Origin of the sequence: Flavicella marina, assembly GCF_009193215.1 — a bacterium.
In the GTDB taxonomy this organism is placed as follows: domain Bacteria; phylum Bacteroidota; class Bacteroidia; order Flavobacteriales; family Flavobacteriaceae; genus Flavicella; species Flavicella marina.
The window spans coordinates 692,058-922,743 of record NZ_VYVA01000001.1 but is presented as its reverse complement, the minus strand read 5'-3'; the positions used below and the strand labels follow the sequence as shown (position 1 = coordinate 922,743).

186 protein-coding genes and 2 tRNA genes (2 of these 188 only partly in view) are annotated in these 230,686 nt (G+C 34.2%); 122 read left to right on the top strand and 66 right to left on the bottom strand.

The features are described 5' to 3' along the window. Both metG and F6P99_RS03715 read left to right on the top strand, forming a co-directional pair. A protein-coding gene (metG, locus tag F6P99_RS03720) for a methionine--tRNA ligase (RefSeq protein WP_152286082.1) crosses the window boundary here: on the top strand, nucleotides 1-701 show its 3' end. The gene continues 1,360 nt to the left of window position 1, outside the view; 701 of the gene's 2,061 nt are visible here — the last part of the coding sequence; the start codon falls outside the window, past its left edge; the stop codon is at nucleotides 699-701. Between the two features lie 102 nt (nucleotides 702-803). Further along, nucleotides 804-1,973 (top strand): DUF418 domain-containing protein, encoded by a 1,170-nt coding sequence (locus tag F6P99_RS03715; RefSeq protein WP_193315983.1) that lies wholly within the window; start codon nucleotides 804-806, stop codon nucleotides 1,971-1,973. Here F6P99_RS03715 and F6P99_RS03710 read toward each other — a convergent pair. Further along, complete coding sequence (locus F6P99_RS03710) at nucleotides 1,954-3,453, bottom strand: aminotransferase-like domain-containing protein (RefSeq protein WP_152286080.1); 1,500 nt, start codon at nucleotides 3,451-3,453, stop codon at nucleotides 1,954-1,956. The two genes, F6P99_RS03715 and F6P99_RS03710, sit on opposite strands and share 20 nt — an antisense overlap. Before the next feature lie 82 nt (nucleotides 3,454-3,535). On the opposite strand from F6P99_RS03710, the gene F6P99_RS03705 reads away from it, so the two are divergent. Then, nucleotides 3,536-4,198 carry a pyridoxamine 5'-phosphate oxidase family protein gene (locus F6P99_RS03705; RefSeq protein ID WP_152286079.1) on the top strand — a complete coding sequence of 221 codons (663 nt, stop codon included), beginning with the start codon at nucleotides 3,536-3,538 and terminating at the stop codon, nucleotides 4,196-4,198. Between the two features lie 7 nt (nucleotides 4,199-4,205). Beyond that, on the top strand, nucleotides 4,206-4,721 hold the full coding sequence (locus tag F6P99_RS03700; RefSeq protein ID WP_152286078.1) for a DinB family protein: 516 nt from the start codon (nucleotides 4,206-4,208) through the stop codon (nucleotides 4,719-4,721). On the opposite strand, the gene F6P99_RS03695 is transcribed toward F6P99_RS03700, so the two are convergent. Continuing rightward, on the bottom strand, nucleotides 4,718-5,062 hold the full coding sequence (locus F6P99_RS03695; RefSeq protein ID WP_152286077.1) for a DUF6686 family protein: 345 nt from the start codon (nucleotides 5,060-5,062) through the stop codon (nucleotides 4,718-4,720). The two genes, F6P99_RS03700 and F6P99_RS03695, sit on opposite strands and share 4 nt — an antisense overlap. Nucleotides 5,063-5,194: 132 nt before the next feature. On the opposite strand from F6P99_RS03695, the gene F6P99_RS03690 reads away from it, so the two are divergent. Continuing rightward, the gene (locus F6P99_RS03690; RefSeq protein WP_152286076.1) at nucleotides 5,195-6,409 is read left to right on the top strand and encodes an aminotransferase class V-fold PLP-dependent enzyme; all 1,215 of its coding nucleotides are present in this window, start codon (nucleotides 5,195-5,197) and stop codon (nucleotides 6,407-6,409) included. 70 nt (nucleotides 6,410-6,479) lie between these two features. On the opposite strand, the gene F6P99_RS03685 is transcribed toward F6P99_RS03690, so the two are convergent. Next, a complete protein-coding gene (locus tag F6P99_RS03685; protein ID WP_152286075.1) occupies nucleotides 6,480-7,112 on the bottom strand; it encodes a ribonuclease H1 domain-containing protein in 633 nt (210 codons plus the stop codon). Between the two features lie 44 nt (nucleotides 7,113-7,156). Further along, the gene (purN, locus tag F6P99_RS03680) at nucleotides 7,157-7,717 is read right to left on the bottom strand and encodes a phosphoribosylglycinamide formyltransferase (RefSeq protein WP_152286313.1); all 561 of its coding nucleotides are present in this window, start codon (nucleotides 7,715-7,717) and stop codon (nucleotides 7,157-7,159) included. 177 nt (nucleotides 7,718-7,894) lie between these two features. Here purN and F6P99_RS03675 point away from each other — a divergent pair, with 177 nt between their 5' ends. The 6 genes from F6P99_RS03675 to F6P99_RS03650 all read left to right on the top strand — a co-directional run bounded on the left by F6P99_RS03675 (nucleotide 7,895) and on the right by F6P99_RS03650 (nucleotide 12,807). After that, a complete protein-coding gene (locus F6P99_RS03675) occupies nucleotides 7,895-8,131 on the top strand; it encodes an acyl carrier protein (protein ID WP_152286074.1) in 237 nt (78 codons plus the stop codon). A 7-nt stretch (nucleotides 8,132-8,138) separates the two neighbouring features. Further along, the gene (gene fabF / locus F6P99_RS03670) at nucleotides 8,139-9,389 is read left to right on the top strand and encodes a beta-ketoacyl-ACP synthase II (RefSeq protein WP_152286073.1); all 1,251 of its coding nucleotides are present in this window, start codon (nucleotides 8,139-8,141) and stop codon (nucleotides 9,387-9,389) included. 7 nt (nucleotides 9,390-9,396) lie between these two features. Then, nucleotides 9,397-10,137 (top strand): ribonuclease III, encoded by a 741-nt coding sequence (gene rnc / locus F6P99_RS03665; RefSeq protein WP_152286072.1) that lies wholly within the window; start codon nucleotides 9,397-9,399, stop codon nucleotides 10,135-10,137. A 137-nt stretch (nucleotides 10,138-10,274) separates the two neighbouring features. Then, a complete protein-coding gene (locus F6P99_RS03660) occupies nucleotides 10,275-10,760 on the top strand; it encodes an IPExxxVDY family protein (RefSeq protein WP_152286071.1) in 486 nt (161 codons plus the stop codon). 2 nt (nucleotides 10,761-10,762) lie between these two features. After that, nucleotides 10,763-12,217: a pyruvate kinase gene (pyk, locus tag F6P99_RS03655; protein ID WP_152286070.1), complete on the top strand. Its 1,455-nt coding sequence runs from the start codon at nucleotides 10,763-10,765 to the stop codon at nucleotides 12,215-12,217. 134 nt (nucleotides 12,218-12,351) lie between these two features. Continuing rightward, nucleotides 12,352-12,807 carry a CBS domain-containing protein gene (locus F6P99_RS03650; protein WP_152286069.1) on the top strand — a complete coding sequence of 152 codons (456 nt, stop codon included), beginning with the start codon at nucleotides 12,352-12,354 and terminating at the stop codon, nucleotides 12,805-12,807. On the opposite strand, the gene F6P99_RS03645 is transcribed toward F6P99_RS03650, so the two are convergent. Together F6P99_RS03645 and F6P99_RS03640 are read right to left on the bottom strand one after the other, a co-directional pair. Continuing rightward, on the bottom strand, nucleotides 12,804-13,154 hold the full coding sequence (locus tag F6P99_RS03645; RefSeq protein WP_152286068.1) for a hypothetical protein: 351 nt from the start codon (nucleotides 13,152-13,154) through the stop codon (nucleotides 12,804-12,806). The genes F6P99_RS03650 and F6P99_RS03645 overlap by 4 nt on opposite strands. Nucleotides 13,155-13,211: 57 nt before the next feature. Then, nucleotides 13,212-14,714, bottom strand: a complete 1,503-nt coding sequence (locus F6P99_RS03640; RefSeq protein WP_152286067.1) for a carboxypeptidase-like regulatory domain-containing protein — start codon at nucleotides 14,712-14,714, stop codon at nucleotides 13,212-13,214. Nucleotides 14,715-14,860: 146 nt separating this feature from the next. Between F6P99_RS03640 and ric the strand changes: the two genes are divergently transcribed. The 7 genes from ric (at nucleotide 14,861) to F6P99_RS03605 (ending at nucleotide 23,266) form a co-directional block, all read left to right on the top strand. Continuing rightward, nucleotides 14,861-15,583 carry an iron-sulfur cluster repair di-iron protein gene (gene ric, locus F6P99_RS03635; protein WP_152286066.1) on the top strand — a complete coding sequence of 241 codons (723 nt, stop codon included), beginning with the start codon at nucleotides 14,861-14,863 and terminating at the stop codon, nucleotides 15,581-15,583. A 134-nt stretch (nucleotides 15,584-15,717) separates the two neighbouring features. Beyond that, nucleotides 15,718-16,629, top strand: coding sequence for a hypothetical protein (locus F6P99_RS03630; protein WP_152286065.1), 912 nt, complete (start codon nucleotides 15,718-15,720; stop codon nucleotides 16,627-16,629). 106 nt (nucleotides 16,630-16,735) lie between these two features. Further along, nucleotides 16,736-17,491: an SDR family NAD(P)-dependent oxidoreductase gene (locus F6P99_RS03625; protein WP_152286064.1), complete on the top strand. Its 756-nt coding sequence runs from the start codon at nucleotides 16,736-16,738 to the stop codon at nucleotides 17,489-17,491. A 1-nt stretch (nucleotide 17,492) separates the two neighbouring features. Then, nucleotides 17,493-18,641: a DUF5929 domain-containing protein gene (locus F6P99_RS03620; RefSeq protein ID WP_152286063.1), complete on the top strand. Its 1,149-nt coding sequence runs from the start codon at nucleotides 17,493-17,495 to the stop codon at nucleotides 18,639-18,641. Between the two features lie 160 nt (nucleotides 18,642-18,801). Next, entirely contained in the window at nucleotides 18,802-22,206 is a 3,405-nt protein-coding gene (ileS, locus tag F6P99_RS03615; RefSeq protein ID WP_152286062.1) for an isoleucine--tRNA ligase, read from the top strand. Nucleotides 22,207-22,210: 4 nt separating this feature from the next. Then, on the top strand, nucleotides 22,211-22,594 hold the full coding sequence (locus F6P99_RS03610) for a TraR/DksA family transcriptional regulator (RefSeq protein WP_152286061.1): 384 nt from the start codon (nucleotides 22,211-22,213) through the stop codon (nucleotides 22,592-22,594). 78 nt (nucleotides 22,595-22,672) lie between these two features. Further along, complete coding sequence (locus tag F6P99_RS03605; protein ID WP_226913003.1) at nucleotides 22,673-23,266, top strand: lipoprotein signal peptidase; 594 nt, start codon at nucleotides 22,673-22,675, stop codon at nucleotides 23,264-23,266. 51 nt (nucleotides 23,267-23,317) lie between these two features. Here the strand turns inward: F6P99_RS03605 and F6P99_RS03600 are convergent, their stop codons facing one another. Continuing rightward, entirely contained in the window at nucleotides 23,318-24,352 is a 1,035-nt protein-coding gene (locus F6P99_RS03600) for a glycosyltransferase family 9 protein (RefSeq protein ID WP_152286060.1), read from the bottom strand. A gap of 106 nt (nucleotides 24,353-24,458) precedes the next feature. On the opposite strand from F6P99_RS03600, the gene F6P99_RS03595 reads away from it, so the two are divergent. From F6P99_RS03595 to recJ, 9 genes are all read left to right on the top strand, one after another. Continuing rightward, a complete protein-coding gene (locus F6P99_RS03595; protein WP_152286059.1) occupies nucleotides 24,459-25,352 on the top strand; it encodes a DMT family transporter in 894 nt (297 codons plus the stop codon). A gap of 111 nt (nucleotides 25,353-25,463) precedes the next feature. Next, nucleotides 25,464-26,321, top strand: coding sequence for a YicC family protein (locus tag F6P99_RS03590; RefSeq protein WP_193315996.1), 858 nt, complete (start codon nucleotides 25,464-25,466; stop codon nucleotides 26,319-26,321). A gap of 22 nt (nucleotides 26,322-26,343) precedes the next feature. After that, complete coding sequence (gmk, locus tag F6P99_RS03585; RefSeq protein ID WP_152286058.1) at nucleotides 26,344-26,916, top strand: guanylate kinase; 573 nt, start codon at nucleotides 26,344-26,346, stop codon at nucleotides 26,914-26,916. Between the two features lie 7 nt (nucleotides 26,917-26,923). Next, nucleotides 26,924-27,502, top strand: a complete 579-nt coding sequence (gene nadD, locus F6P99_RS03580; RefSeq protein ID WP_152286057.1) for a nicotinate (nicotinamide) nucleotide adenylyltransferase — start codon at nucleotides 26,924-26,926, stop codon at nucleotides 27,500-27,502. A 36-nt stretch (nucleotides 27,503-27,538) separates the two neighbouring features. Further along, complete coding sequence (locus F6P99_RS03575) at nucleotides 27,539-28,996, top strand: M23 family metallopeptidase (protein ID WP_152286056.1); 1,458 nt, start codon at nucleotides 27,539-27,541, stop codon at nucleotides 28,994-28,996. Further along, complete coding sequence (locus tag F6P99_RS03570) at nucleotides 28,997-30,496, top strand: GH3 auxin-responsive promoter family protein (RefSeq protein ID WP_152286055.1); 1,500 nt, start codon at nucleotides 28,997-28,999, stop codon at nucleotides 30,494-30,496. Between the two features lie 28 nt (nucleotides 30,497-30,524). Continuing rightward, on the top strand, nucleotides 30,525-31,064 hold the full coding sequence (locus F6P99_RS03565) for an MOSC domain-containing protein (RefSeq protein WP_152286054.1): 540 nt from the start codon (nucleotides 30,525-30,527) through the stop codon (nucleotides 31,062-31,064). 18 nt (nucleotides 31,065-31,082) lie between these two features. After that, nucleotides 31,083-31,502: an OsmC family protein gene (locus F6P99_RS03560; RefSeq protein ID WP_152286053.1), complete on the top strand. Its 420-nt coding sequence runs from the start codon at nucleotides 31,083-31,085 to the stop codon at nucleotides 31,500-31,502. 109 nt (nucleotides 31,503-31,611) lie between these two features. Then, nucleotides 31,612-33,309 (top strand): single-stranded-DNA-specific exonuclease RecJ, encoded by a 1,698-nt coding sequence (gene recJ, locus F6P99_RS03555; protein WP_152286052.1) that lies wholly within the window; start codon nucleotides 31,612-31,614, stop codon nucleotides 33,307-33,309. Nucleotides 33,310-33,321: 12 nt separating this feature from the next. Here recJ and F6P99_RS03550 read toward each other — a convergent pair whose 3' ends face one another. Further along, the gene (locus tag F6P99_RS03550; RefSeq protein ID WP_152286051.1) at nucleotides 33,322-34,278 is read right to left on the bottom strand and encodes a helix-turn-helix domain-containing protein; all 957 of its coding nucleotides are present in this window, start codon (nucleotides 34,276-34,278) and stop codon (nucleotides 33,322-33,324) included. 109 nt (nucleotides 34,279-34,387) lie between these two features. Here F6P99_RS03550 and F6P99_RS03545 point away from each other — a divergent pair, with 109 nt between their 5' ends. From F6P99_RS03545 to F6P99_RS03530, 4 genes are all read left to right on the top strand, one after another. Next, entirely contained in the window at nucleotides 34,388-36,739 is a 2,352-nt protein-coding gene (locus F6P99_RS03545; RefSeq protein WP_152286050.1) for a TonB-dependent receptor, read from the top strand. A gap of 13 nt (nucleotides 36,740-36,752) precedes the next feature. Further along, nucleotides 36,753-38,000 (top strand): DUF4374 domain-containing protein, encoded by a 1,248-nt coding sequence (locus F6P99_RS03540; protein WP_193315982.1) that lies wholly within the window; start codon nucleotides 36,753-36,755, stop codon nucleotides 37,998-38,000. Nucleotides 38,001-38,146: 146 nt separating this feature from the next. Continuing rightward, entirely contained in the window at nucleotides 38,147-38,656 is a 510-nt protein-coding gene (locus tag F6P99_RS03535; RefSeq protein ID WP_152286048.1) for an acyl-CoA thioesterase, read from the top strand. A gap of 206 nt (nucleotides 38,657-38,862) precedes the next feature. Beyond that, the gene (locus tag F6P99_RS03530) at nucleotides 38,863-39,999 is read left to right on the top strand and encodes a PepSY-associated TM helix domain-containing protein (protein ID WP_152286047.1); all 1,137 of its coding nucleotides are present in this window, start codon (nucleotides 38,863-38,865) and stop codon (nucleotides 39,997-39,999) included. A 266-nt stretch (nucleotides 40,000-40,265) separates the two neighbouring features. Here F6P99_RS03530 and F6P99_RS03525 read toward each other — a convergent pair whose 3' ends face one another. The 3 genes from F6P99_RS03525 to F6P99_RS03515 form a co-directional block, all read right to left on the bottom strand. Next, entirely contained in the window at nucleotides 40,266-41,354 is a 1,089-nt protein-coding gene (locus tag F6P99_RS03525; RefSeq protein ID WP_193315981.1) for a murein hydrolase activator EnvC family protein, read from the bottom strand. A 164-nt stretch (nucleotides 41,355-41,518) separates the two neighbouring features. Continuing rightward, nucleotides 41,519-42,289, bottom strand: coding sequence for a DUF4292 domain-containing protein (locus F6P99_RS03520; protein WP_152286045.1), 771 nt, complete (start codon nucleotides 42,287-42,289; stop codon nucleotides 41,519-41,521). A 102-nt stretch (nucleotides 42,290-42,391) separates the two neighbouring features. Beyond that, nucleotides 42,392-44,110, bottom strand: coding sequence for an ABC transporter ATP-binding protein (locus F6P99_RS03515; protein ID WP_226913002.1), 1,719 nt, complete (start codon nucleotides 44,108-44,110; stop codon nucleotides 42,392-42,394). A 129-nt stretch (nucleotides 44,111-44,239) separates the two neighbouring features. Between F6P99_RS03515 and F6P99_RS03510 the strand changes: the two genes are divergently transcribed. Next, nucleotides 44,240-46,117 carry an ABC-F family ATP-binding cassette domain-containing protein gene (locus F6P99_RS03510; RefSeq protein WP_152286044.1) on the top strand — a complete coding sequence of 626 codons (1,878 nt, stop codon included), beginning with the start codon at nucleotides 44,240-44,242 and terminating at the stop codon, nucleotides 46,115-46,117. Nucleotides 46,118-46,127: 10 nt separating this feature from the next. Here F6P99_RS03510 and F6P99_RS03505 read toward each other — a convergent pair whose 3' ends face one another. Together F6P99_RS03505 and F6P99_RS03500 are read right to left on the bottom strand one after the other, a co-directional pair. Then, nucleotides 46,128-47,672 carry a T9SS type A sorting domain-containing protein gene (locus F6P99_RS03505; protein WP_152286043.1) on the bottom strand — a complete coding sequence of 515 codons (1,545 nt, stop codon included), beginning with the start codon at nucleotides 47,670-47,672 and terminating at the stop codon, nucleotides 46,128-46,130. Nucleotide 47,673: 1 nt separating this feature from the next. Continuing rightward, nucleotides 47,674-51,282 carry a hypothetical protein gene (locus F6P99_RS03500; protein WP_152286042.1) on the bottom strand — a complete coding sequence of 1,203 codons (3,609 nt, stop codon included), beginning with the start codon at nucleotides 51,280-51,282 and terminating at the stop codon, nucleotides 47,674-47,676. A 296-nt stretch (nucleotides 51,283-51,578) separates the two neighbouring features. Between F6P99_RS03500 and F6P99_RS03495 the strand changes: the two genes are divergently transcribed. Next, the gene (locus tag F6P99_RS03495) at nucleotides 51,579-52,025 is read left to right on the top strand and encodes a hypothetical protein (protein WP_152286041.1); all 447 of its coding nucleotides are present in this window, start codon (nucleotides 51,579-51,581) and stop codon (nucleotides 52,023-52,025) included. A 136-nt stretch (nucleotides 52,026-52,161) separates the two neighbouring features. After that, entirely contained in the window at nucleotides 52,162-53,550 is a 1,389-nt protein-coding gene (locus tag F6P99_RS03490) for a sulfatase-like hydrolase/transferase (protein ID WP_152286040.1), read from the top strand. Nucleotides 53,551-53,627: 77 nt separating this feature from the next. Here the strand turns inward: F6P99_RS03490 and thiL are convergent, their stop codons facing one another. After that, nucleotides 53,628-54,686, bottom strand: a complete 1,059-nt coding sequence (gene thiL / locus F6P99_RS03485) for a thiamine-phosphate kinase (RefSeq protein ID WP_152286039.1) — start codon at nucleotides 54,684-54,686, stop codon at nucleotides 53,628-53,630. A 271-nt stretch (nucleotides 54,687-54,957) separates the two neighbouring features. Here thiL and F6P99_RS03480 point away from each other — a divergent pair, with 271 nt between their 5' ends. The 5 genes from F6P99_RS03480 (at nucleotide 54,958) to sufD (ending at nucleotide 59,511) form a co-directional block, all read left to right on the top strand. Further along, nucleotides 54,958-55,374, top strand: a complete 417-nt coding sequence (locus F6P99_RS03480) for a hypothetical protein (protein ID WP_152286038.1) — start codon at nucleotides 54,958-54,960, stop codon at nucleotides 55,372-55,374. A gap of 183 nt (nucleotides 55,375-55,557) precedes the next feature. After that, a complete protein-coding gene (locus F6P99_RS03475; RefSeq protein ID WP_152286037.1) occupies nucleotides 55,558-55,887 on the top strand; it encodes a HesB/IscA family protein in 330 nt (109 codons plus the stop codon). A 30-nt stretch (nucleotides 55,888-55,917) separates the two neighbouring features. Next, nucleotides 55,918-57,366, top strand: a complete 1,449-nt coding sequence (sufB, locus tag F6P99_RS03470; protein WP_152286036.1) for a Fe-S cluster assembly protein SufB — start codon at nucleotides 55,918-55,920, stop codon at nucleotides 57,364-57,366. Nucleotides 57,367-57,425: 59 nt separating this feature from the next. Further along, complete coding sequence (sufC, locus tag F6P99_RS03465; RefSeq protein ID WP_152286035.1) at nucleotides 57,426-58,178, top strand: Fe-S cluster assembly ATPase SufC; 753 nt, start codon at nucleotides 57,426-57,428, stop codon at nucleotides 58,176-58,178. A gap of 10 nt (nucleotides 58,179-58,188) precedes the next feature. Next, nucleotides 58,189-59,511 (top strand): Fe-S cluster assembly protein SufD, encoded by a 1,323-nt coding sequence (sufD, locus tag F6P99_RS03460; RefSeq protein ID WP_152286034.1) that lies wholly within the window; start codon nucleotides 58,189-58,191, stop codon nucleotides 59,509-59,511. A gap of 53 nt (nucleotides 59,512-59,564) precedes the next feature. Here the strand turns inward: sufD and F6P99_RS03455 are convergent, their stop codons facing one another. The 5 genes from F6P99_RS03455 to F6P99_RS03435 all read right to left on the bottom strand — a co-directional run bounded on the left by F6P99_RS03455 (nucleotide 59,565) and on the right by F6P99_RS03435 (nucleotide 64,453). Next, on the bottom strand, nucleotides 59,565-60,353 hold the full coding sequence (locus tag F6P99_RS03455) for a PhzF family phenazine biosynthesis protein (protein WP_152286033.1): 789 nt from the start codon (nucleotides 60,351-60,353) through the stop codon (nucleotides 59,565-59,567). A gap of 41 nt (nucleotides 60,354-60,394) precedes the next feature. Next, a complete protein-coding gene (locus F6P99_RS03450; protein WP_152286032.1) occupies nucleotides 60,395-61,522 on the bottom strand; it encodes a glycerate kinase in 1,128 nt (375 codons plus the stop codon). A 4-nt stretch (nucleotides 61,523-61,526) separates the two neighbouring features. Beyond that, nucleotides 61,527-62,891 (bottom strand): serine hydrolase domain-containing protein, encoded by a 1,365-nt coding sequence (locus tag F6P99_RS03445; protein ID WP_152286031.1) that lies wholly within the window; start codon nucleotides 62,889-62,891, stop codon nucleotides 61,527-61,529. A 48-nt stretch (nucleotides 62,892-62,939) separates the two neighbouring features. Beyond that, on the bottom strand, nucleotides 62,940-63,371 hold the full coding sequence (gene dut, locus F6P99_RS03440; RefSeq protein WP_152286030.1) for a dUTP diphosphatase: 432 nt from the start codon (nucleotides 63,369-63,371) through the stop codon (nucleotides 62,940-62,942). A gap of 182 nt (nucleotides 63,372-63,553) precedes the next feature. Beyond that, complete coding sequence (locus F6P99_RS03435; RefSeq protein WP_152286029.1) at nucleotides 63,554-64,453, bottom strand: AraC family transcriptional regulator; 900 nt, start codon at nucleotides 64,451-64,453, stop codon at nucleotides 63,554-63,556. 354 nt (nucleotides 64,454-64,807) lie between these two features. Here F6P99_RS03435 and F6P99_RS03430 point away from each other — a divergent pair, with 354 nt between their 5' ends. The 7 genes from F6P99_RS03430 to F6P99_RS03400 all read left to right on the top strand — a co-directional run bounded on the left by F6P99_RS03430 (nucleotide 64,808) and on the right by F6P99_RS03400 (nucleotide 75,338). Then, nucleotides 64,808-67,918, top strand: a complete 3,111-nt coding sequence (locus F6P99_RS03430) for a SusC/RagA family TonB-linked outer membrane protein (protein WP_152286028.1) — start codon at nucleotides 64,808-64,810, stop codon at nucleotides 67,916-67,918. A gap of 4 nt (nucleotides 67,919-67,922) precedes the next feature. Next, complete coding sequence (locus F6P99_RS03425; protein WP_152286027.1) at nucleotides 67,923-69,443, top strand: RagB/SusD family nutrient uptake outer membrane protein; 1,521 nt, start codon at nucleotides 67,923-67,925, stop codon at nucleotides 69,441-69,443. 12 nt (nucleotides 69,444-69,455) lie between these two features. Further along, nucleotides 69,456-70,469, top strand: coding sequence for a glycoside hydrolase family 130 protein (locus F6P99_RS03420; protein ID WP_226913001.1), 1,014 nt, complete (start codon nucleotides 69,456-69,458; stop codon nucleotides 70,467-70,469). 14 nt (nucleotides 70,470-70,483) lie between these two features. Further along, nucleotides 70,484-71,719 carry an MFS transporter gene (locus F6P99_RS03415; protein ID WP_152286026.1) on the top strand — a complete coding sequence of 412 codons (1,236 nt, stop codon included), beginning with the start codon at nucleotides 70,484-70,486 and terminating at the stop codon, nucleotides 71,717-71,719. Between the two features lie 30 nt (nucleotides 71,720-71,749). Continuing rightward, entirely contained in the window at nucleotides 71,750-73,057 is a 1,308-nt protein-coding gene (locus tag F6P99_RS03410; protein WP_152286025.1) for a glycoside hydrolase family 71/99 protein, read from the top strand. A 112-nt stretch (nucleotides 73,058-73,169) separates the two neighbouring features. After that, nucleotides 73,170-74,354 (top strand): glycoside hydrolase family 99-like domain-containing protein, encoded by a 1,185-nt coding sequence (locus tag F6P99_RS03405; RefSeq protein ID WP_152286024.1) that lies wholly within the window; start codon nucleotides 73,170-73,172, stop codon nucleotides 74,352-74,354. 60 nt (nucleotides 74,355-74,414) lie between these two features. Continuing rightward, nucleotides 74,415-75,338: a leucine-rich repeat domain-containing protein gene (locus F6P99_RS03400; RefSeq protein WP_152286023.1), complete on the top strand. Its 924-nt coding sequence runs from the start codon at nucleotides 74,415-74,417 to the stop codon at nucleotides 75,336-75,338. 53 nt (nucleotides 75,339-75,391) lie between these two features. Here F6P99_RS03400 and F6P99_RS03395 read toward each other — a convergent pair whose 3' ends face one another. After that, a complete protein-coding gene (locus tag F6P99_RS03395; RefSeq protein WP_152286022.1) occupies nucleotides 75,392-76,447 on the bottom strand; it encodes a nucleoid-associated protein in 1,056 nt (351 codons plus the stop codon). A 45-nt stretch (nucleotides 76,448-76,492) separates the two neighbouring features. Next, a complete protein-coding gene (locus F6P99_RS03390) occupies nucleotides 76,493-78,583 on the bottom strand; it encodes a glutamine--tRNA ligase/YqeY domain fusion protein (protein WP_152286021.1) in 2,091 nt (696 codons plus the stop codon). A 185-nt stretch (nucleotides 78,584-78,768) separates the two neighbouring features. Here F6P99_RS03390 and F6P99_RS03385 point away from each other — a divergent pair, with 185 nt between their 5' ends. The 7 genes from F6P99_RS03385 to F6P99_RS03355 all read left to right on the top strand — a co-directional run bounded on the left by F6P99_RS03385 (nucleotide 78,769) and on the right by F6P99_RS03355 (nucleotide 84,912). Next, nucleotides 78,769-78,999 (top strand): hypothetical protein, encoded by a 231-nt coding sequence (locus tag F6P99_RS03385; RefSeq protein WP_152286020.1) that lies wholly within the window; start codon nucleotides 78,769-78,771, stop codon nucleotides 78,997-78,999. 111 nt (nucleotides 79,000-79,110) lie between these two features. Beyond that, nucleotides 79,111-79,470, top strand: a complete 360-nt coding sequence (gene folB / locus F6P99_RS03380) for a dihydroneopterin aldolase (protein ID WP_152286019.1) — start codon at nucleotides 79,111-79,113, stop codon at nucleotides 79,468-79,470. Nucleotides 79,471-79,582: 112 nt separating this feature from the next. Continuing rightward, nucleotides 79,583-79,656: transfer RNA gene (locus F6P99_RS03375), tRNA-Cys, on the top strand. 148 nt (nucleotides 79,657-79,804) lie between these two features. Next, nucleotides 79,805-80,665 (top strand): MBL fold metallo-hydrolase, encoded by an 861-nt coding sequence (locus tag F6P99_RS03370; RefSeq protein WP_152286018.1) that lies wholly within the window; start codon nucleotides 79,805-79,807, stop codon nucleotides 80,663-80,665. Between the two features lie 19 nt (nucleotides 80,666-80,684). Further along, nucleotides 80,685-82,358, top strand: a complete 1,674-nt coding sequence (locus F6P99_RS03365; RefSeq protein ID WP_152286017.1) for a S8 family peptidase — start codon at nucleotides 80,685-80,687, stop codon at nucleotides 82,356-82,358. A 19-nt stretch (nucleotides 82,359-82,377) separates the two neighbouring features. Further along, nucleotides 82,378-84,225, top strand: a complete 1,848-nt coding sequence (locus F6P99_RS03360; RefSeq protein ID WP_152286016.1) for a M1 family metallopeptidase — start codon at nucleotides 82,378-82,380, stop codon at nucleotides 84,223-84,225. 33 nt (nucleotides 84,226-84,258) lie between these two features. Further along, nucleotides 84,259-84,912: a hypothetical protein gene (locus F6P99_RS03355; protein ID WP_152286015.1), complete on the top strand. Its 654-nt coding sequence runs from the start codon at nucleotides 84,259-84,261 to the stop codon at nucleotides 84,910-84,912. A gap of 89 nt (nucleotides 84,913-85,001) precedes the next feature. On the opposite strand, the gene F6P99_RS03350 is transcribed toward F6P99_RS03355, so the two are convergent. Then, nucleotides 85,002-86,051, bottom strand: coding sequence for a ferredoxin--NADP reductase (locus F6P99_RS03350; RefSeq protein WP_152286014.1), 1,050 nt, complete (start codon nucleotides 86,049-86,051; stop codon nucleotides 85,002-85,004). Between the two features lie 150 nt (nucleotides 86,052-86,201). Here F6P99_RS03350 and F6P99_RS03345 point away from each other — a divergent pair, with 150 nt between their 5' ends. The 13 genes from F6P99_RS03345 (at nucleotide 86,202) to F6P99_RS03285 (ending at nucleotide 96,985) form a co-directional block, all read left to right on the top strand. Beyond that, the gene (locus F6P99_RS03345; RefSeq protein WP_152286013.1) at nucleotides 86,202-87,155 is read left to right on the top strand and encodes an NAD(P)H-dependent flavin oxidoreductase; all 954 of its coding nucleotides are present in this window, start codon (nucleotides 86,202-86,204) and stop codon (nucleotides 87,153-87,155) included. 120 nt (nucleotides 87,156-87,275) lie between these two features. Then, entirely contained in the window at nucleotides 87,276-89,510 is a 2,235-nt protein-coding gene (porW, locus tag F6P99_RS03340) for a type IX secretion system periplasmic lipoprotein PorW/SprE (protein ID WP_152286012.1), read from the top strand. 15 nt (nucleotides 89,511-89,525) lie between these two features. Then, a complete protein-coding gene (locus tag F6P99_RS03335) occupies nucleotides 89,526-89,930 on the top strand; it encodes a bactofilin family protein (RefSeq protein WP_152286011.1) in 405 nt (134 codons plus the stop codon). Next, nucleotides 89,896-90,120: an AtpZ/AtpI family protein gene (locus F6P99_RS13530; RefSeq protein WP_152286010.1), complete on the top strand. Its 225-nt coding sequence runs from the start codon at nucleotides 89,896-89,898 to the stop codon at nucleotides 90,118-90,120. Before F6P99_RS03335 ends, F6P99_RS13530 begins: the two co-directional genes overlap by 35 nt. Then, nucleotides 90,113-90,517, top strand: coding sequence for a hypothetical protein (locus F6P99_RS03325; RefSeq protein ID WP_152286009.1), 405 nt, complete (start codon nucleotides 90,113-90,115; stop codon nucleotides 90,515-90,517). Before F6P99_RS13530 ends, F6P99_RS03325 begins: the two co-directional genes overlap by 8 nt. Nucleotides 90,518-90,625: 108 nt before the next feature. Further along, complete coding sequence (gene atpB / locus F6P99_RS03320) at nucleotides 90,626-91,738, top strand: F0F1 ATP synthase subunit A (protein ID WP_152286008.1); 1,113 nt, start codon at nucleotides 90,626-90,628, stop codon at nucleotides 91,736-91,738. 33 nt (nucleotides 91,739-91,771) lie between these two features. After that, the gene (atpE, locus tag F6P99_RS03315; protein WP_139957468.1) at nucleotides 91,772-91,963 is read left to right on the top strand and encodes an ATP synthase F0 subunit C; all 192 of its coding nucleotides are present in this window, start codon (nucleotides 91,772-91,774) and stop codon (nucleotides 91,961-91,963) included. Between the two features lie 81 nt (nucleotides 91,964-92,044). Further along, nucleotides 92,045-92,545: a F0F1 ATP synthase subunit B gene (locus F6P99_RS03310; RefSeq protein WP_152286007.1), complete on the top strand. Its 501-nt coding sequence runs from the start codon at nucleotides 92,045-92,047 to the stop codon at nucleotides 92,543-92,545. A 7-nt stretch (nucleotides 92,546-92,552) separates the two neighbouring features. Further along, nucleotides 92,553-93,110 carry an ATP synthase F1 subunit delta gene (atpH, locus tag F6P99_RS03305; RefSeq protein WP_152286006.1) on the top strand — a complete coding sequence of 186 codons (558 nt, stop codon included), beginning with the start codon at nucleotides 92,553-92,555 and terminating at the stop codon, nucleotides 93,108-93,110. A gap of 22 nt (nucleotides 93,111-93,132) precedes the next feature. After that, nucleotides 93,133-94,713 carry a F0F1 ATP synthase subunit alpha gene (atpA, locus tag F6P99_RS03300; RefSeq protein WP_152286005.1) on the top strand — a complete coding sequence of 527 codons (1,581 nt, stop codon included), beginning with the start codon at nucleotides 93,133-93,135 and terminating at the stop codon, nucleotides 94,711-94,713. 103 nt (nucleotides 94,714-94,816) lie between these two features. Next, nucleotides 94,817-95,677, top strand: coding sequence for an ATP synthase F1 subunit gamma (gene atpG / locus F6P99_RS03295; protein ID WP_152286004.1), 861 nt, complete (start codon nucleotides 94,817-94,819; stop codon nucleotides 95,675-95,677). A 336-nt stretch (nucleotides 95,678-96,013) separates the two neighbouring features. Further along, nucleotides 96,014-96,463 (top strand): DUF2846 domain-containing protein, encoded by a 450-nt coding sequence (locus F6P99_RS03290; RefSeq protein ID WP_152286003.1) that lies wholly within the window; start codon nucleotides 96,014-96,016, stop codon nucleotides 96,461-96,463. A 12-nt stretch (nucleotides 96,464-96,475) separates the two neighbouring features. Continuing rightward, a complete protein-coding gene (locus F6P99_RS03285; RefSeq protein ID WP_152286002.1) occupies nucleotides 96,476-96,985 on the top strand; it encodes a hypothetical protein in 510 nt (169 codons plus the stop codon). Between the two features lie 29 nt (nucleotides 96,986-97,014). Here the strand turns inward: F6P99_RS03285 and F6P99_RS03280 are convergent, their stop codons facing one another. After that, nucleotides 97,015-97,647, bottom strand: a complete 633-nt coding sequence (locus F6P99_RS03280) for a Crp/Fnr family transcriptional regulator (RefSeq protein ID WP_152286001.1) — start codon at nucleotides 97,645-97,647, stop codon at nucleotides 97,015-97,017. 118 nt (nucleotides 97,648-97,765) lie between these two features. On the opposite strand from F6P99_RS03280, the gene F6P99_RS03275 reads away from it, so the two are divergent. The 5 genes from F6P99_RS03275 to F6P99_RS03255 all read left to right on the top strand — a co-directional run bounded on the left by F6P99_RS03275 (nucleotide 97,766) and on the right by F6P99_RS03255 (nucleotide 102,325). Then, nucleotides 97,766-98,224: an RrF2 family transcriptional regulator gene (locus F6P99_RS03275; protein WP_152286000.1), complete on the top strand. Its 459-nt coding sequence runs from the start codon at nucleotides 97,766-97,768 to the stop codon at nucleotides 98,222-98,224. A gap of 137 nt (nucleotides 98,225-98,361) precedes the next feature. Then, nucleotides 98,362-98,550, top strand: coding sequence for a hypothetical protein (locus F6P99_RS03270; RefSeq protein ID WP_152285999.1), 189 nt, complete (start codon nucleotides 98,362-98,364; stop codon nucleotides 98,548-98,550). 152 nt (nucleotides 98,551-98,702) lie between these two features. Further along, nucleotides 98,703-99,494 carry a T9SS type A sorting domain-containing protein gene (locus tag F6P99_RS03265; protein WP_152285998.1) on the top strand — a complete coding sequence of 264 codons (792 nt, stop codon included), beginning with the start codon at nucleotides 98,703-98,705 and terminating at the stop codon, nucleotides 99,492-99,494. 334 nt (nucleotides 99,495-99,828) lie between these two features. Continuing rightward, nucleotides 99,829-100,848 carry a T9SS type A sorting domain-containing protein gene (locus F6P99_RS03260; protein WP_152285997.1) on the top strand — a complete coding sequence of 340 codons (1,020 nt, stop codon included), beginning with the start codon at nucleotides 99,829-99,831 and terminating at the stop codon, nucleotides 100,846-100,848. Nucleotides 100,849-100,975: 127 nt separating this feature from the next. After that, nucleotides 100,976-102,325, top strand: a complete 1,350-nt coding sequence (locus tag F6P99_RS03255; protein ID WP_193315980.1) for a T9SS type A sorting domain-containing protein — start codon at nucleotides 100,976-100,978, stop codon at nucleotides 102,323-102,325. Between the two features lie 67 nt (nucleotides 102,326-102,392). Here the strand turns inward: F6P99_RS03255 and nrdD are convergent, their stop codons facing one another. After that, nucleotides 102,393-104,180 (bottom strand): anaerobic ribonucleoside-triphosphate reductase, encoded by a 1,788-nt coding sequence (gene nrdD, locus F6P99_RS03250; RefSeq protein WP_152285995.1) that lies wholly within the window; start codon nucleotides 104,178-104,180, stop codon nucleotides 102,393-102,395. Nucleotides 104,181-104,184: 4 nt separating this feature from the next. Further along, nucleotides 104,185-104,634 (bottom strand): anaerobic ribonucleoside-triphosphate reductase activating protein, encoded by a 450-nt coding sequence (gene nrdG / locus F6P99_RS03245; RefSeq protein WP_152285994.1) that lies wholly within the window; start codon nucleotides 104,632-104,634, stop codon nucleotides 104,185-104,187. Nucleotides 104,635-104,857: 223 nt separating this feature from the next. On the opposite strand from nrdG, the gene F6P99_RS03240 reads away from it, so the two are divergent. From F6P99_RS03240 to ppnP, 7 genes are all read left to right on the top strand, one after another. Continuing rightward, entirely contained in the window at nucleotides 104,858-105,094 is a 237-nt protein-coding gene (locus tag F6P99_RS03240) for a hypothetical protein (RefSeq protein ID WP_152285993.1), read from the top strand. A gap of 5 nt (nucleotides 105,095-105,099) precedes the next feature. Further along, nucleotides 105,100-107,430: a molybdopterin-dependent oxidoreductase gene (locus F6P99_RS03235; protein ID WP_152285992.1), complete on the top strand. Its 2,331-nt coding sequence runs from the start codon at nucleotides 105,100-105,102 to the stop codon at nucleotides 107,428-107,430. A gap of 2 nt (nucleotides 107,431-107,432) precedes the next feature. Beyond that, nucleotides 107,433-108,110, top strand: coding sequence for a nitrate reductase cytochrome c-type subunit (locus F6P99_RS03230; protein WP_152285991.1), 678 nt, complete (start codon nucleotides 107,433-107,435; stop codon nucleotides 108,108-108,110). 76 nt (nucleotides 108,111-108,186) lie between these two features. Beyond that, the gene (locus tag F6P99_RS03225; RefSeq protein ID WP_152285990.1) at nucleotides 108,187-108,837 is read left to right on the top strand and encodes a multiheme c-type cytochrome; all 651 of its coding nucleotides are present in this window, start codon (nucleotides 108,187-108,189) and stop codon (nucleotides 108,835-108,837) included. Nucleotides 108,838-108,869: 32 nt separating this feature from the next. Beyond that, nucleotides 108,870-109,952: a 4Fe-4S dicluster domain-containing protein gene (locus F6P99_RS03220; RefSeq protein WP_152285989.1), complete on the top strand. Its 1,083-nt coding sequence runs from the start codon at nucleotides 108,870-108,872 to the stop codon at nucleotides 109,950-109,952. Nucleotides 109,953-109,993: 41 nt separating this feature from the next. Further along, nucleotides 109,994-111,214: a sulfate reduction electron transfer complex DsrMKJOP subunit DsrP gene (gene dsrP / locus F6P99_RS03215; protein WP_152285988.1), complete on the top strand. Its 1,221-nt coding sequence runs from the start codon at nucleotides 109,994-109,996 to the stop codon at nucleotides 111,212-111,214. A 101-nt stretch (nucleotides 111,215-111,315) separates the two neighbouring features. Continuing rightward, nucleotides 111,316-111,597 (top strand): pyrimidine/purine nucleoside phosphorylase, encoded by a 282-nt coding sequence (gene ppnP / locus F6P99_RS03210; RefSeq protein WP_152285987.1) that lies wholly within the window; start codon nucleotides 111,316-111,318, stop codon nucleotides 111,595-111,597. 81 nt (nucleotides 111,598-111,678) lie between these two features. Here the strand turns inward: ppnP and metE are convergent, their stop codons facing one another. Then, nucleotides 111,679-113,991, bottom strand: coding sequence for a 5-methyltetrahydropteroyltriglutamate--homocysteine S-methyltransferase (gene metE / locus F6P99_RS03205; RefSeq protein WP_152285986.1), 2,313 nt, complete (start codon nucleotides 113,989-113,991; stop codon nucleotides 111,679-111,681). Nucleotides 113,992-114,151: 160 nt separating this feature from the next. Here metE and F6P99_RS03200 point away from each other — a divergent pair, with 160 nt between their 5' ends. Further along, nucleotides 114,152-114,610 carry an Lrp/AsnC family transcriptional regulator gene (locus F6P99_RS03200; RefSeq protein ID WP_152285985.1) on the top strand — a complete coding sequence of 153 codons (459 nt, stop codon included), beginning with the start codon at nucleotides 114,152-114,154 and terminating at the stop codon, nucleotides 114,608-114,610. A 3-nt stretch (nucleotides 114,611-114,613) separates the two neighbouring features. Here F6P99_RS03200 and F6P99_RS03195 read toward each other — a convergent pair whose 3' ends face one another. Continuing rightward, nucleotides 114,614-116,728: a Tex family protein gene (locus F6P99_RS03195; RefSeq protein ID WP_152285984.1), complete on the bottom strand. Its 2,115-nt coding sequence runs from the start codon at nucleotides 116,726-116,728 to the stop codon at nucleotides 114,614-114,616. A 264-nt stretch (nucleotides 116,729-116,992) separates the two neighbouring features. Here F6P99_RS03195 and F6P99_RS03190 point away from each other — a divergent pair, with 264 nt between their 5' ends. After that, nucleotides 116,993-118,312 (top strand): sugar MFS transporter, encoded by a 1,320-nt coding sequence (locus F6P99_RS03190; RefSeq protein WP_152285983.1) that lies wholly within the window; start codon nucleotides 116,993-116,995, stop codon nucleotides 118,310-118,312. 50 nt (nucleotides 118,313-118,362) lie between these two features. On the opposite strand, the gene F6P99_RS03185 is transcribed toward F6P99_RS03190, so the two are convergent. From F6P99_RS03185 to F6P99_RS03175, 3 genes are all read right to left on the bottom strand, one after another. Next, nucleotides 118,363-119,454 carry an acyltransferase family protein gene (locus F6P99_RS03185; protein WP_152285982.1) on the bottom strand — a complete coding sequence of 364 codons (1,092 nt, stop codon included), beginning with the start codon at nucleotides 119,452-119,454 and terminating at the stop codon, nucleotides 118,363-118,365. Between the two features lie 97 nt (nucleotides 119,455-119,551). Beyond that, nucleotides 119,552-120,265: a LytR/AlgR family response regulator transcription factor gene (locus F6P99_RS03180; RefSeq protein WP_152285981.1), complete on the bottom strand. Its 714-nt coding sequence runs from the start codon at nucleotides 120,263-120,265 to the stop codon at nucleotides 119,552-119,554. 11 nt (nucleotides 120,266-120,276) lie between these two features. After that, nucleotides 120,277-121,032, bottom strand: a complete 756-nt coding sequence (locus F6P99_RS03175; protein WP_226913000.1) for a sensor histidine kinase — start codon at nucleotides 121,030-121,032, stop codon at nucleotides 120,277-120,279. 521 nt (nucleotides 121,033-121,553) lie between these two features. Here F6P99_RS03175 and F6P99_RS03170 point away from each other — a divergent pair. The 5 genes from F6P99_RS03170 (at nucleotide 121,554) to F6P99_RS03150 (ending at nucleotide 130,773) form a co-directional block, all read left to right on the top strand. Then, on the top strand, nucleotides 121,554-124,649 hold the full coding sequence (locus tag F6P99_RS03170) for a SusC/RagA family TonB-linked outer membrane protein (RefSeq protein ID WP_152285980.1): 3,096 nt from the start codon (nucleotides 121,554-121,556) through the stop codon (nucleotides 124,647-124,649). 4 nt (nucleotides 124,650-124,653) lie between these two features. Then, a complete protein-coding gene (locus F6P99_RS03165) occupies nucleotides 124,654-126,228 on the top strand; it encodes a RagB/SusD family nutrient uptake outer membrane protein (protein ID WP_152285979.1) in 1,575 nt (524 codons plus the stop codon). 112 nt (nucleotides 126,229-126,340) lie between these two features. Further along, nucleotides 126,341-128,257 (top strand): glucosamine-6-phosphate deaminase, encoded by a 1,917-nt coding sequence (gene nagB / locus F6P99_RS03160; protein ID WP_152285978.1) that lies wholly within the window; start codon nucleotides 126,341-126,343, stop codon nucleotides 128,255-128,257. Then, nucleotides 128,257-128,700, top strand: a complete 444-nt coding sequence (locus tag F6P99_RS03155; RefSeq protein WP_152285977.1) for a hypothetical protein — start codon at nucleotides 128,257-128,259, stop codon at nucleotides 128,698-128,700. The genes nagB and F6P99_RS03155 overlap by 1 nt, the downstream gene beginning before the upstream one ends. Before the next feature lie 3 nt (nucleotides 128,701-128,703). Next, nucleotides 128,704-130,773, top strand: a complete 2,070-nt coding sequence (locus tag F6P99_RS03150) for a beta-N-acetylhexosaminidase (protein WP_226912999.1) — start codon at nucleotides 128,704-128,706, stop codon at nucleotides 130,771-130,773. A gap of 64 nt (nucleotides 130,774-130,837) precedes the next feature. Here F6P99_RS03150 and F6P99_RS03145 read toward each other — a convergent pair whose 3' ends face one another. From F6P99_RS03145 to F6P99_RS03110, 8 genes are all read right to left on the bottom strand, one after another. Beyond that, the gene (locus F6P99_RS03145) at nucleotides 130,838-134,077 is read right to left on the bottom strand and encodes a VCBS repeat-containing protein (RefSeq protein WP_152285976.1); all 3,240 of its coding nucleotides are present in this window, start codon (nucleotides 134,075-134,077) and stop codon (nucleotides 130,838-130,840) included. A 102-nt stretch (nucleotides 134,078-134,179) separates the two neighbouring features. Further along, entirely contained in the window at nucleotides 134,180-136,195 is a 2,016-nt protein-coding gene (locus tag F6P99_RS03140; RefSeq protein ID WP_152285975.1) for a transglutaminase domain-containing protein, read from the bottom strand. Continuing rightward, a complete protein-coding gene (locus F6P99_RS03135) occupies nucleotides 136,192-138,114 on the bottom strand; it encodes a DUF3857 domain-containing protein (RefSeq protein ID WP_152285974.1) in 1,923 nt (640 codons plus the stop codon). Before F6P99_RS03135 ends, F6P99_RS03140 begins: the two co-directional genes overlap by 4 nt. Before the next feature lie 130 nt (nucleotides 138,115-138,244). Beyond that, nucleotides 138,245-138,985: a succinate dehydrogenase/fumarate reductase iron-sulfur subunit gene (locus F6P99_RS03130; protein WP_152285973.1), complete on the bottom strand. Its 741-nt coding sequence runs from the start codon at nucleotides 138,983-138,985 to the stop codon at nucleotides 138,245-138,247. A 9-nt stretch (nucleotides 138,986-138,994) separates the two neighbouring features. Then, the gene (locus tag F6P99_RS03125) at nucleotides 138,995-141,010 is read right to left on the bottom strand and encodes a fumarate reductase/succinate dehydrogenase flavoprotein subunit (protein ID WP_152285972.1); all 2,016 of its coding nucleotides are present in this window, start codon (nucleotides 141,008-141,010) and stop codon (nucleotides 138,995-138,997) included. 12 nt (nucleotides 141,011-141,022) lie between these two features. After that, complete coding sequence (locus tag F6P99_RS03120) at nucleotides 141,023-141,700, bottom strand: succinate dehydrogenase cytochrome b subunit (protein WP_152285971.1); 678 nt, start codon at nucleotides 141,698-141,700, stop codon at nucleotides 141,023-141,025. Nucleotides 141,701-141,945: 245 nt separating this feature from the next. Then, nucleotides 141,946-143,808: an SLC13 family permease gene (locus tag F6P99_RS03115; RefSeq protein WP_152285970.1), complete on the bottom strand. Its 1,863-nt coding sequence runs from the start codon at nucleotides 143,806-143,808 to the stop codon at nucleotides 141,946-141,948. A 158-nt stretch (nucleotides 143,809-143,966) separates the two neighbouring features. Next, a complete protein-coding gene (locus F6P99_RS03110; protein ID WP_226912998.1) occupies nucleotides 143,967-144,542 on the bottom strand; it encodes a DUF6973 domain-containing protein in 576 nt (191 codons plus the stop codon). A 145-nt stretch (nucleotides 144,543-144,687) separates the two neighbouring features. Here F6P99_RS03110 and F6P99_RS03105 point away from each other — a divergent pair, with 145 nt between their 5' ends. Next, nucleotides 144,688-145,980: an aminopeptidase P family protein gene (locus F6P99_RS03105; protein ID WP_152285968.1), complete on the top strand. Its 1,293-nt coding sequence runs from the start codon at nucleotides 144,688-144,690 to the stop codon at nucleotides 145,978-145,980. Nucleotides 145,981-145,997: 17 nt separating this feature from the next. Then, nucleotides 145,998-146,777: an alpha/beta fold hydrolase gene (locus tag F6P99_RS03100; protein ID WP_152285967.1), complete on the top strand. Its 780-nt coding sequence runs from the start codon at nucleotides 145,998-146,000 to the stop codon at nucleotides 146,775-146,777. 4 nt (nucleotides 146,778-146,781) lie between these two features. On the opposite strand, the gene F6P99_RS03095 is transcribed toward F6P99_RS03100, so the two are convergent. After that, nucleotides 146,782-147,681, bottom strand: coding sequence for an HU domain-containing protein (locus tag F6P99_RS03095; protein ID WP_152285966.1), 900 nt, complete (start codon nucleotides 147,679-147,681; stop codon nucleotides 146,782-146,784). 94 nt (nucleotides 147,682-147,775) lie between these two features. Between F6P99_RS03095 and dprA the strand changes: the two genes are divergently transcribed. Next, complete coding sequence (dprA, locus tag F6P99_RS03090; protein ID WP_152285965.1) at nucleotides 147,776-148,876, top strand: DNA-processing protein DprA; 1,101 nt, start codon at nucleotides 147,776-147,778, stop codon at nucleotides 148,874-148,876. Between the two features lies 1 nt (nucleotide 148,877). Here dprA and F6P99_RS03085 read toward each other — a convergent pair whose 3' ends face one another. From F6P99_RS03085 to mfd, 4 genes are all read right to left on the bottom strand, one after another. Further along, a complete protein-coding gene (locus F6P99_RS03085; RefSeq protein WP_226912997.1) occupies nucleotides 148,878-150,422 on the bottom strand; it encodes a sulfatase family protein in 1,545 nt (514 codons plus the stop codon). Between the two features lie 176 nt (nucleotides 150,423-150,598). Next, a complete protein-coding gene (locus F6P99_RS03080; protein ID WP_152285964.1) occupies nucleotides 150,599-152,143 on the bottom strand; it encodes a sulfatase family protein in 1,545 nt (514 codons plus the stop codon). Between the two features lie 157 nt (nucleotides 152,144-152,300). Further along, on the bottom strand, nucleotides 152,301-153,161 hold the full coding sequence (locus F6P99_RS03075) for a DMT family transporter (protein ID WP_152285963.1): 861 nt from the start codon (nucleotides 153,159-153,161) through the stop codon (nucleotides 152,301-152,303). A 2-nt stretch (nucleotides 153,162-153,163) separates the two neighbouring features. Next, on the bottom strand, nucleotides 153,164-156,511 hold the full coding sequence (mfd, locus tag F6P99_RS03070) for a transcription-repair coupling factor (RefSeq protein ID WP_152285962.1): 3,348 nt from the start codon (nucleotides 156,509-156,511) through the stop codon (nucleotides 153,164-153,166). 99 nt (nucleotides 156,512-156,610) lie between these two features. Here mfd and F6P99_RS03065 point away from each other — a divergent pair, with 99 nt between their 5' ends. Beyond that, nucleotides 156,611-157,249, top strand: a complete 639-nt coding sequence (locus F6P99_RS03065; protein ID WP_193315979.1) for a hypothetical protein — start codon at nucleotides 156,611-156,613, stop codon at nucleotides 157,247-157,249. Between the two features lie 34 nt (nucleotides 157,250-157,283). Here the strand turns inward: F6P99_RS03065 and F6P99_RS03060 are convergent, their stop codons facing one another. Continuing rightward, nucleotides 157,284-159,599, bottom strand: a complete 2,316-nt coding sequence (locus F6P99_RS03060; RefSeq protein WP_152285960.1) for a TonB-dependent receptor — start codon at nucleotides 159,597-159,599, stop codon at nucleotides 157,284-157,286. Nucleotides 159,600-159,729: 130 nt separating this feature from the next. Here F6P99_RS03060 and F6P99_RS03055 point away from each other — a divergent pair, with 130 nt between their 5' ends. From F6P99_RS03055 to F6P99_RS03010, 10 genes are all read left to right on the top strand, one after another. Further along, complete coding sequence (locus tag F6P99_RS03055) at nucleotides 159,730-160,401, top strand: metal-dependent transcriptional regulator (protein WP_152285959.1); 672 nt, start codon at nucleotides 159,730-159,732, stop codon at nucleotides 160,399-160,401. Continuing rightward, nucleotides 160,398-161,216 (top strand): ZIP family metal transporter, encoded by an 819-nt coding sequence (locus F6P99_RS03050; RefSeq protein WP_152285958.1) that lies wholly within the window; start codon nucleotides 160,398-160,400, stop codon nucleotides 161,214-161,216. Before F6P99_RS03055 ends, F6P99_RS03050 begins: the two co-directional genes overlap by 4 nt. A 63-nt stretch (nucleotides 161,217-161,279) precedes the next feature. After that, nucleotides 161,280-161,708 carry a tellurite resistance TerB family protein gene (locus F6P99_RS03045; protein WP_152285957.1) on the top strand — a complete coding sequence of 143 codons (429 nt, stop codon included), beginning with the start codon at nucleotides 161,280-161,282 and terminating at the stop codon, nucleotides 161,706-161,708. Nucleotides 161,709-161,785: 77 nt separating this feature from the next. Then, on the top strand, nucleotides 161,786-164,959 hold the full coding sequence (locus F6P99_RS03040; RefSeq protein ID WP_152285956.1) for a UvrD-helicase domain-containing protein: 3,174 nt from the start codon (nucleotides 161,786-161,788) through the stop codon (nucleotides 164,957-164,959). A gap of 151 nt (nucleotides 164,960-165,110) precedes the next feature. Next, a complete protein-coding gene (locus F6P99_RS03035) occupies nucleotides 165,111-165,722 on the top strand; it encodes a hypothetical protein (RefSeq protein ID WP_152285955.1) in 612 nt (203 codons plus the stop codon). A gap of 85 nt (nucleotides 165,723-165,807) precedes the next feature. Then, complete coding sequence (locus F6P99_RS03030; protein WP_152285954.1) at nucleotides 165,808-168,552, top strand: PD-(D/E)XK nuclease family protein; 2,745 nt, start codon at nucleotides 165,808-165,810, stop codon at nucleotides 168,550-168,552. Beyond that, nucleotides 168,549-169,391: an alpha/beta hydrolase family protein gene (locus F6P99_RS03025; RefSeq protein ID WP_152285953.1), complete on the top strand. Its 843-nt coding sequence runs from the start codon at nucleotides 168,549-168,551 to the stop codon at nucleotides 169,389-169,391. Before F6P99_RS03030 ends, F6P99_RS03025 begins: the two co-directional genes overlap by 4 nt. Nucleotide 169,392: 1 nt before the next feature. Beyond that, the gene (locus F6P99_RS03020; RefSeq protein ID WP_152285952.1) at nucleotides 169,393-170,730 is read left to right on the top strand and encodes an MATE family efflux transporter; all 1,338 of its coding nucleotides are present in this window, start codon (nucleotides 169,393-169,395) and stop codon (nucleotides 170,728-170,730) included. A 48-nt stretch (nucleotides 170,731-170,778) separates the two neighbouring features. Then, nucleotides 170,779-171,534: an enoyl-CoA hydratase/isomerase family protein gene (locus tag F6P99_RS03015; RefSeq protein ID WP_152285951.1), complete on the top strand. Its 756-nt coding sequence runs from the start codon at nucleotides 170,779-170,781 to the stop codon at nucleotides 171,532-171,534. A 14-nt stretch (nucleotides 171,535-171,548) separates the two neighbouring features. Then, a complete protein-coding gene (locus tag F6P99_RS03010; RefSeq protein ID WP_152285950.1) occupies nucleotides 171,549-172,001 on the top strand; it encodes a 6-pyruvoyl trahydropterin synthase family protein in 453 nt (150 codons plus the stop codon). A 19-nt stretch (nucleotides 172,002-172,020) separates the two neighbouring features. Here F6P99_RS03010 and pth read toward each other — a convergent pair whose 3' ends face one another. The 3 genes from pth to F6P99_RS02995 form a co-directional block, all read right to left on the bottom strand. Beyond that, nucleotides 172,021-172,596 (bottom strand): aminoacyl-tRNA hydrolase, encoded by a 576-nt coding sequence (gene pth / locus F6P99_RS03005; RefSeq protein WP_152285949.1) that lies wholly within the window; start codon nucleotides 172,594-172,596, stop codon nucleotides 172,021-172,023. 112 nt (nucleotides 172,597-172,708) lie between these two features. Next, complete coding sequence (locus F6P99_RS03000; protein WP_152285948.1) at nucleotides 172,709-173,311, bottom strand: 50S ribosomal protein L25/general stress protein Ctc; 603 nt, start codon at nucleotides 173,309-173,311, stop codon at nucleotides 172,709-172,711. Between the two features lie 28 nt (nucleotides 173,312-173,339). Continuing rightward, the gene (locus F6P99_RS02995) at nucleotides 173,340-174,281 is read right to left on the bottom strand and encodes a ribose-phosphate pyrophosphokinase (RefSeq protein ID WP_152285947.1); all 942 of its coding nucleotides are present in this window, start codon (nucleotides 174,279-174,281) and stop codon (nucleotides 173,340-173,342) included. Between the two features lie 140 nt (nucleotides 174,282-174,421). Here F6P99_RS02995 and F6P99_RS02990 point away from each other — a divergent pair. From F6P99_RS02990 to F6P99_RS02960, 7 genes are all read left to right on the top strand, one after another. Further along, nucleotides 174,422-174,503: transfer RNA gene (locus F6P99_RS02990), tRNA-Leu, on the top strand. A gap of 77 nt (nucleotides 174,504-174,580) precedes the next feature. Beyond that, on the top strand, nucleotides 174,581-175,129 hold the full coding sequence (locus tag F6P99_RS02985; protein ID WP_152285946.1) for a hypothetical protein: 549 nt from the start codon (nucleotides 174,581-174,583) through the stop codon (nucleotides 175,127-175,129). A 130-nt stretch (nucleotides 175,130-175,259) separates the two neighbouring features. Next, complete coding sequence (locus F6P99_RS02980; RefSeq protein WP_152285945.1) at nucleotides 175,260-175,655, top strand: hypothetical protein; 396 nt, start codon at nucleotides 175,260-175,262, stop codon at nucleotides 175,653-175,655. 167 nt (nucleotides 175,656-175,822) lie between these two features. Then, nucleotides 175,823-176,215, top strand: a complete 393-nt coding sequence (locus F6P99_RS02975) for a hypothetical protein (protein ID WP_152285944.1) — start codon at nucleotides 175,823-175,825, stop codon at nucleotides 176,213-176,215. A gap of 150 nt (nucleotides 176,216-176,365) precedes the next feature. Then, nucleotides 176,366-177,244, top strand: coding sequence for an MbnP family protein (locus F6P99_RS02970; protein ID WP_152285943.1), 879 nt, complete (start codon nucleotides 176,366-176,368; stop codon nucleotides 177,242-177,244). A gap of 40 nt (nucleotides 177,245-177,284) precedes the next feature. Beyond that, entirely contained in the window at nucleotides 177,285-178,391 is a 1,107-nt protein-coding gene (locus F6P99_RS02965; RefSeq protein ID WP_152285942.1) for a cytochrome-c peroxidase, read from the top strand. A gap of 16 nt (nucleotides 178,392-178,407) precedes the next feature. Further along, nucleotides 178,408-179,259 (top strand): hypothetical protein, encoded by an 852-nt coding sequence (locus F6P99_RS02960; RefSeq protein ID WP_152285941.1) that lies wholly within the window; start codon nucleotides 178,408-178,410, stop codon nucleotides 179,257-179,259. Nucleotides 179,260-179,342: 83 nt separating this feature from the next. Here F6P99_RS02960 and F6P99_RS02955 read toward each other — a convergent pair whose 3' ends face one another. Then, entirely contained in the window at nucleotides 179,343-180,332 is a 990-nt protein-coding gene (locus F6P99_RS02955) for an aspartate-semialdehyde dehydrogenase (RefSeq protein WP_152285940.1), read from the bottom strand. A gap of 147 nt (nucleotides 180,333-180,479) precedes the next feature. Continuing rightward, nucleotides 180,480-181,535 carry a BamA/TamA family outer membrane protein gene (locus F6P99_RS02950; RefSeq protein WP_193315978.1) on the bottom strand — a complete coding sequence of 352 codons (1,056 nt, stop codon included), beginning with the start codon at nucleotides 181,533-181,535 and terminating at the stop codon, nucleotides 180,480-180,482. A gap of 241 nt (nucleotides 181,536-181,776) precedes the next feature. On the opposite strand from F6P99_RS02950, the gene trhO reads away from it, so the two are divergent. The 11 genes from trhO to F6P99_RS02895 all read left to right on the top strand — a co-directional run bounded on the left by trhO (nucleotide 181,777) and on the right by F6P99_RS02895 (nucleotide 195,035). Beyond that, nucleotides 181,777-182,808, top strand: a complete 1,032-nt coding sequence (gene trhO / locus F6P99_RS02945) for an oxygen-dependent tRNA uridine(34) hydroxylase TrhO (protein WP_152285938.1) — start codon at nucleotides 181,777-181,779, stop codon at nucleotides 182,806-182,808. Between the two features lie 4 nt (nucleotides 182,809-182,812). Beyond that, a complete protein-coding gene (locus F6P99_RS02940) occupies nucleotides 182,813-184,057 on the top strand; it encodes a U32 family peptidase (RefSeq protein ID WP_152285937.1) in 1,245 nt (414 codons plus the stop codon). Next, nucleotides 184,057-184,287: a ferredoxin gene (locus F6P99_RS02935; RefSeq protein ID WP_152285936.1), complete on the top strand. Its 231-nt coding sequence runs from the start codon at nucleotides 184,057-184,059 to the stop codon at nucleotides 184,285-184,287. Before F6P99_RS02940 ends, F6P99_RS02935 begins: the two co-directional genes overlap by 1 nt. 220 nt (nucleotides 184,288-184,507) lie before the next feature. Beyond that, nucleotides 184,508-186,001, top strand: coding sequence for a PSP1 domain-containing protein (locus F6P99_RS02930; RefSeq protein WP_152285935.1), 1,494 nt, complete (start codon nucleotides 184,508-184,510; stop codon nucleotides 185,999-186,001). Next, nucleotides 185,982-186,476, top strand: a complete 495-nt coding sequence (locus F6P99_RS02925; protein ID WP_226912996.1) for a gliding motility lipoprotein GldH — start codon at nucleotides 185,982-185,984, stop codon at nucleotides 186,474-186,476. Before F6P99_RS02930 ends, F6P99_RS02925 begins: the two co-directional genes overlap by 20 nt. Before the next feature lie 43 nt (nucleotides 186,477-186,519). Then, nucleotides 186,520-188,838, top strand: a complete 2,319-nt coding sequence (locus tag F6P99_RS02920) for a penicillin-binding protein 1A (RefSeq protein ID WP_152285934.1) — start codon at nucleotides 186,520-186,522, stop codon at nucleotides 188,836-188,838. A gap of 86 nt (nucleotides 188,839-188,924) precedes the next feature. After that, complete coding sequence (locus F6P99_RS02915) at nucleotides 188,925-190,736, top strand: AMP-binding protein (RefSeq protein ID WP_152285933.1); 1,812 nt, start codon at nucleotides 188,925-188,927, stop codon at nucleotides 190,734-190,736. After that, nucleotides 190,733-191,494, top strand: a complete 762-nt coding sequence (locus tag F6P99_RS02910; protein WP_152285932.1) for an exodeoxyribonuclease III — start codon at nucleotides 190,733-190,735, stop codon at nucleotides 191,492-191,494. The genes F6P99_RS02915 and F6P99_RS02910 overlap by 4 nt, the downstream gene beginning before the upstream one ends. Nucleotides 191,495-191,502: 8 nt before the next feature. Beyond that, nucleotides 191,503-192,453, top strand: a complete 951-nt coding sequence (locus tag F6P99_RS02905) for an OmpA family protein (RefSeq protein WP_152285931.1) — start codon at nucleotides 191,503-191,505, stop codon at nucleotides 192,451-192,453. 3 nt (nucleotides 192,454-192,456) lie between these two features. Continuing rightward, nucleotides 192,457-194,013, top strand: coding sequence for a lytic transglycosylase domain-containing protein (locus F6P99_RS02900; RefSeq protein ID WP_152286304.1), 1,557 nt, complete (start codon nucleotides 192,457-192,459; stop codon nucleotides 194,011-194,013). Nucleotides 194,014-194,039: 26 nt separating this feature from the next. Next, entirely contained in the window at nucleotides 194,040-195,035 is a 996-nt protein-coding gene (locus F6P99_RS02895) for a DUF4837 family protein (protein WP_152285930.1), read from the top strand. A gap of 1 nt (nucleotide 195,036) precedes the next feature. Here F6P99_RS02895 and F6P99_RS02890 read toward each other — a convergent pair whose 3' ends face one another. Then, nucleotides 195,037-196,479, bottom strand: a complete 1,443-nt coding sequence (locus F6P99_RS02890) for a lipopolysaccharide biosynthesis protein (RefSeq protein WP_152285929.1) — start codon at nucleotides 196,477-196,479, stop codon at nucleotides 195,037-195,039. A 133-nt stretch (nucleotides 196,480-196,612) separates the two neighbouring features. On the opposite strand from F6P99_RS02890, the gene F6P99_RS02885 reads away from it, so the two are divergent. Further along, on the top strand, nucleotides 196,613-197,608 hold the full coding sequence (locus F6P99_RS02885; RefSeq protein ID WP_152285928.1) for an NAD(P)H-dependent glycerol-3-phosphate dehydrogenase: 996 nt from the start codon (nucleotides 196,613-196,615) through the stop codon (nucleotides 197,606-197,608). A gap of 2 nt (nucleotides 197,609-197,610) precedes the next feature. Here F6P99_RS02885 and F6P99_RS02880 read toward each other — a convergent pair whose 3' ends face one another. The 3 genes from F6P99_RS02880 to F6P99_RS02870 form a co-directional block, all read right to left on the bottom strand. Next, a complete protein-coding gene (locus tag F6P99_RS02880) occupies nucleotides 197,611-198,681 on the bottom strand; it encodes a lactonase family protein (protein WP_152285927.1) in 1,071 nt (356 codons plus the stop codon). Nucleotides 198,682-198,787: 106 nt separating this feature from the next. Continuing rightward, nucleotides 198,788-199,189, bottom strand: a complete 402-nt coding sequence (locus F6P99_RS02875) for a hypothetical protein (RefSeq protein ID WP_152285926.1) — start codon at nucleotides 199,187-199,189, stop codon at nucleotides 198,788-198,790. 28 nt (nucleotides 199,190-199,217) lie between these two features. Continuing rightward, nucleotides 199,218-200,237: a phenylalanine--tRNA ligase subunit alpha gene (locus tag F6P99_RS02870; protein WP_152285925.1), complete on the bottom strand. Its 1,020-nt coding sequence runs from the start codon at nucleotides 200,235-200,237 to the stop codon at nucleotides 199,218-199,220. 189 nt (nucleotides 200,238-200,426) lie between these two features. Between F6P99_RS02870 and gdhA the strand changes: the two genes are divergently transcribed. Next, nucleotides 200,427-201,770, top strand: a complete 1,344-nt coding sequence (gene gdhA, locus F6P99_RS02865; protein ID WP_152285924.1) for an NADP-specific glutamate dehydrogenase — start codon at nucleotides 200,427-200,429, stop codon at nucleotides 201,768-201,770. Between the two features lie 54 nt (nucleotides 201,771-201,824). On the opposite strand, the gene F6P99_RS02860 is transcribed toward gdhA, so the two are convergent. Then, nucleotides 201,825-202,211 carry a hemophore-related protein gene (locus F6P99_RS02860; protein ID WP_152285923.1) on the bottom strand — a complete coding sequence of 129 codons (387 nt, stop codon included), beginning with the start codon at nucleotides 202,209-202,211 and terminating at the stop codon, nucleotides 201,825-201,827. Between the two features lie 145 nt (nucleotides 202,212-202,356). Between F6P99_RS02860 and F6P99_RS02855 the strand changes: the two genes are divergently transcribed. The 3 genes from F6P99_RS02855 (at nucleotide 202,357) to F6P99_RS02845 (ending at nucleotide 209,782) form a co-directional block, all read left to right on the top strand. Further along, on the top strand, nucleotides 202,357-204,897 hold the full coding sequence (locus F6P99_RS02855; RefSeq protein ID WP_152285922.1) for a carbohydrate-binding protein: 2,541 nt from the start codon (nucleotides 202,357-202,359) through the stop codon (nucleotides 204,895-204,897). Nucleotides 204,898-205,194: 297 nt separating this feature from the next. Next, on the top strand, nucleotides 205,195-208,713 hold the full coding sequence (locus F6P99_RS02850; RefSeq protein WP_152285921.1) for a carbohydrate-binding protein: 3,519 nt from the start codon (nucleotides 205,195-205,197) through the stop codon (nucleotides 208,711-208,713). A gap of 184 nt (nucleotides 208,714-208,897) precedes the next feature. After that, the gene (locus F6P99_RS02845; RefSeq protein ID WP_152285920.1) at nucleotides 208,898-209,782 is read left to right on the top strand and encodes a glycoside hydrolase family 17 protein; all 885 of its coding nucleotides are present in this window, start codon (nucleotides 208,898-208,900) and stop codon (nucleotides 209,780-209,782) included. Between the two features lie 65 nt (nucleotides 209,783-209,847). On the opposite strand, the gene F6P99_RS02840 is transcribed toward F6P99_RS02845, so the two are convergent. From F6P99_RS02840 to F6P99_RS02785, 12 genes are all read right to left on the bottom strand, one after another. Continuing rightward, complete coding sequence (locus F6P99_RS02840; protein ID WP_152285919.1) at nucleotides 209,848-211,278, bottom strand: MFS transporter; 1,431 nt, start codon at nucleotides 211,276-211,278, stop codon at nucleotides 209,848-209,850. Nucleotides 211,279-211,310: 32 nt separating this feature from the next. Further along, nucleotides 211,311-212,330 carry a glycoside hydrolase family 2 TIM barrel-domain containing protein gene (locus F6P99_RS02835; protein WP_152285918.1) on the bottom strand — a complete coding sequence of 340 codons (1,020 nt, stop codon included), beginning with the start codon at nucleotides 212,328-212,330 and terminating at the stop codon, nucleotides 211,311-211,313. 5 nt (nucleotides 212,331-212,335) lie between these two features. Continuing rightward, nucleotides 212,336-213,598: a glycosyl hydrolase family 17 protein gene (locus F6P99_RS02830; protein ID WP_152285917.1), complete on the bottom strand. Its 1,263-nt coding sequence runs from the start codon at nucleotides 213,596-213,598 to the stop codon at nucleotides 212,336-212,338. Between the two features lie 11 nt (nucleotides 213,599-213,609). Next, a complete protein-coding gene (locus F6P99_RS02825) occupies nucleotides 213,610-217,065 on the bottom strand; it encodes a hypothetical protein (RefSeq protein ID WP_152285916.1) in 3,456 nt (1,151 codons plus the stop codon). Nucleotides 217,066-217,108: 43 nt separating this feature from the next. After that, a complete protein-coding gene (locus tag F6P99_RS02820; RefSeq protein WP_152285915.1) occupies nucleotides 217,109-218,404 on the bottom strand; it encodes a glycoside hydrolase family 2 TIM barrel-domain containing protein in 1,296 nt (431 codons plus the stop codon). Further along, nucleotides 218,405-219,934, bottom strand: a complete 1,530-nt coding sequence (locus F6P99_RS02815) for a sugar porter family MFS transporter (protein ID WP_262884977.1) — start codon at nucleotides 219,932-219,934, stop codon at nucleotides 218,405-218,407. Then, entirely contained in the window at nucleotides 219,934-221,421 is a 1,488-nt protein-coding gene (locus F6P99_RS02810; protein ID WP_152285913.1) for a glycoside hydrolase family 30 protein, read from the bottom strand. The genes F6P99_RS02815 and F6P99_RS02810 overlap by 1 nt, the downstream gene beginning before the upstream one ends. A 110-nt stretch (nucleotides 221,422-221,531) precedes the next feature. Further along, on the bottom strand, nucleotides 221,532-222,383 hold the full coding sequence (locus F6P99_RS02805; protein ID WP_152285912.1) for a glycoside hydrolase family 16 protein: 852 nt from the start codon (nucleotides 222,381-222,383) through the stop codon (nucleotides 221,532-221,534). A gap of 69 nt (nucleotides 222,384-222,452) precedes the next feature. Then, a complete protein-coding gene (locus F6P99_RS02800; protein ID WP_152285911.1) occupies nucleotides 222,453-223,895 on the bottom strand; it encodes a PKD domain-containing protein in 1,443 nt (480 codons plus the stop codon). A 61-nt stretch (nucleotides 223,896-223,956) separates the two neighbouring features. Continuing rightward, on the bottom strand, nucleotides 223,957-225,450 hold the full coding sequence (locus F6P99_RS02795; RefSeq protein ID WP_152285910.1) for a RagB/SusD family nutrient uptake outer membrane protein: 1,494 nt from the start codon (nucleotides 225,448-225,450) through the stop codon (nucleotides 223,957-223,959). 10 nt (nucleotides 225,451-225,460) lie between these two features. Then, nucleotides 225,461-228,541 carry a SusC/RagA family TonB-linked outer membrane protein gene (locus F6P99_RS02790; protein WP_152285909.1) on the bottom strand — a complete coding sequence of 1,027 codons (3,081 nt, stop codon included), beginning with the start codon at nucleotides 228,539-228,541 and terminating at the stop codon, nucleotides 225,461-225,463. A 419-nt stretch (nucleotides 228,542-228,960) separates the two neighbouring features. Next, nucleotides 228,961-230,686, bottom strand: the 3' portion of a protein-coding gene (locus tag F6P99_RS02785; RefSeq protein WP_152285908.1) for a triple tyrosine motif-containing protein. It continues 1,082 nt past the right edge of the window; only the last 1,726 of its 2,808 coding nucleotides appear in the window; its start codon lies beyond the right edge, outside the window — the gene reads right to left on this strand; it ends in the stop codon at nucleotides 228,961-228,963.

The following is a 230,686-nucleotide window of genomic DNA, read 5'->3' as shown; positions in this document are numbered from 1 at the left end:
ATTTTGCTCGTTTAGGGAACAAATATTTAGCGGATGAAGAACCATGGAAATTGGTTAAAACAGATCCAGAAAGAGTGCAAACTGTAATGTATGTTGCTTTGCAAATCGCAGCTGGGTTGTCTGTTTTGTCTGAACCGTTTTTACCATTTACTTCAGAAAAACTAAAAAGCATGCTAAATCTGAAGGATGCAAAACTTGAGTGGGATGCAGTTGCAACACAAGAAGTTTTAATTCCAGGAGGTCATAGCATTGGAAAGGCAGAATTGTTATTTGCAAAAATTGAAGATGCAGAAGTGCAACAGCAATTAGATAAATTAGAAGCTACAAAATTGGCAAATGAGGCTGAGTCTAAGGAGGTGGAGCCACAGAAAGAAACAGCAACGTTTGATGATTTTACAAAAATGGATATCCGTATCGGAACCATTGTTGAAGCTGAAAAGATGCCGAAAACTAAAAAGTTATTGGTGTTAAAAGTTGATACTGGAATTGATGTTAGAACGATAGTTTCAGGAATAGCTGAAAGTTTCAAACCTGAAGAAATCATTGGTCAAAAAGTATCTGTTTTGGTAAATCTGGCTCCTAGAAAATTAAGAGGAGTAGAAAGTCAAGGAATGATTTTAATGACAGATACGAAAGATGGAAAGTTTGCTTTTGTGCAACCTTCAACAGAAGAAGTTGCCAATGGAGCACAAGTGAGCTAAGGAAATAGTATTAAAATTATTAAACCTAACAAATGAATTTTTGTTAGGTTTTTTTATGCCAAAAAAAATATGCAAATTTGGTTGAAAGTAATTAGACAAGACATGAGCGATACAAAATCTAGAATTGAAGTAGTTGATAGTTTAAGAGGTTTTGCAATCATGGGTATTTTATTACTGCACAGCATAGAGCACTTTAACTTTTATGTTTTTCCAAAAAATGAGTCTCAACCCGATTGGCTGAATCAGTTAGATACCATAGTTTGGGATAGTTTGTTTTTTCTTTTCGGAGGAAAGGGCTATGCTATTTTTGCACTTCTTTTTGGGTTTACCTTTAGTTTAATGTATGCAAAACAAAAGTTAAAAGGAATTGATTTTGGCGCTCGTTTCGCTTGGCGAATGGTATTGTTGGCTTGTTTTGCATTTGTAAATGGTATGTTTTTTCCAGGAGAAGTATTGTTGTTGTATTCAATTATAGGTTTTGTATTAATTCTAGTAAGAAATCTGCCAGATAAATGGTTGTTGTTAATAGCAATACTACTTTTAAGTCAGCCGATAGAGTGGTTTCATTATGTGAGGCATTTGTTGGATGAAAACTATCTGGTACCTGATTATAACTTGGGCGAATATTGGCAAATGTTAAAAAAAGGGCAATTGAGTAATTCTCTTGGGGAATTGATTACTATGAATACTTTGTATGGGCATAAAGTTGGATTGTTGTGGGCTTTGAATGTAGGAAGGATGGTACAGTCTGCGGGACTTTTCGTTTTTGGTTTTTGGTTAGGAAATAAAAAGCTTTTTTCTGCTTCTTCAGAAAGTATAGCCTTTTGGAAAAAACTGTTGTTGTTTAGTATTGTTGCTTTTTCAGTCTTTTATTTGGTTGAAATGAATTTTGACTTTTTTTCTAAAAAAGAAGTTGTTCGAAAATCGTTGTTGAGAGCTGTTAACATGTATAAAAATCTTGCATTTACCTTGGTTTTGGTAGCTGGGTTTGTATTGTTGTTTCAGAAAGAAGCGATAAAAAAAGTTCTTCAAAAATTGAGTTTTTTAGGGAGGATGAGTCTTACTGCTTATGTAACTCAATCAATCATGGGGGGATTTGTTTTTTACAATTATGGTTTAGGTCTAGGTCCCCACATAAAACATAGTTTGAGTTTTGTTGTAGGTATTGTACTGTTTGTGTTCCAATATCAGTTGTGTAAATTTTGGATACAAAAATACAAGCAAGGACCACTAGAAAAGCTTTGGCACAAACTTACTTGGATAAAGTTTTAGTGTTTTCTATTATAGTAAAAGTTGTTTTCAACCTCGATACTAATTCGTCCATTTCAGCAAAATCATATGCTGCAAACCCAATACGAATTGAATTGTGACCTATGTTTTGAGGATCGTATCTTTTCAATTCAGAAAAAATAACATTTTGCGTTTTGGCAATTGCACTCACATTTTCCCATGAATATTTTTTGCATAATTGAACCCATAATGCCATGCCTCCAGTAGGTATTTCAAAGGTTAGATACGCAGCCAATTCTCTTTTTAATAACGCACAAAAATATTCTTTTCTAGCTTTGTACGTTCTAATTGTCTTTTTAATGTGCCTATCCAAAGCGCCTTGTTTGATAAATTTTGCAAAGGTGGCTTCTAGCAGTGCATCTCCTTGTCGATCGATAAACCTTCTAAGTTTGGCACACTCATCTACAAAATCTTCAGAAGCAATTAAATATCCAACTCTATACACTGGAGCAACGGTTTTACAAATCGAACCTACATAAATAACATTGGAATGTATGTCGTGACTTGCTAGCGGTAAAATTGGGGCATTTTCATAATGAAAGTCATAATCATAATCGTCCTCAATTATTGCAAAATTGTAGGTTTTTGAAAGGTTGAGTAAATGCATTCTTCTTTCTGCAGAAAGTGTGACTGTTGTTGGATGATGATGGTGAGAAGTGGTATATAAAGCTTTTACATTGTGTTTTTTACAAAGGGCTTCAATTTTATCAGTAACTAGTCCATGTTTGTCTACGGGTATTCGTAGCGTTTTTGCTCCGGAAAACTCAAAGGTGGTGTCAGAAGAACTATAATTGGTTTCACCAATGATAATAGATTCGTCTTTTTCAAATAATAATTGAGCTGCTAAAAACATACCCATCTGACTGCCTCGTGTAATCATGATGTTTTTTGTAGAGATATTCAAACCACGCGTTTCATTCAAATAACTAACAAGGGTTTCCCGTAATTCAAGGTTGCCGTATGTGGTACCATAACTGATTTGATCTAGTGCTGCTCTTTTACCGCAGATATTTCTATATAGCGTTGCAATTTCTTTGATAGGGGTGAGTCTTGGATCTGAAATACCATCATTGATATAGATATCCTGATCGTGAGTTTGGTCAGGGAAGTTTCGTGTTAATATGACTTCTTTTTTAAAACGAAATCCAGCGGTTGTTTTTTTGTTTTTCTCTGTAGTATCACTCAGTTTCGTTTGTTTCAATTCTGGAATGTTTCCGTTTACATAAGTTCCTTTTTGTGGAATACTTAGTGTCCAACCTTGTATCGTCAGGTCTTCATAACAAGCTACGATTGTTTTTCTGTGAACTCCTAGTTGTTCTGCTAAAACTCTACTTCCAGGAAGTCTTGTTTTCGAGGGAAGGGTTTTTTGCTTGATCAGTTTGATAAATTGATTGGTCAATTGGATATAAATGGGTTGGTTTGTTTTTCTGTTGATACTGAGAATTGTTTTGTATGGAATCATAACTGGACTATTAAAAAAGTAATTTCTGGACTAAACTAACACCCCATAAAACTACTATTTTTGAAATATAAACGGTACAATTATGAGAGAATATTCAAAGAACACATTGAACAAAGTAAAAAGAGGCAGCAATAGAGCTTTTTATGATGTTACTAAAATTAATGATATTTTAGATGCTGGTTTTGTAGGCTATGTTAGTTATAGTTTTGAGGGTAGAGCGATTTGTATTCCAATGGCGTATGGTAGAATAGAGAATAAGATTTACCTGCATGGATCAAGAAAAAACAGAATGCTACTATCTTTAATACAAAGTAAACAAGCTAGTATAACTATAATGCATTTAGATGGTTTGGTATTGGCAAGATCGGGCTTTCATCATTCTGTGAATTATCGATCAGCGACCATTTTTGGGAGTGTCAAAGAAATTGATGAGCCAATCTTAAAAGAAAAAGCGCTGAAGTGTGTCGTTGACCAAATGATTGCCGATAGGTGGGAGAGTTTAAGAGAAATGAATTCAAAAGAATTCAATGCTACTTTGGTGGTAGAATTAACCATCGAAACAGCTTCCGCAAAAGTAAGAGCAGAAGGAGTTTTGGATGAAAAGTCTGATATAAAATTGCCAATTTGGGCAGGAGTGATACCCATCAAACAAGTTGCTGAAAAGCCTATTAGTGAAGTAGATCTACCCGAGAAAGTTGATGTGCCTGAACATGTATTGACATATGTGAAACAAAATAATAAATAGATTTAATATGAAAATTAAAGATTTAAAATTTATGCCTGAGTTTTTTGATAGGTATATCAATCTAGCAGATGCAGATATAGATTTATTAGAACAATTAGAAACAACGATTGACATTTTTAAAGTCATTAAACCTCAGTTAATAAAGTTTCAAGACTATGCATATCAACCCGGAAAATGGACTCCAAAAGATTTGTTACAACATTGTATTGATACAGAAAGAATTCAAGCAAATAGAGCCTTGGCTTTTGCTAGAGGAGACAAAAATGTGATACCTGGATTTGATGAAAATTCATACGCTCAAAACACGACAAGTAATGAGAGATCAATAGATGATTTACTCGAAGAGTTTGTTGAGGTAAGAAAAGCTACGATATCTCTTTTTAAAAGCTTTTCAGATGAAATGCTTTTTAAAGACGGGATGAGTTTCAAGAAAATATCTGTGTTGGCATTAGGGTTTGTAATCGTAGGTCATCCTATACACCATATCAATATTTTAAAAGAAAGGTATTTCAAACCAAACTAGTTCAAAGAGAATCCGTATTCCAATCGGTTGACTAAATTTATTCGGTATGAATTTGATGCAAACAAATCTTCTAATTCTTGGAGTTCGGCATAGGTCAATATGAGCTTTAAACTTTTGTTTCCGGTTGGAATTTCAATTTCATGACATTTACAATTTGTGCATGATTTGTGTTCTTCTAACATTTCTTTTAAATCGATGATATAGTTGGTGAACTCATGATATCCGTTATGGGTAAATGTGAATGCCATGTTTTTAAAAACAATTTCATAAGTCCCGATGCTGGGTTTTTTTGATATGATACCATTTGTTGTAATATTGAGTATTTGTGTTTCTGATTTCATGAGGGTGCGTTATTTCTTCAAAACAAATATAATCACTATTTTTATTTAATCTAAATAAAAAGTTATTTTTGTTTGTTAAAATAGGTCAAAAGTATTTCCTGTTGTATTTTTGCAGTTCAAATTAGTAGAACTATGAAGGATATTCAAAAAATAAGAGCAGATTTTCCGATTCTTAATGAAAAAGTAAACGGGAAACCATTGGTGTATTTTGACAATGCAGCTACGAGCCAAAAGCCACAAGTGGTGATTGATGCAATTGTAGACTATTATTCAAAAATCAATGCGAATATCCATAGAGGTGTACATACTTTGAGTCAGGTTGCTACAGATGCATACGAACAGGCAAGGTTAAAGGTGCAAAAGCATTTCAATGCAAACAAATCTTACGAGATTATCTTAACTGCGGGTACAACGCATAGTATCAATATAGTGGCTACAGGTTTTACAGACATTTTGAAAGCGGGCGACGAAATTATAGTATCTGCTTTAGAGCATCACTCGAATATAGTGCCTTGGCAAATGTTGTGTGAGCGAACAGGTGCGGTTTTAAAGGTAATTCCATTTAATGAGGAAGGTGAGTTGCAAATGGATGTGTACGATTCTTTGTTGTCAGATAAAACAAAATTAGTTTTTAGCAATCATATTTCAAATGCATTAGGAACGATCAATCCAGTTCAAGAAATTATTGACAAAGCACATGCTGTTGGAGCAGCTGTATTGATTGATGGTGCGCAAGCATGTCCGCATATCAAACCTGATGTTCAAGCCATGGGGGTCGATTTTTATGTGGCTTCCGCGCATAAATTATGTGGGCCAACAGGAGTTGGAGTATTGTATGGTAAAGAAGAATGGTTGAATAAATTGCCACCATACCAAGGAGGTGGAGAAATGATTGAGACGGTTACATTTGAAAAAACTACCTATGCTGGTTTGCCTCATAAATTTGAAGCAGGTACACCAAACATCGCAGGTGGTATTGCATTTGGAGTTGCTTTAGATTATATGAATGCCATAGGTTTTGATGAAATTGCTGCATATGAAGATGAGTTACTTCAGTATGGTACGGAAAAATTGTTGGAGATTGATGGAATCAAAATTTACGGAACCTCTGAAAATAAAGCTGCCGTAATTTCTTTTAATTTAGAAGGAGTACACCCTTTTGATGTAGGTAGTATTTTGGATAAATTAGGAGTAGCTGTGAGAACTGGTCATCATTGTGCACAACCAATCATGAATTATTATGATATCCCAGGAACGGTGAGAGCTTCGTTTGCTTTTTATAATACAAAAGAAGAAATAGATGTATTTATTGAAGCAGTGAAAAAAGCCAAAATGATGTTATCATAATTAAAAAATAAACTCATTTTTATCATAGATAACTTCACATCTGAGTGAGCTACTTAAAAGTGGCTAGCTACTATTTACGGCCAAAGTCAGCAGGAATTTCACCCCAAGCTTTGGTTTCCCATTTTAAAATAGGATTTTGGTAACGGTTGTTTTTCAACCATGTTTCCGCTCTTTTTATCAAATCAAATAAAACTTGTGTGTCTTTATTTAAGGGAAGTTTGGTTTTGCATTTCTGTTGTTTTACCCAAGAAATTGCAATTCTAGAGTCAGAATAAATAGGCATTGCAGGTTGTTTTTTTTGTTGCAACCATGCCAAACCATGCACAAGGGCTAAAAACTCTCCTATATTATTAGTACCAGATGTATAAGGACCTTGAATAAAAAGTTGTGTTCCCGTACTTGTTGCGACTCCGCGGTATTCCATCAGTCCAGGGTTACCGCTACATGCAGCATCAACAGCAATGGTGTTTAAAATTGGTTTTCCGAATGCTTTTTTTTCTTCTGCAGATAGTTCTTTCTTTTTGGTGTTGGTACCTTTGTACTCTTCGTAACTACCTTGCAGTGCTTTTTTAGCTAGTGCTTCGTCGGCAAATGACTTGTATTTTGCACCGGGAAATCCATCAATACTTTTTTTGCAAGCATTCCAAGAGGTAAAGATTCCTCTTTTTTTTCCTTCCCAAACAACATAATATTTTTTTGCCATATTTCGAACCCTGCACTTGTCGAAGGGTGAGTGTAGTTAAAAATTTATAAAATTGCTTCTTCGATTACCTTCGGAAAATTAGCGTGTTCTAATTTGTGTATGTTGTTGGCAATGTCTTCCGGAGTATCAGTTGTTGCTACGGCAGTTTTGGCTTGAAAAATAATAGCCCCCTCGTCATAGTTTTCATTGACGTAATGAATGGTAATACCAGTTTCTGTTTCCCCAGCTTCTTTTACTGCAGTATGAACATTCATACCATACATTCCTTTTCCTCCGTATTTAGGAAGCAATGCCGGATGAATATTGATGATTTTATCTGGGAAAGCCGCTACAATGTTTTGAGGTACTTTTAAAAGAAAACCTGCTAGAATAACAAAATCGGCATTTTCTTTTAGGTGTTTTAAGACGATTTCGTCTTCTAAAAATGCTTTTTTAGGAAAATAAGTATGAGAAATACCTAAATTTTTAGCTCTTTCGAGCACTTTAGCTTCTTTTCTGTTGCTAATTACAGAGGTAACTTTAACAGAGTCACTATTTTGAAAATATCGTATAATGTTTTCGGCATTGCTACCAGAGCCAGATGCGAGAATTACTAGTCTTTTCATCATAAATATAAAAGAAAATTAAACTACAAAAGAAACAATAAATATTAACATTAGCCCAAGATAATCAAAATATTAAAGATTATTTTTTATTTTAGTAAGCACATTTTTGTGGTAAAATGCTTTTTTAATTGAAAGTTTATTATTTTTGCCACGATTTAAAATTTAAAATAAAAAATTATGTCAGACATTGCATCAAGAGTAAAAGCGATCATCGTTGATAAATTAGGCGTTGACGAAAATGAAGTAACTAACGAAGCGAGCTTCACTAACGATTTAGGAGCTGATTCTTTAGATACGGTTGAATTAATTATGGAATTTGAAAAAGAATTTTCAATTCAAATCCCAGATGATCAAGCAGAAAACATTGGAACTGTTGGACAAGCAGTAAGCTATATAGAAGAAGCAAAAAAGTAAGACTTTTATGGAATTAAAGCGAGTAGTAGTAACTGGACTTGGTGCATTGACGCCGATCGGAAATAATATTGAAGAATATTGGAATGGACTAGTAAATGGTGTCAGCGGTGCTGGACCAATTACTAATTTTGATGCTGCCAAGTTCAAGACTCGTTTTGCTTGTGAATTAAAAGACTTCGACGTCAACCAATTCATCAACAGAAAAGAGGCTAGAAAAATGGATAAGTTTACGCAGTATGCTATGGTAGCATCTGACGAAGCTATAGCTGATGCTGGTCTTACTTCTGAGAATATTGACGTTGATAGAGTAGGTGTTATTTGGGGAGCCGGAATCGGTGGTATTGATACATTTGAACAACAAGTGATGGAATACGCAGCAGGTGATGGAACTCCGAAATTTAACCCTTTCTTTATTCCAAAGATGATTGCAGATATTGCACCGGGAATGATCTCTATCAAACATGGCTATAGAGGGCCAAACTTTACTACAGTCTCTGCATGTGCTTCTTCAGCTAATGCAATTATAGACGCTTTAAATTACATCCGTTTAGGATATGCTGATGTTATCGTTTCTGGAGGTTCAGAAGCAGCAATAACTCAAGCAGGTATGGGAGGATTCAATGCCTTACATGCACTTTCTACTAGAAATGATGATCCACAATCAGCTTCAAGACCATTTGATAAAGACCGTGAAGGTTTTGTAATGGGAGAAGGAGCAGGAGCTTTAATTTTAGAAGAATACGAACACGCCAAAGCACGTGGCGCAAAAATTTATGCTGAAATTGGTGGAGCAGGACTTTCTGCTGATGCACATCACTTAACAGCACCGCATCCAGAAGGATTAGGGGCTAAAAATGTAATGTTGAACTGTATCAAAGATGCTGGAGTTTCTCTAGATGATATTGATGCAATTAACGTACACGGAACATCTACTCCGCTTGGAGATATTGCCGAAACAAAAGCAATCAAAGATGTGTTTGGTGAAAAAGCATACAACATCAATATCAATTCTACTAAATCTATGACAGGGCATTTATTGGGTGCGGCTGGAGCAATTGAAGCAATTGCAACTATCTTGTCTATGAAACACGGAATTGTACCACCAACAATCAATCATCATACAAACGATGAGCGTATTGATGAAAAACTAAACCTTACTTTGAATACAGCTCAAAAAAGAGATATCAAAGTAGCTATGAGTAATACTTTTGGGTTTGGTGGACACAATGCATGTGTGTTGATTAAAAAAATTGACTAAATAACATTTGAAGTTTATTCGCAACATAATAAAACCTCAAGAGAAAAGTGATGAGGAATTTTATGCTGCGTTAAAAAAACTATTAGGGTTTCGTCCTAAAAACATCGATTTCTATAAAACAGCCTTTATTCATCGATCTGTAAAAGTATTAGATGAAAATGGTAATCCGATTAATTATGAAAGGATGGAGTTTTTAGGTGATGCCATGTTGGGGTCAATTATCGCTGCTTTTTTATTTAAAATGGTACCTGATGGGAACGAAGGGTATCTAACTCAAATGAGGTCTAAGATTGTTAGCCGAAATAATTTAAACTCACTTGGTAAAGAGCTAGGGCTTATCAGTTTTGTGAAAAGTACGATCTCTAAAAACAGGATGGGACAAAATATTTACGGAAATATTTTTGAAGCCTTAATTGGCGCTATTTATCTAGATCGCGGGTATCGATATTGTGAAAAATTTATCGATAAAAGAGTGATTAGTTCTTATGTAGATATACCGGCTTTAGAGAATAAAATTACTAGCTACAAAGGGTTGATCATCGAATGGTGTCAGAAAACCAAAAAGAAATTGGAATTTGAGACTTATGAAGATTCAGGTAACGAAACAGTAAGACACTACAGTGTTCGATTGATTGTAAATGGTAAGGTGATTTCGAAAGGAAGAGCTACCTCAAAGAAAAAAGCCGAAGAAATAGCTTCGAAAAGAATTTATTTTATTTACCAGGATGAAATAAAGAGTGTGCTCTAAATGGCTACAACGTTTTCGTATGTTTATTTTAACTTGCTCTAAATTATAAGTAACTTAGCCGAAGTTTTGTTTTGTAAAAACCTGTGTTTTTTACATGTTTTTACACTGTTGATGTCTTAATAAAACCATTTGTTTATATGCAGATTCATTCGTTAGAAATAGATGATTTTGAAGACTCAAATTTTACATTGATTAGCATACATACGAGTTTGCCAGATTACAAATTGGCGTATCTTTTGAATAAGAGTTTGCAAACCTCTTTTACAAAATCGAAAGACTCACTAATTGTCGAAGACAAGTCTCAAAAAGCATGTTTTTCTGTGTTTAGTTATCAAGATGAGTCACAAGATGTGGATTGGTATTTGATAGAAAACAAATATCATGGTACTTCAACAACGCCTATTGAAAATGGATTGTTTGGATTGATTAATGAAACAGTAAACAGAACTAGCTATTTAATTCCGGAGAAAAAAAACACGGATTATTTAGTGAAAATAGAAGGAGATTACGCTCCCTATTTGGTGCATGATACCATAGGAGCAATAAACAAAATGGAGCAAGTTATGACCTCCTATAAGATAGACATAACAACACTAAAATCGAAAGATTTTTTAATTATTTAAGTATGTTAAAAAGTAAAAAGACAAAAATCGTTGCTACGCTTGGACCAGCAATTAACAGTTGTGAGAATCCAAAAGAAATGCTGAAAAACCTTATGGTTTCAGGTGTGAATGTGTTTAGAATTAACTTCTCTCATGCTGACTATGACGAGGTTACTAGAATGGTAAACACGATTAGAGAGTTGAACGATGAATTAGGTTTTCATGTTGCCTGTTTAGCAGATTTACAAGGACCTAAGCTTAGAGTAGGTGTAATGCAAGAGGGTGTTGAGTTAGCCGTTGGTGATGTGTTTACATTTACAACTGCTGATTTACCTGTTGGAACGCAAGAAAAAGCGTTTATGACGTATGAAAACTTTCCTATCGATGTAAAAGTAGGTGAGCAAATTTTAGTAGATGATGGAAAGTTGTTGTTCGAAGTAACTGCAACTGATGGAAAAGAAAATGTAACTACTAAAGTATTACGTGGTGGTCCATTGAAATCTAAAAAAGGTGTGAACTTACCAAATACGGCTATTTCTTTACCTGCATTGACTGAAAAAGATGTAAAAGATGCAATCTTTGCTTTGTCATTAAAAGTAGATTGGATGGCATTGTCTTTTGTCCGTAACCCTGCAGATTTAGATGATATTCATAAACTAATCGAAGAGAATTCTGATACGTCTGAATACAGAACAAGAGTTGTGTCAAAAATTGAAAAACCAGAGGCAATTGAAAACATTGATGCAATTATTGCTAACACAGATGCTTTAATGGTAGCACGTGGAGATTTAGGTGTTGAGATTCCTATGGCAGAGGTTCCATTGGTACAAAAAATGTTGGTTAAAAAAGCAAAAGAAGCTAAGAAGCCAGTTATTATTGCTACACAAATGATGGAAACGATGATTGAAAATCAAGTTCCAACTAGAGCCGAGGTAAATGATGTAGCCAATTCAATTATGGATGGTGCAGATGCAGTAATGTTATCTGGTGAAACGTCTGTAGGTGCTTATCCGATCGAGGTAATTAGAAAGATGCGTGATATCATTACAAGTTGTGAGCACTCTCCGTTAATTCAAGTACCGAGAATTGCTCCAGTATTGAATGATCCTGAGCGTTTTATTTCAAATGGAATTTGTTACCAAGCTGCTTTGTTGGCTGATAATATTGATGCGAAAGCGATTTCTACGGTTACATATTCAGGATATACAGCAGTGCAAATTTCTGCATTAAGACCACACTCTCATATTTTGGCATACTCACCAAATAAAAGAGTATTGGCAATGTTGAACTTGTACTATGGTGTTAAAGCGAAGTATTATAGTAGTGATGCTTCTACAATTGATACTATTAACGAAGTTAATGAGATTGCAATGAAGTATGGTTTCTTAGAAAAAGGAGATCATGTAATCAACTTAAATGCAACTCCAGTTGAAGAACAAGGGATGACAAACACGATAAGAGTAAGTCAGATCAAATAATTCTCAGAATTATAAACTTATTAAAGCGTTTTCAAAATATATTTGAAGACGCTTTTTTTTTATGAATAAATTTATATATTAGAGAGGTTAAAAGGAAGCACTTCAAGATTTTAACTACTAAAAACAATAACCACATGGCAATAAAGAACTTTAAAGCACCGACTACAAAAGAAGAAAAAGATTACACAGATAAGATTTTTGTTTCTAAATATATGACCACAAAATTAATTACTTTTCGAGCAGATCAGTCTGTTTTAGAGGTAATGGAGTTGTTGATTAAGAATAAAATCTCGGGTGGTCCGGTGGTGAACGATAGCAATCAATTATTAGGGATTATTTCTGAAGGTGACTGCATGAAGCAAATTGCAGAGAGCGGATATTATAACGTGCCGATGAACGATGTAAAGGTTGAAGATCATATGGTAAAAGATGTTGAAACAATTACCTCTGACATGTCTATTTTTGAAGTTGCGACGTTGTTTTATAAGTCTAAAAGGAAACGTTTTCCAGTTTTAGACAATGGAGAGTTAGTAGGGCAAATAAGTCGTAGAGATGTATTAAAAGCGGCATTGGCCTTGAAAGATTCTTAAGACTCTTTTTTTACCAACAAAAACATATCGTTTTCCAGTGTTAAGTATCCCTGGTCGTAGATGTAATTATAGGTGTTTCCGGTTTTTGTCTTATAGATACTCGTAAAATATTGAAAATAGAATCCCTCATCAATTAATTTTGATTTAGGGATTTTTGTTTTTCCTGTGGTATTTAGTTTACTAAGTACCTTATAATTTTTTTTCAATCGATTATTGATGTTTCGAATCATGTTTTTAGACTCAGCATCAACCTTATTGTTGTAGGAGTTCCTGCAATAATCAGAGCAGAATTTTTTGTCTGATCTACCGATAAATTCTTCGTTACATTCTAAACAGTTTTTTTTCATAGTTACTTTTGTTGACTATCTAAGATACAAAAATTGAAATTATCGAAAGCTTTACTGTTATTGCAGTTTTTTATATGTTTTTAGTTGTTTTGTTGGTTCGATAATATGATATCCTTTCCATATTTTTTCATCGAATTGATCGATGTGAATCACATCAAAATTTTCAGGTTCTTTATAATCTTCAAATGTTTTAGGGTTTATGGTTGTGCTGTTGATACTGAAATACTCCATAGCTTCTTGTATGGTTAAATTTAGGTTTAGTCCAATTTTCAGCTCTTTCAATTTTTTGTCAAATAGAAATCGATCTTTCTTTTTTTGCAATGCTATTTTTCTGTCGATTCGAATGTTGTATTTTTTGTTGAATGTAAAATATTTTAGGCTGTATAAACTGTCTTTTTTTTCAAAATAGATAGAGCCATTGAAATCTGATTCGGTATATCCTACACCAAAAAGATTGAAATCTTTTCCTGTTTTTCCAGCACTGTATTGATATGTGGCTTTCAATAGTGCATTGGTGTCTGTTGTAATATACAGCGTTCCTTCAAACAAACCTTTTCGCTTAGGTGTAAATGAAATTTTGTAAACACTTTCTTTATGTATGGTTGTGGTTCCTTCAAGGGTAAATTCGTATCTATTTGTTTTGTGTAAAAACTCCCATAAATCTTTATCCTCTAAAGAGGCGTATTTAGATTTTTCATTGATTTGGTATTTGAAATACGATAATGGTCTGCTCTCAATTTTGTCATTGTAAGTAGTATCTTTTTCTTTTGAAGTTTCATTTGAAACATCAATTTTTTCACCAAAAATTCCACTTTTTATTTTCCAATATTCTTTTTCTCCAGTATTAGAAAATAGCTCTGTAAATACTTTTTTGTATTGGTCTAATTCTGCTAAATCTTTCGACTGAAGCTCTGTAGCTTTTATTGGGTTCATTTTTATTTCAGTACTTTTTTTGGTAGAATTAAGGTATAATTCACCTAAAAAATCGAAATAGGAAGTTGAATTTTTTGGAGTGTTTTTTTCGAAATTTTTTAATGCCTCTTCATTGAGTTCTTCGATCGTGCTTTTTTTGTAGATTAAGTCAATTTTGTTGACATCTGTTATGTATCGTTCTCTGATAAAGACTTCTTTTTTTCTTTCTTTCTGGTAAAAATTCTGTTCTTTGTTTTTTAAGACATTTTTTACGATGTCTTCAGGATCAATTTTTTTGTTGCTAATGATAACCTCGTCAATAGTAAAGACATCGGTTTCTAGCGAGATGTTTTTTTGAAATTTTAATTTTTCTAGAGTTATATTTTTCGTTTTGTATCCGATAAATTGAAAGCTAATTGTGTCTATAGCGGATAAATTAGAGATGTCTAATTGATAAGTACCTTGTTCGTTAGTGATGGTTCCTGCCTGATTTTTTTTAATAAATACACTTACATAAGGCAACCCAGCTTTGCTATCGGTATCTAAAACTTGTCCTTCAAATAGTTCACTGTTTGTTTGTGATTGTAGTGTCAACGAAATAAAGACCAATACAGTCAAGTTGATGTTTTTGAAATAAGAGATGTTCATTGAAAGCGATTTTTTTACTAGAGGAAAGTTACTTATAAATAAAATAATAGGAATCTTTTTTTCTTTATTAAGGTGTTAAAAGTTTAATTTTTATCTATATTCGCACAATAAAAGATTAATTAGTCTTAATTTAAAATATAAGCAATATGTTAACAATAACGAAAGAAAGTACTGTGGCAGCTATCGTAACTAATAATATCAAAACAGCAGATGTATTTAAAAAACATGGAATAGATTTTTGTTGTGGAGGGGGAGTGTCTTTAGAGAGAGTTTGTGAAAAAAATAATATTGTATACAATGATTTACTACTTGCGCTTGAAAATGTTGAAAAAATAAAAAACCGAGCAGAAAATTATAGCAGTTGGAGTTTAGATTTTTTAATTGATCATATAATTAATATTCATCATAGTTACGTTCGAGAGTCGATTGTGGTATTGCAACAATATGTAAATAAAGTAGCAAAAGTACACGGACATCATTATACAGAACTGTTGGAGATCAAAGCATTATTTCGAGAAGTAGCAGAAGAGTTAACGTTTCATTTGCAAAAAGAAGAAAATATATTATTTCCTTATGTTAAATATCTAGTTCAGGTTGAAAAAGGAGAAGCAGTTTTTTCAAAACCTCAATTTCAAACAGTTCAAAATCCTATCGAGGTAATGGAGCAAGAACATGAAAATGCTGGGGATATCTTTAAGAAAATAGCAGTATTAACAAACAACTACACACCACCAAAAGAAGCTTGCAACACATTTAAAGCCCTGTATAGTAAATTAGAAGAATTTGAACAAGATTTACATCAACATGTACATCTTGAAAATAATATTTTACATCCAAAAGCTAAAAAATTAGAGAAAAACATACTATAATTTACCCCTAAATTGAGCTTTAGAAAGTTGCCCATAGAGAAGAGTCTCTATGGGTTTTTTTTTAGTTGTTCTTACCCTTGATTTTTTTTGGCATAAACTTTGGGTGTTCTTTACTGAACAAAAACCTAATGCTTATGAGATTTCTAAAAATTACTTTTTCCTTATTAGCGATTACTTTGCTATTCAGTTCTTGTATTATTACGGATTTTACCGATGAATATTACGAAGAGGCCTTGCCGGCCGATTTTGTAGAAGCCTATGATTTATGGTATGTAGATTATCATGCAACACAAGGCTCAGATCAAATACCATTTATGCAATTGGCGTTTACTTTGTCTTTTAGCAGGGGTAGAATGTTTGCCAATAATAATATTTCAGGAATCGGAGCTCAAGGTGGTGGGTACGGCATTCATATCGGTGATTATTCTTTTGAAAGAAATTTGTTGGTTGCTAATCACGAGCTCGACGGAATTGCAGCTTTCGAAATTAGACAGTTCGGAGAAAATGAAATTGAAATGTACCACGCACCAACCAATACAAGCTATTATTTGATCGGTTATAATAGAAATGAATTTGATTTCGATAAGTTGTTTTATGAGAATATTGAATACCTCTTGCAAGACTTTGAAATATGGAATAAGGTTGAAACTAGTATAGCTGGTGAGTTAAATGAATTCGATACTGAGAATTTTTTAAAATTCACTTCAGAAGACAATAGAAAATTTTATTCTTCAAATTCACGAATTGGCACGAATATTGATTCTGTTATTTGGAATTACGAAGGTGGTTACGAAGTTTTTGATGTGAATGGGTTTGAAAATTTAAAAATTTTAACTCTTGGTTATGATAGAATTAACAAAGAAACTTTTGAGCTCGTAGTGAAAAGTGATAATCTTGTAGAGTTGTTTCACATAGCATCCGGAACAACCTATACCTTTGAAGGTGATTATTTTATTCAGTATTTAAAAGATGCTAAAACAAAAGAAAAACAAACGCGAAAGCGAACAAAAATAAAAAGACAAAAAATAAATAAAATTTCATATTAAGTTTGGTTAGTTGATTTTGGTTGGTTGTGGTTATCCAATCAAAAATAAAAAAACCGTCACCGCTTGGGGATGGTTTTTTTTATACCTTTAACTTAAATTTTTTAAAGTGAAAAAAACAGCATTTATTACAGGTGCAACCTCGGGAATCGGAAAAGCAACCGCCGAAATTTTTGCCAAACACAAGATAAGATTGGTTATTTGCGGTAGAAGGTTAGAGCGTTTGCAAAATTTAGCTATCGAACTGTCTAAAACGACTGAAGTACAGATATTAAATTTTGATGTCGCTGATAAAAATGCAGTTTTTAATGCGATAAATTCCCTTCCTAAGGAATTTCAAGACATTGATATTTTAATAAATAACGCTGGGAATGCACATGGTTTGGCACCTGTGTTTTCTGGTGATACCGATGATTGGGATAACATGATTGATAGTAATATCAAAGGACTTTTGTATGTTACCAAGGCCATAAGTCCGAACATGGTAAAGAGAAAATCGGGTCAAATCATAAACATCGGTTCTATTTCGTCTAAATATGTCTACGAAGGCGGTAATGTTTATTGTGCGACCAAACATGCTGTTGAGGCCTTGAACCAAGGAATGCGAATGGATTTAAGTAAATACGGAATTCGTGTTTCTGCTGTACACCCGGGTTTAGTAGATACTGAATTTTCAACAGTCCGTTTTAAAGGAGATAAAAATAAAGCAGATGAAGTATACAAAGGTTTTCAGGCTCTAACTGCAGACGATATTGCTGATTTAATTTATTTTGTAGTCTCTCGACCCTACCATGTAAATATTTCTGATATTTTAATATTACCAACTGCACAGGCTTCAGGAACACAAATTCATAAAGAATTTTGAGATGATCAACAAACGACTGCTTATCAGAAATCTATTAAATCATAACGATGAGAATAGTTTTTACGATAAAAAGTTAAAGATTGATTTAGAATCCAAAGAAGGTAAAGCAAAATTTTTAAAGCACATTTGTGCGCTTTCAAACTCAAATCCAGAGAACAATTCTTATATAGTTGTTGGGATTGAAGATGAAGGAAATAAAATTATCGGAGTAGATTTTTTTGATGATAGTCGTATTCAAGATTTGATCAATTCTTGCTTGGTGCATCCTCCAACAATCAAATACGAGAATATTTCTTTTCCACGATTACAACGTCATAAGGTAGTTGGCTTGGTTACTATTATGCCAACCAACAAACTCTCTTCTCTCAAAAAAAATTATTGGAAATACAATAAGGGAATGGCTTTCTTTAGAAAAGGAAGTGCATCAACACCAACAAAAGATGGTTTTGTCTTACGAAGTAACAATAAAGAGTTGGTAGAAAAATTAGAAAAAAATTCTAGTGATACGATTGAGTTGACACTAAATGGTGTTTTTGATTTTATCAAACAACATCCAAAAAAATGTCACCCAACATATGTGGTGTTCAAGGAGTACTTTGTGCTTTGTTGGGCAGGAGAGAAAAAAATAATTGATGGAGAGGTGTATTATTCTCGAGTAGATATCGAATTGATCAAAGAACAAGTGCGTTTGTTTTATTCTGATTTAGACATCGTTTCTATTCAAATAAACAAAGATTCTTTTATCATAACCGAATATGTGTATTTGGGGATTTTTGATGATTTAAAAAAATACCCGCTCGAAAAAACAGTCATTCATTTTAATGAAAATGGTACTTATAAAATTGTTACGGAGTTTTTGTTTCAGTCTCCAAAATTCGATCCTAAAAACTTAAAAGAGGTTTATGCTCAGAATGAAATTGTACTTGAAAAAGTGCTTTCAGAGGTTTCACTATCAGATTTTGAATTGGAGGTGTTTAAAGATTTTCCGATTACCTATGTAATTTGTTCACTTAATGGTTTTGTTGAAGCAAAATCTCAATTGCAAAAAGCGAGTGTTTATTTGAAAAATTTAACAGATAAAACCAGTTATATTGCCTACAAAGATGCGATGCGTCTGCTTAGAAAAGTGAAATATGATGTTCAAAAATAAATTTCTGTAATTTTTGCGATCGACTCTTTTTTTATTTGTTCTGGTAAGAATGATAAGTCCTCATTTTGAGCTTTTTAACTTGTGGTTTCTTAACATAAAAATGCTTGTAAAATCTCACAGAAAATATGTATTTTCGCAACTCAATTGAATTCAACAAAAAATGAGTGCTAAATTTAGAGAATACAAAGGCTTAAGTTTAACAAATGTAGCAGATGAAACGCTAAAATTTTGGAAGGAAAACGATATTTTCCAAAAGAGTATTAGCAGTAGAGAAGGAAAAGAACCTTATGTGTTTTTTGAAGGTCCACCATCTGCAAATGGTTTGCCAGGTATTCACCATGTTATCGGTCGAACGATCAAAGATATTTTTCCGCGTTACAAAACGATGAAAGGTTTCAAAGTACAACGAAAAGCAGGATGGGATACGCACGGATTGCCTGTTGAATTAGGTGTTGAGAAAGAATTAGGAATTACCAAAGAAGATATCGGTACTAAAATTTCTATCGAAGAATACAACGATGCGTGTAGAAAAGCGGTGATGAAATATACCGATGTTTGGAATAACCTAACAGAAAGAATTGGGTATTGGGTAGATATGGAAGATCCATATGTTACTTACAAGCCTAAATATATGGAATCTGTTTGGTGGTTGTTGTCTCAGTTGTACAAGAAAAATCTGTTGTACAAAGGATATACAATTCAACCGTATTCTCCAAAAGCTGGTACAGGTTTGAGTTCTCATGAAATCAATCAGCCAGGTGCTTACCAAGATGTTACAGATACAACTATCGTGGCACAATTCAAGGCGGTAAAAAACACCTTGCCAGAAAAATTACAAAATTTAGATGGTGATGTACATTTCTTAGCTTGGACCACAACTCCATGGACTTTGCCTTCGAATACGGCATTGACAGTAGGGCCAAAAATTGAATATGTTGCAGTAAAGTCTTTCAATCAATATACGTTTGAGCCAATAACTGTAATTCTAGCAACAGCTTTGGTAGGCAAACAATTCGGAAAAAAATTCGTTGCGGTAGAAAACGAATCGGAATTGTCTAATTACGCAAAAGGAGATAAAAAAATACCTTTTGTAATAGTTGACGCTTATGTTGGAAAAGAGTTGGTAGGTTCAAAATTCGAGCAATTATTGCCATACGCATTGCCCTATCAAAATCCTGAAAATGCATTTAGAGTAATTTCGGGTGATTTTGTTACAACAGAAGATGGTACAGGTATCGTGCATACAGCTCCTACATTTGGTGCAGATGATGCTTTGGTAGCGAAACAAGCTACTCCAGAAGTTCCACCAATGCTAGTGTTAGACGAAAATGAGAATCCAATTCCGTTAGTAGATTTGCAAGGGAAATTTACATCACATGTTGGACCCTATGCTGGTAAATATGTGAAAAACGAGTATTATAATGATGGTGAAGCTCCAGATAGATCTGTAGATGTAGAAATTGCCATTCAATTAAAAGAAGAAAATAAAGCATTTAACGTAGAAAAATACAAGCACAGTTACCCGCATTGTTGGAGAACAGATAAGCCTGTTTTGTATTATCCACTAGATTCTTGGTTTGTAAAAGTAACCGAGAAAAGAGATGAGATGTTCGACTTAAACGAAACAATCAACTGGAAACCTAAATCAACAGGTGAAGGTCGTTTCGGAAACTGGTTGAAAAATGCTAATGATTGGAACTTATCTCGTTCGCGTTATTGGGGAATTCCTCTGCCAATCTGGAGAACAGAAGATGGAGCTGAAGAGATTTTGATTGGTTCGGTTGAAGAATTGAAAACAGAAATCAACAAAGCCATCGAGGCAGGAGTAGAGTCGAAAGATGTATTTGCTGACTTTGTGGTAGGTGATATGTCTGAAGAGAACTACGATAAAATAGATTTACATAAGAATATTGTTGATCAAATCACATTGGTATCTCCATCAGGGAAACCGATGAAAAGAGAGTCTGATTTGATTGATGTTTGGTTCGATTCAGGGTCAATGCCGTATGCACAATGGCACTATCCTTTTGAAAATAAAGAACTGATTGATAACAATAAGTTTTTTCCAGCAGACTTTATTGCTGAAGGAGTAGATCAAACACGTGGTTGGTTCTATACCTTGCACGCCATCGGAACAATGGTTTTCGATTCTGTTGCTTATAAAAATGTTGTTTCGAATGGTTTGGTATTAGACAAGCACGGTAAAAAAATGTCGAAACGTTTAGGAAACGGAATTGACCCTTTTGCTACCATGGATAAATATGGACCAGATGCTACGCGTTGGTACATGATTGCGAATGCAAATCCATGGGATAACTTGAAATTTGATTTAGATGGTGTCGACGAGGTGCGTAGAAAGTTTTTCGGAACGCTTTACAATACCTATTCGTTCTTCTCATTATATGCTAATTTAGATAACTTTAGTTATGCTGAAGCTGATATTGCAATTGCAGACAGACCAGAAATAGATAGATGGGTGTTGTCAGAATTAAATACTTTGGTTAAGAATGTAGATAAATTTTACGCAGCATACGAGCCAACAAAAGCCGCAAGAGCAATTCAAGATTTTGTTACTGAGAACTTGAGTAACTGGTACGTTCGTTTGAGTAGAAGACGCTTCTGGAAAGGAGAGTATGAGCATGATAAAATATCTGCATACCAAACATTGTATACTTGTATGATTACTGTAGCTAAGTTAGGAGCTCCAATTGCACCTTTCTTTATGGACAACTTGTACAAAGATTTATCGAACGCTGTAGGTGCGGGTCAAGAATCAATTCATTTAGATGACTTTCCTGTTGCTAACGAAGCATCTATTGATGAAACGTTAGAGAGAAAAATGCAAAAGGCGCAACAGATTTCTTCTATGGTATTGTCGTTGCGTAAAAAAGAAATGATCAAGGTTAGACAGCCATTGCAACGCGTTATGATTCCGATTTTAGACGAAAGAGATCGCGAAGATATTTTGGCAATTCAGAATTTGATTATTTCAGAGGTAAATGTTAAAGAAATTGAGTTGATTGACGATGCTTCTGGAATTTTGGTAAAAAACATCAAGCCAAACTTTAAAGTGCTAGGGCCTAAGTATGGTAAAGACATGCGTTTTGTGGGTGCTGCAGTGCAAAAATTCACACAAGAAGATATTGCAACACTTGAAAAAGATGGAAAAATTTCTTTAGAAATAAATGGAAAATTTGTAGATTTAACCACAGATGAAGTGGAGATTTCTTCACAAGATATTGAAGGTTGGTTGGTTGCAAATCAAGGAGGCTTAACTGTAGCTTTGGATGTTACTATAAGTGAGCAACTTAAGAAAGAAGGAATTGCGAGAGAGTTGATCAATCGCATCCAGAATATTCGTAAAGATTCAGGGTTTGAGGTTACGGATAAAATTCAATTATCTATCGAAGACAATGCTGTTTTAAAAGAAGCAGTGTTAGAAAACGAAGCTTACATCAAAACAGAAACGCTAACTGACTCATTAGAGTTTGCTGCATCAATTTCTGAAGGTGTAGAGATTGAATTTGATGATATCAAGAGCAAATTGCTGATTAGTAAAAACTAAAACTATGGAAGAAAACGTAAGAGTACAATACGGAGAAGATGATTTAAATGAATTCAAAGAAATCATTTTAAAGAAAATTGCAAGAGCGCAAGAAGATTTAGACATCTTGAACGATGCATATAAAAATGATAGTACCAACGGTACAGACGATACTTCACCAACGTTTAAAGCTTTTGAAGAAGGAGCTGAAACAATGGCAAAAGAAGCAAACGTACAATTGGCAATTCGTCAAGAAAAGTTTATTCGTGATTTGAAAAATGCCTTATTGCGTATTGAAAATAAAACATACGGAGTGTGTAGAGTAACAGGAAACCTGATTCAAAAAGAACGTTTGAAATTAGTTCCTCATGCCACTTTGAGTATTGAAGCGAAAAAGAAACAATCGTAAATTTTCGCACTAATAATTTTAGAAACAACTTCTTTATTGTGAAATAGAGAAGTTGTTTTGTATAAAAATATACCTATTTTGAAAAAAGCAATCTTGTTAATTATAGCAGTTTTGGCAATCGATCAAATCAGCAAAATTTGGATCAAAACTAATTTTATGTTGGGTGAAGAGATTTATGTTTTCGATTGGTTTAGAATTCATTTTATTGAAAACAATGGAGCTGCTTGGGGTGCTGAAATTGGAGGTGAAACTGGTAAGTTGTTTCTAACATTGTTCCGTTTGTGTGCGATCGTTGGAATAGGTTATTGGTTGTATATTTCTGTGAAGAAAAATGCTCATTCTCTATTGGTTGTAGCAGTTGCTTTGATATTTGCAGGAGCGCTAGGGAATATTATTGACTCTGTTTTTTACGGAGTTATTTTTGATCATTCTAATTATCAAATTGCATCACTTTTTTCATCAGATCCTTATGGTAAGGTCTTTCATGGAAAAGTAGTTGATATGCTTTACTTTCCGATTTGGGAAGGAATTTTACCAACTTGGATTCCTAAATTCGGAGGTAAAAACTTTACATTTTTCAATGCCATTTTTAATGTAGCAGATTCAGCTATTACGATTGGTGTTGGTATTTTAATCTTTTTTGGGAATAAAATTTTTCCGAAAGAAGCATAAGATGTATTAGGGATAAGCTTTAGAAGTTTCTACTATCGTTAGTTTTAGTGATTATGCCGAGATTATTTTATTAATTCTATTGCAAACTTTTTCTGGTTCAATAGTTCTCATAGCATCCTCATATCCTTCAAGCATTTTGTTTCCGTAAACAGTGTAAGGGATATGAGGATACTTTTTTAAATCAGGAATAAATGAATTTTCTTTTGGTTGGTTAAAAGGTGTAAAACCAGCATAAGGATGTGTTCCTCCCCACAGCGTCACTGTTGGTACGCCATAAAGTGCAGAAAAATGACCGTTTCCAGAATCCATACTCAGCATACAATCTAAATTTGAGATAAGTAATAATTCTTCTTTCAGTTTTATTTTTCCTGCGATGCAAATGGTGTTTTTGTATCGATTGGCAATTGTAGACAATGCATCTACTTCTTTCGCTCCACCCCCAAATAATAAAATAGTATTATTCTCTTTTTCTGAGAGTTTTTTTATGATTTGCTCCATCAAATCTAAAGGGTATGCTTTGCTGTTGTGTTGTGCAAAAGGAGCAATACCAACAAGTTTTTTTGTCGTATTTCCGATGATAGATTTTAATGAGTCGTTTAAAGATTTAGGTTTAGAAAAAGCAGTTTTAGAGAGGTCTAATTCATACCCTAAAGCTCTAAACACATCAGCATAACGTTCGTGAGTGCTTTTCAAAGGTTTGAATATTTTGTTCTTTAGGGAGGTTAAAGCTTTTTTTTCTGCACGACCTTTGTTTAGTGTCGCACTTTTAGTACCTGTAAAAAACAAGGTTAAAAGTTTAGAGCGCATTACATTATGTAAGTCAGCAACGGCATCAATTTGAAGTTTTTTTAGTTCTCGATACAATTTATAGATACCAAAAACACCTTTGTGTCTTCCGTTAGTGTCGGCAACATAAAAGTCAACATTCGGAATGTCATCGAAAATAGGCTTTAAAAAAGCTCTTGAGAGCACAGTGATTTTTGCGTTTTTGTTTTGTGCTACAAACGCTTTGATTACAATAGCTGTCATCGCAACATCGCCCATTGCTGATAGACGAATAACTAAGAGGTGTTTCTTGTTTTCCATAGTTGAAATTGTTGTCAGTAAAAGTACATTATTTGCTAGAAAGTATTCAAATAAATATAACACATCACAAAAATAGTACGCATCTTTGTATTAAAAATATCAGTAAATGAACTTACGTCTTTTAGCACTATTTGCAGCTTTTTCAACAGCCATTATTTATGGTGTTTCATATACCGTTGCCAAAGATGTAATGCCACTATATATACTACCCTATGCTTTGATATTTTTTAGGGTTATCGGCTCTGCTGCTTTGTTTTGGGCGGTTAGTTTTTTTATAAAAAATCAGAAAATTCAGCCAAAAGATTATGCGCGTTTGTTGCTTTGTGCATTGTTGGGGACGAGTATGAATATGCTGTTTTTTTATAAAGGATTGAATACAGCTTTGCCTATTGTGGCCTCGGCAATTGCTGTAGTGACACCTTTAATGGTTTTTATCTTCTCTATCATACTTTTAAAAGAAAAATTGAGCAAAACAAAAATTATAGGTTTGTTGGTCGGACTTATTGGAGCCTATATTTTAATTACCTATAAACATGATTTAAAGGGGGGTGCAGGTTCTATACTTGGTAATTTTTATGTTTTCTTAAATGCTGCTTTTTTTGGGTTGTATTTAGTGGTAGTTAAAAAATTATTGGCAAAATACAACCCGATTCATATCATAAAATGGATGTATACAATTAGTATTTTTATCGTGTTGCCGTTTTCGTATTCCGAATTGTTTTTGATTGATTGGGTAACTATGCCGAATCACATTTATTTCGAATTGATTTTTATTGTTGTGTTTACCACCTTTATCAATTACATGTTTAATTTATTCGCATTAACCGAACTAAAACCTACTACTGTAAGTGTTTTTGTGTATTTGCATCCGGTTTTTGCTTCTCTATATGCCTTGCTTGTTGGAAGTGATACCTTATCGGCAGTGAAAATAGGTACTACTTTGCTTATTTGTGTAGGGGTGTATTTAGTGACAAAGCCTGCTGCGAAGCCAATAAATTAATTGAAATTTGAGATAGATCTTAGCGCCTTTTTTCTGTCAAATATCTTGTGTTTGGTGAGATGGTAGTCTAGTATAAAAACAGTAAATTTGCGTAATTTTTATACGCAATCAATGATACAATCCATGACTGGTTACGGGAAGACAGTGTTACAGCTACCAACCAAAAAAATTACCATCGAAGTAAAGTCTTTAAACAGTAAAAATTTAGATCTAAATACTCGTATGCCCTCTTATTACAGAGAGAAAGAGTTGGGTATTCGAAAAAAACTAGCATCTAATTTAGTTCGAGGAAAAGTAGATTTTTCAATCTATGTTGAAATGACTGGTGAAGAAACACAAACTGTAATTAATAAAACGGTGGTAGGGAGTTATGTCAAAGAGTTGAAGGAATTGTCAGAAGGAGAAGAGATTCAGTTTTTAGAAATTGCCATGCGTTTACCAGATGCTCTACAGACAGTTAGAGAAGAGGTAGATGAAGCAGAATGGCAAGAAATTGATAAAGGTATTGATGAAGCAATTGAGAAAATTGTACAATACAGAAAAGATGAAGCACATTCTTTAGAAGCTGATTTTAGAGAGCGTATCGAAAATATAAAAGAATTTTTACAGGAGATTGAACAACTTGACGAAGAGCGTTTGGCACATGTTAAAGATAGGTTGAGAAAAGCAATTGATGAGTTAAAAGTTACTATTGATGAAAATAGATTTGAGCAAGAGTTGATCTACTATCTTGAAAAACTTGATATCAATGAAGAGAAAGTTCGTTTGGCGAATCATTTAGACTATTTTTTAGAAGAGCTGAATAATCAAAAATCGGATGGTAAAAAATTAGGGTTTATCGTTCAAGAAATTGGTCGAGAAATCAATACTACCGGGTCTAAATCAAATTATGCGACCATGCAACAGGTAGTGGTGCAAATGAAAAACGAACTTGAGAAAATTAAAGAACAAGTTTTAAATATATTGTAATAAAGAAGTAAGAAACAAACAAATGGCAAAAGGAAAACTGATTGTTTTTTCGGCACCTTCTGGTTCGGGTAAAACGACAATTGTTAGACACTTATTAACGCAAGAAGAATTGTCTTTAGATTTTTCTATTTCTGCAACATCACGTCAGCCTAGAGGACAAGAACAAAACGGAAAGGACTATTATTTTTTAAGTCCTGATGAGTTCAAAGCCAAAATAAATGAAGATGCTTTTTTAGAATGGGAAGAGGTCTATGAGAATACCTACTATGGAACTTTGAAGTCTGAATTAGAGCGAATTTGGAGTTTAGGAAAGCATGTTGTTTTCGATATTGATGTGGTTGGTGGATTGAATATTAAAAAACAATTTCCTGAGGAAACATTGGCTGTTTTTGTAAAACCACCTTCAATAGAAGAAATGGAAAAACGTTTGCGTCACCGTCAGACAGATGCAGAAGAAAAAATTATTGAGCGTGTTGCAAAAGCAGAAAAAGAACTTAGCTATGCCAAAGATTTTGATGTTGTTTTGGTCAATGATGATTTGGAAGTAGCAAAAAAAGATGCTTTTGAGATGATTGCAAATTTTACCAAAAAATAATCAAAAAATGAACGTAGGTCTTTATTTCGGAACATTTAATCCTATTCATATCGGGCATTTGATTATTGCCAATCATATGGTAGAGAATTCTGATTTGGATGAAGTTTGGATGGTTGTAACACCGCACAATCCTTTCAAAAAAAAGGCAACACTTTTAGATAATTACCAACGTTTTGAAATGGTATATCGAGCAACAGAAGGATACGAAAACATCAAACCTTCAGATATAGAGTTCAAATTACCACAGCCATCGTACACGATAAATACCTTGGTTCATGTGCAAGAAAAATACCCAAAGCATCAATTTAGTTTGATCATGGGTGAAGACAATTTACAGAGTTTACACAAGTGGAAAAACCATGAAGAAATAGTAAATAACCATCATATTTATGTGTATCCAAGAGTTTTTGAAAAAAAGAAAAATGGAGATTTTTCAAAAGATACTATTCACAAAATTGATGCACCGATTGTAGAGATTTCATCATCACATATCAGAAAAATGATCAAGGCAAACAAAAATATTCAACCATTATTGCCGCAAAGCGTATGGGAATATGTGGAGGAAATGAATTTTTACAAAAAATAATTTTTAAATCACATACTTAGTATATTTGTTTTAAGAATGAAAAAGACAAAAAGTAAATTAAAGTCTAAACTGACCAAGAAATTTAGATTGGTTGTTTTAAACGAGGCCTCATTTGAAGAGAGGTTTTCGTTTAAATTAACTCGTTTGAATGTTTTTGTATTTGGTGGGGTTTTTAGCATACTTTTAGTCGGAATTACGGTGTTTATTATAGCATTTACTCCAATCAAAGAATACATCCCGGGATACTCATCTACTAAGTTAAAAAAGCAAGCCAGCTTTCTGTTTTATAAGGTAGATTCGTTGCAAGCTCAGGTCAATACACTTACAAAATTTACAGCTGCAATGCGTCCAATTTTAGTGGGGGAAGACACCATAGTTGATGTTGATCTCCCGTACAAAAACTTAGAAACTGCATCCTCTGAAAATTTAAAATTTCCTGTTCGTAACGATTCTATTGCATCTTTGATCGCTAAAGTTCGAAAAGAGATGGATAGTACCTATAAAGCATACTATAAAAATGAAACGAACTTACTGCAGAAAAAACACCAAGGTGTTGAAGTGTCACTGCAGGATCTTCATAAAAAAAATCTAGAAGAGTTAAAGCTTTCTTTTGAAACAACTGTTGAACAACAACGTGATTCTATTCAAAAATTACAACTACAGTTGCTTGATAACACCAAGCAGATATCAGCTTTAAATAAACAAATGGCATTGAAAGAAATTGAAGCAAAACACAATTTGCAATCGCTTTCAAAAGATAATAAAAAAGCAATTTCTTCTCAGGAGAAAAACACAGAACAAGTGAAAAAAGAGTTGCGTAACTTGTTAGAAAAAGAATATCGTGAAAACGAAAAAAACTTGGTTGCACTGCATGAAAAAGAGTTGACACAACTGAATGCAACGTTGTTCAGCAAAGAAGCCGTGATAGACAGTTTAACATTTCAGTTGGTAGCACAACAACAAAAGAAAATTGGAGAATTGGCCAACGAAAAACCTTTTAAAGAAGTAGATAAAGCTGACGAAGAAGCGCTTGTAATATCTAGTAAAGATTCTATTTTTAGAGAAGAGGTAGAACGTCAAGATCGTTTTAATTTGTTTGATTTTGAAACGAGCCACAAAGATGATGTAGTATTTTTTGCACCTGTAAAAGGAATCATCACTGATGGATTTGATGTCAAAGAAAAACATTTTGCAGTAGACGTAGCAGTGACGAAAGGAACTGGGGTAAAGGCGGTTGCTGATGGAACTATTATATTTGCAGAATGGAACGCAGAAACAGGCTATGTCGTGATTATTGAACATACCAATAAATATGTATCAGTTTATAAACACAACGAAACACTGTATAGAAATCAAGGAGATTTGGTGAAATCAGGAGAGGTAATTTCTATGGCAGGTTCAACAGGAGAATATAGTACAGGTCCACATTTGCATTTTGAAATGTGGTACCAAGGGTATTCAGTTAATCCAACTAATTTTATTGAATTCGAATAGATGAGTATAAAAGCAGCATTTGCAATTCCGTTTGCAAAATTTGTTCAAAAACGAGTATATAAATGGGCTAAAAAGCCTGTTGAAACGCAAGATAAAGTTTTTCAAAACTTGATTTCTGAAGCGAAGCACACCGCTTTTGGAAAAGACCATAATTTTGAAAATATAAAAACCTATGAAGATTTCAAGGCCAATGTTCCGGTTGTAGATTACGAAGGGTTACGTAGCTATGTAGATCGCGTTGTTGCTGGTGAAAAAGATGTCTTGTGGAAGGGGAAACCTTTGTACTTTGCAAAAACTTCTGGTACTACTTCTGGTGCTAAATACATCCCATTGACGAAAGAATCGATGCCTACGCATATTTCAGCGGCTAGAAATGCTTTGCTACATTATATCGCAGAAAAAAATGACGCCTCTTTTGTAGATGGTAAAATGATCTTTTTACAAGGAAGCCCTATTTTGGAAGATAAAAACGGAGTTAGTTTAGGTCGGTTGAGTGGTATTGTTGCACATTATGTTCCTAAATACCTTCAGAAAAATAGATTGCCAAGTTGGGAGACGAATTGCATTGAAGATTGGGACACCAAAGTTGACGCAATTGTAGAAGAAACGGAGAATGAAGACATGACAGTGATTAGCGGAATCCCTTCTTGGGTGCAAATGTATTTCGAAAAATTACAAGAAAAAACAGGCAAAACAGTATCAGAGTTGTTTCCAAAATTTAACTTTTTCGTGTATGGTGGAGTTAATTTTGAACCGTACAAAAATAAATTTGAAAGTCTGATTGGTAAGAAAATAGACTATATAGAGTTGTATCCTGCGTCAGAAGGTTTTATTGCATATCAAGACAGTCAGCAGCATGACGGTATGTTGTTGCAATTGAACAGTGGTATGTTTTATGAATTCATTCCTGCTGATGAGTTTTTTAATGAAAACCCTACTCGATTATCAATCAAAGATGTAAAATTGGGTGTGAACTATGTAATTATTTTGAATACCACTGCTGGTTTGTGGGGGTATAATATTGGTGATACGATAGAGTTTACAACATTAGAACCTTATAGAATTAAAGTTACTGGTCGAATCAAACATTTTATTTCTGCCTTTGGAGAACACGTGATTGGAAAAGAAGTCGAAAAAGCATTGAAAGACGCTATGGAAAATACTGATGTAAATATCAGTGAGTTTACCGTAGCACCACAAGTGGCACCAGTTGAGGGGTTACCCTACCACCAATGGTTTATTGAGTTTGAAAATGAACCAGAGGATTTGGAGTCTTTTGCAAAAAAAATTGACGATTCGATGCAAAAACAAAATATCTATTATTTTGATTTGATTGAAGGAAAAGTGTTAAAACCATTGGTGATTAGCAAAGTTAAAAAAGGAGGCTTTCATGAGTATATGAAGTCTATTGGTAAGTTTGGTGGTCAAAATAAAATTCCACAATTATCAGACAACCGAAAAATTGCTGATGTGTTAGAAAATTTTTTAGTGACAGCATAACTAGCTACAAACATTCAATTGAAAGGAAATGAAAATTGTTGCAACCAATATCGGAGAAAAAAGAGTGGTAAACTGGAAAGGTTCTGTTTTAGAAACAGGAATTTTTAAGTTTCCTGTTGCGGCTATTTTTTTGGGAGATGAAGATGTAGAAAAAGATGCCGTTATTGATCGAAGATATCATGGAGGAATCGAAAATGCAGTCTATGCCTACAATACGGATCATTATGAGTATTGGCAAAAAATGTTTCCAGATTTAGAATGGAATTATGGCATGTTTGGTGAAAACCTATCCATAGAAGGTTTAGACGAAAGCAAAATCCATATCGGAAGTTCTTATAAAGTTGGGGATGCGATTATTGAAGTAACCAAACCAAGAGAACCTTGCGTTAAGTTGGGGATGCGTTTTAACGATGCAACAATGATCAAAAAGTTTTGGAAGACAAATAAATCGGGAATGTATTTTAAGGTACTTCAAAACGGAAAAGTAACAGCAGGTGATTTAGTTGAAATCATTGAAGAAAAGAGAGAAAATAAAACCATTGCTGAGGCCTACGAAGCATTGAAATAAAAAAATAAATTTAGAGAGATGACACATAATGTTGAATTAAATTGGAAGGGAAAAATGCACTTTGAGTCTGAAGGACCGGGTGGAAAAGTTTTAATTGATGGTGCTGAAGAATTCGGTGGAGAAGGAAAAGGAGTTCGTCCGAAGGCGATGATGTTGTCTGCTTTGGCAGGATGCGCTGGAATGGATATTTCTTCATTATTGAAAAAAATGAGAGCAGAAGTAGCTCATTTTGCCATTGATGTTGCCGGTGAGTTAACGGATGTTGATCCAAAATTTTACAAAAAAGTTCATGTCACTTTTAAATTTTATGGAAGTGATTTTGCCACTGCAAAAATTGAAAAAGCAGTAAAATTATCAGTAGAAAAATACTGTGGTGTCATGGAGATGTTTCGTCAATTTGCCGAAGTTACTGTTGCTACAGAATACATCGAACAATAATCTCAAAACTGAACTTGTTTTTGAGTTTGAAACCAATTCTTTAAAGGATTGGTTTTTTTATATCTCAATCATTTAGTAATTTGATAGAGCTAAGAAAAAGAGTACCTATATGCGCTGGAAATTAAAAGACGTTCCCGATTCAAAGAAAGTAGCAGCACTTGCAAAAGCACTTGGTGTAGCAAAACCTATTGCTACCTTATTGGTCCAGCGAGGTATTGAGACCTTCGATGAAGCCAAATATTTTTTTAGACCGAAATTAGAAAATTTGCACGATCCTTATTTGATGAAAGATATGGATAAGGCAGTAGAGAGGGTGTTTGATGCATTTTCTTCGGGTGAAAATATAATGGTATATGGCGATTACGATGTTGATGGTACGACTTCTGTTGCTTTAATGTCTTCGTATTTGCTTTCTGATTATGAAGCTGTGACAACGTATATTCCTGATAGGTACAAAGAAGGTTATGGTGTTTCGTATGCTGGAATAGATTTTGCTTCAGACAATGATATTACTTTGATTATCGCTTTAGATTGTGGAATTAAAGCCATCGATAAAGTAGCATATGCCAAAGAAAAAGGAATTGATTTTATCATTTGTGATCACCATAGGCCAGGAGATCAAATTCCTGATGCAGTAGCTGTGCTCGATCCTAAGCGAAAAGAGTGTACTTACCCGTACGATGAGTTGTGTGGTTGTGGAGTTGGTTTCAAATTGATTCAAGCTTTAGCCCAAGAAAAAGGACAGCCATTCGAAGAATTACTACCCTATTTAGATTTGGTAGCCACTGCAATTGCGGCGGATATTGTGCCCATGACTGGTGAAAATAGAATTTTGGCATTTCATGGTTTGCAAGTAATAAATAATGCACCAAGACCAGGTTTTAAGGCATTTATTGAGCAGCTTGATAAAAAAGAATTAACCATTACTGATGTGGTTTTTGTCATCGCACCTCGTATCAATGCTGCAGGTAGAATGAAACATGGTTTGTATGCTGTTGAATTGTTGTCAGAAACAGATTTAGAACAGGCAAAAGTGTTTGCAGCAGCTATTGAAACCAACAATGCCGATAGAAAAGAGCTCGACAAAAAAATTACGGAAGAAGCTCTTGCGCAAATAAAAAATAACCGAGAAGAAGATCATTATACCTCAGTTGTATACCAAGAAGATTGGCATAAGGGAGTAATTGGTATTGTTGCTTCAAGGTTGACAGAAACTTACTACCGACCGACATTGGTATTTACAAAATCTGGTGAAAAACTTGCAGCTTCTGCGAGATCAGTAAAAGGTTTTGATGTATACGATGCACTCGAAGCATGTAGTGCGTTTATCGAACAATTTGGAGGTCATAAATACGCTGCGGGATTGACACTATTACCCGAGAATTACGAAAAGTTCAAAACAAAGTTTGAAGAAGTAGTTCGAAAGAGTATGCCAGATGAATTACGAACGCCTGAGGTTCAAATAGACAATGAAGTTTTTTTGTCTGACATCACACCACAATTTTATAGAATTATTAGCCAAATGGCTCCTTTTGGACCTCAGAATATGCATCCGGTTTTTATGGCAAGAGGCTTGCGAGACAATGGTTATGGAAAACCTGTTGGGGGTGATTTGTCGCATCTAAAATTAAACATTTTATCCGGAGCAGATGATAGAACGTATAATGCAATCGGTTTTGGTTTGGGAGATAAATATCAGATGGTACAATCTGGGAAATCGTTTCAAGCGGCTTTTACTGTTGGTGAAAATCATTGGCAAGGGACTACTTCGTTGCAATTGATGTTGAAGGATATTAAAGCCGAGTAGTATTTTGTTGCATTAAACTGTAACAGAAGATCGATATTCTTTCGGCAACATCTTAAAATGCTTTTTAAATGCATTCGTAAAATGAGTTGCATTTTTATAACCGATTTCTTCAGCTATTAGGTATATCGGATATTCTGTCAGTTTTAAGAGTTGTTTTGCTTTGTCCATTTTTTGCTGTAAACTATATTTTTGAATAGAAAATCCTGTTGTGGTTTTAAATATATGTTTGAGCTCAGATTCATTTATGCGCATTTCTTTGGCAATTGTTTTTGAAGTAAGTTGTTTGTGAAGGTTGTTTCGGATAAATTCTTTAGAGCCGTTAACGGTGTTTAAAATTTCGCAAAAAGGCGTTTTAGAATTGTCAGATGAAAGATAGTTAGCGAGTATTTCGGCAATTCTCCCTTTCATAAAAATAGTCTTGCTCAAGCTTCCTCTATTATTTTCAATTAAATCAATTAGCAGTCGTTGGGTTTGCTCTTTTGTCTTTTTTATAAAGGTATCTTCAACATCGTGAATATTGTAGTCGTTTATTTCAATTCCTAAAAAATCTCTCATTTTTGGTGAAATACGGATTCTGATTTCTTTAAACCTTTTATTGTTATCAAATTGATAGGTAGCTGAAAAGTCTTTAAAATATGCTAAAAAAGATTGATTTTCTCTATATATTATGGTCCCATGTTTTGTGTTGGTTTGTATTTTTTGTTCACCACTTAACAAATGAGAAAACTCTAAAAAGTCGGTGTTTGATTTTGTTTTGATTTGCAAGTTTTTAGCGAGTTTAATGTCGATTATTTCAATAGAAAAATCTTTTGTTTCAATTTTTTTGAAATTACCATCACCAATAAATTTTTTAAACTCATAGGTCGAAGTACGCAAGTATTGCTCCTTTTTTACAGTTGTGGGCTCATTATTATTGGTAAAATATGCAGTGTTATTATCTGTAAAATCTATATAGTTTACATCTTTCATTTTGCGTCATTTTTTTTACAAAAAGCGTTATTTGTTTGTTTACAAAACAAGTAGTTTTGTTTTTATTTAGACTTGGTAAAAATAAGGATAATAATTCAATTGATTGGAGATGGGGAGAATTTTAATGTTAATGTTTGTTTTGTGTGCGAGTAAGTTTTGTTTTTCTCAAACAATTACAGGTGTTGTTCGTGATGAATTGGGTGAATTATTGGTTGGTGTAAATGTGTATTCTAAAGAGTTTAAATTAGGTACTACTACAGATATAGATGGTGTATTCGAGCTAGAGGTAACATCTTCTATGAATTATGTAACGATCAGTTATTTAGGGTATCATGAAAGTGTTTTAAGACTTTCTACAGACAAAACAAATTATGAAGTCGTATTAAAGGAAGACAACACGCAATTACAAGAAGTGTTGGTCTTTGGAAAAACAAAATCTGAAGTACTTCGAGAACAGGCATATTCAGTAGTTGGGGTTGAAACCAAAGACCTCAAAAATATGTCTGCAGATGTAAATCAAATTCTTGGTAAAATATCTGGAATTAACATTCGTGAGTCTGGTGGTTTGGGTTCAAATTTTACGTATTCTTTAAATGGTTTGTCAGGAAATCAGGTGAGAATCTTTATCAATGGAATACCGATGGATTATTTTGGAAGCTCTTTATCTCTTAATAATTTTCCCGCGAATATTGTAGAGATGATTGAAGTGTATAAAGGTGTAGTGCCAATTCATTTGTCTTCAGATGCTCTTGGTGGAGCGATAAACATTATTACAGATTCACGTGTAGATTCGTTTTTAGATGTTTCGTATTCTGTAGCTACTTATAACACGCATCGATTCGCTTTAAATGGGCAATACAGAAATGATGCTTCTGGATTTACGGTTAGAGCAAAAACGTTTTACAATTATTCTGATAATAACTATAAAGTTCCAGTAAAATTGGTAAACCCAGATACAGGAAAAGAAGATGAGCATGCAACTTTGGTCGAGCGATTTCATGATGGATATGAGTCAAAAATGTTTTGGCTTGAGGGTGGGGTGACAAAGAACAAAATTGCAGATGAATTAATGGTTGGAGTTATGTATTCTGACAATTTTAAAGAAATTCAACAAGCATCAAATGCGATCGGGATAGCCAAAAATCCATATGGTGAAGTTGCGACATCAGAACAAAAAGTAATTACGAATTTATCTTTCAAGAAAAATGGATTATTCAACAAGAAAATAAACTTTAACTCTTATGTAGTTGCGGTGTTGTCTGAAGAGGTTTCAAGAGATACTAGCAGTTATAGGTATGATTGGTTTCAAAATAAAACCTTACAACATGATATTACCGTAGGCGAGATCGAGCAAAGAAAAACGCTATTGCGACTCAAGAAAAATAATTATCTCGCGAATTTAAATATGGATTATGCTTTGAATAATTACCATAACCTTGCTGTGAACTATAGTTTTAATTATTTAGACTTAAGAGGAACAGACGATTTTAAAGAGCAAAATGCAACACAATTCAAAGACCCATCTCAAGTTGCTAAAGGTGTATTCGGTGCAAGTTATTCTAACAGCCTTTTCAACGCTAGTTTTAAAAATGTGGTTTTCGGTAAGTATTATCACTACAAAAACAGCTCTGTAACAACAGGGTATTCAGGACTTCCAGATCAAACTTCGCCTATTGAAGTTGACAAATCATATTTTGGAATTGGGGCTGCATCGACGTATAAATTTAACTTTTTACAAATCAAAGCTTCGTATGAAAATGCAATCCGTTTTCCAGAAGTGTTTGAGTTGTATGGAAACGGCTTAGAAATAGTTGCAAATCCAGAGTTGCTGCCCGAACAAACCCACAACTATAATCTTGGTTTTAGGTACGACAAAAGGCAGTTTACTTTGGGACTCGATTTTTTTGTCAGAGATATTGATGACTATATCCTACCTGTTATAAAAGGAATTAAAGTAACCTATAAAAACACAAAAAGCGTGCTTTCTAAAGGAGTAGATTTCTCTGCAAGTACAAATTTTAATAGAAAAGTCTATTTGGTTTTAAACGGAACTTATTTGGATAAGAGAGACACTGAGCGCTGGCAAGATGGAATAGTTGGAGGGAAAGAAAGATCGACATACAATCAAAGGGTGCCAAATGAACCTTATCTTTTTGGGAATGCCGTTGTTTCTTATAAAGGAAATCAATTGTTCGGTAGAAACGATAGCTATGCAGTTTCTTTTACAGAAGGCTATGTACATGAGTTTCACTATTCATGGGAAAATCAGGGAAGCAGAAACAAACCTATAGTACCAGAGCAATGGACCTCTGATTTGGAGTTTGTTTACAGTTTGGAAAAAGAAAAATACAATTTTTCTTTTCGTGTTTCGAATTTGTGGGATGCAACAGTTTACGATAATTATTTACAGCAGAAACCAGGAAGAATGTTTCATGTAAAACTAAGATACTTTATTAATTAAAATTATGAATAAAATGAATTTAAGAAAATTGAAAGTTGTAGCTTTTGTTGCAACAATGTTTATCGCTTTTAGTTGTGATAATGAAAATGGAATAGAGGGAGGTTCTCCAGATCCAGATAAAACAGCGTATTATTTCGCTGCAATTGAATCAGGTAGTGATCCTGCAGTTGAAGTGATTGCAAATGCAGATAATTTTACTTCAGGTGAAATCTCACCAATAGACAATGGAATCCAACAACCTACTTGGATGGCATATTATAATAACGGAAATAGAATTATTTCTGCCGGATATACATCTGGACCTCAATTTACGAGTTATGAGGTTGTAGCAGGTGAACTAGTAGAGGTCGAGAAAGTATTTGTAGATTTAGGTGTATATGCAAGCGCAGTTGTCGATGATGATACAATGTTGTTTATGGGGGCTCCTAGATCTGGAACAGCACCGAAAAAAATCTACGAAATCAATACAATTGACATGACACTTAACAAAACTGTTGAGGTAGATTTTGGTAATGATGCGATTGCAGGTACAATCTCTTTTCCAGTAGACATGAAATTGAAAGGAGACAAGTTATTTGTGGCATATTACATGGTGAAAGATGATGGAAGCTTTTCAACTCCTGATGCTAATCAAGCAAGAATTGCTGTATTGAATTATCCAGAATTGACGGTGGATAAAATTATTACAGATGATAGAACTGCAAATTTAGGAAGGTATTATTCTTTTAATGTCTTAGAGGAAGATGAAAAAGGTGATATTTATATGTTCTCTTCTTCTTCTTTGGCTTGCGGGTTTGCTCCTGTTCCAGCAAACAATTCAGGAATATTGAGAATAAAATCTGGTGAAACAGAATTTGATTCTAGTTACCATATCGATTTTGAAACTTTAAGTGGTGGTTATAAAATCAATGATTTATTCTATGTTGGAAATGGTAAAGCGGTTGTAAAAGTTCTTAAGGAAGACGAAACGAATTCTGCTTATTTATGGGCTACTTATTCTCCTAATTCTGAATTTCCATTGATTGAAATCGGTGTAGTTGATTTGTACAATCAAACGTTTGAAATAGTTTCTTCAGTACCTAAAAGTGGTGGTGGATGGAATAGTGCTAGTTTTATTGAAGATGGTAAATTACATATTGGTATGAGTAGCAGTTCTTATGCGAGTATTTATATTGTAGATCCAGAAACGGCAACAGCTGAAAAAGGATCAGATATCGATGGAAATTATGTGAAATCTCTTCTATATATAGAATCTGAATAATAAGAGGTTATGAAATAGTAGTTTGAATTAACGAATAGGGCCCTTTTCTTGATTTTTGTGAAGTGAAGAAAAGGGTTTTAGATAAGAATTTATAAACGAAATAGCACTAGTTTTCGTAACTTTCGAAGGATAAACAGATAGCAAGTATGATTTCAAAAACAGCAAAAGAGTCTTTAGCAATTACAACAGATTTAGTATTACCAAGTGATACCAATGCTCTGAATGGTATGTTTGGGGGCGAGTTGTTAGCTAGAGTAGATCGAATTTGTTGTATTTCTGCACAACGTCATTCTAATGCTATCGCTGTAACCGTTTCTGTAAATCATGTGGTTTTTACGAAACCTGTTCCTGTTGGAAGTACGGTAACTATCGAATCGAAAGTTTCAAGAGCCTTTGGCTCTTCTATGGAGATTTTTGCCGATGTTTGGTTAGAAGATCGAGTTTCAAGAGAGCGAACAAAAGTAAATGAGTGTATCTATACGTTTGTAGCTGTAGACGAAAAAGGGAATAAAGTAAAAGTTCCTGAATTGGTTCCTGAAACGAAGTTAGAAAAACAACGATTTACTGCTGCGCTGCGTCGTCGTCAACTGAGTTTGCTAATGTCTGGTAAAATGAAACCTCAAGACGCTACAGAACTGAAAGCTCTGTTTGAATAGTTCTTATCTCAATATTTTATAAATCCTACTAATTATTTCAATTCTATTTTTTAGACGAGCATACATACGATTCGTTTAAATCTTAGCGATAAGAAAACGTATGTATTCGAGTCATAAGTCTGTGTTTTTTTCAGGAGGAATTTTTCTGAAAATCTCACTTTCGACGCTAGTAATATTCCCGTACAAGAGAGTAAAAAATTTAAAAAATGACAACTAAAAAATTTATATTTCAAGCCCATAAAATATTAGGATTAACTACAGGTATTGTTGTCTTTATCGTGGCAATTACGGGGTGTTTTTGGGCTTTCAATGTTGAAATTGAAAGTCTTTTTAACGACAAAAAAATAATTGAAATTCAAAATAAACCGCTGATAACACCTACGAAGGCAAAATTAATAGCAGAAAAAATATTTCCTGAGAACACAGTTCATGGTACGCTTTATAAAAAAGGAGATGATGCCGTAGAGGTAATATTTTATGACCGTGAACCTGAGTTTTATCAAAGTGTCTTTTTAAACCCCTATACAGGTGAGGTTATTCGAGTAGAGGATCATTTTTCTGGTTTTTTTGCTTTTATTTTAAAAGGGCATGTGAGGCTTTGGTTGCCTAGGGCTATTGGTGAACAAGTTGTTGGTGTCTCCATCTTAATTTTTATTTTAATCATTATTTCTGGGTTTATTATATGGATCCCGAAAAAGAAAAAAAACTTAAAACAGAGATTAACGTTTGATTGGAAAGACACGACTCGATGGAAACGAAAAAACTTTGATTTACATACTGTTGTCGGGTTTTACATCTGCTCTTTTGCATTGATTTTGGCATTTACTGGATCAATGATGTCTTATAATTGGCTAAAGTATGTAGTGTATAAATCTACAGGTGGTGAAAAAGAGGCACGATTTTTTATTCCTGAAAATTTAAGTGATGTATCAGAAAAAGGAGACGTAGTTCCTATGGATTTTTTAATTGAAAAATTACAAAAAGAAAACCCACAAGCAGCCGCATTTGAATTGCATTACCCTAAAACAGAAGAACAGAGTATCTATGTAGAAGTGACCAACAGTAAAGGTCTTTTTTACGATTCTGATTTCCGTTTTTTTGATCAAAATACATTAGAAGAAATTGAGACCAAATCGATATTTGGAAAGTATGAAAACGCCAAAGTAGCTGATAAAATTCAACGTATGAATTATGATATTCACATTGGTGCAATTGGCGGAATTGTCGGTAAGATTATAGCTTTCTTAGTGAGTCTGTTAACCGCGACATTGCCAGTAACTGGGGTTTTGCTGTGGTATGGACGAAACTATAAAAAGAACAAAGTGAGTGTAATAAACAATTGAGTCTTCGATACTCTGGATTATAAAATTTCTACACTGAGAAACCAAGTTTGTACCCTGAGCTTGTCGAAGGGTAGCATAGTTAGGTATCGTTTTTTACATGAAAAGAAGTGTCTTGTTTTTTGATTACAGGGGTGTAATTCGTGAGGCTTCGGCAGCCGCAACCTTCAAGGTTAATGCACTTTGTCTCCACTATTCGGATTCTGAGTTTTCAAGTTTATGCCTTGAGCAATCATAGCTGTACCCAGAGCTTGTCGAAGGGTAAGCTATTATAATCGTAACAACCAGTAACTCGGATTTTCAGTTTTAGTATCCTTCCAAATTTGAAATTTCAAGATAGTTTTTCCGGTAACTTTATCTGTGTGAATTTCTCCGATACTTTGTTGTAGAATTACTTTGTCACCTTTTTGAACACTTACATTTTCTAAATTGCTATACAAAGAGATGTAATTTCCGTGTTGTACATATACCGTTTTTATTCCGTTAGAACTTACTTGTATAGCTAATACAGTTCCTTCGAAAATAGCTTTAGCTGTAGCCTTTTTATTTGTAGCAATGTGTATTCCGTTACTTTGAATGGTGATACCAGGTAAACTCGCATGTGGAATTTTACCATACTTACGCACAACCAAAGCATTGGTAACTGGCCAAGGAAGTTTTCCCTTATTGTTTGCAAATTTAGAAGCTAGTAATTTGGCTTCTGGGGTCAAAATAAAATTGGCTGATGTTTTACTTGAGTTTTTCTTATTTGCAGCAGCAATGGCATCACGAATCAAGCGCTCAATCTGTTTGTCGATTTTGCGTTCTTCGTCTTGTTTTTTTCTTATTTGGGCCGTGTATTTTTTCTTTTCAGCTGTTACTTCTTTGGCTAAAACTTCTTGTTCGCGTTTCTCAACTTCAATTTTTGCCTGTTCTTCTTTTTGTTCTGCAAGCAGATTCTGTTTTTCGATTTTCTGGATTTTCAAATCATTGGTAAGCACTTTTATTTTTTCAGTTTGAATCGCTATTTCTTCACCTTGTTGTTTTCTAAACTCGGTGTATTGTGTCATGTACTGAAAACGCTTGTACGCTTGGTGAAAATTTTCTGCTGATAAAATGAATAGCAACCTACTTTGCATTGATTTACTTTTGTATGATTTGTAAATCATATCGGCATAGTCATCTTTAAGCAGTTGCAACTCTTTTTCTAGTGCGTTGATTTTATTTTGATTCTGGTTAATTTTAGTGTTGAGAATTCTAGCTTCTTGATTGATCGTTCTAATCAATTGAGATCGAACTGCAATTTTTCGATTGAGGTCAGCAATTTCATTTAAAATATTTTTTTCTTCAGCTTTTGATTCAAACAAAAGTGAGTTCATTTTTTTTATCTCTAATTGCAAACGAGCTCGTTTTGCTTCAAGTGATTTTTGTGTAGGATTCTGGGCAGAAAGGGTAAACAGACAGCCAAAGAAAATTACAAGAAAAGTACTCTTTTTCTTTGATGAAAAGCTATTAGTAAAATAAGAAAAAAGAGTTGCTAACATTAGTTCAAGATTCTTTTGTAACCACTAGGTATTTTGTATGGAAAAGAAAGAGTTTCGTTGATTTTTACCGATTTATAATCCAAACGTATTGTAACATTGTTCCTATTATCTTTTGCTATAATTTCTACAGAACCTGGAACTGTTGTTTTTTCAATATTTTGATAGTCACTGTATTTAATTGCTAAGAATTTGTCGCTTTCAAAAGTACGAATTTCTTGTTGTTCAATCTTGTAATTTATTGGGTGAATCCAAAATAACAAGGCAGCTAATTCATTCGATTCTTTAGGCGTTAATAAATGTGCTTCTCGATCAATACTCGATTCGTAATTTTTAGGATTCATGTCAAATAAGGCATCTCCTAATAATAAATTTTGAAGCATTGTAAAATCAAGTTCAGCACCTAGAAGTGTATTGATTTTTGAGAAATCACCATCGAAATAAGTCTTGTTTATTTTCACATAGTAACTAACACGTTCAGGAGTAATAATAGCTTTTGCAACTGGAAAACCGAAGACAGTTGCGCTCATCCAAATCATGTTGTCTTTTTCTAATCTCAATTTAATATTCATGCTTTGAGATTTGCCAGACTTGTTAAAATTTACTTTTAAATCAGCGCTTAAGGTGTTTTCGTTAAACGTGTTTTTCGTGTGGTTTTTTAAAATCTTTTTTGGAGTTTCTTTTTTTATTTCAGAACGATCGGTAATAGTTTTTGTGCTTCCACAAGATAGTATCAAAAAAGAAAAAAGAAACAGTAAATGATGGATTTTCATAATAAATTCAAAAGAAATTTATGGCTGTGATTGCTAGCGCTGGCAAGATACAATTTTATGAAGTTTGGTTTTCTTTTTATTTTCTAAAACTTACTTAATTTTTTATTTTCCCTTAGGAATCGATGAAATTAATTTTTCGGTATACGACGAATTTGGTTTTTTATAAATCGCATCAGCATCACCTATTTCTTCAATTTTTCCCTGGTTCATAACAACCAATTGATCACTCATGTATTTTACAACCGACAAGTCATGTGAAATAAAAATATAAGTAAAGCCAAAATCTTTTTTTAGATCGTTTAATAAATTCAAAACTTGTGCTTGCACAGATACATCTAAAGCAGAGACTGATTCATCACAAATAATTAATTTCGGCTGGAGAGCAATGGTTCTTGCGATACCGATGCGTTGTCTTTGTCCGCCCGAAAATTCATGCGGGTAACGATCGAAGTGTTCAGGGAGTAAACCAACTTTTTCAAGTATGCTTAAAACTTTTTCTTTGCGTTCTTTTTTGTTTGTGAATAATCCGTGAACAGTCATGGGTTCTAAGATTGCTTCGCCAACGGTAATTCTAGGGTTTAAAGATGAAAAAGGATCTTGAAAAATTATTTGTATGTCTTTTCTTAATGCTTTTATTTCTCGGTTGCATAACTTTGTAATATCACTTCCTTTGTATAATATCTGCCCTGATGTCGCCCTTTCAAGATGCATAATGGTTCTACCCAAGGTAGATTTCCCACAACCAGATTCTCCAACCAAACCAAGCGTTTCTCCAGGAAACAATTGAAATGATACTGTGTCGACTGCTTTTACAAAACGATCTTTTTGAAACCACCATTTTTTATTGCCTAAATAATATTTTTTTAAGTCGACAATTTCAAGCAGCGGTTTTTGCGCGTATGTTTTTTTATGAAACTCTTGTCTTTCTTTTTCTGAATACAATTCTGTTGAAACCGTATTTTCAATAAAATCTTTAACAGAGGGTAATTTTTTCAAGCGAATATCAATACTCGGTTTTGATTGAATCAGGGCTTTTGTATAATTGTTTTTAGGATTTTCAAATAAGGTTTTGGCATTGCCTTGTTCTACAATATTTCCTTGATACATGACCACCACACGGTTGCAAATTTCTGAAACTAAAGACAGATCATGTGAAATGAATAAAATACTCATTCCTGTTTCTAGTTGTAATTCTTTCAACAATGAGATGATATTTTTTTGAACGGTTACATCTAAAGCTGTAGTGGGTTCGTCTGCAATAAGTAGTTTCGGTTTGCAAGCAATTGCCATTGCAATCATTACGCGTTGTTTTTGACCTCCTGAAATTTGATGTGGGTATTGATCGTACATCTCAACGGCTCTCGGAAGCTTTACTTTTTCGAACAGTTCAATTACTTCTTTTTTTGCTTCTTTTTTTGTTGTTATATTGTGTTGTAGTAGTATTTCTAAAACTTGTTTTCCACAAGTAATACTAGGGTTTAACGAACTCATAGGTTCTTGAAAAATCATTGAGATTTTCGAGCCTCTTAATTTTCTAAAATCTCTCTCAGCTAAGGAGGTTAAATTTTTTTCTTCAAAAGAAATACTTCCTTCAAGCTGTGTCGATTTCTTATCTAACAGACCTAAAACAGCCAATGAAGAAATCGATTTTCCGCTCCCTGATTCTCCTACAATACCTACAATTTCGTTTTCTTGAATATCAAAATCAATTCCATTAACCATTTGATTTTTATCTTTTTTAGATGGAAAAGATATTTTGAGGTTCTTTATTGCTAAAAGAGGAGTTGATGGCATAAGTTGTGCAAAAGAATTATGAGCCATAAAAGTACCTAAAAATTGTGGATTTTGATTTTATTTCTCGATATCGTCATGCAGAATGCATCTTTTTGAAAGAACAACTTAAATTTGTGTTAAGTCTCTGTATCTTTGCGCACTTAATCTTTCGAATTCATGAATTATTTATCTGTAGAAAATATCTCCAAAGCATACGGAGAACGCGTATTGTTTGAAAACCTTTCTTTTGGAATTAACAAAGATCAAAAGATTGCGTTCGTGGCAAAAAATGGTACTGGTAAAACTTCCATTTTAAATATTATTTCTGGCAGAGATACTTCAGATTCAGGTCAGGTTGTAATGCGAAAAGATATTCAAGTAGCTTATTTAGCTCAGGATGATAAGTTTGATCCAAATTTGACAATTGAAGAGGTTATTTTTAAATCAGACAACCCGACTTTAAAAGTAATCCAACAATACGAAAATGCACTCGAAAACCCTGAAGATGCAGATGCTTATCAGAAAGCCTTTGAGTTGATGGATCAATACAATGCTTGGGATTTTGAAACACAATACAAGCAGATTTTATCCAAGTTGAAATTCGATGATATTCATCAAAAGATAGCTGGGTTATCTGGAGGTCAAAAAAAGCGTTTAGGTTTGGCGACAGTTTTGATTAACAAACCCGATTTGTTGATTTTAGATGAGCCTACCAATCATTTAGATTTAGAGATGATTGAGTGGTTAGAATCTTTCTTTGCCAAAGAAAAGATCACCTTGTTTATGGTAACGCATGATCGTTATTTTTTAGAGCGTGTTTGTAATGAAATTATTGAATTAGACGGAGGTGAATTGTATAGTTACAAAGGAAACTACTCATACTATCTTCAGAAAAAAGAAGAGCGCGTTGCATTGGAACAAGTCGTACAAGAAAAGGCGAAAAATCTGTTTAAAAAAGAGTTGGATTGGATGCGTAAACAGCCCAAAGCTAGAACAACCAAGTCAAAATCTAGAATAGACGATTTTTACGAAATCAAACAAAAAGCACATAATAGAAGAATTGAACATAAGGTTCAATTAGAAATTAATATGGAGCGTTTGGGAAGTAAAATTTTAGAGCTGCATAAAGTGCATAAAGCTTACGGAGATTTAAAAATATTAGATGGTTTTGAGTATGTCTTTAAACGAGGAGAGCGTATCGGAATTATTGGAAAAAATGGTACAGGTAAATCTAGTTTTTTAAACTTGATTACCCAATCAGAGCCTGTTGATCAGGGAAAGGTGATTTTAGGGGAGACCGTAAAATATGGGTATTATACTCAAAGTGGAATCACAGTAAAAGAAGGGCAAAAAGTAATTGAAGTTATCAAAGAATTCGGTGAATATATTCCGTTGGCAAAGGGAAATAAGATTTCAGCAAGTCAACTTTTAGAACGTTTTTTATTCGATAGAAAACGCCAATACGACTTTGTAGAAAAATTAAGTGGTGGAGAACGCAAGCGTTTGTTTTTGTGTGCCGTATTGATTCAGAATCCAAATTTTTTAATTCTAGATGAGCCTACCAATGATTTGGATATCGTTACGCTTAATGTGTTAGAGGCATTTTTGTTAGATTTTCCAGGAAACTTGATCGTGGTTTCTCACGACAGGTATTTTATGGATAAAATTGTAGATTCTTTATTTGTGTTTAGAGGCCAAGGTGAAGTAGAGAATTTTCCGGGTAACTATTCAGATTATAGAGCCTATGAAGATTCGAAACCCAAAGAAACGAAAGAGAAAAAAGAGAAAGTACAAGAAGAAAAAGTTGCTGTTGTAAAAGAAGCAGCAAAGCCAAAAGGAAAATTATCATACAACGAAAAACGTGAATTTGGTACGTTAGAATCTGATATCGCAAAACTAGAAAAGCAAAAAGAGAAAATAGAAGCTCAGTTTGCAAACGGAGAAATAGCACCAGAAGATATCAATGAGGTGTCTATAAAACTTCAAAAAATTATTGACGATATCGATGCCAAAGAAGAGCGTTGGTTTGAGTTGTCTGCAAAACTTGAGGGGTAGGATTTGCTGACTAATAGACAATCATTTTTTTACTGGTTTGGAATCCGTTGATGTTAAATTCAAAAATATAAAGACCACTACTCAGTTCATCTGCAGATATTGGCAGAGAATAAGAACCAAAATCTTGATATTCGTCTTTTAATATGCTGATCAGTTTACCCATGTCGTCATAAAGGTTGATTACTACACGACCAGGCTTTTTGATGGTGTATGAGATAACCGTGCTTTTAGAAAAAGGATTGGGGAAATTTTGATTGACCCTGTATATAGCTTCAACATTTTTCTCGTCATCGATTACAGAATTGTACCTGTAAAAATGTACTGAACCAGAATTAGATTTGTTATCGGTTGTAGTATAAGGAGAGGCAATGATCAAGTTTTCATTAAAAGATGCAATACTTGAACCAAAATGATCGAATTTTGAAGAAGTACTTGCACTGAATTCCGTACCTGATTCCAACGCGTTTTCGTTGAGTGTTATATTTTCATAAAGATATACCTTTCCAGTATTTTTTATGGAGTTGAAAGTAGCTCGATTAGAACCAACAAACAAACTCCCTTTGTTATTAAAAGAAACAGAAACGCCAAAATGATCGTTATGTTGGCTCGTGCTTTCTATTAATTCATAATTCATTATCCAGTTGCCTTCCTTGGTATGTGTAAATAAATAGACAGACCCTGTTTGCATTGCATCATTATTTGTTCCTGGTGCTCCGATAAATAAGATGTCTGTTTCGTTGTATGTATGTCCGCTTAAGCTATATCCAAACAAATCACTAGAAAGACCAATCGGGTCTGTTAGTAAGGTGTTTTGAGTCCAGTTGTTGCCTGTTTTTTCGAATATATATACAGCACCAGATCGTTCTTCATTTCCATCAGCGTTATAAGCTCCTATCGCGATAATGGTGCTTGAAATGATTTCAACTGTATGTCCAAAATAATCATTGCTCTTCCCAGCAGTGGCATAGATTTTTGAAGTTTCTACCCACTCAGTTTCATTTTTTTCGAAAATATAAGCAGCTCCGGATTTTGTTTCGTTTCCATGAGCATTATAGGCGCCTACTAGAATCATGTTTTCTTTTATTTGAACCGAATGCCCAAAACTGGTACCAATACTTGCATCAGATGCTTTTAGTTTTTTTGTCAATTCCCAACTGTTCTCTGTGTAGTTGAATTGGTATACGTAAACAGCTCCAGAAAACAGGCCACTTTCGTGATCTCCAATACTCGATACAACAGCGGTATTTCCCTCGATAGATACACTCATTCCAAAATTAGAAAACTCACTAAGTTCTTCAGGAGATACTTCTTGAAAAAGTGTCCATTTACCTTCTGTTAATCTGTAAAAAGTTACGCTTCCACTACATTGCTTAGTATTGCTGTCCTTTTGAGGAGCACTTACTATAGCCCAAGACTCGGATACAGCCGTAGCATATCCAAATAACGCATTTTCTACAGGAGTACTATTTTCGGCAACAATAACCTCTTGTGCATTCGCAGATGGAAATGCCAAAAATATCATGGTTGCAATTATGAAAATAATGTGTTGTTTCATCTTAATACGTTTCAATTTCAAAGTTTAATTCAATAGGAGTCCCGTCAAAGGTGATGCTTAACGAAGAAAACCGATCTGTATGTCCTGTAATTCTATATCCATCAGGTAGTACCACTCGAATCGGGTAGGTGCCTACATCTAAATCTCTAAATGAAAACTCCCCTGTTAAATTTGACAGTGAAAATTTTTCTAAACCACCTGTAGATTTGGTATCGAAGAAGCCATCATCATCTTCATCCACAAAAATTCGCAGTCCCGTAAGGTCTAAATCAGTTACAGAATTTGAAAATGAAATTGTTCCATGTAGATCTGGAGTATGAGAATATGATGAGGTAATTTCTGAAGTCAATGGAGGATTGACGCCATCCTCAATAACTGCATAAAAATATAAATCATTAGTCGTGTTTTCGAAAGTGTGAGGTGCATAAGTTAAACTTTCAACTCCATAACCCTCGTCATCAAAATTAGAAGCTTTGATGTGATTTATCAATCTAGAATCTTCATAAGATGCAGTTGTATTTGCATAAAAGGATACATATGTAGAATCAGGTAAAGAAGACCAATAGGCTATGTCAAGATCAAATTCGTTTTCATCATTTTTTGTAGCAGTTATTTCAGCTGCCGGAAATTGCCATTTTGGTTTGATCTGAATGGTGTCTATTTCAGTTGCAACATCTGGAAAAGAAATAACTAACTGATAGCGTCCTTGAATTAAGTCGGAATGTATGATTTCTTCTTGACTAAAAGCAGAAGGTGTGGTAAGCAAAAATGTAGTTACTGTATCTTTAACAATGGTAGTCATGTTTTCTTCATATCCCATTGTTGGAGTAGTGCTAATATCGTTCTCTTCAAGAACTACTGCTTTCGTCAATTCGTAAATTCCTTCTGGACCTATAACATGCACAAGAGCTTCGGATACTTCACCGTCCCAATCAATGTCAATCAACATAGAATTAGGGGTAGGTTGTGGGACAGTAAAAGTATGAACAACACTCGTTGTTGCTGCAGTTTTTTTAGAATTTCCTTTTCGTTCGTCATTCTGAATGGTTCTTTGAATTGAGCTGATAGATCCGCTACCAATAGAACTAACATGTCTTGATCCAAAATTATATTTGGCCCCTACGTGATACGTGTGCCAAAATGTTTTGATTCTTACCCAAGCAGCTCCAAAACTGTCGTGTAGGTATCCTTTTTTATATCGAACAGCACCATCAATACTTCCATAATGTTTTCCTCCAATGAATGGGACCCAATGCGGTACAATAAACTCAACATCGAGTAATGCATCAAAGTGACCATGATTATCTAAATATGCATTTATATCAGCTTCAATAAGTGGATCTCCAGGGTATTTGGCGTCGGCGTTCACTTTTACATAATGTCCAAACCTTGCATAAAAATCGATATCTCCATGACCGAGTATAGAATGCCAAGAATTTGTTCCTGAACGATATGCACCCACATTTACATCTCCTTTAATGTCGAAAGAACTTTTAGTGACGGTTACTTCATCTGTCATTTCTAAAAATGTTGCGGACTTTCCCGCTAAAGTAAATCCGCCTCCGTAAATAGTACCAATTGTACCACCTACTTCAAGTTTTGACGGATGGGTAATGTTTTTGACATTTCCTTCTAGGTAGGTGAGCTGTACACCTTCAAAAATTTCGATAGCTTCGGCAAGATTATCAGCTCTGTATGCAATATCAATTGCGTCAATCTTTGCAGGATTTCCGGCAAATTTCAGATCGGCATCTACTTCCCATCCTTCAGGGAAAGTCACTTTTACATCAGATTCAACGATACCATGACTGTTAAATTCAAGTTTTAGTTGTTTTAGGTCTAAGGCTCCTAAATTTGCATGTTCAATATCAATAGTAAGGTCTTCGACTTTAAATCGAGGTTCACTACCACTTACATCAACTTCTAAACCAGCTTGATTTCCTTTACCTAGTGTTACTGCAAGAGAAAACACCTCTTTTACTTCTAATTCTCCAGTGACTTCAAATTTTCCATCGTATTTGATGTCTAGGTCTTTTGCAATCACTTCTAGGTTTCCTAGCTTTATATCACTGTTGATGTCTACGTTAAAATAATGCCAATGATCATCTCGAATAATAAAACCTGGATCTGATGAAGTTCCAAAATCTGCATCAATAGATTCGTGGGCGATACTTAAATCCGCATCCCCGAATACGTGATAAACATTGTCGCTTTGCCATTCAACACCTAAATCTTTTGCTTGAATGTGCAACCCAGACATTTTAAAATCTTCTGTGATTCCGATATTTACTTGCGTGATTTTTCCATTTTTATAAATAAATCCCGGATCAGAACTGTCTCCCATATCCGCTTCAACCGTATTGCTAGAGAAGGTAATTTTAATGTCTCCATACATTTCGAATTGGTTTCCAGATTTTTTATAGAAAAATGTGAGATTATCAGCTTTTATTAGTAGGTTCTTAAGTCGAAAGTCTTCAGTAACACCAAAGTTTATTTCTTCCACAATTTTGTTCTTATAAATCAATCCGGGAACAGATGCGTCTCCTAAATTCACAGCTACGGACTCTCCGTCGAAAGCAACATCCAAAGCACCATACATTTCGAATTGATTGCTTGATTTAGTGTATTGAAATGTCAGGTCTGTTGGTTTAAACTCAAATCCTTTTAAGTTGAAATCTGCAGTAATACCTGCATTAAAATCTGTAAGAATACCGTTTGTGATTACCAATCCTGGTGTGTCTGAGTCACCTAGAGATAAAGCTAAGTCATTTCCATCAATGGTACTGTTGAGAGCCCCATATATTTCGAAGTAATTATTGTTTTTATCCCAGTCAAAACTTAAATTTTCGGGCGAGAATGTTATGCCTTTTAATTCAAAATCTGCCGTGATTCCAAATTGCAAAGCTTCTATACTACTGGTTTTATATAGTAAACCAGGAGAGTCAGAATCACCAAGATTGACATCCATACTTTCACTATCAAAAGTAACGGTTAAGTTTCCGTACATTTCGAACTGATCTGAAGATTTGTTGTATGAAAATGTCAGGTCATTTGGATTCAATGTTAGGTCGTATAAGTCAAAGTTGCTGGTAACTCTCATGTCTATACTTTCGACAATTCCATTTTGAATTATGATACCAGGAGAGTCAGCATCTCCGAGAGATAAAGAAATATCATTCGATTCAATCGAGCTATCAATGGTACCAAACATTTCGAACTGTTGGTTTGTTTTGTCCCATTCAAATCCGAATGTATCAGGAGAGATAGTTAAATCTTTAAATTGAAAATCATTGTTAATGTCGAATAGAAGAGATTCTATAACTCTATTTGATACCGATAATTCAAGGTCTGTATTGATAACTTCGTCATCAAAAGAAATTTCAACCGCCCCAGAAATATCGAAACTGTTGTCAACGGAATTATAATTCAAAGTAACATTGTTGGGAGCTACCAATATTCCATAGGCCGTAAAAGATTCGGTAATGGTTAAATTATAATTAGAGTCGGACTCAGAAAAACTAATTCCAGTAATTCCATCTATAGAAAAATTTTGAGCCGAAGCACAGAGGCTTAGAAAGAAGAAATATAGTAACGGAAAAAGCTTTTTCATGTTTTTAAATAGAAAATCAAAAATATTAAATATAAGATATAATTAATAATAAAGAAAATATTAATAGTTGTCTAGACAACTATTGGGTGCTAATAGCAACGAAATAAAATGTTTTTAGCAAAAAAACATTGAGTTTAACAAATGTTAATTCAAACTTTTTATGTATTTTAGGAGAACCCCTAAAGTTTTAGCTATGAGAAATATATGTTATGGGGTGTTCTATAAAATTATCATTCTTTTTAGTTTTTTTTCTAGTCTCGTTAAGTTCAAACTGTTGGGCACAAAAGCAGGGCTTGTTGTCGTTTTCGTTTGATCCGAAAATGGCTGTTCATGGTCCGTATGAGACAAGTGAACACGGTGAATTAGATCTTACAATTCGTCTGGCATGTCATTCATTGAATTACGAAATAGGTTTGTATACTGAATTGTTTCCTGCAATAGATTATTATAGTTTTGGGTTGTTTTACAACTATAAAATTCTCTTAGAAAAACAACCAAGAAAATTTCATCATTGGATAGTTCCCATTGGAGTTGAAGTGGGATTCATTAAAAGAAATATCGATCAAGATGTATTGAAATTCAATTTTGCATTGAACGGAAGTGTCCGATATTTTTTTATTAAAAATATGGGAGTAGAGGCAGGTGTGAATTATCGTTATCGAAGTGATTTAGAAAAAATATATCAAGATAATTTTAAAATGAAAATTAATTGTTTTGTGGGTGTTGTTTTTGTCTGGCCTTGAGAATTAATCTCTTGAATTTGTAGTTTTTGGTATTCAAAAAGATTTTAATATTTATTAATGGAATTTTTAATAGTAGGGTTTTCTAGTTTGAGTTTGTTATTATACAAACCCCTAGTACAAACCAATACTACGTAACATGAAAAAAATATACTACTATCTTTTCTTTTTTTTGTTTTTAACAACTGTTAGTTGCTCAAGTTCTATTATAGAAGAAGATGAAGTCCCTGCCGACGAAGAGTTGATCGAAGAGTCCATAGAAGAAGACGAAGCGCCACAAGACTTAGAACACCCAAATATTTTGTTGATCATTGCTGATGATGTTAGTCTTGATGCTACTCCAAACTATTTAGAGGATCTGAATGCAATAAAACCAGAGATGCCCAATCTTGAAAAATTGATGAACAATGGTTTGGTTTTCGATAACGCATGGGCTTATGCGAGGTGTTCTCCTACGAGAGCTTCTATTATTACAGGCAAACACGGTGTTCAAAATGGTATAAAAGCACCAGGAGGAAATGTTTCTTTGTCAAGTTCCCACAAATCTTTGCAATCGTATATCAATGAAAATACAAGCAATGCCTATTCAACGGCAGTTTTTGGAAAATGGCATTTAGGGCACGATGTAGATCATCCTACAAATGATACCAAAGTGGGTACTTTTAGCGGAAATTTATCTTCAGGCGTTCCTGATTACTGGTCGTATGATTTGATAGAAAATGAAACTCTTACTACGCTTTCATCGACAACAGATGCTGAGCGAATGGAAAATTATTCAACAACGAAATATACCCAACTTGCAATGGATTGGCGTGATGAACAAACCAAACCTTGGTTTATCTGGTTGGCTTATAATGCTGCGCATACCCCTTTTCATATGCCAGATGATTATTTAATTTCAAATGCCTCACAAGGTAGACCAAGTACGAATTTGTATATGTATTTAGCAATGTTAGAGGCTATGGATTACGAAATGGGAAGGTTTATTGACTCGATGTCTGAAGCTGAAAAAGAAAATACCATCATAATCTATGTTGGAGATAATGGTACTCCTGTTAGAGTATCGCAGTATACAGATAATGACAAGCATTGTAAAGGATCGATTTATCAAGGGGGTATCAATGTACCTTTTGTAGTTTCCGGTTTAGGAACGCGTGTGGGGCGCGAGTCTGAAGCATTGGTGCATACCGTAGATTTGTACGCAACTATTGCAGAGTTGGCTGGGGTCGATGTTTCTGAAATTTACCAAAGTAAAAGTGTAAAAAGTTTGTTGAATGATGCCGGTGCTGCTTCGAAAGAATATATCTATACCGAGGTTCCCGGAGAAGGGAACGATAATGGTCACTACGCAGTAAGAAATGCTACTTATAAGTTGATTTATGAAATAGATACTGATGTGAAAGAATTGTACGATTTATCGGCAGATCCTTACGAGGTAACAAATTTGTTGATTGGAAATTTGTCGACTACGCAGCAAGAAAATTATAACAATCTTTTGTTAGAAGGGAAAAGAGTAAGAGGAGAATAGTTAGAGAAAATGGTTTTAAAAAAAGTACCCTTCGTTTGTCGAAGGGTACTTTTTGTTTTTAAAAATGAAAAAGGGTATTATTCCTTTTCTTTTTTCAACATAGCATCCCAACCTTGTGCAGTTAATTCCATTTTTTGATTTGCACGTGTCACCAAATTGATACCTTCATTTTTTTCGGTCATATGCCCGATGATTGAGAAATGTGGATTTGCTTTTATTTTTTCAAAGTCGTCTTGAGAAATGGTGAACAACAATTCGTAATCTTCACCACCGTTTAGTGCAATCATGGTACTGTCCATATTGAACTCTTCAGCTGTAGAAATTACTTGAGGGTCTAAAGGTAGTTTGTCTTCGAAAACATTGCAACCAACTTCAGAGTTTTTGCACAAGTGAATCACCTCTGATGACAGTCCATCTGAAATATCAATCATACTAGTTGGCAAGACTCCAAGATCTTTTAAAAGCTTAGGAATGTCTTTTCTTGCTTCAGGTTTTAATTGTCTTTCAACCAAGTATGTGTATTGGTCTAAATCGGGTTGTGCATTTGGGTTTACTTCAAAAACTTTACGTTCTCTTTCTAGAACTTGCAATCCTAAATACGCAGCACCAAGGTCGCCTGTTACAACCAATAGATCGTTTGGTTTTGCATTATTGCGGTAAACAATATCTTCTTTTTTAGCGGTTCCTAAAGCAGTTACACTGATCAACAATCCAGTTTGAGATGAAGTAGTGTCTCCCCCAATTAAATCAACGTTGTATGTTTTACACGCCAATTGAATCCCTGCATACAGCTCTTCCAAAGCCTCTAAAGGAAAACGGTTTGAAACCGCAATAGAAACTGTGATTTGAGTGGCTTCACCATTCATGGCATACACATCAGATAAATTTACCATGACCGATTTGTATCCTAAATGTTTTAGTGGCATGTACATCAAATTAAAATGAATGCCTTCTACTAATAAATCGGTAGTAACAAGAGTTTTTAGTTCGTTATGATCTATGACCGCAGCGTCATCTCCGATGCCTTTTTCTGTAGACTCACGGGAGATTGTAAAATGCTCCGTTAAATGTTTGATCAAACCAAATTCTCCTAATTCAGCCAAACTCGTTTTGTTGGGTGTTTTATCTTCTAACATTGTTTTTAGTTTTCGAATTGCAAAAATCTTGCTTTTTTTCGAGTTTACCCAATTTAAGTGATGAAATGAATTTTTATTAACGCTTCAACTCGTGTTTTGAATTTTAGTTTTTAATAACTACTTTAGAAACAGTGCAAACAACTAAACCTTCTAAGCTATGAAACCCTTCAAAAGTATTTTTATTTTTTGCCTACTTTTTCTATTTCTAAACAGAACTTCCTTTGCTCAAAAAGAAAAGGATTTTCGTGTTTCTTTGGGCTATGATCCAAAAATGAAATTGTTAGGACCTTACGAAACAAGTGAAGAAGGTGAATGGAATTTGCTGTTTCGATTTGCGCATCGAAGAAAACACATGGAGTATACTTTGTTTTTAGAAACTTTTGATGCCATCAGTTATGGAGCATTAGGGGTTGGGGTAAATTATTTATTCTTAATCAAAGATTCACAAAATAGATTTAATCGATGGGAATTTGCGATAGGTCCAGGTTTTGGTGTTATTGTTCGAAAAGAACTCGATGTAAAAGAGAACTTTTTTGAGCTTAATGGAGAGTTTCGTTATTTTTTTAATAAAAATTTAGGGCTAACATTTTTGGGTAATTTGAAGTATAGAACCGATTTGGTTGTTCGTTATGACGAAGAAGATCCCTGGCGTTTAAGCAGTTTTATCGGTCTCACATACCGATGGTAATTTATTCAGATAATTGAATTCCGGTTTTTACATGTTTGTAGAAATCGGATTTTTTGTTTTTCGCTGTAAGTTTTCCATATAAAGAACCTCTATTGGTATATAAATAAATACAAGTTAGAATTGTTCTAAATGCGGTTTGCAAATTGTATCTTTGCAAACACTTAATAAGCTAAGAGTTTAATTATGATAAAAGTTTCAGACATAGCAAAAAAGAAAGTTGTCGAGTTGATGGCAGATGACGGATACGATTCTGCTACTGATTTTGTTAGAGTTGGCGTTAAAAGTGGTGGGTGCTCAGGTTTGTCTTACGATCTAAATTTTGATAAAAATTCAAGCGAAGAAGACAAAGTTTTTGAAGACAATGGAGTGAAAATTATTGTTGACAAAAAGAGTTTCTTATACCTAGTAGGTACTACTTTAGAGTATTCTGGAGGATTAAACGGTACCGGTTTTGTTTTTAACAACCCAAATGCAAGTAGAACTTGCGGTTGTGGAGAGTCGTTTTCTCTTTAACTTATTAACTTTTTTAATACTAAATTAATCATGTCAAAGTATACAGAAGACGATTTAAAAAAAGAACTAGAAACTCAAGAATATGAGTATGGTTTTTACACAGATATTGAATCGGAAACGTTTCCTATTGGTCTAAATGAAGATGTAATTCGTGCAATTTCTAAGAAAAAGAATGAGCCAGAATGGATGACTGAGTGGCGTTTAGACGCATTCAGAATTTGGGAACAAATGGAAGAGCCTGAATGGGCAAATGTTCGTTACGAAAAACCAGATTTTCAAGCGATCAGTTATTATTCAGCTCCTAAAAAAGCAGATCCGAACAAAACCCTAGATGATGTTGATCCAGAGTTGTTAGAGATGTATAAAAAACTTGGTATTTCTGTAGATGAACAAAAGAAATTACAAGGAGTTGCAGTTGATATTGTAGTTGATTCTGTCTCTGTAGCAACAACCTTCAAAAAAACATTAGCAGAAAAAGGGATTATTTTTATGCCAATATCAGAAGCTATTCAAGAGCATCCTGAATTGGTGAAGAAATATATGGGAACAGTAGTTCCAAAAACAGATAACTTTTATGCGGCTTTAAATTCTGCGGTTTTTACTGACGGTTCGTTTTGTTATATTCCAAAAGGGGTTAAATGTCCAATGGAATTATCAACCTACTTTAGAATTAACGAAGGTGGTACCGGACAATTTGAGCGTACTTTGCTGATTGCTGATGAAAGCAGTTATGTAAGTTATTTAGAAGGATGTACTGCTCCAGCTCGTGATGAAAATCAATTGCACGCAGCAGTAGTTGAGTTGATCGCTTTAGACGATGCCGAGATCAAATATTCTACAGTTCAAAACTGGTTCCCTGGAGATAAAGAAGGAAGCGGTGGGGTCTATAATTTTGTAACCAAAAGAGGTATTTGCGAAACCAATGCTAAAATTTCTTGGACACAGGTTGAAACAGGTTCTGCTGTTACTTGGAAATACCCGTCTTGTATCTTAAAAGGAAACAATTCGGTTGGAGAGTTTTATTCGATAGCAGTTACCAATAACTATCAACAAGCTGACACCGGAACAAAAATGATACACATTGGTAAGAATACCAAGAGTACTATTATTTCAAAAGGAATCTCGGCAGGTAAATCTCAAAACAGTTACAGAGGATTGGTGCAAATCAATTCAAGAGCTGCCAACGCACGTAATTTCTCACAATGTGATTCTTTGTTGATGGGAGATCAATGCGGTGCACATACATTTCCTTATATAGAAGCTAAAAATTCTACTGCACAAGTAGAGCATGAAGCGACTACTAGTAAAATTGGTGAAGACCAATTGTTTTACTGTAATCAAAGAGGTATAGATACTGAAAAAGCGATTGCATTAATTGTGAACGGTTTCAGTAAAGATGTATTGAATAAATTACCAATGGAGTTTGCCGTTGAAGCACAAAAATTATTAGAAATCAGTCTTGAAGGATCTGTTGGATAATAGTTACAAACAATTAAATAAGAAATTAAAAGTCCGAAAGGCTAAAAATACAAATCAAGATGTTAAAGATTGAGAATTTACAGGCAAGAATAGAAGATAAAGAAATCTTGAAAGGATTGAATATCGAAGTTAAAGCAGGTGAAGTACATGCAATTATGGGTCCTAATGGTGCGGGTAAAAGTACGATGGCTTCTGTTATTGCAGGTAAAGAAGAATATGAAGTTACAGGTGGGTCTATTGAATTGAACGGAGAAGACATCAGTGAATTAGCTCCTGAAGAAAGAGCACATGCAGGTGTGTTTTTGTCATTCCAATATCCAGTAGAAATCCCTGGTGTTACGGTGACAAACTTTATCAAATCTTCTATCAACGAGTCTAGAAAAGCACAAGGTTTAGAAGAATTACCAGCAAAAGATTTATTGAAAAAAATTCGCGAAAAATCTGAGTTGTTAGAAATTGATAGAAAGTTCTTATCACGTTCATTAAACGAAGGGTTTTCTGGAGGTGAGAAAAAGAGAAATGAGATTTTTCAAATGGCGATGTTAGAGCCTAAATTGGCCATTTTAGATGAAACGGATTCAGGTTTAGATATCGATGCGTTACGTATCGTTGCAAACGGAGTAAACAAATTAAAATCTAAAGACAATGCAGTGATCGTAATTACGCATTACCAACGTCTGTTAGATTATATCGTTCCAGATTTTGTTCATGTATTGCATGATGGAAAAATTGTTAAGTCAGGTACCAAAGAATTGGCTTTAGAATTAGAAGAGAAAGGATACGATTGGATCAAAGAAGAGTTGAACGCATAATTTCAAAAAAATGGAATTAAAAGAAAAATTAGTATCCTCTTTTTTGGCCTTTGAAAATAAGGTTGAGGTAGATATCGACTCAACAGTTCACGATATTCGCTCGAAAGCATTTAGCGATTTTGAGAGCAAGGGTTTTCCTACCAAAAAAGACGAGGAATGGAAATATACAAGCTTAAATGCCATATTGAAACACGATTATAATGTGTTTCCTAAAAGTGAAGAAACTTTAGCATATAAGGATGTAAAAAAATATTTTGTTAATGAAACAGATTGTTACAATCTTGTTTTTATTGACGGAAAGTTTAGTTCGTTTTTATCTGAAACAACACACGACGGTTTAGATATCTGTGTGATGTCTTCTGCATTGACAAAACCTAAATACAAAATGGTTATCGATGCATACTTTAACAAACTAGCTGGTGAAAAAAATAGTCTTTCTGATTTGAATACTGCTTTTTCTCATGAGGGGGCTTATATCAATATTCCGAAGAATAAAGTAGTGCCAAAGCCGATTCAAATTATTAATTTTTCAACAGGGAACGAGCAAGAAATCTTGATTCAGCCTAGAAATCTTGTAATTGTTGGTGAAAATGCACATGTTCAAATTATCGAACGTCATCAAAGTTTGACATCTAATACGACACTTACAAATTCTGTAACTGAAGTTTTTGTAAATAAAAGAGGGATTGTTGATGTGTATAAAATGCAGAACGATGTTGAAACGGCTTCTCTAATAGATAGTACATTCGTTTCTCAACAAAGAGACAGTGTAGGTTCTGTACATACTTTTTCATTTGGAGGTAAGTTGACACGTAATAATTTAGAGTTTTATCAAAATGGAGAGCACTGTGTTTCTCATATGAATGGAATTTCTATTTTGAATGGAAAGCAGCATGTAGATAATCATACGTTGGTTGAGCACAAAGCACCTAACTGTGAGTCTCATGAAATGTATAAAGGAATTTATGATGGCAATTCGACCGGAGTATTTAACGGTAAAGTTATTGTAGAACAAGCGGCTCAAAAGATCAATGCTTACCAACAAAACAACAATGTGGTTGTTAGTGATAAAGCATCTGTGAATTCGAAACCACAATTAGAAATTTTTGCTGATGACGTAAAATGTTCTCATGGTTGTACAATCGGTCAATTAGATGAAAGTGCATTGTTTTACATGCAACAACGTGGTATTCCAAAAAAGGAGGCGAAAGCTTTGTTGATGTATGCCTTTTCGAATGATGCGTTGAAAGATGTGAAAATTCCAGAATTGAAAACAAAAATCAACGAAATTATCGCAAAGAAATTAGATGTGAAAATCGGTTTTGATTTGTAATCGATTGATTTAAGATATAAAAAAAGCGGACCAAATATGGTTCGCTTTTTTGTTTATAAATAGATTTCTCCAATCATATAGAGGACACATTTTCCAGAAATATAGACTCTGTCTTCTTTCAGTTTACATGAAAGCTCACCACCTCTTTTAGATACTTGTTTTGCAGTAAGGTTTTCTTTGTTTAGGCGCTCTTTCCAATATGGTGTAAGTGTGCAGTGTGCAGAACCTGTTACCGGATCTTCATCAATGCCAGAAGCAGGTGCAAAATATCTCGAAACGAAATCGACATTTTTTCCAGGACTCGTAACGATAACTCCTCTCGTTTCAATTTTAGACAACGCGTTTAAATCAGGTTGTATACTTTCTATTTCTTTTTGCGAGTCATAGACCAACATATAATCAAAAGTACTTTTAAATGATTTTTTTGGAGTTTTACCAATCGCGTTGTTTAATGCTAGATTCTCATCGGTTATTTTAGGTACGTCTATGGGGAAGTCTAAAGTTAGCTTTCCCGTATTTTCTAGAGTTACCTTTAATGTTCCGCTTCGGTGCGAAATAAGTTCAATTATTTTTTTATCGGTTTCGAAATATCTGAACAAAACAAATGCTGTGGCTAGGGTCGCATGTCCACATAAATCAATTTCAACTGTTGGAGTAAACCATCGAATCTCATAGAGACCATTTTTTTTAACTGCAAATGCAGTTTCAGACAAATTATTTTCCAGCGCAATTTTTTGCATTAGAGAGTCTTCTAGCCATTCATTCAAAATGCATACGGCTGCAGGGTTTCCTCCAAATGTTGAGTCAGTAAATGCGTCTATTTGATAAAGTGTTTGTTTCATAGCGGTTTAGATTTACATCAAAGATAGGTTCTTTTGAGAGTTTATCGAATAAGCTGTTTGCAAAAATCTTCCGTTGCTTTTAGAAGATTGTGCTTGCTATTTTTTATGGCATCTTCAAGGGTGATTTCTTTTTTAGATATGGCAACTAAATAATCAATTTCTAGTGTTTCGAGTTCGGTTTGTGTAAGTGAATTAATACCGCAAAATATAGCGACAGGAATCTTTTGTCGTTTTGACTTTTCGATAACTCCAGATAGGGTTTTACCCGACAAGGTTTGGTTGTCTAGTTTTCCTTCGCCTGTAATCACCCAATCTGCTTGTTGTATGTTTTCTTCAAAGTTTGATACTTTTAACAAGTATTCAGTACCTGATACAATTGTAGCGTTTAAAAATAGTACTGCACCTGCTCCGAGTCCACCTGCCGCACCTCCTCCTTTTATCTCTTGCATGTTTTGCTGAAATTGATTTTCTACAACTTTATTGAAGTTAACGAGTCCTCTATCTAATGCTTCAATATCTAACTTAGTAGCGCCCTTTTGGGAAGCGTAAACATGTGCTGCTCCATTTTCGCCATATAGGGGATTAGAAACATCACAGGCCACAGAAAAAGATACGTTTTTTAATCTCTCTATTGCCTCAGTGGTATCTATGTAGCTGAGATATTCGAGGTTTTCTCCGATAGGTAGTAAAGGTTGTTTGTTTTTATCTAAAAATTTATAACCCAAAGCGGCAGCCATGCCTATTCCTGCATCATTCGTAGCGCTACCACCAATAAATAAATAGATATGTTTGACGTCTCTATTTATGGCGTCTAAAATCAGTTCTCCAGTCCCAAAGGTTGAAGCTTTTTTACAATTGTACGCTTCTTTCTTCAAGAGTTTTAAACCCGATGCTTCTGCCATTTCTATATAAGCAGTTTTTGTATTTTTATCAATCAGGTAAGTAGCAGAAATATCGTCAAATAATGGGTCGTGAACAGGTTTGGTGATGCGTTCTGATACTAGATTAAATTCAATTATATCAAGGCTTCCATCTCCACCGTCGGCAAGAGGGCAAGAAATGACTTTGGCTTGTGGAAGATGAGTTTGGATGCCTTTTTTTACAATAGAACAAAATTCTATACTGCTAAGAGCACTTTTAAATTTATCTGGTGCGATTACAATTTTCAAAACACTAATTTATTGAACCCACAATTTCTTTGATCAATGAATTCATAATATCGTATGAACCCGTTCTGTTTTTATGAGTCAATCCTGTTCTAACAATCACAAGGTCTTTAGAAGGAATAATAAAAATTCGTTGACCGTGATAGCCATCTGCATAGTACATGTCTTTTGGTGCATCAGGTAAAAATCCATCACTATTGGTCCAGAATTGAGCACCATATTCGTTTGCAGATGCTTTTGTCGGTTCTGCGGTGTAAGCGGCCCATTTTTCATTGAAAATTTGTGTTCCGTTCCAATTACCATTGTTCAGGTACAACTGGCCTAATTTTGCCCAATCTCGTGCAGTGGCCCATGCATAGGAAGAACCTACGTAGTTTCCTTCCATATCCGTTTCAAACAACATAGAATTCATACCTATTTTGTCGATTAATTCGACATAAGGGAAATCTAAATATTCTTGATGCGAATCAAATTGCGATCTAAGTATACCCGATAAAACATTTGTAGTGCCTGAAGAGTAGTTAAAATGATTTCCAGGGTCAAATTCTAATTCTTTTTTCGTTTGTGATAGTGTCATATCTCTTTCTAAAAAGAGCATTTTTGTAACGTCAGAAATTTTGGTATAATCTTCTTCCCAAGCCAAACCACTAATCATTTTTAATAAATGATGTGTTGTAATTTCAGAACGCTTGTCTTTTTTCCAATCATCCAAAGGCAAAAAATTTGATACAGGGGCATGAATATCAAATCCTTTTTTGTGTTCTAAAACTCCGATGACTGTTGCTAATAAACTTTTAGCCATCGACCATCCTAAAAATTCAGTGTCTTTGTCAAATCCTTCTCCATATTTTTCAGCGATTAAATGTCCTCTATATAGCACTAAAACTGCACGTGTGTTTTTTAAAAACTCTTGGTTGTTTTCAATAAAAGCACTGTCTATGGCAGTTTCAAATCGTGTATAGTTTATATTCGAAAATACAGTGTCAATTGGTTCTGCACTACCATACGGGTAGGGAAGTGTTGAAGGGTTTTTTGTTCGTTTCGGTATTAGAAATTCTTGATGGATATCAAATGTATCATCAATTACAACTGAACCCTGTCCCTCTCGAAAAAATGCTTTTCTAGATAGAATTCCGAAGACACTTGAAGTAGTGATTTTTGTAGAATTATTTACTTCGGTTTTGGCTAGTTTTATTGAAGGAACTTTATTGTCTGTGTTGTGTACATGATCAAAGGCTCTATTTGCAATAAAGACATTGGAACTCATGTTTTTTGCAGCATAACCAGCAATAATATTTAGTTTCGGGTATTGTGTATATATAACAAAACCTATGAGAATGATAACAATACTAAGAATCTTGATAATTTTCATAAAATGAGTTTGCACTAATTTAGCTAAAAAATATCGATTGCTTAGAATTTAAACCCCTGTGCTACCAAAACCACCAAATCCTCTTTCAGTTTTGTCTAGTTCGTCAACTGAAACCCATTCGGCTCTTTCGTGTTTTGCAATAACTAACTGCGCGATTCTTTCACCATCGTTTACCGTAAAATCTTCGTTTGAAAGGTTAACTAAAATCACGCCAATCTCTCCTCTATAATCAGCATCAACGGTTCCGGGACTATTTAAAACAGTGATTCCTTTTTTTGCAGCTAGTCCGCTTCTCGGTCTTACTTGTGCTTCTGTACCCACTGGTAAAGCTATAAATAAACCAGTTTTTATGATGGCCCTTTCTAGTGGTTTTAAAACGATAGCAGCATCAATATTTGCTTTTAAATCCATTCCGGCAGAGGCCAAAGTTTCGTAATGTGGAAGTGCGTGTTTTGATTTATTGATAATTTGAATTTTCATAAGAAGTTGTTTGTTGTAATCTTGATGCAAGTTAAGGAATAGAAATTTATTTATTATTGAAAATGATAGTTGAACAATAGGTAAATAGGATATTAAACTCGAAAAAACGTGGTGTTAGGCAGATCAAATAGAAGTAAATATTGTAAACAACATTATATTTGGGTTAGTTAGTTTGTTGAAAACTAACCATATTGGTTGTTCTTGGTTTCGGTAATGATAAAATTATTTAATTTTTTTATTTTTTCTCGATACTGACTTGGGCTAAGTTTGGTGTTTTTTTTGAAAATTCTATTAAAATTAGAAATATTATTAAATCCACAATCAAAGGCAATTTCACGTATCCTATCATTTGTTTCTTGTAAACTTTTGACCGCTTTACTAATTCTAAAATCTATTACAAACTGAGTAAAGTTTTTATGTGCTCGTTTTTTAAAAAAAATACTAAATGCAGATTCACTCATATTATTAAGTGCTGCAACTTTTTTTAAACTAAGTGTTTCATCACTATAATTTTCCAGAATATAATCATAAACCTTGTTAATTAGTTTTTTCTTGGTTGGCTCAAAATTAAGACTAAAACCAACACTTGCCAGAGGTTGGTAGTTGTTTGATTTGGCCAATAGGTTTAATACTGATAAAAATTCTAGAGAAGCATCAAACCCTTTTATTTCAATTAATTTTTTTAAAATTGGAATTACTTCTTTTTTTGTTTCATCATTAAATGAAAGACCTCTGCTAGAGTTTTCAAGTAATAACTTTATATGTTTAAATGAATTGTTGTTTAAAAGACTGTTTTTAATGAAGTCTTTGCTGAATTGAATGGTAATTACTTCAGCAACGGAGTTATGGTTGTCTGTACGTTCCCATTTATGATATAGGTTAGAACCAAGTAATACGAGATCAGTTTTTTCAAATTTATGTACTGAATCTCCGACGAATCTACTTCCAGAACAATTTAAGATCAAATTAATCTCAAATTCGGGGTGCAAATGTATTGGATAATCAAATTGTGCATTTTGATGTTTTTGAATGACAAAGATATTGTTATCTTCGAGTGGAGTAATTTCAGAATATATTTTCATCTTCTTTCATAAATTTTAATAAAAATACGTTTTTTAATAAAAGTATCATGAATTTTTTACTAAGCGATAAGGTTTTTATTATAGATAGTACTTGTTTGGTCAATGGACGTAGTGTTTTATTAAAACACTACTTTTTTTATGTTTCCAATCGTCATTCTTTGTTTTTTCTTGAAAAATTTTATAAAAGTATCACATTTCGACTTTATAGTATAGTTTTTATGTTAAATGTGGAAGTAATTTTGTTGAGATATAAATAGATACCTATTTATGTTTTGTGGTAAGACCTATAATATTTCAGATTGTATTTTGTTATGCCACAAGATTAAACTTAATCATAATTTAATTTCTTAACGAATGAATAAACTAGTTAAAAAGAGAAAAAAGCAATATAAAAACAACCGATATTCATTGCTCTTATTAATCATGTTGTGTACTTCAGTTTTTTCATATGCTCAAAATAGTGTCAAGGAAATCACTGGAGTAGTAGTTGATGAAAGCGGAACTCCATTAATGGGAGTAAATGTTGTTACCTTAAATAATAGTTCGGGAGGTGTAACTGATATTGATGGTAGATTTAGTTTAAATGTTTTGAGTTCAACTACGATGTTGAAATTTTCATTTATAGGTTTTGCAAGTCAAAATATTGATATTCAAAACAAAAATGAAATCAATGTTGTGCTTAAAGAAGATATGAATGTGTTGAATGAAGTATTGTTGATCGGATATGGCTCAGTAAAAAAAGAAGATTTAACAGGTTCTGTGAGTTCTGTAGATATTGGCGAGATACAAGATAAACCTGTAGTTAGAATTGAACAAGCTCTTGTGGGGAGGTTAGCAGGTGTAGAAGTTAAGTCAAATTCTGGAGCTCCTGGAGGAAATACTTCAATTCGAATTAGAGGAGCTAATTCAATTAAAGGTAACAATCAACCATTGGTTGTAATTGACGGAGTTATTGGTGCAGATATGCAGCTTGTAAGTGCAGAAGATATTAAGTCAATTGAAGTTCTGAAAGATGCATCTTCTACAGCAATTTACGGTTCAAGAGGTGCAAATGGAGTGATAATTATAGCGACAAAATCAGGGGAAAAAGGTGACCCAAATATTAGCTTTAGTACTTTTGGTAGTTTTTCAACATTGCCTAAAAAAGTTGATTATTTATCAGCAGGTGAGTTTTCTGAATTGTACAATGCATATGATAAAGAATTGAATTTTATACCAGGAGCATACGAACCTCCATTTTCTGATCAAGAAGTTCAAAACTATTACAATAATGGTGGAACTAATTGGGAGAGTGAGTTGTTTCGAGTTGCATTTACAAAGAACTATAAGGTAGGTATCGATGGTGGTAGCGATAATATTGATTATTATTTGTCAGGTGAGTACTTAGATCAAGAAGGAATATTGATAAATTCTGACTATGAACGATTTAATTTAAGGGCAAAGTTAGTAATTGATTTGTCTGAAAAATTAAAATTAAATGTGAGCTTGGTAAATAGTAAGCAGAAAGGATTGAACAATGGTGATGTTGGGCATCAATTAGGTGCAATAGGTAGATTACCCCAATGGGTTGCAACAGAACCGGTTTGGGAAATTCAAGACGTACTTTACAACAATACCCCAAAATACGGTGCAGTTTCAGGAAATCCTGTTGGAATTCAAATGGCTAATGAAACAACAACTACTACAAAAAATTTTCAACCAAGTGTATCATTAAAATATCAGATACATCCTGGGTTTTCATTAGAAACTCAAGGATCATTAGAAAGTGTCAATCAGAAAATTACTTTTTTCGAAAACAATGAGTTATTAGAGTCTGGAGAGGATGTTATTTCAAGGGCGTCTGTAAGTCATAAAGATAAAGAAAGAGGTCAGTTTAATTTCATATTGAATTATTCTAAATTGTTCGAAAATCATTTTTTTCAAGCAACAGGAATTTATGAAGTAGGGTCTTATATTGAAGAAGGTACAATAGCTAGTTCCAATGGATTAAATTCACCTTCTTTAAAATACTACAATCTTGGCTTGAGTGAATCTCAGTCTGTCAATACTTATTATTATGATGAGTATTATAACTCCTTTGCTTTGCGATTAAATTATTCGTTGAATAATAAGTATTTGGTAACGGCGACAGTAAGAAGGGATGGTGTTTCAAAGTTTAAAAATGATAATAAATATAGCATATTTCCATCAGCCGCGATTGCTTGGAAATTGTCTGAAGAGCCTTTTATAGAAAAACTAGATGTTTTCGATGTGTTAAAATTAAGATCAAGTTTTGGTTATTCGGGTAGCCATGCAATCGGCTCTTACGCAACATTACCTTATTTTATTCAAAATGGAGAGAGTAACTATTCTCCGAATGGCCCCGGAACAGAAGTCGTATCTGGTTTGGGAATTGGAGCGCCTGGTAATGAAGATTTAAGATGGGAGACTACTCGTCAATTCGATATTGGCCTAGAAATAGGCTTGTTTGATAATAATTTACACATTGAAGCTGATATTTATGATAAAAAAACAGAAGATCTTTTGATAGATACCACTTTGCCTAGCTATGCAGGAAGTGGAACTGTTTTGAGAAATGTTGGTGAAATATCAAATAAAGGATTTGAATTATCTGTTGGAGGAACACCTATAAATAAGAAAAATTTTTCTTGGAATACATCTTTTAATTTTTCGATTAACAAAAATGAGGTGTTGAGTCTTGGAGATGAAGACCTTATTCTTCCAACAACTCGTTATGCAGATTCTGAAACGCCAATAACAGTTATTAAAGTAGGAGAAGCTCTAGGTGCTTTTTATGGATATAATTATTTAGGTGTTTGGAAATCAAATGAAACTAGTGACGCTGCAGTATATGGTAATAAGCCTGGAGATGCAAAATATGAAGATGTAGATAATAATGGTGTAATAAATTCTGAAGATTTAAAAATAATAGGTAGTGCACAGCCAGATTATATTTATGGAATTAATAATTCATTTAAAATAGGTGTGATAGATTTTAGTTTTTTAATTGAAGGTGTAAAAGGAGGACAAACATTTAATGGAATGCATCAAAAATCTATTGGTTTGTTTGGTCAAAGTCGTGCATTTACGAGCCCCGATTTGTTTAATAGATGGACTCCAAAAAATGAAAATACAGATATACCAGCTTTTAGTAGTACATCAACCAATATTCCAAATAGCAGTAGGTGGTTACAAGATGCCAGTTATTTTCGATTTAGAAATGTGAATATAACGTATAATTTTTCAAGTAACGTTTGTTCAAAAATTCACCTATCTAGATTACAGCTGTATGTAAATGTTGAAAATCTATACACTTTTACTACATACAAAGGGTATAGTCCAGATATATCGAGTGCTGGAAGATCTAATGGGGGTGGTTCAAATACAGATGTAGATAAAAATATTGACACGGGTGCCTATCCCATTCCAAGAACATTTACGTTGGGACTTAAATTAAAACTTTAAAGAAATGAGAATTATAAAAATAATATTTATGGGAGTCAAGAGTAAAGTGTTTCTTGGGTTTTATCTAAGCTTTTTGATGATAACATTTGTTGGATGTACAGATTTAGTTGAACATCCAAACGGAAAGCCAAACGATCCAAAATTGATTTATGAAGATATTTCAAATTTAAGAGCCACTACAATAGCCATGTATGCAGGGTTAAGAGGTGATGCAAGTTGGTCTGAAGGTTTTGCAACTTCTAGTTATATGACTACCATGTATGGAGCAGATGACTTAACAACACAAATTGGAGGTAATAAAGGAAATTTTAGAGAATTTGATGCATTTAACTCATCCTCTAATAATGGAGCAATATTAAACCTTTGGAAAGGTTGCTATAAAGGTATTATCAATGCAAATGCGGTTATCGAGTATTCAGCATTTACAATTGCAGATCAAGCCTCAATTGATAATTTGGTTGGTCAAGCATATTTTGTTAGAGCGCTTAGTTATTTTTATTTAGTTCGTAGTTGGGGAGAGATTCCTTTGTTTACAGATAATTCTAAATCTGTAGATATTGGCTTGTCAAGCGTAGCAGAAGTTTACGATTTGTTAATCCAAGATTTAAAACAAGCTGAGGTGTTGTTACCTAATCGTCAGGTTGAAATTGGTCTTCCATCAAAAGGAGCCGCTAAGTCTTTACTTGCAGAAGTATATTTGACACAAGCGGGGTGGCCACTAAAAATAACATCTAGCTATGCTATGGCTGCTGAAAAGGCAAAAGAAGTTATCCATAACAAACTAATTTATGGTTACAATTTATTGCCAAATTTTAAGGATTTGTGGTTAAGGGTTAATGACAATAGTGAAGAATCAATTTTTGCCTTGCAGTATGACAATAGAGATGGAGCACAAGCTTTTCATATTTCAGGTAAAGCTTCAATGCCAGAAGAAGAAGAAAACGGTTGGGATGATTTTTTTACCGAATTAACTTTTTTTGATGAATTCCCTGCAGGAGCTAGAAAAGATGCGACTTTTAGAACTGAATTTTTAAATTCAGATAATCAAATAATTCATTATACAAATAGTAAAACAAAACATCCCTATTATGCAAAATTTAGAGATGGAGCAGTTGATGAAAGTGACCCCTCAGGAACAGCAACTTTTTTCAATAATGCGGCATATATGTTAATTCGTTATTCAGAAGTATTATTGATTTATGCTGAAGCTCAAGCGAGATCTAAAGGAGTTGATCAATCTGCCTACGATGCAATTAACCAGGTAAGACAGCGAGCAGGATTGTCTGATTTGTCTGGTTTGAATACAGATGATTTTATCAATGCGGTTATCGATGAAAAAGGTTGGGAATTGGCAGGTGAAGGCCAAAGATGGTATGATTTGATTAGAACAGAAAAAGTAGCAGAGGTAAGTGCAAAAAGAAGTAATCAAGAGCAGGTGGTTATTATTGGCGCTACAACAACAGAGAATTATTATGCACCAATTCCTGAATCAGAAGTATTAAAAAATCCGAATTTAAAAAAATAAAAAATTTCAGTTTTGATAAAAATAAAAAGACATCCAAAAAATCCAATAGTCATACCAGGAGAACAAGGTATAAGAAAGGTAGCAACTTTTAATCCCGCTGCAATTTATGAAAATGGTAAATTTTATCTATATGATAGAGCGGCAGAAACATTGAGCCCTTTTAGAACTACCATTTGCCTTTTAGAAAGTGAAGACGGTGTGGATTTTAAATCTATAGACAATAAACCAGTTTTCGAGTCAGAAATGCTAGGTTTTGCAGAAGGAAGTGTGCAAGACCCAAGAGTTGTAAAAATAGAAGATAAATTTTATATGAATTATGCTTTTCAACCATATGGCTTCGATTGTTACCCAACAGGTGAAGGCGTACCGTTTTACGATGTTTCTAAATATTCCGGATGGGAAAAAGAATCTTACCCCATGATTACACGATCTGGAATTGCCGTTTCAAACGATGGCAAAAGTTTTGAGCATTTGTGTTACAGTTCGCCAAGAAATATCGATGATCGTGATCATATTCTTTTTCCAGAAAAATTTGATGAAAAATATTGTTTGTTGAGGAGACCAATCGAATTTGTTGGAGATGATTATGGTACAGATAAACCTGGTATATGGCTTTGTTATTCATCTGATATGCATGAATGGGACGAACCAATATTAGTAGCTACATCTCAAGAGCCTTGGGAGGGTAAAAAAATTGGAGCAGCAACCAATCCAGTAAAAACAAATAGAGGTTGGCTCTTATTGTACCATGGCGTTGATGAAAATTCAGTTTATAGAGTAGGAGCTCTTATGTTAGATTTGAAAGATCCAGCAAAGGTATTGGCAAGAACCAAAAACTATATTATGGAACCAGAAGAATATTATGAAAAAGTTGGATTGGTAATTCCAAATGTGGTTTTTCCAACTAGCGTTATTGAAAAAGACAATTTGGCCTATATATATTATGGAGCTTGTGATACATGTATTGGCTTGGCGACTGTAGAGATGGATCAATTAATCGATCATATTTTTGATCCAAATTCATAATAAAAAACACAAATATGCTAAAAGCAATAAAAGGTGAGTTTTCTTTTTTTAAGACAATGCCAGAAAATATGCAAATACTGTTAATTACGAATATGATTTATTCATTGGTTATTCCTGTGATAGAAATATTTGTAAGTGCATACATCATGCGAAGTGTAGATGATTCAAGTATTGTATTGTTATATCAGTTGGCTGTTTTTACAGGGATACCGGTGACTTTTGTTATCAATGGTTACCTATTAAATCGTATAAAAGTAGCCCACCTGTATAGTTTAGGGATGCTTCTGAGCGGAGTCGCAATGTCTATGATGATGTTTTTAGATGATTTATCTATTTTTATGATTGCAGTATCAGGTTTTTTAATGGGTTTGTCATATGGTTTTTTTTGGTCAAACCGAGACTTTTTGGCTCTAGAAACAACAAATGATGACAATAGAAATTATTATTATGGCTTAGAAACTTTTTTCTATACGATTTCTGCAATCGTTATACCTGCATTAATTGGTGTTCTGTTTTTTTATACAGATAAAATGAATTGGTTCGGTGGTGGGGTAATCATTGGTTATCGTTTGTTGACAGTTTTTGTTTTTGTGTTAACAATAGTTTCAACATTGATTGTTCAGAAAGGTAACTTTACCAACCCTAAATTGAAAAAATTCATTTACTTCAAATACGATAAATTATGGAATAAAGTTTTGATATTGTCGGCGTTAAAAGGGTTGACCCAAGGGTATTTGGTAACTGTGCCAGCTGTGTTGGTTTTAAAATTGGTTGGTAATGAAGGTGCTTTATCAACGGTTCTGAGTATTAGTGGGATAGTTGCAGGGATAGCACTGTATTTTTTAGGCAGATTTTCAAAGCCACATCATCGGATTTATATTTTTTCGATTGCTTATGTGTTATTTTTTATAGGAGCATTTACACATGCAGTTTTGTTTTCTGCATTTGGTGTGGTTGTTTTTGTATTGAGTAAGGTGCTTTATCAACCACTACACGATATTTCTTATTATCCTATTCAATTAAAGGTCATTAATTTATTGTCAAAAAAAGAAAAAAAAAGTGAATTCTCTTATATTTTGAATCACGAGTTCGGCCTTTACTTAGGAAGGTTTTTAGGGCTGGTACTTTTTATTTTTCTAGCAAAATATTTTTCTGAAACTACAGCGTTACGTTATTCAATATTAATGATTGCGGGGGTACAATTATTTTCTATCCCCTTAGCAAAATACATCGTTAAAAGAACCAATTAAAAATTAAACAAAAATTTTAAATTTATTATTATGTTATTATTGAAAATTAAACAAAATACACACTACTTATTTATTTTATTTATTCCTCTTTTTTTATCAATAGTTTCCTGTTCTACTAGTGCTGTAGATGAAGAGCCTTGCGTTGGTGATGAATGCAATAAAAGCGGAGGAGATGGTGATGGAGATGGAGACGGGGGTGATTCTGATTTTTATATAGGAGTACCGTCAACTACCTCCAATAAGGTATATATGCATTATTTATCTTGGTTTGGTGAAGGTAGCACGGGAAATCACTGGAAAGATGGAACTGCAAACGAACCTTTGATTGGTTATTACAGTTCAAAATCGTGGGCAACACATTTATATCACATTTTATTATCTTCTGCTGTAGGTGTAGATGGAGCCATAATTAATGTAAGAACCAGTTATGATGAAGAGGCTTTTGGCTTGTTTATAGAATCTTTAAAACGTGTTCAAGCAGTGTATCCTGAGTTTGATTACTCAGTAGCTATTAGTTATGATGATCAAGATATGACAGTAAGTTTGGCAAAAGCTAAAATGACAGATTTAAAAAATAATGTTATCACAAGTACTACTAAATACCTACATAGAGATGGATCACCAGTAATTTTTATATGGGATTATGAGGGGTATTTAAGCTCTCAAGATTATAGAGATGTGGCGAATGAGGTTTTTGCTGAAAAAAGCCCGATTCTGTTGAAAAATGAACTTGATCTTGATGCTGTGCCAAATCAATTTGTTATGAACTCAATTTACCCTTGGGTACAAGGATTTGAAGAGGACGGATCTAATTGGGGAGAAGTATACCTAGATTGGTTTTACAATACTGCAGTAGATTTTAAAATAAATAGTAAAATGCAATTTGTAACTGGGGCAGTTTGGGCAGGTTTTGATGATAGAAATGCTTCATGGGGACAAAATAGATGGATTGATAGAAAAGAAGGTGCACTTTATAACGATGTTTGGAGTAAAGTTAATACTGGCGGTAAAGATATTGATTGGGTTATTCTTGAAACTTGGAATGACTTTAATGAAGGAACAGAATTAGAACCAATTACTGGTAACGGAGGTTATAAATACATGGATTTAACAGCGACAAATATTGCGACTTTTAAAAGCACAGATTCAAATATAGACGCAGAAAAATATATGTTTGGAGCTCCAGTTCAAATCTATAAGGCTGCTAAACTCATTGAAAATGGGAATAGGAATTACAATACATTTTATCCAAAACTAGAGTTAGCAATTGAAAAATTCTTGCAGAAAAAAGGAGAAGAATCTTTCAATTTAGCAGAAGAAATAATTGACAATAAGTAATGTTAATAATAGTTAGTTTGTAGGTTCATGTAAAGTGATTTGCCGATTCGAAAGAGTTAGTTGCGAAAAGGCAAATTACTTTCATTAATAAATCAATAAAAGAAGAGTGCATATGTTTTTAAAATATTTGTTTTTTTATTTGACTTGTAGTTTGTTTATTTCATGCAATGTGAAATCTCAAAACGAACATCCAAAAGTTGTCGTTCATTATATGGGATGGTATGGAGAAAAATCATCATCTGTTGATTCTTTAAGACATTGGAAGTATGGGCATGCTAATACTCCAATAATAGGACAATATGACTCACATAATAAATCAACATTGTATTATCATTCACTTTTGACTTGGGCTGCGGGTATAGACGGAATTGTAATTAATGTGAAAGATTCATACGACCATAAAACGATGCAGTTATTGTTTAATGTAATTGATGAATTACATGAAATCTCCGAAGATAATTTTTCTCTTAAATACTTGTTAAGTTATGATGATCAGGGGTTTGACTTACAAAAACCTTTGGATACAACTTTTAGAAAAATGGAAGATTTCAGAGATAATATTGTGAACAGAGATCATTATATGAAATATAATAATCGACCAATTTTTTATTCTTTCGATTACCCAAAAAAATTCTTACTACCCCAAGATTTTAGAACAGTTTTAGATGCGGTATTTACATCTGAAAAACCTTATCTGATATGGAATACATTTGGAGAAGGAGAAGACACTAAAAATTTTGTAGATGCTTATTACCCATGGGTACAACCTGGAGGGAATTGGGATAAAAACGGCTTAAATTGGGGAGGAGATTATCTCGATTATTTTTATTTAAGTGTAAATAAATTTAAGAAAAAATATGATTTTGTTAGTGGAGGAGTTTGGCCTGGGTTTGACGATCGGAAGAATGCTTCATGGGGAGGTAATCGGTTGATCAGTAGGCAGAACGGAAAAGTTTATGATAAAACGTGGGATTATGTTTTTAACTATCAAGGAAAAATTCCGTTAAAATATGTGGTAGTTGAGACTTGGAATGATTGGAATGAAGGAACAGAAATTGAGCCAAGTATAGAGAATGGCTATGATTATTTGATTCAAACAACCACAAAAACGAATAGTTTAAAAAATAAAGATTTATCTACTAATGAATTTAAATTTAAGGTAGCAAAAAATATATATGAAGCTATTAATGAATTAGAAAAACAAGGTGACTTTGAGTTGTCAAATACGATTAAAAAATCATTGTCTCTTTATTGTTCTAGACGTTTTGTCGAGGCAAATAAAATGTTGAAAAATTAGAAATATTCTTATAGGTATTTCTAATTACCAAAAAATAATAATTAATAAAATTTGAAAATTATGAAAACTATGAAAAAAAATTACTTCATTACCCCTTTACTAATTATGATTTCTGTTTTTTTAAAAGCGCAGAATTTTACAGAAAGCGGCTTAAATTATTCGGTAATTGATGCTGTTAATTTTTATGTTACTGTAGGTGACAATCAAGGTGCTACAGGTTCTGTAATAATTTTAGATAATGTTACTTATAATGGTCAAGTTTATACAGTAACAACGATTAAAGATTATGCTTTTTCTGGTAGTTCTATTTCAAGTGTTGTAATTCCAAATTCAGTTGTTACAATTGTCAATGATGCTTTTGCAAATTGTGCTAGTTTAACAAATGTTACTGTTGGAAACTCTGTTAGTACGGTTGGAAATGGTGCTTTTTATAAATGTACGAGTTTGCCAAGTATTAGCTTTCCTGATTCATTAACGTCTTTGGGTTCGTTGTCTTTTTTTGCTTGTACAAGCTTAGAGACAGTTATTTTGGGCGATGCAATTATAACAATTGGAGATCAATCATTTGCATGGTGTAGCTTGTTAGATTCTTTTTCAATAGCTACTGTTGTCCCTGCTGTAATTAATGCAAATGTGTTTGAAGGATTGGCTTCTGAAAATATTAATCTTTTAGTGCCTTCTTCAGGTTCTGCAGCATATCAAGCCGCAGCTGTTTGGTTAAATTTTAGTCATGGTGTTTTAAGTTCACAAAAGAAAACTAAAATTTTTGCAGAAGTATATCCAAATCCGGTGATCAACAATTTTCAAATAAGATTACCTGGTAATATGGTTTTACAAAATGTGTTGATATATAATATGGTTGGTCAGTTGGTGCTGATTAGCAATGTAAATATGGTTGATATTAGTGAATTACCAAATGGTCAATACAATGTTTTTATTGAAACAAGTAATGGAAATTCAGTAAAAAGAATTGTCAAAAAATAATTTATTCCAATTATTTTATAAATAAGACCTTCTTAAAAAAAGGGAGGTTTTATTTACAATTCATTATTAAAATAAACTTTGTAAAAGTGCATTTGCTTTTCTTCATCAAATCCTTTTTCTAAATATTCTTTGGATGATGAAGGATTTTCTAAATCTAATTTTATTTGAATATGAGTGTCTAACTTAATTTCACTTTTGATTTTTCTTTTCTGAGATTCAAGAACAGAATTCGATACTTCAAACTCATCCCAAAAGTCTATTTGTTTTTTCTCTTCAAAGAGTTCTTTGTATTCGATAAAGGCATTGCGAATACTATCGTTATGTTCGAAAACAGATTCCTCAAATTCTTTTGGACTAGCAACATCTTTTTCGGCAAAATATCCTAGGGTTGTACTCAAAAACTCAGCTTGCTCTTGTTTGCCCAATTCTTCCTTTACAACAGTGTTCGAAAACGATTTACACATGTCTAAAAAATGTTTGGTTTGTGCATTATCGTCATCTGCATAGTCAATGCCTAAAAAATGTTGTTTCCAATAAGCAGCATCGTAATTGTTGTTGTCAATAGTCAACACAGTAAATCCGTTTTCCTTTTCGGTGTTTAAGATCAAACAAGCTTTATCAAGTTTTCCAGGATTGATACCTTTGTCTATGCCTAAAGAAATTTCATTCCCTTCTTTGAATGTTTGAAAAAAAGGTGTTCTTTTCTCGATTTTTATGATTCCAATGGCATCTACCAACTCACCTTTAATAAAGATATCTGAAAAGTAAGAAGCGATGAGGTCACCCGTTTTTATTTGTGGGTATGAAGATTGTTCGAAGAGGTGTTGTGCAATATGTTTGCTGTTTTCAATAAATGTATTTGGGTCGTCAAAAGTTTCTGCACAATAAGTGAACATTTCGTTCATGGAAAGATGCGTAGCGTGCTGAAAATTATAAAATTCATTGATTTTACCAAAAGGTTTTAAACTCATTGAAAACAATAATTTATACAGTTCTTCATCTTCTGTATTTAGTAAACTTTCTGAATAAATGTTTTCTGTTTCGGTGTGTTTGTTACCGATTTTATGAAGTATGGTTTGACTGATAAAAGTTTCTTCGGTCTGAATCATGTTTGTTTTCCAAAAAAAATGCAGTACGAATACTGCATTTATATTTTATAGTTGTTCTTCTAAAATTCCTCTTACATAAGCGTTTTTATCTTCGCTTTTTAATGTTTGAAGCAAGTCGTTGAATGTTTCACGCAACCAAGAATTGTTCAAAACGTATTTGATTACTTCAACTTTGATACTTGAATTATTCGACCCTAATGCAATCTTTACAAAATTTTCGAAATTACTATCTTCTTTCGTTTCAATGTTTGGTAAAACTAACAAACAAGCTAAGATTTCTTTGTTTGATTTTGCAGTTTGAAAAGGAGTAAGCAATGCTTCAAAAGGAATACTGTTGCTCAATTCTTTAACAGCAGCTTTCAATTCGTTTCTTTCTTCATCACTTCTAGCTTTTAAAAACTTTCCTGCTAGCGGACCAACTTTTTCAAATGCTTCGTTTTTTGCTGGAGCTGTAGCTTTTTTTTCTTGCTTTGCCCAAGAGTCTGTTAAGCCAACAGTTTTGTTAAAAACCAATCGATCAGCTGTACTGTCTAAATCTGTACAAAAATATCCTTTACGTTGGAATTGATATTTGTTGCCTGGTTTTGTTTCTTGTAAACTTGGTTCAACATATGCAGTGCCTATGGTAAGAGAATTCGGATTTAAAAACTCTTTAAAATCTCTGTCTTTATGTCCATCAGGAGCTTCGTCAGTAAATAATCTGTCGTACAAACGTACCTCAGCTTTTGTTGCGTGGGCGATAGATACCCAGTGCAAAGTTCCTTTTACTCTGCGTTTGCTCGCTTCGGTACCACTACCACTTTTTGAGTCTTCGTCGTAGGTGCAATGTACTTCGGTAATATTTCCTTCAGCATCTTTGATTACCTCGTTAGCCTTGATGATGTAGGTGTTTTTTAAACGAACTTCACCTCCCAATTTCAAACGGAAGAATTTTTTATTAGCCTGTTCTCTAAAGTCTTCTTTCTCAATGTAAATTTCTCTTGAAAAAGGGACATCACGAGAACCAGCGTTTTCATCTTCAGGATTGTTTTCTGCTGTTACCCATTCTTCTTTTCCTTCAGGATAATTTGTAATAACTAATTTCAAAGGATCTAAAACAGCCATTACACGTGGTGCAGTTTTATTCAAATCGTCTTTGATGCAATATTCTAACAAGGCAACATCCGTCACATTGTCTCTTTTTGAGATTCCCGCAGTATCACTAAATTTTCTGATAGATTCAGGAGTGTATCCTCTTCTTCTCAATCCAGAGATGGTAGGCATACGAGGGTCATCCCATCCACTTACAACACCTTCTTCAACAATTTGTAGTAATTTACGTTTGCTCATCACGGTATAACTTAAATTTCTACGAGCAAATTCACGTTGTTTAGGTCTCAATTTTGAAGTGTCGATTACTTGATCAACATACCATTCATATAAATCACGATGACTTTTAAATTCAAGTGTACAGATAGAATGAGATATTTGTTCTAAATAATCAGACTCTCCGTGTGTCCAATCGTACATCGGGTAAATACACCAATCATTACCTGTGCGATGGTGTTCTTTTTTCAAAATTCTGTACATAATTGGGTCACGCATGTGCATGTTTACATGTTGCATGTCTATTTTTGCACGCAATACATGAGAACCTTCTTCAAGTTCACCGTTCTTCATTTGTAAAAACAAAGAAAGATTCTCTTCGATAGAACGATTTCTGTTTGGGCTATCGGTTCCAGGCTCTGTTGGAGTCCCTTTTTGAATAGCCATTTCTTCTGAACTTTGGTTATCAACATAGGCTTTACCTTCTTTAATTAAAGTTAATGCCCAATCGTATAATTGTTGAAAATAATCTGATGAGAAAAATTCTTTATCCCATTCAAAACCTAACCATTTTACATCCCTACGGATTGCATCAACATACTCTTGCTCTTCTTTGGCAGGATTGGTGTCGTCGAAACGCAAATTTACAGGTGCATTGTATCTCAATCCTAACCCAAAATTAAGGCAGATTGATGCAGCATGTCCTATGTGTAAGTATCCATTTGGTTCTGGTGGAAAACGAAAACGTAGTTTGTCTTGTGGCAAACCATTGTTTAAATCTTCTTCAATGATTTGTTCTATAAAATTCAAAGACTTTTTTTCTTCTGTCATCTTCAACAAGTTGAATTGTTAATTAAAGGCACAAATTTAAAGAAATTACGCTGAATAGAGAGCTATTTACTTCTTGAAGTTTTGAAAATATCAGCTTAAAATCTAGAGAATTTCAGAAAAATTTCGTATACTGAAGAGAGCATTTTTTATGCGATATATTTTTTTTCACCAAAAACTAGTTACTTATGTTAGATTCAATTTCACATGAAGGGATGACGAATGGTGATTTGAAAGCTTTTAAATCGCCTACTGGGTGGGGCAGACAACATTATGCCGGAAAAAGGATTCGAAAAATTAAAAATTATCGAACCGATTTGTTTCGACCAAATGAATTAAAAAAAATGTCGTTTATTCAACGTTTTGTTGCCCAACACATCAGCGGATTAAAATTGCGAAAAAGAGACGGAACTATTTAGGTTTCCATGAAATGTCGAAGTGAGTTTTTACTTCGACATTTTTTGAAAATAACAGTTTGTTAAAGTTGTTCTATAAAGCTATTTGCTAAATTTGCACTCAAAATATTTTTCATGGGAATTATTAGAGTAGAGAATATACGTGCTTATTCGTATCACGGTTGTTTAGAGGAAGAAGCAAAAATCGGTTCAGATTATAGAGTTGATATTGAAGTCAAAGCAGACTTAACCAAATCGTGTGCTTCTGATAAGTTAGCAGATACGGTTGATTATGTGCATGTAAATTTAATTGTGAAAGAAGAAATGGCCATTCGTTCTGAGTTATTAGAGCATGTTGCAAAAAGAATTCAAGATCGTATTCTAAAAGAAATTCCTATTGTAAAACGAGTAAAAACAGCTGTTTCTAAAATAAACCCACCTATAGGAGGTGATGTAGAACAAGTGACGATTGTATTGAACAAACGTCGAAAATAATAGCACCGATAGCGTTTTTTAACTTCTGAAAAATCAAGAATAATAAATAACGCATATTTCAATAAAAAAATCTTGTGCAAATTAGAAAATTAACTAAATTTGCACCCTCAATGGCGTTGTGGCCGAGTGGCTAGGCAGTGGTCTGCAAAACCATCTACAGCGGTTCGAATCCGCTCGACGCCTCCAAGTAAAACCACCTTTCAATTTTGTTAGGTGGTTTTTTAGTTTTCTTAACATAGAAACTCCTTTTTATTCGTCATTTTTGTTAGGTATTTAGAAGATTCTTCCATTATAAATTGTATTTTGGAGCTTTCGTTCTGAAAACACGATCTCTATGAAAATTTATCCTATAGAAACAGGTTTGATAAAATTGGATGGAGGAGCAATGTTTGGAGTTGTTCCGAAAAGTATATGGAGTCGTACCAATCCTGCCGATGCAAATAACATGATAGATTTAACCATGCGTTGCTTGCTGATTGAAGATGGAGACAGGTTAATTTTGTTAGATACTGGAATCGGTAATAAGCAATCTGAAAAGTTTTTCGGTTACTTTTACTTGTCTGGAGATTTTTCTTTAGATAGTTCTTTACAAAAGCTTGGGTTTCATCGTGATCAAATTACAGATGTTTTCTTAACGCATCTGCATTTCGATCATTGTGGTGGAGCCATTCAATGGAATGCAGCTAAAACGGGATATGAGCCTGCTTTTAAAAATGCAATTTATTGGTCAAATCAGGCACATTGGCAATGGGCTATTTCACCGAATCCACGTGAAAAAGCTTCTTTTTTAACAGAGAATATAAAGCCCATTCAAGAAAGCGGTCAATTGCAATTTGTCGATTTACAAGGGCAAAGTTTTTTGAAAAATTCGGTTTTGAATTTTGATATTTTGTCGGTGGACGGTCATACTGAAAAACAAATGATCCCACACATTCAATACAAAAATAAAACCATTGTATTTGCTGCAGATTTATTGCCAACGGTTGGGCATTTACCATTGCCTTATGTAATGGGGTATGATACGCGTCCGTTGTTGACAATGAGCGAAAAAGAGCTGTTTCTTAACGAAGCGGCTGACAAAGAATATATAGTATTTATGGAGCATGATGCACAACATGAATTGTGTACCGTGAAACATACAGATAAAGGAGTGCGTCTCCAAAATAGTTATACTTTTAACGAAGTATTTAGTTGATTTTTTTAAATAAATAGATATGAGATTTTTAAAACCTTTTTATGTAACAACCTTTGTAGCTGCAGCTTTGGTAAGCTGTAAATCTGTTCACAAAATCCCTGTGCCGGTAGCGGTACAAAATGGCGTAGAAATTAGCGCAAAAAATTTAGCGCTGTCTGAGCAAGAAAGGCAAACATGGGGACATGCAGATATTGCAACAGATACCATTCCTGGTATGAGTGTTTTGCAAGCTTATGAGTTTTTAAAAGGTAAAGAATCTACAGAAGTTATTGTTGCAGTAAATGATTCTGGTGTTGATTTAGAACATGAAGATTTGAAAGATGTATTGTGGTCAAATCCTAAAGAAATTGCTGGGAATGGAATTGACGATGATAAAAATGGCTATGTTGATGATATCCATGGTTGGAATTTTTTAGGTGAGATCTACGATGAGAATCTTGAGATTACAAGAATTATCAAATTAAAGTCAGAAAAATTTGAAGGAAAGACTGAAAATCAAATAGATCCTAACGATAAAGCTGAGTACGATGAGTACATGAAGCTAAAAGAAATTTTTGATAAAAAACTAGACGAAGCTGCCTCTGAAAAAGAAAAATATACGTTTTATTATAAAATGTTCGAGACATCGCATAATGCAATGGTTGGAGCTACGGGTAAAGAAGAGTATCTACTAGAAGATGTGGAAGCAATTGTTTCTGAAGATGAAATGTTGTTGAAGCAAAGAGAGTTGGCTATGAATGTATTGAAAGGAGGTACAAGTATTCCGGCAGAAATGAAACAGATAAAGCGTGGAGTAGATCATTATGCGTCTTCTGTAGACAGTCACTATAATTTAGATTTTAATCCAAGAAAAGAATTGTTAGGTGATGATGAAAATGACATGTCTACTAAGTTTTATGGAGACGGAAATCCGAAAAACCGTCAAGACGATGAAATTCACGGAACACATGTAGCGGGTATTATTTTAGCTACAAATGATAATGGAAAAGGAGTTGATGGTGTTGCAAAAAATGTAAAATTGATGTCTGTTCGCTGTGTGCCAAATGGTGATGAGTATGATAAAGATGTTGCTTTGGCATTTAGATATGCGGTAGATAATGGAGCCAAAGTAATCAACACCAGTTTCGGTAAAGGATACTCTATGCATGCAGACTGGGTACATGAAGCAATTAAATATGCAGAAAAACACGATGTGTTAATTGTAAATGCAGCAGGTAATGATGCTGATAATATTGATGAAATTGTATCTTTTCCAAACGATGCACCAGATTTAAAAGAAGAAATTTCTGATAATATGATTACTGTTGGTGCAATGGGTTCTAGTTATGATGAGCACATGTTAGCAACATTTTCAAATTATGGAAGAATCAATGTTGATGTATTTGCACCGGGTGTGCAGGTATATGCAACTGTGCCAAACAATGAATACCAATATTTAAGTGGTACATCAATGGCATCTCCTTCTACAGCCGGAGTTGCTGCGATGATTCGCTCTTATTACCCTGAATTATCTGCCAGTCAAGTGAAGCATATTTTAATGAATTCTGGAACGGTTATTAATTTTAAAGTAATCAAGCCAGGTACAGAGGGTGAATTGGTAAGTTTATCTGAGTTGTGTGTTTCTGGTAGAATTGTAAATGCATACAATGCGGTTAAAATGGCTGAAGAAATGACAGCTAAAAAGAAAAAGTAATTTTTAAAATAGCAGATCTATGAGGTTATTTTTCGCATTGATGAGTCTGAGTTTTTCGTTTGCATTGACGGCGCAAAACACTGCTTATTGGCAGCAACATGTGTCTTATACAATGGATATTGATATGGATGTAAAAAACTATCAATATCACGGTAAGCAATCGTTGATTTATACCAATAATTCGCCTGATGTGCTTGATAAAGTTTATTATCATTTATATTTTAATGCATTTCAACCTGGTAGTGAAATGGATATCCGATTGCAAAATATTGCGGATCCAGATGGACGAATGGTTGACAAAACTGGAACCGATGAAAATCCAGTTGTTACCAGTAGAATTTCAAAGTTAACCCTGGGTGAAATAGGTTTTATTAAGGTAAATTTACTAACACAAGACGGGAAAAATCTCAAAACGAAAGTAGCAGGTACTATTTTAGAAGTACAATTAGCAACGCCAATTAATCCAGGGGAAAAAACAACTTTTGAAATGGATTTTTTAGGACAAGTTCCAGTTCAAATTCGTAGATCGGGTAGAAATAATAAAGAAGGAGTGGCATTATCTATGGCACAATGGTATCCAAAAATGGCAGAATACGACTTTGAGGGATGGCATGCCAATTCGTATATCGCAAGGGAATTTCATGGAGTTTGGGGTGATTTTGATGTAACACTTCATATCGATAAAAAATACATTGTTGGTGGATCTGGATATCTTCAAAACGGAAATGAAATCGGCTATGGTTACGAGGATGAAGGAGTCAAAGTGAAACGTCAGAAAGGAAAAAAACTGACATGGCATTTCGTAGCGCCAAATGTGCACGATTTTACTTGGGCGGCAGATCCTAAATTTCAGCATGATGTTTTAACAGCAGAAAATGATGTGAAACTCCATTTTTTATACAAGAAAAAAATGGACAAGGAGTATGTGGACAATTGGAAAAACTTACAGCCGAAAACCGCAGAGCTACTTGCTTATTATAACAAACATATTGGTGATTATCCTTACAAGCAGTACTCGGTAATTCAAGGAGGTGATGGAGGTATGGAGTATGCTATGTGTACCTTAGTTACCGGAGAGCGTTCTTTCGGAAGTCTGGTTGGGGTTGTTGCACACGAAATGGCACATTCATGGTTTCAGTTTGTGTTGGCAACAAATGAGAGTAAGCATCCTTGGATGGACGAAGGATTTACAACCTATATTTCAAATCATGCTGAAAATGAAATTTTAAATGAAGGCAAAGAGAATCCGCTACAAGGATCGTATGATGGTTATTTCAATTTATTAGGGTATGGAATTGAAGAGCCACTAACAACTCAGGCAGATGCGTATCATTATAATTTTGCTTATGGGATTGGAAGTTATAGCAAAGGGTCAATTTTTTTGTCACAATTAGAGTATATAATAGGTAAAGAGAATGTAGAGAAGACTTTAAAAAAATACTATGAAGATTTTAAATTCAAGCATCCTACACCTAATGATATCAAAAGAACCGCAGAAAAAGTTTCAGGGATTCAATTAGATTGGTATCTGAATTATTGGACACAAACTAAACATACAATAGATTATGAAGTAGCTGTTTCCGAGGGTAAAAACATAAAGTTAACCAGACTTGGTGGAATGCCAATGCCTATAGATTTGCAGGTGATGTATGAAGATGGTTCTATTGAGGGGTTTTATATCCCATTAACGATGATGCGCGGTGAAAAACCCACGAGGGCTTCAGTTTTAGAAACTTGGTCATGGGTGGCTCCGAGTTATGAATTTTCTACAACAAAAACAATAAAACAAGTCCGTATAGATGTTTCTGGTTTGATGGCAGATAAAGATTTATCGAACAATGTTTTCCCAAGACAAGTTGAAGAATAAATGTAAATCAACATAAAAATATAACATAAAAACATGAAGTATCTTAGATCGGTATGGGTCGTTATTTTTATTTTATTGGTTTCTGAAAAGCTGTCCTCTCAAGAAATAACAGGAATTGTAAATACAAAAACAACCACGATACATTTTGAAGATTTTGGTTATGGAGATGCTCGGTTTAACGGAGAAATCCATTCTAATTTTACAGGGTCAAAATATACGGTAAATCTTAAAAGTGATTCGGGGGAGTTGTCGGGAATTATTAAGGACAAGTTTTCAAAATTTCATGTCGATCTAAAATCGCCGTTCGGTAAGATTGAAGGAAAAATTGATCGGGCACCAAATCACACCAACGATCTTTGGGATATTCAGGTACAAGGGAAAAAATTAGTTGGGAAAGTGACTCATAATATGATGGGTACAGAAGATACGTATGAATTAAATTTTGATAATAAAAAAATTACAGGTTCCGTACATTCCAAAGGAACAGGTTTAGCATATGATTTGATGTTCGGTGAGAAAAAAATCACTGGTAAGATGAAATACAATGTTTCAACAGTGAAGCATACCTACAGTTTATCGGGTACAGATTTGACACCTGAAGAATTCAATACCTTTTTGTTTATTGAGTGTGTTAAATTGATAAATGAATACATCAACGATATTGATGAGTTTCAAAACAATCATTAGGTTGAAATGTAAAGTGTATAGATAAAAAAAGCCAACGAATTCGTTGGCTTTTTTTATTGTATTTTCAAAAATTTTAAAGTAAATATATTTTAAACATCGTCAAAATCAATGCTGATTTTTGCAGTGGTTGGGTGTGCTTGACAGGTCAATACCAATCCTTCTTCAATTTCATCATCAGTTAAAATACTATTGGATGTCATCATCGCATGACCTTCGGTTACTTTCCCCATACAACTACTACAAACACCTCCTTGACAAGAATAAGGAGCATCGATATTATGACGCAATGAAGCAGCTAAGATGGTATCTTTTTGATCCATAGTGAAGGTTGTTTCTTCATCATCAACTAAGACGGTAATTTCAGAAACGCCGTCAGCAGTATTTACATCTTTAGTATCTGCAGAAGAAAAGAATAATTCGTAGTTGATGTTTTCTTCAGAGAATCCATCTTCTGTAAGTGTTTTAGAAACTTCTTGAATCATTTCTTCTGGTCCACACAAGAAAAACGCATCGAAGTTTAAGTGATTAAATTTTTCTCTTACGATATAATTCACCACCTGCTTGTTAATTCTACCCTGTAAAGCACCGTTGTTTTCTTCTTGACTAAACACATATTTGATATTTAATCGTGCAATAAACTCTTTCGATAAAGCGTCTAATTCTGCCTTGAAAATTGTTTCATCGGCTGTTTTATTTCCGTAAACCAATGTAAAAGTTGATTTAGGTTCGTTTTCTAAAACCGTTTTGATCATAGAAAAAATTGGTGTAATACCACTACCTGCTGTAAAGCTTAAATAACGTTTTACGTTGTTTTGATCTGTGTCTAGTGAAAAATTTCCTTCAGGTGGAGCAACTTCTAATACATCACCATTTTTTAGGATGTTGTATGCGTGATTAGAAAACAACCCTTTTTCAATAGCTTTAACTGCAATTTTTAAATCCCCACTTTTTTCTGAAGAACAGATGGAATAAGCACGTCTAACATCTTCGTCATTGATTTGTGTTCGAACGGTTACGTATTGACCTGCTTTAAATGAGAATGTTTTTTTTAAATCTTCAGGTACATCAAAAAGAATTGAAACAGCTGAGCTGGTTTCTTTTATTATTTCTTTAATCGATAAGCTATGAAAATGTGGCATATGAGTCTAAAATTTATAGGTTGCAAAAGTACGAAACTTCTCAAAATCGGAGAGTTTTTTTGAAAAATAATACATTTCTTTATTTAACATATGTTAGAGCAAAGGCTCTTATTATTTTGTATATTTAGAGTTCGCATTGGAAATAGTGATATGAACGAAAAAACAAAAACATTACAGGAGTTATTAGGGATTGAGCATCCGATGCTAATTGCGCCTATGTTTTTGGTGTCGAATGTAAAAATGGTAGTTGCCGCCATGCAAAAAAATATTGCAGGATGTATACCGGCATTGAATTATAGAACAACAGAAGCACTTCGTGACGCCATTCGAGAACTTAGAGAAGCTAAAACGGAAAAAGGGGCATATGGCATCAATATAATTGTCAATAAATCAAACTTAAAATACAAAGAACAGCTATCGGTTTGTTGCGAAGAGGGGGTGGATTTTATCATTACCTCTCTCGGAAATCCACAATTGATTATCAATGAAGCTCATAAAAAAGGAATAAAAGTTTTTTGTGATGTGGTAAATTTAAGACACGCGCAAAAAGTAGAAGCTTTGGGTTGTGATGCTTTGATTGCAGTGAATAACATTGCTGGGGGGCATCGTGGAGATTTGAGTCCAGAAGTCTTGATTCCACAATTGATAGAAAACAGTAAGCTTCCGGTTATTTCAGCGGGTGGAGTAGGGAATAAAGAGCAGTTAGAAAAAATGATTTCTTATGGCGCGGCCGGAGTATCTATAGGAAGTCCGTTTATCGCTTCAGAAGAGGCAGAGATATCTATTGAATACAAACAAGCTTGTGTTGCCTATGGAGCAGAAGATATTGTAGTGACTAGAAAAATTTCTGGGACTCCATGTACAGTAATCAATACACCCTATGTTCAGAAAATTGGAACTCGAGAAACATGGCTTGAGCGCTTGTTGAATCGAAATAGAAAGATAAAAAAATGGGTCAAATTACTTCGCTATATAAAAGGCTCAAACGATGTGGTAAAAGCGGCAAAAAAAGCAACCTATAAAACAGTTTGGGTTGCAGGTTCTACCATCGAGCACACCAAGAAAATTGAATCCGTAAAAACCATTATCGACCGGTTTGTTTAGGTTGTTTATAGGTGTAGCCTTATTGACTTCTTCTTAAAAGGTTAATAATATTATTTGTAATTTTGCGTTATTGTCTTTCTAGACTTTTATAAAAAACTGAGTACCAAACTTCTTTTTGTATTGAATAAAAAATATTACTCTCTTTTCTTGGTTGTTAGCATGGCTTTTTTGCTTTTTGGTTGTAGTACCAAAAAAGATGCATTTATCAATAGAGGGTATCATGCAATGACAGCTCAAAATAATATTTTATACAATGGTGAGATTGCTTTCCAAAATGGATTGAACGAAATCAACGAAAAATATAGAGATAACTATTGGGAAATATTACCAATAGAGCCAATATCGATTGAAGAAGGGAAAATTGACGTACCTGATTATAAAATTAGAAAAACTAAAAAAGCAAAAGAAGACGAAGAGAATAAAAGTTTGACACCATTTGAACTTGCCGAAGAAAAAGCGGTAAAAGCGATTCAAAAGCATTCGATGAATATCGGTGGAAAAGAAAAAAACAAAAAAATCGATGATGCTTATTTGTTATTAGGAAAATCTAGGTATTACACTTCTCGTTTTGTTCCGGCAATGGAGGCTTTTAATTATGTAATTAAAAATTACCCAGAGGCCAGCTTGATTGATGAAACAACGGTTTGGAAGGCGAAGACAAATATTCGCATGCAAAATGAAGAAACTGCAATCAACTCGTTGCTTGAGCTGGTAGAAAAAGAGGATTTAGAGGAAGCAGTTTTAGAAGACGCTTTTACAACGATGGCTTTAGGATTTTATCAAATAGATAGCACGTATCAAACAATTAATGCGTTGCAAAATGCTGTTGAGGTTTCGAAAAATCCTACAACAAAAGCAAGAAACCTTTTTATTTTAGGTCAATTGTATCGTAAAGAAAATAGTCTGAATAATTCGCAACAGGCTTTTCAAGATTTGATAGATTATAGAAAAGCCCCATATAAGTATAAGATTCATGCTGAAATTGAACAGATAAAAAATTTCGAGTTAGCCGGGAAATCGTCTGAGGTAATTCCTCGCTTAGAAAAATTGATTGAAGTTCGTGAAAATAGGCCTTATTTAGATGAATTGTATTATCACTTGGCGATTTTAGAAATGGAGCGAGGAGATAAAGAGGCGGCTTTGGCAAACTATCAAAAATCCGTTCATGCGAAAAACGCAAAGCCCTATCAAAAAGGCTTGTCCTATGAAGCTTCTGGAAACATTTATTTTGATGATTCAGAATACGTAAAAGCTAGTAGTTTTTATGATAGTGTGTTACAGGTTTCAGGAAATCTCGATACGAAGAGAATTCGCAAACTTCGCAGAAAAAAACAAAGTTTAGAGTCCGTACTTGTGTTTGAAGAAGTGATACGAAGAAACGACAGTATTTGGCATGTTTTGTCTATGGATAGAGAAGAGCAAAATGCACATTTCGAAAATTACATAGCTGAATTAAAACAACAAGAAAAAGAAGCAAAAGAACAAGCCGAGTTTTTAGAAGATTTAAAGCGATATGAAGATACAGGTTTGGCAAGTGCTCAAGCAGTCGTCAAGCCTAAAAATAAAAAAGGAGATTGGTATTTTTATAGTGATGAAACTGTGAGTTTTGGTGCCAGTGAATTTAGAAATACCTGGGGTAATATTACCCTTTCTGACAATTGGCGACAATCTGATAAAACTGTATTGCGACAAACAAATTCTAATAGCGAAATAGAAAAATCTACTGAGAATAGTTCAGAGCCAGAAAAGTATCAAGTCAACTATTATGTCGATCAATTGCCCTCGACCTTGAGAGAAATCGATAGTATTTCGAATTTGAGAAGTAGTACCTATTATCAGCTCGGACTTATATACAAAGAGCAGTTTCAAGAATATGAATTGGCTGCCGAGACACTTGAAACATTGTTAGAAATTTTTCCAGAAGACAAATTGGTTTTAGGAACCTACTATCATTTATTTCGAACCTATGAGGCAATGGGAAATACAGAAAAAGCAGACTATTATAGCAATATAGTAGTGCGTCGTTTTCCAAATTCAGTGTTTGCGGACATGATTATGAATCCGGATGAACTAGTTAGCAATGAGAGTAACAAAACACCTGAAGGACGGTATAGAGAAATTTACTTTACCTATAAATCTGGGGACTACCTTCAGACGGTTTATGATATTTCGAAAGCGTTACGTACCTTTGAAGGAACTCCGATTGTTCCGAAGTTAGAATTATTAAAGGCCTATGCTTTGGCGAAGGTGAAAGGTAAAAAAGCATTTTTAGAGGCATTGGATTATATAGTATTGAATTATGCCAATACAGATGAAGGTAAAAAAGCCAAAGAATTACTAAGAAAATTGAAATAAGAAGTACATTGTAATATGTTTAAAGAGAAAAAAATGAAAGAAGCTCCAGTATTAGAAAGAAATGTGATTGGTAAAAAAACAACAATTGTAGGTGATATCCACTCAGAAGGCGACTTTCGAATTGATGGTACAGTTGAAGGAAGTATTCGTGCCGAGGGTAGAGTGATCATTGGAAAAGATGGACTTGTAAAAGGTTTGATTGAGTGTACCAACGCAGATATAGAAGGAGAAGTTTCAGGTAATATTTCAGTAAGTGATATGTTGACTTTAAAGTCTACAGCTATGATTCAAGGAGAAGTGGTTATAGGTAAATTAACTGTGGAACCAGGAGCATCATTCAACGCAACTTGTAGCATGAAAGGAATGGTTAAAGAATTAAGCAAAGATGGCGCTGAAAAAACCACAGAACAAACAGCTTAATAAGTTTGTTCGATTTATAGGGATTGGAATACAATTAGGAGCAACGATGTATATTGCTGCTTATCTTGGTAAAAAACTAGATGCGTATTTCGGTTTCGAAAAAACGCTCACACTTATATGTATACTTTTTGCATTTGTAATGACGATGTACAGTATTCTCTTGCAGTTAAAAAATATACAAGATGACTGATATGGTTTTAAAAAAAAGCATCTTGTTTTCACTTCGAATCATTATAGTATCAGCGGTTTTTTTTTACATACACACGCAAGTCTTAATTCATTTAGGTTATTTACCCTATGCTAACATGTTAATTCAAGGCTATTTTGCAAATGTGATATTGGCAATATTTATAGTTGTAGCGTTGCTGTTTTTGAAACGAAAATTCAACGATCAGTTGGGGTTTTTATTTATGGCAGGTAGCTTGTTGAAATTTGCAGTGTTTTTTATTTTTTTCTCACCAGAATTTAGAGCTGATGGTGAGATATCTCGACTCGAATTTTTGTCTTTCTTTGTTCCGTATCTATTCTGTTTATTCCTAGAGACTTTCGAGGTGATTCGTATCCTAAATTCGACAAAAAAAGAATAATTAAGTTCGGATATTTGAACGATCCAAAATAATCTGAAAATTAATTTTTCAGTTAGATTTAAAAATCTATCTTTGCACCGTTTTTAAGACACGTTTATTTCATAGATTATGCGAAGAGATTTTTTAATCAAAAAGATTACGTTTTTATTGTTTTTAGTTTCGCTTGTTTCGATGGGTCAACACCATGGAGATGCACATGCGCAACACGATACTCATAAAACTGAAGAATCTGATTCTTCTTTGAAAGTTGAAATCAAAGAATTTATCAATCACCATTTACAAGATTCCCACGATTTTGGTTTGTTCTCTTATGAAGATGATCATGGGAAAGAACACCATGTAGGTTTTTCTTTACCAGTGATTTTATTTGATTCAGAAACTGGTTTGAATGTGTTTTCTTCATCAAAATTTCACCACGGTGCTACTGTAGCTGAAAATAACGGAAGTCATTACAAGTTATATCACGGAAAAATTTATAAAACAGATGCTCAAGGTACCATTACTTATGATGATCACCATCATGCAGTAAATGCAAAGCCGATTGATTTTTCAATAACAAAAAACGTTGTTTTTATTTTTGTTGTAGGGGTTTTGATGTTCTTGATTTTTACAAGAATGGCAAAGAATTATAAGACTAGTGTCTTGCCTAAAGGATTTGGTCGCTTGTTAGAGCCAATCATTTTATATGTAAGAGACGATATTGCGATTCCGAATATTGGTCACAAGAAATATAAAAATTACATGAGTTATTTGTTGACTGTGTTTTTCTTTGTGTGGATAGTAAACTTGTTAGGTTTGACACCGGTAGGGATCAATGTTACTAATAATATAGCAGTAACTCTTTCTTTAGCGTTGATTACATATTTGTTAACAACCTTTACTGCAAACAAAAATTACTGGGGTCACATTTTCTGGATGCCAGGAGTACCAACACCGATGAAAATTTTATTAATTCCGATCGAATTGTTGGGTACTATTATTAAGCCATTTTCTTTAATGATTCGTTTATATGCGAACATCACTGCAGGACATATTGTATTGATGAGTATTATTGGAATGATGTTCATCTTTAAAAATTGGATTGGTAGTCCTCTTTCTTTCGGATTGGCATTTGCTTTATCATTATTAGAGTTATTAGTAGCAGCGCTACAAGCTTATATTTTTACTATGTTATCTGCATTGTACTTCGGTTCAGCGGTAGAAGAGCATGGTGATCACTAAAAATTGAATGTTTAATAATTAAATATATATATCATGGAAGGATTAAATTACATTGGAGCAGGATTGATCGTAATCGGTGCAGCTGTTGGAATTGGTAGAATCGGTGGTTCAGCAATGGACGCTATCGCTCGTCAACCAGAAGCATCAGGAAAGATTCAAACTGCTATGTTGATTGCAGCAGCCTTAATCGAGGGTATCGGTTTCGCAGCTTTATTCGCAGCATAAGACAAAACAAACAAATAGCTACAACGGTTGGTTGTAGCTATTGTTTATCCTTAAATTAATTAAAAAACACAAACACATACGATGGAAAAATTAATAGAACAGTTTTCATTAGGGTTATTTTTCTGGCAGTCAGTATTATTCGTAGCGTTGGTTCTTTTGTTAAAGAAATTTGCATGGAAGCCAATTTTAGAAGCTGTTAACGAAAGAGAAGAAGGTATTAAGAATGCATTAGAATCTGCTGAAGAAGCTAAAAAAGAAATGCAATCTTTAAATGCTGATAACGAAAGAATTTTAAAAGAAGCAAGAGCTGAAAGAGATACTTTGTTAAAAGAAGCTCGTGAATTGAAAGATAAAATCATTGCTGATGCAAAAGAAGATGCACAAGAACAAGCAACTGGAATTATCGATGCTGCTAAAGCTGCTATTGAAGTAGAAAAGCAAGCTGCAATTGCTGATTTAAAAACACAAGTTGCTCATTTGTCTATCGACATTGCTGAGAAAGTTGTAAAACAAGAATTGTCTGCTAAGAAAGATCAATTAGAGTTGGTTGACAAAATGTTAGGTGACGTTACTTTAAACTAATACTGAGATGAAAGGAACTAGAGCAGCACTTAGATATGCAAAAGCAGTTTTGAATCTTGCAAAAGAGTCAAAGAAAGAAGTTGAAGTGAACGAATCAATGCAATTGATTGCACAAACAATTTCTGAAAACGAAGAATTGGCTCTTGTGTTGAATAGCCCAGTAATCAAAACTGATCATAAGATCAAAGCTTTGAATGCTATTTTTTCTGAAGCAATTGACCAAATCTCTTTAGGAGTAATTGGTTTGTTAGGAGAAAATAAAAGATTGCCTTTATTGGTACAAGTTGCAAAGCAATTCACAATTTTGTTTGACCATGACAAACTTATTGATGTTGCAAAAGTAACAACGGCTGTTCCATTAACAGCGGCACTAAACAAGAAAGTACTTGCGAAAATAAAAGAATTAACTGGACACGAAGCTACTGTTGAAAATGTAGTAAATCCTGATATTTTAGGAGGATTTATCTTACGTGTTGGAGACATTCAATACGATGCGAGTATTTCAAATAATTTTAACGAATTGAAAAGACAATTTGACAACAGTCATTTTGTTGCAAAAATTTAATTATACATCAAAATAATTCAAGATGGCACAAATTAAAGCAGCTGAAGTTTCAGCAATTTTAAAAGAGCAACTTACAAACTTTGAGGCTTCTGCTTCATTAAGTGAAGTTGGGACAGTTTTACAAGTTGGAGATGGTATTGCACGTGTATACGGTTTATCTAACGTACAGTATGGTGAGTTGGTTCAATTCGAATCAGGTTTAGAAGGTATTGTATTGAACTTGGAAGAAGATAACGTAGGGGTTGTACTTTTAGGACCTTCTACTTCAGTTGTTGAAGGGTCAACAGTAAAACGTACTGAGCGTATTGCATCTTTAAATGTAGGTGAGGGTATCGTTGGTCGTGTTGTTGATACTTTAGGAAATCCTATCGATGGTAAAGGACCAATCGAAGGTGAAACTTTTGAAATGCCATTAGAGCGTAAAGCGCCTGGAGTTATTTTTAGAGAGCCAGTAACTGAGCCATTGCAAACAGGTATCAAATCTGTCGACGCAATGATTCCTGTAGGACGTGGACAACGTGAGTTAATCATTGGTGACCGTCAAACAGGAAAATCTACTGTAGCTTTAGATACGATCTTGAATCAAAAAGAATTTTACGATGCTGGTGAACCAGTATACTGTATCTATGTTGCAATCGGACAGAAAGCATCAACAGTTGCAGGGATCGTAAACTTATTAGAAGAAAAAGGTGCATTAGCTTATACTACTGTAGTTGCGGCAAGTGCTTCTGATCCTGCTCCAATGCAGGTATATGCTCCATTTGCAGGTGCTGCAATTGGTGAGTACTTTAGAGATACTGGTAGACCAGCTTTGATTGTTTATGATGATTTATCTAAACAAGCAGTTGCTTACCGTGAGGTATCTTTGTTATTAAGAAGACCACCGGGACGTGAGGCTTACCCAGGGGATGTATTCTTCTTGCACTCTAGATTATTAGAGCGTGCTGCAAAAGTAATCAACAACGATGCTATTGCTCAAAAAATGAATGATGTACCACCTTCATTGGTTGGTAAAATCAAAGGTGGAGGTTCTTTAACTGCGTTGCCAATTATTGAAACGCAAGCTGGAGATGTATCTGCTTATATTCCAACAAACGTAATTTCTATTACTGATGGACAAATTTTCTTAGAGTCTGATTTATTCAACTCTGGTGTTCGTCCAGCAATTAATGTTGGTATTTCTGTATCTCGTGTAGGAGGTTCTGCACAGATCAAATCTATGAAAAAGGTATCAGGTACGTTAAAATTAGATCAAGCACAATACCGTGAGTTAGAGGCTTTCGCAAAGTTTGGTTCTGATTTGGATGCTGCTACAATGAATGTAATTTCAAAAGGACAACGTAATGTTGAAATTTTGAAACAAGCTCAAAATGATCCTTATACTGTAGAAGATCAAGTTGCGATTATTTATGCAGGTTCTAAAAACTTGTTGAAGGATGTTCCTGTAGAAAAAGTAAAAGAATTCGAAGCTGATTTTATCGCTTACTTAAATGCAAAGCATAGAGATACGTTAGATTCTTTGAAATCAGGTAAATTAGAACAAGCATCTTTAGATGTTTTAGAAGCAGCTGCAGCTGAGATTTCAGCTAAATTTGCATCATAATTTAAAAAGTATATTGGTGTAGTTTAATCCATTATAAATTAGACTACACTTAACTTTTAGTTAGTGTGATTTGAGATGCACCTAACAAAATACCAAATAGAAAATGGCAAACTTAAAAGAAATTAGAAACAGAATTACCTCAATAGGTTCTACGATGAAAATCACGAGCGCTATGAAGATGGTTTCTGCTGCTAAGTTGAAAAAAGCGCAAGATGCTATTACAGCTATGCGTCCTTATTCTAACAAGTTAACTGAGTTGTTGCAAAACTTAAGTGCAACATTAGATGCAGATGCTGGTGGCGTGTATTCTGAGCAAAGATCGGTTTCTAAAGTTTTATTAGTTGTGATTACATCTAATAGAGGTTTATGTGGAGGGTTTAACTCTAATATCATAAAAGAAACTCAAAAGGTTGTTGCTGAACAATACCAAGGAAAACAAGTTGATTTGTTGACAATTGGAAAAAAAGGAAATGACATTTTAAAAAGAGATTTTGCTGTTATTGATAATAAAAGTGAAATTTTCGATGCGTTGACTTTTGAGAATGTCGCTAAGGTTGCTGATAGCTTGATGGAACTTTTTGTAGCTGGGTCTTACGATAAGATTGAAGTGATTTACAATAGTTTCAAAAATGCTGCAACACAACTTGTACAGGTTGAGCAATTTTTGCCAATCAAACCAGTAGAATCTGATGCAAATGTTTCTGCTGATTACATTTTCGAACCACAAAAAGAAGAAATTATTTCGGCTTTAATTCCTAAATCTTTGAAAACACAATTATTCAAAGCTTTACGTGATTCATTTGCTTCTGAGCATGGTGCACGTATGACGGCAATGCACAAAGCAACGGACAATGCGAATGATTTGAGAAATGATTTGTTGTTAACGTATAACAAAGCACGTCAAGCTGCAATTACCAACGAAATTTTAGAAATTGTTGGAGGTGCGGAAGCGTTGAATAATTAAACGTAGTGAAGCGAAGTTAAATTCACAATTCAGAAGCGTTGAATAATTAAACGTAGCGAATCGAAGTTAAATTCACAATTGAGAAGCGTTGAATAAGTAAACGTAGCGAAGCGAAGTTAAATTCACAATTCGGAGCGTTGAATAATTAAACGTAGCGAAGCTTAAAATATAGTATAAAAAGGCGATAACGAAAGTTGTCGCTTTTTGTTTTCAATTCACCTTTTTATATTTACAGTTCAAATTCAAATATGTCGATTTGAACTTGTTTTTTTATTCAATAAAGTTGATTTGTTTATATTTTGTTATCGGTTACTATTAATAATTGAAAAGAAATCTATGATGAAAACGATTTTAAATATGGCAGTGGTTTTGTTTTTGGTTGGTTGTGCATCAACGTCAAATGCAACTGATGAAGCAAGTGCTAAAGCGAAAGAATATACAAAAGTATCTGATAAAGGGGTTGTATATTTGTATAGACCAAATAGAATGTTTGCAGCGGCCCTTTCTACAAAGATTAAAATAAATGGATTGGATGCCGGAGGTACAGGTCCAGGAACTTTTTTTAGATGGGAGCTAAAACCTGGAACTTATTCTTTTGCTGCTTTTTCAGCAGAGAGCTCTGCGGTTATAGAGCTTGATGTTAAAGAAAATGAACATTATTTTATTCGTCAGGACGAGCGCTTGGGATTGAATGGAAACAGACCAACACTTACAAATATTGAAGAAGAGCAGGCTCAAAAAGAGATGACTAAACTAAAATTATTACTAAGTGCATATCAAAATTAATCTATAATTATTATGAAAAAATTCCTAACACTTATTGTATTACTTGTAAATCTAACCTATGGACAATATGATAATAGTGAAAAACTCACCTTGTATGCGGGTGTTATCACAAATGGACCTGACGAGTACGATTTTTCGGATTCGGTTTACGGATTTGGAGTTCATGGTGTATATGATGCGTTGAAAATGCACGAAGGAGCTTTGGGTGTAAAAGTATCTGCAGGTTTTGGAGATGGATTTAACGCTTATTATTTAGGACCAAATATTAGATTTGGTTCTCGTTTTTTTCTTGATATGGATGTTTTATTCGGTTACAAGGAAATTACGAATCCCAAATTATTAACTACTTTTCCTGATAGGGATTCTTACAAAGGTTCGGCTATATTGTGGGATGTAGGTTTCGGATATCGTTTTGAGGGTATTCCGTTGGTGCTAAGAGGAGTGATGGGGATAAGTTTTGCAACAGGTTACCATGGAGCTTCTCCAATTTTTGGATTACATGCTGGGTATAGATTTAAGTAAGTAGTTTAGATCAATAATTAAGTATCCTCTTAAAGTTCTAATACAGCAATCGTGTTTCGGTTGAGTTTGATTTTATTTTCTTTTTCCAGTTTTTTGAGAAGACGAGAAACTACAACTCTTGAAGTATGCAAATCCATAGCAAGTTCTTGATGTGTGGTTCTGATAACATCATCTCCGTTCACCATTGCTTTGTCTTTGAGGTGTTTTAATAAACGAGCATCCATATTTAAAAATGCTATAGTGTCAATAGCCTCGAGCATTTCTTTCATTCTCGATTGGTAGCTTTGTAAAATAAAATTTTGCCATGTTTTGTATTTGCCCATCCATTCTTCCATTTTGTTTATAGGAATCATGATTACTTTAGTTTGGATCTCAGCAATAGCTCTTATTTCGCTTTTTGCATTGCCTAGACAACAATTCAATGTCAATGCACAGGTATCACCACGTTCTAGATAATAAAGAATCAAATCTTCTCCTTTTTCATCTTCTCTCATTATTTTTATGGCACCCTCTAATAGCAAAGGCATAAAATTTATTTGATTGCCAATTTCAATTAATTTTTCCCCAGCTTCTATATTTTTAATCCTTCCTATTTCAGATATTTCTTTCAGTAATTCTGTTTCTAAAATACCGTCGTAGTGAAATGCCAATTCATTATTCATGAGAGTTAATTTTAATCGTAAAGATACTCAATATCCATTTGAAATATAATTGTCGCAAATCTATAATTCAAGATAAAAATATCTTTTTTTTGTATCTTTGTATATAAATTTCTATCCCATGTTATCAAACGCCTGTAAATACGCGATTCGTTCTATATTGTACCTGTCAATTTATTCTGATAAGACGAATAAAATTGGGGTTAAAAAGATTGCAGAAGAGTTAGAAACTCCGCAGCCTTTTTTGGCAAAATTATTACAGCAATTGACTAAAAATAAATTGGTTTCTTCAACCAAAGGTCCAAACGGTGGTTTTTATTTGAGCGATGAAAATCGTGAAAATTCTATTTGGGATATTGTAGAAAACATAGACGGAGTAAAGAAATTTAATCAATGCTTTTTAGGACTTTCTAAATGTGAGGATGCGAATCCATGTCCGGTTCATTATATTGCAGCACCCTTTAAAAATAAAATACTATCCGATTTTAGGGATAAATCAATTGCTCGCTTTACTTCAGAAATCATAGATACGAATAAGGTACTTTCCTTGAAAGACTATGATGCGTTAAAACTCGATTGACCGTCTGACACCTTTTTTCATCCATCGTCAGTTTTTGTCATTTCATCGATAGAAAATGCCATATGGTCTAGTTTTCTCTTAAGTTTGCTCCTCTAGTAGATATTTTTGTTAAACAATAACCAGATAAAATATCTATTATGCGATTTACACTTTCATTTGTTTTCATACTTTTTAGTACCGTTTCAGGATTTGCAAACACATCTGATAAGCACGATGTATTATCGTATACTGATGGCTTATTATTATTAATAGTATTGTCATTATTCGCTGTGTTTAGAATTATCCACGTACTTAGGTTAGATAATAAGAACAGAGAACAAGGATAAAATACAACAATGGATAATTTACTTAACCCATATCAAGATTTCGATTCCTAAAATAACTATGGGTAAAATAGTGTTGTTGGGAGGTATAATTAGTTTAAAATATTCTGTTAGCACAAGCTAAATTCGTTGTACTAACTTATACACAATCTATTATGAAAACAAATTTACTTTTTAATTCAATTATTTTTACTTTATCGGTGTTTTTTTCAACTTCAGTTTTTTCTCAAAATATCGAATACAGTTTTGATGGAAATTCATGGGAAGGATGGTTAGGTGGAACTTCAGCAACATGGAATTCGACTTTTGCGAATAATCCAAATGGAGCATTGGATATTACATATGCCGCAACAGCCAAAAATATAGTAATGTATTCTCCGTCTGACACAAGACCTGATTTTGATGGTACAAAATATAAATTCTTTCAGATTAAGATTAGCAACCGATCTTCTCAGGTGAATCAATTTCGTGTTAGAGGTAGATTAGTCAATGATGGAGCATGGTTTAATGCAATTGATGTCGCGATTACAACTGATGGTGACGGGGAGTTTACGACATATGATTTTGAGATTGATGCCGCAAATTGGTTAAATACTGATCTTAGTAACTGGCAAGTAATATTTAGAAAAAGTGATAATTCTGAAGTAACGGATGGGGAGCATATATATGTTGATAATATATTATTATCTGATTCTTCAACGGCATCTGTTAATAACATCGATGCATTTGACTTTGGTATCTATCCAAATCCAGTAAATGATGAATTGACAATCTCTACGGAGGAGACTATTGAATCGGTTCAAGTTTTGGATTTGGTTGGAAAAACTGTTATTTCATCATCTGCTGTGAATGGATCTGTAAATGTATCTGGTTTGAAAAGTGGAATTTATGTGGTGAAAGTAAATGCGTCTAAAGGTTCTGCAACTTCTAAATTTGTAAAAAAATAAACAAGGAGTTTTACTTCGGTTTATGACTAATAAAAATCCTCATGATTATTCATGAGGATTTTCTTTTGTCTAAATATATCTAAAATGAAATCTTCATAGAAAAGCACTTAATTAAAAAATCAATTTTTGGCTTTTGAAATATGAAAAACTAGCTTTGCAAGTATGTTGTTTCTTGAAATTAATTTGACAAACGCTTGTGTTTGTCTCAGGTGGCTGAAAATAAGTATGTTAAAAAATATAAAGGTAAAATAGTGTAACTATTAGGTATTTTTAGTTTAAGCAACTTTTACGCTGTGCTGTATTTTTGTGTGTATAACTTTAAATAAACTTAAATATGAAAACACAATTACTTAAAAAATTATTTTTTGCTGCTACTTTTTCTTTAGTAACAGGTGCTACATTGCAAGCTCAAACCATTTTTTCTTCAAACTTTACTGATGGAGAAGGTTATACTGACGGACTTGCAGTGAATAGCCTTACAGAATGGGCTGGAGATGCGAATTATACAGCCAATGCCAATGACCAGATCATTAATGGTGCAAATTGGAGAAGACTTTTATTACTTAATCCTATTTCTGGAACTTCAGATGGGAAATTTATCACTGCATCATTTAGTTACGAAGTTGGAGGAGCCAATTTTGTTGCGCCTACAAATACATTGGCGATTTCATTTTTTGGATTTAAGAGCAATAACAATACGACTGATTATCACGATCGTGAAGGTATTGTATTAGATATTGATTCTGCGGATAACACGGTGTTAACATTGAAAAGTCAGTCTGATAATGATGGTGGAAACGGAAATGGCTCTAATGGTAGTTCTAATATAGGTACTCCTATTTCAACAACTACTACTGCAGCTTTTGGTTCTCCTTACCAATTGGTAATTGAATTGGCTATCGGTGCTGATAATACATCATCTACAATGTCTTTAAGTGTTGACGGAGCTGCTCCGGTAACCGTTACAGGTATAGACCCTGAATTATATGCTGCTGCTACAACAGGGAGTGGAATCTATTTTTGGACTTGGACTTATGCTGCTTCTCAGCGTGGAATTACAGAACAAAGATTGAATAGCTTAACGGTAGCTGTTTCTGATGATTCATCATTGTCAACAAAAAACATTAACGCTTTTGATTTTGCAATTTATCCAAATCCAGTAAACGAAGAGTTGTCTATATCTACAGATGAAACTATCGAATCTGTTCAAGTTTTAGACTTAGTAGGTAAAACTGTTATTTCAACTTCAGCTGTAAATGGATCAGTGAATGTTTCTGGTTTGAAAAGCGGAATTTATGTTGTGAAAGTAAATTCTTCTAAAGGATCAGCTACTTCTAAATTTGTAAAAAATTAATTTGTAAAAAATTATTTTATCTTTATAACAAACCTTTAAATAAAATTTAAAGGTTTGTGATTTTGTTTTTTTGAGTATAGAAAAAATGTTTCTATACCGATTACGTATTCTTAAAACCTTATTATTTATGAAAAAAAACTACTTTTTTGTGATGTGTATGTTGTTGGTTACGCTAGTCTCTTTTGGGCAAAATGTTTTCGACAATGGAAATTCTACAGGCCTTTGGTCTGATAACGATAACTGGGACACAGGAGTGAAGCCGGTTTCTACTGATCTTGTGCAAACCTCGGATGTTGCAACGAATGTTGTTGATGAAGATTTTACAATTAAAAACTTGATAATAACTTCAGGAAGTGTTACGATAAACCCAGATGCTGGTACTGAGAACATAACAATAGATGTAAATACTACGTTTACTTCAGCGACTAACAACAATACTTCTACTGTCAGCTTTGAGTCTACAGGTACGAATACATTAAATATGGATGTTAACATCACCGTATTAAATAGCGCTGCTGGTCGTTCCTATATTAAAAACCAGGTGGCAACGAATACGTTTAATTTAACAGGTGATGTTGCTTTAGAGGGAGATGTCTATATTGATAATGATGGAACAATGGATTTATCAGGTACGTTTACACAAGACGGAACGAATAGAAGTATCAATTTAGATGGTTCTGGAACTACTAGTTTTGAAACCGGATTTGATGCCAACGCGGTTCAGAATTTGAAGCTTTTTAACAATGGTGTTGTTTTGCATGTTAATGCGGGTTCAAATGGAAATCCGGTGTTCGATGGAGTTGTTACCTCTCAAAGCGCAACTAGCGAGGGGAATCGTAAAACATTTACAATGGAGTTTAATAATGAAGACGGATTTTCTTTGTTGAGACATCAATGTTTTAATTATTCAACTACAAACATGACTTTTAATGAAAGCATGAACGATTATGGTGAATTAAGACTTTTTGAAGAAACAATTGTAAATATAACAGTTGCAAGTGGAAAACATGCGTATTTTGATGCTTCTAATGGTACAGCATGGAAGGCTACTTCAGCTTTAAATATCACTGGTTATGATTTTTCGGGAGCTAACCCTAGTAATATTAAATTTGGGAGTGGAGATGGAGCTTTATTAGCTGACCAACTTTCAGCCATTACTTTAGTTGGGGGAGCAGATGCCGGTGAGGAAGTTGCTTTGGATGCAAATGGTTATTTGGTTTTGGCATCAACCGTTGGAGTAAAAGATATCAATGCTTTCGATTTTGCGATTTATCCAAATCCAGTAATTGATGAACTAACGATTACTACAAATGAAACAATCGAATCAGTTCAAGTTTTAGACTTAGTTGGTAAAACTGTGATTTCGACTTCAGTTGTAAATGGATCTGTAAATGTATCTAGTTTGAAAAGCGGAATTTATGTTGTGAAAGTAAACTCTTCTAACGGGGCTGCTACTTCAAAATTTGTGAAAAAATAATTAGAATTATTTTATTTATATAAAAGCCTCATGATACTATCATGAGGCTTTTACTTTTTCCTTAAAATCAAATTCCAATTGATTTTTTGTGGTAGTGACGTAGATTGTGTTCTTTTTGTCTGTCAGAACTAAAACTGGCTACTTTTTTTAAATAGCCAATTACTCGCGTGGCATGGTCAATATTTTGTGATTGGCATTTTTCACAGGAATACTTGGTTTCTTTGTCGATATGATGACAATCTCTACAAACCGTAATTTTTATATTAAAACAGAAATAATTACAACCAGCTTTTGCAGTTGCATGTATCAATTTTATAAAGCCTTCTTTTGAAGGAGCTTCTTCTAAATTTAAGTGCAATGCAGAACCTCCATCTAGGTATTTTATGATTTCGTTACCGTGTAAAATTATTTTATCTAGGGTATTGGTGCTTTCATCTTCGACGGCATAAAAATAGGAATTGTAACAGTCTCGACTTACTTTCAATCCGTCTTCACGATCCCATTTGGCATTTTTAACGCCTAAATTTTCTGCAGGTACAAATTCAGTATTGAAGAGATATCCATAGGTTTCTTTTGCTTTTTTATTTTCTTCAAATATTTCTTTCAAGTAGAAATTTACAAAGTTCTTATAATCGGCATTGTTTCCAGCTTTGTAGCCTTGACTTTCGGCAGCTTCAACCATACCGTTAATTCCGATGGTTAAAAACTGTTTGTCTAGTGAAATAAATCCTGCCTGATATACAGGAAGCAACCCTGCTGTTTTGTATTCCTCAATTAAGGTTCGGTACGCTACTTGGTATTTGTGAATTTTTTGAACTTCTTCAACGATATTTGAGTTGTTTTGTACCAAACGATTCATGTTTAAGGTAATCACATTTATCGACCCTGTTGCTACACCTCCTGCACCCAATGAATAGCTAAACGTATTGTCGCTAATTTCGTTTCTCAAACGGCAACACGAGGCCAAACTATCCGCGTTTTCAGATTGGTATATAAAAAATGAATTGCCTTCGCTCAACTCTTGTGCACACATTTCGGTAAAAGTATTGTCAACTGGTTTTCCTTTCTTTGTAAGCATGGCTGCCGTAACCACCGGAAAAGTTAAGATGGCTTTTGTTCGTTCTTTGTTGAACCATTTCATAAAAAACTCTTGTAATTTTTTTACGCTTTCCCATTGTGGTTTTTTCATGTCTGGAAAGACAAAATCGCCGAACATACTATTAAAATAGGCTTCATCATACAAAGAAATATTCCAAAAAACTGATTGATAACCACGAGCAGCAGCAGGTTGGTTGATTGCATAAACAACATGTTGCAAGTGATTGGCGATAATATCGGTGTTGGTTTCTAGGTAATCTTTTCCATAGTCTCTTGCGGCAAAATGATCGAAATACATTAAAAATTCGACCGTAGCCAATGCGCCTGCAAATTGCGAACTGATTGCAAAAACTAAATTTACAAATTCACCGCAAAAACTTTCTAGGTGTTGTGGAGCCAAGCTTTCTCCTCCTAATTTTGTCAATCCATCGAATAAAAACGGATACATACTAATGGATACACAGTAAGGTTTTAATGAAGTTTCATCATGCACATAAATTTCATGAGACTCTATTTGTCTGATGTATTCATTAGCAGTTTCGATACCAAAAAGATCTTCAATCTTACGTTTTACTAAAGCTCTATTGACTTGTATGTTGATGTCTTTGTTGAGTTCAGCCTCCATAGTTGCGATATTTTTAGAGGTGACATTTGCATTTGCATCTACTTTAGATCCATCTGCAGCATTTGAAGAATCAATGTAATTGTCAATAAATTTAATTTTTTTGTTTACCTGTTCATCCGTAAGTCGTATCATATTGTTAGTTTTTTGAGAATAAATAATTGAGATTTTTTTTTTCTTTTACTGCTATAAATTTTTGATTCGTATTTTCAGAATCAAGTCCCCCTAATTCTGGTCGCCATTTACCCGTTTTTAAAAAGGTTAGCTCATTTGTTATTTCTGTTGAAATACGTTCTTCTCCAGTGTACAAGCAGGTTTTGTAATTTTTGAATTTGGCAATTTTCAACAATTCTATCAGTTCTTTTTCGTGCCATTCACCTCCCATAAATAACACACATGAAGCATAGTCTTTATAGCTGTTTAAGAGGTCTAAATAGTGATTGATCAAAAGAATTTTCCCATTAGATTCTTTCCATAAATGAGAAGAGTGACAGCCTCTGCATTGCAATTTACAACCACAAATAGAGAAGCATAAACTTATTTCGCCAGGTACTTCTTGAAGTACAATTTGGAAATCATAATAGTACATTGTAATAGAATTATAATAAAGGACTAATTTATCTTTTATAAAAGTAATTATTTATTTAGATAGAAAATAAATTGGGTTTTATGAGTTATTAAGAATGTTATAAACAAAAGATTTTTTCTAACTTTAAAAGGAATCGAAATGTCAACATGTTCAAAACATGATAATTGTCATTTGTTTAACTGCTTTTTAGCAGGTACTTTATACTTTACTTAAAAACATAATTATGCCAATCAAAAGTTATCTAGCCCACCCGTATCAGGGTCAAAAAATGGAGTTGTACAATACACTGTCTCAGCTTGAAGGTTGTGAAGTTATTCCTGCTGAAAACAAAGATGTATTGATTTTAGTTACCGATACAGAAACATCAAAACAAGAAGATGCCTTGCAAGAAAAATTGAATATGATAAAAAGTATCAAATTATTGGCAATGGTCGCTGGGTTTAACGCTTCAAAAAACTAATCGATATGTATACATCTACTTTATCTAACAGGAGAGATTTTATTAAAAAAATGGCAGTGCTCTCGGCAATGACTGCTGCTGCTACAATGTTTCCTGGAATTCTATTTGCTGAAGAGCAAGAAAGAGGTTTGCCAAAAGGAGGAAATTTAGATTGGAAAAAAGCACCTTGTCGTTTTTGCGGTGTAGGTTGTGGAGTACTCGTAGGAGTTGAAAATGGAAAGGCTGTTGCTGTAAAAGGAGATCCAAAGTCTCCTGTAAATAAAGGTTTGTGTTGTGTGAAAGGGTACCATTCAGTTATGTCTATGTATGGAAAAGACCGTCTGACACATCCGTGGGTAAAGAAAAATGGCAAATATGTAAAAACTTCGATGAAAGAAGCTTTAGATATCATCGCAGAGAAAATGCAAACTACCATAAAAGATTATGGAAAAGATGCCGTCTCTATCTATGGATCTGGACAATGGACAATTCCAGATGGTTATGTCGCTTCAAAACTATTCAAGGGTTGTATAGGTACTAATAATGTTGAAGCAAATGCGCGTTTGTGTATGGCAAGTGCTGTTACGGGATTCTTAACTTCTTTTGGTTCAGATGAACCTATGGGATGTTACGAAGATATTGATCATGCTGATGTATTTGTGTTGTGGGGTAATAATATGGCAGAAATGCATCCGGTATTGTTCTCTCGTCTGTTAGATCAACGTTTGAAACGTGGAGTTAAAATTATTGATTTTGCTACGCGAACTACTCGTACCAGCATGGCATCAGATAAATCGATTATTTTTCAACCGCAAACTGACTTGGCTGTTGCCAATGCTATCTGTTATGAAATAATTAAAAAAGGTTGGGTAAATCAAGAGTTTGTTTCAAAACACTGTAACTTCAGCAAAGGGTCAACCAATATGGGTTATGGTTTAGAAGACAAGTATAGTTTTAACGACAAGCCTGAAAAAATTTCTTTTGAGGAATACAAAGAATTTTTAGAAGATTATGCTCCGGAAAAAGTTGAAAAAATTTCGGGTGTTTCAGCTAAAGATATAAAGTACATGGCTTCTTATTATGGTGATCCGAACAAGAAAGTAATGTCTCTTTGGTGTATGGGAATGAACCAGCATACTAGAGGTACTTGGATCAATAATTTAGTCTATAACATCCATTTGCTTACAGGTAAAATATCAACACCTGGTAATAGTCCGTTTTCTTTAACCGGTCAGCCTAGTGCTTGTGGTACGGTAAGAGAAGTAGGTACATTGACTCATAAATTACCTCATGGGGTGGTTATGAATAAAGCACATCGTGAACATGCAGCGAAAATATGGGATGTACCGGTGGAAAATATTCCTTCAAAACCAAGTTTGCATACAGTTGAAATGTTTAGAGCTTTAGATCGTGGTGATTTGAGGTTTATGTGGATTCAGGTTACAAATCCGATGGTGACAATGCCTAAATTAAAACGTTATAGAGACGCCACTAAAAAAGAAGGAAGGTTTATTGTAGTGTCAGATATTTATCCCACTCCTACTACAGATATTGCCGATGTAATATTGCCATCTGCAATGTGGGTAGAGCGCGAAGGTATGTATGGTAATTCAGAGCGAAGAACACAGTATTTCGAACAAATGGTACAACCACCAGGTGAGGCGATGAGTGATACATGGCAATTGATTGAAGTTGCTAAGAGAATGGGCTTCGAAAAACAGTTTTATTACAAAGAAGAAACACATATTGAAGAAATATACAATGAGTATAGAAAGCATCATGAAGGGAAAAAGCACGGAATGGCTCCTTTAGAAGTGTTAAAATCTGAACCTGGCGCGCAATGGCCTTATGTTGATGGGAAATCTACACAATGGCGTTTCAATTCTAAATACGACCCAGCTTGTTCTAACGATGAAGAGTTTCATTTTTACGGAAAACCAGATGGTAAAGCTGTAATATGGCAAAGACCTTACGAGCCGGCTCCTGAAGTACCCGATGAGAAATTTGATTTTTGGTTATGTACCGGTCGTGTTGTAGAGCATTGGCATACAGGATCGATGACAAGAAGGATTCCTGTTTTACACAAAGCAATGCCTCATGGATATGTTGAATTACATCCAGAAGATGCTAAGAAAATGCAAATCAGAACAGGTGATGCTGTGCGATTGACAACCAGAAGAGGTACCATGAAGTTACCGGCTTCGGTAAACGAAAGAGGTGTGCCTGAAAAGGGACAAGTTTTTGTGCCATTTTTTGACGAAAATATGCTAATCAATGATTTGACTTTAGATGCATTTTGTCCGATTTCAAAACAGCCAGATTATAAAAAATGTGCCGTTAAAGTTGAAAAAGCATAACTATGAAAAGATTAGGTATCATATCGTTATTCGCAATGCTGCTGATTTCCTTTATTGTGATTTGGAATCGTAGTTATGAGAAAGGACTCGAAAGAGCATATATTCCTCTAGAAGAAAGAGAACCTATGCAAATAATTCCTTCTGAGGAAGGAGTTTTTACACGATCAGAATTTGCATTGGATTATGCTAAAATGCCGATTGATGAAACTCATCAAAGAAGTTTGAAAACCTATTATAACAACAGGGCTTATCACGGGGCACCTCCAAGTATCCCTCATACAGTTGAAAATGAAAGAAGCATGGGAGGAAACGACTGTTTGAAATGCCATGAAAACGGAGGATTTGTAAAAAAATGGGATGCTTATGCACCGGTTACGCCACATCCAGACTATGAGAATTGCAGACAATGTCACGTTCCTCAAAACACAAAAGGTGTATTTAAAGGGACTAATTTCGAGAAAATTCCAGCTCCAAAAGCAGGGGTGAACAATGCACTTCCCGGTAGCCCACCCGTAATTCCTCATCAAATTCAATTGAGAGAAAATTGTTTGGCTTGCCATGCAGGACCAAGTGCTCCTAAAGAAATTAGAGTATCTCATCCAGAACGTGTGAATTGTAGACAGTGTCATGTCTTGAATAATAAAGAGGTAACAGATATCGGAATCTTTATAAGAAAATAACGCTATGGGAATACTAACAACAAACTTTACCGTGTTTCTTAATCGAATTAAGGACGCTAACAGAAGAAAAAAAACCATGAAAATTCGGAAATCGATTCATAAAGATTATCTCAAAAATGTTTCAAAATTTGTGGGGGTTGTATTGGTGGTATTGAGCATATTTTCTTGTAAACATCACGAAGAGGAATACCATAAAGTGACGGATAAAATTAAAGAATTAAGTAAAGATTATCATGGAACTTCTATTACTTCAAACAAGTTTTTGGAAGAGATGAATTTGATGGAAATATCTGAAGGTGGTCATACATTTTTAATTCCTGAAAGAAAAAGTCAAATCAAATCTTATGCTTGTACTGAATGTCATACCGATGATTTGAATAAAATTAAGGGGAAAGATGCAAAAAAAGGACATTGGAATATTACTTTGAAACACGCCAACGAAGAAACAATGAATTGTCTCACTTGCCATAACGGAGATGCGATGGATGATTTAAAAAGTTTGACGGGTAAAAAAATAGATTTTAATAACAGTTACAATTTATGTAGTCAATGTCATACAAAACAATTTGAAGATTGGAAGGGTGGAGCACATGGTAAAAAAATTGCCAGTTGGGCACCACCAAGAGCATCAATGACTTGTGTCAATTGTCACAATCCTCATAGTCCAAGTTTTGAGTCAAGATGGCCAGCGAAATACAATACGCAGAAAATTCAAGAAAGAAAATAACCGAACACCTAATGTAATTATACCAATAAGATATGAGTGAAAAGAAAAATAAATGGTTTTCCTTAAAGCTTTCAAATAAGAAAAAGGTTCCTCAAGATACAGGTTCTTGTGGGTGCGGTAAAAAGTCAGGAGGGTGTGGTTCACATGCTTCTACTGAAGTTGCGAAACCAGTAGATGGATTTGATCAAGTTATGGGAGCAACTATGGATAGAAGAAATGCCTTTAAGCAATTAACAGCTAGTTTGTTGGTCGGTGCAGGTGCGATTTCTACTTCTTGTAGTGTTACTTCAGACGATGCAGCTAAAGAAAAAGCTCAAATTGATTGGGAAGAGCAGTTCAAGGGAAATTATAAATTAATGTCTGATGATGAGAAAAAAGCAACGGTTGATCGTTTGGTTCGTTCGCATCAAATAAGAACTCAAGACACGTTAGATATGTCTTCGAAAACAGCCGAAGAAGGTGTGTTGTTTGGGTATGCATTTAATATATCGAAATGTCAAGGATATATGGATTGCGTCAGTGCTTGTGTAACCGAAAACAATCAAGACAGAAATTCTCAGATGGAATATATTCGAATCCATGAGATGAAAGACGGTCAAGGAATAAATTTTGGTGAGGCCGATGATAATTATTACCACGAAGTACCTGCTGAGGGACATTTTTATGTAGGAACGCAATGTTTTCACTGTGACAATCCGCCATGTGTCGAAGTTTGTCCGGTTCAAGCAACTTGGAAAGAGCCAGATGGAATTGTTGTAGTAGATTACGATTGGTGTGTTGGATGTAGATATTGTATGGCAGCTTGTCCATATGACGGAAGAAGATTTAACTGGAGTAAGCCCGAAGTACCGAAAGAAGAAATTAATAAAAATCAACATTACTTAGGGAACAGGTTGAGAAAGAAAGGTGTCATGGAAAAATGTACTTTTTGTATTCAACGCTCTCGAGATGGTAAAAACCCTGCATGTGTTGAAGCTTGTCCGACTGGAGCGCGTGTTTTCGGAAATTTATTAGACCCAAACAGTACCATTCGTTGGGTATTAGAAAACAAAAAAGTATTCCGATTGAAAGAAGATTTAGGTACAGAACCTAAGTTTTGGTATTATATGGATTAATGCATTTGATAAAATATTACATCATTTATAAATAAGATTAAATGGGAAGTTTAAAAGTTTTTAAGAGTTTGGTTATCGATAGTTTAGATATCATAACTCATGGTACTAAAAAATACCACTTGTGGATGGCATTCTTAACGGCCGTTATGTTAGCTGGTATGTACTGTTACTCTATACAAGTTGAAGAGGGGCTGAGTGTTACCGGAATGACAAATCGAGTGAGTTGGGGACTGTATATCTCAAATTTTACCTTTTTGGTTGGAGTTGCTGCGGCGGCTGTAATGTTAGTGATGCCGACTTATGTGTTACACGATGTTGATTTTAAACGTGCTGTGCTGATTGGTGAAGGATTAGCGGTTGCAGCATTGCTTATGTGTTTGGCTTTTGTAGTAGCAGATATGGGTGGGCCGAATGTTTTATGGCATATGATACCAGGGATTGGAGTTTTTAATTTTCCAAATTCAATGTTAACGTGGGATGTTTTGGTGTTGAATGGTTATTTGTTCATTAACATCACAATTCCTTTTTATATTTTATTTCGTCATTATCAAAACAAAGAAGCTTTGGCGAAAGTTTATGTTCCTGGTGCAATTTTATCAGTATTTTGGGCGGTAGGAATTCACTTAGTTACAGCATTTTTATACCAAGGATTACAGGCAAGACCGTATTGGAACAATGCTTTGTTAGGACCTCGTTTTTTGGCTTCTGCATTTGCAGCAGGTCCTGCACTGATTATTTTGGTTTTGGCAATGATACGTTCACATACAGATTTTAAAATTGAAGACAAGACGATTAAAAAAATTGCTTTGGTGGTAACTGTGGCAGCTCAAATTAATTTGATAATGTTGGTGTCTGAGCTATTTAAAGAATTTTACGCTCCTACGCATCATAGTGAGAGTGCGTATTATTTATTTTTTGGTTTGCATGGTAAAAATGCATTGATGCCCTGGATATGGACAGCAATACCATTAAATATTTTGGCAACTGTGGTGCTTACTTTTCATAAATTAAGAAATAATTTGACCATTTTATATATCTGTTGTTTCTTATTATTTGTTGCGATTTGGATAGAAAAAGGTTTTGGATTAATTGTACCAGGATTTATTCCGGGACCCTATGGAAAAATTGCTGAATATTTACCAACTGGAATTGAGATAGGAGTGACTCTCGGAATATGGGCCATGGGTGCGTTTGTATTCACCATTTTGGCTAGAACTGCAGTAGAAATCGAGACAGGTAAGTTGCGTTACAAAAAGAAATAATTATACTTTACTTCATATTCTTAACATTAGCTTAATATTAAGAGGTTTTGTAAATCTCTGAAGTTGAGCTATATTTGCAGTCCAATACAAAAAAAGAATACATGATTTCATCAAATGAATATTTTGACGCAAAAGTAAAATCGTTAGGATATAAATCAGCAACAGGAAATTCTACGGTAGGTGTTATGGAGCCTGGAGATTATGAATTTGGAACTTCTTCTCATGAAACAATGATTGTTGTAGAAGGTGAATTGGTTGCTTTGTTGCCAGGTGAAACAGAATGGAAATCATTTAAAACTGGCACGTCTTTTGAGGTAGAAGCTAATAGTTCTTTTAAAGTAAAATCAGTAGGACAAACTTCTTATTTATGTCAATATAAATAAGAATTACCATATTACTTAAATCTTAGGGGTAGGATTTATTTATAAAAAGGGCTTTCAATTTATTTGAAAGCCCTTTTATTTTTATGCTGTTTGCAATGTTTTAACTCGTTGTTTGATTGCTGCTTTTACAAGATTTTGCAAAGCAGATTTGGTTTCTGGCCAATTTCTTGTTTTCAAGCCACAATCTGGATTCACCCAAATATGTTCTACAGGTAAAACCTTAGCTGCTTTTTCAAGTAAGTGCTCTATTTCTTCAACAGAAGGAACTCTGGGAGAATGAATGTCATAAACTCCTGGTCCTATTTCATTTGGGTATTTGAAATTTACAAATGCTTCTAACAATTCCATTTCAGACCTAGAAGTTTCTATGGTAATTACGTCTGCATCCATAGCAGCAATATTTTCGATAATATCATTGAATTCAGAATAGCACATATGCGTATGAATTTGTGTAGCATCATTCACACCACTTGCTGAAATTCTAAATGCTTTTACTGCCCAGTCTAAGTAAGATTTCCACTCTTCTTTGCGTAGCGGAAGTCCCTCTCTTATTGCTGGTTCGTCTATTTGAATAATTTGAATTCCATTTTTTTCAAGATCAACAACCTCATCTCTAATAGCCAAAGCAATTTGGTTACATGTGGTTGCTCTTGGTTGGTCATTTCTTACAAAAGACCATTGTAATATAGTTACAGGGCCAGTAAGCATACCTTTGACAGGAGTTTTTGTTAATGATTGTGCAAACGAAGACCACTTCACAGTCATTGGGTTTTCTCTAGAAACATCACCAAACAAAATAGGTGGTTTCACACAACGACTACCATAACTTTGTACCCATCCGAAACTACTGAATGCGAAACCTTCCAATTTTTCACCAAAATATTCTACCATGTCGTTTCGTTCGAATTCACCATGTACCAAAACATCAATACCTGTTTCTTCTTGAAAGCGAATAGAATCTTCCGTTTCTTTTGCGATTAAAGTATCGTATTCTTTTTGTGATAGAATTCCTTTTTTAAATTTTGAACGCCAGCTTCTTACTTCTTTGGTTTGCGGAAAAGAACCTATTGTAGTGGTTGGATAAAGAGGTAACTGCAAGGTGTTTCTTTGTAGTTCTTGACGAATTTTAAAAGAGTTTTTTCGTTGTGAATCTGATTCTAGTAAATTTTCTACTCTAGATTTTACTTTTTTATTGTGAATCAGTGTAGATGTTTTTCTGTTGAGGTTAGCCAATTTATTTTCTTCAAATAAATTTAAGTATGCTTCTTCTTCAGATGAAGACAAACCTTTCAATGTTGCTATCTCTTCAAGTTTTTGCTTCGCAAACGCAAGCCATTGTTTCACCTCTAAAGGTAGATTTTTTTCATTCGTTTCTAATTCTAAATCATACGGGCTGTGTAATAGAGAACAAGAAGAAGCAATAAATAGATTTTTTGGAGCAATTTTTTCAACTGCTTTTTTGATAAAACGCAACGAGTTTTCAAAATTATTTTTCCAAATATTTCTTCCATCAACCAACCCTAAAGATAACTTGGTGTTGGGATTGAAATATTTTGAAGTCAAAATATCATCTAATTGAGAAGAACATCTTACCAAATCTAAATGCAACGTGTCTACAGGTAATTGCAAAACCGTTTCTAGATTTTCTCCATAACAATCGAAGTAATTTGCTAAGAAAATTTTCAAACTAGGAAATGCAGCATGAAAAGATTCATAGGTGTTATTAATTGCTTTTCTTTCTCTGTCTGATAGGTCAAGCGCTAAAATTGGTTCGTCAAATTGTATGTATTCTACCCCTAAAGCAATAAGTTCATCGATTATTTGAAAGTATACTGGCAAAAGCCTATTCAATAAATCAAGACGATGAAATCCTTTTTCTTTCTCTTTTCCAAGCAACAAAAATGTTACAGGGCCAATAAGTACCGGCTTGGTTTTAATTCCCAATTCAAGAGCCTCTTTGTATTCTTCAATTATTTTTTTTGAAAAGAATTCAAATGTTTGGTCAATTGTAAATTCTGGTACAATAAAGTGATAGTTGGTGTCAAACCACTTTGTCATTTCCATCGCTGTAGTATCTAATTGCTCAGTTTGAATACCACGTGCCATAGCAAAATACAATGTTGAAAAATCTCCTTTCTTTATAGATTCAAATCGCTTTGGAATACAGCCAAAAGTTAAACAGGCGTCTAAAACTTGATCGTAAAAAGAAAAATCATTAGAAGGAATTAAATCGATTCCTGTTTTTTGCTGCAACAACCAGTTTTCTTGTCTGATGTTTTTCCCTGTTTCAATCAATGTTGTGATTTCTGTTTTACCAGACCAGTAATTTTCACAGGCTTTTTTTAATTGTCGTTGGTTTCCAATCCTTGGATAACCTAAAATGGTAGTTTTCATGAATTTGATGTTGTTTATTTACTTTGCAAAGTTATTTTTGAAGAATAAAACATCATAAATACATGTGATATTTGGTGTAAAACACTTAAATAAGTTTATTTAAAAGAAAAAACACGTATTTTTGATGAAAGATTGAGTAAGTAACAGAAAAATATTCTCTATGAAACTAGATAAAACAGATCTTAGGATTTTAAAAATTGTACAAAATAATTCGAATTTGACGACAAAAGAGTTAGCTGCAAAAGTAAATCTGTCTGTAACACCTGTTTTTGAAAGAGTAAAAAAACTTGAAAAAGAAGGGTATATTAAAAAGTATATTGCTATTCTCGATGCTGAGAAATTGGATAAAAGTCTTACCGTATTCTGTAATATTACACTAAAAGAACATACCCGAGAAATAGGGAATCAATTTGTAAAAGATATTATGACACTCGAGGAAGTTACGGAGTGTTACAACATTTCTGGGGATTATGATTTTTTGTTGAAGGTTTTGGTAAAAGATATGAAACACTATCAAGATTTTGTTTTAAATAACCTTGGGTCTGTCCAAAATATTGGTAGTGCACATAGTACCTTTGTCATGGGAGAAATTAAAAACTCGCATGCTGTACCTTTTTAAGAATTAATCGAAATTCATCGATAGCTGAATACGTTTTCTCGCAATATCGACTTCTTCAACTCTTACTTGCACATGTTGATTTAAGTGCACTACATCACTCACGTTACCGACATAGCCTTTTTTAAGCTTTGAGATATGCACCAAACCACTTTCTTTGATACCTATATTTACAAAACAGCCAAAATTGGTAACGTTGTTTACAATTCCAGGAAGAATTTGTCCGGTTTTTAAATCGTCAATGGTTTTAATAGTTGCGTTGAATTCAAAGACTTTTACTTTTTTTCTTGGATCTAATCCTGGTTTTTCAAGCTCGGAGATGATATCTTTTAAAGTAGGGATTCCAACAGCATCAGTACAGTAGTTGTTTAAGTCGAGGGTTTTTAAGATGTCTCTGTTTCCAATAAAATCATCTAATGCTGTTTTGGTGTCTTTGGCCATTTTTTTTACGATAGCATAGCTTTCAGGATGAACGGCTGAATTATCTAATGGGTTTTTAGCATCTTTGATTCTTAAAAAGGCTACTGATTGCTGATAGGCTTTAGCACCAAGTCTTGGCACTTTTTTAATTTGATCTCTACTTTCAAAAGCACCATTTTCTTTTCTGTATGCTACAATATTAGCTGCTAGTTTTGGCCCTATACCTGATACATAACTTAATAAAGAATTGCTCGCAGTATTGATGTTAACACCCACTTTATTTACGCAAAACTCAACAACTCGGTCTAATTCTTCTTTAAGTTTTGTCTGATCTACGTCGTGTTGGTATTGTCCTACTCCAATAGATTTAGCATCGATTTTTACTAATTCTGCCAGAGGGTCGGCCAGTCTTCTTCCAATGGAGACCGAACCTCTTACGGTTACATCGTAATTTGGGAATTCATCTCTAGCTATTTTTGAGGCAGAGTAAATAGAGGCACCTGCTTCGTTGACAATAAAAACCTGAATGTCTTTTTCAAACCTTATTTTTTTGATCAAACTTTCGGTCTCTCTAGAGGCGGTACCATTTCCAATAGCGATTGCATCAATTTTATACGCATTTACTGCTGTTGTAATTTTACCAATGGCTTCTCTGTCTTTATGCAGATAAATGGTGTCGTTGTGTTTTAAGTTTCCATAAGCATCTAAACACACCATTTTACAACCCGTTCTAAATCCAGGGTCTAATGCTAATATGTTTTTTTCTCCTAATGGTGCTTGTAATAGTAGTTGTTGTAGATTTTTTGCAAAAACTTGAATGGCATTGGCATCGGCTTTTTCTTTGGCATTCGTAAGCACTTCGTTTGAAAGTGCCGGAGCTAATAATCTTTTGTAAGCATCTTTAATCGCGAGTTCAATCTGTTCTGAACATTCGTTTTGTGAACGGATCATTTTTGAAGCGATTCTCGACAAAGCTTGTTCTTTGTCAATGTCGATTTTGATTCTAACAAAACCTTCTTTTTCTGCTCTTAACAAAGCCATTAAACGATGCGAAGGACATCTGAAAAGAGATTCTGACCAATCGAAATAATCTTTGTATTTCTGAACTTTTTCATCTGTAGCTTTGGTTTTAATAACTTTAGAGGTGATGGTTGCTCTTCTTTTGAATTCATTTCTCAATGAAGTTCTGATATCAATTCTTTCATTGATCCAGTCCGCGATGATATGTCTTGCACCCTCCAAAGCTTCTTCTGAAGATTGAATCTCACCTTTTATAAATTTATGACTTGTATATTCTAAATCATTCGCATTTTGTGACATAATAATTTTTGCCAACCCCTCTAAACCTTGTTCTCTCGCCTTGTCTGCTTTAGTTTTACGTGATTTTTTATAGGGAAGGTATAAGTCCTCTAAATCCGTACTAGAAAAAGTGTTTTTAATTTTATGTTCTAAAGAACTATCTAAAGCACCTTGTTCTTCTATAGATTTTAGAATCGTTTTTTTTCTTTTTTCTAATTCGTCGTATACTTTTTTATGACTTAGAATGTTGCTAATTTGAACTTCATCTAAGTTATTTGTCATTTCCTTTCTATACCTCGCAATAAACGGAACCGTACAGTCTTCCGAAATTAATTTTAAGGTGTTGATGATACTGATATCTCTTAAATCAGTATTGGATTTTATATAGTCAAGAATTTCCATAAATAATTATCTGCTGTGCATATAGTCAAGAAACAAAAATAGATTAATACTTTAAAAAAAGATACTTTTAAGATTGGTTTCATTGAAAACTTCTACGATTTTATGCTTGTGGTTTGGTTTTTTGTGCTAGAAATTGTGTCTTTTGTCGAATTATTTTTTTGAATGATGAATGTTGGCCGATATTGTTCAGTGAAGGTTCATTTTTGTATTTTCACGTTTTTGAATTTTTCAATCAGAATAAAAACCTATAACTTAATTTGAATTATGGAGCCAGCCGCAATAGAAACCAAAAAATCAAGTATCATTCCTATTAGTATTATCGCCGGAGTATTTTTTATTTTTGGATTTGTAACATGGATCAATGGAGCGTTGATTCCTTTTATGAAAACCATCAATGAGCTTACCGAAGCACAATCTTATTTAGTCGCATCTGCGTCTTATATTTCATTTGTATTAATGGCATTACCCGCTTCTTCTATTTTGAATAAAATAGGCTATAGAAAAGGAATGTCTTTAGGTCTTTTTGTGATGGCAATTGGGGCTTTGGTATTTATTCCGGCTGCAGAGGCTAGAACGTATTGGGTGTTTTTAACAGGTATTTTTATTCAAGGAGTAGGGATGACTTTATTACAGACAGCAGCCAATCCTTATATTACCATTTTAGGTCCTATTGAAAGTGCAGCAAAAAGAATCTCAATTATGGGTATTGCCAATAAAGTTGCAGGGGCCTTAGGTTCCTTAATTTTTGGATCTTTATTACTTTCTGGGATTGGTGACGTAAATAAAAAATTGGGGTCGGTTTCTGAGCAAGAAAAAGAAGTTTTGTTAGATAGCATGGCCGATAGTGTTTTTACACCTTATGTCTGTATGGCAATTGTATTAGCTGTTTTAGGTGTGTTGATTAGAAAAGCACCACTCCCTCATGTAGAACCCGTTGAAGAAGAAATTGAAGAAGGAACAACTGAAAAAACAAGTATTTTTCAATTCCCACATTTATGGTTAGGGGTGTTGACTTTGTTTGTTTATGTTGGAGCTGAGGTGATTGCTGGTGATACGATTATTGCCTATGGAATTTCGTTAGGTTTCCCTGAAGCTGATGCCAAATTCTTTACAACATTTACGTTAATGGCTATGGTTGCAACATATCTACTTGGGGCGCTATTGATACCTAAATTTATCAGTCAAGGAACAGCTCTAAAAATAAGTGCAGTATTAGGAATTGTTTTTAGTATAGGAATTTTGTCTACGACCGGATTTATTTCTGTCTTGTTTGTAGCTTCATTGGGAATTGCAAATGCCTTGGTATGGCCAGCAGTATGGCCGTTGACATTACAAGGTCTAGGAAAATTTACGAAGACTGCTTCTGCTCTATTGATTATGGCAATTTCTGGTGGTGCAGTAATTCCTCCGTTGTATGGTCGTTTGGTGGATTCTAGTAGAACGGTACTCATAGATTCTGGGATTTCTGGTGAAGATGCAACACCACTTGCCGCTACAGAAAGTTATTGGATATTGATTCCTTGTTATGCTATTATTTTATTTTTTGCATTGAAAGGACATAAAATTCATAGCTGGAAAAAGTAAGGTTATTTAAAGTCAAAAAAGTCCACTTGAACAAGTGGACTTTTTTTGTGTCATACTTTGATGATCCATTTTTTTCGATACATTATGTATGCTAAAACTAAGTAGAAAATTGTTACAGAAGCGGCATATAAAAGTGATGCTAATTCTGGATTGCCAATAATACCAAAGAAGTAATTGTTGTATACATATGAGTGTATGGTTTCTGTTTCGTTTATATGAATCATATAAAAACACTTAGAAATCAAACTAGAGAGAAAATAGATGGTGATTGCATTGGTTCCTGCATATTTAAATATTTGCCCAAAATTTAGTTGTATTTCATCAGAGAAATAATAGATAATTGTTAAAAAAAGCGTTCCATAACCGGCAGTGATAAATACAAAAGAACCTGTCCAAAGAGCTTTGTTTACAGGATACCAAATACTCCATATATATCCAATTACAAGAAAAGAAAACGCAGTGAGCAAAAGTAAATTGACTTTATTGTCTGCATGAATTTGTAAAATTTTTCCAAGTAAAATACCGAATAGGCAAGTTACAATCGAAGGGATGGTACTTAGAAGACCTTCTGGGTCATAGTATTTTTGCCATGTATGATTTTGTAATAGCTGTAGATCTATATAATTTGCCCAGTTGTTTGGTGCGCGATCAAGTGTAGGAAGACTCCCATTTGGCATTGGAAAGAACCCAGTAAATAGCCAATAAACACTTAAGGTTCCAAGAGAAATTACAAATAGAGTTTTCCAATTAAAATTTAAAAATAAAAGTGAGCTAATAAAAAACACAATTCCGATTCTTTGCAATACACCCGGAATTCTTACATTACTTAAATCAGTGACAAATGGAAAATAAGGAATAAATATATTTAAAAATAACCCAAGGCCTATCAGTTTTAAACTTCTGATCAATATTTTTTTGTAGGTAGCTCGGGTGTTCTCTGCATTTTTATATGCATAGGAAATAGAGATTCCTACGATGAACAAAAAAAATGGAAAAATTAAATCAGTGGGTGTAAGACCATGCCAATTAGCATGTAATAATGGAGCATAGACGTGATTCCAGTCCCCAGGAGTGTTTACTAAAATCATTGCTGCAATTGTAAAACCGCGCAATATATCTACAGATTGTATTCGATTTCTCATATGACTTTTATTTATCAAATGATAAAGTAGTAAACTCCGTATTAAGAAATAAAAACCTTCTTTAGAAAACAGCAATTAGCCCACAAACAACCTTTTTTTATTCTTGATTGAGAATAATTTTCTTGGTGTTGGCAACATATTTTCTTCCAATAGGTACGCGTTTTGAGGCAATTTCAATTAAATTTCCTTCAACACTATCAACTTTGTCAATAGCGATGGTAAAAGACCTATGAATGCGTAAAAATTTTTCCGTTGGTAATTCTTCAGTTATACTGGTTAATGATTTGTGTACTAAAAAATCTCCGGTTGTTGTAAATACCTTGATATAATCTTTTAAACTCTCAATATATAAGATGGTGTCGAATTTAATTTTTACAAGTTTTTTTTCAACTTTAAGAAAAATAAATCCCTCAGTGTTATTTTCTTCTTCGGTTTTATGAATCCCTCTTTGTAATTGAATTTTTTGAGTTATTTTATTCACCGCTTTTAAGAAACGTGTAAACGGAATAGGTTTTACCAAATAGTCTAAAACATCCAAATCAAAGCTTTCCACAGCATATTCTCTATAAGCAGTAGTGATAACCACATTTGGTTGAATAGTAACGGTTTTTAAAAATTCTAGACCGTTCATTTTTGACATATTGATATCTAAAAAAATAACATCTATAGCCTCTTGTTTCAACGTTTCAAGCGCAGCAATAGGATCATTAAATGTAGCCACAATTTCAAAGTTCTTGAACTCACGCAAATGGGTTTCAATAACTTTAATAGCTAAAGGTTCATCATCAATTATTAGGACTTTGATATTCAATGTAATTTCGTTTAATGGTCTTGGTTAATTGGGAGAATCATTTTTACTTTGTAGTTCCCGTTTTTTATTTTCGATTTTAGTTCGAAAGAATTTTGGAATAACAATTCTAATCTTCTTTTTACATTGCGGTTACCGATACCATGTTTTGTCTCGGTTTCTGTCTCTAAAAAGTTGTTTTCCGTTGTAAATATAAGTTTTTTATTTTCGATGATTTTGAAGCCGATTTTTATTTTTAGCTTATTATTCCCACGTATTCCATGTTTGAAACAGTTTTCTATAAATGGCAAAAACAACAATGGAGGTAACATTACTCCAGAAATATCTCCTTGGATTTTAATTTTTATTTTTAGATTGTTTCCATGGCGCATTTCCTCTAAATCGATATAATTTTGAATGTATTTTATTTCAGTAGACAAAGCTATTTGAGGTTCTTTTACTTCGTATAATACATATTGCATGATGTCAGAAAGACGCAATACCACGCTCGGAGCAATGTCTGATTTTTCTAGAGTCAATGCATATAAATTGTTCAAAGTGTTGAAGAAAAAATGGGGCTGAATTTGTGATTTTAGAAAATCTAGTTCAGTGCGCAACTGCAATTTTTTTAGGTTTTCTGCCTTTTGTTTTTGATAAATCCATTCTACGGTGAGTTTGATTGCCGCCACAAAAGCAACTACATAAATTTCTCCTAGTGTAACTGCTAATATATGATTGAATTGAAAAGCATCTTGTGACCCTTCAGCTTCAGGCCAAATATTTTTTGTCACTAAAAAATAGTTAAATGCTGTACGCGTTATATATAAGATGGCCAGTGAGGTGGTGAAGAAAATAAAAAATAAGGGGAATTTTTTGGTCAAAATAAATTTTGGCACTAAAAAATACAGTGTGAAATACACCAAAATAATATGCAGAGGAAATTCTACCAAATTCGATTTTAGTGAATACCAATAGTCGTCAAAATAACTTCCCCATCGAATAAAATTTAGACAAAAATAGCTTCCCCAAAAAATGAGATGGTACTTTATCGGAATTCTAAAATTCACTTTTTTTAAAAGGCTAAATACTGGCAAAGACTTGTTTTTATTGGTGAAACGCTCATTTTGAGTAAGTTGATGATTCTCAAATGTAGTAAAATATATCGAAGATTTTTGATGAAAAAAATTCAAAATATACTTTGTATCTTAATAAATGTCATTGGTTGTTCTTTTTCTGTCGTTTGGCGATATTTTTTTTTAAAGGTGTATTCTCCATCTACTTTTATCATGAAAACCAATTAACAATATTTTTTATGAAAAAAATTAACTTAGTATTTATTACGGTTTTTTCCATGTTGTTCAGCCTTCAGGTTTCGGCACAGGAAAAAAGTATTACAGGTACAGTAACCACAGCTTCAGATGGTGTTCCATTACCTGGGGTTTCTGTATTTGTGGAAGGAACAAGTAGAGGAACTCAAACAGATTTTGATGGTCTCTTCTCAATTGAAGCCTCTTCAGGTGAAAAACTTAAAATTTCTTTTTTAGGAATGAAAGACGTTACTATAACCATAGGCGATTCTAATTCCTTAAACATTGCTTTAGAAGAAGACTCTCAAGCTTTAGATGAAGTAATTGTTACTGCCTTAGGTATTAAAAAGGAGAAAAAAGCTTTGACCTATTCAGCGCAAGAAGTTGGAGGTGCCGAGTTGGTAACGGTAAAACAAACCAACCCGGTAAATAGTTTGTCAGGTAAATCTGCAGGTATTACAATTACCAGAAGTTCTTCTGGTGTTGGGGGAGCCTCTAAAGTAGTTTTAAGGGGTAACTCTTCTACTACGAACAACGATCCATTATATGTGATTGATGGTGTGCCAATGCAAAATAGCGGAAACGGTTCAAATGGTGAAGCACCTGGAACAAACGTATTTGGTAGTCAAACAGGAAATCGTGATGGTGGTGATGCAATGTCTATGATCAATCCTGACGATATCGAAAGTATGTCGGTTTTAAAAGGAGCTTCTGCTGCTGCCTTATATGGTTCTCAAGGAGCAAACGGGGTAATTTTAATTACTACGAAAAAAGGGAAAGAAGGTCGTTTGTCGGCGAATGTAAGTTCTGCTTTTACAATGGACAATGTTTTTACAGTACCTCAATTGCAATCAGAATACCAATCAAATTCTGTTGGGCAGCCAGTTGCTGAAAACGGAAATGTATCTGATCCAAAATCTTGGGGAGCAAAAACAGATGGATTGTCGAACAATGCTAAAGATTTTTTTCAAACAGGGTATACAGCGATTCAGTCAATTGCTTTAACCGCAGGAACAAAGAAAGCTCAAACTTACTTGTCTTATGCGAACACATTGGCAGAAGGAGTGATTCCAAACAACAAATTAATTCGTAATAACTTAACGTTAAGAGAAACGATGTCTTTCTACAAAGACAAGTTGCAAATTAGTGCGAGCGCAAATTTATCTGACCAAAGAATCAACAACAGACCAACGAATGGTTTGTATTCTAATCCATTAACAGGATTGTATTTACACCCAGTTGGAGTGAGCAGAGAAAACTATAAAAACCAATATGAGTATTTCAATGAGACAACCAACATGATGGATCAGTATGCGACTTCATTTGATGAAAATATCCAGCAGAATCCATACTGGTTGATCAATAGAAATCCATCACAAGATATAGCGCAAAGAGTATTGGCGAATGTATCAGTTAGCTATAAGATTTCAGAAGAGTTTTCTTTACAATCAAGAGCTAGTTACGACAAATCTTTTTTCACTTTTGAGAAAAAATTATACGCTGGTAGTGATTTAACTTTTGTACCTGCAACTGGTCGTTATATCATGGAGAAAACAGAAAACACACAACAATACATAGATTTGATTGCAAACTATAATAAAAACATTGGTGAGAATATTTCTGTTACTGCTTTGTTGGGTGGTAGTTTGACAAAATATGCAACTGGAGATCAGATTTATTTAGATTCTGGAAACGGAACAGGGTTAAGATATCCTAACTATTTTACGATTGCCAATTTTACGAATACTAATGACATACAACAGACTGTTTCTAATAGAGAAGTACAATCAGTATTCGGTTCTGCAAACTTTGGTTTTTACAATAAGATTTTCTTAGATGTTACAGGAAGAACAGATTGGTCTTCAACATTGGTAAACACTTCATCAGAATCATTTTTCTACCCATCTGTAGGTTTGACAGGGGTATTGTCTGATATTTTCGAATTGCCAGAAGTAATTTCTTTTGCAAAATTAAGAGGATCTTATGCAGAGGTAGGAAAAGACATTCCTCCATATGCTACGATTCCATTGAACAATATTCCTTTAGGTCAAGGAAACTTTGCCAAACCAACTTTCGGAGTGAAAGAAGGAGAAACATTGCGACCAGAAAGACAAAAATCATTTGAATTAGGAACTGAATGGAGATTTTTTGGAAACAGATTTGGTTTTGATTTAACATATTACAATTCAAAAACAACAGATCAAATATTTTACATCCAAGCAGAACCAAATACGCAAGGATTTGTGCAGAATATCGTAAACGCCGGAGAAATTTCTAACGAAGGTATTGAGTTGGTAATTAACGGTAAGCCTATCGTTACGGATAACTTTATTTGGAATTCTTCATTGAACTTTGCAATGAATAAAAACAAAGTAATTTCAGTACATCCAGATTTAGAAAATGGTGAAGCGGTTCTTACTGCACCTGGTGTAAATGGGTATGGATATTCATTAGTTGAAGGTGAAGATTTTGGTTCTATTCGTGGTAGATCGATCGTAAGAAATGATCAAGGATTGCCAATAGTTACAGATGATGGATCAGGGAATTTAACACTAGAGTCAACAGATTTCGAAACGATCGCACATGCTCAACCAGATTATACTTTGGGGTGGAACAATAATTTTGAGTACAAAAATTTCACAGTAAACTTTTTGATTGATGCAAAAGTTGGAGGTAGCGTAGTGAGTGTTACCGAAGCGGTGAACGACTTTTATGGTGTGTCTCAAGCTTCAGCTGATGCGAGAAACACGAATGGAGGTATGATCAATGTAGTTGATACTGATGGAAACTCTAAACAAATGAATGCTCAAGATTACTACTTGCAAACAGGTGGTAGAGCTGGTATGATGGGAGAATATGTATACGATGCAACAAACGTAAGTTTACGTGAGTTTTCTGTAGGTTATAACTTGAATTTTTCGAATAGTGTTGTTAAAAACATGCGACTTTCTCTAATTGCAAACAACCTTTTCTTCTTCTATAAAAATGCGCCATTCGATCCGAATATTGCGGCGAGTACTGGAAATGGGTTACAAGGAGTAGATATCTATGGACAACCTTCAACAAGAAGTGTAGGATTAAATGTAAACGTAAATTTCTAAGACGATGAAAAAATTATATAAATATACTTTAGCTTCTGTATTAGCCCTTAGTTTGGCGAATTGTACAAGCGATTTTGAAAATATCAATACGAATCCAGCTGGGGTTTCAAATGAGAGTTTAACTCAAATGAATAACCATATCGGAGGGTCTTTTACTCCAATGTTTTTAAACGTAATGAACGTTACACCAGCTTGGAACTTTCAATTACAACAAAACTTAAATGGAGATGTGTATTCTGGTTATATGACGCCACCAACACCATTTGCTGGAAATGTGAATAACATGACTTATGCTTTGGTAGACGGTTGGAATGGTTTCCCATGGTCTGATGCTTATGGAAATATTATGCCATTTGTTTTAGATATTAAGAATGCTGTTAATAATGGTGGAGACCCAACAGGTGAAAAATTTGTTCAGTTAGCAAATATCATTCGAGTTACGGGGATGCATAGAGTTTCTGATGTATACGGTCCGATCCGTTATACGAAATACGACGATTTTGCAACAACGGGTGAATACGATTCTCAAGATGTTGCCTATACAGCATTCTTCGCAGATCTTGAAGCGGCAATTTCGATTTTAGAGTCTTATACTACAGACGAGCAGTTTATACCATTTGATATGTCTTCATTAGAAGGTGATATCTCATTATGGAGAGCATTTGCAAATTCATTACGATTGCGATTGGCTTTACGTATCGTTAAAGTAAATCCTACGTTGGCAAAAACACAAGGAGAACTTAGTTTGGCAAGCAATGCTGGTTTCTTAGAGCAAGATATGTTTATCAATACTGGATTTGCACATCCATTAACTGTAATTAGCGGTTCTTGGGGAGATATTAGAATGGGAGCTGAAATGGAATCTATTTTAACAGGGTACAATGATGGTAGAATTGAGAAATACTTCAATATTTCTGAAGACCCAACACTAGCAGGTGCCTATAAAGGTATTCGAATGGGAATAGAAATTGAAGCAAAAACACAGTATGTGGGGCATTCTTCAATAGGATCAGTAGTAGACGGTGAGACAATGCAATGGATGACTGCTGCTGAGGTCGACTTTTTACAAGCAGAGGCCGCTTTAAGAGGTTGGTCTGGTGCTGGTACTGCTGCAACTCATTACGAAAATGGTGTTACAGCTTCTTTTACACAACACGGTGTTTCAGATGTGGCGACCTATTTGGCTGACAATACAAGCACACCTGCAGATTTTGTTGATGCGTTGAATAATGCCAACGATATTGCCTATGGTAGTGATGTAAAAATTGCCTACAACGCAGCAGGTACGCAAGAAGAGCAATTAGAGCAAATTATTACACAAAAATGGATCGCAATGTTTCCTGATGGGCAAGAGGCTTGGTCTGAATTTAGAAGAACTGGTTACCCACGTATTTATCCGGTAATGATTAACAATAGTGGTGGAACCATTGATACGAATATTCAAATTAGAAGAATCAATTTCGTAGAAAGTGAAAGAAATACCAACGGAGCAAACGTAGATATAGCTATTGGGTACTTAGGAGGACCTGATACTGGAGGTACACGTCTTTGGTGGGATGTTGCAGGAAGCAACTTTTAAAATGAATAACTAGAAGTTATTTGAGTTAGTATAGATTGGTCACAAACTGGGAGTATCTATAGCTCCCAGTTTTCCAAACAAGTATTGAGTATAGCAAGCTAAACAAATTAAGATGTCACAAAAAAATAAAATAGCTTATAGTCCAGCAGGGAAATTTGAAGAAACCCGTTTCGAAAAAATTCACAATGTTGTGTTTTCTAATTCTAAAGAGGCTTCTATCGAAGTTGCGAATGAAATAGCTACACTTATTAGAGTAAAGGCAAAAGAAAACAAACCATGTATCCTTGGTTTGGCTACCGGATCCTCTCCAGTAAAAGTATACGAAGAACTAATTCGTCTACATAGAGAAGAAGGTTTGAGTTTCGAAAATGTAATCTCATTTAATTTAGATGAGTATTATCCGATGGACAAAGAAAATATTCAGAGTTATCATTATTTCATGCACGAATATTTATTCAAGCATGTAGATATTTTACCAGAGAATATTAATATTCCTGATGGATCTTTAGAAGGAACTGATTTGCATCAATATTGTATCGATTATGAATTGAAAATAAAAGAATTAGGTGGTGTTGATTTTCAATTGTTAGGTATTGGTAGAACTGGACATATTGGGTTCAACGAGCCTGGGTCTCATTACAATTCGGGAACTAGAACAATTACCCTAGACACCATGACGCGAGGTGATGCAGCTCCCTCATTTTTGGGCATTGACAATGTGCCTAGAAAAGCGATTACTATGGGTATTGGTACCATTACCAAAGCCAAACGAATTGTTTTATTGGCATGGGGTATTTCTAAGGCTGAAATTTTAAAGAAAACTATTGAAGGAGGAATTACAGCGTCTGTACCAGCGACTTATTTGCAAGGAGTAGAAAATGTAACTTTTGTGATGGATGATGAGGCATCGTCTGAGTTGACAAGAATTAAAACACCGTGGTTAGTTGCTTCGTGTATTTGGACGGAAGACTTGAAGAAAAAAGCGATTGTATGGCTGAGTGAATTGTTAGATAAATCTATTTTAAAATTAACTGATAAGGACTATAACGACAACGGTATGTCTAGCTTGATTGCTGAAAAAGGTAGTGCTTATGAGTTGAATATTGAAATGTTCAATGCGCTACAAAACACGATTACAGGTTGGCCTGGTGGAAAACCTAATTCTGATGATACAAAACGCCCTGAGAGAGCTACACCAGAGAAAAAACGAGTGATTATATTTAGTCCACACCCCGATGATGATGTAATTTCTATGGGAGGTACGTTTGATCGATTGGTAGAACAAGGACATGAAGTGCATATTGCATACCAAACTTCTGGAAATATTGCTGTGTCTGATGATGAAGCCTTGAAATTTGCTGAGGTTACGGGGTACATGAATGTTGAATCTAATTTGATGAAGGGAATTATTAAAGACATTCAAAACAAAAAACCGTTTAGTGTTGATAGTCCTGAAACTAGAAAACTTAAAGGGATGATTCGTCGAGGAGAATCTTTAGCAGCTACCCGTTATATGAGTTTGCCTGATGAAAATGTACACTTTTTAGACTTACCTTTTTATGAAACAGGAAAGGTGAAAAAAGATGATATTTCTGATGCTGATATTCAAATAGTAGCAGATTTGATTACCGAAATTAAACCACATCAAATATATGCAGCAGGGGATTTGGCAGATCCTCATGGTACGCATAAAGTTTGTTTAGATGCCATATTTGCTGCGCTAGATATACTCAAACCTCAAAAATTCATGGATGATTGTTGGGTTTGGTTATACCGAGGAGCTTGGCATGAATGGGAAACTTACGAAATTGAAATGGCAGTGCCGATGAGCCCAGATCAAGTATTGAAAAAAAGACATGCAATTTTCTTTCATCAATCTCAAAAAGATGGGGTGATGTTTCAAGGGAATGATTCTAGAGAATTTTGGGTGCGTGTTGAGGATAGAAATAGACTAACAGCAAATAAATACAATCAATTAGGTCTTGCAGATTATGCTGCTATCGAAGCTTTTAAAAGATATCATTTCTGATGCGATTTTTATGGCTCATAGTTTTGATACCGGTTGTTTTATCCTGTTCTAAGAATCAGGAATTAAATAAAATTCAGGGTAGCTGGGAGTTGCAAACCGGAAAAATCATCAAAAGAAATGATACTGTGATTACAGATTACACAGAAGGGCAACGATTGATAAAAATTATCAATGAAACACATTTTTCTTTTTTAAGACATGATTTGAATAAAGGGAAAGACACTAATGCAATCTTTATTGCCGGAGGTGGAGCATATAGATATGATGGTAAAAATTACAACGAATATCTAGAGTTTTGTACAGGAAGAAGTTGGGAAGGAAAAGAGTTTTCATTTCAAATTTCGATTGTCGGTGACACACTTGTTCAAAGCGGTTATGAAAAAAATGAAGAATTGGGAATCGATCAAAAAATAATCGAGACTTACATTCGAACCAAAAACTAAACAATGAAAAAATCAGTATACATACTATTGTTGGCGATGTGCTGTCATTTTAATTCAATCGCTCAAAATGTGGGTGATGAATTAAACTTGATGCCTTGGCCACAAAAAGTAGCACTTGGGGAAGGTCGTCTTCTATTGACAAAAGATTTTTCTCTTTCAATTACTGGAGAGTTTGATACACGTATTTATGAGTATTCTAATCGTTTTTTAAGACGTTTAGATGGAAGAACTGGTTTGTTTTTCAATCAGGGAATGATTTCTAAAAACACAAACTTTTCTAAAAATGCTATTTTAAAAATTAATATCGAACGTCCGGGTAAAATTCAACTTCATGAAGACGAATCCTACGAATTAAAAGTAAGTGAAAGTGAAATTATATTAAAAGCGATTACAGATCTTGGAGCCATGCATGGTTTAGAGACCTTGCTTCAATTGCAATCAACTACTGCGAGTAATTTTTATTTTCCTGTAGTGGTTGTTGAAGATGCACCGCGTTTTCCTTGGAGAGGATTGATGATTGATGTTTCAAGACATTTTCAGCCAGTTGAGGTAATCAAAAGAAATTTAGATGCTATGGCGGCAGTAAAAATGAACTTATTTCATTGGCACTTGTCTGATGATCAGGGTTTCCGTGTTGAAATATTAAAACACCCAAAACTAACTTCGTTAGGATCAGACGGTAATTATTACACACAAGCTCAAATTAAAGAGGTTGTAGCTTATGCTTCGGATAGAGGTATTCAAGTTGTTCCTGAAATTGATGTACCGGGTCATGCTTCTGCTTTGTTAACTGCATATCCAGAGTTGAGCAGCATTGATAGAGAAAATAGTATCGAGCGAAATGCAGGGATTTTCGATCCAACTTTAGATCCAACCAATAAAAAAACTTATAAGCTACTTGCAGATATATTTGCTGAATTAGCTACGTTGTTTCCAAGTCCTTATGTTCATATTGGTGGTGATGAAAACGAAGGAAAAGATTGGGATGAAAATGAAGATATTCAAGAGTTTATGCTTAAAAATGATTTGAAATCAAATCATGATTTACAAACATATTTCAATATCAAATTGCAGAAAATACTTGCGAAAAGTGATAAAGTAATGATTGGTTGGGAAGAAATTTTGACACCTATAATACCAACTTCTGCAATTATACATTCTTGGAGAGGTGTAAACGAAGGTGTACCGGCAAAACAATCTTTGGTAGATGCAGTAAAGAATAAAAACCAAGCAATTTTGTCTAATGGGTATTATATTGACTTGATGTATTCTGTAGAAGATCATTATGCTGTAGATCCGATGCCTGAAGTGGCATTAACTGAAGAAGAAAAAAATAGAATTCTAGGAGGTGAAGCAACGATGTGGAGTGAATTGGTAACTCCTAATTCAATAGATTCTAGAATTTGGCCTAGAACTGCTGCAATTTCCGAAAGATTTTGGTCGCCTAAAAATATTGTAGATATGGAAAGCATGCATAGAAGATTAGGGATTATCAGTTACCAATTGGAAGAACTTGGTTTGAAACATATTTCTAACCGTGACGTGGTTCTTAGAAATATTACGAATAACCAGTCAATCTATTCGTTAAAAGTACTGTCGAATATTTGTGAACCATTGAAAGGTTATACGAGAAATAAAGATGGAGTTGAGTATCAAATGTATTCTCCGTTTACCTTATTTGCAGACGCTTGTGTTGCTGATGCTGCGGATAAAAGAAAATTTAAAAGAGCAGTTGCGAATTATGTATCTGATAATTCAAATACTGAAGAATTATCGAAAATTTTACATGTATGGATTGTTCAAAATGAGGCGTTTTTATCATTGAATAAAAATCCAAAATTAAATTCGATTGCACCATTGTATCAAAACTTGACTACGGTTTCAAAAGTGTTGTTAGCTGCAATAACTACGAATACATTCAATGTTCAAGATAAAGATGTTTTGAGAGCTGCTTTAGTGCGAATGCAAGAAGCAAATGAAGTAGATGTAGAATTTGCTATCGTAGAAGATTTAGTTGTATTAGCAGAGTTTGTTTCTCAAATGAAAGAAATACAGCCTATAGAGAATAAATAGAATTTTAGTTGAGTTAGATTTTAGTTTCGATATCCCAAATGGAAATATATTTTCTGTTTGGGATTTATTTTTTAGTATCCCATCTGTAAAATTCTAACCTGTTGTTATTGTTAAAAACAATTACATAAACCTCATTCTGTATGGTTATTTTTTTAACGGCTTTTGCATTTTTAGAATTTTTAAAGTAGCGTTGATGATTTGCTGTTACTGAACTGTTGTCAAAAGCAAGAACAAATCCTTTTGAAGCGTCGTATCGAATCGTTTCTACCTCGGCTTCATAACAATTACCAACACCAATGAGTTCGTTGTTGATCTCTGTGAAATCTAAAGTTGGTCCCATTTGAGCTACTTTTGGCAATGCGATTCTTTTAAAATTATTAGAACCTTTGTTTTCAAGTAGAAAAGATTCAAAGGTATTTACTTCAAGCTGAAGCGCTTTGTTCAATTTTTCACTTCCATAGATTTGTTCGAGTGATGCGTTTGCGAATTGATCAAAAGTTTTGATTTTGTTTTTTAGAAATGGTGTTTGTTGTGTTGAACATTGTTTTCCGCGAACTGGAACAAGATTTCCTTTCGATTTTTTACTCAATACAATGTCGAAAGTATTATTTGAATCTAAATAATCTGCATAAATATGTAGCGGTTTTTCGTCACTTGGATGAAACTTATTATTCAAGCCAAAATTGCCAATAAAATAATCATCGTCTCCATCTGCATCATAATCGAAGGCTTTTACGGTTTGAAACCAACCAATGGCTTTTTCTAAAGTGTCGTTTTTTACATATGAAAATTCGCCATTGTTGTTTTCAAAAATACTAATGGGTTTCCACTCAGCCGCCAAAATCAAATCTTTATCACCGTCGTTGTCAAAGTCACTAAAAATACCTTCATTGATCATACCAAAATATTTCAAATCGTTTGCGATATGTTTTACAGCAAATGTTCCACTGTTGTTTTCTAGTAAATAGGATTGAGGACTTACGGGATATTTTCCAGGTATAAGCCTACCTCCGACAAATACGTCTAAATCCTTATCTCCATCAATGTCGGCTACTGCAATTGATTTGGTTGACGCCAGGAGTTTTGGAAGTTTTCCTTTCGAAAAATTTCCTTTTCCATTGTTTATGTAAAGTCGGTCTTGAAGTAAAGGAGCTTTTTCAGCAAGTTCGTATCCACCGCTGGTTACATAAAGATCTAAATCACCATCGTTATCAGCATCAAAAAAAGTAGCGTCTTGGTCTTCGTATTTTGAGTCAATTAAAAAGCTATCACTCTTCTTTTGAATAAATTTACCATTGTTTTTTTGAATATAAAGTTGCGGTGTTTCTCCAAATCCATTTCCTAAAAAAACATCTTCTAAGCCATCGTTGTTTACATCACCTATGGCGATAGGTTTGCTTTGAGTAGATTGTTTTTGAGGAAGTAGTAATTGCAATTTAAAATCGTTGAATTCACTATCATAGTGCTTGTAATCAATACCGAATTCTAATGCTGGAATTGATTCAAAAGCATTTTTTTTATTTAAATTGAGTTTGGATTTATGCGTTTTTTTATAGGTGCAAACTAAGGTGTTGTTGATTTTTGGATTGTAATAAGTTTGTAGTGTTTTGTTAGGCCAAATAATTTGAAGGCTATCAATTTTTTTTAAGTTGTCGATACCAAAATGTACATGATGACTCACACTTGATTGAAAACCTCGAGTAGGTTGCTGTATCTGTAATTGTTTTCCGTTCGAAGTAAATAAGATAAGTTGCGCCCCAATACCATGGATGTTGGTTTTTGGTCCCTCAAGTTTGATTTTTAGATAATTGCTTTGACTATTGTTTTTGTAGATATATGCCAAATCTGATTGGTTGTTGATAATTAAATCTAGGTCACCATCGTTGTCTAAATCTGCATAAGCAGCTCCATTCGAATTTATTTTTTCATCCAAGCCAGATTTTATTGAACCATCTATAAATGTCATGTCTTTTTTATTGATAAATAAATGGTTGTGAAGTTTTTCAGAAGGCATCATTCCGATCGCTTCTTCTAATGTTACCTTTTTTTTATGTTGAATGTTTGATTGTAACTGTTGTCTGAAATCTTGATTAGAGAGGTCTTTTTCAATACCATTGGTAACAAAAATATCTTTGTGTCCATCATTGTTGAAATCTGCGATCAAAGGTGCCCAACTCCAATCAGTTTTAGAAATACCTGCAAGTTGTCCGACATCACTAAATGTTTTTTCACCTCTGTTTAATTGTAGGGTATTTTCCATGTATTGATGCTGGTAACCAGCAGCTACCATGTCATTGAAGTTTTTTGTACTCATCGTCGCCATGTTTTTTTTACTTCGAACATGGTCCGACGCCATCATGTCTAGAACTATTAAGTCAGGTAACAAGTCGTTGTTGAAATCGGCATAATCAGAACCCATACTGTTTGAAGAGATATGTTTGAAATATTTTTCTGCTTCTTCAGAAAATCCACCTTTTTGATTGTTGATATATAAATAATCTGGTTGTAGAAAGTCGTTAGCGACATAAATATCTGGGTAATTGTCTCCATTAAAATCTCCTATTACAGCACTTAACCCCCAAGCACTGTTTTGGATTCCTGATTGTTTTGTGTGGTTTTCAAATGTTCCATTTTTGTTGATAAACAATTGATCTGACATTTCTATAATAGTCGGTACATGTGTTTCGATGTGGCTATTATTTCTAAAATCAGGGCGATGGTTGACTAAATACAAATCGAGATCTCCATCTACATCTGCATCGAAAAAATATGCCTGAGTAGAAAAGCCTTGATGGGCTATTCCATAACGTTCAGCGTCTTCTTTGAAAGTGCCGTTTTTTTGATTGATGAATAGTTTGTTTTTGCGATTATTGGGGTTTCTTAATTCTCCAGATTTACACACATAGATATCTGGCCAATTATCTTGATTGATATCGACAATAGTTACACCGGTAGTCCAACCATCATTGTCTCTTACATTTGCTTTATGTGTTACATCTTCAAAGACTAGGTTGCCTTTATTTAGGTATAGTTTGTTTGACTTTTGGTTTGAAGTAAAATAGATGTCCTCTAGCCCATCGTTGTTAAAATCAATAATTGCCACACCACCACCGTTATAGATATAAGGATAGTTTAAAAAATTAAACGATAACGCTTCTTTTACCTCGTTTTTGAATAGGATTTTCGAGTGGTCAGCGGCTATTTTGGTAAATAGTTCTGTGTTTTTTTCTTTGCCAAGAATTTCTTTTTTATTAGTACAACTTGCAATAAAAATTAGGGATAGGTATACAACTAAAAATCTCATAATTCACTTTTCCTAAATTTACAAAGAATTGAGGTGTAGTAAAATTATGAGATCTTGTTTCTATCGACAGTTTTGAGTTGTCTGTCGATAGAATATTTCAAATTATATTTTTGACAGAACTATTTTGTTTTTTTGTTTGGAGACTATTTCCCCGTAATACTCTTTTAAATATTTATAATATGTAGGTGAAACAATAGGAGTATTTATTTTTTCTTCTGTTGAAATACTGATTTGAGAATTATTGTTTTTAACAACATATTTAAATTGCCCAAGGTTGTCTGGGAGTCCAATTCCAAATGTTTCTGGGATGGATTCAATTTTATAACCATTAGGTATTGAAATGGAGACCGAATTTTTTTCTTTCCAGGCTGTTCCGTAATCCACTGGGAAATTTCTTGTATCTTGTTTAAAAGGGTTTACATTAGTTGTAAAGAAAAACAAAGGGTCAACATAAATTTTTCCATTGATAACTTCTATCATGTCGTCGCTTTCAAACTGAATCAGCTGAGATAATGGTTTGTAACACATGTTTTTATTGGTAGCTCTAAAGTTTAAGATGTCTAAATTGTATTTATTTTCTAACTTTTGAATAAGATCATCTTCACTAAGTTTATTGTTTTTAGATCTGTAACTTAAGGCTTGTAAACCATCTAATTTTCGTCTTAAGATGCCACTCACATGAAAATCATCATGTATGGTTACGGTTAGTACATTGCTTTCTTCTGAATATTTGTTTGACGTTAATTTAATCGAAGAAGATCTTCCATCACTTGCTATCATTCTCCCCTGCCAGTTAAGATCTCGTAGAGGAAGATTGTTAGGTGAGCTATAAGGTTCAGTAGCATCTAGTAGATGATAACCGCTAGATTCTCCATGTACTGCTGCAATTACATGATTGAATCCTTCTCTAGTTGGGAAAAATGGAATACCATGATCGCGTGTGCTTAATAGTACAGGGTTTGCCGTAAGACCAGCTTCTCTTAACATAGCGACTAATATTAGGTTAATGTCAGCTGTGTTTCCTGAACCTTCTTTGTAAGCTTTTCGAACACCTTTATCAGTAAACACTCCAACATAACCGTTCCACTTTACTTTCTTTTTTACGAATTCAAAGATTCGAATAGTCTTTTCTGAAGGGTTAGTAACATCTTTCAAAAGTAGATTCAGGTCATCTTCGAAATAATTTGAATATTCTAATTGTTGACCGAAGTTATCAGATCTAAATATTGATTTACTTACAGCTTCCCATGTGTCACTATATTTTTTCACAGCAGAATTAGGGAATTGAGTATAGCTTAATTCATATTTAATACCACCCCTATAGTTATTAATGTTGCTAATATAGGGTTCGTTATCATACATTGCAGGTATGTCATTTGCAACGTATGTCGTTAATTCAGAACTTAACCGAATTGTCTGTTGCTCATAGCTAGTTTGAACAGCATATTCACCACTTCGATATTTGTCTGTCCATTGAATCGTTCTGTTTAATGTTTCTCTTTTTGGTGTAACAAAATAATATCCTTTGTTTTGTTTGCTGAACTTAAAATATTCAGGTATTTCTGTTGTAAAGTATAGTTGCCTTACAGGTATTTCGTGTTGAAAATCTAAATCTCTTATTTCCCAATATGGTGAGTTTATTTGGTAGCTGTACTCAATAATTGTCCCGTTTTTTATATTAGGCATGGTAAATGTCTTTGATGCCCAAATTTTGTTGTTTTGATTGGTGAATATTTGTTTACTAGAAAGCTTTCCTTTTTTTATTTTTCCGTCAACGAGATTATATGTGTATGCTTTGATTCGTTCAACTCGTTCTTTACTAGTTCCTTTTTCAGGGTCGTAATAATTTATTTTCTTGGTGGCATATTTGAATCCTTCAGCATTGTAAATTTTAATTTTTTCATGAACTTTAGTAACCACTTCAAAGCTCATGGTTTGTTCGTTAAATTGAAATTCAGTTTTCCTTTCTTTGTAAAGATATGCCGCATTTGCTAGGCTATCTTTAAGGTAAAATGATTCTTCGAGTTCTTTTTTAGAAATTTTTCCAAATTTTTGTGTCTGTCCAATAGCTGTTTGGATCGTAATAAAGAACAGTAAATAATAGAAGTGTTTTTTCATAGCTGTTTTTTTGATAAGGCAACCCTTAAGTTGTCATATTTGGTGATAGATTTTAGAAAATTACGATAAGCTTCATAAGATTTATGAGAGAAAGTACCTGCTTTGATAAGTAGTTCTCTATGATATTCAAAATGGGTGTCGTCAATTTTTTTAAATACTACTTTGTAAGTACCGAATTCTGTTTCTATTGTTTTTTCTGATGGTAAATAAGAAACGGAATAAATTTCTGGTAAAGTATAAGTAAATGTGTCGATATCTTGAAAACCTCTTTGTATTTCAATAGGTAGTTTTCTCGATCTTAATTTTGGGGGTAGTTTTTTGAATTTGTTAAAAATATTGGTTGTAACAAGTAAATCATTCCCTACAATAACTCCATAGTTGTCAATACTTATACTCAATTTTTCAGTAAAACGAATGTTTTTCTTGTCGTTTTCAAAAGAGTAACTCTCAATCGAAATATTGTTTAATGTTTTCCAGTAGTTAGATTTATAATAATCTGAAACTTCTTTAGTATCGTACCCTTCTATGTATTGATGCGTGTCGTATTGACTTCCTTTTGTTTCTATTTCTAGTGTACTTTTAATATGGCCATTTGGGTCAATTTGTATAGCTGCATTCGTTTTTTGTAAGTTTTGCTCATTTAAAAATATAGGAGTGTGCTTTATGATACCTCCTTCAGGAGTAATTACCAATGCGTCTCTATCATCTGTAAAACTTCCTAAATAGCCAAAAGGTTGCGTCTGACTTGTGCATTCTAACCAAATATCTTGTCCTTTGTATGGAATGTTCAATACAATATGATTTCCTTGCATAGAGTGGAAATCTTTCTCTATACTGGTTTTGTTTCTCTGTCCATATATTTCAGTATAATATGAAGTGATACCAACCGCTTCAAGTAAAGATTTGGTATAGTTTGTCAATCCCTTACAATCGCCATAACCTAATGCATCTACTTCAGCAGAATATGCAGGAGATAAACCTCCAATACCATATTGAATGCTAATATATCTTGTTTTCTTTTGAACATATTCGTATACAAAACGAGCTTTTTCAATGGTATCTGTTATGGATGATGTAAGCGATTGGATTTTTTGAATGGTTTCATTCGATAGGTTGTTTTTCTCTTTTATCAAAACATCGTATTCCCATTTTCCAAATTCTTTCCAATTGGTGGCTGTGCCTGAAATTCCATATACCGAGAATTCATTCAAGCCAAATAGTACGCAAGGAAATATTTTTGAATTATCCGGTGCGTAAGGTTCGTAATTTATCGGATGAATATTTTGTATTTGGTACGAAATTTTATGTTGAGAAGTGTTTTTTTCGATTGTATAATTGTCGAAGTTTTTTTCTTTGGTATTTATCACGAATCCATTAGGGTTGATGATAGTAAATACACTTTTTTCAATACCGACATGAAAACCTTCTATGGGCTCCCAGTTTCTTATATAGCTAGTTGTGTTGCTTTTTGTTTCATATTCGATTGATATCGTATATGGATAGTGGTTGGGTGTGTATTCTAAATATTTAATTCGGTCATCAGAGGCCAAAGTGCTGTTGTCAGAGGCGGCAATATCTTTGAATTTTGATGCTGAAATCTTTTTAATTTTCCTCCCAATTGCGTCGTAAATTGTAGCTTTTAAGGAAATTATTTTTCTATTCTTATCATAACCGATTATAGCATGTGTATTTCTGTTTCCGGTTGCATTCAAAACTGTCACGACACGTTTCTTTTGAATTGTCATCTTATCGTTATCAGTAATGGTAATTACTGTTTCGTCAAGGCGAACAACAGCATTGGCACTTTGTTTTAGATCTTGAGATAAGGTAAGTGATGATAGGTTGAGTTCTTGAGAAAATAGCTCAACAGTAAAAACTAAAAATAGAATTCCGGTTTGAAATTTGTTTTTTATTTTCATAGCAAATGGTGAACGATAAAAATACGTATTTTACTAGTACTGAAACAATAATAATAGTATAATTTACACATAAAAAACCGCAACTATAAAACTATAATTGCGGTTGTTAAAAATTCTATTTTGAAGTATCTTATAGACTTGCTTTTAAGAATTCTCTGTTCATACGAGCAATGTTCTCTAAAGAAATTCCTTTAGGACATTCTACTTCACATGCACCGGTATTCGTACAGTTTCCGAAACCTTCATCATCCATTTGCTGAACCATGTTTAGTACTCTTTCAGTTGCTTCAACTTGACCTTGTGGTAATAAAGCATATTGCGAAACTTTCGCTCCAACAAATAACATTGCAGAAGAGTTTTTACAAGTTGCAACACAAGCTCCACACCCGATACAAGTTGCAGCATCCATTGCTTTATCTGCATCAATTTTTGAAATAGGCGTCGCGTTTGCATCTTGCGTATTTCCAGAAGTGTTTACTGAGATGTAACCACCTGATTGTTGAATTCTATCAAAAGCAGTACGGTCTACAACTAAATCTTTGATTACAGGGAAAGCGGTAGCTCTAAATGGCTCAATATGGATCGTATCTCCATCTTTGAAAGAACGCATGTGTAACTGACAAGTAGTGATTCCTCTGTCAGGTCCATGAGCTTCACCATTGATATACATAGAACACATACCGCAAATTCCTTCACGACAATCGTGGTCAAATGCAACAGGTTCTTCACCTTTATTGATCAATTGTTCATTCAAGACATCCATCATTTCTAAGAACGACATATGCTCTGAAATATCAGTTACTTTATAATCCACTAATTGACCTTTGTCATCAGCGTTTTTTTGTCTCCAGATTTTTAGTGTTAAATTCATAGTGTCTTCTTATTTGTATGAACGTTGTTTTAGTTCAATGTCATTAAATTCTAATTCTTCTTTATGAAGTACCGCATCTCCAGGTTCTCCTTTGTATTCCCAAGCAGAAACATAAGCAAAATCTTTATCGTTACGTTTCGCCTCTCCTTCTTGTTCTCCGTCTAATTCAACAGATTCTTCTCTAAAGTGACCTCCACAAGATTCATTTCTGTTCAAAGCATCTTTTGCAAATAATTCTCCCAATTCTAAGAAATCTGCAACTCTAGTTGCTTTTTCTAATTCAGGGTTCATTTCGTTAGAGTTTCCAGGTACAGTTACGTTTTTCCAGAAGTCTTCACGTAAAGCTTTGATTTCAGCCATTGCTTCTTTCAAGCCTTTTTCATTACGAGACATTCCTACTTTGTCCCACATGATTTTTCCTAACTTCTTGTGGTAATAATCTACTGAGTGTTTCCCTTTGTTCGTCACAAAGAAATTAATCAATTCTTTAACTGATTTTTCAGCTTCATCAAATTCTGGGGAATCTGTTGGGATTTTTCCAGTTCTAATATCATCAGATAAGTAATCTCCGATAGTGTAAGGCAATACGAAGTATCCATCAGCCAAACCTTGCATTAAGGCAGATGCTCCAAGTCTGTTTGCTCCGTGATCAGAGAAGTTTGCTTCTCCAATACAGTAACATCCTGGGATGGTAGTCATCAAGTTATAGTCTACCCAAACACCACCCATAGTGTAGTGAGTTGCTGGGTAAATCATCATTGGAGTTTTGTATGGATTCTCATCAACGATTTTCTCATACATTTGGAATAAATTTCCGTATTTCGCTTCAACAACAGCTTGACCTAAGTCATATATTTCTGATGCCGATGCATTGTCAATACCTTTGATTTTAGCTTGTTCTTTTCCGTAACGCTCAATTGCCGCTGCGAAATCTAAATATACAGCTTCTCCGGTTGCATTAACTCCGTAACCAGCATCACAACGTTCTTTTGCCGCTCTTGAAGCAACATCACGAGGTACTAAGTTACCGAATGCAGGGTATCTTCTTTCTAAGTAATAATCTCTATCTTCTTCAGCAATTTCAGTCGCTTTTAACTTTCCTTCTTGAATTGCTTTTGCATCCTCTAATTTAGCAGGAACCCAGATTCGACCATCATTACGTAAAGACTCTGACATCAACGTCAATTTAGATTGATAGTCACCTGATCTAGGAATACAAGTTGGGTGAATTTGAGTATAACAAGGGTTCGCGAAGAATGCTCCTTTTTTATGAATTTTCCAACCAGCAGTAACGTTAGATCCCATGGCGTTTGTAGAAAGGAAGTATACATTTCCGTATCCTCCCGAAGCAATCACTACTGCGTGAGCAGAATGACGTTGAATTTCACCAGTAATCATGTTACGAGCAATAATTCCTCTTGCTTTTCCGTCTACCAAAACTACATCTAGCATTTCGTGACGGTTGTGCATTTCTATTTTTCCACGAGCAATCTGACGGTTCATGGCAGAATAAGCTCCTAATAATAATTGTTGTCCTGTTTGACCTTTAGCGTAAAAAGTACGAGATACTAATACCCCACCAAATGAACGGTTGTCTAACAATCCTCCATAGTCACGTGCAAAAGGAACTCCTTGAGCAACACATTGGTCAATTATGTTTCCAGATACTTCTGCCAAACGGTGTACGTTTGCTTCACGAGAACGGTAGTCACCACCTTTTACAGTGTCATAAAACAATCTGTAAGTAGAGTCACCATCACCTTGATAGTTTTTTGCAGCATTGATCCCTCCTTGTGCAGCAATAGAGTGTGCTCTACGAGGTGAATCTTGGTAAGCAAATGCTTTTACGTTATATCCTAACTCAGCTAAAGAAGCAGCAGCAGAACCACCGGCCAATCCTGTTCCAACAACAATAACATCAATGTTACGCTTGTTCGCAGGGTTTACTAAGTCGATTTTGTCTTTGTATGTTGTCCACTTATCTTTAATTGGACCTTTAGGAATTTTTGAATTTAAAGTCGTCATATGTATATAAGATTAATGGTTTAAGAAATGAAATACTGCTACTAAAACAAATCCAGCAGGGATAATAATAGAGTATAGTTTACCTGCAGCTTTCACTGTTTTTGTGTATTTGTTGTTGAACCCCATTGACTGGAAAGCCGATTGAAATCCGTGAGATAAATGTAATCCTAGTAACACGAAAGAAACCACATAAGCAAGTACACGTAATGGATTTACAAATTTATGTTGTAATTCTTCAAAGTATCTAAAGTCCTGAGTACCTTCTAATAAACCGCTCATGTCTCCATGAATATATTTTGTGTTTAGTTCAGGAATCCAAAAATCAATAAAGTGTAAAACGATAAAAGCTAGAATTACCAAACCGCTGTAAACCATGTTTCTAGAAGACCATGTTGAGTTCGCAGCTCCGTTGTCTTTCGCATACTTGACCGCTGTTGCTTTTTTGTTTTTCAATTCTAATACAAATCCCATAACAAAATGAAATACAACACCAAAAATTAAGATAGGCTGTAATACAAATTGAACCATTGGGTTTGTTCCCATAAAGTGAGATAAATGGTTGAATAATGTTTCGCTAAATAATGAAGTTAAATTAACCGATAAATGCATTATTAAGAAAAAAATAAGGAACAGTGCTGACAGTGCCATGGCCACTTTCCTTGCAATTGATGAAGATAGAAATCCGCTCATTTTTAATTTAGTTTTATGAATCGCACAAATGTACTACTTAGATTTTCTTTTGAGAAAAAAAGACGCTGTTTTTTTGCTTATTTAGAATGATTTTAAGAAAACGATTTCGTGCCCATTATCTCAGTGATTAGTAGCTCTTTGGTTTTAGATTCTTTAGATGAATTCGGGGTGTTTTAATTGTTTTATTTACATTTAAAAAAACAAACAACTACGTATATATACGTAGTTGTTGGCTTGTTTTATGACTAATTATAAGGCCATATTATAGGGATTAAAATTATACTTACTACAAAAAAGATACCTAGTAATATCGCTCCACTTTTTAAATAATCAGTAAACTTATAGTTTCCTGCATTCATAACCATTGTATTGGTTGGTGTTCCAAATGGTGTTAAAAAAGCAGTGGATGCACTTACCGCCAAGGCCATCATAAATGGATTTGGAGAATATCCTAATTCTAACGAAGCCACCAATACGATTGGTGCCATTAAAATTGCAGTGGCTGTGTTACTCATCACCTGACTTAAGAATGAAGTGATTAAAAATATTCCAGCTAAAAAGTAGGTAGGGTGCATGTCTCCTAAAAGAGTAATCATAGAATCTGCAATGTATTTGGCACCACCTGTTTTTTGCAAGGCGACTCCCATCGGAATCATACCTGCCATGATAATAATTACATTCCAGTTAATTGCTCTGTAAGATTGGTTCATGTTGATACAACCTCCTGCAATCATTATAAAGGCTGTTAACATAACCGTAATTGAAGAAGAAAAAGGTCCCCAAATAAACATAGATACCATAAACACCATGGCTAGAATTGAAATAACTCCTTTTCTGGTGATTTTACCAACTTCTTTCGATAATTCTTCTGGTGATCCAATAATTAAGAAATCTCTACTTTCTTCTTGAATCGCTTTAATGTCTTCCCATTTGGCTCTTACCAAAATAGAATCTCCTTCTTGGAGGTCAAATTCTCTACCTCTAATACGTTTGTTATGTCTGTTCAAAGCCATAACCTGAACATTGTATTTTTCTCCAAATCGCCCAGTGTTAATATGTCTTCCTTTATAGCTAGATTTTGGAGCAACAATCAATTCACAAATACCAACTTCATCAGAAAGTACATTTTGTTTTACAAACTCACCATCGACTTCTTCGAGCTTTGTAGCAGCAACATTGTGTTTGTCAATAAATCTATTGATACGCATCTCACTACAATTCACTAAAAGTTCGTCTCCTGCTTTGAAAGCTCTATCAAGATCTGGAAATTCATCTGGTTCAGATTTTTTAAAACCTACTTTTTTAAGAAAAGAAGTGGCAGAGTCTTCATGTGGAATAATTTTTATAATATTTACGCCCATTGTAGATCCAAGTTTCATCTGTTTGATCGTTTGTCCGATGGCAGAAGAGTTCGGTCTGATTCTAACTTTCCAAAACCCTTCGAACAATTGATAAGAATCTTCGATATTCTGAATAGATTCGTCAATATCTTCCATTCTTCTGGATTCGTTGTTTGGAAGTAATTTTGTTCCAAAATATCTCATGTAAACAACAGTTAGAAGAAGTAACGGAACTCCAATTAATGAAAATTCAAAGAATCCGAATTCTGGAATACCAGCATCAATCATAGCTTGGTTGGTAACAATATTCGTTGGTGTCCCTGTTAAGGTTAACAATCCACCTGTTGCCGCAGCAAAAGATAGCGGAATCAGCATTTTGGAAGCAGGAGTTTTTAAACGCCAAGCAGCAGCGATAATTACTGGCATCAAAGAGGCTACAGTTCCAGTGTTACTCATAAAGGCTGAGAGAACTGCAGAACCTATAATAATCAAAACTAAGAGCTTGTTTGAGTTGTTTTTTGAGAGTTGAATAATTTTGTTTCCTAGCCAAGAAGTAAGTCCTGCTCTACTCATCGCCTCTCCAACAATGAATAGTCCTGCGATCAGGATGATACTCGAGTTGCTAAAACCTGAAAAAGTTTCGTTTACTGTTAAAACTCCCGTCATACTCAATGCCATCATACTGGTAAGGGCAACGATATCGGGTCGAATTTTTCCTGAAACGAATAGGATAATTGTAATAGCTAAAATGATAAATGTAATTTCCATAATTCTGTTGTTTATACCTGCAAATTTAGAGCGAACCAAAACGGAGTATCATGATATATATCACTTCTTAATTCTAGGTGATTTGTCTTGTTTTATAAGGCCTTGTAAAACCTTGTCGTTCAGCTACGAATACGTTATCGTAGAAATTTTGTTATTTTTTACAGTTTTATTTCATTAGAATCAACCAAGCATTTTGGATTGCTCCAATGGCCTTTGTATTGTTTTAAATTGATTTGTTTTCCTTCGCAATCTTGGTAGTTTCCATAGCTGTCTTTTTTTATGATTTTCATTTTTCCTTGTTTGATATTTTCGATAACCAAATGTATCAATTCTATTCTACTTGAATTTTTGTTTTTTGTATAGAGTTCAATTCCAATTAAATTGTTGTAGAGATCCATCTCAGATGAGGCTTCATCAGGAATGATTCCGTCCTCTAATTCGTTTTTTTTGAATTGTTTGTGGTTCCCTTTTTCGTGCGCCTTCCCTAAGCTTTTTGCTGATTTTCTGCCGATTTCCTTTGAAAGACTCGCCATCCAATACGCATGACGAAAGGCATCGACTTGACCTCCATTTCCATCTTGATCAAGTGTGTTGGTTTTTTTTATTGAATCAGAAGTTTTTTGCGCTTCTATAGAAATTCGAAGCGCTCTTTTTGCTTTAAAAGGATGTGTTAATACCCAACATTTTTCTGGTGATGAAAGGTCTTTGAATTTTTTTTGTTTGTGCTGAGCCAAGCAAATTGAGGTTAGGAAATAAAAGAATAAAAAATGCTTTTTTTTCAAGACAAACTTATTGAGGTTGTTCTAACAAATTTATGAATTTACATAGACTATATTGAGATTAGGTTTTATATTTTTACAGGAATAAAATTTTCGAGATATGAAATACGATGCGATAGATTGTCAGTTATTTATAAAAAACAGGAAAAAATTTATTTCAAAATTAAAACCGAAATCTATTGCTTTCTTTAATTCTAATGATATTTACCCAATAAGTGCAGATAGTACTTTGCCTTTTGCGCAGCATAGAGATATTTTTTATTTATCTGGTGTTGATCAAGAGGAGAGTGTTTTGTTTTTATGCCCAAATGCTTCAAATGAAGCGTATCGAGAAATTTTATTTGTGAGGGAAACGAATGCGCATATTGCTGTTTGGGAAGGAGCTAAATTATCAAAAGAGCAAGCAACAAAAACTTCAGGGGTAAAAACTGTTTTTTGGTTGAGTGAGCTCGATTCAGTTTTAGAGAAGTTAATGACCGAAGTAGAAAATGTTTATGTAAATATAAATGGTCATCATCGTGCGCAAGCGGAAACTGAAACTCGAGAAGATCGTTTTATCAATATGATAAAAGAGAAATATCCAAATAAAACTATTGAAGAGAGTAACCCTATATTACAAAGTATCCGCTCGATAAAAGAGCCTGAAGAATTAGCTTTAATTCAAAAGGCATGTGACATTACTGAAAAGGGATTTAGAAGAATCCTGCCGTTTGTCAAGCCCGGGGTTTGGGAATACGAAATTGAGGCAGAATTAATTCACGAATTCATTAAAAATAGATCTAAAGGTTTTGCCTATACACCAATTGTTGCAAGTGGAAACAGTGCTAATGTTTTGCATTACATAGAGAACAATCAGCAGTGCAAATCTGGTGATTTGATCTTGATGGATGTGGCGGCAGAATATGCAAATTATTCAAGCGATTTAACAAGAACGATTCCGGTTTCAGGTTGCTTTTCTGCGCGTCAAAAAGAAGTGTATAATGCGGTGAATAAAATCAAGAAAGAAGCTACTAAATTATTGGTTCCGGGTACGATTTTGAAAACCTATCAAGAAGAGGTAGCTAAAATGATGACATCTGAATTGATAGCTTTAAAGTTGTTAGATAAGGCAGATATTCAAAATGAAGACAAAGAATGGCCAGCCTATAAAAAATATTTTATGCATAGTACATCTCATCACATGGGCTTAGATACACATGATTACGGTGTTTTAACCGATCCTATGGAAGCAAATATGGTGTTTACTGTTGAGCCTGGGATTTATATACCTGAAGAAGGCTTTGGTATTAGACTAGAAGATGATGTTGTTGTGCAAGCATCTGGAGCGCCTTTTAATTTGATGCAAAATATTCCAATTGAAGCAGAAGAGATTGAAGAATTGATGAACTCTTAAAAGTATTGAAATTGCATATGTTTGTTTCTTATAAAAACACAAAAATCCATTATTCTGAACATGGAAAAGGACCTGCCGTTGTGTTACTGCACGGTTTTTTAGAAAATAGTACCATGTGGAATTCAACGATAGAATTTTTATCGAAAAGATATAGAGTAATTGCTGTTGATTTGCTGGGACATGGGTTGACAGAGAATTACGGCTATGTGCACACTATGGAAGAAATGGCTGAAGCTGTGCAAGAAGTTTTGTGCTTTTTAAAAGTTAGAAAGTCTTATTTCATAGGTCATTCAATGGGAGGTTATGTGGCGCTTGCTTTTGCGGAATTGTACCCGGACAATGTAAAAGGTTTGGGACTTATGAACTCTACATCTCGTGCTGATACTCCATTGAAAAAACAAGGTAGAGAAAAGGCAATTGAATTGGTGAAAAATAACCATACTTCATTTATCAGAAACTCCATACCGATGCTGTTTCGTTCTAAAAACAGAAAAATATTTAGAGAAGAAATAAACGAAGTTAAGAGAGAGGCGTTGAAAACATCAAAACAAGGAATCATAGCTGCACTTGAAGGAATGAAAATCAGAAATGATCGTGAGGTATTACTGCATTTTGGTCCCTATCCTAAATTGATGATTTTGGGTGAAAAAGATCCTGTTTTGAAATTAGATGATTTATTAGATCAAATTTCAGGTACCAATTCTACCGTTGTTCGTTTTTCAGAAGGGCACATGTCCCACATAGAAAACAAACAAGAGTTTTTAGAGGCTATTGGAGATTTTTTAAAGAAGAATTAAAATCTTATTTAATATAAAGCCAAGCAGTTTTGTCTAGGTTCTTTTTGATGATTTGAAGATGCTCTGTTGCTTCTTCTCTAGTTGTATAGCTTTCAAAGCTAACTTGAGTAAGTCCCCACTTGTTTACTCCAATTATCTGAGCGTTGAATCCCTTTCTTTTTAATTGAGCAACTTTTTTCAAGGCATTGTTCTTCTCAGAAAACGCACCAGCGATTAAATGGAATTTTTTGGGAAGTTCTTTTTTTACAACATCTAAATTTATTTCCGGTAAAGGATTGCTAATTACAAAAGTAGCTTCTTCTATTTTTTTTGAAATAGTAGCTTGTTGTATTTCGGCCATTTGATTGGCTCTTTTTTGTTGTACTGCGTTCCAGCTTAAAGCTCCAACGCATACAAATGCCGCAACTGTAGCAGCGTATTTTAAATAAGAAGGTGCTTTTCTCTTTTCAGATGTTTCTAAGGCAACAACTTTTTCTTTGTATTCAATTCGTTTGATTGAAGCACTAGTAAAACTATCCAATCCAAACGAACTAGATAAATAATTAACACTGTCAATCGGTTCAAAAATAATCTTGCTATCGCTGTTTAAAGAGAGAACACCAATGCCGTTTAGATTTATCATTTCTTTTTGAAGCAATGCTTCCCATTGCGCTACAGATTTCTCAATCTTTAAAATTGCATTTTCAAAAGACATATTTTCTGATGCAGCTATGTAATTAGCTAGTAAACCGTCATTATTTTTTAACTGGTTGTTAAAAGATATTTTTTTCGTTGGTGGATGAAAAGTATGTGTAAAATGATTGATAGTTGATGAAATATTGTTAGAAACAAAACCTCCAAAACCTGGAACAATCACACATTCGTAACGGTATAATAAATCGCTGATGTAATTCGATAACTGCATAAAACAAATATAAATAAAATCTTATTTCAGCTACGCATATGACAAAAAAAATATGAACAATTATTTTGTAACTTGTATATCAAATTGTTATGAAATGAAAGAAGAAGAATTGCTCTATGCTTTGGCTTTGCAAAAAGTCAAGGGCGTAGGAGATATCCATGCTAAAAAGTTAATAGAAGCTTGCGGTAGTCCAAAAAATGTCTTTGTAGAAAAACATCAGGTACTCCAAAAAATTAATGGAGTTGGTAGCGTATTGTTGCGTCAATTATCAAATAAAGAGAATTTACTTTTGGCTGAGAATGAGCTGAAGTTAATTGAAAAAAATGATCTGGTACCAAGATATTTTTTAGACGATAATTATCCGAGAAACTTGAAAAATTGTATCGATGCTCCATTTTTGTTTTTTCAAGATGGAAATTTTGACTTGAATCAGAAAAAAATTTTGAGCGTAGTCGGAACTAGAAATATGACAAATTATGGACGTGATTTTTGCGAGGAGTTGATTGAAAATATAAAGCCATACGATCCTATAATCGTAAGTGGATTTGCATATGGCGTTGATATTTGTGCACACAAAGCTGCTATGAAAAATGAGTTGACATCTATTGGCGTATTTGCGCATGGATTTGGTCAGGTGTATCCCAAACCTCATAAAAAATACATGGCACAAATGTCAAACAATGGCGGGTTTTTAACAGAGTTTTGGTATGATGAGCAGCCGTTAAGAGAAAACTTTTTAAAACGGAATAGAATTGTAGCTGGAATTTCTGAAGCTACTTTGGTTGTGGAATCTGCGACAAGAGGTGGAGCTTTAGCTACAGCATCGATTGCAAATTCATACGCAAGAGATGTTTTCGCATTGCCAGGTAGAAGTACTGATACTTATAGCAAGGGGTGTAATAACCTTATCAAAAATAATAAAGCTGCTTTGGTAACATCTGCCGAAGATTTAATTGAAATGTTGGGATGGGAGCAGACACAAATTTCGAAGATTATTCAGCCAAAATTATTTGTTGAATTAACAAGCGATGAGCAGGTGATTATGGAGTATCTCTCAAAAAATAACAAAGAACTGTTAGATGTTATTTCTTTTGATTGTAATTTTTTAGTACATCGTACGGCAACAATTTTGTTTCAACTTGAGATGAAAGGTTTGCTTCGAGCACTTCCCGGAAAAATGTTTGAGATAATTTAAATTATTTTAGCTCAATCAATTCGATGTTGTTATAGTCGTTACCTCTCTTATCTTCGAAAATTTTTATCAATTCTTGAAGTTTGTCTTTTTCTGTTGTAGCAAGATTTGACTGTTGTCCTTTGTCTTTATCAAGATCATATAGTTGATAAGTATTTGCATTTCCGATTTCTATATTCACCGATTCTATGACGGCTTCTCCTTCATACGGAGGAATCATAACCCAGTTTTTATGCCTCAATGCCGTTCGAGTTGTCGCTTCGATGATTAAATCAGTTCTACCTTTGGTTGAGTTTCCTAAAAAGGTAGATAATAGTTGTTCGCTATCTCCTATTTTGATGTTACTGTCTACGAGTTTAGCTAAAGAACTTATAAGATCCATTTGACATACCAATGCATCAGAGACTCCAGGTTGGATTGTCCCTTTCCAAGAGGTGATAAATGGTACGTGTGTACCTGCTTCAAATAGGCTGTATTTACCTCCTCTAAATGGCCCCCAAGGTGTGTGATCTCCTAATTTTTCGACGGCATCATCATAATAGCCATCATTTAATACCGGTCCGTTATCACTTGAGAAAACTATCAATGTGTTTTCTAGAACTCCTTCAGTATTTAAGGTTTTGATAAATTCACCAATACACCAGTCCGCTTCAAGGATGACATCACCTCTAGGTCCCAATCCAGATTTTCCTTTAAATCTTGGATGCGGTGTTCTTGGCACGTGTGGTTGTTGCATAGCGTAATACAGAAAAAATGGCTTGTCTTTGTGTTTTCGAACATAGTTCTGTGCTTTGTTTAAAAAATGATCAGCCATTTCAGTATCGTTCCATTTTGCTGCTTCTCCACCTTTCATGAATCCAATTCTAGGTATTCCGTTTACGATTGTGTTTTTATGTCCTGTATGCCATTTCATACTTAAGAGTTCCGGATTGTCAGCTCCTGTAGGTTGCCCTGGATAGTTATGTTCGTAGTTGACTTCAATAGGGTCTGTTGAATCTAAATTTACAACATTTCCGTTTTTAATATATACTGTAGGAACTCTATCTTGAGTGGCTGCCATGATATAAGAGTAGTCGAAACCCACTTCATTTGGACTAGGAGTAATTTTTTTGTTCCAATCTACATTACCATTTCCTAGTCCAAGATGCCATTTTCCAACTATTCCTGTGTGATAGCCTTTTGACTTTAGCATTTTTGGAATAGTCATTTGATTCTTTTTAATCAATAAGGGAGCTGTTCCTGGTAGGATTTTGGCTTTTTTGTTTTTCCAGGGGTATTCTCCCGTTAACAAGGCATATCTACTTGGTGTGCATGTAGCAGAACTAGCGTAACCATTTGTAAAACGTAATCCACTGCTTGCAAGTAAATCTATATTAGGGGTATTGATATGTTTTGCTCCATTAGCACTAATGTCACCAAATCCCAAGTCATCTGTATAGATAATGACAATGTTAGGAAGTTGCTTTTCTGAAGTGTTTTTATTTTCTGTTTCTTTACAAGAGTAAAGAATAACAAAAGACATTAAAAATAATGGAAGTGTATATTTCATGAGTGTTTTTTTCTAAGAGAAAAGTTATTAGGCAAAATTACAATTTGCCGCAAAAAATAAGTGGGGTTGTTTGTTCAATGAAAGTGGGTATATTCACTTCTTGTATAGTATTGTTGCAAAAAAAAAGCCACTTAGCAATAGCTAAGTGGCTTAAATAAAAGTATAGGTCAATGTGATTAATGCAATTCGATTTCTTTGATCTCTTCAGATTGTGCACCTCTAATTGCTGTATAACCTGCAATCATTTCTTCAAGTTTCGCTTTGTTTGAACTTGCCAAGTTGTTTTGTTGACTAGGATCTTCTTTTAAATTGTACAATTGGTACTCAGGAGCGTTTCCTAATTCGATGTTTACTTGTTTTAAAACAGCTTGACCTTTGTACGGAGGAATCATTGCCCAATCACCTTTACGGTAAGCAGTTTTAGAACTAGCTTCTAATACTAAATCTTGTCTACCTTGTTTTGATTTTCCTAAGAATGCGTTTAATACATTTTGACTGTCGTTTGTAGTGATGTCTGATCCAACCAAAGCAGAAATAGATGTTAGCAAGTCCATTTGACAAACCAAGGCATCAGAAACTCCAGGTTTGATAGTTCCTTTCCATGAAGTAATAAATGGTACATGAGTACCCGCTTCATACAAACTATATTTACCACCTCTTAATACTCCAGCAGGAGTGTGTTTTCCTAGTTTTTCAACAGCATCATCGTAGTATCCATCATTTAAAACAGGTCCGTTATCACTAGAGAAAACGATTAAAGTGTTTTCTAACAATCCTTCTTCTTCTAATGTTTTTAAGAATTCACCAATAATCCAATCAGCTTCTACGATCACGTCACCTCTAGGTCCCATTCCTGATTTTCCAACAAAACGAGGGTGTGGAGTTCTCGGCACGTGTGGTTGTTGCATTCCGTAATACAAGAAGAATGGTCCGTCTTTATGTTTTTTTACATAATCTTGTGCTCCTTTTAAGAAATGATCAGCCATGTCAACATCGCTCCATTTGGCAGCTTCTCCACCTTTCATATAACCAATTCTTGGAATTCCGTTTACGATAGTGTTGTTATGTCCATGGTGCCATTTCATTGTAGTTAACTCAGGGTTGTCTTTACCACTTGTTTGACCAGGAAAATTGTTTTTGTAATCTATTTCAATTGGGTCGTTTGGATCAAGATTTACCACATCACCATTTTCGATGTATACAGTTGGTACCCTATCCTGAGTAGCAGCCATGATGTAAGAATAATCGAAGCCAACTTCGTTTGGACCTGGAGAAACAGTTTTGTTCCAGTTCACATTTCCAGAACCTAAACCTAAATGCCATTTACCCACAATTCCTGTGTGGTAACCTTTAGATTTTAACATTTTTGGTAATGTAATTTGATCTGTACCGATGATTAGTGGCGCTGTACCAGGTAAAATTTTAGCATTCTTGTTTTTCCAAGGATATACACCTGTTAATAAAGCATATCTACTTGGAGTACAAGTTGCAGAACTAGCATATCCATTTGTGAAACGCACTCCTCCAGCTGCTAATTTGTCGATGTTTGGAGTTTTTATTTCAGTGGCTCCATTCGCTCCAATATCTCCATAACCTAAATCATCAGTATAAATTACAACAATGTTTGGTTGTGAATTACTCTCTTTTTTTGGGGCTTCGTTTGATTTACAGCCAACCAATACTCCTATTGCAAGGGCTGCCATCCAATGTATTTTCTTCATTTTTCTTCGTTTATATAGTTCTTTGTTTAATTGTAATAAGTACGCTTATTGTTTGTTTGTGTAAAGCTACTAAATTATCTACAATTTGTACCTACTATGTTTCTGATAGTACATAATACATCACTTAGCGTAATTTTCTTTGTAAAATTTTTCGTGGTTATGATTTTTGATTTAGGTAGCTTTCTATAAATACCGTTGATAAAATCAAGGCTCCACCTATTAAAGTGTTGATATTCGGAATTTCATTTAGAAAAATCATGGCAAGTATTATTCCGAATACAGGTTGAGAGCTCGCAATGATACTTGCAGTTGAAACGGCAAAGTTTTTTAAGCTCTTTACAAAAATGGTATGACCTATTGCAGTCGTAAAAATACCCAAGCCTAGAAGGTAAGGTAAGAAGTTAGATGTTTCACTTGTGTCGTCAATAAAAATAAACGGTATGAATACGATCCACATAAATAAAAACTGATAGAACATAAGCAAAGAACTATCATATCTAGATGAGTTCGATTTCATGGTTAAGTTTCTCATGGCAAAAAAAACGGCAGAAAAAACTCCTGATATTATTCCTTTAGTATCATTGTTTGAAAAATTTATTTCTGGACTCATGATATAAAGTCCTACAAGGACTAAAGCAGCTAAGGCTAAATGTCTTTTGTTGAAATTTGTCTTAAAATAAAAAGGTTCAATAAATGCAGTAATTACTGGGAATGTGTAAAGTGATAACATACCAATAGCAACAGATGAGACCTGTAGCGCATAAAAATAGGTAACCCAATGCAATGCAAATAAGGCTGAAGATGTTAGTAATCGAAGTCTCGCTTTTTTATCTGTAATTTTAAAAGATTTTTTTTGATAAAGTAGGTATAACCCCAAAACAACAAAAGCAATTGCACCTCGCCAAAAGGCTAATAAACTAGGCGATAATGGAATGAATCGCACTAGAACAGCGGCACTACTGATAAGAAGTATTGAAAAGTTTAATTCAAATATGTTTTTGAGTTGTGTGTTTTTCATTTTTAGATAGATTCGAGAGTTGTCAAGGCTTTTTTCACCGAATCAATTTTGATAAAAGTTATTAATAAACGCAATCCGTTTTTAGTTTCTTTTTCTTTCATGATACACATTTTTGAGTTCTTTTGAACAAACTTCAAAACATCTGTAAATGCTGGCGTGTTATAGAAATCGCTTTGTTGATCTGATAAGAAATATCCTACCATACGTTTCTTTTTCAATATTAGTTTTTCGATTCCGAATTGTTTAGCCAACCATTTGATACGAACGCTATCTAGTAGGTCTTCAACTTGACTTGGGATTTCTCCGAAACGATCGATTAATTTTTTTTCGAACTCTTTCAAAGAGTTTTCAGTTTCTAGTTCTCCAAGTTCTTTATACAGTAATAGACGTTCTGAAACGATATTGATATAATCATCAGGAAATAAAATTTCAAAATCCGTATCGATTTGAATGTCTTTTACATATTCTTTAGGAGTGTTGTTGTCAGTAGGATATAGCTCTTTGAATTCGTTTTCTTTTAGTTCAGTAATAGCTTCTTTCAAGATTTTTTGATAAGTGTCAAATCCGATATCATTGATAAATCCACTTTGTTCACCACCTAATAAATCACCCGCACCACGAATTTCTAAATCTTTCATTGCGATATTGATTCCGCTTCCCAAATCAGAAAATAATTCGAGTGCTTCAATACGTTTTCTGGCTTCATCAGTCATCATGTGGTATGGAGGAGTAATAAAATAACAAAAAGCTTTTTTATTAGAGCGCCCAACACGACCTCTCATTTGATGTAAATCAGACAATCCGAAATTATTTGCATTGTTGATAAAGATGGTATTCGCATTAGGTACATCCAAACCACTTTCAATAATAGTCGTTGCAACCAGAATGTCGAAATCACCTCGCATAAAGGAAAGCATTAATTCTTCTAGTTTTTTACCATCCATTTGTCCATGACCGATTCCAATTTTTGCATCAGGTAAAAGACGTTGAATCATACCTGCAACTTCTTTGATGTTGTCTACGCGATTGTGCACAAAATACACTTGACCTCCTCTAGATATTTCATATGAAATCGCATCTCTCAAGGCTTCTTCGTTAAAACGAATTACATTGGTCTCTATTGGGTGTCTATTCGGTGGAGGTGTCGTGATAACCGATAAATCACGTGCTGCCATCAACGAGAATTGTAAGGTTCTAGGAATAGGAGTTGCAGTTAATGTAAGTGTATCAACATTTTCTTTGATAGTTTTTAATTTGTCTTTTACGCCAACTCCAAATTTTTGTTCTTCATCGATAATTAGCAGCCCTAAATCTTTAAATTCTACTTTTTTACTCACCAGTTGGTGAGTACCTACCAAAATATCGATTTTTCCTTCTTTTAGCTCTTTAATTACCTGAGTTCGTTGTTTGGCAGTTCGAAAACGATTCAAATAATCCACAGTAATCGGAAAGTCTTTCAGTCGTTCAGAAAAAGTTTTGAAATGCTGAAAAGCCAGAATAGTCGTAGGTACAAGTATTGCAACTTGCTTGCCATTGTCTGCGGCTTTAAATGCAGCTCTGATGGCAACTTCAGTTTTCCCGAAACCTACATCACCACAGACCAAACGGTCCATTGGCTGCTCGTTTTCCATGTCTTTTTTTACATCCTGGGTAGCGGTAAATTGATCAGGGGTATCTTCATACATAAAACTAGCTTCAAGTTCGTGTTGCAAGTAGGTATCAGGTCCGTATTGAAATCCTTTTTCGAGCTTTCTTTTGGCGTATAGTTTTATCAAGTTAAAGGCAATTTCTTTAACTCTTGTTTTGGTTTTTTGCTTGATTTTTTTCCAAGCACCAGAACCTAATTTGTATATTTTAGGCGGTGTGCCGTCTTTTCCATTAAATTTCGAAATTTTATGAAGTGAATGGATGCTTATGTATAAAATATCTCGATCTCCATAGACCAATTTGATGGCTTCTTGTTTGCTACCTTCAACATCGATTTTTTGCAAACCTCCGAATTTACCAACACCGTGGTCCATATGAGTTACATAATCACCAACTTCAAGATTTGTCAATTCTTTTAAAGTGATTGATTGCTTTTTAGAGGTGTTGTTTTTTAAATTGAATTTGTGATAACGTTCAAAAATTTGATGGTCGCTATAACAAGCAATATTATTGTCTAAATCAATAAAACCTTCATGCAATGGAAAAACAATCGCTTTGTATTTTATTTCTTCTTGAGAGTCTTCTTCGGTAAAAGATGATAGAATATCGTGAAAACGTTGTGTCTGTTTTTCATTCATGCAGCACAAATAATTCGTGATGCCGTTTTTGGTGTTTTCGTTTAAATCGTCAACTAACAGATTAAATTGCTTGTTGAAAGAAGGTTGAGGTTTTGTGTTGAATAAAAAATTTTCTTCAGAGTTTTTACCAACAGCACTTATCGAAACTCTTGAGAAATTTCGTAATTCGTTTTTTATGTCGTCGCCATTAACAAAAAGCTCGTTTGGTGCAACCTGAGAAATCGTAGCGTTTAATTTTTCAAATGCTTTTTCAGATTTTGAGAAGAGGGTGTTGAGCTTGTCAAATAATATTTCGGTGTTTTTGGTGAAGACTACAGTTTCTGATGCCAGGTAGCTTAAAAAACTTTCTCGATTTTCTTGAAGGAGTTTATTTTCAACATTAGGCATTATGTTTACTCTTTTCAAAGAGCCTGTTGAAAGCTGTGACTCAATATCAAAAGTACGAATACTGTCTACTTCATCGCCAAAAAACTCGATTCTATATGGTTCGTCGTGCGAAAAAGAAAAAACATCAATCAGTCCGCCTCTAACTGCAAATTCTCCAGGTTCTGAAACAAAATCAACGCGATTGAATTCGTATTCAAACAATACTTCATTTACAAATTCTAAAGAGATTTGATCTTCTAATTTTATTTTAAGCGTGTTTTTTTCTAATTCTTTTTTGGTAACTACTTTTTCAAATAATGCAGTAGGGTAAGAAACAAGCAGCGCAGGTTTTTTTTGAGAATTTATTCTATTTAAAACTTCAGCACGCAATAAAACATTCGCATTATCCGTTTCTTCTATCTGATAAGGTCTTCTATAGGAACCAGGATAGAACAATACGTTTTTGTTTCCAAGTATTTGCTCAATATCATTTAAGAAGTAGGCAGCCTCTTCTTTGTTGTTACAAACAACTAAAAAAGGTTTGTCAGTTTTTTTGAATATTTCTGCGATGGTAATGGCTAAAGAAGACCCTACGAGATTTGAAATTTGGATATGACTTTTCTCGTGAGATAGCGAATTTGCAATCTTTTTTGTCTGATTTGACTCAGAAATTAAATTGGTAATCTGAAGTTTGCTCAAAAGGAAAAAAATTTTGTCAAAGATAAATTTTTATAGATAGATTTGTGGCGCGTTTTCGAATAAATGATAACTTGCGTTTGCTTTTGATTTTGTTTGAATATGAGATTAAAGAAATACGATAACTCGATTGGGAAGATGAATAAACTATATGATATTAAGACTTTATTGTTAATTGCGTTTTTAGCAGTTGTTACAACTGTGAAAGCACAAGATAGTTCGATAAAGTGGGCAGCTACGATGGGAGGGAGTTTTATTAATTTTTCTGAGACCCCTGGTTTCGATGGAGAAGGAGTTAATTTTCAAATTCCTAATTTAAGTTTGTTGTATTATATAGACAACGGATTTACAGTTGGAGCAGGAATTACATTTACCGGAATTCCTAAAATAAATAACTTCTATACGAACCAATATGATGTAACTATCATGGATTTTTTCGGGAAGTATGACTTTGGATTAAGTGAAGAAAAATGGGTACCTCAAATAATTACCGGTGTTGGTTTGTTGGTAAAAGATAAATACAGCCGTGCTATTTCTTTTAATGCCGGAGTGGGATTAACCTATTGGCTTTTTCCTAGAGTTGGTTTGAACGGCCAAATTGTGCATCGTTTTGTATCTGAGAAATACGAACAAAATTTTGCAGGGCATACGCAAGTCTCTGGAAGTTTAGTGGTCACTTTTGGTGAAAGTACCGGAAAACGAAATAAAAGAAGAACCGGGTATGGATTTACAACGAATTAAAAAAAGAGCAATTGATTTTCAATTGCTCTTTTTTTTAGGCTCCAAATTTAATTCCGATAAATAAGGTTCTTGGTTTTTGGGGTCCATATACATAGGTGACATCTCTAAATGCACCTTGGTCGAAATCATTTTGATATGAGTTGAAAATATTTTGAACTCCTCCAGATATTTCTAAAAAGGTATGGTCGTGATCATCTAAGTGAAATTGATAAGCGCTTTTCCAATTTAATTCAAAAAAACTAGGAGACTTTTCAAGCTTGTCGTTTGGAATGTATCCTGCTAAATGTTGTACATACATCGAACCAGTGTAGACTGCAGATAAATTGTTTTGGAATTTTTTTGATGGTGCGTATGTGATAATGAAATTCCCATATGCGCGAGGGGTTTTATTGAATTCTCTTGTAGCCTGGTCAGGTTCGTCTTCAGACCATTCAATTTTTTCGTTGTAGTAAGAACGTTGCAAGGTACCTCCAGCTTGTAGTAGCCAGAATTCGTTCGGAGCATATTTAAGTTCAAGGTTTATACCGTATACTTTAGCACCGGTTGAGTTCACTCGAATCCATTCGAAAATTCCTGATCCGGGTGCTGTTTCGGTTCCTTGTTCTAAAGCAAAGGCATCGTTTAATTGTGTAAAAAACAATTCTGTAACCAATGAGAAATCACCGTTGTTTAGTTCTTTCGACCAGTCTAAAGAGGTTAAAAAACTATGCGAGGTTTCAGATTTTAAATCATCAGAATTTCTAATTCTACTGATTTCACCAGCAGCTAAAGCAGCATGAACATCTTCTCCATAGATTTGAGGTGCTCTAAACCCTTTTGCATAACTCGTTCTCCAACGTAAATTTTTGTTGATACTATATAGAATGTTTGCTCTTGGATTTAGCACTACTTTTTCTTCTGCGAGGTTATGCATATCGGCTCTCAAACCAGCCAAAACTCTTAGCTTATTATTCACAACCCATTCTTGCTGACCGTAAACTCCATAGAGACGAGTGACTTGTTTGATGGGCTCGTAATCTGGGTTTTCTTTTCTGTCGTCAATATCGTTGTATTTGTATTCAATTCCACCGGTAAACGTTCCTTTGTTGTTTAAGAACTGTTTGAAACGATGTGTGTATTGCGCACCAGTTACGATAGTATTGTCTTTCGATTTTCCGAAGCCTTCGATGCTTCCTACAATATTTTCGTCAGTGGGAGGTGCTGTGAACAATCCGCCATAAAAGTTGTTGTTTTTAGAAAGGGATGTAGATGCGTAAACAGAATAATTGTCTCGAAGGTTTCTGCTTTGATAATCGTATGTAACTCCTCCGCCTACAACGGTAGAAGTAATTTCTTCAGTTACATCACTTAAAAATGGGAGTTCGTTTAATTTGTTACCACCTCGGCGAAATTCATTGATTGCATTAAATTCTGCCATTATTTTTTGTCTTTCCGCTGGTCGGTTGAATCCTTTAAAACCAAAAGAAGTGTTTTCTAGTTTTGTAATTTCTGTGTATCCATCTAAATCAGCATCATAAGCATCTCTTTTACGTTTCATTCCGAAAAGAGCAATTCCTGATTTGTAATCATCCGTAACAATTGTCCCATTAAACAAAAGAGATTTGTCTTGTGCTCTTCCATCGATAAGCGCCAAGTTTGTGCCTATAGAAAATTTATTTTGACTAGGGTCTTTGGTAATGATGTTAATAGTTCCTGCGATCGCGTTCGAACCATATAAAGCAGAACCACCTCCTCTAACTACTTCAATTTGTTCGATGATGTTGGCAGGTATTTGATCTAAACCATATACACTGTTCAAAGAGCTAAATACAGGTCGACTGTCAATTAATATTTGAGTATATGATCCGTTTAGACCATTCATTTTTACTTCGGCAGTACCGCAATTTTGACAATTTGTTTCCATGCGAAGTCCGGGTTGATAATTCAACCCTTCTGATAAACTAATAGATTGAGTAGCTTGAAGGGTTTTGGCATCGGTTACCGTAACAATAACTGGAGCTTTTTTTCTGTTTAGATATCCTCTTGTCGCAGTTACAACCACTTGATCTAAGCCTAAAATGTCTTCTTTAAGTTCAATGTTTAACCGTTTAGATTGATTCTGAGAAAGGTTTATTTTTATTTCTTTGGTTTTGTAGCCCACTGCACTTACCACAAGAGTTTGTTCTTTTGTGGGTACAACCAAGTTGTAGTCTCCTTCAAAACTCGATGTTGTACCAATTTCGGAGTCTTTGATAATAATATTTGCAGAGACAGGAGTGTCTTTTGCGGTGATTTTACCTAAAATAGTTCCGGTTTGGGCTTTGGTAATGATCGAGGTAAATATAAATAAGATGAAAATACTTTTTTTCATTGTGTTTTTATTGATTTGTTTCAATCACTAGAGTGCTTGAAATAATATTTTTGCAAATATAAAACTAATTTTTAGATATGTCTAAAAATTAGTTTTCAGATATGTAAACAAATCTATATCTTTGCGCATCATGAATTTAGAATTATCACAAACAGAAGAAAATTACTTAAAAGCTATTTTTAGTTTGTCACTTTCGAGGTCGAAATCTGTAAGTACAAATGCTATTGCAGAAAAACTAGATACTAAAGCTTCCTCAGTTACTGATATGGTAAAAAAATTATCAGAAAAGAAACTGATCGATTATAAAAAGTATCAAGGAGTTTCGTTGACTGAAGAAGGTAAAAAGCGTGCAGTTAAGATTATTAGAAAACATCGTTTGTGGGAGGTGTTTTTGGTAAAACATTTAGATTTTAATTGGGATGAGGTACACGAGGTTGCGGAACAATTAGAACATGTGAAATCGATAAAATTAACAAATGAGTTAGATCGATTTTTAGAATTCCCTACTCACGACCCTCATGGTGATCCGATACCTGATGCAGATGGAAACATTGATCATCATATTGATGTGATGCTTGCATCACTGCATAAAAACGAAACATGTGTCGTTCTTGGTGTAAAAGATTCATCGCCTTCTTTTTTAAAGTATTTAGATGGACATGAGATTAAATTAGGCAGTGAGATTATTGTTTTAGAAAAGGAAGAGTTTGATAATTCAATGCAAATTCAAATAGCAGATAGAAAAATTTCAATATCACAACAGATAACAAAAAACTTATTTGTTAAAAAATTAGGAAAATGATTGATCAAATAATTACATATTTTGAAAAAATAGATCCGGTGTTAGCAGCCTTATACGCAACATTGTTTACTTGGGCTTTAACTGGTTTGGGAGCTTCATTGGTGTTCTTTTTTAAGTCGATGAACCGAGCGGTGTTAGATGGAATGCTAGGATTTACAGGAGGAGTTATGGTAGCTGCAAGTTTTTGGAGTTTATTGGCTCCGGCTATAGATATGAGTCCAGGAGAAGGATTTGGTAAAGTGATGCCAGCAGCAATTGGGTTTTTATTGGGGGCCTTGTTTTTATTTGGTTTAGACAAAGTTCTACCGCACATTCATATCAACTTTAAAGAGGCAGAAGGGATTAAAACCCCATGGCATAAAACAACACTATTGGTGTTGGCAATTACCTTACATAACATTCCTGAAGGTTTAGCAGTTGGAGTGTTGTTCGGAGGGGTTGCTGCAGGTTTTGATGGAGCAACTATTGGAGGTGCTGTTGCCTTGGCGATAGGTATTGGATTACAGAATTTTCCTGAAGGGTTTGCCGTTGCAATGCCTTTGAGAAGACAAGGAGTTAGTAGATTTAAAAGTTTTTGGTATGGTCAGTTGTCAGCAATAGTAGAACCGGTTGCAGGAGTTTTAGGTGCTTGGGCGGTACTGTCTTTTCAGCCTATTTTACCTTACGCATTGGCATTTGCTGCAGGTGCTATGATTTTTGTGGTGATAGAGGAGGTTGTTCCAGAAACACAACAAGATAAATATACAGATATTGCTACCATGGGATTCATTGCAGGATTTATAATTATGATGAGTATGGATGTAGCTTTAGGATAATTTTAATGAAATTCTTTGAAAAATTTCGTATTTTAAAAGGGATTAACGTTAAAATTATAAGCTATGGCATTTGCAGATATTTATAAAACAGGACAGCATAAGAGAAATTTAGGTCATTTTGCCAATATTGTTAAACTGGCAATGTCTGATAGGATTATCACAGAAAATGAGCAAAAAGTAATTAATCGACTGAAAAAACAGTTGCATATTACTGATGCAGATTATAGCAAGGTAATTGCATCTCCCGATTCTTTTCCGATCAACCCACCCGCAAATATTAACCTTAGATTAGAGAGGTTTTATAATTTGATTTCGATGGTTGTCGCAGACAATGCAATTCAAAAAGAGGAAATAAAATTATTAGAAAAGATTTCTGTGGGTTTAGGGTTTTCTCATGATCAAATCGATAGAATCATAAAAAAAGCAGTCAACTTTGTGGTTGAAGGTCATGATTTGGATGAATTTACGAAACAATTAAAGAAAATAATCTAGGATTTTCTTAGAAAAAAACTATTTTTAAAAACCGAATTTGATTTTAAATTCGGTTTTTTTATGCAATTTTATTGGCTATGAATAACAACCATCCATTTCAGGTTTACAACGCTTCTGCTGGTAGTGGTAAAACATTTACTTTGGTAAAAGAATATTTGAAAATTCTATTGACCAAAGAAAGTGATTTTGTCTTTCAGAGTATATTGGCGGTAACATTTACCAATAAAGCTGCTGCTGAAATGAAAGAGAGAATCCTTGAGAATTTGCGTGCTTTTTCGCAAGGAGAAAAGAATGATATGTTTTTAATGTTGGTTGCATCTGAAAAATTAGATGTAAAGAAAACTCAGAAAAAAGCTACGCGAGTTTTGCAAAATATTCTTCAAAATTATTCGGCATTTTCAATTACCACGATAGATAGTTTTACACATAAATTGATCAGAACTTTTGCATATGACTTAGGACTTCCGATAAATTTTGATGTGGAGATGGATAGTTCTAAATTGATTAGCGAAGCTGTTGATGTATTGATTTCTAAAATTGGAACTCAAAAAGAACTGACGAAAATACTTGTAGATTTTTCGTTGCAGAAAGTAGAAGATGATAAGGCTTGGGATATTTCAAGAGAGCTAAATACAGTTGCTAAAATATTAATGAATGAAGATGACGTTTCTTATCTTAAAAATATTCAAGTTGATTCTGTTCAGGGGTTTTTAGAAATAGAAAAAAAACTGCAAAAGAAGAAAAAAGAAATTGAAGATTTGTTTTTTGAAAGTGGGAGTAAAGGGCTGAAAATTATCAAAAATGCTGGTATTGATCATAAATGTTTCACTTATAGTGGTGAGTTGCCAAAACATTTTGTGAAGCTAACTGAACTTTCAAAACTAAAGTATGACGTATTGAAATTTGACGGTCGACTTCAAAAAAACATTGAAAAGAATTCTTTTTATGCAAAAACTGCTTCACCTATTGTAAAAGAAGCAATTGACGCAATCTCGACTGAATTGATTGCTGTATATGAAGAAGGCAAAAATTTATATGCAGAATATCACGACCGCTATATTTTGATTCAGATGGTTTTGAAAGGTTTGATTCCGTTGGCTGTTTTAAATTATATTCAAAAAGAACTAGATGAGATTAAAACACAAAACAACATTTGTTTGAGTGCAGAATTTAATTCAATAATTAGTGATAAAATAAAAGACGAACCGGCTCCTTTTATTTATGAACGTATCGGTGAAAAGTTTTCGCACTATTTTATTGATGAAATGCAAGATACGTCAGCACTGCAATGGCAAAATTTAATTCCGCTTATCGGAAATGCACTGTCTCAACAAGGTGGAAGTTTGTTGTTGGTTGGTGATGCGAAACAGGCTATATATCGATGGCGTGGGGGAAAGGCTGAACAGTTTGTCGATCTTTCCATGGAAAATAAGACGGTTGATGAGGTTTTCTATGTTGAGAAAAAGTTGGAGAATTTGGGTGTGAATTACCGAAGTTTTAGCGAGATCATAAATTTTAATAATGCGTTTTTTAGCCATATTGCTGGTAATCTTACGAACCCTGTTTATCGCAATCTTTATGAAGTTGGCAATGAGCAAGAAATTAATAAAAATATTGGAGGATATGTTCAGCTTGACTTTGTAGACAAAAAATCGTTAGAAAAAGAAGATCAAGCTTTGGCTTACCCCAAAAAAGTTCTAGAGGTGCTACAGAATCTAGATGCTGGTTTTAAAAGAAAAGATGTTTGTGTTATTGTTCGAACAAAAAAAGATGGTGTTGCTGTAGCTAATTATTTGGTGGAAAATCAAGTCTCAATTATTTCATCAGAAACACTGTTGGTACAGAATAGTCTTAAGGTGAAATTTGTAGTTGACTTATTGAGGTATATTCAAAACCCATTAGATTTAGATGCTAAATTTTCGGCTTTGGTTTTTCTAAAAAATCAGCTAGATGGCAAAGTGGAAGAACATGATTTTTATGCAAAATTGCTGCACGAAGAAATGGATTCTTTTTTTGAAATACTTCAAGAATATCAATTGTTTTTTGAGAGAAAAACTTTTATGGAGCTTCCTTTTTATGAAAGTTTAGAGTACTTAATTCGTTCTTTCGGTATTTTGGAAACAACGGATGCATATGTTCAATTTTTCTTAGATTTTATTTTAGAATTTCAACGTAAAAATTATGTGGATCTTTCTTCTTTTTTAACCTTATGGGAAGACAAAAAAGAAACCTTGAGCATATCAGCCGTTGAATCTGACGATTCAGTTCGAATCATGACAATTCACAAGTCAAAAGGGCTAGAGTTTCCAGTGGTGATTTTTCCATGTGATGTGAATGTAACGAGAGAGATTGAACCGACCGTTTGGTATGACGATTTAGAAGGTGAAATATTTGATTCACTGAATACTTCTCTAATTTCATGTTCAAAAGAAATCACATATACGGGAGAGAGAGGCACGAAGTTGTTCGATCAGCGACAAGAAGAGCTCGCTTTGGATAATTTCAATTTATTGTATGTTGCGTTGTCCAGAGCAGTAGAGCAATTATACATTATTACAGATGTACAATTGGAGTCACGTGGCGCTGCAAAAAAGAATTATTTTTCGGGATTGTTCGTAGATTTTTTACAGAATAATGAAAAATATATGAGATGGGATGTAGCAGATGTAACTTACAGTTTTGGAGAACGAGAACGATTGGAACTGGAAAAATCAGCAGAAGAAAACTCTCATGCCGAATTACAAGAGGAGTTTATTTCGAACTCTTGGGAAAATCATGAAATTGAGATAGTTTCAAATGCATCTATGTTGTGGAATGAATCTCAACAAGCAAAAAATTACGGTTTGTTGATTCATGAAATGTTGTCAAAAATAATTCGAGCTTCAGATGTTGAGAAAGTAGTGGATTCCTATGTTTTGTCTGGAGATATCTCTAAACAGGAGAATGTTCCGATTATAGAAAGACTTAAAAATCTTGTCAATCATCAAGAGTTATCAAACTATTTTGATGGAAGTTTTGATGTATACACCGAACATGAAATTTTAGATGAAAATGGTCATGTTTTTATTCCAGATCGTATCATGATTAAGGATAAAAAAGTCGTTATTCTCGATTATAAAACAGGTCGACCACAAGAAATGTATAAATTTCAAATTGAGAATTATGCAAAAATTCTGGAAGAAATGCAGTATGTTGTTTTGAAGAAGCTAATAGTTTATGTTGATAATCAGTTGATTGTGAGTCGCGTGTGATGTTTATTTATTGGCGAGAGTTCTTTGAATTTAGAAAAGGTTAAAATTTTGTCAAAAATTAATATTTTTTTGTAGATTTGTTTAATTCTGAGCTGTTGATTAGATGGTTTCAGATTCTAAATTGAAACTAAACTAATTTAAATTACAAAAAATGAAAAAAATTAAAATTGCAATGCTTGCCTTTGTTATGTTCGCAGGTATTGGTTCTGTACAAGCACAAGATGAAGACAACAAATGGGCATTAAGCTTTGGTATCAATGCAGTTGATTTCAACAAAGGTGGATTGAACGATATAGGTTCTATGGTAAAAGATTACTTAGGTACTGGAGATTGGAATGTCCTGCCTGCAATTTCAACAATCTCTGTTTCTAGATATACGAACTACGGATTGAGTGTTCGAGTAGGTGGTTCTTTGAATAAAATTGACAAAGGTGCTGGAAATATGACTGAAGTTGATGGATTGTCTTTCTTCTCTTTAGAAGCTGCTGCAGTTTATGACTTAAATTCTTTATTTGGTTCTACAGGATGGTGGGATCCTTATGTGTCTTTAGGAATTGGAGGTACATGGGTTGATGAGTATTCAGGATTTCAAGTTGCTCCTGGAGCTGGATTCAATACTTGGTTCAACGAAAATGTTGGATTATCATTTACTAGTATCTACAGTGTAGGTGTTGCTGGTGATGGATTTGTTCAAGCAGTTGATGCTTCAAGTTATTTCCAACACTCTTTAGGGTTGATCATCCGTTTTAATGGAGATGAATAAAAAATAATTTCATGGCTTGTCCATGATTGAGATATAAAAAGCCGTTTTCAAATTTGAAAACGGCTTTTTATTTAGCTAATATTCTATGAAAACATTTTTGTCTGAGGTTGTTTCAGAAATTTTAAAGACCAACGTGGCATTGGTCGATACGACGATTGTATTGCCAAGTGAAAGAGCTGGAGTCTTTTTAAAAGAAGCTTTAAAGAAGCAGATAGATACTACAACGTTTTTACCAAAAATTATTAGTGTAGAAACTTTTATAGAATCAGTATCTAAAGTACAGTCCATTGATGCAGTATCATTGTTGTTTGAGTTTTATAATATATATGTATCCACAACCAACAAAGAGATTGAACCTTTCGATAATTTTTCACAATGGGCATCAGTAGTGTTGCAAGATTTTAATGAAGTAGATCGGCACTTAGTCGATTCTGAGAGTTTGTTTCATTATTTGAGTGATATCAAAAGAATTGAAAATTGGAACGTTGGTTCGATAGAAGATGCATCTGATTTGGTGAACAATCATATCCATTTCATGGAAGAAATTGGTTTGTATTACCGTCAGTTTTATACATATTTACTTTCGAAAGGAAAAGGATATCAAGGATTGCAATATAGAGAGGCCGTAAAAAATATAGACTCTTTTTTAAATGATAATGGTGATAAGAAATTTGTTTTGGTAGGTTTCAATGCATTGAACAAAGCTGAAGAAAGCATATTTCAAAAAATGCTGGATCAAGGGAATAGCTCTATTTATTGGGATTCTGATGCTTATTATTTCAATTCTAATAAAGTTGCAGGGTCTTTTCAAAGAAAATATAATACGAAGTGGAATTACTTTCAGCAAAACCCTTTTAATTTAATCCAAGATAATTTCTCGAAGCCAAAAACAATTACTGAAATTGCAGCTTCAAAAAATGTGACACAAATTAAAGGTGTGGGAGAATTGCTTTCCACCCTAGATAGTAATGAAAATGTTGCTTTGGTATTGGCCGATGAGTCATTGTTGTCTTTAACACTGTCCTCATTACCAACAAATGTCGATCGATTAAATATTACCATGGGATATCTGTTGAAAGATATGCCTGTTTCAGGTTTTTTTGAAGTGCTGTTTGAGTTGTATTTGAATCAGCAAAAACTTGGAAAAATTCAAGAGAATAAATTCTATTATAAAGATGTATTTCGTGTTTTAGAACACCCGTATTTGGCTAAATTATTTAGCATTGAAGAAATCTCTGTACTGAAAAAAAATCTAGTTCAAAATAACGAAGTATTCGTTGAGCTAACCACAATTGTTACTTTCACAAAAAACTTCACATCGAGTATAGAGTTGGTTACTTTGTTTGAAATGACTCAAGACGTAACTTTGTTTATTGAAAATTGTTTGCGGTTGATAGAGTTGCAAAAGAATAATTTAGAAGGTTTTGAAAAAGAATGTTTATACCGTTTTTTCAATTTATTCAATCAGCTAAAAACCTTAAACGGAAGTTATGGTCATATCAAATCAATCAAAACACTTAAATCGATATACAAACAATTAATTGCAACCGAAAAGTTATCTTTTCAAGGGGAACCGCTGAGTGGCTTACAGTTAATGGGGATGTTAGAAACTCGAGTTTTAGATTTCGAAACTGTTATTATTTCTTCTGTAAACGAAGGGATCCTACCAGCAGGGAAAAATGAAAATTCCTTTATTCCATTTGATGTAAAACGCGAATATGGTTTGCCAACCTATCAAGAAAAAGATGCTATTTTTTCGTATCATTTTTATAGACTTTTACAACGAGCGAAAAATGTATACCTGTTTTATAATTCTGAAACCGATGAATATGGAGCAGGTGAAAAAAGTAGGTTTATAACACAGCTTGAAGTTGATGGGATTCCGGTTCAAAAAAAATCTATAGCACCGAAAGTAACCACGCAAACCGAAGTTGATATTTTCATTGAGAAAACCCCTGCGGTTATTGATGAACTTAAAAAAATCGCTAAAAAAGGGCTTTCGCCTTCTGCTTTGGCTAAATATATTGAAGATCCAATACGTTATTACAAACGATATGTGTTAAAAATAAAAGAGCTAGAAGAGGTAGAAGAAACTGTTGCTGCCAATACCATGGGTACCATTATTCATGAGGTACTAGAGAACTTTTACAAACCATATATTGGACAGTTTTTGAAAGTTGATGATGTAAAATTAATGAAGTCAAAAATTGAAAAAGAAACTATCGCTGCCTATCGAAAGCATTATAAGAATGGTGCTATTTTGTATGGGAAGAATAAATTGATTTTTGAAGTTTCTAAAGATTTTATTCAAAAGTTTCTAAATTCAGAATTAGAGATTCTTAAAAATGGTAGCACATTAAAAATTTTAGGAACAGAAACAGATTTAGAGACTACTTTGGAAATTGAAGGTCTAAATTTTCCTATAAAGATAAGAGGATCGATTGATAGAATTGATAAACTTGATGGCGTACTTCGAATCATTGATTATAAAACAGGTAAAGTAGAAGCAGGACAATTAAAAGTGTCGGAATTTGATCTAATACCTACAGATTATAAATATACCAAGGCAATGCAAGTAATGTTATACGCCTACTTGTATACTCAAAATAACAGTACTAATTTTGATGCTGAAATGGAGTCAGGAATTTTTTCTTTTAAAAACCGGAAAGCAGGGTTTTTGAAATTAAATTTTGCAGCAAAAGGAAAGCCTGACACGAACATTACAAAAGAAAAAATAGAAGAATTTATGGAGGTAATTCAAGAGTTGATTAATGAGATTTTTAATCAATCTTTGCCTTTTAAAGAGAATAAAGACAGACCTTTCCAATGAAAATAAAAAATATTGTATTAGATCGAGCGAATGACAAACCAATTTTGGCTGATGTCTGTTACAGAAAGAATGCCGAAAAAAAACCATTGGTGATTTTTTGTCATGGTTATAAAGGGTACAAAGATTGGGGTGCATTTGATCTAATGTCAGATGTATTTATCGATAATAATTTGTTTTTGTTGAAGTTCAATTTTTCTCATAATGGAGGAACGATGGAAAATCCGATAGATTTTCCAGATTTAGAAGCATTCGGTCAAAACAATTATTCTAAAGAACAGAACGATTTAAAATTCGTAATTGATTGGGTGTTGCAACAAGAGAAATATGCAAATGAACTAGATTCAGAGAATATTATTTTGATAGGACATTCACGCGGTGGAGGTGCTGTTATTTTAAAAGCTAGTCAAGATGACCGTATTAAAAAATTAATTACTTGGGCAGCTGTGTCAGATTATAAGTCTAGGTTTCCAGTAGGTCCAATTTTGGAACACTGGAAGAAAGAAGGAGTGGCTTATATAGAAAACTCTAGAACATTGCAGCAAATGCCTCATTATATACAGTTTTATGAAGATTTTATTGCCAATGAAGATCGTTTGACAATAAAAACCGCTGCAACAAAATTGAAGATTTCACATTTAATAGTCCATGGTTCTGAAGATACAACTGTAGGAATCGAAGAAGCGAAAAATATAGAGAAATGGAGTTCAAAGAGTGAATTGTTAGTCGTTCCTGAAGGTGATCACGGATTTGGAGCGAAACAGCCATGGGAAGAAGAAAAACTACCTAAAGATTTTGCTTTTGTTCTAGAAAAATCACTTGCATTTATCAACGATAAATAAGATGCAATCAAATCAACGTGTAACATTTAAACAAATCAATAAATTAGCGATTCCATTTATTATTGCTGGTATAGCAGAACCCTTACTTTCTATAGTAGACACTGCAGTTGTTGGGAATGTTCAAATTAATGCAATTGAAGCATTGGCAGCGGTTGGAATCGCAGGTTCGTTTATCTCTGCAATGGTTTGGATACTGGGTCAAACAAGAGCTGCTATTTCGGCAATCGTAGCTCAATATGTAGGTTTAAAGAAGCTCGATAAAATAGGTTCTTTACCAGCGCAAATAATTTCTATAAATGTCGTGCTAAGTTTGCTGCTGTATTTTGTCACAACTTTTTTTGCAACCGAAATTTTTCAATTGTACAATGCCACCGGTTCCGTTTTGGAATATACCGTAAGTTATTATAAAATAAGAGCAATTGGACTCCCTTTTTCTTTGTTTGTTTTTTCTGTAATAGGTGTTTTTACAGGTTTGCAGAATACCTTCATCCCAATGGTAATTAGTATTACAGGAGCATTGGTGAATGTAGGTTTAGATTTTTTGTTTGTTTATGGCTTGGACGGATACCTAGAACCAATGCATGTTGAAGGAGCAGCATATGCTAGTGTTATAGCTCAAGGAATTATGGCAATCATGGCTTTTCTTTTTTTTATGAAGAAGACACCTTTCCGATTGGTATTTTTTACAAATTTTCATTTTGAGTTGAAGCGATTGTTGTTGGTGAGTGGTAATTTATTTATTCGAGCTTCGGCATTGAATATTGCATTGTATTTGGCAAATTCTTACGCTACGGATTACGGTAAAGAGTATATAGCTGCCCAAACCATTTGTTTTCAAATATGGTTGTTTTTTGCCTTTTTTGTAGACGGATATGCTAGTGTTGGAAGTATCATTTCTGGAAAGTTAAAAGGAGCAGGTGCAAAAGAAAGTTTAAAGCTTTTGGTAAAAGATTTAAATAAATACGGGGTGTATGTTGCAATGGTTTTGATGCTGTTTTGTTTTTTATTTTATCAAAAAATAGGATTGATATTTACATCAGATACGAGTGTTTTGCAAGTTTTCTATGCTGTTTTCTGGATTGTTGTAATAACACAACCTTTAAATGCAGTTGCCTTTGTATATGATGGAATTTTCAAAGGCTTGGCAGAAGCAATAGTTTTGAGAAATACCGTGATAACAGCTACTTTTGTTGGGTTTATTCCTGCATTGCTGCTTACAGATTATTTTGACTTGAAGTTAATCGGAGTATGGATAGCCTTTACGGTTTGGATGCTATTTAGATCGGGAATCTTATTTGTGTATTTTAGAAATAACGTAGATATGATTCTTAAACGATAAATAAAAAAATGAACCTGATATTTATGTTAATAACGTAACTTTGATTTTATGGAACTAGGAACGATACATACCAAAATAGAAAATTCAATTGCAGAAGTTGTTTTTCATCATCCAGCAAGTAACTCCTTCCCAAGTACTTTGTTGAGAGAGCTTACACAAAAGTTTAAGGAGTTAAGTGTCAATGATGCTGTTAAAGTTGTTTTATTACGAAGTGAAGGAGAAAAGGCATTTTGTGGAGGCGCATCGTTTGATGAACTATTGACGATAAAAGATAAAGAAACTGGAATTGCTTTTTTTATGGGGTTTGCAAATCTTATCAACGCCATAAGAACGTGTAAAAAAATTGTCATTGGTTGCGTTCAAGGCAAAGCTGTTGGTGGTGGGGTTGGTTTGGCATCAGCATGTGATTATGCATTAGCTACAGAGGCTGCTGCAATAAAATTATCAGAGTTTTTTATTGGCATAGGGGCTTTCGTTATAGAGCCAGCAGTGTCAAGAAAAATTGGAAAATCAGCTTTTTGTCAGCTTTCATTGGAAGCGACTGAATGGCATTCAGCAACGTGGGCACAAGAAAAGAATTTATATGCGAAAGTTTTTTCGAACCAACAGATCATGCTAGAGGAAGCGAATAAATTGGCAGTGCAATTAGCGGGTTATAACCCATATGCTTTGGCAGAAATGAAAAAGGTTTTTTGGGACGGAACTGAAAATTGGGATGTTCTTTTGTCTGAGAGAGCTCAAATAAGTGGTGATTTGGTGCTTTCTGATTTTACTAAAGAAGCACTCACTAAGTTTAAGAAATAATGTAACTTTGAAGCATGAATAAAATTAGAATTACCAAACAGTTTGATTTCGAAACAGGTCACGCTTTGTACGGATACGATGGAAAATGTAGAAATGTACATGGACATAGTTATAAACTTTCTGTAACAGTGATAGGTACTCCTATTCAAGATGCAGACAATGTAAAGTTTGGGATGGTAATCGATTTTAAAGACTTGAAAAAGATTGTAAAAGAAGAGATCGTTGATGTTTTTGATCATGCCACTGTGTTTAATAAAAACACGCCTCATATCGAATTGGCAAATGAATTGGCTACGAGAGGGCATCAAGTGATTTTAGTGGACTACCAACCTACTAGTGAAATGATGTTGGTTGATTTCGCAGCAAAAATTAATGCTAAAATTCCGAAAACAGTTAAGTTGCATTCACTTCAGTTACAAGAAACAGGTAGTTCGTATGCTGAGTGGTATGCTTCAGATAATGAATAAGATTTCGTAGCGAATAAATTTATTCTTCAAGCGGGCCGTTAAATTTATTCATGGTGTTACCTATTCCATCGGTTCCGAAAGACTTTATTAGTTGCGCGCCTTTAAAAAGCAATTCAGGCAAATACCTATTTTCTTCTTTAGACCACTCGCCTAAAACGTAGTTAGATTGTCTTCCTTTCGAAAAATTTGCACTAACTCCAAATCGAAAACGAGGATAGTTTTGATTGCCTAGTTTTTCGTTGATGTCTTTTAAGCCATTATGCCCACCAGCACTTCCTTTTGTTTTCAATCGAAAGGTTCCGAAATCTAAATTTAAATCATCAGAAACAACCAAGATGTTTTCTTGGGTAATTTTTTCTTTTTCCATCCAATATTTAACTGACTTTCCGCTCAAGTTCATGTATGTAGAAGGTTTCAATAAAAAGAAAGTTCTGCCTTTGAATTTGAATGAGGTTAGGTCTCCAAGTTTTTCTGTCGAAAATTGAACTTTTTCAAGTGAAGCTAATTCATCTAGAATCTTAAACCCAATGTTATGACGTGTGTTTTCGTATTCAGATCCAATATTTCCTAAACCTACAATTAAATATTTTTTCATGATGATTGCTTTTTTTTGAGCGTTTCAAAAGTACTAAATCTACATTAGGGTATAAAAAAAGTTCCTTAAGAAATTTTCAAAAGGAACTTTTATAATTTATGTTGAATACTAATTATTCAGCAGCAGCTTCTTCAGTTGCTTCTTCTTCAGTTGCAGCTGGAGCTTGTGCAGCTCTAGACATTCTTACCTGAGCAACAACAGTGTTCTCTGGGTGTAAGATTGTACAATTTGGAATTTCAACTTCTCTCACGAACAATTTATCTCCGATATTCAATTTAGAAATATCAGCATCAACTGTATCAGGTAAGTTTGCTGGTAAAGCTTTTACTTTTAATTTACGATTAGGGAAACGTAAAGATCCACCAATAATAACACCAGGTGCGTTACCAACTAAGTTAACAGGAATTTCCATAGTTACTTCTTTGTCGTCGAACAATTGATAAAAATCAATGTGTAAGATTTTGTCAGTAACTGGGTGGAATTGAATGTCTTGTAAGATACAAGTAACATTTTCTTGTCCATCAAGCTCAATCGTTGCAGTATAAACGTTTGGAGTGTATACCAAGTTTTTAAAAGCTTTTTCTTCAGCTGAAAAATGAATGGCATTTTCTCCTCCGTATAATACGCAAGGTACCTTGTCAGCATTACGTAGTGCTTTTGTAGCAGCTTTTCCTACGCTTTCTCTTTTCGATCCTTTGATTGTAATAGATTTCATTATATATATATTTATTAATATTCTTTAATTAAATGATAAACTGGTCGCTAATCGACTTATTATCTTGTACTTTGTGCATAATATCCGCGAACAAAGGCGCGCAAGTTACAACTTTTATTTTAGAACTCTCTTTTCTTAATGGAATAGAATCAGAAACGATCAATTCTAATAGTTTAGAGTTCTCTATTTTTTCATAAGCATTTCCAGAAAGTAATGGGTGCGTAATGATTGCTCTAACGCTTAAAGCACCTCTTTCCATCATTACATCTGCAGCTTTTACGAGTGTACCTCCCGTGTCAATCATGTCATCAACAAGAATTACATTTTTTCCTTTAACCTCACCAATCAACTCCATTGTATCAATTACATTCGCTTTTAAACGTTGTTTGTAACAGATTACAACTTCACTTTGCAAATGCTTAGAGTATGCATAGGCTCTTTTAGAACCCCCCATATCTGGTGATGCCATCGTAATGTTCTCTAATCCTAAACTATGGATATAAGGCATAAAAATAGTAGAACCAAATAAGTGATCTACTGGTTTTTCGAAGAATCCTTGAATTTGATCTGCATGTAAATCCATAGTCATAATTCTTGTAGCTCCAGCTGTTTGCAATAAGTTTGCAACTAGTTTTGCTCCGATAGCTACACGAGGTCTGTCTTTTCTGTCTTGACGAGCCCATCCAAAGTATGGCATTACTGCAGTGATATGTCTTGCAGAAGCTCTTTTGGCAGCATCTAAAATTAACAACATTTCCATTAAGTTATCAGAATTTGGGAAAGTAGATCCGATAATAAATACACGTCTTCCTCGAACAGACTCTTCGAAAGCAGGTTGGAACTCACCGTCACTAAATCTAGAAATATTTACTTTTCCAAGTTCAGTTCCGTAATGCTTAGCAATGCTTTTTCCGAGTTCAAAACTTTGAGAACAAGCAAATACCTTTGGGGCTAATTGATTGATAGACATGGGTTAATGTGTTGTTTAATTTTTAAAAATTATTAGAGATTGCAAAAGTATAAATATTTTGAGAGTATGTCTCTATATTTTTTAATAAAAATGTTTGTAATTCAATTTTTTTTATAAATTTGCAGTCCAATTACGAAAATGCCTTGGTGGCGGAATTGGTAGACGCGCTGGATTCAAAATCCAGTTCTTTCGGGAGTGTGGGTTCGATTCCCACCCAAGGTACTAAAAACCTCTTTTGACAACTGTTGAAAGAGGTTTTTTTATACTTATTTTTTCGTAGATTAGAAAAAAATATCCAGATGCGTAATACATATCTTGTTTTCAGTTTTGTCTTTTTCCCTTTGCTTGCATCAGCTCAAATAAAGTCTCCGGTAATTAATGTTGAAGAGGGGTATAGATCTTCGTTTGGAGTGGGTGTGTCGTATGGAATCAATTTTGATCGTGATGCGGATTTTTGGGGTTTTGCAATGGATTACTCTACCTTGTTAGGAAGGAGATTTGCTTTTATTTCAAGTTTATCCTTTGATCAGGAAACAGAAACTATTTCTCAAACAAACCTTAAAATAGTAAATACGTTTACATTGGTAGTAGGTTTTTCTTATTTGATTACCGACCGACTGACGGTTACAACTGGATTGGGAAAAGGGTTTTTAGATGACGGTAATGATATTAAAAAATTACAGTTTACTAATGGTGATTTAGGTACGGGTTTGGTTTTTGGTTATGTTTTTCCTGATTTATTTAAAAACAACCGATATGTCTTATCTTTTTCGACCTCATTCGAATACAATATTAGTCAATCAGAGTATACCAATAGTTATGATTTGGGAGTCGGATATTCTTTTTAACAGTCTTCGCTGCTTGTTAATGTCATTTCAAGATCAATAATTGCCACTTCACCTTTATTTTCCGTTTTTCGCTGAAGATGTGATCTATATTTGAAATGTCATAAGGCAAGAAATATCAAAAAGAAATATCATGAGAGGTAAAGTAATCAATACAGCGGAGTTGCAAATAGTAGAAATAATTATCAAAAACTGTTACAGAAAACTTGAGACTCATAAATTAGAGGCGCATTTATATACAATGTTCGATACTAAAAAATATGAAGATTCTAGAGCCATCGCTGAAGAGTTGTTAGGTTGTATCAACGAATATATGTATTCTTCAGAAGAACCGGTCGTTAATATTGACTTTAAACGCGGTATGGACGAATTAAACTTTTGGTGTATGCGTTTGACAAAAAGATTGGTAGGCCGTGAAGATGCTGAAGCGAAAATTGCCGTGGAGTTGTTGATGGATTTAATTAGCGATATCAACTCATGTGAGTTAAGAATGAACGATAATTTGTCAAGGTTGGGTTTAGTGGCGTAGACTACTTTGCTTACCTCGAATATAAAAATAAGTAGCATATCCTCAGCGTCATTAATAGATGCTGAGGATATTTTTTTGCTCAATTCAACAAATGAAGTTTTAGAAGTGGTATGTTAAAGTTTTGTTGGTTCTACGAATAAGCCTATTTTTGCTGAAAATATATTTTTTTGAAACAACTCTTTACATATATTCTAATTTTCGCATTAGCGGTAAGACCTTTATATATTGCAGGTCATATTGCCTATTACGAGTTGAATATAGAGTATATTACAGAGAAATTTTGTGAGAATAAAGACAAACCACAGTTGCAATGTAATGGTAAGTGTCATTTGGCAAAAGAATTAAATGTGGTTTCTGCTGATCTAAGCGATACTGAAGAAAAAGGTGTTAAGATAGTAACGGCGTACAAATCTTTTACGCCTTTGTTTTATCAAAAAGTGAAACCTTCCAAGCTGAAAAATTTACTGGGAATTGAATTATCGGGTAAACATCTGTTTTTCTATAAAAACAACTACACTTCTATCGATAAGTTAGCCTTGTTAAAACCTCCTATTGTATAATTATATTTTTTGAATGGCTATTAGCCATACAATTTTTCTCTTGAAATTATTTTAGGAGAGAAAGATGCCTTTGTTGCTTGACAAGGGCACTGATATCTTATTATAAAAGACAGGTGTTTTCCTGTCCACAAAAATTATACAATTTAAAAAATGAAAAATATTAAAATAGTTATGATTACTGTTATTGCAGTAATTACGTTTACGGCATGTAACAATTCTGATACAAATATGGAACACGATAACGGAACCCATGTTTCAGCAGTAATCAAATTAGACCATTCAATAGCTATCGGAGATGAATTTACAATTCAACAACAAGCAGATGGTGTAACTCAAACCTTGGTGTTAGATAAGTTCAAGTTTTTAATTTCTGATGTGTCTGTAAAGACGGCAAACAACAACATGATTTCAATACCTAACAATGTTGCGGGTAGTTTGATTGATTTAGCAAAGGCAGATGACAAAGAAGTAAAACTATACCTAACCGAAATTCCTGACGGAGAATATAAGTCTATTACATTCGGTATCGGGGTAAGTGATGAGGTTGCTAGTGGTAGTGCTGATGCACAATCAAGATTATTTGACTTGGCTTCAGCTGATATGAACTGGAGCTGGAACCCGAACTCTTATATATTTTCTAAAATTGAAGCGACAAACAAGTTGAATATGATGAATCATATGGCAAAATCTGAAACAGAAGACGCAGATAATTTATGGATACATATCGGTAAAAAAGGAGATTTTGATGGGTTTAGAACGGTAACGTTAGATTTCCCACAGAATATTACCGTAAAAAATGAAGTATCACCTAGCGTACATGTAAAAGTGAATATTGAGAAGTTATTTACTCCAGATAATGGAGTAACGGTTTATTTGGGAGCTCCAAACAGTTCTGATTTTGCTGATAATTATGCAAATATTTTTGAAGTACATCACGTACATCCTTTAGATGAAGCAGTTGATTTAGAAGATGTTGAACAAGACGATCACGATCATTCAGATAGTGAAGGTTCTAGTCACAGTCATTAATAATTACATCTATCGATGCTCTTTTTGGGAGTAACAAACTATGAAATATTTATTAATATCACTTGTAATATCGACGGTTTTTATTGCTTGTTCTGATTCAGAGGCTATCATGGAATCAAAGCTTGAAGTTGGTTTTGAACAGCCGATAAATTTTCCTACTCCAACGTACGACTTAGAAGATAATCCTATCGATACCAAAGGGTTTGAGCTGGGGAGAAAGTTGTTTTATGATACAAAATTATCTGCCGGAAATGCTATTTCGTGCGCTGAATGTCATAACCAAGCATTTGCATTTACACATCATGGACATGATTTAAGTGAAGGGGTGTTGGTAGATGTGTTAGGAGCTCGAAACTCACAGCCAATTCAAAACTTGGCTTTTATGGATGCTTTCACATGGGATGGTGCTGTTGAATTACTTTGGAAACAGCCAGTGATTCCGATTACTGAAGAAGTTGAGATGAATGAGACTTTGGAGAATGTAATAGAAAAATTAAAGCTAGACAAAGAGTATCCTTCAGAGTTTGCCGACGTTTTTGGTGGTGATTCACCAGTAAATTCTGTAAACATGCTAAAAGCTTTAGCGAAATTTATGGGAGCTATGGTTTCAGCAAATTCTACTTATGATAAGTATGTTCGAGATGAGTCAGGAGGTGAGTTTTCTGAAGAAGAAAAAAGAGGCTTGGCATTGTTTCAGCAAAAATGTGCCAATTGTCATTCAGGAGAGTTGTTTACCAATCAAGAGTTTGTAAATAATGGAATCGGTGTAAATTCAAAATTGCCAGATGAACTGGGTAGATCTAGAATTACAATAGCCAACCCAGGTTTGACTGTTGAAGAAGGAAAAGCGCATCCTGACTATTATAAATTCAAGGTGCCAAGTTTACGAAATGTTGAAGTTTCTTTTCCATATATGCATGATGGTCGTTTTGTTACTTTGAAAAAAGTACTTGATTTTTACGATACAGATACCTATCCATATATGGTAAAAATGGAGAATTTAGATGCTCGTTTGGTGTCTGATGTTAACGGAAATGAAGTGTTAGGAATCGCAATGACTGAAGAAGAAAAAGCTTCAATTATTGCTTTTTTAAAAACCCTAACAGATGATGAATTTTTAAATGATACTCGTTTTGCAAAACCTTAGATGTTTAATTTTTGTATTGTTTTTTTCTGTCACGAGTTATGCTTGTGATGTTTGTAGTTGTGGTTCGGCTAACAACAGTGTGTTTACCAATGCAATACATGGTAATTTTATTGGAATGAGCTACAATCATATGTTTTTTCAGTACAAAGAAGGTGTGTTTGAAGACAGTCCGTTGGCTGATGATAGAATTAATACAGTAACCGCGACAGGTCAATACCAAATAAATGATCGAATATTGATCAATGTTATTTTACCGTACCGTTTTAATTACAGGTATACGAGTGAAGAAGATGTTAGCTTAAGCGGGTTAGGGGATGTTTCTATATACGGATTGATTAGTGTTTTAAACGAAGCGAGTAAACATGTTTTAAAATTAGGTTTAGGTTTGAAATTACCCACGGGTAAATTTGATTTGGCAAGTTCACAAGATAATAAAACATCATCCACTCAATTAGGTACAGGTAGTTTAGATATTGCTTTACCGCTGCAGTATGCCTTGAATTTAAATCAATTTTCGTTCAATATAAGTGCAGTGTATTTTATTAAGAATACCAATAGTGAGGAGTTTAAATATGGAAATCAAACACAAGTGAATACGAGTATTGCTTATGGAATTCAACTAAGCAAACAATTGAAAATGTCACCCTATGTTGGGGTTAATTACGATCAGTTCAAACCCTCAGAGCGATTTGATATAATTGATCGACGTACTTCGGGTTATATGACAAATAGTAATTTTGGGATTCAGTTAGAAACAGAAAGAGTTATTATGGGGTTGAATTCTCAGTTGTCGCTCGATCAAAATTTAATTGAACACGAGGTATTGTTTAGATACGGAATGGGTGTATTTGCCTATTGGAGGTTTTAATCGAAAATAAAAAATCCCGTTAGTCTATCTAACGGGATTTTTATTTTATAAATACCCCTGAGCTTAGTCGAAGGGTTCGTAAGTTATACCAAATCGTTAGCGATTAAGTATTCTGCAATTTGAACGGTATTTGTAGCTGCACCTTTACGCAAGTTGTCAGCAACAATCCACATGTTTAATGTATTCGGTAAAGACTCGTCTCTACGAATACGTCCTACAAAAACTTCATCTTTATCGTGTGCGAATGCAGGCATTGGATATGTGTTAGTTTCTAGATTGTCTTGTACCACTACTCCAGGGAAATCGTGTAATAATTGACGTACTTCAGCTTCGTCAAAATCATTTACAAATTCTACGTTTACAGATTCTGAATGTCCACCAGCGGTAGGAATACGAACAGCAGTTGCCGTAACAGCAAAAGAATCATCTCTTAAGATTTTCTTAGGCTCTTTTACCAATTTCATTTCTTCTTTTGTGTATCCATTTTCCATGAAAACATCACAATGAGGAATTGCATTTCTGTTGATCGGGTAATGGTATGCCATTTCACCTTTAATTCCTTGAGTTTCGTTTTCCATTTGTCTTACAGCTGCAACACCTGTTCCAGAAACAGACTGGTAAGTCGAAACAATCAAACGTCTCATTTTGTATTTTTCATGCAAAGGAGCCAAAGCCATCACCAATTGAATGGTAGAACAGTTTGGGTTTGCTATAATTTTATCTTCTTTTGTCAATACATCTCCATTGATCTCAGGTACTACTAATTTTTTAGTTGGATCCATTCTCCAAGCAGATGAGTTGTCTACTACAGTTGTGCCAGCGGCAGCAAATTTAGGAGCCCACTCCAAAGAAGTATCTCCTCCTGCAGAAAATAAAGCAATGTCAGCATTCATTTTAACTGCATCTTCAAGTGTAACTACTGTATAATCTTTTCCTTTAAAAGGTAATTTTTTACCAGCAGATCTTGCAGAAGCAACCGGAATTAATTCTGTTACCGGAAAATTTCTTTCAGCTAAAACTTTTAACATTACAGTTCCTACCATTCCAGTAGCACCAACTACAGCTATTTTCATTGTATTTAATTTTAATATTTGAGAATGCAAATATCGTACTTTTGTAACTTATGAATCAACAAGTTGTATAAAAATTATACAGTTTGTTTAATTTTTATCAAATTTTTGAGAAGTAAAGATGAATTTAACAAGGTGTAGTATCGGAGATTATCTCCCCCAGTTGCTACCAACGGTAAATTTCCATGCCCATTGCTCGGGGCCTTTGGCGATGTCGATACCTGCATGTAAACCATAATCCTTTGCAAGAAAATATCGGAATCCACCACCAGCAGCAACTTTGATGTTTTTACCAATTTCTGAAAAATCTTCCATGGCGTCTCCAGCACCAACAAACCCAACTAAACTCCATCTATCATATACATTCCATCTCCACTCTGTTTCCATGGTGACCACGTTATTTCCTTGGTATCTCAAAGCAGGTATTCCTCGAAGCGATATAAATGGCAATGCATAAAATGGTGTTTCATCGGTTGTAGATTCTACTTGTAATCGGTAAGAAGAAAATAATTTTTGATCTATTACGGGCACATATCCATAGGTTCTAAAATCAAGATCCCAATAATCTTGGTCTCCTCCTAAAAATTCTGCAAATTTCCCTGCTTCTAAAACCGATTTTATTCCTTTTGTTGGGGTAAGCGTATTGTCTCGACCGTCGTACTCAATCACTCCATGTAACCCTGCATTTTCTATTTGTCCTTCAATAACGTCAAGACCTGGAATATTAATTCCCGTTTGAAAAGAAATATTATTGTTAAAATAGGTGTAATTCATTCCCACAAAAAGAGGGATGTCTTTTTTAACTCGTAAAAGAATTTCTTGAAGTGTCAAAAAACCCTGCATGTTGAATTCATATTTTTTATCTGTAATTCCACCGAGACCTGGTCCGTAAAATGTTAGATTAGGAGAAACAAATCCTAAAAAACCTAAGTATCTAATATTGTCTTTTTTGTACGAACCCTGGTGTCCTATAAATCCAGCCCAAGTTCCGTTTTCAGTATAAGCGCCTCCACCAAAAGTAATTGTTGGAGATAGACCTAATGGACGTTTGTCTCCCTTCTTTTTTTTGTGAAAATAGGCCAAAACCAATCCTCCTCCATACCCAACAGCTGGTTCAGTTATAAAAATAGGTACAGGCAAAAATCCAACAGTAGAGTTTAAAAAATTACTAGCATCAAATTTATTGTCGCTGGCATGTTTAAACATACTTTTTTCTTTTTCTTGCGAATTTGCTGCGTTAAAAGAAAAGGCTAAAAGAAAGAAAAAAAATAGTGTTTTGAGATAGAAACGCATGTAGTTTTTTTTGTAAAAGTACTTATTATCTTACAAATGTAAGTTTTCTCGAGGTAGTTTTAATGGTTGTTTGAATAACGCTTTTGTATTTGATGGTAAATGGATACAAAATCGTACTTTTGCAAAATATTTGTTTAACATAAATTGGTATAGCATGCAACTGTACAATAAGTTAAGCGCAGCAGAACGTGCGCAATTAATCGATGAGGCTGGTAAAGACCGCCTTACTATTTCTTTTTATCAATATCATAAAATAGAAAACCCTCAACTTTTTAGAGATAAACTATTTTTAGAGTGGGATGCCTTGAGTGTTTTGGGTAGAACTTATGTTTCTTACGAAGGTATTAACGCTCAGATATCAGTGCCAGCCGAAAATTTTCTTGAACTAAAAGAACAACTAGATGCGATTTCCTTTCTAAAAGACATTCGATTGAATGTTGCTGTTGAGCACGACAATAAATCGTTTTTGAAATTGAAAATCAAAGTACGTAATAAAATTGTCGCTGATGGATTAGAAGATGATGCTTTTGATGTAACCGATATAGGAGTGCATTTGAAAGCAGAAGATTTTAATAAAATGCTAGAAGATCCGAATACAGTTTGCGTAGATATGCGTAATCATTACGAGAGTGAAATCGGTCATTTTGATGGAGCTGTAACTCCAGATGTAGATACCTTTCGAGATTCTTTAGATTTGATAGAGGAAGATTTAAAAGAACACAAAGAAGACAAAAATTTATTGATGTATTGTACAGGTGGTATTCGTTGTGAAAAAGCGAGTGCCTACTACAAACATAAAGGTTTTAAAAATGTATTTCAACTTGAAGGCGGGATTATTAATTATGTACGTCAAGTTGAAGAATCCGGTATCGAAAATAAATTTAAAGGAAAAAATTTCGTTTTCGATCACAGAAGAGCTGAACGTATTTCTGATGATGTCGTGTCTAATTGTCATCAGTGTGGAGAACCTTGTGATACACATGTGAATTGTGAAAATGAAGCATGTCATTTGTTATTTATTCAATGCGAATCTTGTCAAGAGAAGATGAATACTTGTTGCTCAGATGAATGTAAAGATGTGGCTGCGTTGCCATTTGAAGTGCAAAAAGAATTGCGCAAAGGAAAAGGGAATAGCAATAAGATTTTCAAAAAAGGAAGGTCTGAAGCGTTGAAATATAAAAAATAAGGCCATGCAGAAAATTGAATTAATGGCACCGGCCGGAAATTTTGAATCGCTACAAGCTGCCTTAGATAATGGTGCAGATTCTGTGTATTTCGGGGTAGAACAATTAAACATGCGTGCTCGAGCTTCTATCAATTTTACGCTTGATGATTTAGAAGAAATTGAAAAACGTTGTTCTGAGAAAGGAGTTCGTTCGTATTTAACATTAAATACTATAGTTTACGATCACGATTTGTCGATTGTTAAAACACTGATCAAGCGAGCTAAAGAAGCAAATATTACTGCAGTAATTGCAATGGATCAGGCTGTGATTGCAACAGCAAGAGAGGTTGGAATGGAAGTTCATATTTCAACTCAAATCAATGTAACAAATATTGAAACTGTTAAGTTTTACGCAATGTTTGCCGATACTATTGTTTTGAGTCGTGAGTTGAGTTTACGTCAAGTTCAGAAAATAACTGAGTTGATTGAAAAAGAAGAAATCAAAGGACCGTCGGGGAGGTTGGTTGAAATCGAAATATTTGGTCATGGGGCGTTGTGTATGGCAGTTTCTGGGAAATGTTATATGAGCTTACATTCTGCAAATTCATCTGCAAATAGAGGGGCTTGTAAGCAAAATTGTAGAAAAAAATATACCGTTATCGATCAAGAAACAGGTTTTGAAATGGAACTCGATAATGAATATATCATGTCGCCAAAAGATCTGTGTACCATAGATTTTTTAGATGAAATTGCTGATGCCGGTATTAAGGTATTGAAAATTGAAGGTCGAGGAAGGGCACCAGAATATGTGGCTCGTGTGATTCGATGTTATAGACAAGCAATTGATAGTTTAGAAGCGGGGACTTTTAGCAAAGAAAAAGTTATTTCTTGGATGCAAGAATTAGAGAAAGTTTACAATCGCGGTTTTTGGTCTGGTTATTACTTAGGACAAAAATTAGGAGAGTGGAGCAAAGGATCTGGTTCGCACGCAACTCAGAAAAAAGTGTATCTAGGAAAAGGAATGCACTATTACCCAAAAGCCAATGTTGGGGAGTTTAAGATTGAAGCATACGATGTTACTGTTGGAGATACCATTTTGATAACTGGGCCTACAACAGGAGCTCAAGAAATGCAAGTAAAAGAAATTATGGTTGACGATGTTTTGTCTGAAAAAGCAACAAAAGGAGATAGTTGTACCCTAAAACTAGATTTTAGAATTCGTCCATCAGATAAGTTGTATAAAATCGTCGAAAATGTAGTCGAAGCCTAATGGTAGTAGTTACTTTACAAAGAAAAAAGTGCATCGGTTGCAATTATTGTGTTGAATTGGCACCTGGACAATTTCAAATGTCTAAAAAGGATGGAAAGTCAGTTTTGTTACATGCTGTTGAGAAAAAAGGTTTTTTTACATTAAAGTCGCCTGATGATACCATTATAGATGCTTCTATAGAGGCAAAGAAGGCTTGTCCGGTAAAAATTATTGATGTAAAACACATCTAAAATGAAGAAGAAATTTTTTAAATTTCTTTTAAAAAAATAAAAACAAGAGAACGTTTTACAGCGTTTTCTAGTTTTTATTTTTATGCTATCTTTACGAATTGAAGGAAATTTGTAAACCTACTTCTAAAAGCAAATAAATCAGCTTTTTAAACGTTTGCTTATTGATTATAAATATACATGCTGTTTTGATTATTCAGCATCCAAAAATAGAAAAACATATATGGGCTGTACTTCGTGCTCTACAAATAAATCCGGAGTTCCTAATGGTTGTAAAAGCAACGGGAGTTGTGCAACTGGGAGCTGCGACAAATTAACAGTTTTTGATTGGTTGTCTAATATGGCATTACCAAGTGGTCAAGAACCATTCAATATTGTTGAGGTTCGTTTTAAAAACGGAAGAAAACATTTTTTTAAGAATACCAATAATTTTCAATTGACAATTGGTGAAATTGTCGCTGTTGAAGGAGCACCAGGTCACGATATCGGAACCGTTTCATTGACTGGAGAATTGGTGCGTGTTCAGATGAAAAAGAAAAAAATTGCGCACGATAGTGAAGAGGTAAAGAAAATTTATCGAAAAGCAAGTGTTCGTGATATCGAAATTTGGCAAGCAGCAAGAGATAAAGAAATCGAAACACAAAGACGAGGTAGAGAGATTTTGGGTCGTTTGGGATTGAAAATGAAATTGTCTGATGTTGAATATCAGGGAGATGGAAATAAGGCGACGTTTTATTATACAGCAGAAGATCGTGTCGATTTTAGACAATTGATTAAAGATTTAGCAAGTGCTTTTAATATTCGTGTTGAAATGAAGCAGGTTGGTCTTCGTCAAGAAGCTGCTAGATTAGGTGGAGTTGGTTCTTGTGGACGTGAACTTTGTTGTTCTACTTGGTTAACAGATTTTAGAAAAGTAAATACCGCTTCAGCTCGTTACCAACAACTTTCGTTAAATCCACAGAAACTTGCAGGGCAATGTGGAAAATTGAAATGTTGTTTGAATTTTGAATTGGATTCTTATTTAGATGCGCTAAAGGCATTTCCTAAACAAGATGTTGCTTTAGATACTGAAAAAGGGAGAGCGACTTTTGTGAAGATGGATATCTTTAAAGGTTTGCTTTGGTATGCTTCAAAAGAAGAGGGATACAAATGGTACAAGCTTACCTTAGAGCAGGTAAATGAAGTTATTGCTATGAATAAACGTGGTGAAAAAGCACCTAGTTTAGAAGAGCTTGAATCTGAAACTGTAGCACCGACGAAAATAGAGTTTGAAAATGTTGTAGGTCAAGACAGTCTTACACGTTTTGATAAACCGAAATCAAAAAATAAGAGAAGAAAAAAGAAAAAACCTCAAGACGGAAAACAAGGAGGTACTGCAAATAAAAATACACCTAGACAGAAAAATCAAGGAAAACGTCGACCGACAAATTCGCAAAAACAAGAAGGTGCTCAAAACAAACCTCAAGGAAACAGTCAGCCAAAACAAAAGTCACAGAATCCTAATGAGAATAGTGGTAATGGGCAAAAACAAGGTGCTGCTAAAAAGAGAAGACCTCAGAATAAAAATAAGCAAGCTCAGTCTGGTCAAAAACCTCAGAATGGACCAAGTGATAAAGTGAACGCTGAAGGAGCAAATCAAAAGCCTAGACGTACTAACAACAGAAGAAGAAAACCAAATAATAACAAACCTGATTCTAATGCCAATAAAGATGCATAAATGGCTGTGTATGTCACTTGTGATGTTGTCTTTTATCGCTTGCGATGAATATAGAATCTATGATACCTATACGCCTGTTGGAACCGCAGGGTGGGAAAAAGAAAATTTGGTGCATTTCGAATTTGATATTTCAGATACTCTTAATAAATACGACTTATTTATTCAGGTTAGAAATACCAACGAATATGAATTTTCGAATTTGTTTTTGATAACTGAAATGCAATATCCGAATGGTTTTCATGTTGTTGATACCTTAGAATATCAAATGGCAGATGCCTATGGAAATTGGTTGGGTAAAGGTTTTACAGATTTAAAAGAAAGTAAATTGTTCTATAAAGAGGCCTTTAGATTCAAAGAAAAAGGACAGTATGAAATTAACATCCAACAAGCGATGCGAAAAAGAAATCAGCTTGATGGTGTGGCTATAGTAAAAGGAATTTCTGATGTAGGTTTTAGAGTAGAAAAGCAAAAATAATAATTAACAACATCGGTTCATTTTCGGTGTAATTCAAAAATAAATGGCTAAAGAAAACGAAATAAAAGATAAGAAATCTACCGGGTATTTGAAATATACGCTATGGTTTTGGAGCCTAGTTATAGTGGGGGTATTAGGAGTAAGCTCTTTGTTTATACTCGCTTCTATGGAAGTTTTTGAAGAGTTGCCAACCTTTGAAGAACTCGAAAATCCAGAAACGAATTTTGCAACTGAGATTATTTCTATTGATGGAAAGACACTTGGTAAGTATGCATTGGAAAATAGAACACCAGTGAAATTTAAAGACCTTCCCGAGAGTTTGGTGAAGGCTTTGGTGGCTACCGAAGACGAACGTTTTTTCGAACACTCAGGAATTGATTTTCGAGGTACTTTGCGTGCTGTTGTGAAATTAGGAAAAGGCGGTGGCGCTAGTACAATTACACAACAATTGGCGAAATTGTTATTTCATGGAGAGGGGTCTAGAAATGTTTTCAAACGAATTTTACAAAAAGCCAATGAGTGGATTATTGCTATTCGATTGGAAAGACAGTATACCAAAGAAGAAATTATCACAATGTATTTGAACAAGTTTGATTTCTTGTACAATGCGATAGGTATTCGTTCAGCCACGAGGATCTATTTTGGTAAAGAGCCATTTGAATTAAATACTGAAGAGTCTGCTGTGCTTGTAGCAATGCTTAAAAACCCGAGGCAATATAATCCGAATAGAGAAATATCTAAAAAGAAATCTTTATTGAGAAGAAATCAGGTGTTATCACAAATGGTGAGAAGCGAATTTATTTCTGAAAAAGAAAAAGATTCATTGCAAGCACTTCCGATAAAACTAGATTTTTCTCCAGAGGAGCATTATACAGGACTGGCAACGTATTTTAGAGAGTACTTGAGAGATTATATGAAAAAATGGATCAAGCAGAATCCAAAGGCCGATGGCACATATCATAATTTATATAGAGATGGTCTTAAGATTTATGTTACTATTGACTCTCGATTGCAGACCTATGCTGAAGAAGCTGTTGAGGCTCATGTTTCAAACTTGCAACGTGTGTTTTTCAAAGAACAAAAGAGAAATCCAACAGCGCCTTTTTACGATTTAGAAGACGAAGAAATTGAAGCTACGATGACGCGAGCCATGAAAAATACCGATCGTTATCGATTATTGAAGAAGGCAAATAAATCGGATGAAGAAATAAAAAAAGCTTTTCACACAAAACGTGAAATGAAAATATTTACTTGGAAAGGTACCAAGGATACAATTTTAAGTCCATATGATTCGATTCGTTACTACAAACATTTTTTGCATAGTGGTTTGTTGTCTATTGAACCACAGACAGGTCATATCAAAGCTTGGGTAGGAGGAATCAATCACAGATATTTTCAGTTTGATCATGTGAAGTTAGGAAAGAGACAAGTCGGGTCAACATTTAAACCGTTTGTGTACGCATCTGCGATTGATCAATTGCAACTATCACCTTGTGAAAAATTTCCGAATACGTTGTATACAATTCCTAAAGAGGCGTATGGAATGGATGAAGATTGGACACCAAAAAACTCGGGAGATACTTATGGTGGTGAGTTAACCTTAAAGCAGGCACTTGCAAAATCTGTCAATGTAATTACTGCAAGATTGATCCATATGGTAGGTCCAAAAACCGTAGTTCGATTGGCGAAAAGAGCAGGTATTGATTCATATATTCCAGCATACCCATCAATAGCTTTAGGTACAATTGATGCAAGTTTGTATGATATGGTTGGAGCGTATTCAACATTTGCAAATAAAGGTTTGCGTGTAAATCAAATGATGGTGTTGCGTATTGAAGATAGAAATGGTACCGTAATCCAAGAGTTTACTCCTAAAACAGAGCAGGTGTTGAGTGAAGAATCAGCATATGTTGTTGTCGACTTGTTAAAAGGGGTTACCGAAGCAGGTTCTGGTGTAAGATTGCGCAGCAAATGGGGTTCTTATCCGGATAGTATTTCTACAGGGTACCCATATCAGTTTGAAAATCCAATCGCAGGAAAGACAGGTACAACACAAAATCAATCTGATGGTTGGTTTATGGGAGTTGTTCCAAATTTAGCAACTGGAGTATGGACAGGTGCTGATGATAGAGCAACGCATTTTGAAGATATAGTACAAGGTCAAGGTGCAACAATGTCACTACCTACTTGGGCGATTTATATGAGAAAAGTATATGCAGATTCTACGTTAAATATTAGTCAAGAAGATTTTGAAAAACCGAAATTTGTAAGTATCCAACTAGACTGTGAAACAGCACCTCAATTAGACGATTCGGGTGAAGAGATTCCGGTTGAAACCATTGAAGAAGAAACTGCGTTTTAATAAGAAACTTAAATTTATTTAGAAGTGCAAATGAATGTTCATTTGCACTTTTTTTGTATTTTTAAATATCTTCAAATTAATAAAATATGCATTGTTGGACACCTAGTCGATCTGTTATTGAAAACAGCAATATTTACAAAATGATGCAAGAAATCAATATTGACTCGTATCAAGATTTTTGGCGATGGTCTGTTGAAAATAAAGAATTGTTTTGGGAAACAACTGCAAATAAATTGGGTGTTGTTTTTGATGAAAACTACAAAGAAGTTTTAAACTTAGAAGGCGGTGTAGAAAATGCACGATGGTTTTATGGAGCTAAAATGAATATTGTAGATTCTTGTTTTCAAAATGATGCTGATAGTATTTCGGTAATTGTAAACGATGCGTCTGGTACTTTAAAGAGGTATAGTCAAAAACAACTTGATCACAAGGTAAATCAAATTGCAAATGGTATTGTAAATGCAGGTCTAAAACCAAAAGATGTAGTTGCTATTTATATGCCTATGAATTTTGAAGCCGTAGCAATTTATTTAGCGGCAATTAAAGCAGGATTGGTTGTGGCTACTATAGCAGATAGTTTTTCAGAAGCTGAAATAGCTGTTCGTTTGAAAATTACCAAGCCAAAAATACTGTTTACACAGGATGGCTTTGTAAGAGCAGATCGCATCCATTATTTATATAAGAGATGTGTATCTATTGGGGGGTATAAATCGGTAGTAGTTCAAAAACTAAGACACGATAGTTCTCTAGAAAAACATGATGTGACTTTTGATAATTTTATAAATTCAAAAATCAGCTTTACATCTATAAAAGTAGACCCTTCACAAGCGATGACTATTTTGTTTTCATCTGGAACAACGGGTGAGCCAAAAGCGATACCATGGAATCATAGCACCCCCATAAAATCAGCAAGTGATGGCTATTACCATCATGATATTCATAAAGAGAACGTCGTATGTTGGCCAACAAATTTGGGTTGGATGATGGGACCTTGGTTGGTGTTTGCTGCTCTAATGAACAAAGCTAGTATTGCATTGTACGAAGGATCTCCGATAGAATCTGAATTCGGAGAGTTTGTTGAAAAGGCAAATGTAACTATGTTAGGTGTTGTACCGAGTATTGTAAAATCATGGAAAATCTCTAAAACAATGGAATCGTATGATTGGAATTCGATTCGTTGTTTCAGTTCAACTGGTGAAGTTTCGAATCCAACAGGCATGGAGTATCTTATGCAGCTAGCCAATGTTAAACCAATAATTGAATATTGTGGGGGAACCGAAATTGGTGGAGGTTACATTGCAAGTACGGTATTGCAAGATAACATTCCTAGCCAGTTTTCTTCTCAAGCGTTGGGTGGAGAGTTTGTGTTGTTAGATGAAATTGGTGAACAGAGTTCTAAAGGGGAGGTTTTTATCATACCACCTGTCTTAGGCTTGTCAACTACTCTGTTGAACAGAAATCATCATGAAGTGTATTACAAAGATGTACCCAAGTTTAAGGCCAAAAAATTGCGGAAACATGGAGATGAAATGGAACTTTTAGGAAGTGGTTATTACAAAGCAAATGGACGTGTAGATGACACGATGAATTTAGGAGGTATAAAGGTCGCAGCTGTTCAAATAGAATCTATAGTAAATGGGTTAGATTTTGTAAAAGAATCTGCCGCTATTGGGGTTTCTGCGAATGGAGGTGGTCCAAATGAATTGATTATTTATTATGTTCCGTTGCATACGAACTCCGAAAAATCAGCGTTAAAGAAAGTACAAAACTGTGTAAAATCTGAATTAAATCCATTGTTCAAAGTGGTAGATTTGGTAGAAATTGATAACTTGCCGCGCACGGCTTCAAAAAAAGTCAAACGAAAAGAATTAAGAGAAAAATACCAGCAAAATAGATGAAAGTAATATCATATAATGTAAACGGAATTCGAGCAGCTTTGAAGAAAGGATTTATTGAATGGTTAGAAGCTGCCAATCCTGATGTTTTGTGTTTACAAGAAATTAAAGCCCAAGAAGAGCAGTTAGATCTAACGCTATTTGAAAATGCTGGTTACAAATATAGCTATTGGTTTTCGGCACAAAAAAAGGGGTATAGTGGAGTTGCGATTTTGTGTAAAGAAAAACCAAATAATGTCGTTTTCGGAACCGGTATAGAATCTATGGATTTTGAAGGTAGAAATTTACGTGTCGATTTTGATACGGTTTCTATAATGAGTTTGTATTTACCTTCTGGGACTAATGATGCGCGCTTGGATTTTAAATTCACATTTATGGATGAATTTCAGGTATATGTAAATGAACTAAAAAAAGAAATTCCAAATTTGATAATTTGTGGTGATTACAATATCTGTCATGAAGAGATAGATATTCACAATCCAAAAATGAAAGGTGTTTCAGGTTTTTTACCAGAAGAGAGAGCTTGGTTAGATGGTTTTATCAAAAATGGTTTTATTGATAGTTTCCGATTTTTTAACAAAGAGCCACATCACTATAGCTGGTGGAGTTACAGAGCGAATGCTAGAAATAATAACAAAGGTTGGCGTATAGATTATCATTTGGTTACAGAACCACTCAAAGATAGATTAGAAAGAGCCTATATTTTGCCAGAAGCTAAACATTCAGATCATTGTCCAATTGTTGTAGAATTAAAAAAATAATCAAAAAAATGATAAAGAAAATATCCCTAGGAATTATTGTTGCGATGGTTACAGTATCATGTGTTTCAAAAAAGGTTTTTACCGATTTAGAAGGTAAATACAAACAATTACAAGATGAGAATAAAGAGCTTTTGGTTCAAAATGACGATTTGCAATTGAACAAAAATGAAAACAAAGATTACATTAAAAAGCTCGAAAATAAACAGACAGATTTATTACAAAAAGAAAAGGCATTGCAACGAGAGGCCGATGCTTTGAGAAATTCTTATGCCGAGTTAAAAAAGACGTACGATCTTTTGGCTTCAAAAAGTTCATCTGCTTTAGAAAAAAATGCTGTTGAGAATAGAAAATTGCTTTCTCAATTAGATGAAAAAGAAACAAAATTATTAGAAGAAGGTGCTCGTTTACGAAAACTTGAGAATGAATTGTCTGAACGTTCAAGTAGAATTGATGAATTAGAGAAATTAATTGCTGAAAAAGAAGCAGCAATGCAACAATTGAAAACTACAGTTGCCAATGCATTGAAAGGTTTTGAAGGGAAAGGACTTACCGTTGTAAACAAAAATGGGAAAGTATACGTTTCAATGGAAAACAAATTATTGTTTAGCTCTGGAAGTTGGGCTGTTGGAGAAAACGGTGCCAATGCAGTAAAAAAATTAGCACGTGTTTTAGCAAACAACCCTGATATCAGTGTGCTGATTGAAGGACATACAGATAACGATCCATTTCATGGTCCGGTAATCAAAGACAACTGGGACTTGTCGGTAAAAAGAGCTACAGCAATCGTTCGAATTCTTGAAGATGCCAATGTAGACGCAAAACAAATAACCGCAGCAGGAAAAGGTGAGTACGTTCCTGTAGCAAGTAACAATTCTAAAGAAGGAAAGGCAAAGAATAGAAGAATTGAAATCATTCTATCTCCCAACCTTGATGAAATTGCTAAATTACTTACAGAGTAATTGATGTACGGTAAAGGTATGCGTTTTAAATGTGGAGTAGGTTTTTGGTTTGTAGTGTGTTTGAATGCGATATCTGCACAAGAAAAAAGTGTTGACTCTACAGCAATTATTTTAGATTCACTTCACGAAGTAGCTACCATCGAAATAGATACAGTTGTAAAAAAAGAAGTAGCAAACCATCCCGTTGTGATTGATAGTTTGTGGCTTGAAACCATGTATAGCTCCCCTTTGTACCAGCCAATCTCAGTTTCTTTTGATGGGAGTAAAGACGCAATTTCTATGAACGATGTATCGTTGTCTACGGAAGTGTTAAAAGAAAGATTGGCATATCTTAACGAGCAAACCCCATTCAATTTAGAATACAATGTTGAATTAGAACGTTTGATAAAACAGTATTTGAAAACACGCTCTAAGTACTATCCTAAAATGATGGCTAGGGCATTGTATTATTTTCCAATGTTCGAGTCGTATTTAGATAAATACGATATTCCTTTAGAGATAAAATATTTAGCAGTTGTAGAATCAGGTTTAAACCCTAGGGCAAAATCATGGGTTGGTGCAACAGGTATGTGGCAGTTTATGTACCAAACAGGAAAACAATTTGATTTGAATATTAGCTCTTATGTAGATGAAAGACAAGACCCTGTTAAATCTGCAGAAGCTGCTTGTAAGTATTTAGAAAGTTTGTACAAAACATTCAATGATTGGGATTTGGCTTTGGCAGCATATAACTCAGGGCCGGGTAATGTTTCGAAGGCGATTCGTCGTTCGGGAGGTCACAGAAATTATTGGAATATTAGGCCTTTTTTACCGAGAGAAACTGCTGGTTATGTACCCGCATTTTATGCAAATATGTATGTTTTTGAATATGCCGAAGAACATAAAATAACGCCAACACATCCGATGGTCCATCATTTTGCTACAGATACGATACGTATAAAACGTACCCTAACTTTTGATCAATTACATGAAACATTAAATGTAAGTAATGAAATGCTCCAATTTTTAAACCCAGAATATAAGTTGGATATCATTCCATTTGTTAGGGGTAAGAATTATTCTGTTCGTTTGCCATTAGAAAAAGTCTCGGTTTTTGTAAAAAATGAAAAAGAAATATATGCTTTGGCCGCAGAAGAAGAAGCGAAACGAGAAAAACCTTTGCCACAGTATTTTGAAATGAACCAGCGTATTCGATACACGGTAAAAAGTGGCGATTATTTAGGTAAAATTGCAAACAAATATGGTGTACGAGTCTCGGATCTTAAAAAATGGAATGGTTTGCGAACCAGTAATTTGAAAGTGGGACAAAGACTAACAGTATATCCTAAAAAATTAAACTTTACCGTTGCCAAAAGTACGTCTTCATCAAAAAAGAAAAAAGAAATAAATATTCCTAAGAACGCTAAAAAAATTGAGTATACTGTTCAAAAGGGTGACTCACTTTGGAGTATTTCAAAGAAGTATAAAAAAATTACCGTACAACAAATAAAAGATTGGAATGGAATTTGGGATGCTAATAGCATCGTACCAGGTAAAAAAATAGTGATTTACCAAATCTAAATACCAATCTAAAAAACAAAATTATCATGAAGAAATTTTTATTACTATTCAGTGTTTTCTTGCTTGTAATAGCTTGTGATTCAAAAGAAAAAAAGGAACAACGTATTTATATGGAGTCAAATGGGCGTATGAATCACCTGTTGGTAGTGATGAATGAAAGTAGATGGAATGGTGCGTCTGGAGATAAGCTGAAAGAGATTATCATGACACCTGTTTTGGGTATGCCACAAGATGAAAATCAGTTTAGTATTACTCAAGTACCTGAAGATTCTTTCGGAAAAATGTTCAAAGCAAGTAGAAATGTTTTAGTGGTAACTGTTGATTCTACAAATAGTTTTCAAGCAGAACAAAATGTCTACGCAAAACCGCAGCAAATTGTAAAAGTTACCGCAACTAGTAATGAAGATTTGACTGAAATGCTAGACTTGTACAAAGAACAAATAATAAGTACATTCAAGAATTTCGATATTGAAAATGTTCAACGAAGTCATAGAAAAAATGCATACGATCAAGATGCTTTTCAAACGTTGAATAATTTAGGGTTAGAAATGACAATTCCTAAAATTTTTAGAAAGGTCGATGATACGGGTGATTTTTTATGGTTACGTCAGCATTTGTCTGGAGGTATTGCACAAGGAGATGGAACATCGAATATTTTGGTGTACAGTGTTCCGATGCCGGCATCTAAAAAAGGTTTGGTAGAAACGATTTCAAATATGAGAGATACGATTGGTAAAAAATATATTCCAGGAAGGAAAGAAAACATGCATATGATTACCGAGAAATTGTATACACCGCGAGTGTTTCAGACAGAATTAGATGAGAAATCTTGTTATGTTACTTATGGAAAATGGGAGGTTCTAAATGATTTTATGGCAGGTCCTTTTTTGAATTTTGCTATTGAAGATACTGAGAATAACAGATGGGTAGTTTTAGAGGCTTTTGTATATGCACCTTCAGTGAATAAAAGAGATTATATGTTTGAGGTAGAAGCTGTATTAAAAACGATTCACCTAAAATAAATTATTTGATAAATCGCCTCAGTTCTTTTTGTTCTAAAAAGGCAATCAGTCCGATCAATGATATTATAAAAGCAGTGTTTATCAAAAACGCTCCTTTGAAATGCATGAATGATATACTAGAGATACCGATACACAATAGCAAATAAAGACTTATTCTTTTAATGTCATAGGGTACAGGGTAAAACTTTCTACCTAAGAGATAAGAAATCAATAACATACTTCCATAGGCTGTTACTGTAGCCCAAGCGGCTCCTATGAATCCGATTTTTGGAATGAGTATAAAAAGCATTGCGATGGTGATCACTGCTCCGATAACAGAAATATACATTCCGAATCGAGTTTTGTCTGTCAATTTATACCAGATAGAAAGGTTGTTGTAAATACCTAAAAACAAGTTGGCAATTAAAATGATTGGAACAATAGAAAGCGCCATGAAATATTCATCACTACCTAAGAAAATTGATGCGATAAAATCGATATAGGCAACAATTGAAACAACGAAAACGACACCAATAATTACAAACCATTTTAAAATTATTGCATACGAAGTTTTGGCATTTTTTTTATCAGCTTGATTGAAGAAAAAGGGTTCTGCTCCTAATCTAAATGCCATGATAAACAACGACATAATCACCCCGATTTTATAAGCACCCGCATAAGCACCCATTATATCTTTTCCTAGCCAATCTTCTAAGAGAAGTTTGTCTAAATTTTCGTTGGTTGTGTATGCTAATCCTGCGATTAAAATTGGCCAAGCATAGCGAATCATTTTTTTAAACAGGAACTTGTCAAAAGAAAAATCAAATTTTATAATCAAAGGAAGTACACAAAGAAATGTTACTGCACTTGCTATTAAATTGGCGATAAAGATATAGCCTTCTTTAAAATTAGGTTGGTAAATGGATTCTAAAATATTTGGTAAGCTATAGAAATTTTTAGGTAAGTACCATAAAAAAAACAAATTGAAAAAAGCATAGATACCGATATTTAAAACTCTAAAAAGTGTATAGTTTTTTGAGAGACCTTTTACACGTAAATAGGCAAATGGAATTACGATTAGGGTATCCAAAATTGAAATCCATACCAGTAAAGAAAAATATAATGGTTTCGAAAAGCCTAAAAAAGTAGCAATAGCATCGCTGAATAGTTGTAAACCTATAAGAGCGACAATACTTGTAGTTAAAATACTGATAAATGCAGTAGAGACTACCTTGCCCTTTTCTTTTTCAGAATTAAAAAATCGAAAAAACGCCGTTTCCATACCATAGGTCAGCAAAATATTAAAATAGGCTGCCCAAACATAAAAACTGGTATTAACACTGTACTCGCTTGTAGTTAAAGAACTGGTATGTAGTCTTACCAATAAAACATTAATAGCTTTAGGTAGTACAGCAGCTATTCCGTAGATAATGGTGTCTTTAAAAAAGCGTTTGAATGTACTCAATGGAATGGGTTAGAATTTTGTCAAATATACTAATTCTTAGTGCTAAGAAATAGGGAAGAGGAAACTCTTTCAAGATGCTTGATGTTACGTTAAAATTCTTATTTTTGATTTTTACAATCCGTTAATTTTATCTATGAGTAAATCTTTAAAAGTAGCCGTGTTTGGTGGTGGAAGTTGGGCAACTGCAATTGTTAAGATGCTTTGCGAAAACCTAGAAACTGTGGGGTGGTATATGCGCTCTGATAGCTCAATAGATTATATCAAAGAGAATAAACACAACCCGAATTATTTGTCATCAGCTGAATTTAATACAGATCAATTGTATTTGTCTAGTGATGCAAATGAAATGGCAGTCTATGCTGATATATTAATTTTGGCAATTCCTTCTGCTTTTTTAATGTCAGAACTATCTAAGGTTACAGAAGATTTAACTGAAAAAACTATTTTTTCTGCGATAAAAGGAATCGTACCTGAAACTGGATTGATCGTTGGAGAACATTTGCACAATCATCATGGAATTCCATTTGAAAATATTGGAGTAATTACAGGACCATGTCATGCTGAAGAGGTAGCGATGGAACGCTTGTCTTATTTGACAATTGCATGTCAAGATGAGGAAAAAGCAGAACAACTAAGTGCTGTTTTATCTGGAGATTATATCAAATGTAAAACTTCTGACGATATTATAGGTACAGAATATGCGGCAATGCTAAAAAATATTTATGCCATTGCTGCTGGTATTGCTCATGGTTTAGGCTATGGTGATAATTTTCAGGCGGTACTTATTTCTAATGCCATTAGAGAAATGAAAGGCTATATCAAAAAAGTGCATAAAATGAAACGTAACATTAATAACTCTGCTTATTTAGGAGATTTATTAGTAACTGGTTATTCTACTTTTAGTAGAAATAGAATGTTTGGTAATATGTTAGGTAAAGGGTATACCGTGAAATCTGCAATGATGGAGATGAGTATGGTCGCCGAAGGGTATTATGCTGTTAAAAGTGCCTTTGAATTAAATCAAACTTACCAAGCAAATACACCTATCATTGATGCGGTCTACAATGTGGTTTACTTAAAAAGAAGTCCGAAGAGACAATTTAAATTGTTAACAGAATTCTTAGATTAAGTTTAGAACTTTAAACAAGTAGGGTTGGGTGTTTTTACATCGTAAATGTATGTAAGCTCTCCACTTGCTTTGTCAACTAAAAAGATAGCAATATTACTTGATTTTTGATTTGCTACTAGCAAGAAGTTTCCTTTTGGACCAAGTGTAAAGTTTCGAGGCCAATTTCCATGACAGCTGATACTTTGTGTTTTTTTAAGACTTCCATCTTTTTTGTTTCTTTCAAAAACAACAATAGTGTTCTCACCCCTATTAGATCCATACAGGTATTTTTCATCAGATGAAAGATGTATGTCAGCACAAGAGTTTTTGCCTTTGAAGTTCTCCCCTAATGTTGATATGTCTTTTACTTTTGTATAAGAATTCCCCTCTTTTTTTAAGGTGCTAATCGTTCCTCCGTATTCGTTAATGACATAGATAAAATCCGCATTTTTGGTAATTGCAAAATGTCTTGGTCCACTTTTTTCAGTCATTTCAATACTTTTTACTCTGGTGTAAATAGAGTCTTTAATACTGAAATGTTCTATGGTGTTAATTCCCAGATCTGCAACGAATAAATCATTTTTGTGAAACTGAGCTGAGTGTGTGTGTGCTTTTATAGAGTCTCTATTCAAGTCTTCAACTTGTAAAAGAGTATCGATTTTTCCTTTTTTGTCTAGAGAGTAAAGGCTGAAAGTACCACCAGTATAATTCGAAACTGCCAATCTAGTTCCTTTGTCATTCAAACTTAAGTGACATGGATGACCACCAAAAGAACTAATTTCTGCATTTTTTTCAAGAGTTCCATCATCTAAAACATCAAAAGAAGCCACAGCACCAGACTCAGTGTTCAAATAATTATTTGTCTCATAAATGGCATACACCATTTTTTTATTAGAACTCGTAATTAAATAAGAAGGATTATTGGTTTTAGCGACTAGAGATTGTTTTTTTAGTGCCCCAGTTTCGCTATTGAATTCAAATGAATAAATTCCTTCACTATCTCCTTTTGTATAACTACCTACATAAAGCGTAGAAATTTGTGCAGATGAAAGAAGGGAAAAGCAAAATAAGATTAAGCTAAAAAAAAGTTTCATAGAAATAAATTTTTTTCTCTTTAGGAAGAAAAATAAAAAATAAAGATAAGTAATCTGTATAAGATTGCCTAACAATCTCTAAAAGAAACAAAAATTGTGCTAGGAATTATTTGATAAGTACTCCTTCTTTTTTTAAGAAAGGAATCATTCTTAGTGCCCCATCTTTTACAGTTCCTTTTTTAAAGGTGAATTTTTTGTCGAACATTCTATTTCCTTCAAAAAAAGAAACCTCGAATGAATTATTTAATCTTAACACTGCAGGATTGATGTATTCAACTTTTGCGAATGAGTTGGCAGGTAATTTTTCAATTTTTTTACGAAGAACAGAGGTTTTTAATTGTGTCTTCTCTTCGTCTCCTTTTGATACAATCAAACACATTTCTAAATCAACATTTTTGTTGTTGATGATATACGCATTCCAGTCGTCGCATTTAAAATCTTCATTGTATTCTTTTACAATGGCCATAAATACATCAGTAACTTCAGGTATATGAATGTCTTTTTTCATTTGAATGTGTGTTTTGAGAAGTACAGTATTATAAAACTGATTTAAACTGTTCTAAGAAACGAACATCGTTCTCGTAAAACATTCTGATGTCTGGTATTTGATACAATAACATGGCAATTCTTTCAATTCCCATTCCAAAAGCATAACCGCTATATTTTGTAGGATCGATATTTGCGTTTTTCAGAACATTTGGGTCAACCATTCCACATCCCATAATTTCTAACCAACCTGTCCCTTTCGTGATTTTATAATCAGTTTCAGTTTCTAATCCCCAATAGATATCTACCTCTGCACTAGGCTCGGTAAAAGGGAAATAAGAAGGACGTAATCTAATCTTAGATTTTCCAAACATTTCTTTCGTAAAATACAATAGCGTTTGCTTCAAATCTGCAAAAGATACATCTGTATCGATATATAAACCTTCAATTTGGTGAAATATACAGTGAGCACGAGCAGAGATATCTTCATTTCTAAACACACGACCTGGAGATAAAGTTCTAATTGGTGGTTTGTTTTCTTCCATATACCTCGTTTGAACTGACGAAGTATGAGTTCTCAATAATAAATCAGGGTCCTTTTCAATAAAAAAAGTGTCCTGCATATCTCGAGCTGGATGGTATTCTGGTAGATTTAATGCAGTAAAGTTATGCCAATCATCTTCAATTTCTGGTCCTTCAGATACGGTGAACCCTATTCTATCGAATACCTCGACAATTTGATTTCTTACAATCGAAATAGGATGTCTCGCTCCTAAATTAATAGGTTCAGCAGGACGTGTTAAATCACCATATGCACTTTGAGTTTCAGAATTGTTTTCAAAAGAATTTTTTAATTCGTTCACACGATCAGTAGCTGCCCCTCTCAATTGATTCAAAGCTTGTCCGATATCTTTTTTTAACTCATTTTCAACATTCTTAAAATCGTTGAATAAGTCTTTTAAAATACCCTTGCTACCAAGGTATTGAATTCGAAATTGTTCTACTTCTTCTTTTGTAGTAGCATTAAATGCTTTTACATCTCCAATCAGCTCTTTTACTTTATCTAACATTGTATCTGAAATTAGGCTGCAAATTTAAAAAAAGAAAAAGACCTGTACTACTTTTTTGTATGAATAGTAGTGTAAACAGTAATGGTTACATCTAATTTCATCTTAAAGTTTCGATAAATAAAAAATATAGAAAGCAACTAAGTTAAATTTTCAGTATTTTGGATTACAAAATTTAAAAAAATCGAAACTATGCAAAAAATAATTGACGAGTTTATGGATTTGGTTAGAGAAAGAGATGGCAATGAACCAGAATTTCTACAAGCCGTTCAAGAGGTCGCTGAGACTGTAATTCCTTATATAAAAAGTCAAGATATTTATCGAGGGCAACATATATTGATGAGGATGGTAGAGCCAGAACGCGTTATTACCTTTAGAGTGTCTTGGGTAGATGATAATGGTATTATACATGTAAATAGAGGATATCGAATTCAAATGAATTCTGCAATCGGACCCTACAAAGGAGGGTTGCGATTTCATAAGACGGTTAATATGAGTATTTTAAAGTTTTTAGCTTTTGAACAAGTATTTAAAAATGCTCTGACAACCTTGCCTATGGGAGGTGGAAAAGGTGGTTCCGATTTTGATCCAAAAGGGAAATCAGATAAAGAAATCATGCGTTTTTGTCACGCTTTTATGAGTGAATTGTCAAGACATATTGGCCCGAATACAGATATACCTGCAGGAGATATTGGAGTGGGTGCTCGAGAAATTGGATTTTTGTTTGGGGCATATAAAAAATTAAAAAATGAATTTACAGGTGTGTTGACAGGTAAAGGATTGAGCTGGGGAGGTTCGTTAATTCGTCCAGAGGCAACAGGATATGGTAACGTTTATTTTGCACAAGATATGTTAAGGGAACAAAACGATTCTTTCGAAGGGAAACGTGTTTTAGTTTCTGGTTCAGGAAATGTTGCACAATTTGCTGCTGAAAAAGCACTTCAGTTAGGAGCTAAAGTTTTGACGCTTTCTGATTCATCGGGTAGTATTCATGATCCAGAAGGAATTGATGAAGAGAAATTGGCTTTTGTTATGGAATTAAAAAATGTGAAAAGAGGGCGTATTTCTGAATATGTAGATAAGTATCCTACGGCACTATTTATGAAAGGAGAAAGACCTTGGTCTGTTCCTTGTGATATAGCTTTGCCTTGTGCAACCCAAAATGAACTTGATGGTGATGACGCAAAAACATTGCTAAAAAACGGATGTATTTGTGTAAGTGAAGGAGCTAATATGCCATCGACTCCTGAGGCAATCCATGAATTTCAAAAAGCAAAAATTCTATTTGCTCCAGGAAAGGCTTCAAATGCGGGAGGTGTTGCTACGTCCGGTTTAGAAATGACGCAAAACTCCTTACGATTCAAATGGTCACGTGAAGAAGTTGATGAGAAATTAAAAGAAATAATGGAAGATATTCATCAGTCATGTGTGAAATATGGTAAAGATGAAAATGGCTATGTAGATTATGTGAAAGGAGCTAATATTGCTGGGTTTGTAAAAGTTGCAGATGCAATGTTAGCTCAGGGTGTTGTATAAAGTTTATTTGAACTAAAACGAAAAAGGCTACTTATTAACAAGTAGCCTTTTGTTTTACATACCCACTAGTTTGAGGGCTTTTTCCATAAGCTCAGGTTTGGTTTTAAAATAGTCCATTACCTTAGAAATCAGTTGCGGGTTCTGAGTGATATAATTCATGATTTTTTGCTTAGAAGTTGGGTTCTGAGTGATCACCTTGGTAACTTCTGCTTTGGTATCTGGATTGTTTTTTAAATAGTTAATCGCTTCATTAGAAAGTTCCGAACTTTTATGAAGATTTGCTGCGATTTGTTTTTGGGTTTCAGGTTGGTTGAACAACGTTTCCATTTGTGCTTCTTTACTAGTAGAAGTAACACTTTTAGATAGACTATTTAACGATTGTGCATTGCACAAGGTTAAAGAAAAAGTAACAAGAACAATAAAGAGAATTTGTTTTTTCATGAGTTTTGTGGTTTTAATGAGGTTGAAAATTAAGTGAACACAAATATACATGTTTATTCATTTGTTACTTGTCAAAAACCATATGACTCCGAAAGAATGTGTTAAGTAGTTGATTTTTGCGAATCAATTATAGCCACAATATAGAATGAATTTTTTTAAATCTACCCCATTATTTTTTACCCTGTTTTTAGCTTTTTTTCTAAATGCCCAAACGGTTACAATCGATTATTCGAAGCAGCGTTTTTTGAATGAAACTTCAGAATTAGACAGAACTAAATATTTTACAATTCACGACAACTCCTCAGATTCAGACATCGCTCAATTCTATGCAGATTATAATGCTTACCCAGGAAGAGGTTTTTGGGGGCCTTATTCTTACAGTAATAGCAAAGGAGGAAGTCCAGGGAATTATTTAGCAGACAAAGCAGGTGGAACAGAAGTAAGAGCAGTATCTCGATTTATTTCCACAGAACATCCAGGTAGTGTGTTTATCGATGGGTTAAATGCTGAAGCCGCAGGTGATTGGGCTGTAGAATATTGGAAGGATTATGTAAATGATGCTGGTAGACCAGAATTTTTTGAGCCAATGAATGAGCCTTTTGTCCACGCGTCTGATTATTATTCTGGAGGATGGAATAATAATGAAGAGTCTAGAATTAAATTACAAATGGCACAGGTCTACAATCAAATTGGAGCTAAAATTCACGCTGCACCAGAATTGGAAAATATGAAAGTAGTTGGTTATTCTTCAGCTTGGCCATCTTTAGAAATAAATGATTTTGGACATTGGAATGATAACATGAAAATGTTTATGGATACTGCCGGTGATAATATGGATGGTTTTTCAACACATTTGTACGATGGAGTCAATGTAACCGGACAGAATAATTTGCGTTCAGGTAGTAATTCAGAGGCTATATTAGATATGATTGAAGCCTATAGTTATATCAAATGGGGGGTAATAAAAGATCATGCTATTACAGAGTATGGTGGTATCGCAAGTGGTTATCCTGACACGTATTCTGATATTACAAGTGCACAAACAGTAAGGTCATACAACAACATACTTTTCAATTTATTAGAAAGGGAAGATAATATGTCAATTACAATTCCTTTTGCCACAGGTAAAGCATTGTGGCATTTGACAGAAGCCAATAACTACCAACCTTATGGAGCAGTATTGTTACGACCAGAAAATTTAGGGGAGCCGACTCCAACCGGTTGGGTGTATACTTCTAAAATTCATTTTTATGAATTGTGGAAAGAGTTTAAAGGGAAGAGAGTTTTTGTTAATTCTGATAATCCAGATATTCAAGCACAAGCTTTTGTTGAAGGAAATAAATTGTATGTCGCATTAAATAATTTGGACGATAATTCTCAAACGGTAAACTTGAGTCTTGTAGACGGTTTGACAGGATTCCAAGATGTTCGAGTAAAATCGATTAAAATTTATGATAATGCAAATCCAGTTTTTTCAAATAATTTGTTAGAAACGGCACCATCTTCAGTAACATTGATAAGCGAAGAAACAGTAACCTTAGAATATACATTTTCTTCGTCAATAGTATTTGATACATCAGTAATAAGAAAAAAATATTACGCTTCTTCATATTTACAACCTATTTCTCAAAATAATCCTATTTCATTTGAATTTAACAATGTTGATGTGAGTACTGGAAGCGCTAGTTTAAGAATGTCTATTGGAAGAAAGCATAACGTAAGTAAAGTTCCTGAAGTAAAAGTAAACGGAACTGCAGTAATTGTGCCTACCAATTGGAAAGGATATGATCAAGCCAATAGAGATGACTTTTTTGGGACGATAGAAATTCCTGTAGACATGAATTTACTTACTACAAACAACACTGTAACAATTAAATTTTCAGATACAGGAGGGCATGTAGCATCAGCGATATTGTCTGTTGAAAAAGAGGGAGCTGCTCCTTCGAATCAATCGGCTTATCCCGACAGTGTTCCTCATGTAATCACAACTAGAATTGAATGTGAGGATTTTGATAGTGGAGACACAGGTTTTGCCTTTTACGATACAACAGTATCAAATATTAATGGTCAATATAGACCTACATCAGAAGTAGATATTCAGACATGTAATGAAGGAGGTTATAATATTTCGTACGTAGAGAATTTAGAATGGTTAGAGTATTCAGTAAATGTTGAAACAGCTGGACTATATTCTTTTGATTTGAGGTACGCAGCTGAAAGTGCAACAGGTGGAGTTACACTGTACGCTGATAGTGTTGATAAGACAGGTGTTATTGCACTGCCTCCAACAGGTGGGTGGCAAGTCTATCAGACGGTAACGAAAGAGGTTAGTTTAGATGCAGGATCTCAAATTATTCGTTTGTATGTAAATAATGGAGGTGTAAACTTAAATTGGTTTGAATTTACCTCTGAAGCACCATTATCGGTAGAAAAAGTAAATGAGAATGATATCATAGTTTATCCTAATCCTTTCGAAAAGAGATTAAATGTTTCAGTTCCAGATTCAAATATTAGTAATATCGAATTGTTAGATGTAATTGGGAATGTAATTCTCAGAAAAAATAGCAACGGTGAGTCTAAGGTTTTAATCGATCATGAACGTTTAGAAAATCTTACTAATGGAATTTATTTCATTAAATTGAACGGAGAATCAGGCTCTTATGTTAAAAAGGTTGTCAAAATTTAGCCATTTATTGTATAAAGAAATAAATCAAACTCCATAATTCTAGGGGTTTATCCATAAAATCAGGGAAAACAAATGTCTTATTTGAGTTGTTTCCTATTTAGAATTTAAAATGAAAAACTACTTGTCTTGTCAATGAGAATATGACATCAAGTAGTTTTTTTAGTTTGCAGAAATACGCACAAATCATATGAGTTGTATTGAAAACCATTTGTTTGGGAGTTGTTTTGTCTTGTAAGGTAAATTGTATGAGGCATTTTTTAGAAGAAAAGTGTCAACCAAAACTAAACTCAAACTAAAATGAACAAACAACAACCAATTAAAAAACTGCTGTTTTTTATGATAATGGGATTATTGCCATTATCAGTTTTTTCGCAAACTGTAACAATTGATCAAAGTGTTCAAAGATTTTTAGGTAGTACCTCTGAATTAGATAGAACAAAGTACTTTACGATTCACTCAAGTACAACTTCAGATCCAGAAATGAACAATTTTTACTCAACGTATAATGTGAGTAGAGGTAGAGGATTCTGGGGACCATATTCTTATGCTAACAATCAAACGGGTACAGTTGGTAATTATCCTGCTTATAAAACTGGAGGTACAGAAGTTCGTAATGTGTCTCGATTTATTTCAACTGAACATCCAAAAAGTGTTATAAGGTATGATTTAGATAAAGTTGCCGCTGCCAATTGGGCAGTAGAATATTGGAAAGATTTTGTGAACGACGCGGGAAGGCCTGAGTTTTTTGAACCTATGAACGAACCCTTCGTCCATTCTGATGATGCCGAATTTGCCGCGCAGCAACCTGATGGAAATCTTATGAGAATACGGATGGCTGAATGGTTTTCAGAAATAGGAAAAAAAATGCACCAAGCACCAGAATTAGCTAACATGAAAATTATTGGTTATGCGAGCGCATGGCCATCGATGGAATTATGGGATTTTGGACATTGGAACAATCGAATGAAAATGTTTATTGATAAAGCTGGTGCAAATATGGATGCCTTCTCAGTGCATCTGTACGATGGTATCAATGTAACAGGCCAAGATAACTTTAGATCAGGGAGTAATTCAGAAGCTATATTAGATTTGATAGAAGCTTACAGTTATATCAAATTAGGTACAGTTAAAGATCATGCGATTACAGAATATGGTGGTATTGCAAGCGGTTATGGATCTACTTATTCTGATACAGAAAGTGCACAGACGGTGAAATCATTTAACAATATTTTGTTTAATCTATTAGAAAGAGAGGACAAAATGGCAATTTCAATTCCCTTTGCAACTGATAAATCAACATGGCATTTAACTGCAGCAAATAATTATCAACCGTATGGAGCAGTTTTGTTACGACCAACAAATTTAGGAGGTGCAACTCCTTCTGGTTGGACCTATACACCTAAAATTTATTTTTATGATTTATGGAAAGAGTTTAAAGGAAAGCGTGTCGCAGTAAACTCTGATAATCCAGATATTCAAGCGCAAGCATTTGTTGATGGTAAAAAAATGTATGTTGCCTTAAATAACTTAGATACATCCAATAAAACAATTCAATTGAATTTCGATGATGCTTTTTCAGGTTTTCAAAATGTAAGGGTAAAAAAGCTGAAGGTTTATGATAGTCAAAATCCAGTTTTTACTAATACACTAGAAACATCAGCACCGTCAAGTATGACATTAATTGGAGGTGAAACAGTAACATTGGAGTATACATTTTCTAATAATATAGCTTTTGATAATGCGATAAGAAGTAAAAAATATTATACGTCAAAATATTTACAAGCGATTACAAATGGTAATCAGATGGATTTTTCATTTAATGGTGTTGAAACAGGTACGGGTAAAGCCACATTGCGAATGTCAATAGGTAGAAAACATGAGATGTCTAAATCTCCCGTGGTTAAAGTAAACGGAACTGTAGTTGCCGTGCCTAATAATTGGAAAGGTTACGATCAAAGTACCAGAAGTGATTTCTTTGGAACTATTGAAATACCTGTTCCTATGAATTTAATTCAAGCGAATAACACAGTTAGTGTTACTTTTTCAGATAACGGAGGACATGTGTCATCACTTATTTTACAAGTAGAAAAATACGATACGGCTGTGATTACCGATCAAACCGCTTATCCTAATGGTGTTCCTCATGCTGTTCCGGGTTCCATTTTGCTTAAAAATTATGATAATGGAGGAGAAGGAGTTGCTTATCACGATACTACGAATGGAAATTCAGGGGGTTTATATCGTACTAATGAAAAAGTAGATTTAGGATCTGGTGACGGAGATACCGTTGTGGGATGGACAGTAGCTGGTGAATGGCAGGAATATACTGTAAATGTAGCCACTGAGGGACAGTATTTGTTAGATTTGAGATATTCAGCTCCAAATAACGGAGGAAATGTAAACATTTCTTTTGATGGGATAAATAAAACAGGAAGTATGGCATTACCTGCTACTGGAAATTGGACAACCTATTCCAATGTAACAAAGTCAGTTTCTCTAGTAGCTGGAGAACAGGTATTGAGAGTAAATACAGAAGCTGCTGGGATAAATTTGGCAAATATTAATCTGACACTTCAGGCTGCGGCAGTCAATACTATAAACTTAACAGCTCCAACGACAATTGCACCTGCTAGTACTTACACCGTAAGTGTGGCTTATGAAGCTTCTCAGTCTAGAGATGTTGTGGTTGAACTTTGGAATTCAGGTTGGTTGGGACAAGCAACAGTTACGGTACCCCAAGGTACAGGAGTTACAGATGTTACCATTAATTTAGCGACTCCAACTATAATTGGATCTGGGTATAGTTGGAAATCAAGTATCAGACCTGTTGGAGGAGATTGGACTACAAGTTTGGCTACGGATAATAGCATTACTGGGGTTTCGGTAGCTGCGATTCCGTCAGTAGATACAATTGATTTAGAAGCTCCTTTCGCCATAAATCCGTCGAACACTTATACAATAGCAGTAACATATCAGGCATCTCAATCGAGAGATCTTGTTGTTGAATTTTGGGATTCAGGATGGCTTGGTCAAGCTACCAAAACGGTTCCAGCAGGAAGTGGAACAACTAACATAAGTGTTCCGTTATCTAACGTGCCAGCGGTTGGTACAGACTATAGGTGGAAGTCAAGTATTAGACCTGTCGGAGGAGATTGGACTACCGCAATAGCATCAGATAACAGTATGACGAATGTTGCTGTTATTGAAGGTAATACTGATGCAGTTTTATGTGGAAATATGCCAAGTGTTATTGGCTCAAGTACTTCATACACCGTTGATCTTCCATACTCAGCAACGCAAACTAGAGATGTTGTGGTTGAGCTTTGGAATTCAGGATGGTTAGGTTATGGTTCAACTACCGTTAATTCAGGAACAGGTGTAGCAACAATAAATGTAAATGTTACGAATGCTCCTGTGGTAGCAAATAATTATTTATGGAAAGCAAGTATCAGACCTGTTGGTACAAATTGGACATCAAATATAGATGCTTGTACTCAAAATGGAGTATCTGTAAATTCTTCAGCTAAAAACGTTGGAAAACAACTGATTTCTGAAGAAACTTCTGCTATCTTGAATGAAACAAAAGTTTTTCCGAATCCCTTTACAGATGTGATTCATGTTTCTTTAGAACAAGAACATTTATTCGAAAAAGTATCATTAATAGATATACATGGTCGAGTACGATTAACTGCCTCGATAGCAGGTAAAACGAATTTAGAAATACATACACAAGAATATAGTTTAGTGTCAGGAATATATTATTTAAAACTAACAGGTAATGAAAATCAAAAAATCATAAAGATTACTAGTAAATAATTGTATTTTATATTGGAAGGTCAGTGAGAAATCACTGACTTTTTTTTGTATAGTTATTTTTAAAATTATGTTAAGTGTTTGTATAGGGTAAATCTAGTTCTCTAAGTAGCTACTATGGTAACTTGCATATCTAAATTTTGTTGAGAAATCGACGAATTTCACTAATCAAACTAAAAACAGAAATATGTCAGTTAGGTATGAAAAAATGATGTCTTTGACAGGAATCGAAACATCAAATAAATCAAAGGAAGAATTAGAGCTTTTGTTTAAAAAAGTATTGAACAAAGGAATGCATGGTTTGTGCTTCAGCCCCTATGAGGAAGGACAGCAACCAGGTGATATTCTTACGGAAGCTCAGATTCGTAGAAGGTTAGAAATAATAAAACCGTATACGAAATGGATTCGATCTTTTTCGTGTACAGATGGAAATGAAATGATTCCAGAAATTGCACATGAATTAGGAATGAAAACGATGGTGGGTGCTTGGCTTGGTGATGATCCAGAAATAAACAAAAAAGAAATAGAGAATCTTATCACGATTGCTAATGAAGGCCATGTAGATTTAGCGGCAGTAGGTAATGAGGTTTTGTATAGAGGAGATCTTGAGGAAGAGGAATTACTTGCTTTTATTCATCAAGTAAAAAATGCAATACCAGATGTTCCTGTGGGCTATGTTGATGCCTATTATGAGTTTGAGCAGAAACCTAGAATAACAGATGCTTGTGATGTTATTTTTGCCAATTGTTACCCTTATTGGGAAGGATGTAGTATGGAATACTCATTGCTTTACATGAAAGAAATGTATGCAAGAGCTGTAAAAGCAGCAAATGGGAAAAAGGTAATTGTATCGGAGACAGGTTGGACAAATAAAGGGCAAACCTTTCATGGTGCGGTACCTTCTTATGAAAATGCTATTAAATATTTTATAAATGCCCAAAAATGGTCAGCTGAAGAGGATATTGATTTGTTTTATTTTTCTTCATTCGATGAGTCATGGAAAACTGGAGCCGAAGGTGATGTAGGAGCGTACTGGGGATTATGGGATAAAGATGAAAACTTAAAATTTTAGACAAAATAAAAAAACACCTCATTTGAAAAAATGGGGTGTTTTTTTATTTATGAATACTAGGTTTATTATAATTTTCCTCTACGCTTTACTAATACTTCTTTAATTTCTCTTGCTCTTTTTTCATCTAAACTATAACTCCACATTACCCAAACAGCTAGAGCAGCTGTTATTGCAGGAATAATGATATCTGCAAGTCTTAACTTGGTCAAGGTTTCTGCTGTTTGCATGGCTGCATTTTGATCAAACCCTACAATCTTTAAGACCAAACCACCTAACACCAAGGCTAAGGCTTGTCCAAGTTTTACCATCCACCAATATATCGCACCAAAAGTACCTTCCTTTCTAGGCATTCCATTCTCTAGTTCGTCTAAATCGCAAACATCGGCAGTCATACTCATCATTAAGGTAAATAGACCTCCAATACCAAAAGATATGAAAGGGATTGGCATAAACAGTAACCAAGGCATATCAGGATCGAACCCCCACCATTTTAGAATATATCCAACAATTGAAATTAGTGTTGAGTATATAAATGCTTTTCGTTTTCCAAATTTATTAGACATCCAAGAAACTACCGGTATTACAAGAAAAGCAGTAACAAACGCCATTACAGTTGAAAACCAAGCAGGCCAAGTACCAGCCAACCCATAGTCACCGTTAAACATAAAGAATACAATGATGAAAAAACTGAAAGAGGCAACCAATTGAAATCCATTGAAAACTAAAAAGGTAGCACCACAGAGTTTCATGAAAGGTTTGTTTTTCGATACTTGAACGATACCTTGAAACAAATCTTTAACGTTAGAAAACATGGTTTTGAATGTTATTTTCTTTCTGTTTTCCATATGTGCGGAATCAATTCCTTTGCAAAATAAAGCAGGTAGCAATCCAAGAACGATACAAATAGAACCCACGATAACGGATAGTTTTTGAACTCCGATGGCTTGTGTTTCGAATATGTTTGGATTCGCAATTAATACCCAAAACCAAGGAACAATCATCCAAGCGATTTGACCAATGATCTGAGAAAATGCCATCAATCTAGTCCTTTCGTTATAGTCAGAAGTCATCTCATAACCAAGTCCGATTAAGGGTGTGGCAAACATGGTATTTCCGATTAAAAACACCATAGACAAAATTAAGAAATACCAAAAGTTGAACATTTGTGAATTTTCAGGGTCTAGTTGCCACAGAACAGCAAAAAGAACTCCACTAGCAATGGCTCCTATAAAAATATAAGGTCTTCTGCGTCCCCATTTTGATTTTGTGTTGTCAGAAATAAAACCCATGATAGGATCTGTAATTGCATCAAATATCCTAGGAAGTCCTCCCAAGAGACCTGCTAAAAATGGATCCATACCGAAGGCAGTTAGAAGAAAGAACATAAAAATAGCAAGAGACCCAGGTAGTAAGTTTAATACTAGATGACCCGCTCCAAAGGCAACTTTTTGTCCAATTGGTACAATATCTTCGGGTGCTGTTGTTGGTTTTTTCATAAGTGTAGTTTAGGTTATGTTAAAAATCGTGGTTAATGATTTTTAGAAACTGTATGGTATTTTTCTTTTACGATGTAATAGGCTTGTTTCGGTGACCTTTCAATTGTAACAATACCCCAATATTCTTCATTTGGTGTACCGTCATACGGGACTCCGCTACTATTTGGAGCCCATCCTCCTGGGTCTAGTTGATTGTTATTACCCGCTTTCCATAGTTCATCCACGAAGGCAAATAGTGTAACACCAGAACAAATATTTTCATTGTTGAAAACACTTTTTAATATGTTTTTAGTAGCATTGGCTTGTGCTTTCTCATTGACTCCCTTAGCGTAGTTTAGTTTTTCAATCGTCATATAACTATCAGCACCAGCTTCCGATAAATACATCGGTTTATCAGAGATAGATTCCCATTCAGAGAATAATTTTTCTGGGTTATCCCAACGGTATACATTCATGCCCCAAACATCAATACTTGGCGACAACTCCAATGCCAAAGCATCTGGTAATTCGCCATGGGCAGTTGTGACAGGATGCGTTTGATCGATTTTTTTTATTTCATACGCAGCATTGTTCATCGCGTTATACCAGTTTTTTATAGCCCCATCGAACCATTCAGGATGATAGTTGTATTCATTGCCAAGTTCCCACATCAAGATTGCAGGATGGGTTTTAAATTTTTCTATATACTGTAAAAAGCTTCCTGAAAGTATATCATAATTGCCATTTTGGTTGTATCCAAATCCAATGATGATTTTCATATTGGCTTGATGAATCTTATCTAAAACTGTCTTGTCATGAATAGGTTGGTACACACGTATTGTATTGATGTGTGCTTCTTTCATGAGTTTTAAATCGGTCTCTAAATTGGAAAAACTTCTGCTGTCTTCGCCTTTAGAAACAGGATGATAGCAAATACCTCTGATACTATATGGTTGGTTGTTAACAAGGATAGATCTCTTATGAACCGAGATTTTATCTTGAGTTTTATCTTCACCACAACTAACAAAGCTGAAGCAGATCACTAGAATTATGTAAATGAGTTTCTTCTGCATGTTTATTAATAATGTAATTGTTCAGAATAATTTTCTGGTAATTGAACTTGGTTTAATAGTGTTTCAAGATTTCCATCATAAGTTTTTTTGATAGAATATCCATTTCTTGAAAGCCCTTCAAATTTTTTTTGATCTACTAAATCCCATAAAGCATATTTTGCTTCTCCGTTTAGTGTGAATAATCCAAAATGATTCTCTGATCCTCCTGGGTTATTTGCATCTTTCCATGGTTCATCAAAAGCTTCAAAATAGAAACAGGATATGTTTTTAGAGTTTGTCCATTCCCTCATAAGGTTGTAATAGATAGCTTCTTTGTATTCGTCTGTGGCCTTAGATCCTTCATTCCCATAGAGTTCATTTGAGTAACTAGCCCATCCTGTTTCACCAATGTGTATGGGTTTGTTCGCGCCAATGTTTTGCATATAGTTTTTTACCCTTTCATATTGTGAAATAGCGTAATTTTTGGACCTTGACATCAGGGAGTCAATTTTATGAATTGATGTTAGTTTAGATTCATCGTTTTCCAAGCCCCAAAATATTGGATGGTAATGCGTGTCATGCATAGGATAGGTATGCATAGAAATATAATCAACAGCATGAATCAGATTATTTAAATCTTCTGTGTGGTATTCTCCGTCACCTCCACCCCAAGAGGCAAAATTATCGGAACTTGTAATCCAAATATCTGAGGGTAATTCACCTGATTTTTTTAACTCTTGCAAATGATTTACCCATTTTAATATTACATTCGGTTGTACATAATAGCTCGTAGCCCATTTCACCATGGCTTCATTTCCAACAGCAATTACTTTTACGATATCTGCATGTTTATTAGCCAGGGAAACGGCTCTGTTTATTTCATCTTGGTTGAATTCACTTTCTTGATTATGGTCAACTGGGTATTCTGTCCAGGCATTTTTACAATCAATCCAAGCTCCAAGCATTACATACATTTCAAAACTTTCATCTTCTTTTTTTAATTCTGTAATGGCTTGTAAAATGTTTTTTGCTTGATCTAGTTGAACATTATAGGTTCTGATAATTTTTACTCCCATAGCAGCAAGAATTTTCATATCCTCTTTTAGCTCATTGAGATTGGGTTGAAAGGTCCTAGAGTTTTGACGATACCCTCCATAAGACATCGCTAAGTATTCTGGATTTCCTAATATTTCTGAAGCAGTTTTATTCATGGTTTTATGCTTATATGAACATCCTAAAAGAGAAAAACTAATAAGTACAATAAGAAGTGATTTATTAATAATTCGCATTTATGTAAAATTTATTTAGTGATTGATACGGTTATCTGCTCAATCTCTCCAGAACGACTAAAGAGTTTATTGCTTAGGTTTTGTTCAAGTTCTCTTTCGTTGAGAGTGATATTTTGTTTGTTTGCAAGTGTAATTTCAATGCAATTTTGGTCACTCAATTTATAGATAATTGGTGTTTGACAGTAAGTAAAACAAAGAGCGTTTTTTTCAATAAGTAATTCTTTATAAGCTCCATTAATATTTTTGTACTTAAAGTTTTTAGCTTCTTTTAAAAACTCTTCTTTACGCAACATAGTTGGTCTAAAACCTATTTTTCCATTCTTAACATAAATACCTAGTTCACCGAATCTACTTAATACATCTTCTTTTACTTGCCCTGTCATTCCAGGTTGCTGTGCTCCTTTTCCTCCAGGAGTATGTGAATAAGGATCGGTAGGGAATGCTCCATATAATTCAGGAGATTTGTGTACTCCGATTCCTTCGTTGGCTTCATAGTAATGGTCAAATAATCTTCCGATTATTTTTGAGTCTTCTTGCTTTTCAACAGCAACTAGACAGGTTTCTTGAATACTTAAAACTAATTTTGATACCATGTGCCAATAGATGGATCCTAAACCTTCGTAACCAAAGAAAGTGCCCGATCTACCTGTAAAAGATTTGTGATCAAAAATTTGTTCAAAGGATTGTAATAGGTAATCTGTATCTTTTTCTACAAGTGCGTTATAGCTTTCAGGTAATTCATTTAAGGCTGATTTTAAGCTATCTGCATTGTTAAAGTTTGCATTAAAATGGAAGTTTCCATTAGCGTCTTTTGCAACAATTGTTGAGTTGCCATCATTTAGAAGCTGAGCTAATAGTTCTGAATTGTTAATGATAGTCTTGGAAATATTATTTTTTAAAGAAAATCTTGGAAGGTCTTTGTTTGGATATAAAATATAGCTGTACTGATCTTCTCGAAATAGGGCGCTATTTTTTAAGGCATCTAACAATTCTAAAGAACTTTGTCCTGAAATAAAACCAGAACTTAAAACAGCCACTTGACCTTCTAGCATTTCTGGTAGATAGGAAATAGATATCTCATTGTCGTTCTCAATGGTCATTAAATTATAAGAATGGTATAGATTGTCTTTCCTTTTATTTGCGACGATTGTTTGATCTAAATATTCTTTAGTAAGTGCAAAGAAATTTAATAGTTCTGATTTCGTAATTGATTTTTTATGACTTGTAAAACCATTTTCATAAATAGAATTTCTATAAGCACTTCCAGCACTTCCTAATCCATCTAAAACATTTTTTCTGTCAGCATCTGAGATAGTTGATTTTAGTATGTTTTTGTTCTCATCTAGACTTTTAACAACTTGAAGGAAAAACTGTACCAATTCTTCTGATACGTCATTGTTTTCATTCGTTGTTTTTTCTACAATTTCTTCGAAGAAATTTAAAAATCTTCTTAAGTAATAGAGGGTAACCATAGAAACTCCGTTTCCAACCAAAGCATTGTTTGCATCATTCCATTCAGGTCTTTGCGTATTCATCCAAATTCCCCCTTCAGGAATAAAATTAGAAACTTTTGCTAGCACAGTAGCCAATAATTTTTCAATCATATTTACTTTGTAAACAGAGTGAATTTTATCTGTAATTAAAGCTCCATCTGCGCCAAGCTGGTTTCTTCTTTGATTGATTTCATGATCTAGTTCCTCATCAAAAAGAATTGTGTCTTTTGAGTTTTTCAGAATATCTTCGTAGCTTTTTATTTTATAAGGAACATTTGCATATACAAAAATCTCTTGCTTGAAGTACGTTTCTAATTTGTTTGGGTAATGATTTTCAATAAACTCTAAAAACTTAAGAAGGTAAATGATTTGATGATCTCCCCAATACCCAATATAAGACCAAGGATCATTAGGTTCAATAATTTCCCAATCAAAACCATCTTTGGTAACTCTATAGGGGTTGTATCCATCAAAAGTAGTAGCATTCAAAAATTTGTGAATCATACTATCAATGAATTCTGGATAGGAGTGAGCAAGGGCCTCCCAATTTTGAAAAATATCTCTCCAATTCCCTTCGTAATCTAATATTTTGGTTCCATCATCACTTGTTGTGTTGATTGAAAATTTGTTCCAAGGTCTACTAGGATCTCCATGTCTTCGGCTAAATTTTAATGGCATATACTCAAATGCCAGTCTTATAAAATTTTTGTCTCTATCGTTTTCTGCAAATTCTTTTAAAAATTTTAGTGTAAAAATTTCAGGTAGTTGCTTCAGAACTTCCTCTCTTTTTTTGAAAACTTTTTTGTTCGCCTTTGAGATGTATTTGATAAAATCTTGCTTTTCTATATTGTAGTCATTGTCAAAAATTCCACCTCTCATGATGTTGAAAAGTGTGTTTGAGAAATGTCTTGTGTTTCTCAATTTATCTGCAGATAATTGAAGTCCATCAGAAGTTGAGGTTAGGTCGATTAAATTTTGGGTTCCTTGTTCAATATCGAGTTGTAAAACTTCAGAAAGATTTTTATCGGATTTAATCAAATTAGAGATTTCGATGATATTTACCATGGTTTGGTTTACATTGGCAATTATCATCCACTCTTTTTGTTCTTCTGGGTACAGTTCAATTTCGGTAGAAACGAAATAGGCACCTTTTTCAGCTTTTATATCTTCCTCTTGATGTAGTTCTTTTCCTTTTCTAAAATTATTTAGTTGGGAAGATGAAATAAGATATGTTGGATTGTCAAGACCCGTTGACCAAGCTATGTTTGCTTTTAACGCCTCACTTGGCTCTGCTTTGTCTACTATAATTGCACTTAAAGCATAGATTCCTAAACCTATTTCTGCTTCTAATTCACTTTTTTTATAAGCATCAACCAGATTACTTCGACTGTTTTGTAAATCTGTAGTTACTCCTGCCGGAATTATGTTTTGAATTCCATCAATAAGTTTTATGCTGATGGAATCAGTCGAGTTGTTGATTAAGCTAGATTTTTTTACAAACCCATATTGATTGCTTGAATTCCATTGGTACCTAAAGGTAACACCAAGGTCGATATTAATTTCTTCAAAAATAACTTTATTTCCAAAGCTGTTTTTGTAGAGGTTACGCTGCGTGTTATACAGTCCTTCTTGTCTTATAGAAAAAGGTTCCCAAAGAAAATTATTTTCATTTTTTTGGATAAGAAAAATTGATTTGCTTCCTGTGATATCAGCCGATTCAGTAATTTTATCATCTGTGTAATATGGAAATAAGGCAAATTCTGAATTTTTTCTTCCAGCTGTTAAACCACCATTACTAGAAATAAACATCCAATGATTAGAGTCGCTTACGATACTCATAAAAAATGGGCGCATTTCATCACTATTCGTAATTTTATAATATTTTTCGTTTTCAAAAGAAATCAATTTACCTTCAATTTCAGCAGTTTTTACAGAGGCTTTTTTGCTTTCTAAGTTGATGTCAGTAGTTTTCATTATATGTGTTTAAAAACAGCAGGTATAAAACTGCTGTTATGAGTTATTCAATTAAAAATGGAATATTCGTGGTTGCCACATTGTTGTCTTCATCATTCGCATAGACGAATAATCTGTAGGCACCCTTGTTTGGAGTTTTAAATTCAAATTTTCCTTCGTTGTTTTTCAATACTTCAACTTTAATTTCAATAGGTTTTTGTTCTAAATCCCCGCCATCTTTTAAATCCGTACTTTCTTTTAATACTTCCCAGGTATAAGTAATTTTATCATTGTCAGGGTCTTCTACAATGATGGATGCAGTTGCTGAAGTATTGGATTTTAATTTGATATTATGATAAGCTGTTTTTCCATTCAGGTGAAAGCTTTTTACTCGTGGTGATCTATTTTCTGGCCATTTATCATTCCAGATATAATGCATCACATCTACCGATTCGGTTTCTTCTCCTTTTGCAGAGAATATGCCATACCATGTAGGTGTTCTTTCTTGTTTTTGCCCCCAAAGAAAAACATAAGAGCCTAAACATTGTGTTTTGTCTACAGCGATTGCTTTATTGTATCTGTCTAAATACTTAGCAGCTTTAATTGTACTGTTTTCTTCAATAGGTGCTCCCCATTCGGTTGTCGGAACTTCCCAGTGACCCGTCGCACCCCATTCTGTTACAATATAAGGGCCTGTCCAACCGAACTTCTTAATTCTCATAGGTAGTTCTGGTAAATCTGCATACAATTGAATAGATAATACATCTAAATCTTCACACCTGTTTTTGATTAGGTCAACTTCTTTTTGTTGAATTCCCGCAAGGGTGGTAGTAGTTAAATGATTAGGGTCTATTTCGTGTATCATTTTTGAAATATCGTTCACTGCGTCCCAAACTTTAGGGTTCGTATGATGTAAATTCAATTCATTTCCGATAGCCCAAATGAGTAGCGCAGGATGATCTTTTAATTCTAATACTTCGGCTTTAACCCGATCAAACTGTTCTTGTACAGCAGTGGAATCATTATAATCAAACCCTTGTCGTTCTCTGCCAATTTCGATCCCCATTGTAACATAGAGACCTTTGCTATATGCACTGTCTAACACTTCTTTTCCGGATTGTTTTCCATTATTAGTTCTCCAAGTTCTGAAAGAATTTGCATTGTGATTTGCAAGTGCATCGATCGCTCCAAATTCTAATCCCGCACCTTTGATATAAAAAGGTTCATTGTTTACTTTGAGTTTGAAAGATCCATTTAAGTTTTCAATGGTAACTTTTGCAGGTTGCATTTGCTGCGATTTGCTTGTTGAGCCTACCAATAGAAAAACAGTAAGTAATAAAATAGTATGTAATGTTTTCATTTAATGCTGTATTAATAGGTTTTCAATTTCTTCTAAACTTTTTCCTTTAGTTTCTATCACAAACTTGTAAACAAAAACTAAAGAAAGAAGAGCCATAATGGCGTAAATGGCAAACGTTAAAGTTGGCCCTAGGTTTGTAAGCTCCCAAGGGAAAAATTGTGTAACTGTATAACTAACAAGGGAGTTAAAGAATCCAACAACGGATATCCCAATACCTTTGATGTTTCCTGGGAAAATTTCAGATAACATTGTCCACATAACTGGTCCTAATGAAATGGCGAAAGCAGCTACGTATAATAATATTGCCAATAAAACTAATGTTGCATTGATTGTAATCAGATTTTTTATTTCATTTTGTTTAAATTCTTTTAGTTGAGGTATGTTTAGTAAAGGATCTACTGCTTTAAATAATTCGTTTTGAGAAGTATATTGAGATCCTTCTAAAGATGAAATTGCGGTATGAATTTCTGTGTTTTTAATTTTTTGTAAATTATTTTGATTGATTTCGTAAGTAGCATTGTTGAATGCAATTGTTGCCATTGAAAGCGCAACAGTCATGGTTGCAGTTCCAATAATTAATAAGGGTTTTCTACCCAACCTATCAATTAATACTATTGCTACAAAAGTGAACACCAAGTTGATTAGACCTACAACAATGGCTTGTAAAAATGAAGTATCAGAGCTACCTCCTGCTTGTTCAAAAATAGTAGGTGCGTAATAAAAGATGGCATTGATTCCTGTAATTTGTTGAAAAAATGCAAGACCAAAAGCAATCAATAGAATTTTACTAAACTTGCTTTTAAATAGGTCTGAAATAGTTCCTGTTGTTGTTTTTTTATCTTTTCCTTTTATTATTTCTTCAATTGTTTCAGTGGCAAATTCTTTTCCCCCAATTTTTATGAGTATGGTTTCTGCTACAGCTATTTTGTTGAGTTTTTGAATCAGCCATCTAGGACTTTTCGGAACACCAAAAAGAGCAAGAAAATAAATGATTGCGGGTATAGCTTCAACACCTAACATCCATCTCCAGCTTTCACCGTCAATGTCTTTTAAATAATAATTTGAAAAGTAGGCTACAGAAATACCTAAAACTATGTTGAGTTGATTCAATGATACCAAACTACCTCTGAGTTTCGGTGGTGCAATTTCTGCGATATAGATAGGTGCGATCAAAATTGCCGCGCCAATACCAATTCCTCCAATAATTCTGGCAATTATAAATACATAATATGCCGTGGCCAAAGCCGACCAAATTGCAGAGACTGTAAATAAAATTGCAGTGAGGATCAATATGATTTTTCTTCCGTATTTATCACTTAATGGTCCTGCAAAAATATTTCCTATCATTGCTCCAAATATCACGCAACCAACAGAAAAACCTAATTCCCAGTCCGACATTTCAAAATAATTTCTTATACCTCCTACAGCTCCAGAAATAACGGCACTGTCAAATCCCAATAAGAATCCGCCTAAGGCGACTATAAAACTGATGGTAATGGTATAAGATTTTTGCATGGTTGAAAAGTTTATTAATTCGTGTGGTTGTTCGGTGTCAAAATAATTGATTGAATTGAGTGAGCAATTGCATTCGTACTAGCTGTTTTTCCTGCTAATTCAATGCTGAAACTTTGATCAAGATTACCTTGATTCATAACAACGATAACAATGCTATTGTCTTTGTTTATAAAAGCAGTTGAAAGTATTTGATTTCCGCTGGATACACTAGAAATTCTTTTAGCTCCAGGTCTAATGAATTTTGAAAAATGGCCGATATAGTAGAAAGAATTTGTGAATATCAATTTTCCAGTCTCAGTGTTTCCATGCACGGGTGAAAAACATAAATTCCCAACATGATTCGGTCCACCATTTTGATCCAAAAGAATATTCCAATCAGTCCAACCTACAGTTCCATTGTTGAAATCATTGATCATGGATTTACCATAGCGTTCTGCTAATTTCGGATCTTCGTTTATTATTCTATTGATATCATAACTTTCATTACAGCCTTCTGTAAAGAGTAGCTTTTTGTCTGGGTATGCTTCTTGTACGTTTTTTACTTGGTCAAACATAGGTTTTCCATCTTTCCAATCTTCATACCAATGAAATCCTGATCCCCAAGCGTATTTCGATGCTTCAGGGTCGTCAAAAATAGTATTAGCTCTTTGAAATAGTAAATCTCTATTGTGGTCCCAAACAACTATTTTTTTATCTCCTAATCCTTCGTTTTTTAAAGTCGGACCTAAGTTGTTTTTTAAAAAATCTCTTTCTTCTTCAGCAGTATAAATACAGGATTCCCAAATTTGTTTTGCCATAGGTTCGTTTTGTATGGTCAATCCCCAAATAGGAATTCCTTCTTTTTCATAAGCTTTGATAAACTTGGCATAATAATTTGCCCATGGTTGGTAAAATTCTTTTTTTAATTTTCCTCCCAACAGCATATTGTTGTTCGTTTTCATAAATGCTGGAGGACTCCATGGACTTACATAAAAGGTGAGTTTACCCCCGGCTTTCTTGATTGCCTTTTTTATGAATGGTATTCTAAGTTCTTTATCTTGCTCAATAGAAAAAGTTTTAAGTTTAGTATCTCCTTCTTGTATATAGGTAAAGCTTTTTGAACCAAAATCACAACTGTGAATTGATGTTCTTCCTAGACTATAACCAATGCCTTTGTCTTTATCAAAGTAACTTTCTAAAACTTTTTCTTGTGCGTTTTTTGGCAGTTTAGAAAAAGTTTCAGCAGATGCATCTGTTAAGGCTCCACCAATCCCAAGTAAAGTTTGAAATTGTCTTTTAGGGTTCACTACAATAACTACATCAGTTTCTGTCGCTTGTTGAAAATCAGAAAACGAAATTTTATCAGTTTTCGTAAGTTTCAAATCGCTTTTGTGTGCTGTGGTATATATGTTTGTTGTATAGTCGATTGAGGTTTTCTTAGGTTTTGAAAAAAATAGAAACAACAGTAAAACTGGAGCACAAATCGTCAATAGAACGTTTTTTTTATGTAAAAAAAATGCCATAATTGTTAGGTTAAATAATGTACTAAGAGTTGACTAAGTAAAAAGTGGGAGATTTTTGATCCCCGCACTTTTTTGCTTAACCAAACTTAATTTTAAGTTTATGTAATCGGTTATTGATAGACTCTGACGTAATCAATTTCCATGGTGCTTTCGGTAAAAGAAGAAGGAATGTTTCCTCCTAGGTCTCCACCCATCGCAATATTTAAGATTAAAAATTGTTTAGCCGTGTAGGGCCAGTTGTTTGTGTTTTTGTCAGAAGGGTTGTATGTAAAGTGTTCCACACCATCTACTGTAAATTCAATTTTTTCTGGCGTCCATAAGATTCCATATACATGAAATTCTGAAGTAGCATCTTGAATGTATTGTTCTTCACCAAAATATCCACCTCCATGACCAGCATTATTATGTATGGCACTAGAAGTCCATCCGGGTCTATTACCAACATGTTCCATAATATCGATTTCACCACATTCAGGCCATCCTACTGTGGTAATGTTGTCACCGAGCATCCATATTGCAGGCCAAGTACCACCTCCATCCGGAAGTTTTGCACGTACTTCTACTTTTCCATAAACAAAACTAAACTTGTCTTGAGTAAGCATTCTAGTAGAAGTGAATTCTGCACCACGATAATTTTCTCTTCTCGCAGTTATTTTTAACAATCCGTCTTCAATGATTACATTATCAGGGTCGTTGAATTTGTAGTATTGTTTTTCGTTATTACCCCAACCATTGTCTCCAACATTATAGGTCCAATTGTCTGAACAAGGACTTCCATCTTCATTAAACTCATCTGCCCAAATTAAGACATCGTAGTTTCCGGTAGGAGTGAGGCCTGTTGTTGCCGGGCAAGTTGAATCTTCTGAAGGAGGTGTGATCACAACTTCTTCGTTTTCGTTGCCAGAACAAGAGCAGTTAAGCAGTAAAAATGAGAATGAAAGAATGATAAATGGTCTAAACATATTTTAAGAATTTTAGTGAAAACTCCACGTTTAAAAACGTGGAGTTTATTAAATATGATAGTACTCTTCTTAGTGGAAGTATATATTATCAATAAATACAGTTCCTCCTGAAGATTCTAATACAATCTGAGTTACTCCTGATAAATTTGTAGTATAGTCTGCTAATGGAATATCAACCGATTGCCATGATCCTGTAACAATAGTTCCTACGCTTTCAATATCTTCTTTGGTAGCCCCATCAGGTTCAGCTGTGTTTACTAATTTAATAGACAAGCTTGAAGCATTTGGTGTATGATAGTCAATATGAACATACGTTTTACCGCTAACATCCGTTGGGTTATCGTAATTAGTTACAATTCCAGTATAGTTGAATAGACCGTATTCTAATGTAGCGTTACCTGAGATAGAAATCTCTGTTAATGTAGTCGTTTGTCCCCATCCTGGATTCCACTCGCTTACAGCAATATTAGTATATGCATCACTAAAGATAGAAATAGTGTTAGTGTCTGTTGGAGTTGGAGCTGGTGTAGTTGGAGTTGCAACTATTGGACATCCGTCATTTTCTGCAGGTCCTGCTTCATCTTTACATTTGTCGATAGAATCAATAACACCATCTTGATCAGAGTCAGGTACAGCAATTCCCCATTCTGCTCCTTCAATATTGTCAAACCAGTATGTTCCAGCAACTGGAGTTCCGAAATCTACGAATAAAGCCATTGTAGCATATTGATCTAAGATTACGTCAAGTGCTTGGTTTGGGTGACTTCCTGTAACATTGTTTGAGTGGAAATCAAAAGTTAGTGTTTGCCATCCTGTATCTGCTGTAGATGTTGTTAATACTTCGATAGCAAAAATATCATCTTGTTCTGTTTTTGGGTTTTCCAGTTTCAATAAAATGTCTCTAGCTAATCCTTCGCTTTGATAATATTCAACAGTAATAATTCCCTTAGTTCTTACGTCAATATAATCTGTAGGGTTGATCGAAAAAGCATCCCAATTCCCAGCACCGTTATAAACAGCTACACCCACATTTGAAGCAGAACCATCCATTCCTGTTTGAGACTCAACAGTAATTACAGCTCCTCCTCCTGCATCGTCTCTTAAGTTTAAGCTCGCTGCATCTTCAAAATCTGCTAAAACAGTTGCAGCTTCAAATTGCACCGTGTGAGATTTTGTTTTTGAAACGTCTGCAGCATTTGCAGCAGATGCAGTAACAGTAATTTCATACGTTCCAGATTCTTCTGCATAAGTATATGTTGCTTTCGGTCCACTTGAGGCAATTACATCTTCGTTTCCTGTTGCATTAGGGTCATTGAAGTCAATTGAATAGGAAGTTCCTCCTGTAGAAGAAGGAGTAACTCCAACGCTATTTCCGTTGTCGTTTTCCTCTGTTATTACAAAATCTAAGTTTGTTATGGTAGTAGAATCTCCATTACCTTCGTCGTCACTTTTACAAGCTATTGTCAAGCTTAATCCTAGTAGGATATACATCCCTTTTTTAAGTAAATTCATAATGTTTGTTTTAATTTAGTTTGTATTGGTATATTGCTTTTATTCGTAAAATTTTATATTCTTAGTATCCTGGGTTTTGTCCCCATCTTTCGACTGCTCCTGCTAATTCAAGTTCGATAAGTGGAATTGGAAACAGTTCGTTTTTATTTGGAGTGAACCCATCAATAGTTCCATCTGCATTTCCAGTTCTAACTAAGTCAAAGAACCTGTGTCCTTCTCCCATTAGTTCAAGACGTCTTTCTTGTAAGATGTTTTCAAGAGTAGCATCGATTCTATTCGTAGTATTTCCAAAAGCTCTGTCTCTTACAAGATCTAAATAGCCTTTAGCTTTTGTTACATCTGGAGCTGATTTTTGAACATTCGCTTCCGCAGCCATCAAAAGGACATCAGCATATCTGATGGCTCTATAGTTATTAGGGTTTGTTAAATTGTTGTCTCCAAGTCCTAAATCTCCTTTTCTAGGAAGGTACTTTCTATTGTATAGTTTGGTTTCCCCTCTACTTGGTTGGTAGCTGGTAGCAATTGCTTCTGCATCAAAAATGGTTGCATCTTTTCTTAAGTCACCCGTAGTAAAAATACTTGCAGCTTCAGCTGTGGGAGTATTAAATCCGTAACCTGAGTCAAAAGTAGGACCTACATATTCTCTTACTCCACTAAATCCTACAGCTACGTTTCCTTCACTACATTGCAAACAGTCAAACCCAGCACCTTCAACATCTGTATATTGAACTTCGAAAATAGAACCAGCTGCATTTTCACCTGGATGTTCAAAAATGTCTCCGAAATTCGATGCTAATGTGTAATTTCCATCAGAAATCACTTGATCAAGTACTGTCGCAGCATCTGTATATTTCGCAGCATCAAAAGTTGCATGATATAGGTAAACTTTCCCTAATAAAGACTGTGCTGCACCTTTCGTTACTTTATATTCTAAATCTTGAGTCGTATTTAGCAAACCAATCGCTTCAATTAAATCTGCTTCAATTAAAGTATACGTATCTGCGATTGTTGCAGTTCTAGAGATTGTGAATTGTTCACCAAACTGCATTCTTTTGTTTTTAATCCTTCCGTTTTCTACTAGTAATGGAAGTGGTCCAAACCACTTTGCCAATTCAAAGGTAAAATATGCTCTTAAGAACAATGCTTGACCGATCATGTCATTTTTGGTGTCAAAATCGATATTGTCTCTAAATTCAAGCATGTAATTTGCTCTGTTTAGTCCAGCATACATCCATCTCCATATATCTCTTAATTGTTCGTTGACATCATTGTGAACCATATTATCAATATCTTGCATAGCAGGACCATCAATGTTATCAGGATCTCCACCTGCCAATGTATTGTCTGAAGCAATTTCTCCCACCATAACATTCCAGAAAGAGGCTTGAAGTAAATCGTATACTCCGATCAAAACATCTTGATAATCTTGTTCTGTTTTAAAGAAATCGTCAGAATTTGGATTTCTTGAAGGCACGTCAATAAAATCATCGCTACACGCAGTAAGCGTTACCATTGCGATAATGAAAGCCGTAATATATATCTTGTAATTTTTCATAATCTACGTGTTAAAATTTTAAGTTTAGACCTAACATATATGTTCTTGCTACAGGATAAAATCCTTTATCAATACCTGCGCCGATAGGGGCTCCTGAAGATGCTCCAGCATCATAACCTTGGTAGTTCGTGAATGTGTAAAGGTTGTTTACAGACACGTATAACCTCAATCGGTCTAATCCGATTTTTGAAACTAAGTTTTCTTGGAATGTATATCCGGCTTGTACATTTTGAATTCTTAAAAATGAAGCATCTTCTACATATAGATCCGAGAAGTAACTACTTTGAGGAGTTCCTCCTGTACTTAGTCTTGGTACGCTTGAGTTGGTTTTGGTAGGTGTCCACCTGTCTAAATTGTAAGTTCCTTTATTTGCTTCTAAGATTTGACGCTCATAGTCACGTACCATTTCTGCTCCTAAAGATGCAAATGCTGAAGCGCTAAAATCAATATTCTTATAATTGAAACCAAGATTGAATCCCATGGTTACGTCAGCAATTGGGTCTCCAATATAGGTTCTATCGTCTGCAGTAATTTTTTTGTCTCCATTAGTGTCAACTAATTTTAAATCTCCCGGAGCAGTGTCGGTTGATGAAATTGGACTTTTGTCAATTTCTTCTTGAGAAGTAAATACTCCGTCTGTTTTGTATCCATAAAAGTATCCAATTGGGTAGCCTGCTTCCATTCTTGCTGCATCAGATACACCGATACCTACACCAAATCCTCCACCTGCTTCGAAACCATTTTCACCTGAAACGAATAATACTTCGTTATGCAGTGTTGTAAAATTGTAACTCGCGTTGATTCTAAAATCTTCTGAGAATTTACTGTTGTATGCAATTTGAAATTCAAATCCTCTGTTTTGAACTGTACCAGCGTTTATTGTTGGAGGAGCTGACCCCGGAGCAGATGATCCAAGAATTCCAGATACTTGAGATGTAATAAGTAAATCTTCAGTTCTTTTGTCAAATGCATCTATCGTCATGCTAATTCTATCTCCGAACAATCGCGTATCGACACCAATGTTGAACGTTTTTTGTTTTTCCCATTGAATTTCTGGATTTGAAAGAGCACCTTCTGCCAGTCCCTGTAATAGTTCAGATGCATCAGTTTCATCATTTCTAACATATGTAGCTTCTCCGGATAAAGTTGATAAGTATCTGTAATCTCCAATTTTGTCAGATCCGATGATACCATAACTAACTCTTAATTTTAATAGGTTAACGAAGCTATTGTCGACTAAGAAATCTTCTTCTGAGATATTCCAACCAAGTGATCCTGAAGGGAAATATCCAAACCTGTTTTCAGGGCCAAATCTTGTTGAACCATCTCTACGAAGAACTCCTGATAAAAGGTATTTGCCCTTGTAGTTGTATTGAATTCTTGTAAAATATGAAAGCAATCTAGTGTCAAATGTATTTGAACCACGTGCTAGCTGTTCGTCGGTGAATCGATTAATTTGAGTCTCGGCATTTGCAACACTTGCATATTCTATTGTGTTTACTTGTTGACCATCAATCAGCAAATTGGTTCCAGACATTCCTGTAAAAGTTCCGTATGTTTTAAAAGCAGACATACCTAAAAGCACTGTTAAAGAATGGTCGTTATTGAATGTATTCGAATAAGTTATGAAGTTGTCCCAAGTATAATCATCGTAATAATCTTTGTTCTCATACACTTCATTTGTTGTAATGTTAAAGCTTTTTGAAGGTCCGTAATACACTTCAGGTTTGAAGACATGACTGTCTACTACCGAATGATTCATTTGAAACTTTGAGCTTAATTTGAATTTATCGTTCAAGAATGAATAATCAATACCAAGTGTTGCACTAATTTTATTCACCTGAGCAGTGTCATATGTATTGGCAAGTTGCGCAACCGGATTGATAATTTCACCTCCTAAGTTGTATGCTTTTTGAAATCCATCATCTTCATTGGCATCATAAACTGGCATTACAGGATTCATGTTGATGGCATTGAATAAGACAGAACCCGCCGCACCTTCACTCAAGTTATTCTTGTTTGAATGCGTATAGATAGCCGTAGTTGATAATTTTAAGTTCTTCAATATGTCATATTGAAAATTTAATCTTGCAGTAGCTCTGTTGTAGTTTGATTTGTCTCCACCAACGATACCATCTTGATCTAAGTATGAAGCTCCAAATGAGTAGGCCGCTTTTTCTGTACCGCCACTTGCATCAAAATTAACGTTCGCAATTGGTGCATTTGTGAATACTTGTTCTTGCCAATCTGTTCCATCTTCTGGGTAAACAATATATTTAGGGTCGCCTCCTCCGTTGATAGACATTTCATTCACGAGAATCGCATAGTCTCTAGGTTTCAATACGTCAATAGCATTACTAGCTTCTTGAAAACCAATGTAAGAGTCAATATTAAATTTTAGTTCTGTGTTTTTTCTACCACTTTTGGTCGTTATTAAGATAACTCCATTGGCAGCTTGCACTCCATAAATACCTGCAGTGGCATCTTTTAATACATTTACACTAGCGATATCATTAGGATTGATTACAGAAAGATCAGTGATTCTATTTCCGTCGACCAAGATTAAAGGGTTGTTGTCTCCGTTTGTTGAAACTCCACGAATTCTAATATTGGAAGCAGCACCAGGAGAACCCGAAGACGTAGTTACATTTACACCAGAAACTTGTCCTTGTAAGGCTTGTTCCACACGCACTGGGTTTAATTTCTCGATAGCCTTTGAGTCAATAACAGAAACTGCTCCAGTAATTTCTTTCTTTTTTTGAGACCCATAACCAATCACTACTATTTCATCTAATAGTTGGTTGTCAGGAGAAAGTGTAACATTGATTGTTGTTTGTGACTCAACAAGAATCGTAGATGAGGCGAAGCCGATATAGCTAAAAATAAGAGAATCTCCTTTTTCCACCGTCAACTGATAGTTACCGTCAAAGTCCGTTGTGGTTCCTGCATTTTTGCCTTGAACTAATATATTAGCTCCGGCGATTGGAAAATCGTCCTCTGAAGAAATCACGGTTCCTGAGATTTGAATTTGCTGAGCAGTAACTGTTGCAGCTGCGCAGAAAAACAAAAAATAGAGTAGTTTAATTTTCATTGGTTTTTGGTTTTAGTTAATGAAGTTCCAATAAATTGGAATCATATTTAGTTTCTTTCGTTAGTTGAAACCGAAGTTTCGTTAGTTGGTTGTTTTTTGAAGATGAAAAGTCTCGAGCCTTTTTCTAATTTCAAAACAGATTTAAAACCTTAATAATAGGTGTTAAATGTTCGAGAATAGTTTTCTTCTAATTCTCTTGTTCTAAATTACGATTGTAAAGATGTAAAAGCCAAAATATTACCTATACATAGACTCTACATGTAAAATTTTCAGCAATGTTTTTTCTTTAAAGTAAATACTAAATATCTGACAATTAGATTTTTAACAAAAAAATAAACCAATGTTAATAAAACACTGGTTTAAATGACTTTGATGTTTGATTCTTTATATGTTAAGGTAATGTATTAGAAAAAGGAAGGCTAAATTTCTAAGATATGATGAATCAAATTGTCTTTTTTTGCCAATCTCATCTTTTTTCTAAGTCGGTAACGTTTTATTTCAACACTTTTGTGTGAAATATTTAGCAATGGAGCTATTTCTTTTGAAGATAAATTTAGTCTCAAATAAGCACAGAGACGCAAGTCATTAGGTGTTAGTTCAGGATACTTGTCTTTTACTTTGGTGAGGAAATCTTTGTCTGCGTTATTAAAAGCTTCTTGGAATAGCTTCCAATCACTTGTGTTATTTAGGTTTTTATCAATTATTTTTATGACTGGTTTTATCATGTTGTTGTTCTCTAAATCAGATAATTCCTTTTTGATGCTATTGAGGAATTCATTCTTTTTTATGATACTCATGGTAGAAGCAGCCAATTCACGATTTTTACTCTCGATATCTCCACGTAATTTGTCATTACGTAGTTTCATAATTTCTTTTTCGTTTTCTAATTGTGAGTGTTCGTATTCTCTTTGGGCTCTGTCAAGTAGCTCTTGTTTTTGTCTTTTGTAGTATTGTTTGTAGATGTTGTGAATGATAAAAATGAGAACTATAGATATCACTATATACAAAAGCACGAATCTGTTGCTTAGGTACCATGGTCTTTCTATGGTGAAATCAAAAACAATTTCATTAGAACTTAAAACATTGCCAACCATCGCTTTTGCTCTGAAAGTGTATTTTCCGAAAGGTAGATTTTTAAAAGAAGCTTTAGATTCATTAGTCCAAGCACTCCAGTGTTTGTGTCTGCCTTCTAGAATAAACTGGTATTTGATTTCTGAGAATTTTTCATACGAAGCAACACTGTAAGAGAAATCTAGGTTGTTGTATTTGTACGCGTAATTGTTATTGTTAATGAGAGGTACTATGCTCGTGCTGTCGTTTAATTGTCGTTTTTCTACCTTAGTTAATTCAATTTTGTACCTTTTTTTATTTAGCTTCTTAGTGTCTATGATTAGGAAGCCAAAAGAAGTTCCTAAAAGGTAATTTTCTTCAGATAAAGGAGCTATGTTTTCGAAACCTATATAGTTTTTTCTCAGCTTAGTGGGTAAATATATCTTGGTTACTTCTGGTGTAGCATTTATTTTTCCTGGAGAAAAATACAAGATATTTTCTTTTGTGAATGCCCAAAGTTTTGAGTTGTTTGTGTTTACGAGTTTTCCTGAAACATAGGATTCATCCTTTGTAAGAGGTTTGTGAAACACGGAGTCTACTTCAAAGTTATTTGAAGTTCTATTGAATTTTAGCAATCCCTTATTGAAATGATATAATAGAGATCCTTGGTAATTTATGATACTTGATTTTTCACCTTTTAATTCTGCATTGATCTTCATGTTTGAAAAACTTGTGTTACGATCATCTATTTCTAGTTCGTATACACCTTTTTGTTCATGGGTTACAATAATTTTTGAAGGGTTTATGAATTCAAAGTATCTACTCGAGATATCGAAATTTTTTATTTTGTGAGAAAAACTCCACACGCCATTATTCTTTTTTAATACGCAGAAACCTTTGTAGTTTCCTTGAAGAATTGTGTTTTTAGAGTCAGGAAACATCTCTAGTTTCCATGTTCCTGGTTCGGTAGAAATTTGTTTGGCGTTGTTTCTGTCGATTATAAATGTACCTATATTGTGTCCACAAAATAATGTGTTGTCTATTAGTTGTAAATTCCAAACTTGACCTTCTGTTCCTGGAATTAGTTGAAAGTTA

What these genes read in the sequence shown, in the direction of transcription:
- F6P99_RS03715 (WP_193315983.1), top strand. Translation starts at nt 804, where the DNA reads ATGAGCGATACAAAATCTAGAATTGAAGTAGTTGATAGTTTAAGAGGT.
- F6P99_RS03710 (WP_152286080.1), bottom strand. Translation starts at nt 3,453, where the DNA reads ATGATTCCATACAAAACAATTCTCAGTATCAACAGAAAAACAAACCAA.
- F6P99_RS03705 (WP_152286079.1), top strand. Translation starts at nt 3,536, where the DNA reads ATGAGAGAATATTCAAAGAACACATTGAACAAAGTAAAAAGAGGCAGC.
- F6P99_RS03700 (WP_152286078.1), top strand. Translation starts at nt 4,206, where the DNA reads ATGAAAATTAAAGATTTAAAATTTATGCCTGAGTTTTTTGATAGGTAT.
- F6P99_RS03695 (WP_152286077.1), bottom strand. Translation starts at nt 5,062, where the DNA reads ATGAAATCAGAAACACAAATACTCAATATTACAACAAATGGTATCATA.
- F6P99_RS03690 (WP_152286076.1), top strand. Translation starts at nt 5,195, where the DNA reads ATGAAGGATATTCAAAAAATAAGAGCAGATTTTCCGATTCTTAATGAA.
- F6P99_RS03685 (WP_152286075.1), bottom strand. Translation starts at nt 7,112, where the DNA reads ATGGCAAAAAAATATTATGTTGTTTGGGAAGGAAAAAAAAGAGGAATC.
- purN (WP_152286313.1), bottom strand. Translation starts at nt 7,717, where the DNA reads ATGAAAAGACTAGTAATTCTCGCATCTGGCTCTGGTAGCAATGCCGAA.
- F6P99_RS03675 (WP_152286074.1), top strand. Translation starts at nt 7,895, where the DNA reads ATGTCAGACATTGCATCAAGAGTAAAAGCGATCATCGTTGATAAATTA.
- fabF (WP_152286073.1), top strand. Translation starts at nt 8,139, where the DNA reads ATGGAATTAAAGCGAGTAGTAGTAACTGGACTTGGTGCATTGACGCCG.
- F6P99_RS03660 (WP_152286071.1), top strand. Translation starts at nt 10,275, where the DNA reads ATGCAGATTCATTCGTTAGAAATAGATGATTTTGAAGACTCAAATTTT.
- pyk (WP_152286070.1), top strand. Translation starts at nt 10,763, where the DNA reads ATGTTAAAAAGTAAAAAGACAAAAATCGTTGCTACGCTTGGACCAGCA.
- F6P99_RS03650 (WP_152286069.1), top strand. Translation starts at nt 12,352, where the DNA reads ATGGCAATAAAGAACTTTAAAGCACCGACTACAAAAGAAGAAAAAGAT.
- F6P99_RS03645 (WP_152286068.1), bottom strand. Translation starts at nt 13,154, where the DNA reads ATGAAAAAAAACTGTTTAGAATGTAACGAAGAATTTATCGGTAGATCA.
- F6P99_RS03640 (WP_152286067.1), bottom strand. Translation starts at nt 14,714, where the DNA reads ATGAACATCTCTTATTTCAAAAACATCAACTTGACTGTATTGGTCTTT.
- ric (WP_152286066.1), top strand. Translation starts at nt 14,861, where the DNA reads ATGTTAACAATAACGAAAGAAAGTACTGTGGCAGCTATCGTAACTAAT.
- F6P99_RS03630 (WP_152286065.1), top strand. Translation starts at nt 15,718, where the DNA reads ATGAGATTTCTAAAAATTACTTTTTCCTTATTAGCGATTACTTTGCTA.
- F6P99_RS03620 (WP_152286063.1), top strand. Translation starts at nt 17,493, where the DNA reads ATGATCAACAAACGACTGCTTATCAGAAATCTATTAAATCATAACGAT.
- ileS (WP_152286062.1), top strand. Translation starts at nt 18,802, where the DNA reads ATGAGTGCTAAATTTAGAGAATACAAAGGCTTAAGTTTAACAAATGTA.
- F6P99_RS03610 (WP_152286061.1), top strand. Translation starts at nt 22,211, where the DNA reads ATGGAAGAAAACGTAAGAGTACAATACGGAGAAGATGATTTAAATGAA.
- F6P99_RS03600 (WP_152286060.1), bottom strand. Translation starts at nt 24,352, where the DNA reads ATGGAAAACAAGAAACACCTCTTAGTTATTCGTCTATCAGCAATGGGC.
- F6P99_RS03595 (WP_152286059.1), top strand. Translation starts at nt 24,459, where the DNA reads ATGAACTTACGTCTTTTAGCACTATTTGCAGCTTTTTCAACAGCCATT.
- F6P99_RS03590 (WP_193315996.1), top strand. Translation starts at nt 25,464, where the DNA reads ATGATACAATCCATGACTGGTTACGGGAAGACAGTGTTACAGCTACCA.
- gmk (WP_152286058.1), top strand. Translation starts at nt 26,344, where the DNA reads ATGGCAAAAGGAAAACTGATTGTTTTTTCGGCACCTTCTGGTTCGGGT.
- nadD (WP_152286057.1), top strand. Translation starts at nt 26,924, where the DNA reads ATGAACGTAGGTCTTTATTTCGGAACATTTAATCCTATTCATATCGGG.
- F6P99_RS03575 (WP_152286056.1), top strand. Translation starts at nt 27,539, where the DNA reads ATGAAAAAGACAAAAAGTAAATTAAAGTCTAAACTGACCAAGAAATTT.
- F6P99_RS03570 (WP_152286055.1), top strand. Translation starts at nt 28,997, where the DNA reads ATGAGTATAAAAGCAGCATTTGCAATTCCGTTTGCAAAATTTGTTCAA.
- F6P99_RS03565 (WP_152286054.1), top strand. Translation starts at nt 30,525, where the DNA reads ATGAAAATTGTTGCAACCAATATCGGAGAAAAAAGAGTGGTAAACTGG.
- F6P99_RS03560 (WP_152286053.1), top strand. Translation starts at nt 31,083, where the DNA reads ATGACACATAATGTTGAATTAAATTGGAAGGGAAAAATGCACTTTGAG.
- recJ (WP_152286052.1), top strand. Translation starts at nt 31,612, where the DNA reads ATGCGCTGGAAATTAAAAGACGTTCCCGATTCAAAGAAAGTAGCAGCA.
- F6P99_RS03550 (WP_152286051.1), bottom strand. Translation starts at nt 34,278, where the DNA reads ATGAAAGATGTAAACTATATAGATTTTACAGATAATAACACTGCATAT.
- F6P99_RS03545 (WP_152286050.1), top strand. Translation starts at nt 34,388, where the DNA reads ATGGGGAGAATTTTAATGTTAATGTTTGTTTTGTGTGCGAGTAAGTTT.
- F6P99_RS03540 (WP_193315982.1), top strand. Translation starts at nt 36,753, where the DNA reads ATGAATTTAAGAAAATTGAAAGTTGTAGCTTTTGTTGCAACAATGTTT.
- F6P99_RS03535 (WP_152286048.1), top strand. Translation starts at nt 38,147, where the DNA reads ATGATTTCAAAAACAGCAAAAGAGTCTTTAGCAATTACAACAGATTTA.
- F6P99_RS03530 (WP_152286047.1), top strand. Translation starts at nt 38,863, where the DNA reads ATGACAACTAAAAAATTTATATTTCAAGCCCATAAAATATTAGGATTA.
- F6P99_RS03525 (WP_193315981.1), bottom strand. Translation starts at nt 41,354, where the DNA reads ATGAACTCACTTTTGTTTGAATCAAAAGCTGAAGAAAAAAATATTTTA.
- F6P99_RS03520 (WP_152286045.1), bottom strand. Translation starts at nt 42,289, where the DNA reads ATGAAAATCCATCATTTACTGTTTCTTTTTTCTTTTTTGATACTATCT.
- F6P99_RS03515 (WP_226913002.1), bottom strand. Translation starts at nt 44,110, where the DNA reads ATGGCTCATAATTCTTTTGCACAACTTATGCCATCAACTCCTCTTTTA.
- F6P99_RS03510 (WP_152286044.1), top strand. Translation starts at nt 44,240, where the DNA reads ATGAATTATTTATCTGTAGAAAATATCTCCAAAGCATACGGAGAACGC.
- F6P99_RS03505 (WP_152286043.1), bottom strand. Translation starts at nt 47,672, where the DNA reads ATGAAACAACACATTATTTTCATAATTGCAACCATGATATTTTTGGCA.
- F6P99_RS03500 (WP_152286042.1), bottom strand. Translation starts at nt 51,282, where the DNA reads ATGAAAAAGCTTTTTCCGTTACTATATTTCTTCTTTCTAAGCCTCTGT.
- F6P99_RS03490 (WP_152286040.1), top strand. Translation starts at nt 52,162, where the DNA reads ATGAAAAAAATATACTACTATCTTTTCTTTTTTTTGTTTTTAACAACT.
- thiL (WP_152286039.1), bottom strand. Translation starts at nt 54,686, where the DNA reads ATGTTAGAAGATAAAACACCCAACAAAACGAGTTTGGCTGAATTAGGA.
- F6P99_RS03480 (WP_152286038.1), top strand. Translation starts at nt 54,958, where the DNA reads ATGAAATTGTTAGGACCTTACGAAACAAGTGAAGAAGGTGAATGGAAT.
- F6P99_RS03475 (WP_152286037.1), top strand. Translation starts at nt 55,558, where the DNA reads ATGATAAAAGTTTCAGACATAGCAAAAAAGAAAGTTGTCGAGTTGATG.
- sufB (WP_152286036.1), top strand. Translation starts at nt 55,918, where the DNA reads ATGTCAAAGTATACAGAAGACGATTTAAAAAAAGAACTAGAAACTCAA.
- sufC (WP_152286035.1), top strand. Translation starts at nt 57,426, where the DNA reads ATGTTAAAGATTGAGAATTTACAGGCAAGAATAGAAGATAAAGAAATC.
- sufD (WP_152286034.1), top strand. Translation starts at nt 58,189, where the DNA reads ATGGAATTAAAAGAAAAATTAGTATCCTCTTTTTTGGCCTTTGAAAAT.
- F6P99_RS03455 (WP_152286033.1), bottom strand. Translation starts at nt 60,353, where the DNA reads ATGAAACAAACACTTTATCAAATAGACGCATTTACTGACTCAACATTT.
- F6P99_RS03445 (WP_152286031.1), bottom strand. Translation starts at nt 62,891, where the DNA reads ATGAAAATTATCAAGATTCTTAGTATTGTTATCATTCTCATAGGTTTT.
- dut (WP_152286030.1), bottom strand. Translation starts at nt 63,371, where the DNA reads ATGAAAATTCAAATTATCAATAAATCAAAACACGCACTTCCACATTAC.
- F6P99_RS03435 (WP_152286029.1), bottom strand. Translation starts at nt 64,453, where the DNA reads ATGAAAATATATTCTGAAATTACTCCACTCGAAGATAACAATATCTTT.
- F6P99_RS03430 (WP_152286028.1), top strand. Translation starts at nt 64,808, where the DNA reads ATGAATAAACTAGTTAAAAAGAGAAAAAAGCAATATAAAAACAACCGA.
- F6P99_RS03425 (WP_152286027.1), top strand. Translation starts at nt 67,923, where the DNA reads ATGAGAATTATAAAAATAATATTTATGGGAGTCAAGAGTAAAGTGTTT.
- F6P99_RS03415 (WP_152286026.1), top strand. Translation starts at nt 70,484, where the DNA reads ATGCTAAAAGCAATAAAAGGTGAGTTTTCTTTTTTTAAGACAATGCCA.
- F6P99_RS03410 (WP_152286025.1), top strand. Translation starts at nt 71,750, where the DNA reads ATGTTATTATTGAAAATTAAACAAAATACACACTACTTATTTATTTTA.
- F6P99_RS03405 (WP_152286024.1), top strand. Translation starts at nt 73,170, where the DNA reads ATGTTTTTAAAATATTTGTTTTTTTATTTGACTTGTAGTTTGTTTATT.
- F6P99_RS03400 (WP_152286023.1), top strand. Translation starts at nt 74,415, where the DNA reads ATGAAAACTATGAAAAAAAATTACTTCATTACCCCTTTACTAATTATG.
- F6P99_RS03395 (WP_152286022.1), bottom strand. Translation starts at nt 76,447, where the DNA reads ATGATTCAGACCGAAGAAACTTTTATCAGTCAAACCATACTTCATAAA.
- F6P99_RS03390 (WP_152286021.1), bottom strand. Translation starts at nt 78,583, where the DNA reads ATGACAGAAGAAAAAAAGTCTTTGAATTTTATAGAACAAATCATTGAA.
- F6P99_RS03385 (WP_152286020.1), top strand. Translation starts at nt 78,769, where the DNA reads ATGTTAGATTCAATTTCACATGAAGGGATGACGAATGGTGATTTGAAA.
- folB (WP_152286019.1), top strand. Translation starts at nt 79,111, where the DNA reads ATGGGAATTATTAGAGTAGAGAATATACGTGCTTATTCGTATCACGGT.
- F6P99_RS03370 (WP_152286018.1), top strand. Translation starts at nt 79,805, where the DNA reads ATGAAAATTTATCCTATAGAAACAGGTTTGATAAAATTGGATGGAGGA.
- F6P99_RS03365 (WP_152286017.1), top strand. Translation starts at nt 80,685, where the DNA reads ATGAGATTTTTAAAACCTTTTTATGTAACAACCTTTGTAGCTGCAGCT.
- F6P99_RS03360 (WP_152286016.1), top strand. Translation starts at nt 82,378, where the DNA reads ATGAGGTTATTTTTCGCATTGATGAGTCTGAGTTTTTCGTTTGCATTG.
- F6P99_RS03355 (WP_152286015.1), top strand. Translation starts at nt 84,259, where the DNA reads ATGAAGTATCTTAGATCGGTATGGGTCGTTATTTTTATTTTATTGGTT.
- F6P99_RS03350 (WP_152286014.1), bottom strand. Translation starts at nt 86,051, where the DNA reads ATGCCACATTTTCATAGCTTATCGATTAAAGAAATAATAAAAGAAACC.
- F6P99_RS03345 (WP_152286013.1), top strand. Translation starts at nt 86,202, where the DNA reads ATGAACGAAAAAACAAAAACATTACAGGAGTTATTAGGGATTGAGCAT.
- F6P99_RS03335 (WP_152286011.1), top strand. Translation starts at nt 89,526, where the DNA reads ATGTTTAAAGAGAAAAAAATGAAAGAAGCTCCAGTATTAGAAAGAAAT.
- F6P99_RS13530 (WP_152286010.1), top strand. Translation starts at nt 89,896, where the DNA reads ATGGCGCTGAAAAAACCACAGAACAAACAGCTTAATAAGTTTGTTCGA.
- F6P99_RS03325 (WP_152286009.1), top strand. Translation starts at nt 90,113, where the DNA reads ATGACTGATATGGTTTTAAAAAAAAGCATCTTGTTTTCACTTCGAATC.
- atpB (WP_152286008.1), top strand. Translation starts at nt 90,626, where the DNA reads ATGCGAAGAGATTTTTTAATCAAAAAGATTACGTTTTTATTGTTTTTA.
- atpE (WP_139957468.1), top strand. Translation starts at nt 91,772, where the DNA reads ATGGAAGGATTAAATTACATTGGAGCAGGATTGATCGTAATCGGTGCA.
- F6P99_RS03310 (WP_152286007.1), top strand. Translation starts at nt 92,045, where the DNA reads ATGGAAAAATTAATAGAACAGTTTTCATTAGGGTTATTTTTCTGGCAG.
- atpH (WP_152286006.1), top strand. Translation starts at nt 92,553, where the DNA reads ATGAAAGGAACTAGAGCAGCACTTAGATATGCAAAAGCAGTTTTGAAT.
- atpA (WP_152286005.1), top strand. Translation starts at nt 93,133, where the DNA reads ATGGCACAAATTAAAGCAGCTGAAGTTTCAGCAATTTTAAAAGAGCAA.
- atpG (WP_152286004.1), top strand. Translation starts at nt 94,817, where the DNA reads ATGGCAAACTTAAAAGAAATTAGAAACAGAATTACCTCAATAGGTTCT.
- F6P99_RS03290 (WP_152286003.1), top strand. Translation starts at nt 96,014, where the DNA reads ATGATGAAAACGATTTTAAATATGGCAGTGGTTTTGTTTTTGGTTGGT.
- F6P99_RS03285 (WP_152286002.1), top strand. Translation starts at nt 96,476, where the DNA reads ATGAAAAAATTCCTAACACTTATTGTATTACTTGTAAATCTAACCTAT.
- F6P99_RS03280 (WP_152286001.1), bottom strand. Translation starts at nt 97,647, where the DNA reads ATGAATAATGAATTGGCATTTCACTACGACGGTATTTTAGAAACAGAA.
- F6P99_RS03275 (WP_152286000.1), top strand. Translation starts at nt 97,766, where the DNA reads ATGTTATCAAACGCCTGTAAATACGCGATTCGTTCTATATTGTACCTG.
- F6P99_RS03270 (WP_152285999.1), top strand. Translation starts at nt 98,362, where the DNA reads ATGCGATTTACACTTTCATTTGTTTTCATACTTTTTAGTACCGTTTCA.
- F6P99_RS03265 (WP_152285998.1), top strand. Translation starts at nt 98,703, where the DNA reads ATGAAAACAAATTTACTTTTTAATTCAATTATTTTTACTTTATCGGTG.
- F6P99_RS03260 (WP_152285997.1), top strand. Translation starts at nt 99,829, where the DNA reads ATGAAAACACAATTACTTAAAAAATTATTTTTTGCTGCTACTTTTTCT.
- F6P99_RS03255 (WP_193315980.1), top strand. Translation starts at nt 100,976, where the DNA reads ATGAAAAAAAACTACTTTTTTGTGATGTGTATGTTGTTGGTTACGCTA.
- nrdD (WP_152285995.1), bottom strand. Translation starts at nt 104,180, where the DNA reads ATGATACGACTTACGGATGAACAGGTAAACAAAAAAATTAAATTTATT.
- nrdG (WP_152285994.1), bottom strand. Translation starts at nt 104,634, where the DNA reads ATGTACTATTATGATTTCCAAATTGTACTTCAAGAAGTACCTGGCGAA.
- F6P99_RS03240 (WP_152285993.1), top strand. Translation starts at nt 104,858, where the DNA reads ATGCCAATCAAAAGTTATCTAGCCCACCCGTATCAGGGTCAAAAAATG.
- F6P99_RS03235 (WP_152285992.1), top strand. Translation starts at nt 105,100, where the DNA reads ATGTATACATCTACTTTATCTAACAGGAGAGATTTTATTAAAAAAATG.
- F6P99_RS03230 (WP_152285991.1), top strand. Translation starts at nt 107,433, where the DNA reads ATGAAAAGATTAGGTATCATATCGTTATTCGCAATGCTGCTGATTTCC.
- F6P99_RS03225 (WP_152285990.1), top strand. Translation starts at nt 108,187, where the DNA reads ATGAAAATTCGGAAATCGATTCATAAAGATTATCTCAAAAATGTTTCA.
- F6P99_RS03220 (WP_152285989.1), top strand. Translation starts at nt 108,870, where the DNA reads ATGAGTGAAAAGAAAAATAAATGGTTTTCCTTAAAGCTTTCAAATAAG.
- dsrP (WP_152285988.1), top strand. Translation starts at nt 109,994, where the DNA reads ATGGGAAGTTTAAAAGTTTTTAAGAGTTTGGTTATCGATAGTTTAGAT.
- ppnP (WP_152285987.1), top strand. Translation starts at nt 111,316, where the DNA reads ATGATTTCATCAAATGAATATTTTGACGCAAAAGTAAAATCGTTAGGA.
- metE (WP_152285986.1), bottom strand. Translation starts at nt 113,991, where the DNA reads ATGAAAACTACCATTTTAGGTTATCCAAGGATTGGAAACCAACGACAA.
- F6P99_RS03200 (WP_152285985.1), top strand. Translation starts at nt 114,152, where the DNA reads ATGAAACTAGATAAAACAGATCTTAGGATTTTAAAAATTGTACAAAAT.
- F6P99_RS03195 (WP_152285984.1), bottom strand. Translation starts at nt 116,728, where the DNA reads ATGGAAATTCTTGACTATATAAAATCCAATACTGATTTAAGAGATATC.
- F6P99_RS03190 (WP_152285983.1), top strand. Translation starts at nt 116,993, where the DNA reads ATGGAGCCAGCCGCAATAGAAACCAAAAAATCAAGTATCATTCCTATT.
- F6P99_RS03185 (WP_152285982.1), bottom strand. Translation starts at nt 119,454, where the DNA reads ATGAGAAATCGAATACAATCTGTAGATATATTGCGCGGTTTTACAATT.
- F6P99_RS03170 (WP_152285980.1), top strand. Translation starts at nt 121,554, where the DNA reads ATGAAAAAAATTAACTTAGTATTTATTACGGTTTTTTCCATGTTGTTC.
- F6P99_RS03165 (WP_152285979.1), top strand. Translation starts at nt 124,654, where the DNA reads ATGAAAAAATTATATAAATATACTTTAGCTTCTGTATTAGCCCTTAGT.
- nagB (WP_152285978.1), top strand. Translation starts at nt 126,341, where the DNA reads ATGTCACAAAAAAATAAAATAGCTTATAGTCCAGCAGGGAAATTTGAA.
- F6P99_RS03155 (WP_152285977.1), top strand. Translation starts at nt 128,257, where the DNA reads ATGCGATTTTTATGGCTCATAGTTTTGATACCGGTTGTTTTATCCTGT.
- F6P99_RS03150 (WP_226912999.1), top strand. Translation starts at nt 128,704, where the DNA reads ATGAAAAAATCAGTATACATACTATTGTTGGCGATGTGCTGTCATTTT.
- F6P99_RS03145 (WP_152285976.1), bottom strand. Translation starts at nt 134,077, where the DNA reads ATGAGATTTTTAGTTGTATACCTATCCCTAATTTTTATTGCAAGTTGT.
- F6P99_RS03140 (WP_152285975.1), bottom strand. Translation starts at nt 136,195, where the DNA reads ATGAAAAAACACTTCTATTATTTACTGTTCTTTATTACGATCCAAACA.
- F6P99_RS03135 (WP_152285974.1), bottom strand. Translation starts at nt 138,114, where the DNA reads ATGAAAATAAAAAACAAATTTCAAACCGGAATTCTATTTTTAGTTTTT.
- F6P99_RS03130 (WP_152285973.1), bottom strand. Translation starts at nt 138,985, where the DNA reads ATGAATTTAACACTAAAAATCTGGAGACAAAAAAACGCTGATGACAAA.
- F6P99_RS03125 (WP_152285972.1), bottom strand. Translation starts at nt 141,010, where the DNA reads ATGACGACTTTAAATTCAAAAATTCCTAAAGGTCCAATTAAAGATAAG.
- F6P99_RS03120 (WP_152285971.1), bottom strand. Translation starts at nt 141,700, where the DNA reads ATGAGCGGATTTCTATCTTCATCAATTGCAAGGAAAGTGGCCATGGCA.
- F6P99_RS03115 (WP_152285970.1), bottom strand. Translation starts at nt 143,808, where the DNA reads ATGGAAATTACATTTATCATTTTAGCTATTACAATTATCCTATTCGTT.
- F6P99_RS03105 (WP_152285968.1), top strand. Translation starts at nt 144,688, where the DNA reads ATGAAATACGATGCGATAGATTGTCAGTTATTTATAAAAAACAGGAAA.
- F6P99_RS03100 (WP_152285967.1), top strand. Translation starts at nt 145,998, where the DNA reads ATGTTTGTTTCTTATAAAAACACAAAAATCCATTATTCTGAACATGGA.
- F6P99_RS03095 (WP_152285966.1), bottom strand. Translation starts at nt 147,681, where the DNA reads ATGCAGTTATCGAATTACATCAGCGATTTATTATACCGTTACGAATGT.
- dprA (WP_152285965.1), top strand. Translation starts at nt 147,776, where the DNA reads ATGAAAGAAGAAGAATTGCTCTATGCTTTGGCTTTGCAAAAAGTCAAG.
- F6P99_RS03085 (WP_226912997.1), bottom strand. Translation starts at nt 150,422, where the DNA reads ATGAAATATACACTTCCATTATTTTTAATGTCTTTTGTTATTCTTTAC.
- F6P99_RS03080 (WP_152285964.1), bottom strand. Translation starts at nt 152,143, where the DNA reads ATGAAGAAAATACATTGGATGGCAGCCCTTGCAATAGGAGTATTGGTT.
- F6P99_RS03075 (WP_152285963.1), bottom strand. Translation starts at nt 153,161, where the DNA reads ATGAAAAACACACAACTCAAAAACATATTTGAATTAAACTTTTCAATA.
- F6P99_RS03065 (WP_193315979.1), top strand. Translation starts at nt 156,611, where the DNA reads ATGAGATTAAAGAAATACGATAACTCGATTGGGAAGATGAATAAACTA.
- F6P99_RS03060 (WP_152285960.1), bottom strand. Translation starts at nt 159,599, where the DNA reads ATGAAAAAAAGTATTTTCATCTTATTTATATTTACCTCGATCATTACC.
- F6P99_RS03055 (WP_152285959.1), top strand. Translation starts at nt 159,730, where the DNA reads ATGAATTTAGAATTATCACAAACAGAAGAAAATTACTTAAAAGCTATT.
- F6P99_RS03050 (WP_152285958.1), top strand. Translation starts at nt 160,398, where the DNA reads ATGATTGATCAAATAATTACATATTTTGAAAAAATAGATCCGGTGTTA.
- F6P99_RS03045 (WP_152285957.1), top strand. Translation starts at nt 161,280, where the DNA reads ATGGCATTTGCAGATATTTATAAAACAGGACAGCATAAGAGAAATTTA.
- F6P99_RS03040 (WP_152285956.1), top strand. Translation starts at nt 161,786, where the DNA reads ATGAATAACAACCATCCATTTCAGGTTTACAACGCTTCTGCTGGTAGT.
- F6P99_RS03035 (WP_152285955.1), top strand. Translation starts at nt 165,111, where the DNA reads ATGAAAAAAATTAAAATTGCAATGCTTGCCTTTGTTATGTTCGCAGGT.
- F6P99_RS03030 (WP_152285954.1), top strand. Translation starts at nt 165,808, where the DNA reads ATGAAAACATTTTTGTCTGAGGTTGTTTCAGAAATTTTAAAGACCAAC.
- F6P99_RS03025 (WP_152285953.1), top strand. Translation starts at nt 168,549, where the DNA reads ATGAAAATAAAAAATATTGTATTAGATCGAGCGAATGACAAACCAATT.
- F6P99_RS03020 (WP_152285952.1), top strand. Translation starts at nt 169,393, where the DNA reads ATGCAATCAAATCAACGTGTAACATTTAAACAAATCAATAAATTAGCG.
- F6P99_RS03015 (WP_152285951.1), top strand. Translation starts at nt 170,779, where the DNA reads ATGGAACTAGGAACGATACATACCAAAATAGAAAATTCAATTGCAGAA.
- F6P99_RS03010 (WP_152285950.1), top strand. Translation starts at nt 171,549, where the DNA reads ATGAATAAAATTAGAATTACCAAACAGTTTGATTTCGAAACAGGTCAC.
- pth (WP_152285949.1), bottom strand. Translation starts at nt 172,596, where the DNA reads ATGAAAAAATATTTAATTGTAGGTTTAGGAAATATTGGATCTGAATAC.
- F6P99_RS03000 (WP_152285948.1), bottom strand. Translation starts at nt 173,311, where the DNA reads ATGAAATCTATTACAATCAAAGGATCGAAAAGAGAAAGCGTAGGAAAA.
- F6P99_RS02995 (WP_152285947.1), bottom strand. Translation starts at nt 174,281, where the DNA reads ATGTCTATCAATCAATTAGCCCCAAAGGTATTTGCTTGTTCTCAAAGT.
- F6P99_RS02985 (WP_152285946.1), top strand. Translation starts at nt 174,581, where the DNA reads ATGCGTAATACATATCTTGTTTTCAGTTTTGTCTTTTTCCCTTTGCTT.
- F6P99_RS02980 (WP_152285945.1), top strand. Translation starts at nt 175,260, where the DNA reads ATGAGAGGTAAAGTAATCAATACAGCGGAGTTGCAAATAGTAGAAATA.
- F6P99_RS02970 (WP_152285943.1), top strand. Translation starts at nt 176,366, where the DNA reads ATGAAAAATATTAAAATAGTTATGATTACTGTTATTGCAGTAATTACG.
- F6P99_RS02965 (WP_152285942.1), top strand. Translation starts at nt 177,285, where the DNA reads ATGAAATATTTATTAATATCACTTGTAATATCGACGGTTTTTATTGCT.
- F6P99_RS02955 (WP_152285940.1), bottom strand. Translation starts at nt 180,332, where the DNA reads ATGAAAATAGCTGTAGTTGGTGCTACTGGAATGGTAGGAACTGTAATG.
- F6P99_RS02950 (WP_193315978.1), bottom strand. Translation starts at nt 181,535, where the DNA reads ATGTTTAAACATGCCAGCGACAATAAATTTGATGCTAGTAATTTTTTA.
- trhO (WP_152285938.1), top strand. Translation starts at nt 181,777, where the DNA reads ATGCAACTGTACAATAAGTTAAGCGCAGCAGAACGTGCGCAATTAATC.
- F6P99_RS02940 (WP_152285937.1), top strand. Translation starts at nt 182,813, where the DNA reads ATGCAGAAAATTGAATTAATGGCACCGGCCGGAAATTTTGAATCGCTA.
- F6P99_RS02935 (WP_152285936.1), top strand. Translation starts at nt 184,057, where the DNA reads ATGGTAGTAGTTACTTTACAAAGAAAAAAGTGCATCGGTTGCAATTAT.
- F6P99_RS02930 (WP_152285935.1), top strand. Translation starts at nt 184,508, where the DNA reads ATGGGCTGTACTTCGTGCTCTACAAATAAATCCGGAGTTCCTAATGGT.
- F6P99_RS02925 (WP_226912996.1), top strand. Translation starts at nt 185,982, where the DNA reads ATGCCAATAAAGATGCATAAATGGCTGTGTATGTCACTTGTGATGTTG.
- F6P99_RS02920 (WP_152285934.1), top strand. Translation starts at nt 186,520, where the DNA reads ATGGCTAAAGAAAACGAAATAAAAGATAAGAAATCTACCGGGTATTTG.
- F6P99_RS02915 (WP_152285933.1), top strand. Translation starts at nt 188,925, where the DNA reads ATGCATTGTTGGACACCTAGTCGATCTGTTATTGAAAACAGCAATATT.
- F6P99_RS02910 (WP_152285932.1), top strand. Translation starts at nt 190,733, where the DNA reads ATGAAAGTAATATCATATAATGTAAACGGAATTCGAGCAGCTTTGAAG.
- F6P99_RS02905 (WP_152285931.1), top strand. Translation starts at nt 191,503, where the DNA reads ATGATAAAGAAAATATCCCTAGGAATTATTGTTGCGATGGTTACAGTA.
- F6P99_RS02900 (WP_152286304.1), top strand. Translation starts at nt 192,457, where the DNA reads ATGTACGGTAAAGGTATGCGTTTTAAATGTGGAGTAGGTTTTTGGTTT.
- F6P99_RS02895 (WP_152285930.1), top strand. Translation starts at nt 194,040, where the DNA reads ATGAAGAAATTTTTATTACTATTCAGTGTTTTCTTGCTTGTAATAGCT.
- F6P99_RS02885 (WP_152285928.1), top strand. Translation starts at nt 196,613, where the DNA reads ATGAGTAAATCTTTAAAAGTAGCCGTGTTTGGTGGTGGAAGTTGGGCA.
- F6P99_RS02880 (WP_152285927.1), bottom strand. Translation starts at nt 198,681, where the DNA reads ATGAAACTTTTTTTTAGCTTAATCTTATTTTGCTTTTCCCTTCTTTCA.
- F6P99_RS02875 (WP_152285926.1), bottom strand. Translation starts at nt 199,189, where the DNA reads ATGAAAAAAGACATTCATATACCTGAAGTTACTGATGTATTTATGGCC.
- F6P99_RS02870 (WP_152285925.1), bottom strand. Translation starts at nt 200,237, where the DNA reads ATGTTAGATAAAGTAAAAGAGCTGATTGGAGATGTAAAAGCATTTAAT.
- gdhA (WP_152285924.1), top strand. Translation starts at nt 200,427, where the DNA reads ATGCAAAAAATAATTGACGAGTTTATGGATTTGGTTAGAGAAAGAGAT.
- F6P99_RS02860 (WP_152285923.1), bottom strand. Translation starts at nt 202,211, where the DNA reads ATGAAAAAACAAATTCTCTTTATTGTTCTTGTTACTTTTTCTTTAACC.
- F6P99_RS02855 (WP_152285922.1), top strand. Translation starts at nt 202,357, where the DNA reads ATGAATTTTTTTAAATCTACCCCATTATTTTTTACCCTGTTTTTAGCT.
- F6P99_RS02850 (WP_152285921.1), top strand. Translation starts at nt 205,195, where the DNA reads ATGAACAAACAACAACCAATTAAAAAACTGCTGTTTTTTATGATAATG.
- F6P99_RS02845 (WP_152285920.1), top strand. Translation starts at nt 208,898, where the DNA reads ATGTCAGTTAGGTATGAAAAAATGATGTCTTTGACAGGAATCGAAACA.
- F6P99_RS02840 (WP_152285919.1), bottom strand. Translation starts at nt 211,278, where the DNA reads ATGAAAAAACCAACAACAGCACCCGAAGATATTGTACCAATTGGACAA.
- F6P99_RS02835 (WP_152285918.1), bottom strand. Translation starts at nt 212,330, where the DNA reads ATGCAGAAGAAACTCATTTACATAATTCTAGTGATCTGCTTCAGCTTT.
- F6P99_RS02830 (WP_152285917.1), bottom strand. Translation starts at nt 213,598, where the DNA reads ATGCGAATTATTAATAAATCACTTCTTATTGTACTTATTAGTTTTTCT.
- F6P99_RS02825 (WP_152285916.1), bottom strand. Translation starts at nt 217,065, where the DNA reads ATGAAAACTACTGACATCAACTTAGAAAGCAAAAAAGCCTCTGTAAAA.
- F6P99_RS02820 (WP_152285915.1), bottom strand. Translation starts at nt 218,404, where the DNA reads ATGAAAACATTACATACTATTTTATTACTTACTGTTTTTCTATTGGTA.
- F6P99_RS02810 (WP_152285913.1), bottom strand. Translation starts at nt 221,421, where the DNA reads ATGGCATTTTTTTTACATAAAAAAAACGTTCTATTGACGATTTGTGCT.
- F6P99_RS02805 (WP_152285912.1), bottom strand. Translation starts at nt 222,383, where the DNA reads ATGTTTAGACCATTTATCATTCTTTCATTCTCATTTTTACTGCTTAAC.
- F6P99_RS02800 (WP_152285911.1), bottom strand. Translation starts at nt 223,895, where the DNA reads ATGAATTTACTTAAAAAAGGGATGTATATCCTACTAGGATTAAGCTTG.
- F6P99_RS02795 (WP_152285910.1), bottom strand. Translation starts at nt 225,450, where the DNA reads ATGAAAAATTACAAGATATATATTACGGCTTTCATTATCGCAATGGTA.
- F6P99_RS02790 (WP_152285909.1), bottom strand. Translation starts at nt 228,541, where the DNA reads ATGAAAATTAAACTACTCTATTTTTTGTTTTTCTGCGCAGCTGCAACA.